The organism is Pseudarthrobacter sp. NPDC092202, assembly GCF_044755505.1.
Taxonomy (GTDB): Bacteria; Actinomycetota; Actinomycetes; order Actinomycetales; family Micrococcaceae; genus Arthrobacter.
Window position 1 is genome coordinate 1 of record NZ_JBIVRG010000010.1, and the last position, 169,180, is coordinate 169,180.

Consider the following 169,180-nt stretch of genomic DNA (forward strand, 5'->3'; position numbering starts at 1 on the left):
CCACGGGGTGGCGGACCTGGCCAAAACAACCAATCAATAAAACAATTGGTATCAACAAACTTGGCACACTATTGAGTTCTCAAACAACAGACACATTCGAATATTCCCGAAACAATTCAATTCAATGAATTCGTATTCCGTATTTCTTCGCTGCGATGTTTCAATCTTATTTCATTCATTTTCACTTTGCAAATCCGGGTTGTTTTCCCGGAATTCACTCAGTGGAATGAATCCGCCCATCAGAAATTGAAGCAATTCTCCGCTTTGCGTTTCCGCACATGGTGAATTTGCTTCACTTTTTGGTGGGGGTTGGTCGCTATTTTTCCGCTTCAGCGGCGGCGACTCAGAAAACATTACACGCTCCCCCGCGGCCGTGCAAATCGGCTGCGGAGGAGCGTGCAGGTGGCTATGTAGAGCGGCGGAAGACCTAGGGAACCAAGACCTCCACGGTGGCCAGGTTCTTCTTTCCCCGGCGCAGAAGCAGGTACTGCCCATGCAGCAGTTCGGACTCTGGAATCACCGCTTCGGGGTCGGACACCTTCTCGTTGTTGACGTAGGCACCGCCTTCACCAACGGTGCGCCGGGCAGCCGACCTGCTGTCGGACAAACCGGAAGCAACCAGCAGGTCCACAATTCCCATCTCATCCACCTGCACGGTGGCGGAGGGCAGCTCCGAGGTTGCCGCCTGGAGCGTGGGCTTGTCCAGGGCGGTGAGGTCACCGTTCCCGAAAAGCGCGGCGGATGCCGCGATGACCTTTTCCGTGGCTTCCACACCGTGAACAAGGGACGTCACCTCGTAGGCAAGCTTCCGCTGGCCTTCACGGGTGAACGGCCGGTCCGCCACAGCAGCGGAAAGCTCCTCGATCTCAGCCCTGCTAAGGAAGGTGAAGACCTTCAGCCGGTTCACAACGTCAGCGTCCGCGGTGTTGACCCAGAACTGGTAGAAGGCATACGGGCTGCACATGCCGGCGTCCAGCCAGATGGCGTTGCCCTCGCTCTTGCCGAATTTCGTGCCGTCAGCGTTGGTGATCAGTGGTGTTCCGAGGGCGTGCACGCTCTTGCCCTCCACCTTGCGGATCAGCTCCGTGCCGCTGGTGAGGTTGCCCCACTGGTCCGAGCCGCCGGTCTGCAGTACGCAGCCGTAGTCCCGGTACAGCTGGAGGTAGTCCATGCCCTGGAGGATCTGGTAGCTGAATTCGGTGTAGCTGATGCCCTCATCCGAGCTCAGCCTTGAGGCCACTGCATCCTTGCGGAGCATGGTTCCCACACGGTAGTGCTTGCCCACTTCACGCAGGAAGTCGATGGCGCTCAGGGGCGCCGTCCAGTCCAGGTTGTTGACCATCCGGGCCGCGTTGTCCCCCTCGAAGCTGAGGAACCGGCGGACCTGGGCTTGAAGGTAGCCCACCCACTCGGCCACGGTGTCCTTGGTGTTCAGGGTCCGCTCGGCTGTGGGACGGGGGTCCCCGATCATGCCGGTTGAGCCGCCCACAAGCCCGAGGGGCTTATGGCCGGCCAGTTGCAGCCGGCGCATGAGGAGCAGCTGGACCAGGTTTCCCAGGTGGAGGCTCGGCGCGGTGGGATCGAACCCGCAATAGTACGTAACCGGCCCGCCTGCGAGGAGTTTTTCAAGCTCTGCCTCGTCGGTGGACACGTGGACCAGGCCACGCCATTTCAGCTCCTGCCATACGTTGGCAAAAGTGGGGTCGTTCTGCTGCGATTCGAGGCTGTTGAGTTCTGGCACGCCTTCTAAGTTAGCAGTAGGCGGCGTGCCGGATCAGCGTTTGATGCCTGCCGGAACAGGTTCTGAAGCAATAAGCCGCAGCCGCTGGGTGGCCCGGGTCATCGCCACATACAGGTCCCCCACCTTGCCGTGCTCATGGTTGAGCATCATGGACGGCTCCAGCACCACAACGCCGTCGAACTCCAGCCCCTTGGCTTCGCGGGGGCTGATCACCACGATGTCCTGCTCGTAACTGCCGGCCCCGGTGCCCACACGGCGTCCATAGGCAGCCCGCAGCGCTGCCGTGGCCTCCGGCAGGAACTGCCCGTCGGCAATCACGGCGAGCAGGCCGCCGTCGAGCGCGTCCAGTTCCTCAGGCAGGACCTCAACAAGGCGGCTGACCACCTGGCCGGGATCCACCTCGTCGATGACGGGTGACCAGCGTCCTTCGCGGACGGCCTTCGGCGCCGAGACCACCAGTCCCGCTGCGTTGGCCATCCGGACGGCGGCCTCGGCGATCTGGGAAGGCGTGCGGTAGTTCACCGTCAGCTCTTCCAGCTGCCAGCGGTCCCCGAACATGGGAGCAAGCGCCCCCTGCCAGGAATTGGCGCCGGCAACAGAGCTGGTCTGCGCAATGTCCCCCACGATGGTGAAGGACTTCAACGGGCAACGGCGGACCAGGAGGCGCCACTGCATGGGTGAGAGCTCCTGCGCCTCATCCACCACGATGTGGCCGAAAGCCCACGTGCGGTCGCTGGTGGCGCGCTCGGCGGCGGTCTGCCGTGTTTCCTGTTCCTGGTTCTGCTCGGCCAGTTCCTCTGCCGACATCAGCGGATCGACGCCTGCGGCCTGCATGTTCACCAACGTCTGCTTGGCGTTGGCAAGGTCGCGGGCCCGGTCGTGCTCCTGCTGCGCCAGCCCGCGTCCCGCCGCCGGGTCCAGTTCGCCGAGCAGCTCGGCGGCCTCGTCCAGCAGCGGCACATCCGATTCGGTCCAGGGGGCGTCGGCGGGACGCTGCAGCAGCGCCCGCTCAGCCGGGGACATGTTGGGGGTACAGAATTCCAGTATGGCCGGCTTGCTGAAGAGCTCGGAAATCAGCTTCTCCGGCGTCATGGGCATCCAGCAGAGGTTGAGCGCAATGCGCACATCCCGCGCGGAACGGACATCCTCGGCGAGGTAGGAGCGGTCTGCGTTGTTGCCGATGTTCCCGGCTTCCACCAGCTCGGTCATTTGTTCAGTGAGTTCGCGCAGCAGGATCTTGACGAACGTCACGCGGGCCTCGTTGTGCGGCTTGCCGGTGGAGCGGGCACGCTCGCGGGCGCGGCGGACCTGGCGCGGAGTCAGCACCAGCTTGCGGCCGTCCACCTCCAGGATCCGGTCTTCCGCGGGAATCCGCTGGCGGTTGGCCACGGCGTTGGCCACCACGGTGGCCATGTCCAGGCGGCCCTTGATGGCGGCAACGTCGGCGTCCGGTTCCGGCACCGCGTGGATGCCTGGCATGAGGCGGCCCACGCTGGCCATCACGACGCCGGTCTCGCCCAGGGAGGGCAGCACCCTTTCGATGTACTTCATGAACGACGACGACGGGCCCACCAGCAGCACGCCGGCGGTCTTGAGCCGGTCGCGGTGGGTATAGAGCAGGTAGGCGGCACGGTGGAGGGCCACGGCGGTCTTGCCGGTGCCGGGTCCGCCCTGCACCACCAGGGCACCGGAGATGGAGGAGCGGATGATGCGGTCCTGCTCGGACTGGATGGTGCTGACGATGTCCGACATCCGGCCGGTGCGTTTGGAGTTCAGGGCAGCGAGGAGGGCGCCTTCGCCCTGCAGGGATTCGTTGTCCGCCAGCATCCCGGCGTCAAGGACGTCATCCTCGATGGCCTTGACCTCCCGGCCCTGCAGGATAAGGTGCCGGCGCCGGCGCACACCCTGCCGGTCAAAGGCCGTGGCCTGGTAGAAGTGGCCGGCTTCGGGCGCGCGCCAGTCCACCATGAGCCGCTGCAGGTCCTCGGTGGTGAGGCCAATGCGGCCAATGTACTGCGCTTCGCCGGAGTCCAGGTCCAGCCGGCCGAAGACCAGCCGGTCATCCACCGCGTCCAGCTGGGCGAGCCGGTCCTCGTAGAGGGCAGCGAACGCGTCGCGCTCGGAGACGTTCTGCATGGTGCCCACAGCCCCGGCCCGGCGGACCTGCGCCAGCTGGCGGCGCTTTTCCTCGCGCAGCTCTTCGAGCCGGGCGTACAGGCCGGCTACATAGTCGCGTTCGTGGGCCAAATCGGCGTCGAGCATTTAACGTTCCCCTATCGCAAAAGACAGACCTACCATTCTACAACCATTTCCGTTAACGCTTGTGAAACGTTGCAGGATCCGGTTTGGCCCCCCTTGGCTTGGCTGCCTTGTACTGGGAGACGGTAGGGTCGCCGGTGATCCAGAAGCGCCATGAGTACTGGTCTGTTCCTCCTGTGCCGGAGACCCCCACCCTTGGCCCGGAGCTCACCTTTCCCACGGGCCTGGGCGGAAGCGCCAGCCCGAACGGCGGCGCGAGTGCATCACGGCCGCTGTCCGCCGTCGTCAGGCCCAAGGCCTTGGCCAGCCGGGCAGGCCCCCTCGCAAGGTCGGCGGCACTTTTGGACGTGGTCCGGCGGTGCCGGGCAAGTTCAATCCCGTCCACGATCTCCCCTGCCCGCAGCAGCAGGGCCGACGCCGTTCCTTCCGGACCGCACACGATGTTCGTGCAGTGGTGCATCCCGTAGGTGAAATAGACGTACAGGTGGCCCGCAGGGCCGAACATAGGGGCGTTGCGCGGCGTGGGCCCGCGGTAGGTGTGCGACCCGGGATCCGGGTGCAGGGAATCCTCGGGCCCCAGGTAGGCCTCCACTTCGGTGAGCCGGACGGACACCGCACCGTCCCTGGAGTCATGGGTCAGGACGGCGCCCAGCAGCAGCGGCGCCAACTGGCGGGCGTCTCCGGAAAGGAACTCCCGCAGCGGCTGGCCGGCCCCCAGCGGATTTCTGTTCATGGCCAGACTCTATCCAACGCCGGCGCCGCCCCTCACCTATTTGACACCCCACGGCCGTGTCCGATTTCCGCTAGCCGATACACCGGAGGGCTGGCACGATGGAGGAATGGACTTCTGGCAGCGCTACCGGGCGATCGACGCCCGGGACACCCGGTTCGACGGGCAGTTCTACACTGCCGTCCGGACCACGGGCATCTACTGCCGCCCGTCCTGCCCAGCCAGGACTCCGAAGGCTTCCAACGTCACGTTTTATGAAACTTCCGCAGCAGCGCACGACGCCGGCTACCGGGCCTGCAAGCGGTGCCTTCCGGAGGCGGTTCCCGGCACCCCCGCCTGGAACCTTCGCCAGGACATTGCCGGGCGCGCCATGCGGTTGATCAGTGACGGCGTGGTTACCAGGGACGGCGTTGACGGTCTGGCGGCCCGCCTGGGCTATTCGTCCCGCCAGCTCAACCGCATCCTCAGCCAGGAGCTTGGGGCGGGACCGCTCTCGCTGGCCCGGGCAGGCCGCGCACAGACTGCCCGGACCCTGCTGGTCTCCACCTCCATGAAGCTCGCAGACGTTGCCTTTGCGGCCGGCTTCAGCAGCGTCCGCCAGTTCAACGAGACCATGGCGGAAGTTTTTGGGATGACCCCCACCGCGCTCCGCACCGCGAGGCATCCGAAAGCCACCGCCAGTTCCACCGCCCTCACCCTCAACCTCCCCTACCGTGAACCTTTCGACCCCGGCGTCTTCACCTTCCTGGCCGTCCGGGCCATCCCCGGGATTGAAGCAGGAACGGCCGCCTCCTATGCCCGCACGCTGCGGCTGCCCCAGGGTGATGCCAGGTTCCAGGTGGATTACGACGCCGGCGCTCCAGGCCGGCCGTTGACCCTCACCATCGGCGCGGTGGACCTTAGGGACCTGCCGGCCTTGTTAAGCCGGGTGCGGCGGCTCTTTGACCTGGACGCTGATCCGGTGGCCATCGACACTGCACTGGCAGGGGATGCCAGGCTCGCGCCCGTTGTGGCGGCCGCTCCGGGAATCAGGATGCCTGGTGCAGTGGATCCCGCGGAAATGCTGATCCGGGCTATGGCCGGACAGCAGGTCACCGTGGCAGCGGCGCGGACCGCCCTCAGCCAACTGGCCGTCGTCGGACGTCCAAGCCGAAGCCCCGGCGAGGGCCTGGACCGGATGTTTCCCACCCCCGCCGAGATCGCCGGCGGAGGGTCCGCCGTCCTGCGGGGACCGCAACGGCGGATCGCGGCCCTCCTCGCGGCGGCTTCCGCGATGGCGGACGGCGGGCTCGACTTTGGCTATGGTGACAGCCCGGAAAGCCTGGCCGGCAAGCTTCTCCCCCTGCCCGGCGTGGGACCATGGACCACGGGGTACCTGGCCATGCGCGTCCTTGGCGCCCCGGACGTTTTCCTCGCCAACGACGCAGCCGTGCGGAACGGGATCCGTGCCCTCGCGGCGGAGGCCACAACGTCCACCCCGGACTTCCGGGAAGTGAGCCCGTGGCGCTCGTACGCCACCATGCACCTGTGGCGGGCGGCAGCCCATGCCCCGCCCGGCAAGCGCAAGGACACAACCTCGGTACGTCCACAACAAAACGCCAGACCAGCAGAGAAAGCGACCCGATGAAGGCCCAACTGCTTCAGATGACCACCCCGGACGGCCCGTTCACCGTCATTGCCCAGGACGGCGTCGTGCTCTCCAGCGGCTGGACGGGCAACCCCGGCGAGCTGACCGGCCAGATCCATCCGTCCTTGCGGCCCGTCACGCTGGAAACGGTCAGCGGACTGGGAGAAATCTCATCGGCCGTGGAAGCCTTCTACGCCGGTGACCCCGCACCGGCGATGGGCGTTCCCGTGCGGCAGGTGTCAGGACCTTTCCGGGCCCATGCCTGGGATGTCCTGCGGCTGGTGCGGCCGGGTCAGCCCGTCACCTATATCCAGTACGCGGAGCTCGCCGGCAACCCCAAAGCGGTGCGGGCAGCCGCCAGCGCCTGCGCCTTCAATGCCGCCGCACTGTTTGTGCCCTGCCACCGGGTGATCCGGACTGACGGCTCCTTGGGCGGTTTCCGCTGGGGGCTTCCCATCAAGCAGAGCCTGCTGGCGCGCGAAGCCGCTTAGGCCTTCGAACCGCTCCTGCCGGCTGCGGGGGTTCCGGAAGGCCACGGCAGCAGCTCGGGCAGGTTCACGCCGTCAGCTGCGGCCGAGGCCCTCAGGCTGCCCAGCGTCGGCTCGCGGCCGGCGAGCCAGGCTGCGATATCGGTGATCATGCCGCTGATGACAGTGGACCGGTTGCCACTGCCAATGCTGACCGGCTGGAGTCCCAGAGGCTGCAGCACCAGCTTGTCGTCCGGCTGGACCCTGGCCGCCAGAAAATCGAAGAGGTGCTCGCAGAACGGCCGGCTCCAGGTTTCCGGACCCCTCCCCGTCAGCAGGTCCGACGCGTGGATGACCAGTTCCCGCCACAGCGCCAGTCCGCCGTCCAGGACCACGCCCCCGCGGAAGGTGATGGGGGCGTACCAGCCGGTCCGGTTCGCCGCTGAGTCCTTGACGCCGGGCAGCGCGTCGAAGGCTCGAAGCGTCCGGTCCAGTGCGGCGGTGAGGTCGGCGAGGTGGGTGGCGGCGTCGTGGCCCGCCGCCATGTCAATGGCCTTGTTCCGGCCTTCCATGCCGCCGTCGTAAAGCTCCACGGCGTCTCCGCGCGCAGCGTACTCAAGCTGCCGGGCCATGGCGTTGGAGATCCCGGTGAGATGGGCAAGGACGTGCCCCCGAGTCCAGCCGGGCAGGGCGGAGGGCGCCTTGGCATCTTCATCGCTGAACCGCGCAGCGTCGGCGGCAACGTTCTCCGCGGCTTTGTGGAGCGCAGGGAGCAGTTCGTCTGGTGCGGGAGCTGTCATGGCGACAGCCTAACCCAGGGGTGAGCCGTCGGGACCGACGCGGTGCCGGACATGGTTGCCGTCGTGGCTGGCCTGCCAGAACTCGATCTCGGCGGGCCGGAGGGCGTAGAGCTGCCAGTGCGGGTTGATGCTGCCGTCCGCCCGGGGCCGCTCGGCCCAGTCACGCGCGGAGGCCTCGGCGGAGAGTTCGACGACGGCCCCGGCAATGCGGACCTGCCTGCCTTGGGAGGGCCAGTAGAAAGTCATGGCAGCATGCGGGTTGGCGCCCAGTTCCCTGCCCTTGCGTGAGGTGCGGGACGTCGCGAAGTGCCAGCCGTCGTCGTCAATGTTCTTCAGGATCAGCATCCTGGACGACGGTTTGCCATCGCCGCCCGCCGTGGCCAGGCTGCACGCATGCGGCTGCCGCTCCCCCGCCGCCAGCGCCTCGCCCAGCCATTGCTTGAACAGCTGAGCAGGATCCTTGGGGGCGCTCTCCGGGTCGAAGCCCGGCAGCGATTCGGGAAAGTCGGGAAGCGTGCGGAGGAACTTTCGGAACGTTTCGCTCATGTGCCCAGCTTAAACGCCGCGAGATGGCATTTCACGGCAGTGTTGATGAACAGCATTGCCGCGAAGTGCCATCTCGCGCGGAGGATGGGTTACCCCGCGTACTCCCGAACGCCGGCAAGCTCGGCTTCCAGCGCAACCAGCTGGCGTTCAACGGCGGCGGGCGCGGTTCCGCCCTGGGAGTTGCGGCTGTTGAGTGAGCCCTCCGTGGACAGGACGGTGCGGACCTCCGGCGTGAGGTGCTCCGAGATGGCCGCGTACTCTTCATCCGTCAGGTCCCACAGCTCCACGCCGCGGGATTCTGCCTGCTTCACGGCAGCACCGGAGAGCTCGTGGGCTTCCCGGAACGGAACACCCTGGCGGACAAGCCATTCGGCGATGTCCGTGGCCAGCGCGAAGCCCTGCGGTGCCAGCGATTCCATCCGTTCGGTGTTGAACTTCAGGGTGGCGATCATGCCCGAGACTGCCGGGAGCAGGAGCTCCAGGGTGTCGGCGGCGTCGAACACCGGTTCCTTGTCCTCCTGCAGGTCGCGGTTGTACGCCAGCGGCAGGCCCTTAAGCGTGGCCAGCAGCCCGGTCAGGTTGCCGATCAGGCGGCCTGCCTTGCCGCGGGCCAGTTCAGCCACATCCGGGTTCTTCTTCTGCGGCATGATGGACGAGCCCGTTGAGTAGGAATCGTGCAGCGTGACGAAGGAGAACTCCTTGGTGGCCCAGAAGATGACTTCCTCCGAGATCCGGGACAGGTCCACCCCGATCATGGAGCACACCCAGGCGAACTCGGCGAAGACGTCGCGCGAGGCGGTGCCGTCGATCGAGTTGTGGGAGGCGGAGAAGAAGCCCAGGTCCGCGGCCACCGCTTCCGGGTCCAACCCCAAGGACGAGCCGGCGAGGGCTCCGGACCCGTAGGGCGAGACGCCGGCCCGCTTGTCCCAGTCCTGGAGTCGCTGCACGTCGCGCAGCAGCGCCCAGGCATGGGCCAGCAGGTGGTGGCTGAGCAGGACGGGCTGGGCGTGCTGCAGGTGGGTGCGGCCGGGCATGGCAACACCGTGGTGCGCCCTGGCCTGCTCCACCAGGGCATCCACCGTAGCCAGGACACCGCGGGCGATGATCCGGGCATGGTCCCGCAGGAACATGCGGCCGAGGGTGGCCACCTGGTCGTTCCGGGACCGGCCTGCGCGGAGCTTGCCGCCCAGCTGGGTTCCCGCGCGCTCGATCAGGCCGCGCTCCAGCGAACCGTGGACGTCCTCATCGGACTCCGCCGGCAGGTAGGCGCCGGAGGCCACGTCCTCGTCCAGCTGCGTCAGCGCTGCCAGCATGCCGTCCAGCTCAGCGTCGTCCAGCAGCCCGGCCTTGTGCAGCACTCGGGCGTGCGCCTTGGAGCCGGCGATGTCGTAGCGGGCCAGCCGCCAGTCGAAGTGCGTGGACTTGCTCAGCGCCGCGAGGGCATCTGCGGGACCGCCGGCGAACCGGCCGCCCCACAGCGCACCCGCATTTGTTGCTTCGGTCTTTGGCTCAGCCACCGGGGCTACTTTCCTGCGACGCGGATATCGCGGCCGGAGGCAACCTTGGCGGACATGCCCCACAGCTCGATGAAGCCGCGCGCCATGGACTGGTCGAAGGTGTCGCCGGTGTCGTAGGTGGCCAGGTTGAAGTCGTAGAGCGAGGTGTCCGAACGGCGGCCGTTGACGATGGCCTGGCCGCCGTGCAGGGTCATCCGGATGTCTCCGGAGACGTACTTCTGGGTGTCCTCGATGAAGGCGTCCAGGGAGCGCTTCAGCGGCGAGAACCACTGGCCGTCGTACACCAGCTCGGACCAGCGCTGGCCAACGGTGGCCTTGAAGCGGGCCTGCTCGCGCTCCACGGTGATGTCCTCGAGGTGCTTGTGGGCCGTGATGAGGGCCATGGCGCCGGGAGCCTCGTAGATTTCGCGGGACTTGATGCCCACCAGGCGGTCCTCGACGACGTCGATGCGGCCCACACCCTGGGCACCGGCACGGCGGTTGAGTTCCTTGATGGCCTGCAGCGGGGTGACCTTGACGCCGTCGATCGCTACCGGGATGCCGGCTTCGAAGGAGATGACCACCTCGTCCGGTGCCGGCGGGAACTCCGGGGTGGCGGTGTAGTCGTAGATGTCCTTGGTGGGGGCGTTCCAGATGTCCTCGAGGTAGCCGGTTTCCACGGCACGGCCCCAGACGTTCTGGTCGATGGAGTACGGGTTCTTCTTGGTGGTCTCGATCGGCAGGCCCTTTTCCTCGGCGAAGGCAATGGCCTTGTCGCGGGTCAGCGCCAGGTCGCGGACCGGGGCGATGCACTTCAAATCGGGGCCGAGGGTCTGGATGCCCACTTCAAAGCGGACCTGATCGTTGCCCTTGCCGGTGCAGCCGTGGGCCACTGTGGTGGCGCCGAATTCGCGGGCAGCCTTGACCAGGTGCTTGACGATGACCGGGCGGGAGATGGCGGACACCAGCGGGTAGTGGCCCTGGTAGAGGCCGTTGGCCTTCAGCGTGGGCATGCAGTATTCGTTGGCGAACTCGTCGGAGGCGTCGGCCACGTAGGCTTCGACGGCGCCGCAGCCGAGGGCGCGCTGGCGGATGGTCTCCAGGGACTCGCCGCCCTGCCCGACGTCGACCGCCACGGCGATGACCTCGGCGCCGGTGGCTTCACCGATCCAGCCGATGGCTACTGAGGTGTCCAGGCCGCCCGAGTAGGCGAGCACAATGCGTTCAGTCACTTCGAATGCTCCTTGTAATTGGGGTTTGTTGATGTTGTCTTCAAGCTTATTGCCCGGCTTCTTCAGCCAGCTGCAGGAACCTGGCGGCGAGGTCCTGGCCGCCCTGCGGGTCCCGGGCCACCAGCAGCACGGTGTCGTCCCCGGCAATGGTGCCCAGGATGGACGGCATCACCGAATGGTCGATGGCCAGTGCCAGGAAGTTTGCCGCCCCGGGCGGGGTGCGGAGCACGGCGATGTTGGCCGAGGCCTCCGCGGTGACCAGCAATTCGCTGCACAGCCGGGCCAGCCGGGCGTCCAGGATCTCCTGGCTCACCCCGCTCCTGGCAGCCCGCTCACCGCCCTCGCCGGGCACGGCGTATACCAGCACGCCCTCCTTGCCGCGGACCCGGACAGCGCCGAGTTCCACGAGGTCCCGCGACAGCGTCGCCTGGGTGACCTGCACGCCGTCGTCCGCCAGCAAGGCGGCCAGCTCCGCCTGGGAACGCACGGACTCCCCCGTCAGGATGGCGGTGATGCGCGCCTGGCGGGCTGTCTTGGTCGCCGGGCTGGAGCCCGGCGACGCCGGTTGGGCGGACACTAGAACGTGCTCTCCCCGGTGCCTTCAACGGGTGCGAGCCCGTCAACGAAGGCCAGGCCGGAACGGTGCATCAGCCAGGCCATCAGGGCCTTCTGGGCGTGCAGCCGGTTTTCGGCCTCGTCCCAGACGATGGACTGCGGCCCGTCGATGACGCCGGCAGAGATTTCGTAGCCGCGGTAGGCGGGCAGGCAGTGAAGCACGACGGCGTCTTCCGCAGCCTGTGCCATGGCGGCCTCGTCCACGGCGTAGTCCCGGAACAGCTGCATCCGGGCTTCCTTTTCCGCTTCCTGCCCCATGGACACCCACGTGTCTGTGGCAACGACGTCGGCCCCTTTCAAAGCCTCCGCAGCGTCAGTGGTGATAAGCACGGACCCGCCGGTCTCTGCCGCGCGTTCCTCGGCTGCGGCCACGATGTCCGCGGCCGGGAGGTAGCCCTCCGGCCCGGCGATCCGCACGTGCATCCCGGCCGTGACACCGGCCAGCAGGTAGGAATTGGCCATGTTGTTGGCGGCGTCCCCCAGGTAGCTCATGGTGAGGCCCTTGAGTTCGCCCTTATGCTCCATGACGGCCAACAGGTCCGCCAGCAGCTGGCAGGGGTGGTAGTCGTCGCACAGGGCGTTGATCACGGGAACCCTGGAGTTCTCCGCCATCGCCACGAGGCCGGCGTGCGCGCCGGTCCGCCAGACGATGGTGGAGACCATCCGCTCCAGGACCCTGGCGGTGTCCTCCACGGATTCCTTGTGTCCGATCTGCGCCTCGCCGGGGTTGATGATCAGGGCGTTGCCGCCCAGGTCCGCGATCCCCGTGGCGAACGAGACCCGGGTCCGGGTGGAGGTTTTGTCGAAGATGACGGCCACTGTCTTGCGGCCGCTGCCCTCGGCGGCATACGGCTGGACGCTGTAGGGGGCCGCCTTCATCCGGGCTGCGAGGTCAAGTACCTCGGCCTGTTCGGCGGGGCTGAGGTCCGTGTCCTTGAGGAAGTGCCGGGTGGTGCTGGCTGCTGGGGTCACTGGGCGTCCTTAGCTGCTTGGAGGATTGCCGGGAAGGCGTCGAGGAAGGAGTCTGCCTGGGCCGTGGTCAGGACCAGCGGCGGCGCAAGGCGGATGGTGCGGGGCCCGGGGCTGTTGACGATGAACCCCGCGTCAAGGCCGGCCTGCACAACGCCCGGGGCAACCTCCGCGTCAAGGTCGAAGCCGATGAGGAGGCCTTCCCCGCGGACCTCGGTGACCCCTGGAATTCCGGCCAGGCCGGCCCGCAGGTACTGGCCTACTGCCGCTGCATTGGCCAGCACGTGCTGGCTTTCGATGGCGTGCAGGGTGGCGAGGGCGGCCGCCGTTGCCACCGGGTTTCCGCCGAACGTGGTGCCGTGCTGGCCCGCAGCCAACAACGACGACGTCTCCGGGCCATAGGTGATCAGGGCACCGATCGGGAAGCCGCCGCCCAGGCCCTTGGCCAGGGTGACAGCGTCGGGCATGATTCCGGCGTCCTCGCTGGCCAGCCACTTTCCGGTACGGCCGATGCCGGTCTGCACCTCGTCGAGGATCAGCAGCGCTCCCACCCGGGCGGTGAGCTCGCGGGCCGCCCGAAGGTATCCGGGCGGCAGGGGCCGCACCCCCGCCTCGCCCTGGATGGGCTCCAGGAAGACGGCCGCCACGGTCTCGTCCACGGCGTCCTTCAGCGCCTCCACGTCACCGAAGGGGATGTGGACGACGCCGCCGGGCAGCGGCTCGAACGGCGCGCGGTAGGCCTCTTTGGCGGTCAGGGCGAGGGCGCCCATGGTCCGGCCGTGGAAGGCCCCTTCGAGGGCGATGATCCTGGTCCGCCTGGCGCCGCTGCCGCCGGTATTGCGGCGGGCCAGCTTGAAGGCGGCCTCGTTGGCTTCGGTGCCGGAGTTGGTGAAGAACACCTTGGAACCAGCGGGGGCGTCGGTGATGGCCAGCAGCTTTTCGGCCAGCGCTATCTGGGTGGGGCTGGTGAAGAAGTTGGAGACGTGGCCAAGGGTGGCCAGCTGGCTGGAAATCACGGACGTGACGAACGGGTTGGCATGGCCCAGCGCGTTGACGGCGATGCCTCCAAGCAGGTCGAGGTACTCCTTGCCGTCGGCGTCCCAGACCAGGCAGCCGGCACCGCGGACCAGGACCCGCTGCGGGGTGCCGAACACGCCCATGAGGGAGCTGGAGTACCGGGCGAGCCACTCGGATCCGCTTCCGGTTCCGGTCATCACGGAAGCCTTGGCGTCCGTTTCGCCCGCCGGGCCCAGGTCGACAGCGTCGTTCATGAATTCGTCTCCTCGTCGGGAACCACCTGGGTGCCGATGCCCGCGGTGGTAAAGGTTTCGAGCAGCATGGAGTGCGCCAGCCGCCCGTCCACAATGTGCGCGCGCTCCACGCCGCCGTCGATGGCCTTGAGGCAGGCCTCCATCTTGGGGATCATGCCGGATTCCAGCGAGGGCAGGAGCCCGCGCAGGTCCGAGGCCTTCAGGGAGGAGATCAGCGAGGACTTGTCCGGCCAGTTTGCATAGAGGCCTTCGACGTCGGTGAGGATCACCAGTTTGGAGGCCCCGAGCGCTTCGGCCAGGGCTGCGGCGGCGGTGTCCGCGTTGACGTTGAGCACCTGCCCCGTGGTCTGGACGCTGCCGTCGGCTGCGAAGCCGTTGGCGTCGATCTCCGGGGCCACCGTGGAGATCACGGGGATGCGGCCGGCGGCGAGGATGTCCAGGATGCCTTCCGGGTTCACGCCCACCACTTCGCCCACCAGGCCCAGGTCCACCTCTTCGCCGTCGATGACCGTGCCGGTGCGCACGGCGCGCAGCAGCCCGCCGTCCTCACCGGACATGCCCACGGCATAGGGGCCATGGGAGTTGATCAGCCCAACGAGTTCGCGGCCCACCTGGCCGGTGAGGACCATGCGCACCACGTCCATGGCTTCGGGAGTGGTGACCCGCAGGCCGCCCTTGAACTCGGACTCGATGCCCAGCCGGGCCAGCATGGAGTTGATCTGGGGGCCGCCTCCATGCACCACCACGGGGTGGATGCCCACGTGGTGCAGGAAAACGACGTCTTCGGCGAAGGCACGGCGCAGCTCGTCGTTGACCATGGCGTTGCCGCCGTACTTGATCACCATGGTGGTGCCGGCAAAGCGCTGGATCCAGGGCAGCGCCTCGATCAGCGTGCCTGCCTTGCTTTGGGCGTCAAGCATGGACGTGGTTTCGCGGGTGCGGGTGTTCATCAGGGATTTTCTCCAGGTTTGCCGGGCGCCGGTGGGCCCGGCTCAAATGGTCTGTCAGCTCGAGTAGGCGCTGTTCTCGTGCACGTAGTCGTGGGTCAGGTCGTTCGTCCAGATGGTGGCCTCGGCGTTGCCGGCCTGGAGGTCGATTTCCACCAGGACCTCGCGCGGTTCCAGGTCCACCAGGCCGCGGTCGTCGCCGATGCTGCCGTTGCGGCAGATCTGGACGCCGTTCATGGCCACGTTGAGCTGGTCGGGTTCGAAGACGGCGTCGGTGGTGCCCACCGCGGACAGCACCCGGCCCCAGTTGGGGTCCTTGCCGAAGATGGCGGCCTTGAAGAGGTTGGAGCGGGCCACGGAGCGGCTGACGGTTTCGGCGTCCGCTTCGCTGGCGGCGTTGAAGGTGCGGATGGCGATGTCGTGGCTGGCACCTTCGGCATCGGCGATCAGCTTCCGGGCCAGTTCGGCGCAGACCTGGGTCAGGCCGGCAGCGAAGGCCTCGGCCGACGGCACGGCGCCTGAGGCGCCGGAGGACAGCAGGACCACGGTGTCGTTGGTGGACATGCAGCCGTCCGAGTCTGCCCGGTCGAACGTGACCCGGGTGGCGTCCCGGAGGACGACATCCAGCAGTTCCGAATCGACTGCCGCATCCGTGGTGAGGACCACCAGCATGGTGGCCAGGCCGGGAGCCAGCATGCCCGCACCCTTGGCAATCCCGCCAATGGCGAATTCCTCGCCATCGGCATCGGTGCCGATGAACAGCGCCGCTTTGGGAACGGAGTCGGTGGTCATGATGGCGGTCGCTGCCTCGGGGCCGCCGTCGGCGCTCAGCGCGGCAGCCGCAGCCTCCACGCCGGGAAGGATCTTGTCCATGGGCAGCTGCTCGCCGATCAGGCCGGTGGAACATACAAAAACATCCGTGGCGGAGATGTCCAGGACCTTGGCCACCTTTTCGGCGGTGCTGTGCGTGTTCTGGAAACCGGCCGGCCCGGTGCAGGCGTTGGCTCCGCCGGAGTTGAGAACCACCGCGTCCACGCGGCCGTCCGAGACGACTTGGCGTGACCAGTGCACAGGCGCGGCGGCTACCCGGTTGCTGGTGAAGACGGCGGCGGCGGCCTTGGACGGGCCGTCATTGACTACCAGGGCAAGGTCCGGTTTGCCGGAGGCTTTGAGTCCGGCTGTGACGCCGGCGGCCCGGAATCCACGGGGGGCGGTAACGGTCACGGGGCAACTCCCTGCAGGTCGAGGCCGGCGGTTTCCGCCAGGCCGAGGGCAACGTTCATGGACTGGACGGCGCCGCCGGCGGTCCCTTTGGTGAGGTTGTCGATGGCGCAGGTGACGATCACCCGGCCGGTGTGGGAGTCGAACGCCAGCTGCATGGCGGCGTGGTTCGACCCCTGCACGGACTTGGTGGCGGGCCACTGGCCTTCCGGGAGGACGTGCACGAACGGTTCGTCGTCGTACGCGTCGGTCCAGGCCTGGCGCAGCTGCTCCTCCGTGGTGCCGGCTTTGACCTTCGCCGTTGCGGTGGTGAGGATGCCCCGGCTCATGGGTGCCAGGGTGGGCGTGAAGGACACGGTGACCTGTTCGCCCGCGGCATTGGACAACCCCTGTTCGATCTCGGGGGTATGCCGGTGGCCGCCGCCAACACCGTAGGGGCTCATGGAGCCCATGACTTCTGAACCGATGAGGTTCACTTTGGCGGCCTTGCCCGCGCCGGAGGTGCCGGAGGCAGAGACAATGACGACGTCGTCGGGCTGGAGGAGCCCGGCGGCGAACCCGGGCGCCAAAGCCAGCAGGGCCGACGTCGGGTAGCAGCCGGGCACGGCAATGCGGTTGGCGCCCTTGAGGGCTTCGCGCTGGCCCGGGAGCTCCGGCAGGCCGTAGGGCCAGGTGCCGGCGTGGGCGGAACCATAAAACTTTTCCCAGGCCGCCGGGTCCTCCAGCCGGTGGTCTGCGCCGGCATCGATGACGACGGTCCCTGCCGGAAGCTGGGCTGCAATCTCCGCGGAGGCGCCGTGCGGCAGGGCCAGGAAGACGACGTCGTGGCCGGACAGGTTGTCCACCGTGGTGTCCTCAAGGATGCGGCTTGCCAGCCCGTGCAGGTGGGGCTGCAGTTCGCCGAGCCGGGAACCGGCATTGCTGTGGGCCGTGATGGCTCCAATGGTGACGCCAGGATGCCCGGCCAGGAGGCGCAGGACTTCTCCCCCGGCGTATCCGCTGGCACCGGACACTGCTACAGAAATAGTCATGACCACCACCATACAGCAAAAGTATTCACTCATGCCGATATTTATGCATACAGCGGAAGGTGCCCGCTATGGGGCTTCCGTGGACTGTCCCTAGGATGGTGGCAGCAGCCGGAGCCGGAAACGCCGGGACCGGGAAAGGTGAGCAATGACCCACGCAATCGTCGCACGTCAGGCAGGCGGACCGGAAGTCCTTACCTACGAGGACATCGAACGCCCTGTCCCGGGGCCTGGCCAGCTCCTGGTGAAGGTGGGGGCAGCGGGCGTTAACTTCATCGACACCTACAAGCGCAGCGGCACCTACAAGGTCCCCTTCCCGTTCACCCCCGGATCAGAAGCCGCAGGCACCGTTGAAGCAGTGGGCGACGCCGTCACGGGGTTTGTCCCGGGTGACCGGGTGGCCACGGCGGAGGGCATTAACTGCTACGCAGACTATGCGCTGGTTGACGAGGCCGCAGCCCTCCCGGTCCCGCAGGGCCTGGACGACCTGACGGCAGCCGCGCTGCCCCTGCAGGGCATCACCGCCCACTACCTGATGAACTCCACCTTCAAGGTGGAGCCCGGGCACACCGTCCTGCTGCACGCGGGCGCGGGAGGCGTGGGGCTGCTGCTGATCCAGCTGCTCAAGGCCCGCGGTGCGGAAGTCATCACCACAGTCTCCACGGACGCGAAGGAACAGCTGGCGCGCGAGGCCGGCGCCGACCATGTGCTGCGGTACGAAGGCTTCGCTGGGCGGGTCAGGGACATCACCAGCGGCACCGGCGCCGACGTGGTGTACGACGGCGTTGGGAAGGACACGTTCGACGGCTCGCTGGCCGCCCTGCGCGTCAGGGGAATGCTGGTCCTTTTCGGCGCTGCCTCGGGCCCGGTTCCGCCCGTGGATCCCCAGCGCCTGAATGCCGGCGGCTCGCTGTTCCTGACCAGGCCCACCATGGGGCACTACCTGAGGGACGCTGCGGAACGCCGCTGGCGCTCCGGCGAAGTATTCGCAGCGGCGGCGAACGGGAGCCTGAAGGTCCGCATCGGCGCCCGATACCCCCTGGTGCAGGCTGCCCAGGCACACCGCGACCTGGAAGGGCGGCGGACCACCGGAAAGGTCATCCTGGTTCCGTAGGGCAGCACCCGCATGGAAAGGTCCTCGCAGCCGTGTGGCTGCGGGGACCTTTCCTGTTGGTGCAGGTTTGCGGCTAGCGCTGGACGGCGCCGAAGCGCTCGGCCGCCAGGGCCACCGCGCCTTCACGTGCGGCTGATGCCTCGTCCGCCGTGAGGGTCCGGTCGTTGGCGCGGAACCGGAGACCGAACGCGAGGGACTTCTTGCCGTCCTCGATGCCCTTGCCTGCGTAGACGTCGAAGAGCGCCACGTCCTCCAGCAGTTCACCGGCACCTTCGCGCAGGGCCGCCAGGACGTCGTCGGCGGGGACTTCAGCAGGAACCACCAGCGCCACGTCCTGGGTGGCCACCGGGTACGTGGAGATGTGGCGCGCCACGATCACGTCCGGGGCGGCGTCGAACAGCGCGTCAGCATTGAGCTCCAGTGCCACCGAGCGGGCGGGCATGTCCGATGCCGCCAGCAGCTTGGGGTGCAGCTCACCGGCGTAGCCCACCACCTCACCATTGCGCAGTGACAACTGTGCTGCACGGCCGGGATGGAAAGCCTGGTGGCTGCCCTGGCTCACCAGGACCTCCACGCCCAGGACGTCGCCGGCAACCCGGGCAAGGTCCAGCGCGTCAGCCCAGTCCCAAGGCCGCGGCGCATGGCCGGCCACTGCCGGGGAGTCATGTCCCGTGAGCACTGCGGCGAGGTGGAACGGCTGCGCCGGGACGCCGTCGTACAGTCCGTCCAGTACCTCATCGGAGGGCTTGACGCCGAGCGGCGGGATGGAGGCAGTGCCCACCGTGCCGCCGGGCAGGAACACCAGGCCTGATTCGAAGAGTGCCAGGTCGCGGAAACCGCGCGAATGGTTCCGCTTGGCTACCTCGATGAGTCCGGGCAGGATGGACGTGCGCAGAAAGCCCTGTTCTTCGCTGATCGGGTTCGCGAGCTTGACCGCGGCCCTGTCCGCTCCTTGTTCGGCTACACCGAAGGTGTCGTTGGCCGCCTTGGACACGAAGGGGTAGGACAGGACTTCGGTGAGGCCTGCATCCGCCAGTGCCTGGATCAGGCGGCGGCGCTGCTGCTGCACCCGCGTCAGGCCGCGCCCGGGAGGCGCCACCGGAAGCGTCGCGGGAATCTTGTCGTAGCCCACCAGCCGGGCAATCTCCTCGGAGAGGTCCTCCTTGGTTTCCAAGTCGTTCCGCCAGCTGGGCGCCGTAACGGTCCAGCCGCCGTCGTTCTTCTCCACCGCCGCGCCAAGGTCCTCCAGGGACGTAACGATCTGCTCTTCGGTGAAGTCGATGCCGATGCGGGCGGCAGCGAAGGCCTCAGGCAGTTCGATGCTGACGGAGTCCGGGGCGGTCCCCACATCGGTTCCGGCCTGGTCCGCCGTTCCACCGGCCAGCTCGACGAGCAGGTCAACCACCCGCTGGGCGGCGATGCCGGCCACGTGCCAGTCCACGCCGCGCTCGAAGCGCTTGGACGCTTCAGACGGCAGCTTGTGGCGGCGCCGGGAACGGGCAATGGACACCTCGTCGAAGTGCGCAGCTTCAACCAGAACGGTCGACGTCGAATCCCCCACCTCTGTTGCGGCGCCGCCCATCACTCCGGCGATGCCGATCGGCCCGGAGGCGTCCGTGATCAGCAGGTCCTCGGCGTCGAGCGCGCGTTCCTTGCCATCGAGGGTGGTGATCTTCTCACCGGCCAGGGCCCGGCGCACCACGATGTCCCCGGACAGCGTGTCCTGGTCGTAGCAGTGCGTGGGCTGGCCGAGTTCCAGCATCACGTAGTTGGAAATATCCACCGGCAGGGAGATGGAACGGATGCCGGCAAGGCGCAGCCGGGAAACCATCCACGGCGGCGTGGGCTTTGTGGCGTCCACGCCGCGGACGGTGCGGGCGACGAACCTGTCGCATCCGGGCTTGCCGTAGATGGGGGCATCGTCATTGATCTTGACGCCGTAACCGCCGGAAAGCTCCGCAGGAGCGGTAACGCGGGACGCGGGATCCGTGAAGGTGGTTCCGGTGGCGTGGGCGTACTCCCGGGCAACCCCGCGGATCGAGAACGCATAGCCACGGTCCGGCGTCACGTTGATTTCGGCAGCCTGGTCATAGAGGCCAAGGAGCTCCATGGCGTCAGTGCCGATTTCGGGATCCAGCCCGATGCGGGACAGCACCAGGATGCCGTCGTGGTCCTCGCCGATGCCCAGTTCGCGGACGGAGGCGATCATGCCCGCGGACAGGTGCCCGTAGGTTTTCCGCGCCGAGATGTGGAAGTCGCCCGGGAGCACGGCGCCCGGGAGGGTGACCACCACCTTGTCGCCCTCAACGAAGTTGTGGGCGCCGCAGATGATGCCCTGCACGCCGGAGGGGTCGATGCCGTCACCGGTGAGGGTCTGCTCCTGGCCTTCAGGAACCACCCGGACCTGGCACCAGTTGATGGTCTTGCCGTTGGTTTGGGGTTCCTTGACCAGGCTCAGGACCTGGCCAACCACGATGGGTCCCTGCAGGGTGTCCGTGGGACGGTGGACGTCCTCTTCTTCAAAACCGACCTTGACCAGCTCGGTCATGACGTCTTCCGCCGTTGCTCCGGCCGGTACTTCTGCGAATTCACGCAGCCAGGAAAGTGGGATACGCACTGTTAGATCTCCATCCCGAAGTGCTCGCTGAAACGTACATCGCCTTCGATCATGTCGCGCATGTCCCCCACTTCGTTGCGGAACATCAGGGTGCGCTCAATGCCCATGCCGAAGGCAAAACCTGAATACACGTCCGGATCGATGCCGGCGGCGCGGAGCACGTTGGGGTTGACCATGCCGCAGCCGCCCCACTCGATCCAGCGCGGGCCGCCCTTGGCCCCGGGGTGCCAGATGTCCAGCTCCGCTGACGGTTCGGTAAACGGGAAATAGTTGGGCCGCAGCCGGATCTGGGCTTCGTCGCCGAACATCTGCCGTGCGAAGTGCTCCAGCGTGCCGCGGAGGTCAGCCATGCTCAGGTGCTTGTCGATCGCGAGGCCCTCGAACTGGTGGAACACCGGAGTATGGGTCGCATCGAGTTCGTCGGTGCGGAACACCTTGCCCGGGCACAGCACATAAATGGGCAGCTCGCGCTCGAGCATGGAGCGGACCTGCACCGGCGAAGTGTGCGTGCGCATCAGCAGGTGGGCTTCGGGCGGCTCCACGAAGAAGGTGTCCTGCATTTCGCGGGCGGGGTGGTCCGGCTTGAAGTTAAGGGCGTCGAAGTTGAACCATTCCGACTCGACTTCCGGGCCCTCGGCGATTTCCCAGCCCATACCCACGAAGATGTCCGCCACCCGGTCCTGGAGCGTGGAGAGCGGGTGCCGGGCACCGGCACGGCGGCGGCGGGGCGCGGCGGTGACGTCCACGGTCTCTTCCAGGAGGATCCGGGCGTCGTTTTCCGCTTCCAGCTCCGCCGTACGGTCGGCGAGCGCCTTGTTGACCCGTCCGCGCGAAGCGCCCATCAGCTTTCCGGCGAGGGCCTTCTGGTCCTTGGGCAGCTTGCCAATCTCACGGTTGGCAAGGCTGAGCGGGGACTTCTCGCCGGTATGGGCGAGCCGCACCGCCTTCAGCTCGTCAAGGGTGCCAGCGCCGGCAATGGCGGCGATGGCCTGGTCTACAGCGGCAGTGATGGCGGCTTCATCCGTGGGGTTCGGGATGGCGGCGCCCGGCAAAGTTTCAGTCATCTACTGTTCTTAGCTACGAGTCGTGGCTGCCGGTGAACGGGGCAGCCCTGCACGGTTTCCCGGGGGCGCGTCCGTCACTGGCAGGTCATGGATGAATGTCCCCAATGCCAACTGTGCATTCCGGTTCATTCAATGACCAGGTCAGGGCACACCGGCTGAGCCGGCGGCCACTGCCCTCCAGTCTAATTGAAGGCTCCGGCTACCATAGCCTCATGACAGTGCCGCGGCGCCCGGGAACCCAAAAGCGCCTCACCGCTGCGCAGAGACTGCGGCAGGCGGCGAACCTGGCGAACGGCAGCACCTTCCTTGGCCTCGCCGTGGCCCTCGCCGCGCGCACCCGGATCAGCAGGGGCCCACGCGGCCTGATCCTGGCGTCGGGGTACAGGCCGCGGCTGCCGTTCGCCGGGGCCTTCACATTGGGCAACGTGGTGCTGTGCCGGTGCAGCTCCGCTGAGCTGTTGTCCAGGCCGGCCCTGCTGGGCCACGAGGAAAAGCATTGCACGCAATACGCCTGGTGCCTGGGCGCACCGTTCCTTCCCCTGTATCTCCTGGCCGCAGGGTGGTCGCTGGTGCGCACCGGCAACCCGGGGACGCGCAATCCCTTTGAGCGCCACGCCGGACTGGAAGCCGGCGGATATCCAGCACACAAAACCCGCCGCCGGCCCTCGCGCCGCCCCCGGCCTGAGGTGGAGGTCTGACGCATGCCCGCTGCTCATGACACCGATGAAACGGCTGGACGCGCCACCCGCACCGGCGCCTCCCCCGGCACTGTCCGCGTGTCGGGAACGGGCTCGGCGGAAGCTGCCCCCGATCTCACAGTGGTTTCCATCGGCGTGGAGTGCCGGGCCGATTCGGTGGGGCAAGCCTACTCCCGGGCCGGAGCCGGCCTGGCCGCCGTTACTGCCTCCTTCCGCAGCCACGGGGTCCCCGGCTCCGACATCCGCACATCGGGCCTCAACGTCCGTGCGGACCTCGCCTGGCGCGAAGGCGAAGGGCAGCGCGTCACCGGGTACGTGGCATCCAGCACCTTCACCGTGAAGCTGAGGGTCCCGGGTTCCGCCTCGGCCGCCATCGCAGATGCCGTTGAGGCGGGCGGGAACGACGTCCGGCTGAGCGGTGTCGAACTCACGTTCAGCGATGACGCGGCTGTGCGGGCACGCGCCCGGGAGGCCGCCTGGCTTGACGCGCTCAGCACCGCCAGGCAGTACGCGCAGCTTGCCTCGGCCCGGCTGGGACGCGTGCTTTCGGTAGCGGAGGAAGGCGCAGTCCAGGGTCCAGTGCCGCTGCCGCGGATGCAGCGGGCTGCTGCCGTGGAATCCCTCAGCGTGGAGGCCGGCAATTCCGTGGTGGATGCGGCAGTGACCGTGGAGTGGGAACTCCTGGCGGACACGTAGGCACACGCCAACAAGGAGGGCAGGCCGCCGCAACGCGTCTATGCTTGACATTGTTTCGAACATAGATTCGAATGGACGGCATGAGATGGGATGCCCAAGCACTGATGGCCCGGCCCGCGGAATCGGCTGCGAATGCCCCGTCCCCCGCATTGCTTCCCCTGGCTGGCCTGGTCCGCTCCATCACAACCCCCGAGTTCGCAGGGATCACCTTCCACGAGGTCACCGCCAAATCGGTGCTCAACAAGGTGCCTGCCGGCTCGCGGATGCCCTTTGAATGGACCATCAACCCTTACCGGGGATGCAGCCACGCCTGCGTGTACTGCTTCGCCCGCAAGAGCCACACCTACCTTGATTTCGACGCCGGGCTGGACTTTGACAGCCAGGTGGTAGTGAAAGTCAACGCGGCCGAGGTCCTCAGGAAGGAACTGGGCAAACCATCGTGGACGCGCCCGCAGGTTGCCCTGGGTACCAACACGGACCCCTATCAGCGGGCCGAGGGCCGCTACCAGCTCATGCCGGGCATCATCACCGCCCTTGCCGAGTCCGGCACTCCCCTGTCCATCCTCACTAAGGGCACCCTGCTTGCCCGGGACATTCCCCTGCTCAAGAGCGCGGCCGCCCAAGTGCCCGTGGGCCTTGGCATCTCGCTGGCCATGACAGACGAAGCCCTGTCCGAGGCCATCGAGCCCGGAACTCCCGGTCCCCGGGCACGCCTCAAGCTCGTTTCCCGCCTCCGTGAAGCCGGCCTGCCCTGCGGCGTCATGGCCATGCCCATTCTGCCGTGGCTCTCGGACAGCGACGAAGCCCTGGACGCGTTGTTTGCGTCCCTGGCTGCCGCGGGGGCCACCGGCGTCACCGCCGGAGCCCTGTACCTCAAGCCGGGGACCAGGGAATGGTTCATGAAGTGGATTGCCGCCAACCATCCCGGGCTCGCGGGCCGGTACCGCCGGCTCTACGGAACGGGTTCGTATGCGTCCAAGGAGTACCGCTCGTGGCTTGCGGGCAAAGTCCGGTATTTCAAAGCCCGCCACGGGTTTACCAACACCTCCGGCTTCAGCCATAGGGACCTCGAGGACGATCCCAGGGGCGAGGAAGCCGAGTACCCCGAAGGCATCATCCCCCAGGCGGCAGCGGCCGGAGGGAAATCTGCCGGGGGCAGATCAACAGCCGGGGGCAGATCAACATCCGGGGGCAACGGTGCTTCCGGGGGGCAGGCAACGCTCTTCTAGGGCAGTGTGCTTTCTGCCTTGACGGCGACCGCGTCAAGCAGGGCCCGGACTATGGGGAAGTCCGCGGGAATCCACGGCAGGTCCAGGACCGCACCTTGGTTGTCCAGTTGTACCCACCGAAGTTCGTCGTGGTCCTCCAGGGGCTTCGGCTCCCCGTGGGCGATCTCCGCGAACCACACCCGCATGCTCGCGCGGGGGTTCAAGGGCCAGCCGCCCGGAACCTGGGACGCGAGCTCGGCGCCTAGCCGGACGCCGATGCCCAGTTCCTCGAGCAGTTCGCGGGCCAGCGCGGCCTTCGGTTCCTCGCCGGGTTCCACTTTGCCGCCCGGGAACTCCCAGAGTCCTGCCAACTGCTCCGGCGCGCTGCGCCGAGCCACCAGCAGCATGGAGGGTTCCGCCAGGCTGTCCACGACGGCTCCGCCTACCACTTGTATGAGTCCATTCACCGGCCCATTCTATGGGGGACAATAAAAGGACCAGCTGCATAGGTCCTCCCGCAACGGGAATACCACTTCCCCTTTCCGGGTTGTCTGCAGGGTCCGGACTCCTCCTGCCCCACTGCCGTGGCATTGGTCCATCACTACTTTCCTCCGTCGAAAAGCAGGCTTATGAGCAGCGTCCTCCAAACGTCCACGGCAGCCCCCGCCCGATCCACCAACGTGGCCATGGCCATCGTCGCCCTTGCCATGGGCGGCGTTGGCATCGGAGTCACCGAATTCACCATGATGGGCCTGCTGAGGGAAGTGGAGCAGGGCCTCGGGGTTTCCACACCGGAAGCGGGCCACCTCATCTCCGCCTACGCCCTCGGAGTCGTCGTGGGCGCCCCGCTGCTGGCCGCAGTAGGTGCCAAGCTTCCCCGTAAGCACCTGGCCCTTGGACTGATGATGTTCTTCACGGTGGCCAACCTGGCGTCATTCCTGGCCCCGGACTACGGAACAATGCTGGCTTCGCGCTTCGCCGCCGGCCTGCCGCATGGTGCATTTTTTGGGGTGGCGGCAGTCATCGCCGCCTCCCTGGTGCCACCCACACGGCGGGGCTGGGCCATTTCCATGGTGATGGCCGGCCTGAGTATCTCCAACGTGGTGGGAGTTCCGTTTACCACCTGGTTGGGCCAGGCGTACGGATGGCGCCTCCTGTTTATCCTGGTGGGACTGATCGGCCTGCTGACCCTTGCCCTGGTGTGGAAGTTTGTCCCCTTCCATGAGGCCCATCCGGATGCGAGCATTCGGCGTGAACTGGGTGCGCTCAAACGCCTGCAGGTGTGGCTGGCCATTCTGATCGGCATTGTTGGCTTTGGCGGCTTCTTTGCAACGTACACCTACATCGCCCACACCATGACCATGGTGGCGGGCATTCCGTCCTCGTTAATTCCCATGGTGGTGGCCCTGTACGGGCTGGGGATGGTGGCCGGCAACATTGTGGGCGGCCGGATTGCGGACAGGTCCGTGATGGGCACGCTCTACAACGTGCTGCCCGGCATAGCCGTTGCCTTGGTGGTGTACGCCGTGGCCGTGCAGTGGCCCTGGTCCGCCTTTGTCATGGTATTCGTGGTGGGCGCTTCCGGGTCCATGCTGATCCCCGCGCTGCAGACCCGGCTCCTGGACGCGTCGCCCGATGCCCCCTCCCTCGCATCATCGCTGAACCATGCAGCGCTGAACGTCGCAAACGCGCTCGGGGCATTCCTCGGCGGACTGGTGATCGCGCTGGGCTGGGGCTACACAGCCCCTGCCCTGGTAGGTGCCGTCCTCGCCCTGTTGGGGCTCGGCGTCGCCATAGCCAGCGGACTGCTGGAGCGGAAAAAGCCGCTGACCGCCTGATCCTGGAGCCTCAACCGGGCGCTGCGCCGCACTGGGCTGCCAAGCCAACAGCACCGCGTCTACTTGCTGTAGGCCTGCTGACTTTACGTGGCCCGTATGTTAGCTTGAGCCCCATCGGGACCATGAGATCCCGGTCACAATAAGGAGGAGACATGGGTTTTCTTGCTTGGATTATTTTGGGCCTCATCGTAGGGGCCATTGTTAAGGCTGTCATGCCCGGACGGGTTGGCGGCGGCTGGGTAACCAGCCTGGTTCTGGGCGTCGTTGGCGCCATTGTGGGCGGCTGGATTGGTAGCCTCCTGTTCAACAGGGGCGATCTTGCCTTCTTCGATCTCGGCACCTGGATTCTCGCCATCGTCGGCGGCCTGGTTGTGGCCGGCATCTACGGAGCAATCACCGGCCGTGGCAAGGCTACCCGCGCACCCTGATCCGCGTTCACGCAGAACATCAACAAACAAGGGCTCCGGTGAACCGGAGCCCTTACATGTTTAAGCGTGCACAATTCTTCGCACGGCGGTGGGCCTGGAAAGCTGAAGCGGCCGGATGCTAAGCAGTCACCGCCACCGGAAGGTGCTGGGAACGCGCGCTGGCGTAGAGGCAGACCGTGGCCGCTGTGCCCAGGTTGAGGCTTTCCGCGGAACCGTACACGGGCACGGCCACCCGGTGGTCCGCAAGCGCGAGCTCTTCCTCCGACAGCCCCTGGGCCTCGTTGCCGAACAGCCAGGCCGTGGGCTGCTCCAGGGCATACTCCGATTCCGGGCCTTCGCCGGTCAGCCGGCGCCGGGCGTTCTCGTCCTGCAGGGTGTCCAGGTTCAAGGTCCCGTAGCCGTCCGCTGCCAATACCCCGATCCCCCTGGCACGGCAGGCGGCCGCAAGTTCGCCAACGTCCGCGCCCAGCACCACGGGAAGGTGGAACAGGGAGCCTGCTGTGGAGCGCACGGCCTTGGGGTTGTAAATGTCAACGCTGGAGGCGGTCAGGATCACGGCATCGGCTCCGGCCGAGTCCGCCGCGCGCAGGACCGTCCCGGCATTACCGGGGTCGCGGACCTGGCAGAGCACGGCAATCAGGCGGGGCCCGGCGTCGAGCACTTCCTGCAGCGGAACGTCAACGAAGCGGCAAACTGCGATGATCCCCTGGGGGTTGACGGTGTCCGCCATAGCAGCCAGGACTTCGTCCGTGGCCAGGCGGGCGTTGACCCCCTGGGACAGCTCCTCGAATTCCGGATACCGGTCCAGGCAGCTTTCGCTGGCGAAAACTTCGGTGACCACCCCGGGCCGGCCGTCGGCCACCCGCTGCTGATGGAGCCGGAGCGCTTCCCGCACTGCCTGTGGCCCTTCGGCAAGGAACTGTCCGCGCTTTAAACGCGCCGGGCGCCCGGCAAGCTTTGCCACGTCCCTCACCCGATCAGCTCGGGGATTGGACAGTGGGAAATCTTGCGGGCGCCCGGTTTCGTTCATATAAGAACTTTAGTGGCTGCTGCCACCGGTTCTTGAACTGTCCCTGGCGGGAACAGTCAGCTGCTAGGCAACAACCTTCTTGGCGGAGGTGTCGGCAGGCAGGGAGTCCTTGGCAACCTTGACCAGCGCTGCGAAAGCGTTGGCGTCGGAAACGGCCAGTTCGGCGAGCATGCGGCGGTCAACCTCAACCTCAGCGGCCTTCAGGCCCTGGATCAGACGGTTGTAGGTGAGGCCGTTGGCGCGGGATGCAGCGTTGATGCGCTGGATCCACAGGCGGCGGAAGTCGCCCTTCTTCTTCTTGCGGTCGCCGTAGCTGTACACAAACGAGTGCAGCAGCTGCTCTTTGGCCTTGCGGTACAAGCGTGAACGCTGTCCACGGTAGCCCTTTGCGCGTTCAAGAATAACCCGGCGCTTCTTGTGGGCGTTGACCGCCCTCTTCACACGTGCCACGTGCGTACTCCTTCGAAAATTCTGCTCCCAAGCATCTACTGCCGGTAGTCCCGGCGGCCTGAGAAGGCTTTTTGGTAGGTGACTTACACCAGGTGGTGGTCAGTCAAAGAACTTGGAAACTAGATGCCGAGCATCTTCCGGATGACCTTGGCGTCGCCCTTGAAGACGATCTTGTCGCCGGCGAGGCGGCGGGTCAGCCTGGAGGACTTGTGCTCGAGGTAGTGGCGGCGGTTGGCCTGCTGGCGGCGCAGCTTGCCGCTGCCGGTCAGCTTGAAGCGCTTCTTGGCACCACTGTGGGTCTTCATCTTCGGCATGGGAACCGATCTCCTTACGTTCCGCAGGCTGGGCCTGCAGCTCTATCGCGCAGCTGCCCCTCAGGGCGGCGTGCTGGTTGCTGACTGCCGGAGGGCGACCTCCGGCAGCTGTGGACTAAGTGGTCTTCTTGCCGGCCGGCTTTGGCGCTGCCTTGGGGGCGGGCCGTGCGGCAGGCTTCGGCGCAGCGGGCCTGGCCACCGGCTTCGGCGGAGCAGGCACTGCCGCGGGCTTCGGCGCCGCTGCAGGTGCGGCTGCAGCAGGCTTCTCTGCAGCAGCCTTCGGTGCCGGCGCGGCCTTGGGCTCTGCCGCCTTGGGAGCAGCCGCCTTGGGTGCAGCGGCAGCCTTCGGTGCTTCGGCCTTGGGGGCCTCCTGCTTCGGAGCAGCTGCCTTGCGGGCTTCCTGCTTCGGTGCCTCGGCGGCCTTGGGGGCCTCCTGCTTCGGCGCTTCGGCTGCGGCGGGCTCGACGACGGAGGCCGGCTCCTGGACAGGAGCCTCCGCTGCTGCCTCGGGTTCGGTCGAGACGGTGAATCCCTCGGGAAGCAGATCCGCCAGTGACTGGGTCATGGGTGCCTGGTCGTCGCCGGAGGTGTCAACGCGGCCGGAAGCCTTGGCTTCGTTCTGCGCCTTCGCTTCGGCACGCTGCGTAGCGCGGCGGGCTTCGGCCTTGGCCTCTGCCTTGTTCTTCAGCGGACCAACCACCATGACCATGTTGCGGCCGTCGATGCGGGGGCTGGACTCAACAACGCCAACTTCGGCGACGTCGTCGGCGAAGCGCTGGAGCAGGCGGATGCCCATCTCCGGACGCTGCTGCTCGCGGCCACGGAACTGGATCATGGCCTTGACCTTGTCCCCGGCACCGAGGAAGCGCAGTGCATGCCCGCGCTTGGTCTCGTAGTCGTGGGTGTCGATCTTCAGGCGGAAGCGGATTTCCTTCAGAACGGTGTTCGTCTGGTTCTTCCGCGCTTCACGTGCCTTAACCGCGGCCTCGTACTTGTACTTGCCGAAGTCCATCAGCTTGCACACCGGAGGCTTCGCCTGAGGTGCAACTTCAACGAGATCAAGGTCGGACTCGGCAGCCAGACGCAGGGCATCCTCAATACGGACGATTCCTACCTGTTCACCTGCAGGGCCGACCAGCCGCACCTCGGGGACGCGGATACGCTCATTGATTCTTGGCTCGCTAATGTTAAAGCTCCTGTTGTTGTTGTGGAATCCCGGCAAATAGAGAAGGCCCCCAATTGCCGGAGCAATCGAAGGCCTCTGATAGGTCGGATGCGGATCCCGCGAAGGGACTGCACACACAGATCCGGCTGATACCGGGGCCGTGCCCAACCAGGTACCCGGCAACCTTGAGTTCCAAACAATCCGGAACAGCGGCTGGCGCGGGTGGGAGAGAACTCCGCTTGCAAACTGCATGCCATCTTACAGAAAAAATTCCCGTCAACGCTGTGCAGCGCCGGTGGGAACCTTGATCGTTGGAACAATCTCTGAAATAACGACATCCAGTCGGTCTGTGTCAAGCTTACCAGTATGAGCACCCCAGACAGTAATTCATACGTTTTCGAGCCTGCGGCGGATGAGGCAGGTGCCGCCGGCGACGTCTCGCAGCAGATCCGCGACATTTCCGAAGTGCCGGCGATCGAGGTCATCACCACAGCGGCCGTCCACCTGATGAGTGCAGCCGCAGTGAAGCTGGGGCTGGCGGCCGAGGACAATGCCGAGGAACTGAAGGACCTGGACGAGGCCCGGAAACTGATCACCGCCCTGGCCGGCCTGGTGACCGCCGCCGCCCCGGAGATCGGCTCACAGCACGCCGGACCCTTGCGTGACGGACTGCGGTCCCTGCAGCTGGCGTTCCGCGAAGAGTCCCTGATCCCCGACGCCCCGGGCAAGGGCCCGGGCGAGAAGTACACCGGGGCAGTTAACTGACCGGACCGCCACACCCTTTTCTAAACCCCCGACGACGGCGGGACGGCCTTCAAAGGTCGTCCCGCCGTCGTCCATTTAACGGAGTTTTTGTCCAGATATGCCGACTTTAACGCCTTGGAAGCCTGCATAGGTGGACAAAAACTCGGCCTGCCGGACTCGGAATTACTGGGCCCTGATCTTCCCCCGGCGGCGCTGCTGGAGGACAAGGCCTGCGAAGCAGAGCACGACGCCGGCTGTGCCCACCGCAACGAAGCCGCCGGATGGCCCTGTGCCGTCGATGAAGACGCCCGCGAGGGGCGCACCCAGGGCCACGCCTCCCGTGAGGGCCGAGCCGTACCAGCCCATGGCCTCGCCGCGGCGTTCCTCAGCCACCAGGTCCGCAACTTTTTCCGATGCGGAGGACAGCACGGGCGCGCACAGCAGTCCCGGCAGGATTGAGACGAGCGCGAGCGACCAGGTATCGTGCGCAAACCCCATGGGGATGGTCAGGGCCGCCATTCCGAGCAGCAGGAGGATCGGCGAAACGGGGCGGTGCATGGCCCCGTAGATCAGGCCTCCCACCACGGACGCGGCACACCAAAAGAGGAAGACGATGCCGATTTCGGCCTGGCGTCCTCCCGTTTCCAGGGCGGCGACGATGCCGACGTCGGTCCCGCTCAGCACCATGCCCGCCCCTGCTGCCACAGCGAAGACGGCCGCCACGGTGGCGGTGAACCAGGCGAAGTTCTGGACCACTTTGCCGCGCAGGCCCGGTCCGGGACGCGCGGTGCCCGCAGGGACCAGTTCTGCCGCAGCCTCCTGCAAGTGCGCGGGGGCGGCGGACACCACGGCGGCCTCGGCGGCGTGGCGCTCGTCGGCACTGCGTTCCCCGTCCTGCGCAGGGCTTCGGGTAGGCGGGTTGAACCACATCAGGAACAGTCCGGCCAGGGACGTGGAGACCCCCACTATGGTGAGGCCCAGCACCGTGAAGCCGCTGGTGGCGACGATTGCGCCTGCTGCGGGACCGATCATGAACACCACCTCAGTGGTGATTGCGTCGAGGGCGAAGGCTGTACGGCGCTGGTCGCCGTCGGCCAGCACGCCCAGGGACTGGCGCACCACGCTGAAAATGGGCAGTGTGAGCAGCCCGCCCACAAACACCAGCGGAAGGAGCCACTGGTAGGACACATGCGGAACAACGGACCAGATAACTGCTTCCGAGATCACCGAGGGGATGAGTGCTGTCCGGAGGCCCACGGTGTCAACCCGCCTGCCACGCCATGGCGCACCCACCGCAATGCCGATGGTCATGACGGCCGCGGCGGCGCCGGCGGCTGCGTACCCCTGGTTAAGGGTGAGCACGATGTGCAGCGTCAGCAGCACCCCGGCGGCGGAGTGGGGAATGCGGGCCACCATGCCCACCAGCAGCAGCCGGCGGATTGGCCGGACGGCGAGCAACTCCCGGTAGAGAGCGAAATTCACGGAGCGATCCTTAGGTCTGCCGCAGCGGCCGGGGATCACCCCGCTGGCTGCCGGCTAGTGGTCTGCGCGCCTCAACTTGACGTCGACCGAGTCGACGCGCTCCCCAAACAATACATTCCGGGACCACTGGGCCTGGAGTCCGGCCACGAGCTCCTGCACCCCCGCGGCATCCAGCCCGTCCTCGAGGTAGAGCACCACCTGCAGTTCAGGGCCGGCACCGCCGCCGGCAGCCACCGTTCCATCGGCGGCACGGGTGGCCACTCCCCTGCCGGGCACCAGTTCGAGGTTCCGGACGGCGGGAAAGCCGGCGGCGGCCCTGCCCATTTCCCCGGCGAGTTCCTGGTCCTTGTAGGAAGGCGTCCACTGCTGCTGCTGGGCCAGCGCCCACACGGCCGGCCGCCGGACCACGAAGGTGAAGTCAGAGCCTGGGTCAAGAACCAGCAGCTCTGCACCTTCGGAGACGGCTGAGAGCGCGGCGCGGGCGGCGTACACGGCAACGGGCCTGGCGTCCGGATGCCAGGCGGACAGGGCCGCTGCGGAGGTAAAGACGGGCATCGCCGTCCTGCCATCCGGGGCCTTGAGCGTTACCAGCGCCATGTCGGCCTGTTTATCTGCCTGCAGGCCGTCCTGGCCTTCCGCTTCTTCCGCTAGCTGGGCAACAATCGGGATAAACACGCGTGCGGTGGCGAGCGAGGCGACGACGCCCGCCTCGTCCCCGCTTCCCTCCCGGAGTGCCGCGATGGCGGCGGCGTAGGCGCTGCTGGCCGTCCCGTCGTCGTTCTCGAAATTGTGGATTCTGGCGTCGTCGCCGGCCAGGCTCCGCCCCGCCCAGGGCTGCCCTGCGGAGTCCGTGGCGCCGCCGGCGCCTGCCAGTGCCGCAGCGATATGCCCCGGCAGCTGCCGGGGTGGCGTAGTGCCTGATTCGTTGGCCATGACGGCGTGCGCCCTTAGCGGCGGCCGGCCACGTCGAGGGCTTCGGGCAGCGTGAAGGCGCCGGCATAGAGGGCCTTGCCCACGATCGCCCCTTCAACGCCCAGCGGCACCAGGGAACGCAGGACCTTGAGGTCGTCGAGGCTGGAGATGCCTCCGGAGGCAACAACGGGCTTGCCCGTTTTCTCCACCATCTGGCGGAGGAGTTCAACGTTGGGCCCCTGCAGGGTGCCATCCTTTGTCACGTCCGTGACCACGTACCGGCTGCAGCCTGCTTCCTCGAGGCGGCCCAGGACTTCCCAGAGGTCTCCGCCTTCCTTTGTCCAGCCGCGGCCGGCCAGGGTGGTTCCGCGGACGTCGAGTCCGACGGCGATCTTGTCACCAAACCGCTCGATGGCCCGGCGGGTCCATTCGGGGTTTTCCAGCGCAGCGGTTCCCAGGTTTACGCGGGCAACGCCGAGATCCAGGGCCGCTTCAAGGGTTTCGTCGTCGCGGAGTCCGCCGGACAGTTCCACCTTGATCTCCAGCCGGCCCACCACCTCGCGCAGCAGTTCCGCATTTGAGCCGCGGCCGAAGGCTGCATCCAGGTCCACCAGGTGGACCCACTCAGCTCCCTGCTGCTGCCAGTTCAGTGCCGCTTCAAGCGGCGTTCCGTAACTGGTCTCACTGCCTGCTTCGCCCTGCACCAGCCGGACGGCCTGGCCGTTGACGACGTCGACGGCGGGCAGCAGTTCTAGAACGGGCAGGTCGGTTGCAGTGCTCATGTTGAATCCTCAGGATGGGGGCAGGATGGCCTGCCGCGGTCAGTTGCCCGGCAGCGTCAGCAGGTAGGCGGCGAGCAGCGACATGCCCGCAAGAACGTAAAACGATATCTGGGTCCACAGCGGCTTGCGCTGCTGCCTGAAGGACAGGGCGCCGCCGACGAGTACGCCGGCGAGCCCCATCAGGAGAACGGACCACATCTAGGCGGAGCCTTCTTCCGGCGAGGACCCATCACCGGGGGCCTGGCTGCCGGCGGAGGGCCTGCGCAGGGCATCCACCCAGTTATGCAGCAGGCGCGCGCCCGCGTCACCGGATTTCTCGGGGTGGAACTGGGTGGCGCAGAGCGGGCCATTTTCGACTGCAGCGATAAACGGCGCGCCGTGTTCGGACCATGTGACCAGGGGCGCGGCCATCCGCGGCTGAATGACGTCGAAGTTCCATTCCTGGACCCCGTAGGAGTGCACGAAGTAGAAGCGTTCGTTTTCGACGCCGGCAAACAGCTTCGATCCCTCGGGCACCTTGACGGTGTTCCAGCCCATGTGCGGAACCACGTCCGCCGGCAGGAGTTCCACCTTGCCGGGCCATTCACCCATGCCTTCAGCCTCGGTGCCATGCTCCACTCCGGCTTCAAAAAGGACCTGGAGGCCTACGCAGATGCCCAGGACCGGCCGGCCGCCGGCCACCCGCCGGCCGATGAGGCGGATGCCGTCCACGGCTTTGAGCTCACGCATCACTGTTTCGAAGGCCCCGACTCCGGGAACCACCAGGCCGTCGGCGTTCAGGACGTCCTCGGGCTTGGAGCTCAGGATGACTTCCGCCCCGGCCCGTTCCAGCGCCCGCACGGCGGACCGGACATTTCCGGAGCCGTAATCCAGGACGGTGACGGTGGGCTTGCCCTCGGGCGAGGGCAGCTTGTGGGAAGCGGAGGGATCGACGATGGCACCGTCCCGAAGGACCTGGCCGCTCACAGCGCACCCTTGGTGGAGGGAATCCCCTCAACACGGGGATCAGGTTCCACGGCAGCACGGAGCGCCCGCGCGAACGCCTTGAACTGGGCCTCTACGATGTGGTGCGGATCGCGGCCCGCGATGACGTTCATGTGCAGGCAGATACCCGCGTGCAGCGTGATGGCCTCGAAGACGTGCCGGGTCAGGGATCCCGTGAAGTGGCCGCCGATGAGGTGGTATTCCTGGCCGGCGGGCTCGCCCCCGTGCACCAGGTAGGGACGTCCGGAAACGTCAACGACGGCGTGCGCAAGGGCTTCGTCCAGGGGAACGGTGGCCTCGCCAAACCGGCGGATGCCGGCCTTGTTTCCCAGCGCGGTGCGCAGCACCTCCCCGAAGGTGATGGCTACGTCCTCCACGGTGTGGTGGACATCGATGTGGATGTCACCTGTGGCTTTGACGGTCATGTCGATCAGCGAGTGCTTGCAGAGCGCCGTGAGCATGTGGTCGTAGAAAGGTACCGACGTGTCGATGTCCGAGGTGCCGGTGCCGTCCAGGTTGATTTCCACGAGCACGGACGACTCACTGGTGGCACGTTCCATGCGCGCAGTGCGGGCCGCAGCCACGTTCGATCCGGTGGTACTCATGCTTTGGGTCCTTTTGGGCAGATGGGGTGGTTCAGGGCGTCCAGCGCCGCTGCTTCCAGTCTAGGCGGGAAGCGTGGCCTGGCTTGCAAGGATGCTTTCCAGGGATGTGAGGAAGGCTGTGGTTTCGGTCTCAGTTCCGGCCGTGACCCGGAGGTGGCCGGGAATCCCCACGTCCCGGATCAGCACTCCGGCGTCCAGCAGCTCCTGCCAGACCTGGTGCGGGTTCTCCAGTCCGCCGAAAAAGACGTAATTGGAGTCCGACGCTGCGGGCTTCAGGCCCATCCGCGTCAGCTCCGACACGATGCGGTCCCGCTGCTTCTTGATGTCTTCCACATCCGCCATCAGTGCCTCGCGGTGCTGGAGGGCAGCCAGGGCAGTGGCCTGCGTGATGGCTGAGAGGTGGTACGGCAGCCGGACCAGGCGGAGGGCATCGGCAACTTCGGGTGCGGCAGCCATGTAGCCCAGCCGGGCTCCGGCCAGCGCGAATGCCTTGCTCATGGTCCTGGACACGATCAGCCGCTCCCGGCCGGGCAGCAACGTCAGTGCGCTGGGCGTCCCGTCGTGTGCGAACTCGTGGTATGCCTCATCCACAATGACGATGGTCTGGCTTGCTTCGCCTGCCTCGTACACGGCCTCCACGACATCCAGCCCCAGCCCGGTCCCCGTGGGGTTGTTGGGCGAACAGAGGAAGACGATGTTGGGCTGCAGTTCCTTGACCTGCCGCGCTGCCGATTCAGCGCTGAGGCCGTAGCCTTCGGCGCGCTCTCCGACGATGTATTCAGTGTCCGTTCCGCTGGCCAGCAGCGGATACATCGAGTACGTGGGCGGAAAGCCGAGCGCTGAGCGTCCGGGACCGCCGAATGCCTGGAGGATCTGCTGGAGTACCTCGTTTGAGCCGTTCGCAGCCCAGAGGTTGGTCTCATCGAGGCCGTGGCCCAGGTATTCCGCCAGCGCTTTGCGCAGTTCCGTGAACTCCCGGTCCGGGTAGCGGTTCAGGCCCGCGGCGGCTTCGGTGACTGCCGCACTGATGGCCGCCCTTACGTCCGCCGGAACACCATGGGTGTTTTCGTTGACGTTCAGGAGGATGGGGACGTCCAGCTGGGGCGCACCGTAAGGGGTAAGCCCGCGGAGGTTGCTGCGGAGGGGAAGCCGGTTCAGGCGTTCTAGCTGGTCATTCACCTGAACAGTTTAGTGCCCGTGCCGGAGGGCGGAAAATGTGACGGGTTCCTGTTCGCCCTCGGCATGCGCCCCCGGCCCATTCCATGGAGCAGCCCCCGCTGGTCCGGACCCTTGCTGCCGGCTATGGCAGCTCAGCCGGCGGGAACGAACAACTGCTGGCCGGGGAAGACTGCGCCTGCGGAGAGGTTGTTGAGCTGCACGATGTCGGCCACAACATCGCGTGCGTCGCGATCAGGCGCCACGGCGGCTGCGATCCCCCACAGCGACTGGCCGGGCTGGACCGTCACGGTGACCGCGGAGGTCGTCTGGAGCTCCGCGTCTGAGTCGGAGGCTTTTGCCGGGGAGTTGAAGAAGCCTGCCAGCGAGAGCAGCAGGGCGGCCAGAAGAACCAGGGGAATACCGATCAGCACGATGCGGCCGCGCCGGGTCAGCCGCAGGGGCGGAAGGGGGGCCGGCCGTTCCGGCTGCCGCTCTTCAGGCCGGGACAGAAGGTGCTGCACAGAGAGCAGCTGTGGACGTGAACCCCGCGAAACAGATGTAGCTGACATGAACTGAGCCCTCCTGGACCATACTGTGCTGCCCGGATGTTCTGCTCCGACGCCCCCTAGGGCTTTCCGGTGCCACTTTCGAATGGCCGGCGTTCGCAGTAGAACATATGTTCGAACTTTGCTTCTTCTGTTTTAGCACCTATCAACGAACATTGTCGAGACTCGCTAGAACAAATGTTTGAAAAAGCAGTGTGGCTGGCCTAGTTTTGAACGAAAGAACAACCACCCGGACAGTCGATCAGCAGGGTCTGACATTATGGGGCGGGATCGTCCAGGGCCTTGCCGTGGAGAGGCCCGGCGGACACCGAAAGGCATTGGCGAATATGGCAGCAGCAGCCGCCGGGGGCAGGGCAACCGCGCAACCGAAGAGGACCGCCAAGGGCCTGACGCCACGGCAGAAGAAGATCCTGGAAACGATCCAGCGTTCCGTCAATGTGAACGGCTACCCCCCGTCCATGCGGGAAATCGGAGATACCGTGGGCCTGGCCAGCCTTTCCAGCGTCACCCACCAGCTGTCCCAGCTGGAAAAACTGGGCTATCTGCGCCGTGACCCGAAGCGTCCGCGCGCCATGGAGGTCCTGATGCCCCTGACTTTGGACGGTGGTGCGGCCAAACCCGCCAGCCAGCCATCAGCAGTGCCCCCCAGCGGCGGCGCCACTGTCACGGAGCTGCCCACTGCCCTTGACACTGCGATGGTTCCCCTTGTTGGCCGCATCGCAGCCGGTGGTCCCATCCTGGCGGACCAGCAGGTGGAGGACGTTATGCCGCTCCCCCGGCAGCTGGTGGGCCAGGGCGAACTGTTTATGCTCCGGGTGGCCGGGGATTCCATGGTGGACGCGGCCATCTGTGATGGCGACTGGGTTGTGGTGCGCCGCCAGGCGGATGCAGCCAACGGCGATATCGTCGCTGCCCTCCTCGACGATGAGGCCACTGTCAAGACATTCCGGCAGCGTGACGGTCACACGTGGCTGCTCCCCCAGAACACCCAGTACGAGCCCATCCTCGGAGACCACGCCACCATCATGGGCAAGGTCGTGTCAGTGCTCCGGTCCCTGTAGCCAGGTTCCCCGCTGGGTAGCAGGCCCGGGCAGTGTTTAGGCCTGCGCAGGGTCAAACACTCCGCCCAGCCAAACACTGCCCCGGCCTGGGCATCAGGCGTTCTCGCCCGCCAGCCTCTCCAGGGCCGCGATTGCCGTCTTCCGGTCCGTTGTGGACCAGAACGGCGGCAGCGCTCCCCGGAGGAACCCTGCGTAGCGCTCGGTGGCAAGCCGTGAGTCAAGCACAGCCACCACTCCCTTGTCCCCCGTGGAGCGGATCAACCGGCCTGCGCCCTGGGCGAGCCGGATGGCGGCATGGGTGGCCGAAACCGACATGAAGCCGTTGCCGCCAGCCTGTGCCACGGCCCGGGAGCGCGCCGTCATGAGGGGATCGTCCGGCCGCGGAAAGGGAATCCGGTCTATCACCACAAGGCGGCAGGACCCGCCAGGGACATCCACGCCCTGCCACAGGGACATGGTTCCGAACAGGCAGGTATCGGGCTCGTCGGCGAACTGCTTGACCAAGGCGGTCATGGTGGAATCGCCCTGGCAGAGGACCGTCATGTCCAGCTTGGGGCGGAGGGCTTCGGCGGCTTCCTCTGCGGCGCGCCGGGAGGAAAACAGGCACAGTGCGCCGCCGCCGGAAGCGCGGATGAGCGCCTCGAGTTCGTCCAGTGCTTCCGGGGATGCGCCCCTTCCGGGCTTCGGCAGGTGCCCGGCAACGTAGAGGATGCCCTGCTTGGGGTAGTCGAAGGGCGACCCCACGTCCACGCCTTTCCAGCGGGGGGCACCCTCGCCCACGAGTCCCAGCCCGCCGGCGGCAGGCTCAAACGCTGAACCAATGGCCAGCGTGGCAGAAGTAAGTACAACGGTGTGCCCGGAGAACAGGCCTTCCCGCAGCCGCCCGGCCACGGACAGCGGCGCAATGTTGATCAAAGCCGGCGCCGTCTCATCCGGCTGGGAAAATCCCTGCGCGGGATCAAAGGCGCTGGCGCGGGAAAACCACACCACTTCGCGGTTCTCCCGGGCAGCGAGGAGCCGTTCGCAAAGTTCCAGGATGAGCATCAGGCGGGACCGCGCAAGCTGCCTCCCGCCGTCGGGCGTGGCATTGCCGTCCCCCTTCGAATCCGAGAGGGCGGCCCGGCAGGCATCACGCAGCTGGTCCACGCAGTCCAGCTGTTCGTCATTCAGCCCGTTGGGCAGCAGTCCGTTGGGCACGCCGGCAAGGGCAAGTTCCAGGTTGGCGGCCGCGGCGTTGAGCGCGTCAACGGTGATGGCGGTGTGCTTGCGGGCGCCGGCGGCAGCCGCATGGACCATGGCCACGGACAACTGGCCGGAGACCGCCCCGGTGACCCGGTCCTGGAGTTCGTGCGCCTCGTCCACCACCACGACGTCGTACTCGGGCAGGACCGCAAGCCCCTCAAAGGCGCTGACGGCGAGCATCGCATGGTTCGTGACCACGACGTCCGCCTCCGCAGCGTCCTGCCGGGCAAGTTCACTGAAGCACTCTGCTGCCATGGGGCACTTTTGGGCGCCGAGGCACTCCATGGAGGTCACGGACACCTGGCGCCAGGCGCGGTCCGTAACGCCCGGCAGCAGCTCGTCGCGGTCGCCAGTGGCGGTCTTCTCCGCCCACTCCCGCAGGCGTACCACTTCCTTGCCGAGCTGGGACGAAGGGCCGCCAACGGAGGCCGCGAAGTGCGGCACACTGGTGTCCTCGCCCAGGCTGAACAGCTGGCCTTCCGCGGGTTCCTCGCTGGGGAAGCCGCCTTCCAGCTTGTGCCGGCAGACATAGTTGGACCGCCCCTTGACCAGCGCCACCTTGACCGGCCTGTCCAGGGCGGGAGTGATGGCCTTGAGCAGCCGGGGCAGGTCCCGGCCAACGATCTGCGTCTGGAGCGCAAGCGTGGCCGTGGACACCAGGGCGGGCTTGTTGCTTTTCAGGGCGTGGGCGATGAGGGGTATCAGGTAGGCCAGCGACTTGCCGGTGCCCGTGCCTGCCTGGACCAGGAGGTGGTCCCCCGTTCCCAGCGCACGGGCCACCTGCCTGGCCATCTCATGCTGGCCCTCACGGCTTTGTCCGCCCATGCCTGCAACGGCCCGGTCGAGCAGTTCGATCACGAACTGCTCGCCGGCCGTCTCCGTGGCTTCCGGGGCCACGACGTCAGTCATTGCTGACGAAGGGTTCCAGTTCGGCCGCAAAGCCTTCCCGGACCATCACCACGGCCCGGGTGCCTTCCTCCACGTGGTCCACGCTGATGATCTCGGCGTCAGACTCGTGGAGTTTACTGAGCAGGTCTCCGCGATCGTACGGGATGAGCAGCTCCAGCTTGACGCCTGGCCTGGGAATGGCGTCACTGATCGCCTTGAGCAGCTCCGCAATGCCTTCACCCGTGCGGGCGGACACCACGACGTGCCGCGGCTCGCGCTGCCTAAGCCGCTCCACCACGAAGGGATCGGCGGCGTCGGCTTTGTTGAGCACGATGATCTCCGGCACCTTGCGGGCGTCCACTTCGCTGAAGACCTTGCGGACTGCAGCTATCTGTCCTTCCGGGTCCGGGTGCGAGACGTCCACCACGTGGAGGATGAGGTCCGCGTCCGCAACTTCCTCCAGCGTGGAGCGGAACGCCTCCACCAGCTGCGTAGGCAGCGACCGGACGAAACCCACAGTGTCCGCGAGCGTATAGCCCAGCCCGTCCGCAGTTTCGGCCTTGCGGACAGTGGGGTCCAAGGTGGCAAACAGGGCGTTCTCCACCAGGACTCCGGCGTCGGTCAGGCGGTTGAGCAGCGAGGACTTGCCCGCGTTGGTGTAGCCGGCGATCGCAACGGACGGCACGGAATTACGACGGCGGTTGGCCCGCTTGGTCTCGCGTGCCGGCTTCATTGCGGCGATCTCCCGCCGCAGCTTGGCCATCCGGGTACGGATGCGACGGCGGTCCAGCTCGATCTTCGTTTCACCGGGACCGCGCGAGCCCATGCCAGCCGCGGCGCCGCCCACCTGCCCGCCGGCCTGGCGGGACATTGACTCGCCCCAGCCGCGCAGGCGCGGCAGGAGGTACTCGAGCTGCGCCAGCTCCACTTGTGCCTTGCCTTCGCGGCTCTTGGCGTGCTGGGCGAAGATATCCAAAATCAGGGCTGTCCGGTCGATGACCTTGACCTTGACGATGTCCTCCAGGCCACGGCGCTGCGAGGGTGCAAGCTCGGCATCCACAACAACGGTGTCCGCGCCGGTGGACATTACGATGTCCCGGAGCTCAAGCGCCTTGCCCGAGCCCAGGAATGTCCCGGGGTCCGGCTTGTCACGGCGCTGGACCAGTCCGTCAAGGACCTCGGAGCCGGCAGTTTCGGCAAGGGCGGCGAGTTCCCGCAGCGAGTTCTCGGCGTCGGCCAGGGTGCCTTCGGACCAGAGCCCCGCCAGGACCACGCGCTCAAGGCGCAGCTGGCGGTACTCGACCTCAGTGACGTCTTCCAGTTCGGTGGACAGTCCTGCGGTACGGCGCAGGGCGCGGCGTTCCTCGAGGTCCTGCTGGTCGCCGTCGTACGTTGAATGTTCTTCGTCCAGGCGGGAAATTGCCTGGGCTTTGCCGAACACTGCCCTTCCGTCGCTGCCCTTCGCCTCGCCGCTGTGCGGGCTGGGGGTCCTGGCCGGTACGTCCTTGGAGAGAATCCGGTCAATGACAGCCTGGATTTCCTCGGGACTCATGTCCTGGGCGGCTGGATCTGATCCGGTGTTGGGCTGGCTGGTCATGGTCTCCTTTGAAGATTCGGCAGTTCCAGAATAGTGCCGATTGCTGGTGGTTGGGGAAGTATTCGCGGTGGGCTGACGGCCTGCGGTCATCCAAGGCTCCTGGCTTGCTGGGCCGGCGCTGCGGACAGCAGCAACGGCAGGGGTGCCACGTGGTGGTTCGTAGCGGAGAAGGAAACAGCCGGAAACGGCGATAAGTCCAGCAGGAAGCTGGCTTTCGAGTGTGGTCCGGCGACCGGAACAGGCGGATTCCGCGTGGTCCGGTGCACACAGCGGAAGATTCGGAGAAACCGCATCGCTGGGTGGGACATGCTGTCGCTTGAGGACAGGCTTCGGGACGGGCATGGCCCGTGCCGGCTACTCGAAGATCAGGAACATGCCCTCCAGCCTAGCAGAGGGCCATACGCGCGGTTTCCCTTTACGCTGCAAGGGGAACTACTCTGGCCAGTTATGGAGTCCGCACATTATTTCAGCGCAACGCCCGCCGGCCCTTTCACCCGCAAGCCCCTGGCTGTTGAACTCGCCGGGCAGACGCGCAGGCTGCAGACTTCCTCCGGCATCTTCAGCCCCGACGGGATTGACAAAGGCACGGCGATCCTGCTCAGCGAGGTACCCGCTCCCGCGCCCCAGGGAAACCTCCTGGACATCGGCTGCGGCTGGGGGCCCATTGCCCTGACCATGGCCCTCAAAGCGCCCTCCGCCAGGGTCTACGCCGTGGACGTCAACGAACGCTGCATCACGCTGACAAACGAGAACGCCGCAGCACTCGGGCTTGCCAACGTCACAGCCAGCACCCCCGACGCCGTGGATCCCGAGCTGCGCTTTGACACGATCTGGTCCAATCCCCCCATCCGGATCGGCAAGGACGAACTGCACTCTCTGCTGAAGTTGTGGATTCCGCGCCTGGCTCCGGGCGGGACGGCCTGGCTGGTGGTGCAGAAGAACCTCGGGGCCGACTCGCTTCAGCGGTGGCTTTCGGCTGAGCTGGACGAATCCTTCACGGTCAGCCGGGAGTCGACGTCAAAGTCGTTCCGGATCCTGAAGGTCAGGAAAGCGTCCCGTTTGCCACAATAACTGCAGGGCCGCTGAGCTCCACGTGTTCGTGGCCTCCCGGACCGGCGAAGAACTTGACTCCCACTACGCCTCCGGGAACGTGGACGCGCCAGGCGTCCGGGGCTTCCGCGCCGGCCCAGTGGCGAATGGCCACAGCGGCGGCGCAGGCACCTGTTCCGCAGGACTGCGTCTCCCCTACGCCGCGTTCGTGCACGCGCATGGTGACAGAGCCGACGCCGTCGTGGACCAGCGGCTCGGACGGAACCACGAACTCCACGTTGGTCCCGTTTGCCGGAACGGGGTCGACCACGGGCGCGGTGAACAGCTGTGTTCCCGCGAGTTCGGAAAGCTCAGCGAGGGCAACGACCGTATGCGGGTTGCCCATGCTGACCGAAAGGGCGGGGCGTGGAACCTCCAGGCCCTCGGCGGTCACCAGTGAGTCCATGGCCTTCGCCGTGGCCTCGCCCGGGAAAATGAATTCCCACGGCCCCATGTCCACGGCATAGCCTTCCCCCATCCGTACCACGGTTTTGACGCCGGCCCGCGTGCCAATGGTGAGGGCACCGCCGTCGGGCAGCTCGATCAGGCCCTCGGTCCGGAGGAAATGGACAAAGACGCGGACGCCGTTGCCGCACATTTCGGACAGCGAGCCGTCCCCGTTGCGGTAGTCCATAAACCACTCAGCCTCGGGTGCGGCAGCCAGCAACTCGCGGCCTTCCGGGAGGAACCGCGACGGAACTGCCCGGATGAGGCCGTCCCCGCCGATCCCGCGGTGCCGGTCACACAGGGCTGCAACGGCTTCGGCCGTGATGGTATGGACGCCCTCGGGATCAGCCACCAGGACGAAGTCATTGCCGGTGCCGTGCCCCTTGGAGAAGCGGAGCCCGCTCAGGGTGCTTAAGGCCGGCGCGGTGGTTTCTGCGAGGGTTGTGTCCATGGTTCCAAGGGTACCGGCCGTGCGCTGCAGCCCTAAAAACGGCAGAGCCCCGATGCTGTGCCCGGCAAGGCCGGATCCTGCCAGTCCAGCCAGTGGATACGCGGATCGGCCCGGAACCAGGTGAGCTGGCGCCGGGCGAACTGGCGGGTGGCCACGATGGTGTCCTCAGCGGCCTCGGGAACAGTCCACTCGCCGTCGATAACACGCAGGAACTGCGAGTACCCCAGGGCGCGGGGGGCAGTCTTTCCCTGCCGCAGCCCGCGGGCGTCCAGCTCTTGGACCTCGGCGAGCAGGCCGGCCTCCACCATGCCGTGCACACGGCGGGCAAGCCGGTCCCGAAGCGCCTCACGGTCCACCGCCAGGCCAACCTGGACGGCAGGCTGGAAGTACTCACGCTGCGGCATGAAGGAACTGAACGGCCGTCCGGTGAGCTGATGGACCTCCAGGGCGCGGATGATCCTCCGGTCATCCGAAAGCCGGCCGGCGGAGACCGGATCCACCTTCCGCAGCCGGTCCAGCAGCACTGTTTTCCCCTGGCCGGCGAGTTCGGATTCCAGCCTTTGGCGTACCAGCGGATCAGTGCCCGGAAACTCTAGGACGTCCAGCGCGGCCCGCAAGTAGAGGCCGGAGCCTCCGGCCAGGATGGCGCGCTTGCCGCGGGCGTGGATGTCCGTAATGAGCTCCCGCGCCTGCTGCTGGAACTGCGACACGCTGGATTCCTGGGTTACCTCCAGGATGTCCAGCAGGTGGTGCGGGACTCCCCTGCGTTCAGCGTGGGTGATTTTTGCCGTGCCAATGTCCATGCCCCGGTAGAACTGCATGGCGTCGGCATTGATGACTTCACCGTCGAGTTCAAGGGCAAGGTTGACAGCGAGGTCAGACTTCCCGGACCCGGTGGGACCAACGACGGCGATGACTGGCGGTGAGCCCACCGGTCAGCGGGTGCGGACGGGCAACGAGGGCATGCCCAGCGAGACGCCCTTGGCGCCGGCGCCGGAGCCCGGTGCGGGTGCTCCGCAGGAATCTGCCTGCGACCTGTCCCAGGCGTCACCGGCGCGGGAACGGCGAAGGCTGTAATCTCCGGGGGCGGGATCGGCGACAAGGTGGAAAGCTGCGGCCTCGGTGATGGTGACAGTGACCAGGTCTCCAGGCCGTGGAGCAGGCGCACCCTTAGGGACCGAGAAGTGCACCAGCCGCTGGTCCTGGGAACGGCCGGAGAGCCTGTGCGTCTCCCCTGCCTTCCGTCCGGACTGCGCCGTGACCATGACCTCAACCCTGCGTCCGAGCTGGCGCCGGTTCTCCTCCGCCGCAATCCGGTCCTGAAGGGCGGTCAGTCGCTCGAACCGTTCCTGCACCACGGCCTTGGGCAGCTGGTCGGGCAATTCAGCGGCGGGTGTGCCCGGGCGCTTGGAGTACTGGAACGTGAAGGCGGTGGCGAAGTGTGACTTCTCCACGACATCCAGTGTTGCCTGGAAGTCCTCTTCGGTTTCGCCGGGGAACCCCACAATGATGTCGGTGGAGATTGCAGCGTGCGGGATTTTGTCGCGCACTTTGTCCAGGATGCCCAGAAATTTGCTGGACCGGTAGGAACGCCGCATGTCCCGAAGTACTTTGTCCGACCCCGACTGCAGCGGCATGTGCAGCTGCGGCATCACGTTGGGGGTCTCGGCCATGGCATCAATGACGTCGTCGGTGAACGCGGCGGGGTGCGGGCTGGTGAACCGTACCCGTTCCAGGCCTTCAATGTCTCCGCAGGCCCGGAGGAGCTTGGAGAAGGCCTGCCGGTCGCCGAACTCCACACCGTAGGAGTTGACGTTCTGGCCCAGGAGGGTGACTTCGATGGCACCGTCGTCCACCAACGCCTGGATCTCGGCAAGGATGTCTCCGGGCCGGCGGTCTTTCTCCTTGCCGCGGAGGGCGGGCACGATGCAGAAGGTGCAGGTGTTGTTGCAGCCGACGGAGATGGATACCCAGCCTGAGTAGACGGAGTCCCTCTTGGTGGGAAGCGTGGACGGGAAGACGTCCAACGACTCCAGGATTTCCAGCTGCGCCTCGTTGTTGTGCCGCGCACGTTCCAGCAGTGCGGGCAGGGCGCCAACATTATGGGTGCCGAAGACAGCGTCCACCCACGGCGCCTTCTTCAGGATGGTCTCCCTGTCCTTCTGCGCCAGGCAGCCGCCCACCGCGATCTGCATGCCCGGGTTTGCGGCCTTCACCGGAGCCAGGATGCCCAGGTTGCCGTAGAGCTTGTTGTCAGCGTTCTCCCGGACCGCACACGTGTTGAACACCACGACGTCAGCCTGTTCGTCCTCCGCAGGCACATACCCTGCGTCCTCCAGCATGCCGGCCATCCGCTCTGAGTCATGGACGTTCATCTGGCAGCCGAACGTACGCACCTGGTACGTGCGGGGCCTGGGGCCACCGGCTTGCGGGGCACCTTCAGCTTCTGCGGAGGGGCTGGTACCGGAAAGGGGGGAAGGGATGGTCAAACTCACCTGTTAAGGGTACCGGTTTTACAGGTTGGCACGGTCGGGTCCGGCGCAGGACTCCAGGACCTCGTTGACAATCCGGAACGCCTGCGAGGGCTGATAGCCCTTCCGGGCGAGCATTGATGCAAGCCGCCGGGTTGCCTTGTCCCGCTCCGCCCGGTCCTCGAAATCCGTTCCCGGGCGGAGCTTCCGCTCCACAAGCTGCCGTGCGGCGGCTTCCTCATCCGCATCCGTCAACTGTTCCAACGCTGCGGCCGCGGTGTCCTGGTCTATGCCCTTTTCCGCGAGTTCGCGGCGGAGGGCTCCCTTGGCCAGCTTCCGCGACTGGGAGCGGCTCCTCACCCACATGTCGGCAAAGTCGGCGTCGTTGATCAGGCGTGCTTCCTCGAACCTGTCCAGCACCGCCTCGGCGACGTCGTCCGGGATGTTCCGCTCGGCGAGTTTCCTGGCAAGCTGCAGCCTGCTCTTCGCCGAAGCGGTCAGCTGCCGGTAGATGATGTTTTGTGCGACGGACACCGGATCCGCCTCCGCATCCCCGGCAACGGAGGAACCTGGATCCGGACCGTCCTGGAACGGGCCGCCATGTGAAACGCCGCGCCGCCCGCCGGCTTTCGCACGGCGGGGACGCGGAGTGTCAAAATCCGTCAACTGCTAGAACCCGTCAACGGCTTTCAGCTTCGGGGAGTCCTTGGACTCCGGCTCTGCAGGCTTGACGCCCACGCCGAGCTTTTCCTTGATCAGCCGCTCAAGTTCGGCAGCAAGCTCTGGGTTGTCCCGGAGGAACCTGCGGGAGTTTTCCATGCCCTGGCCGAGCTGGTCGCCGTCGTAGGTGAACCAGGAGCCGGACTTCTTGATGATGCCGTGTTCCACGCCCATGTCGATGATGCCGCCCTCACGGGAAATGCCCTGGCCGTAGATGATGTCGAATTCGGCCACTTTGAAGGGCGGAGCCATCTTGTTCTTGACGATCTTCGCCTTGGTCCGGTTGCCGACGGAATCGGCGCCTTCCTTCAGGGTCTGGATACGGCGGACGTCGATACGGATGGAGGCGTAGAACTTCAGGGCCTTACCACCGGTGGTGGTTTCCGGGGAGCCGAAGAAAACGCCGATCTTCTCGCGGAGCTGGTTGATGAAGATCGCGGTGGTCTTGGTCTGGCTCAGGCGCCCGGTGATCTTACGCAGGGCCTGGCTCATGAGGCGGGCCTGGAGGCCGACGTGGCTGTCACCCATGTCGCCTTCGATTTCGGCCCGCGGCACCAGGGCTGCGACGGAGTCGATCACGATGACGTCCAGCGAGCCCGAGCCCACCAGCATGTCCATGATTTCCAGGGCCTGCTCACCGGTGTCCGGCTGGGAGACGAGGAGGGCGTCCGTGTCCACGCCGAGCTTGGCGGCGTATTCAGGGTCAAGGGCGTGCTCGGCGTCAATGAAGGCGGCGATCCCGCCCTGGCGCTGGGCATTGGCCACGGCGTGGAGGGCTACGGTGGTCTTACCGGACGATTCCGGCCCGTAGATCTCAACAACACGGCCACGGGGAAGACCGCCAATTCCCAAGGCAACGTCCAATGCAATGGAGCCGGTGGGGATGACCTCAATCGGGGCCCGGACTTCATCGCCGAGCCGCATGACCGAGCCTTTACCGAACTGCTTGTCGATCTGGGCCAGCGCTGCTTCGAGCGCTTTTGCACGATCCGGGGCTGCCGCCATGGTTCACACCTCTAATGCTTTCTCGCTTTGGAGTGGCCTCAGCGGCCGTTTATTGGTCATCTCTGACGCTACTGGGACCCACTGACATTCCGGCCGGGTGAGGGCGGCTATGTGGATAACCCGCTATGAAAAGCATAGCTTTACCCGAACAGGTATTCGAACAACCGCCCGGCGTGTCAGGAGAAACCCGCTAGTCCGTGCGGGGCTTGATGTCCCGGCCCAACCGGCGCTCGGCGGGAACATCCTGCACATCGCAGACAGCCAGCCACACCCGGCGGGGCTCCATGCCCGCCGCAAGCGCCTGGTCCGCGGTGCGCCCGCCCACCCCTGCCAGGACAAGGGTGCTGCTGAGGACCCGCGAGTACCCGGCGCCAAATTCGTCATCCATGAGTCGCCAATAATCGCTGATTCGCACCAGAAAAGTCTCTCATGATCCCGCGCACTAGAATTGTTGCCATGAGCAACTCCCCTGATGTCCCGTCCCTGCAGGGCCGCCAAGACGAGGCGACCGTGGACGCCGCGGTGCAGAACGTGGAACACCAGATCAGTCTTTTCTGGCGGCGCGCACGGTCGATCTCCAACCAGCTTTCCCGCCAGGTCCACCCGGATATGGAACCTGCGGCGTACGGCCTCCTGACCGTCATCCGCCGGGAGGGGCCGATCCGCCTTACCGACCTGGCGATGAACATCGGCGTCGGAAAGCCTTCCGTCAGCCGGCAGATTGCTTTCCTGGAGAGCCTGGGGCTCGTGTCCAAGGAGGCTGATCCCCTGGACGGACGGGCGCAGGCCATCCGGCTGACACCCAAAGGTGAGGAAAAAATGCATCACGTCCAGGACGCCCGGCGGCAGGTATTCCGCGAACGCCTGGGTGAATGGCCGGTTGCGGAATTGGAGGAGCTGGCCCGCTGCATGGCCAAGCTGAACTCCACCTACGAGCGTGACGGCTTCCCGAAGGACGGCACGGCGCCAACCGGTGAAGACAAGTAACACAAAATGCACTGAAGCCCCCGGCCGCGGCCGGGGGCTTCAATGTATTACGTTCCGGGAGCCGTCTTCGGGCCGGACCCTACCGGGCGCCGGAAAGAAGGCCCGTGGACAGTTCGTCGTTAAGTTCAGTGTTGAGGTCGCGCTCAAGGTCGCGGCCATAACGCTGGGAGAATTCCTGGGGAACGGTGTCCGGAACGGCAACGCCTTCTGCAACAGCCACCCTGTCGCTCACTTCGCGGAGCATGCTGGACAACGGAACGTCCAGGGCCGAGCAGATCGAAGACAGCAGCTCGGACGATGCTTCCTTCTGGCCGCGCTCCACTTCACTGAGGTAACCCAGGGAGACACGGGCGCTGTGCGAAACTTCACGGAGCGTACGCCCCTGACGCTGGCGGACATCGCGCAGGACATCACCAATTTCGTGACGAAGTACAACCATCTTGCGCTCCTTCTGTTCGCTCTTGCCCTGATCGGCGAGGCCCACATCCTTCCAGCGGACAACGCCGTTTACGGATACGGGCTGCTTTACCATCTGTATCGCCTTGCTCCCTCATTGGTCAGGTCCGCCGCAAGGCGAACCGTCGTGGTCATTTCATCCTAGGCGCCTCCGCTCTTCGGAAGCGACACAAAGTAATAACTAATCGGTACCGGCTTTTGTTCCCGGCAACTTTACGCCCAGTAACTTAGGGGCGGCGGGCCTGGCCGGACAGGGCTTCGAGGAGCCTTTCCAAGGCTGCACCGCAGGCCTGTCCGCGGATCTCGGCACGGCTTCCCGAGAAGGCATATTCGAAGGCCGAGGTCCCGGCTGCGGTGGCTATGCCGATGTAGACGGTGCCGACGGGCTTCCCGTCGTGCGCTTCGGGCCCGGCAACGCCTGTGGTGGAGACGCCGATGTCAGCGCCAAGGACGGACCGGGCTCCTGCAGCCATGGCCGCCGCGACGTCCGGGTCCACGGATCCGACGCGTGCCAGCAGCACCGACGGGACATCCAGGACCCTTTCCTTGACGGAGTTCTGATAGGCAACCACCCCGCCCTGCAGGATGCCGGAAGCGCCGGGCGTATCGGCAAGGACGGCCGACACCATTCCGGCGGTCAATGACTCAGCTGTGGCAACGGTCCGGCCCGCGTCGAGCGCCTTGCGGACCGCGTCAGCGGACAAATGGTGGAGGTTGGTCATGCGGGCTCCTGGCCTTTATCTGTGCGTGCCTGCAGCTTTCCCTTGGCCCGGATCCGCAGCGCTTCCACTACATACTCCACGCCCGTCCACACCGTGATCACCACGGCGGCCATCATCACCGCGAACGCCACCCACACCAGCCACGGGGCAAAAGAGCCAAGCGGCAGGAGATAGAGGAAGATCGCCGCGGTCTGGACAACAGTCTTCAGCTTGCCGCCGCGGGAGGCCGGGATTACGCCGTAGCGGATCACAAAGAAGCGCAGGGCGGTGACGCCCCATTCCCGGACCAGGATCAGGACGGTAACCCACCATGGCAGTTCGCTGAGCACCGACAGCATCACCAGCGCCGAACCGATAAGGAGTTTGTCGGCAATCGGATCAGCGATCTTGCCGAAGTCAGTCACGAGGTTCCGGCTCCTGGCGATGTCGCCGTCGAGCTTGTCCGTGTAGATGGCGACGGCGAACGCAAGGACCGCGGCCCAGCGCCACACGCCTGCCTCACTGCGCAGCCCCGGGGCGTCCGCAATGAGGAACCAGACAAAAAACGGCACCAGTGCGATGCGGATCATGGTCAGGATGTTGGGAAGGTTCCAGACCCCGGCACGGCCCGGGCCGGCGGCGGTTGCATCGGTGCTAGTCACGTTCCTAGGCTACAGTCCCCGGGCTAGCGACCGGTCAGGGACCAGGCGTCCTCGGAGCCGTCCTCGTCGTCATAGCCGCCTGGCGGGGAATCCGAGCCGTCGTAATATTCGACGTTCTGCTTCCGCTGGTCCAGGTCTGCGGCCACCAGGTCTTCGGCGTAGCCGCCCTGGGCGATGTTGGCGTTGGCGTTATCGCTCAGCGCGGCAGTCTGCGAGTCGGGCGCTGCCGGGGCCTCCTGGCCCTTCATGGCGGCAAGGACCGGTGCGAGGTCGTCCGGCTTCACCAGGACGTCCCGGGCCTTGGAGCCCTCGGAGGGACCAACCACGCCCCGTGATTCCAGCAGGTCCATCAGCCGCCCTGCCTTGGCGAAGCCGACGCGCAGCTTCCGCTGCAGCATCGACGTTGAGCCGAACTGCGTGGTGACCACCAGTTCGGTGGCCTGCAGCAGGACTTCGAGGTCGTCCCCGATGTCGTCGTCGATCTGCTTCTTCGGCGCTTCCGCGGCGACGTCGTCGCGATAGGTAGCCTGGAGCTGTCCCTTGACGTGCTCGACCACCTTGTGGATTTCGGATTCAGTGACCCACGCGCCCTGGACGCGCATGGCCTTCGAGGCACCCATGGGCAGGAACAGGGCGTCACCCTGGCCGATGAGCTTTTCGGCGCCGGGCTGGTCCAGGACCACGCGCGAATCTGTTACCGAGGACGTGGCGAAGGCCATGCGTGAGGGCACGTTCGCCTTGATGAGGCCGGTCACAACATCTACGGAGGGCCGCTGCGTTGCCAGGACCAGGTGGATGCCGGCTGCGCGGGCGAGCTGGGTGATGCGGACAATCGAGTCTTCAACATCGCGCGGAGCCACCATCATCAGGTCGGCGAGCTCGTCCACGATCACCAGCAGGTACGGGTAGGGGCGGATGACGCGCTTGGAGTCCACCGGCGGCTGGACCTTGCCGGCACGGACAGCCTTGTTGAAGTCGTCGATGTGCTTGAAGCCGTAGTTGGCGAGGTCGTCATAGCGGGCGTCCATCTCACGGACAACCCACTGGAGTGCCTCGGCAGCTTTCTTCGGATTGGTGATGATGGGCGTGATGAGGTGCGGGACGCCCTCGTACGCGGTGAGTTCCACGCGCTTGGGGTCCACCATGACCATGCGCACCTCATCAGGCGTGGCGCGCATCAGGATGGAGGTGATCATCGAGTTCACGAAAGATGATTTACCGGCACCGGTTGCGCCGGCCACCAGCAGGTGCGGCATCTTGGCGAGGTTGGCCACCACGTAGCCGCCCTCCACGTCCTTGCCCACACCCATCACCATGGGGTGGTCCGTCCGGCGGGCATTTTGGCTGCGGAGGACATCGCCCAGGGAGACGGTCTCACGGTCGGTGTTGGGGATTTCGATGCCGATGGCGGACTTGCCCGGGATGGGGCTGAGGATACGCACATCACTGGACGCCACGGCGTAGGAGATGTTCTTGGATAGTGCGGTGACCCGTTCCACCTTGGTTCCCGGGGCCAGCTCGATCTCGTACCGGGTCACGGTGGGGCCGCGGCTGAAGCCGGTGACCGTGGCGTCGACGTTGAACTGCTGCAGGGTGTCCGTCAGGGCTGCGACGACGGCGTCGTTCGCTTCCGTGCGCTCCTTCGGGATGGATCCGGGGGTCAGGTAGTCCGAGGCCGGGAGCGTGTAGGTGACGTCACCGGCCAGTGACAGCTGCTCAGTGCGCTGCGGGATGGGAACAGGCGGCGGCGCTGGCGCCACGGGGTTGGAAGGCACGGTGGGCGCGGCGGCGGGCTTTGCGGCAGGCGGGGCCATGCCGGGGGTGATCATGGGGATGGCTTCGGTGGCGTTTTCCGCTGGGGAGGCGGGGGCGCCTGCGCCCAGTCCCTGGGCTGCCTTGATCTTTTCGACGGCGATTTCCGCCTGGGTGGGGCGGCGGACACCAGGAGCCGGGCGCGGCCCCTGGCCTCCCTTTGCGTCGTCGTCGATCACAGCGTGCTCGAAGGCTTCGTCGCCCACGTAGCCTTCCAGGCCGGCGTCGCCGTCTTCCTCATCCTTGCCAAAGAAGCGGCGCTTCTTCTTCCTGTCGTTCTTGGGGGGCACGGCCGCAGGGGTCCGTTCCAGGTAGCTGCGGTCATGCTTGTCCCGGTCCTGCTCATCCAGCAGGTCGATGCCCATGAGGTGTTCGTAGGCGGCATGCAGCCTGCGCGGGATCGCAGTGAACGGGGTGGCGGTGATGATCAGCAGTGAGACGAACGCCAGCAGCGAGTAGAGCACCAAAGGAACAGCGGAATGGATGGCGGCCAGGGGCGAGGCGGCAAGGAATCCGAGCATTCCGCCCGCCTGGCGGAGCCCGTCAAAACCCTGGGCAACTGTGGGCTCCCCGCCCAGCATGTGCGCCAGCCCGCAGCCGGCAAACGTCATGATCAGGAAGCCGATGCCAACCCTGTTGTTGCCCCGGCCGTCGGATGGCTGGCGGAAGAGCCGGAACGCGCAGACAAACAGCATGAGCGGAAGCAGCAGGGAGATCCAGCCGAATGTCCCGTTGACCACGGCATACACGGCGTCCGGGAACCAGCCGGTGAGGCCCCACCAGGCGAAGGTGGCGATGAAGATTCCGAGTGCCAGGTTGAACAGGGCCGCTCCGTCCCGGCGGTCCTCTGGCGGCAGGTCGCTGACGTCATGGCCGATGCGCCGCACGCCTCCGCCCACCAGGTGGCCGATGCCCAGCCAGGCCCCGCCCACCACGCGCAGCAGCCACGGCTGGTGGTGCTCGACGGCGGGTAGCTGGCGGGTGCGGGCCGTGCTGGAGGAGCCGCCGGCGCGCCCGGATTTCGCGGCCGCAGAGCCGGCGCCGCGGCCGGAGGAGCTGCCGGTTTTGCTGCCGGCGCGGCCCCTGCTGGATCCATTGGGCGCGGAAGTAGTACGAGTGGCCATAGTAGCCACGGTACCCGAGTTGGGCCGGATTTCCGGGGATTTGGATGCCGTCGGTCCCCGGTTTGCGGCCCTTAAACGCCGCAGGCCCGCGGTCCCGTGGGGCACGGGAGCGCGGGCCGGTACTGGCGGCTGCTGTTAGGCCTCAAGCACCACGGGAATGATCATGGGCTTGCGGCGCAGCTTGCGGTTGACCCAGGTGCCCACCACGCGGCGGACCACCTGCTGGAGCTGGTGGCTGGTGTGGTCCGCGTGGTTGAGGACGGCTTCCTCCAGCGCGGCGTTGATCTTGGGGATGATGTCGTCGAAGACGGAATCGTCTTCTGCCACGCCGCGGGCGTGGATCTCCGGCCCGGACACCACCTTGCCGGTGGCCCGGTGGATCACCGTGATGATGGAGATGAACCCTTCGTCGCCGAGGATCCTGCGGTCCTTGAGGTCGGCGTCGGTGATCTCGCCCACGCTGGAACCGTCCACGTAGATGAAGCCGACTTCAACCTGTCCCACCACGTCAGCGCGGTGGTCCTTGAGGTCGATGACCGTGCCGTTGTCGGCGAGGATGACGCTTGCTTCGGGAACGCCGGACTCGATGGCGATCTTGCCGTTGGCAATGAGGTGGCGGGTTTCGCCGTGCACCGGCATGGCGTTCAGCGGCTCGAGGATGTTGTAGCAGTACAGGAGCTCCCCCGCCGCGGCGTGGCCGGAGACGTGCACCTTGGCGTTGCCCTTGTGGATCACGTCGGCGCCCAGCTTCAGCAGCCCGTTGATGATCCGGAAGACGGCGTTCTCGTTGCCGGGGATGAGGCTCGAGGCGAGGATGACGGTGTCGCCGTCGCCCACCACCACCCGGTGGTCGCCGTTGGCCATCCGGGACAGGGCGGCCATGGGCTCGCCCTGGGAACCGGTGGACATCAGCACCACGCGGTTGTCCGGCAGGTTGTCGATGTTCTTGATGTCCACGATGAGCCCCGCCGGGACATCCAGGTAGCCAAGTTTTTCGGCAATGGCCATATTGCGGACCATGGAGCGGCCCACGAAAGCGACCTTGCGGTTGTGCTTGGCGGCTGCGTCCAGGACCTGCTGGACCCGGTGCACGTGCGAGGAGAAGGACGCGACAATGATGCGCTTGGTGGCCTGGCCGAAGAGCCGTTCCAGCGTGGGGCCGATTTCCTTCTCGGCGGTGGTGAATCCCGGGACGTCCGCATTGGTGGAGTCGGACATGAAGAGGTCCACGCCTTCCTCGCCGAGCTTGGCGAAGTGGCGGAGGTCCGTGATGCGTCCGTCCAGCGGAAGCTGGTCCATTTTGAAGTCGCCTGTGTGCAGCACGGTGCCGCCGGCGGTCCGGATGAACACCGCCAGGGCGTCGGGAATGGAGTGGTTGACGGCCACGAACTCACATTCGAACGGTCCGAACTTCTCCACCTGCCCTTCCTCAACCGTGAGCGTGTAGGGCCGGATGCGGTGCTCCTGCAGCTTCGCCTCAATCAGGGCAAGGGTGAGCTGGGAGCCAACAAGCGGGATGTCGTTGCGGCGCCGGAGCAGGTACGGAACGGCTCCGATGTGGTCTTCGTGTCCGTGGGTGAGGACCACTGCCACGATGTCGTCCAGCCGGTCCTCGATGTACGAGAAATCGGGCAGGATCAAGTCAACGCCGGGCTGGGTTTCCTCGGGGAAGAGGACGCCGCAGTCCACGATCAGCAGCTTGCCGTCGATCTCGAACACGGCCATGTTCCGGCCGATCTCCCCCAGTCCGCCCAGCGGAACAATCCGGAGCGTTCCCTGCGGCAGGCGGGGAGGGGTGACAAGGCCGGTGAGGGCAGTTTGGGTCATATTGCACTACTTTCCAGGCGGAAGGGTGCTGGTCTTACTCCTCAGGAAAAGACCAGCCCCGCTTCCGCCAAATCCCCGCGGATGGTTTCGATCTCGGCTTCGTCCGGCTCCACGAGGGGCAAACGGACAATCGAGTTGGGCAGGACTCCCTGCCATTTAAGAATCTGCTTGGCCGCAACGGCCCCTTGCACCCGCGTCATGGTGGCGCGTACTACGGGCAGGAGTTCAAAGTTGATCTTCCGGGCGGTGCTGAGGTCATTCGCGTTGACGGCGTCGATGAGCTCACGGAAGCGGCGCGTGGCCACGTGCGTCGTTACGCCCACGAGTCCGACGGCGCCCAGGGCCATCCACGGAAGGGTCAGTCCGTCGTCACCGGAATAGAACAGGAGGTCCGTCTCGGCCATGACGCGGGAGGCAGCGACGAAGTCGGCCTTGGCATCCTTCACAGCCACGATGTTCGGGTGCTGCGCAAGCCGGATCATGGTGTCGGGCTCGATGGGGATGGAGGAGCGGCCGGGAATGTCGTACAGCATGACGGGTACGTCCACGGCGTTGGCGACGGTTTCGAAGTGCGCGCGCACACCGGCCTGGCTTGGCTTGTTGTAGTACGGCGTCACCAGGAGGAGGCCGTCGACGCCGAGGGCTGCTGCCTGCTGGGACAGGTGGACCGAGTGGGCGGTGTCATTGGTGCCCGTACCGGCGATGATCGCAGCCCGGCCGCCGACGGCGTCCTTGACGGCGCGGAACATGCCGAGGTTTTCCTCGTCGGTGAGGGTAGAGGTTTCGCCTGTGGTTCCGGTGACAACCAGGCCGTCACAGCCGTCGTCCACCAGCTTGCTGGCAAGGGCTGCGGCCTGCTCATAATCCACTGCGCCGTCCTTGGTGAACGGTGTGACCATGGCGGTCAGAAGAGTACCAAGGGCAGGGAGATGCGCGGATGTGTCAGCCATGGAAAAAACGTTACCCTGTCCGCGGCTGGTTAGGACAATGCCAGGGGCGTGATGCACGTCAAATAACCGACTGGCTTCGCCTCCGACACGCCGGCGGCGCCCCATATGCCACCGCTTTCCGGCCACTGGCCCGCGCTCCTGACAGGGCCACCATCCTGACAGTGCCGCCTTTCCTGACGGGGCCACCATCCTGACATGACCGCCGCCACCCGTCGCAAAGTCCACCAACCGCAAGGCCCGCGGCCCCCGAACCTGGCAGGCGGAGCTGCCGGCGGCAAGGAAGCGATGCGCCGCCGGAGCACGACCGGAGCAGCCGGCGGCTGCCAGGAAGCGGAGACACCGGCTTTCAGGAAGCATTGCATCCGACCCTGACGGCCGGAGCTGCCGCAGGTCAGGGTGCGGAGTGCCGGGCAGGGCGGGCTGCCTCCGCCGGCGGGTGGTAAGCCGGCGGGTGGCAATACCGTCCGACGGCGGCCTGGCGCAGGTCCTCGGCCCAGGACGACATCCGCTGGGCGGCCCTGACGTAGTGGAAGAGCTCTACGGGCGTCAGGGCATCGATGTCCGTCTCGGCGAGTCGCCGTGCCAGCTCTGCGCCTTCGGGCTGGGCAGCGAGGCTGATGCCCTCCCGCTGCCACTGGACATCCTCGGACGGGCGGCCGGCCACCAGCTGACGGAAGAGGTAGTCAACGACCCCCGGACTCATGGCCCTTGCAAGCCCGGCGGTGCCGGGCTGATCGGCGGGGCTTCCGGATGATGGAGTGTGCATGGCGGCCATCTTATTCGAACATACATTCGAATACAAGGAGGTTGTGCCGCAGCTCCGGCACAGGCAGGTGTGAGACGATCTGGTCATGACGTCCCGTAATGCCGCCAGAACGTCCCGGAAATCCGGCGGGCTGCCCGCCACGGGGCGCCTCCACGGCATCGACGCGGCCCGTGGTCTCGCCCTGCTGGGAATGATGGCCACCCACCTGCTCCCCACCTTCGAATCCAACGCCGAGCTGACCCCCACCTGGATCGGCCTCACGTTTTCGGGGAGGGCGGCGGCGCTGTTCGCCGTCCTGGCAGGAGTGGGCCTGGCCTTGTCCACGGGAAAGCACAGGCCACTGCAGGGCCTGGACCTCTCCGCCGCCCGCCGCGGCATCGCGCTGCGTGCCCTGGTGATTGCCGCCGTCGGACTTACGTTAGGCGGGCTGGAAGTCAACCTTGCCATCATCCTGGTCCACTACGCGGTGCTGTTCCTGTGCGTCCTGCCTTTCCTGGGCATGGGGCTGAAGCGGCTCTGCGCCTGGGCGGGCGGCTGGATCCTCGGCTCCCCCGTCCTGGCGTACCTGCTGCGCCCGTGGCTCCTGGCTGCCGAGCCTCCACTCAAACTCGGCCACAACCCGTCCTGGGAGGACTTTGCCACCCCGTCACGGCTGCTGGCTGACCTGTTCTTCACCGGCTATTACCCCGTGTTCCAGTGGCTTTCCTACCTGCTGGTAGGGCTCATTGTCGGCAGGCTGGTGCTGGCCAGGGCGATGCTTCCGGCGGTCCTGCTGGTGGCCGGTTCGGTGGTTGCCGTCCTTGCCAAGACCCTGGGCGTCACGGCGATGGAAAGCTGGGGCGGCCGCGCTGCCCTGGAGGACGTCCTCAATTCCCCCGGCTACCCGCTGGACAGCGTGCTGCAGGTCAACCTGACGGGCATTCCACAGGAGGGTTCGTGGTGGTGGCTGGCATCAGCAGCGCCGCACTCGGCAACGACACTTGACCTGTTGCACACGTCCGCCGTGGCGGTAGCCGTGATCGGCGCATGCCTCCTGCTGGGCCGGCTGGCCGAGTGGGTGGACCTGGACCTGCTGCTGCCGTTGCGGGGTGCGGGTGCGATGACCCTGACCCTGTACACGGTCCACGTCTGGGTGGTCTCCGGGTTCTACCTCAAACCCCTGCCCGCCGGTTGGACCGAGGACGGGATGTACTTCGTGCAGGCTGCCGCTGCCGTCATCGTGGGCATGGTGTTCGTGCTGCTGAAGTGGCGCGGCCCGCTCGAATGGCTGGGGCACGCGGCAAACCAGGTGGGCCGGGGAAACGTCAAGACTCTCCGTTAAGGCCTGACGCTACTGAACCTAGGCGGGGGCGTTGCCCTGGAACAGCCTGACGGCGTCGCGCATGGAGGCCCGGGCACGCTTGCGATCCCCAGCGGCATCATAGGCGCAGCTCAGCCGGAACCAGGAACGCCAGTCGTCCGGGGCGGCCTCTGCCTCGGCCTTGTACTTCTCGAACTCGGCATCCGCTGCCGAACGGACAATCCGGCCGGCAGGGGTGCGGGGCAGTTCATCCACCGGCAGGCCGCCCTCGGCCTCCAGGACCTTTGCCATCTGCTCGGTCCTGGCGCCGAACATCAGTTCCCTGATCAGCGCCCAGGCGCCGATGACCGGCAGTACCAGATAGGCAGCTCCGATCGCCTGGGCCGCCAGGTTGCTGTCCGTCAGGAGAAGGATGGAACGCTGGAAGGACACCACCAGGTAGAAAACCAGCAGCAGGGTAACCGCACCCACCCAGATCTTGGTGCGGTTTTTCCGGAACCCGGCCAGCAGTGCGCCCACGGCCTAAAGCCCCAGGTCCAGGTAGCCGTCCAGGCCCACCGTCAGTCCGGGGTGGGCAGCCACGTTGCGCAGGCCAAGGAGCACGCCCGGCATGAACGAAGCACGGTCAAACGAGTCGTGGCGCAGCGTCAACTGCTCGCCGGAACCGCCAAGCAGGACTTCCTGGTGTGCCACCAGGCCGCGGAGCCGCACACTGTGCACGCGCACGCCATCGACCTCGCAGCCGCGCGCGCCTGGCAACTCAGATGTTGTGGCGTCCGGGCTCGGCGGAATCTCTGCGGCGTTGCGTTCGGCCGCGATCAGCTGCGCCGTGCGGACAGCGGTACCTGAGGGGGCATCCACCTTGTCCGGGTGGTGGAGCTCGATGATCTCCACGGATTCAAAGTACTTGGACGCCTTGGCTGCGAAGGCCGAAGCGAGCACGGACCCCAGGGCAAAGTTCGGAGCAATCAGGACCCCCGTTTCCGGGTGGCCGGCCAGCAGGCTTTCCAGGGCGGCCAGGCGGTCAGCGTCCCAGCCGGTTGTGCCAACGACGGCGTGGATGCCGTTTTCGACGGCGAAGCGGACGTTCGCCTCAGTGCTTTCCGGCACGGTGAGGTCCACCACATAGCGGGCACCGGCAGCAGTCACCTGGTCCAGCGAGTCACCCCTGCCCAGGGCGGCTACGAGCTTCATATCTGCGGCTGCTTCAATGGCTTTGACGGCTTCGGCGCCCATGCGCCCGTTCGCGCCCAGCACTGCAACTGGCATGGGAGCAGGGAGTTGTTCGGTCATGGCCTTAACCCTACCGGCGGGGCCTTGACGCGGAGGAACCAGGGACTGTGCATTACCTCGCAGGAACAGGGCGGGTGGCACCCTTTCGATGATCCACCAGCCGGAGCAGCAGCATCAGCTGCCGGCACCCACCCATTCCACGGTGCCGTCAACGAAGAACTGTTCCTTCCAGATGGGCACCTGCTCCTTGATCCTGTCCACCAGCTCCGAACAGACGGCAAAGGCCTGCCCGCGGTGTGCCGCGGACACGGCGCACACCAGCGCGGGATCGCCGATGTCCAGCATGCCGATCCGGTGCGCCGCCCAGATCCGCACCGGCTGTGCGGACGGGCCGGTGGCACCGCCATCCCGCTGGGCCTCCTGCTGCTCGGCCGCAAGGCGGGCCACGACGTCGGCCATCACCTGGTGAGCCGTGGGGTGCGCACTGTAGCTCAGCCGCTGAACTGCCTTGCCGCCGTCGTGGTTCCGCACCACGCCGCTAAAACTGACTACCGCGCCTGCGGTGTCACTTTCCACCGCAGCAATGGCCTGGTCCACGGAGATGGGTTCCGCGCTCAGGACCGCGTTGACTACTTCGAAAGCTGCTTCAGTGCCCATGTCCGCCTTCCAGCTGGTCGCAAAGATGCCCGATCACCGCGTCAAGGACTGTCAGCCCGTCCATGACGCCCTTCGGTGAGCCGGGCAGGTTGATGATGAACGTGCTTCCGGCAGCACCGGCATAGCCGCGGCTGAGGGCCGCCAGCGGGGTTTTCGCGGCTCCGGCACGGCGGACCGCTTCCATGATGCCGGGAATCTCGCGGTCCAGCAGCGGCAGGGTGACGTCGGGGGTCCGGTCGTCCGGGCTGAGGCCCGTCCCGCCGCTGGTGATGACGACGGCGGGGCGCTGGGTCAGGAGGGCACGGATGGCTGCCCCTACCGGCTCGCCGTCGGGGACCACCATGGCTGGGAACACCTCAAAGCCGTGTTCGGTGAGCCAGTCGGTGATCACGGGACCGGTTTCGTCGCCGTAAATCCCCGCCGCTGCACGGGTGGAGGCAATAACGACGCCGGCCTTGCGGCCCTGCACGTCGCCGTGGCGGTGCGGTTCGGGGGCATTCAGGGTGCCGGAGCTGCTCACAGTGTCCAGTCCCCGCTCTTGCCGCCGCTTTTGGTCAGCACCTTGATGTCGGTGAGGACTGCATGCTTGTCCACTGCCTTGACCATGTCGTACACACTTAGCGCGGCAACGGAGGCAGCAGTAAGTGCTTCCATCTCCACGCCGGTAACGCCGCGGGTCTTGACGGTGGCGAGGATGGAAACGGAGTCCGCTGCGAGCTCGAAGTCCACGGTGACCTTGGACAGCGGAAGCGGGTGGCACAGCGGAATCAGTTCGGGGGTCTTTTTGGCGGCCATGATCCCGGCTACCCGCGCCACAGCCAGGGCGTCACCCTTGGGCAGGCCGCCCGAGCCCAGCAGGCCCATGACTTCAGCGGTGGTGCGGACGGTGGCGGTGGCGGTGGCCTCACGGGTGGTTTCGGCTTTGGCGGAAACATCCACCATCTGGGCGCTGCCGTCCTGGCGCAGGTGCGTCAGCGCGGCGGGGGTCTGTTCTGCATTCACAGCATCCATACTTCCACCTCCGCCCCTGCCGCGAGTGCGGCCACTCCTTCCGGAACATGGACCAGCACATTGGAGCCGGCGAGCGCATGCATCAGGTGCGAGCTTTCCCCGCCCTGCAGCTCCACGGTCCCGTCCGGCTGCAACGTGCCGCGGCGGACCTGGTGCTTGTGTTCGGGGGAAGTCAGCGGCCGGCTGAGGCGGGCGCGGACCGGCAGGCGCGGCGCGGGGGTACCCACCAGGCCGGCAAGGACGGGGCGGAGGAACATTTCGAAGGACACCAGGCAGCTGACCGGGTTGCCGGGGAACCCCAGGAAAGGCCGGCCTTCGAAGGTGCCGATCCCCTGCGGACCGCCCGGCTGCATGGTCACGTGCAGGAACTCGACCGGCTGGTCCTCCATGGCCTGCCGGACCACTTCGTAGGCGCCCTTGCTGACCCCGCCGGTGGTCACGATCAGGTCCGCTCCCGCGCCCTCTTCCCTCAGCAGCGTCCTGAGCCGCTCCGGATTGTCCGTGGCGATGCCGGTACGGCGGACCTGTAGTCCCGCCTGTTCCATTGCGGCTTCCAGCAGCGTCCCGTTGGAGTCGTAAATCTTCCCGGCCGGGAGTTCCGCGCCGGGCTCCACCACTTCGTCACCGGTGGTGACCAGCAGGACCGTCACGGCCTGGTAGACGGTCACCTCCGGGATGCCCAGCGCGGCCAGGAGTCCCAGTTGGGCCGGGCCAAGGAAGGTACCCGCCGCCAGGGCCGTCCCGCCGGCCTGCACATCGCTGCCTGCAGCCCGGACAAACGTGCCTGCAGACGCCGGCGGCAGCCACACCGTGGCGTGTTCCGTTGCCTGTGCAGCGGCCGGCAGGAAGCGGTCCGGAACGGCCCGCTCAATAGGGACGACGGCGTCGGCCCCCGAGGGGAGCATCGCTCCCGTCATGATCGGGGCAGCCATGCCGGGTTGCAGTGCTGCAGGGCTTGCGCCCGCTGGAACGGGAGGCATAATGCCCAGCTCTGCACCGCCGTCGGGCACGTCCATTGAACGGATGGCATAGCCGTCCATTTGGGAATTGGCGAAGGGGGGCAGGCTGATGGGCGCACGAACGTCCGCCACCAAACCGCGGCCCAGCGCACGGACCAGGGGCAACGTTTCCGTTCTGTGCACGTCCCGCAAAGGCTCCAACAGGGCAGTGACGGCTGCTGCGTGGTCCGCCACGGACCTCGCTGCGTGCTGTGCGATTGCCTGCTGTGTGTTGGCGTGCTGCCGCGGGTGCTCCGTCCCGTGCGTTGCCGGCGCTGCAGGCGTTCCATGCGGTTGCGGGCTGGCCATGGTTCCGCCTTCAGTTGGAGCGTTCAGGGTGTCACGTCCACTCTAATCGTGTGGAGGCCGGTGGCTCCGTCCGGGACAACCGGCCGGCTCCGCTCGTCCTGGACCTGTCCCGCAAGGTCGGTGGCACGGACCTGGACTTCATACCGGCCCTCCGTCAGCTCCACGCCCAGTTTCCACTGGTACCAGGTGTCCACCGAGATGCCTTGCGCCAGGTCCGCCTGCTGCCACGGTCCACGATTCAGCCGCAGTTCCACTTTTCCGATCCCTGTGTGCTGTGCCCACGCCACACCGCCAAACAGTACTGTTCCGGCTTGCACTGAACGGCCGTTCCGCGGCACGTCGATCCTCGAGGAAATCTTGATGGGTCCGCGCTCTGACCACCCCCGGGGCGTCCAGTAGGCGGCGTCATCCGCGAACCGGGTGACTTTCAGCTCCGTGACCCACTTGGTGGCGGACACGTATCCGTACAGGCCGGGCACAACCAGCCTGACGGGGAATCCGTGCTCCAGGGGCAGCGGTTCGCCGTTCATGGCGACGGCGAGCAGGGCGTCCCTGCCGTCGCTGAGTACCTCAAGCGGCGTGCCGGCAGTCCAGCCGTCGGCACTCTTTGACAACACCATGTCCGCACCGGCCCGGGGCCCGGCCAGTGCCAGCAGTTCGCGCACCGGCCAGCCCAGCCAGCGGGCATTGCCGATCAGGTCTCCCCCCACGTTGTTGGACACGCAGGCGATGGTGATGTGGCGTTCAATCAAGGGTTTGGCCAGGAGCTCGGCAAAGGTCAGTTCCACCTCCCGGTCCACCAGTCCGGTGACTTTGAGAACCCACGTGGCAGGGTCCACGGCGGGGACTGTCAGGGCGGTGTCGATCCGGTAGAAGTCTTTGTTCGGCGTGACCAGCGGCTGCAGGCCGTCGACCTTGGCCTCCGCAGCCGCCGGTATGGCCGGCGCCGGGGATGCGGGAACCGGCAGCGCCACGCGGCTCCTGGCCTCGCTGGCAATGGCTGCAGCACCCCGCCAGGCTCCCGCCAGCAGGCCTCCTGCCGCAGTGAACGCCGCTCCCCCGGCCAGCACCTGAAGGAAGCGGCGGCGTGCCGACGGCGCGCCGGCTGCCGGCTCCGGTGTCCTCTGGGTGTCCCAATCCTGGAGCCTGTGGACGAGGAACCTCAGCAGAAGTACGGCGACGACGGCGGTGAGCACCGCCAGCACTGCCGGGTTGGCACTGGCTTGGGTCCGGGTTAAAACGGCGGCCAGGCCCACCATGCCAACGAGGCCGATCAGTGTAGTGCCGGTGAAGCGCTTGCGGTATTCCAGGACTCCTGCCAGGGCGGCCGCCAAGGCCATCACCAGGGCGATGCCAACCAGGAGTGCTGCCTTGTCCGCCGTGCCGAACACGGCCACCGCCCAGTCCTTGACGCCGGGAGGCACGGCATCAATGACGGCACCGCCGACAGCTGTGACGGGTGACAGCGAGGGACTGAAGAATCCGGCCAGCAGCTCCCCCAGCACGGTAGCGCTTCCCACTGCAACCACGCCGGCGGCTGCTGCCGCACGCCCTGGCTGCCGCAGACCGCCGTCGTGCGTTGCCTGCCCTGGCTCGGAGCTGCTCACTCCTCCAGCATAGATTCGCGGACGCCGCATGGCTCCCGGGTTTGTATTTCCGGCGTTCGCCGGACCGGGTGTGATGTGCGCCCCAAGGTGGCGTAGCCTGAATTCATGACTGTCAAGCTAGGCATGCCGCAGCCGCGGGAGGAAGCAGACGCGCCCCCGCCGTCAGTTCCGGCCGCACGCCCGGGGGATGCGCCGGCAGGGCTGGCAGACCGGTATGGCCGCCGGGCGACGGACATGAGGCTGTCCCTGACTGACAAATGCAACCTGCGCTGCACCTACTGCATGCCGGCGGAAGGCCTGGAGTGGCTTTCGAAGCAGGCGGTGATGACCGCTGCTGAGATCGTCCGCATCGTAGGCATTGGGGTGGGGCAGCTGGGAGTCCGCGAGCTGCGGCTGACCGGCGGCGAACCGCTGGTCCGGCACGATCTCGTGGACATCATTGCCGCCCTGCGAAGCAACCACCCGGACCTGCCGATCTCCATGACCACCAACGGCGTAGGCCTGGCCAAGAAGGCTGCCGCCCTGAAGGCTGCCGGACTGACCCGGATCAACGTGTCCCTTGACTCGCTGCATGAGGAAACCTTCACCCAGCTGACCCGCCGGCCGTTCCTGGACCAGGTCCTGGCGGGCGTGGACGCCGCGTGGGCTGCGGGCCTTGGGCCGGTCAAGCTCAACGCGGTGCTGATGCGTGGAATCAACGACGCCGAGGCACCGTCCCTCCTGGATTGGGCCTTGGGCCGCGGCTACGAGCTTCGCTTCATCGAGCAGATGCCGCTGGACGCGGACCACGGCTGGACGCGGCGGAACATGATCACGGCTGCCGAAATCCGGCAGCTGCTCTCCGCTGACTTTGTCCTCAGCCCCGATTCCCGCGCCCGTGACGGTGCGCCTGCAGAACGTTTTGAAGTACGACGGCGGACGGCAGGGTCCGATCATGGGGCCGGTCCGGTGCTGGGAACCGTTGGGATCATCGCGTCCGTGACGGAGCCCTTCTGTTCCGACTGCCGCCGCACCCGCATCACCGCAGAGGGCAAAATCATGAGCTGCCTGTTTTCCCGCGAGGAGTTCGATCTGCTGGGCCTCCTGCGCAGCGGGGCGAGCGATGAAGCCCTTGCCCAGCGGTGGCAGGACGCAATGTGGCTTAAGCCGAAAGCCCATGGAATGGACCATGTGGGACTTGATGCTCCGGACTTCGTCCAGCCGGACCGCAGCATGAGCGCCATCGGGGGCTGAATTCTTTGAACGTACGTTACTTCGCTGCCGCACGCGCTGCTGCCGGCACGGAGGAAGAGACTTTTGACCTGGCGCCGGGCGCCACCGTTGCGGACCTCCTCGACGCGGTACGGTCCATGGAGCGCCCTGAGCCTCCTGCCGGCACTCCCCCGCTGCCCCGCCTCCTGTCCCGGAGCAGTTTCCTGCTCAATGAAGTGGCGGTGCGTGACCACTCAGCCGTGTTAAATGCGGACGACGTGGTGGACGTTCTGCCTCCTTTCGCCGGGGGCTAGGGAGCGTTTTTCCTGCGTTCCGGAAATACGTCCCGGCCGCCGGTCATCACATCTGTTGTGCGCCCGGATCCCGCCGGTACCGGGAGGTCATGAAGGGCTTGTATGAGGCCATGGCCCCGTCCGCGGCAGCCCGGCCGCGGAGATGAGTGTCCGTTGGGTCTTCCTTGCGTTGCTCGGCTACATCAGTGAGGACTCCGTCGCTGACGCTGAGGGTGTGACGGGTGGAACCCGCTCCGGTGTGGCGCTCCACCTGAAGGACCCCGTCGCGCCAGGTGCACCGCGCCGGTGCCGCCGGGGGCGGGCTCATGCTGTTTACGTAGTACCAGAGGACATCCTGGCGGTCCGGGTCAACAGTGAAGATGCCGTGGCCTTCGAGGTGGGCGCCGTCGGACTCAGTGTGGCGGTAGCTCTGCACCACAGCCAAACCGCCGGCAACCAAAGTGAACGTCATTTCCGCGTCCACTGTCCGCTCCGGGCCCCAGGGGCCGCGTTCGAGCCGCGTGGTTCCCCGCCAGCGGCCCAGCAGGTTCGCCAGGGCCGGGTGGCCAGGATCGTTTCGAGGCCGGTCCATGGTCGTCCTCCCCTCACCCGGGCAGTGACCTGCCCTCAGGGGTTCATCCTAAGCCTGCGGCCCTGAAGTCAGAAGCCGAAGGTTTCAGTCTCCTCGAACGGTCCCACCACGGTCACGGTCCGCGGTGCTGCAGCCAGTTCGGCGGCAAGTTCCTGGACCTGTTCGGCGGTGACAGCCTTGATCAGGCGGAGCGTTTCATCGATGTCCTGGTATTCGCCGGAGACGAGCTCGGCGCGGCCCAGCCGGGACATCCGGGAACCGGTGTCCTCCAGCGCCAGCACGATCCCGCCACCCAGCTGGCCAACCGCCTTGCGGAGCTCGTCCTCGGAAATCCCGTGCTCCGCGAGCTTGTCCAGCTCCACAGCCAACAGCTCCAGCACTTGGCGGACCTTGGACGGTGTGCACCCGGCGTACATGCCGAAATAGCCTGCATCTGCATAGGAAGACGCAAAGGAGTAGGTGGAGTAGACGAGGCCGCGCTTCTCCCTGATCTCCTGGAACAGGCGCGAGGACATGCCGCCGCCCAGCACGGCATTCAGGACGCTCATGACGTAGCGCCTCTCGTCCGTGGCAACGATGGTGGGGCAGCCCATGATGATGTTGGCTTGCTCTACGGCCCGCTTCACCACGTGCAGCCCAGCCGTCCCCGTAATGAGCGCGCGGTCGGTGGACCTGCGTTCCACCGGCGCGGCGTCGGACTTGAGCGCCCAGCCTGCCGACTGGAGGGCATCCACCACGAGGTTGCAGACGACGTCGTGGTCCAGTCCCCCAGCTGCCGTGATGACCAGTTCATCGGGCCGGTAGTACCGCTGGTAGTGTTCCCACACCGAGTCGCGGGCTACAGCCTTGATGGCGTCGGGGGTGCCGCCGATAGGGCGGCCCAGGGGGTGGCTGCCAAGAACGGCAGCCACAAAGTGCTCGTGGGCGACGTCGGTGGGGTCATCGCTGTCCATGGCGATTTCCTCCAGGATGACATCGCGCTCCTGCTCCATCTCGGCAGGATCTAGGACGGCTCCGGTGATCATGTCCGCGATGACGTCAATGGCCATGGGCAGGTCGGTATCCAGGACCCGTGCGAAGTAGCACGTGCTCTCCTTGGCTGTGGCAGCGTTTGACTCGCCGCCCACCTCGTCGAAGGCAGAGGCAATCTCCAGCGCGGTGCGCCGCCTGGTGCCCTTGAACAGGAGGTGCTCCAGGAAGTGGGTGGAGCCGTGCTGTCCCGGTGCCTCATCCCGCGAACCGACCCCCACCCAGAAACCAATAGTGGCCGACCGCTGCCCGGGCATCGCCTCGGTGAGTACCCGCACTCCCCCGGGCAGCACCGAACGCCGGACTTCGGAGCCGCCGTCGGAACCGTGGACCAGGGTGTCGCCGGGGTGGTTCTGCTCAAGCGGCAGGGGTACAACAGTCATTGAGGCCTTTCAAAAGGGGCAGCCGGGATCTGGCTGCCATCGTAACAGCGGCGGGGCCGGTGGATCATCCACCGGCCCCGCCGATTCATACTTCAACCTGCAGGCTGTGCCCGCACGGCGGATTGCTAGACGTCAGCGCCTTCAGCAGGCTCCGTGGCGTGGGCACGCTCGGTCTCATCCGAGGCACCTTCTTCCTCGGCAACTACGGGGGCGAGCGAGAGCTTTCCGCGGTCGTCGATCTTGGTGATTTCCACCTGGATCTTTTGGCCGACCGAAACAACATCCTCGACGTTGTCCACGCGCTTGCCGTTGGCCAGCTTGCGCAGCTCGGAGATGTGCAGGAGGCCGTCCTTGCCCGGGGTCAGCGATACGAAGGCACCGAAGGTGGTGGTCTTGACGACCGTGCCCAGGTAGCGTTCGCCGATTTCCGGGACCTGCGGGTTGGCGATGGCGTTGATGGCGGAGCGTGCTGCCTCGGCAGACGGACCGTTGGTGGCGCCAATGTAGACCGTGCCGTCGTCCTCGATGGAGATGTCGGCGCCGGTGTCTTCCTGGATCTGGTTGATCATCTTGCCCTTGGGGCCGATGACCTCGCCGATCTTGTCCACGGGGATCTTCACGGCGATGACGCGCGGTGCGAACTCGGAGAGCTCGTCCGGGGTGTCGATGGCCGAGTCGATGACCTCGAGGATGTGCAGGCGGGCTTCGCGGGCCTGCTTCAGGGCTGCTGCCAGCACTGAGGCGGGGATGCCGTCGAGCTTGGTGTCCAGCTGGATGGCCGTGACGAACTCTGAGGTACCGGCGACCTTGAAGTCCATGTCACCGAAGGCGTCTTCGGCGCCGAGGATGTCGGTCAGTGCCGCGTAGCGGGTCTGGCCGTCAACCTGGTCGGAGACCAGGCCCATGGCGATACCGGCGACGGCGGCCTTCAGGGGCACACCGGCGTTCAGCATCGAGAGGGTGGAGGCGCAGACGGAACCCATGGACGTCGAACCGTTGGAACCGAGGGCCTCGGATACCTGGCGGATGGCGTAGGGGAATTCCTCGCGGGACGGCAGGACCGGCACGAGTGCGCGCTCTGCCAGGGCACCGTGGCCGATTTCGCGGCGCTTGGGCGAGCCCACGCGGCCGGTTTCACCGGTGGAGTACGGCGGGAAGTTGTAGTTGTGCATGTAGCGCTTGGTCTTGACCGGTGACAGCGAGTCGATCTGCTGTTCCATCTTCAGCATGTTCAGCGTGGTGACACCCATGATCTGGGTCTCGCCGCGCTCGAAGATGGCCGAGCCGTGGACGCGGGGCAGGACCTCAACCTCGGCGGTGAGCTGGCGGATGTCCGTCAGGCCGCGGCCGTCGATGCGGATCTGGTCCTTGAGGATGCGCTGGCGCACAACGTGCTTGGTGACCGAGCGGAATGCTGCGGACAGCTCCTTCTCGCGGCCTTCGAACTGGCTGGCCAGGGAAGCGGTGACCTCGTCCTTAAGCGCGTCGGAAGCGTTGTCGCGCTCCTGCTTGTCGGCGATCTGGAAGACAGCGGCCAGCTTTTCGGCGGCAGCGGACTCAACAGCGGCGTAAACGTCGTCCTCGTAGTCCAGGAAGACCGGGAACTCGACGGTGGGCTTGGCGGCGCGGGCTGCCAGGTCCGCCTGGGCGTCGCAGAGTGCCTTGATGAACGGCTTGGCAGCCTCGAGGCCCTCGGAGACAACCTCTTCGGTGGGGGCGGTGGCGCCCTGTTCCTTGATGAGGTTCCAGGAGTTGTCCGTGGCTTCGGCTTCCACCATCATGATGGCGACGTCGTCACCGGCAACGCGCCCGGCAACCACCATGTTGAACACGGAGTTTTCCAACTGGGAATGCTTCGGGAAGGCAACCCACTGTGAACCGTTTTCGTCGGCGACCAGGGCAACGCGGACGCCGCCGATGGGGCCGGAGAAAGGCAGGCCGGAAAGCTGCGTGGACATGGAGGAAGCGTTGATGGCCACCACGTCGTAGAGCTCGTCCGGGTTGATGGCCAGGACGGTGACCACGATCTGGACCTCGTTGCGCAGGCCCTTGATGAAAGCGGGGCGCAGCGGACGGTCCATCAGGCGGCAGGCCAGGATGGCTTCGGTGGACGGGCGTCCTTCGCGGCGGAAGAACGAGCCCGGGATGCGGCCGGCAGCGTACATGCGCTCTTCGACGTCGACCGTCAGCGGGAAGAAGTCAAAGCCTTCACGCGGGTGCTTGCCGGCAGTGGTGGCGGACAGCAGTGCGGTGTCGTCGTCGATGTACACCATTGCTGCGCCGGCTGCCTGCTTGGCAAGGCGGCCGGTTTCAAAGCGGATAACCCGCTTGCCGAATCGGCCGTTGTCAATGACTGCTTCTGAGAACTGGATTTCGGGACCCTCCAAGAGAGTCACCTCCGTTTCTGTTTTACGGAAGTCCAGCCGCATCAACCCAGCCAGCATCTGTCTACTGGCCCTGCACCCGGTCATCGATCGAGACCCACGGGCCGGGGCTGCCTTCAAGGGAGCCGTTCCCGGGGATCACTACCGAGGACCGCGAATGCGTGATGCGGTTGATCCTCCTGTTTAGTTATTCAGGTGAAGAAGGCGGCCCGTTCCACGGGGGAAAGGGCCGCCCCAAAGTGTGACTAGCGGCGCAGGCCGAGGCGCTCGATGAGCGAACGGTAGCGGGCGATGTCAGTCTTCTTGAGGTAGCTCAGCATGCGCTTGCGACGACCAACCATGGCCAGCAGACCGCGCTGGGTGTGGTAGTCGTGCTTGTGCTCCTTCATGTGCTCAGTCAGATCCTTGATCCGCTGGGTCAGGACAGCAACCTGGACCTCGGGTGAACCGGTGTCACCTTCGCCGGTTGCGTATTCCTTGATGATGGACTGCTTTACAGCGGCGTCAAGTGCCACAATATCTCCTTGGGATGTGCCGTGAGGGCCCAGGTCAGTACTTCACTGCCGGGTCTGCTGCCGCGGCTGGCAACCGGAAACCGGTCAGCGCCGTACGCAACAGGAACCAGCCGCCACGGACTGCAGCCGGATCCATCGTTTAGTTTACCGGCCGCTGCCTAATCTTGTCGAAAGGGGGCCTTCGTCATGCCTGGAGGCGGCTCCGTATTTCTTCCATGCCCTGCAGGACCTCCCGGAAAGTGGTGCTGAGCGGGGAGAGGCCCACACGGATGCCGTGGGGCGCACGGAAGTCGGGAATAACGTCCCCGTCCCAAAGCGCCTCCACCGTTGTCTTCGTAAAGTCCGGGTGGTCCACCGTGATGTGGCTGCCCCGCCGGGCAGGGTCCCGGGGTGTTGCCAGCTCCGCCCCGAGGGGAGCCAGCAGGGCATCGAAAACCTCGACGGCGAAGGCCGTCAGCCGCTCCGATTTGTCCCGGATGGCCGCCATGGACGCTTCCTCGATCACGTCCAGGGTGCCCTGCATGGCAATCATCCCGAAGATGGCCGGCGTCCCGCTGAGGAATCCGCGGATTCCGGCGGCCGGCTCGTATCCGGCCGCCATGTCAAAGGCGTCCTTGCGCCCCATCCACCCCCAGATGGGCTGGTTGAGCGATGCCAGGTGCCGCTGGTTCACGTAGGCAAAAGCCGGCGACCCCGGTCCCCCGTTGAGGTACTTGTAGGTGCAGCCGGCGGCGAAGTCCACACCCGCCGCATCCAGCCCGATCTCCACCGACCCGGCGGAATGGCACAGGTCCCACACCACCAGCGCCCCGGCGTCGTGCACTGCCGCCGTGATGGCCGGAAGGTCGGCCAGGTGGCCGGAACGGTAGGCGATCTGGCTGAGGAGGACGACGGCGGTACGCGGCCCGGTTGCCTCGCGCACCTGCTCAACGGTCACCCCGGCAGCCGGATCCGCCTGGATCCAGCGGAGGGTCAGCCCCTCTTCGAGCGCTATGCCTTCGACCAGGTAGCGGTCCGTGGGAAAGTTTTCGATGTCCAGGACCAGCTCGTTGCGGTCAGGGCTGGCCACTGCGGCCAGGGCGGCACGGATCAGCTTGTACAGCACCACGGTGGTGGAGTCCGCAATGATGGTCTGGCCGGGGGCAGCGCCCAGCACCGCCCGGCCCAGCTGGTCACCCATGGCCTGGGGCATCGCGAGCCAGTGTTCATCCCAGCCGCGGATGAGGCGCCCTCCCCAGTCGTCGCGGATGAAGGCGGCAACATCGTCGGCGGTCCGCTTGAGGGGCCGGCCCAGGGAGTTGCCGTCCAGGTAGGACAACGGGGTGTCCGCGCCAATGAAGTGGTGGCGGTAGTGGGCCAGCGGATCCTGGATGTCCAGCTCTTCTGCGCGCTGCTGCAAGGTCATGGCTGCCTTCCCGTGGACTGCTGGTGGTTGGTGCGCGGCCGAAGTCCCCCCGTGGTGCATGGTCACTGGCCGATTTCCGTCCGGACCGCGAACAGTTCCGGGAAAAACGTCAGCTCAAGGGCCTTCTGCAGGAAGGCGGCACCGCTCGAGCCGCCGGTGCCCGACTTCATGCCGATGGTCCGCTGGACGGTCCGGAGGTGCCGGAACCGCCACAGCTGGAAGTTGTCCTCAAGGTCCACCAGTTCTTCGCAGGCCTCGTAGGCGCCCCAGTTTGCGGCGGAGTTCTCGTAGATGTGCTTGAACAACGGCACGAGTTCCGGGGTGTACTCATGGGCCTTGGTGACGTCCCGCTGGAGGACCGCCGCCGGCACATCGAAGCCCTGCCGTGCGAGGTAGGCCAGGAATTCGTCGTAGATGCTGGGGGCTGCCAGCAGTTCCTCGAGCATGGCGTGCGCTTCGGGGTCAGACTCGAACACCGGGAGCATTTTGCGGTTCTTGTTGCCCAGCACGAATTCAACCGCCCGGTACTGGCTCGACTGGAAGCCGGAGGAGTTGCCCAGGAAGCCGCGGAATTGGGAGTACTCGGTGGGGGTCAGCGTGGCCAGGACCGACCACTGCTCGGTCAGGGTTTTCTGGATGTGCTTGACCCGGGCGATGCCCTTGAGCGCCGATCCGAGGTCGTCGGCCCGCAGCCAGGCCGCCGCGCTGCGCAGTTCATGGAGGACCAGCTTGAGCCACAGTTCGGTGGTCTGGTGCTGGATGATGAAGAGCATTTCGTCGTGGTGCTCCGGCTCGCTGACCAGCTGCTGGGCACTGAGGAGCGTTGGCAGCTGCAGGTAGGAGGCGTAGCTCATCCGGGAGCTGAAGTCGCGGACGATGCCCTTGTCCAGCTTCCGGGTGTTCTTTTCGACGGACACGGTGCTGCCTTTCCCTGGTGGCGCCCCTCCGGCCGGTTCAGCGCCTGGCCAGTAGCTCGTGTGCCTGGACGACGTCCAGGCGCATCTGTTCCACGAGTGCTTCCGGTCCACGGTAGGCCACCATGCCCCGGAGGCGGGCAACGAATTCCACAACTACTGTCTGGCCGTACAGATCGAAGTCTTCCACGTCCTCTTTGGGCCGGTCGATCACATGGGCTTCCACCTGGCGGCTGACGCCGTCGAAGGTAGGGTTTGAGCCCACCGAGATAGCCGCAGGCCACCGTGTCCCGGCCTGGTCAACCAGCCAGCCGGCGTAGATACCGTCGGCAGGAATGAGTCCGCTGGCGCTGCTGGCCAGGTTGGCGGTGGGAAAACCGAGCGCCCGGCCGCGTGCGGCGCCGTGGACAACCTCGCCGCGCATCCGGTGCGGGCGTCCCAGGACAGCGGACGCCGTCGCAACGTCCCCCTCCTGCAAGGCTTCCCGCACCCAGGTGGAGGAACAACGCCGGTCCTCGCCGTCGTCGTCATGCAGGGGGTAGCCCTCGGAACCGAACTCCCTGATCACCTGCACCTCGAAACCGAACTTCCGGCCGAGCTCCCGCATGGTGTCCAGGTCCCCGGAGTTGCCGCGGCCGAAGCGTACATCGTGGCCGATGACCACATGGCCGGCATGCAGGCAGTCCACCAGGTACTGCTCCACGAATTCTTCTGGAGTGAGGCTGGCGAGGTCCAGCGAGTACTTCATGACCAGGATGGCATCCAGGCCCAGCTCCCCCAGTGCCTCCAGCTTGTCCTGCAGCCCCATGATCAGCTCAGGCGCCGACTCCGGACGGTGGACCAGGGCAGGGTGCGGATCGAAGGTGACCACAACTGCTTTGGACCTCGTGATCCGGGCCGTGCGGATCAGTTCGGACAGCACCTGCTGGTGTCCGCGATGCACGCCGTCGAAGTTTCCGATGGTGACAACAGATGGGCCGAAGTCCGCCGGGACCTCGGACGGATCGTTCCAGATGTAGACCATCACCCTCGCCTTAACCGCTTGCAAGTATCAATGTTCGGGCCTGGTACCGGCCGCGGAACTCTCTAAGATTACCTGCATTCAGGGGCCTGCCCGGACGCGGGAAAGCCGCGCGCCGGGCTGCTACTGTTCCGCCCCGGCTGCCGGCCCCTCCTCCGGAGCGGGTCCGGCGAACAGGCGGATCAGCCCGTCCACTTCCTGCGCAGCAGTGGCGGGATGACGGAAGTGCTGGTGGGGGCGGATGGTGTAGTGGGTCCGGCGCCCCACCCTTGCCCGTTGGAGGTAGCCCGCATCTTCCAGGTCCTTGAGGATCTGCAGGGCGGCCCGGGTGGTGATGCCTACGCGCCCGGCAATGTCAGTTATCCGGATGTCCGGGTCCCCCGCCACGGAGAGCAGGACATGGCCGTGGTTGGTGAGGAACGTCCAGGCGGGCCGGGCGGGCCCGCCTGGACGTGGAGCTTCCTGGCCGCTGTCGCTGGAATCTTCAGCTGTCATGGATGCTCCATCACTTTCGGTGTTACGGATGGTTGGACCTGCTTGGTTCCCGGCGGCGCCACACTGGTTTCAGGGCTGCCATCTCCTCGGGTGATGCTGTCCCGAACGGTGCACGCTCCGGCGCGGGAAGCGGCCGGCGGCCCTGGCCGCGCGTTGCCCACAGGCTGGCTGCCACCGATACGAGGAGGATCGCGGCAATGACCGCCAGGGAGATCGGCGTGGGGATGTAGTAGATGTCGATCTTCAGGAACATCTTAATGCCCACCCAGATCAGGACGAGCGCCAGTCCGGTCTTCAGGTAGATGAACCGGTGGATGAGGTCCGCCAGGAGGAAGTACATGGCCCGGAGGCCCAGGATGGCGAACGCGTTTGCGGTGAAGACCAGGAACACGTCGTCGGTAACGGCGAAGATTGCGGGGATGGAGTCGACGGCGAAGATGATGTCCGTGACCTCAACAAGGACCAGGACTGCCAGCAGCGGCGTGGCCAGGAGGACGCCGCCGCGCCGGACCAGGAAACGCTGCCCGTGGAAGTCATTGGTCATGGGTACGTGGCGGCGGAACAACTGCAAGACACGGGACTTCTCCGGGTCGAGGTTGTCATTCCGGTGCCGGATCATTCGGTAGCCGGTGATGAGAAGGAACGCCGCGAAAATGTAGAGCACCCACCCAGCGCTGGCGATGATGGCTGAGCCTGCGGCGATGAAGATGCCACGGAACACCAGGGCGCCCAGGACGCCGAAGAACAGGACGCGGTGCTGGTACTCCCTGGGCACCGCGAAGTAGGTGAAGATGATGGCCCAGATAAAGACGTTGTCCACCGCGAGGGACTTCTCGATCAGGTAGCCGGCAAAATACTGCTGGCCGAACTCGGCACCGTAAACCTGCCATACCAGCACGCCGAAGCCGACACCGAAGGCGACCCAGACCGCAGACCACAAGGCCGCCTCCCGCACCCCGATTACATGGGCTTTGCGGTGTGCGAAGAGGTCCAGGGCAAGCATCAGGACGATGAAGAGAAGTACGGCCAGCCAGGCCCATAAGGGAACGTTCATCAGGGGGAACCCGCTTCCAGTCAGATGTACCAACTGGAGGTCTTTCCCGGCTCCCTGCGGGAGCCTGCCCCGCCGGGCCGCTCAGGGGCGGCCGGACTGACGACGAGGCATTCGGGGGATACTCCCCTCCACACAAAACAGTGAAACATATTTCATGTGTTCCGGCAAGGGGCCCGTCGGTCCGGGAGGAAAGTTCCTCAGGCGGCGGTGCGTGCACCGGGGCGCCGGCGGTACAGCCACACCAGTCCCAGGATGGGCAGCAGCAGCGGAATGAAGGCATAGCCACGGCCGAACAGGGACCAGACGGTTTCATGCGGGAACTGGACGGGGTCGAAAAGGCTCAGGGCTCCCACCACCAGAACACCGAGCAGTTCAACCAGCACAGCGGCAACCGAAACCTTGAACCAGGTACTCCCGGCCTTGGCCAGCGAGATGGTTGCCACCACATACACGAGGGCTGCGAATGCGGAGAGCAGGTAAGCGAGCGGCGCCTCGGAGAACTTGGTGAGGATCTGGTAGCCCGCGCGCGCGGAGGCCGAGATCGCGAAGACGGCGTAGACGGCGATCAGCAGCCGGCCGGGGCCGGTGTTGCGGCTGTTGGACGGGCTGCTGCCCGCCTGGCTGTGCCCGGCGGCAGTGGTCTGCTGGTCTTTCACGTTGCGTGCTTCTTCCACTTCAGTACCAGATCTGGTTCATGCGGGCGGCCATGACCAGCGCGGTAACGCCGACGGCGGCCAGGACAAAGTTGCTCCACCTGGTCCGTTCCAGGATGGACCAGTACACGGCAGCCGGGGGCAGGAGCATGGCAGTCACCAGGTAGCCCCAGAACTCCCATGCCTCCCCGGCGATGGGTTCGCCGGCGACGACCCGGACGACCGATCCCACCAGGTAGACGAGGAGGGCGGCCTCCACCGCAGCCACGGACAGAATCGTGACGTCATTCGGGGCCTTCTTGAGGATGCCCGCTGCCAGGCACACCGCCGTGGAAAGGAGCCCCACCACCAGGATGATGTAGAAATACGCGTCCACCGTCAGCCTTCCGCCGTGTTGCCGGCTGAGGGTGCACCGTTGCCGGGCGCGAACACCAGCACGGGTTTGGCGAAGCTGCCCGCATCGGCCAGGAGTGCCACCAGGCTTCCGTCCGGCGCGAAGGCGGCTGCGGGGTGGTCGGCGGTGGCGGCATCGGGACTTCCAGGGGCGGCGCCGGCAGCGATGCGCCGGCCAAAGGAGATCTCGGTGGCTTCCTCGGCGCTGAGCTCGCGGTTGGGCATCAGCGCCCGCGCCGCCTGGGACATTTCCAGGACATTGAGCTCCTCGGCCAGCTGGTCCAGGGTGCGGGCCTGGTCCAGCGAGTAGGGCCCCACATGGGTCCTGCGGAGCGCGGTGAGGTGTCCGCCCACTCCCAGTGCATTGCCCAAGTCCCGGGCGAGGGCCCGGATGTAAGTCCCGGAGGAGCACTCCACGGTGACGTCCAGGTCCACCACGTCTGCCTCCGGGTCCCGCCGGATGGCGTGCACCTCGAACCGGTGGATGGTGACAGGGCGGGCGGCGAGCTTCACGTCCTCGCCTGACCGCACCCGCGCATAGGCGCGTTCCCCGTTGACCTTGATGGCGCTGACGCTGCTGGGCACCTGCTGGATGTCGCCGGTAAGGGCCGCCACGCCGTCGTACATTGCCTGCTCGCTGACCCCTGAGGTGCCGGCCGTGGCAGTGACTTCCCCTTCGGCGTCGTCCGTTACCGTGGACTGGCCCAGGCGGATGGTGGCGGTGTAGGTCTTGGACGTTCCCACGATGTAGGTCAGCAGCCGGGTTGCCTTGTTGATCCCCACCACCAGGACGCCGGTGGCCATGGGGTCAAGCGTTCCGGCGTGCCCTACTTTCCGGGTACCTGCGAGGCGCCGCATCCGGCCAACCACATCATGGCTGGTCCATCCCTGCGGCTTGTCCACTATCACCAGTCCAGAAAGCACGCCTCCCAGTATATCGGCGCCGGTCCCGGCCCCTGCCCACCCCGGGCCCATGCACTCGGGAGGTGGTTCCAGCGCCAGCTAGGATGGCAGGCATGCCTGAGCTTGCCGCCCATGTCCGCGACGTGCCCGTCAACCAGATCCGCGAAATCACCGAGGCCGCGTGGCGAACTCCTGGCGCCCTGGTGCTCAGCATCGGCGAGCCGGGTTTTCCGCTCCCCCGGCATGTGCTGGACGCCGGCATTGCCTGCCTGGACCGGGATGAGACCAACTACACGCCCAACGCCGGCCTTCCAGGGTTGCGCGAGGCGTTCGCGGCCCGATTCCGGGAGCAGCAGGGCATTGATGTTACCGCCGACCGGGTGTACGTGGTGGACGGGGCGCAGCAGGGCCTGCACTTTGCCATGAGCCTGCTGCTCTCCCCCGGCGACGAAATCCTGGTCCCGAACCCGGGCTATCCCACCTTTGCGATGACCGCCCGGCTGCTGAACGCCGTCCCTGTTGGCTACCCGCTCTACCCGGACCACGGATTCCAGCCGCGACCCGCGGACATCGAGGCGCTCGTCACTGACCGCACGCGGGTGCTGGTCCTGAACTCCCCTTCCAACCCGCTCGGCGCCGTGCTGGGCGAGGACTTGACCCGGGAACTAATGGAACTGGCCCGCCGTCATGATCTCTGGGTCATCTCCGATGAATGCTATGAAGCGTTTACCTACGATGTGCCGCACGTCAGCCCCGCAAAGTTCGACGGCGATACGCCGGGTGATGCGCGCGTTTTCACCTCGCTGACCTTGTCCAAGACCTACGGACTCACCGGGCTGCGCATCGGCGCACTGGTCTGCCCGCCAGGGATCAAGCAGAAGATGGACAACGTGATGGAGGCGATTGTCTCCTGCGTCGCCTCACCTTCCCAGTACGCTGCACTTGCTGCCCTGACCGGGCCGCAGGATTATGTGGAGCACGCGCACGGGCACTACCGGGCGAACCGCGATGCCGCGTCCGCCGTTCTTGACGCGAAGGGAATTCCTTACCTCAAAGCGCAAGGGGCCTTCTACCTGTGGGCGGATGTCTCCCATGCAACCGGCGGGGACGTCCGCAGCTGGGTGCGCCGGTTCCTCGCAGACTCGGGTGTTGCCCTGGCGCCGGGGACTGCCTTTGGTTCCATCGGTGAAGGGTGGGTCCGGGTGGCGTTGTGCGGGCGGCAGGAAGACCTGGTGGAGGGCCTGGGCAGGCTGCCGGAGAGGGTTGAATAAGCAGCTTTGGCGGGCCGCCGGGCCGGCCAGCCTGTGAGTGCCGGCAGGGCGGGCTAGTTTCCCCTTCCCGCCAGCGCACCGTCCAGCCATGAACGCAGTACCTCCGCGGGGGCTGCTCCTGCCTGGCGGGCTGCGACTTTTCCATCGACCATCACCATCAGGGTGGGAATCGCCTGTACGTCGAATCTCCGCGACAGGCCCGGAGACTTGTCCACGTCCACTTTGACGAGCTTGATCCGTCCGGGCCGTTCCCTGGCAATCTTGTCCAGCACCGGGCTGACCATGCGGCAGGGGCCGCACCAGGCAGCCCAGAAGTCGACCAGCACGGGAACGGGTGACTGCTCGGCGACGGCCGCGAAGTCACCGTCCGCTGCTGCCACAATCCATGGCAGGTCCGCTTTGCAGTTGCCGCAGCGCGGCCTGCCTGCCGCCTGGGCGGGGACCCTGTTGGTCTTTCCGCAGGCTGGACAGGTTGTGAGTGCCGGTTCCATTCCTAGTATTCCTTCCTGGCTGCAAAGTCTCCCCATGCCTGGAACGGCGCGTGCGACGACGGGATGTCGCTCCGTGTGACGGGCAACAGTTCCGGCCGGGTTCCGTCGAAGTATTCGTAGAAGACTGCGTCGTCGAACCCTGCTGCCGCGGCACCGTGGCGGTCGGCGGCAAAGTAGACGCGGTCGATCCTTGCCCACAGGGCGGACGCCAGGCACAGCGGGCAGGGCTCGCAGCTCGCGTAGAGAACCGCCCCCTGCAGGTCATAGTTGGCTGTTGCCGCGGCCGCGGCGCGGATGGCCACCACTTCGGCGTGCGCGGTGGGATCGTTGTCCAGGGTTACGCGGTTGACGCCTTCATGCACCCGCCCGTCGGCGGTCACCACCAGCGCACCGAATGGTCCCCCTCCTTCACTGACGTTCCGGGTAGCCAGCTCCACGGCCTGCTCGAGGTACTTCGCGGTGTGGTCGGTGTCATTCGGCTCGCTCATAGCTAGATCCTAGCCATGGGGCTGCCGTTAGGGGATGACATTAGGGGACGGATAGGGGGAAATCCTGGCGACATTCCAGGCATGCAGGAATACTCTGGCGCCGGGGGTGTCCGCATTTACAGCCTCCATGGGAGGCTCCATATCCGGCCCGTCGAGGGCGCCAACCCGGAGTACCCAATGAAAATTAAGTTTGCTCTCGCTGCAGGCCTCGCCGCTGCCGCGCTGGTTGTTCCTGCCGGTCCTGCAGGGGCAGGTTCCGATCCCGACCATGCGATGCCACGCACTTTGGCTGAGGGCTTGGCAGGGCCCCTCAGCCTGACCGTAACTTACGATGAGAAAACCGTCCTGGTGACCCAGAATTTCGCCGGCATCCTCAGCCGCGTCAACGGTGACGGGTCCACCACGCCCCTCTATCAAGGCGCAGAGGGCTGGGGCGTGGGAGGCGTTGAGACCCGGCACGGCACGAGGTACTTCCTGGAGAACGCGGGCGCCGGGGAGGGCGACCCGGCCGCCCTTAAAGGCTGGTTGAAGTCCCTGGAACCAGACGGCGACGTCCATGATCTTGCCGACCTCGCCAGCTACGAACGGGAAAAGAACCCGGACGGCGCCCAGCATTACGGCTTCGGATCCGAGGTCCCGGACGCATGCCTGGCCGAGTGGCCAGCGTTTCCGCTGGCCCGCTACCAGGGCGGCCTGGACTCGAATCCCTACGCGGTGGCCATAAGGGGCGATAAGGCGTACGTGGCGGATGCGGGAGCAAACGCAATCCTGGAAGTGGACATCGAAACAGGGGATGTTGACACGCTGGCAGTCCTGCCGCCCCGACCTGCGGTGATCCCTGCCGGGACCAGGATCCCCGTGGATATGGCGGGCAACACCGTGGAGGTTCCCGCGTGTGTTGTTGGGCACGAATACGCGTTTGAACCCGTACCGACGGATCTGGAGTTCGGACCGGATGGCCGGCTGTACGTCACCTCCCTTCCGGGCGGGCCGGAGGATCCTTCCCTGGGAGCCCGGGGAGCCATCTTCCGCGTGAACCCTTCGACCGGCAGCACGAAGGTGTGGGCGGAGGACCTGCTGAGCCCGACGGGCCTGGCAATCGCTGACGACGGCGACGTGTACGTGGCGTCCATGTTTGGCAACGAGATCATCGAGATCGATGATTCGGGCAGCCCCAGAAAGCAGTTCCTCGCGGTGGACGGGCCTGCGGCAGTGGAAGTCCGCGGACAGACGCTCTACGCCACGGTTGGGTTCAGTTTTGCCGATCCCACCCAAGGCAAGGTGATCAAAGCCGGCATCGGGTAGCGCCGGCTGTATTCGGGCAGCAAAATGCCCGGACCGCACGGGCGGTCCGGGCATTCGGCGTTACTGAAGGCTACTTGTTGCCGTCTTCGTCAAGGTCTTCATCGTCGCTGAGGTCAAGGTCCTCTTCGTCGAAGTCGTCCTCGTCGATATCCACCTCTGCCGCTACGTCGCTCTTGTACGGATCGGCATCGCCTGCGTGCTTGGCCTGGGCAGCCAGTGCGGCAACCTCAGCGTCACGCTTCTTCGCCTCGCGCAACAGCTCCTCGAGGTTGGAGGCAACCACGGGAATCTGGTCCGCAACGAATTCAAGGCTGGGAGTCAGCCGAACGGTAATGTTCCGGCCAACCTCCTGCCGAAGCACACCCTTGGCCTTCTCCAGTCCCTTGGCAGCATCAGCCTGCACGGCCTGGTCGCCAAAAACGGTGTAGTACACAGTGGCATGCTGCAAATCATTGGTCACCCGGGCATCGGTAACAGTAATGCCCTCCAGCCGGGGATCCTTAACCTTCCGGCCCAGGGCCTCAGCAACAACAACCTTAATCCGCTGCGCCAACTTGGCAGCACGTGCCGGATCAGCCATGAACAACTCCTATAAGAAGAAAAATTGGGACGTACAACGGCGCCCCAATGGACTGCGCGCACGTCTGGTTTTTGGCCACACACCCAACGTGAGTCACGAACGGACCCGTCGGAATTTTCCGGCGGCCTGGGAGTGGCATCGGGCCTACCGGAGCTGGGCGGCAAAGGATCGCAAGATCCGTTGCCGCCCAGCGTAGGGGCGGGGCCGCCGGAAAATTCCGACGCCACCCACCTAAACGAACACGTTAGACGCGCGGCTTCTCACGCATCTCGAAGGTCTCGATGATGTCGCCTTCGTTGATGTCGTTGTACGAGCCAAGGCCGATACCACACTCGAAGTCCGTGCGGACCTCGGTGGCGTCGTCCTTGAAGCGCTTGAGCGTCTCAACGGTGAGGTTGTCACCGATGATCTTGCCGTCGCGGCTGATGCGTGCCTTGGTGTTGCGGCGGATGATGCCCGAGCGGACGATCGAGCCTGCGATGTTTCCGAACTTGGAGGAGCGGAAGACTTCGCGGACCTCGGCGGTGCCAAGCTGGAATTCTTCGTATTCTGGCTTGAGCATGCCCTTGAGCGCCATCTCAATGTCATCAATTGCGGAGTAGATGACCGAGTAGAAGCGCATGTCCACGCCTTCGCGGTCTGCCAGTTCGGCAACGCGCTCGGCAGGCTTGACGTTGAAGCCGATGATAACGGCGCTGTCCACTGTTGCCAGGTTGACGTCGTTCTGCGTGATGGCACCAACACCGCGGTGGATGACGCGCAGCTGCACGCCTTCGCCGACGTCGATCTTGAGCAGGGCGTCCTCGAGGGCTTCCACGGCACCGGACACGTCACCCTTGAGGATGAGGTTGAGGGTGTCGATCTTGCCGTCGGCCACTGCCTGGTCGAAGTCCTCCAGGCTGATGCGCTTGCGGCGCTTGGCCAGGGCGGCGTTGCGGTCGGCTGCTTCACGCTTCTCGGCGATCTGGCGGGCGGTGCGCTCGTCAGCGGTCACGAAGAAGGTGTCGCCTGCACGCGGCACGTTGGACAGACCCAGCACCTGCACGGGGCGGGACGGGCCGGCCTCGGTCAGCGCGCTGCCGTCGTCGTCGAACATTGCACGGACGCGGCCGTGGGCCGTGCCTGCAACGATCGTGTCACCGACGCGCAAGGTACCGGACTGCACCAGGACGGTGGCAACCGCACCGCGGCCCTTGTCCAGGTTGGCTTCGATCGCGATACCGCGGGCGTCCTTGTTCGGGTTGGCGCGCATGTCCAGGGCAGCGTCTGCGGTCAGCAGGACAGCCTCGAGCAGCTCGTCGATGTTGAGGTTCTGGCGGGCAGAGACCTCTACGAACATGGTGTCGCCACCGTATTCTTCCGGAACCAGGCCGTACTCGGTCAGCTGGCCGCGGACCTTGTCCGGGTTGGCGCCTTCCTTATCGATCTTGTTCACGGCCACGACGATCGGCACGTTGGCCGCCTGTGCGTGGTTGAGGGCTTCAACGGTCTGCGGCATAACGCCGTCGTCCGCTGCGACCACCAGGATGGCGATGTCGGTGACCTTCGCACCACGGGCACGCATGGCGGTGAACGCCTCGTGGCCCGGGGTATCGATGAAGGTGATCTTGCGGTCGTCGCCTTCGTGGTTGTGCGTGACCTGGTAGGCACCGATGTGCTGCGTGATGCCGCCGTGCTCGCCGGCCATGACGTCGGACTTGCGGATGGCGTCGAGCAGGCGGGTCTTACCGTGGTCCACGTGGCCCATGACGGTGACAACCGGAGGACGTGCCTCGAGTTCTTCATCGCCTTCGGCTTCGAGCTCGGCATCGAAGTCGATGTCGAAGCCGGAGAGCAGCTCGCGCTCCTCGTCTTCCGGGGACACAACCTGGAGCTTGTACCCAAGCTCCTCGCCCAACAGGGCAAAGGTCTCTTCATCCAGCGACTGCGTGGCCGTGGCCATTTCACCGAGGTGGAAGAGGACGGTCACCAGTGCGGCGGGGTTTGCCTCGATCTTGTCGGCGAAGTCCGTGATGGACGAGCCGCGGCGCAGCCGGATGACGGTGTTGCCGTCGCCGCGGGGTACGCTCACGCCACCCAGCGACGGGGCACTCATCTGCTCAAGTTCCTGGCGCTTTGCACGCTTCGACTTGCGCTGCTTGCCACGACCGGCGCCGCCCTTGCCGAAGGCACCCTGGGTACCGCCGCGGCCGCGGCCGCCCTTGCCGAAGCCGCCGCCGGCGGGAGCACCGCCGCCGCCACCGGGACCACCGGTTCCGGGAGCGCCACCCGGGCGTCCGGGACCACGGCCGCCGGCACCGGGACGCCCTGCACCAGCGGGTGCGGGACGCTCAGTGCGGTTGGGCATCATGCCCGGGGTAGGACGGTTTCCACCAGCGCCACCGGGACGCGGTGCACCCGGACGGGGACCGCCGGCACCGGCTGCGGGACGGGGGCCGCCGGCACCTGCTGCCGGACGCGGACCGCCGGGACGGGGGCCGCCGGCACCTGCTGCGGGGCGCGGACCACCGGGACGGTCGCCGTCGGTGCGGCTTCCACCCGGGCGGGGCATGCCCTGCGAGGTGGCAAACGGGTTGTTGCCGGGACGGGGAGCACGCTCGCCGTCCCCGCCGCGGCCGCGGGGCATGCCCTGGGACGTGGCGAAGGGGTTGTTGCCCGGGCGGGGACCGCCGGGACGGGGAGCGGAGCCACCCTGCCCTGAGCCGCCGGAACGGGTAGGTGCAGCGGGTGTTTCAGCCTTGGGTGCCAGGCGTGCGCCGGGCTTCGCTCCGGTGGACGGAGCGGCCGGGGCCGGTGCAGCCGGAGCGGCGGGCGCGCTGGCAGCGGGCGCTGCCGGAGCAGCTGCCTGTGCCGGTGCTGCCGGGGCGGCAGGCGCGGGGGCCTCAGCCTTGGGGGCCGGGGCTTTCGGTGCTGCCGGACCGGGTGCGGGTGTTGAGGGACGCGCCTCTGCTGCCGGGGCGGGCGCCTTGGGCGCTGCTGCCGGTGCTGCAGCCTTGGGGGCGGCGTCGGGGAAGGCGTTGCGCAGCTTGCGCACAACGGGGGCCTCAATGGTTGAAGAGGCAGAGCGAACGAATTCGCCCAGTTCCTGCAGTTTTGTCACTGCATCTTTGGAAGTAATACCGAGCTCTTTGGCGAGCTCATGTACGCGGACCTTGGCCACATTTCTCCTGTCTCGGTCCGCACCGAGCCAGGCACGAACCGTCTACTTCTTACTGCGGGCCCAAGCCGCAAATGCTGCAGAAGGGCCCATTGCAGAGCGCAACAAAGTTGTCATCGTTGCGCACTCATCGCTGGGAACTCATCGGGTTTCCATCAGTTTTCTGACCCGCTTTCAGGTTGGACGGTTGGTGTTGCAGTTGCCGGAACGCGTGCAACGCTCGCGCCTGATGTGATCCGGCGTTCCACGGCGGCGGTACCGGCCGCTCCCCGCAGGGCGCGTCCGAATGCTCGCCGCTTTAACGCCAGAGCCAGGCACGATTCGCTGGGGTGCAGCCATGCACCCCGGCCAGCCATCCGGCGTCGTTCATCCACCAGGACAGCGTTTGATCCGCTGCCTTCGGCGACGAGCCGGAGTAACTCATTCCGCTTACCCTTCTTCCGGCATCCGATGCAGGTACGCTCAGGCTGATTCCCGCTTGCTACTGGCACGGTCATCTTCCTGACGTTCAAATCTGCTGGCCGCGGACGGCCCTCCTCCGCGTGAACGGAATGGGGCACGCCCAGGGCGCACGGCTGCCGGCCGTTAGGCGCGGTCTTTACTATTCTAGCCCCTCCCAGCCTTCCTGCCCGAAACTGCGCGGGCGATTCGAGGCCGGGAGGGCGTCAGAAACTGTTCAGTTGTCGCGGGCAGCCGCGGCGTCGGACACGATGTCGATCCGCCAGCCGGTGAGCTTGGCCGCCAGCCGGGCGTTCTGGCCCTCTTTGCCGATGGCCAGGGACAGCTGGTAGTCCGGGACTACAACGCGCGCTGACCGGGTGGCTTCATCGGTGATTGTGACCGAATTCACGCGCGACGGCGAGAGGGCGCTGGCGATGAAGGTGGCCGGATTCTCGCTGAAGTCGACGATGTCGATCTTTTCGTCATTGAGTTCGGTCATCACGGCGCGGACGCGGGACCCCATTTCGCCAATGCAGGCGCCCTTGGCGTTGATGCCGGGAACGTTTGCCTTGACTGCAATCTTGGTGCGGTGGCCGGCTTCGCGGGCCAGGGCAACGATCTCGACGGAGCGGTCGGCAATCTCGGGCACTTCCAGTTCGAAAAGCTTCCGAACGAGGCCCGGATGGGACCGGGACAGCGTGACGGACGGGCCTTTCGAACCGCGGTGGACGTCGATTACCAAAGCGCGCAGCCGGTTGCCGTGGATGTACTTTTCCCCGGGAACCTGCTCGGGCGGCGGCAGCAGCGCCTCCACGGAACCCAGGTTGACCTGGATCATGTGCGGATTGTTGCCCTGCTGGATGGTGCCGGACACCAGCTCGCCTTCACGGCCCTTGAACTCACCCAGGACGTTGTCGTCTTCAACGTCGCGCAGGCGCTGCAGGATGATCTGGCGTGCGGTGCTGGCGGCGATCCGGCCGAAGCCTTCAGGGGTGTGCTCGAACTCGCCGACGGGAGCGCCGTCGTCGTCAATCTCCACAGCCCAGATGGTCACGTGGCCGCTCTTGCGGTCCAGCTCGGCACGGGCCTTTTCGAAGGCGCCGGGAGACTTGTGATACGCCACCAGGAGCGCCTGCTCAATGGTGGGGATCAGGAGGTCCAGCGGGATTTCACGCTCACGCTCCAGAAGTCTCAGTGCGCTCATGTCAATATCCATCAGGCCTCCTCAGAAGGTCCATTGTGTTCAGGTTCCAGACCATCCCCGTTCAGGTGGCTGAATTCGATCTCGACTTTTCCGTTGCGGATCCTGTCGAAAGGAAGTTTTATGGGGTCGCCCTGCTTGGGCTTCATGCCCTTTTTTACGGCGATCTCGGGGACGATGGTTACGCCGCCACCGTCCACCGATGTGATCCGGCCCATGACGTTCTCGCCCTGGATAACGTTGATCCTGGCCATGCGGCCCTTGGCGCGGTGCCAGTGCCGCGGCTCCGTCAGGGGGCGCCCGACGCCGGGAGAGGACACCTCGAGGTCGTAGGGCCGCCCGTCGTCCGCGGGATCATTGTCCAGGACGTCGGAGAGGATCTTGGAGATGTCGGCGATGACGTCGAGGCTGACGCCGCCGGTTTCCTCCTGGGGAAGGTCCACCACGACGTGGACCACGCGGTGGGAACCGGCCACGATGGCCACGTCCTCCAGGTATAGGCGGTTCGCCTGCACCGCAGGTTCAAGGAGTGCGCGGAGCCGGTCAGCTTCCGGGTTGTGTGCGGGGGCGGCTTCAGCCTTACCCGTTCCGGTTTGGTCTGATGAAGCCGTGGCTTCTGCGTTGCTCACGATGCCGCGCCGCCTCCCTTATAGATGATGTTGTGTGTACTAGCGTAGCTATTTTACCGGTCCGGTGGGGCGGAGATTCCCCCGACGGCGTGACACCATGGTCTGTTGTGAAAGAAGACGATCCGGAAAACCGCCCAAAGCTGCGCTATTTCCGGTACGCCGTTGTTTCCTTCACAGCCCTGATTGTGCTCAGCCTCGGATTCTCGCTTGTTCCCGCTGATCCGCCGGAACCCGAGGATCCCCCGTTCTCCGAGCAGGCCAGGGTGGCTGCGCTGCAGGATGCCTTGGCCCTGCGCGCCGCGGCCGGGCGTCTATCCGCTGCCGGCGACGCGACTCCAGCCGCCGCGGGCATGTCTGTGACCTTGCTGACCCTGCAGGCCCGCGCCCTCCTCTCACCGGCGGATTCCTATCCGCCGGATGATGCATCAGCCTCTGCCACTCCCCTGCCGTCCGGGCCGCCGGCGGGGCCCTCGCCGACGCAGGAGCCCACCCCCGCAGGGCTGGCTTCGGCGTTGTCGGCCAGTGGTGTGCAACGCCTCACAGATGCGGCAGAGGCCGACGGCGGGATGGCGCGCCTGCTGGCCGGCGCCGGCACAGCCCAGCTGCTGGCGGCGGAGAACCTCGCCGCCGCAGCGGGAATCGCCCCGGAAACCCTTCCCCACGCCGGCGCAGCAGCGCCGCCCGCCGCCAGCCCGTCGGCGCCTGCACCCGATGCGACGGCATCGGCCTGCCCCTCCCCTTTTCCGGCGCCCGGTACTACAGGCCCCGGCGCCACAGCGGAACCCGGTGCTGCGGCAGGACAGGCCCCCGCAGGGCAAAACACCGCAGGACAGGTCGCTGCAGGACAAGACCTCTCAGGGCAAAACACCGCAGGACACGGCGCTGCAGGACAGGGACAAGCTGCCGCGGACACCCCAGCCGGGCTGGGCCTCGCACTGTCCGCGGCTGTGGCCGCCGGACAGCAGGGCACCTACGCCTACGAAGCGGCACTCCCCCGGCTGGGACCCGGCGATTCCCCGGCGGCGGAGGCCTTCCTCGGGCAACACCGGGAACTCGCGGCCGAGGCCGCGGCGTACGCCCGTGCCGTGTGCAGTGCCCCGCAGCCGCAGCAGCCCGGCTTCGTGCTGGGGCCGGACTTCCTCGCGGCGCCTGGCAACGGACTGGCCAGCCTGGAACTGGCATCCCTGCCTGCCTATGGTGACATCATTGCGCGGGCCGACGGCGGGCTGCGCGCCTGGGCGATCGCTGCCCTGCAGTCCGCCGCACGCCGCGCTGCACACTGGGACGGCGCTCTGGGGCCGATTCCCGGTGTCCTGCTTGACCAGGACCAGCTCCCGGAGCTTCCGGCCAGTCCCGTGTCCGCGCCCGCCGAAACCCCGGCCCGTGCGACGGTGACTCCCGCCCGACCGTGACTCCCGCCCGACCCTGGCTCCCGCCCGACCGTGACTCCCGCCCGACGGTGACTCCCGCGGCAGCGGCCACGGCCTGCCGGACCATGGCTCCTGCCCGGCCGTGACTCCCGCCTGCCGGTACCGCCTTCCGAGACTGGCTCAGCCGTCCTTATCGCCGGGCAGGCTGGCCTGGAGGGGCCCATGATGGTTTGCTGAAGGCATGGATGCACACGACCAGTCCCAGCCAGCAGGAACGGACGCTCCGAACCCGGGGTTGCGCCGCCATCTGGAGACCGAACCGCACGGCACGGACATTGCCCAGCGGCTGAACTGGCTCCGGGCCGGCGTCCTGGGCGCTAACGACGGCATCGTCTCCGTCGCGGCGATCGTGGTGGGCGTGGCTGGGGCTACCTCGGAAACGGGTCCCATCCTCGCCGCCGGCGCTGCCGGGCTGGTGGGCGGAGCGGTATCGATGGCACTCGGCGAGTACGTCTCCGTGAGCAGCCAAAGCGACAGCCAGCGGGCCCTGATCGAGAAGGAACGGCGGGAGCTGGCCGAGGAGCCGGAAGAGGAACTCGCCGAACTCGCCGCCATCTACGAAGCCAAGGGCCTGAGCCCGGAAACGGCCGGGAAGGTTGCTGAGGAGCTCACCGCCCACGATCCGCTGGCGGCGCACCTCTCCGCGGAACTCAACATCGATGAGACGGATATCGTGAGCCCCTGGCACGCGGCCTTCGCCTCCGCCGTGGCTTTTGTCATCGGCGCCATACTCCCGATGCTGGCGATCCTTCTCCCTCCGCCCGGAATCCGGGTTCCCCTGACCTTCGCCGCAGTCCTGGTGGCGCTGGCACTGACGGGAACGCTGGGCGCCTGGATCGGCGGTGGGTCGAAAACCCGGGCAGCGGTCCGGGTGGTGGTGGGCGGTGCCCTGGCGCTCGCTGCCACCTTCAGCATCGGCACCCTTCTCGGCGCGACAGGCGTGGTGTAGGCCTGCCTGCGGCACCTGGCTGGCCGGAAGCCAAACGCCAGGGCCCCGATGCACCTAGGCTGGAACCGATGAGCCAGCCAACGGCAGTACCAATCCCGCCGGACCTTTCCGGGCGCTACTCACGCACCACAGCAGGACGGGAGTGGCTCGCCTCCCTGCCCGGCATCATCTCCGGCCTGCTGGAGCGATGGCAGCTCGCACCGGAACTCGCCCCTGGCTCCCTCCCGTGGAACGGCCACGGAGCGGTAGTGGTGCCCGTGACCCGGAAGGACGGCCGGCCCGCGGCGCTCAAAATCGCGTTCCCGCACGACGAAGCACGTGGTGAGCGCCATGCGTTGGCCTTGTGGGGCGGGCACGGCGCCGTTGAACTGCTGGCAGCCGACGCCGGCACGTGCTCCATGCTCCTCGAAAGGCTCGACGCCGGGCACTCCCTGGCTACCGTCCCCCTGGCTGATGCCGCGGCAGTCTGGGGCGGGCTTGTCCGGCAGTTGAGCCTTGTTCCCGACGGCCGGCCGCAGTGGGGGGAATTCGAGCACATCGCTGCCCGCGCCGAGCAGTGGAGCGACGACCTTCCCGCGGACTGGGAACAGCTTGGCCGCCCCTTTCCACGGTGGCTGCTGGAAGCGGCGCTTGAGGTGTGCCAGACCCGCGGCGCGGTGGGGCGCCGCGCGGGCCGGGACGTCCTGGTCCACACCGACCTGCACTACCTCAACATCCTGGCCAGGCCGGATGCTGCGGCAAAAGCGGGGAAACCGGCGGCGGACGCGTTCGCCGCCATCGATCCGCAGCCCATGATCGGTGAGGCCGAGTTCGCGGTGGCGCCGCTGTTGTGGAACAGGCTGCAGGACCTCCCGCTGAACCATCCTGGAGCCGGCCTGCGGCAGCGCTGCACGGACTTCAGCTCCGCTGCCGGGCTTGACCCCGACGCCGCACGGGAGTGGGGCTTGGCCCGGGAAGTGGCAAACGCGCTGTGGTACGCCGGAATGCCGGGCCACCGCGGCGACCTGGCCCGGTCACTCTGGGTTGCCAGCACCCTTGCCGGCCGCACCCTCGAGGGACTGCCGCCGGCCCATGCGTTGCCGGAGCCCGGCCAGCCGTCCGTGGCCTGACGCCCGGATGGGCACGCTCTCCGCTGCACGCTGGGTGGCAGGGAACACGCAGCGGTCAGCCGGGGCGCGCGGCGGAGAGAGCGGCTTTGACGGCATCCACCGCGGTGCGGACTTCATCCTCCCTGGTGTGCCAGTTGCTGACCGAGACGCGCAGGATGTCCCGGTCCCGCCAGCGGGAGCCGGACATCCACACCCTGCCGTCCGCGATGATCCGCGCGGTCACGGCGCGGGTGGTCGCGTCGTCGCCGAATGCCAGGCACACCTGGGTGTAGCCGACGTCGTTCAGCACCTCCACGCCGTCCACCCCACCGAGGCCTGCTGCAATGTCCGCGGCAGCCGCAGCCATTCCCCGCACCTGCGCTGCCACGCCGTCGCTGCCGAGGCTCTTCAGCGCTGCCCATACCGGCACGCCGCGGGCGCGCCGCGACAGTTCGGGGACTTTCTCGAACGGGTCGCCGGGACCTTCGGCGTCGTGCACCAGGTAACTGGTGTGCAGGCCCATGGCGGAACGGAGGGCGGAAGCGTCCCCGACGATGGCTATGCCGCAGTCGTAGGGGACGTTGAGCGTCTTGTGGGCATCGGTGCCCCACGAATCGGCCTCCTCGTACCCCCGGGTGAGGCCGCGCAGTTCGGGCACGGCGGCTGCCCAGAGGCCGAAAGCGCCGTCGACGTGCACCCACGCGCCATGCTTGCGGGCAACGCCGATGGCTTCGGGGAAGGGATCAAAAGCACCGGAATGGAGGTTCCCTGCCTGCAGGCAGACCAGCGCCGGGCCCGAACCTTGGGCGAGTGCCGCGTCCAGGGCTTCGGGGATCAACCGTCCCTGGCTGTCGGCGTCCACCACCGTGGGCTTGCCCAGGCCCAAGTAGCGCAGGCCAAGATCCACGGTGTCGTGCCTTTCCCTTCCCACAAAGCAGCGGATCCGGGGAGCGCCAAACAGCCCATCACGGTCCAGGTCCCAACCTGCGTCGCTGAGAAGCCGCCACCGGGCAGCAGCCATCCCGGTGAAGTTGGCCATGGTGGCACCGGTCACGAAGCCGACGTCCGAACCCGGCGGCAGCCCCAGCAACTCGAGGAGCCAGGTGCCCGCGGCCTCCTCGAGGGCCGCCATGGCGGGTGCCCCATACCGAAGGCAGGCGTTCTGGTCCCAGGCGCTTACCAGCCAGTCCGAGGCCAGGGCGGCGGGCAGGCTTCCGCCGATCACCCAGCCGAAGAACCGGCCGGAGGGCATGGCCGTGAGCCCTGGTTCCGCCGTTGCGGCCAGGAGGTCAACTACCTCCTCGGCCGGCATTCCACCCCGGGGCAGCGGCCCGCCAAAAGCCTCTGCAAGATCGTGGGCTGCCGCCACCGGTCCCACCCGCCGGTCCGGAAGGCTGCCAAGCCAGGCTGTGGAGTGCCGGACCGCTGATGCCAGGGCCGGGGCGTACTCGTCGTCGCCGTGTGACATACCTGCATGCTACGCCTCAGCGCCAGCGCCCACGAGGCCCTGGTGGCGGGCAGGGTCAGGCGAAGTTTTCCTGCCAGACGTCGTAGCCGAGCTTGATGATGAGTGCCGAGACCACCAGCAGGAAGACCACCCGGACGAACCGGCTGCCCTGCTTCACGGCCGCCCTGGCTCCCAGGTAGCCGCCGGCCATGTTCGCCGCGCCCAGCAGCAGGCCCACGCCCCAGAGGATGGACCCGTGGGGCAGGAAGAACAGCAGCGCCCCGGCGTTGGTGGCCATGTTGACGATCTTGGCTTTGGCGCTGGCCTCGAGGAAGGCGTAACCCATGGCGGAGACCAGCGCAATGACCAGGAAGGAGCCCGTTCCCGGCCCGATAAGGCCGTCGTAAAACCCGATGACGGCTCCTATCAGGCAGGCCACCACATAGTGCCTGTGGCCGGCGTGGCGCAGTGCGGTGATGCCGCCGACGTCCGGCTTCAGGGCTGTGAAAAGCGCGACGGCGACCAGTGCCGTGACAATGACGGGTTTGAAGACGCTGGCGGGCAGGTTTGCCGCCAGGACGGCTCCGCCAAAGCTGCCTGCCAGGGCGATCACGGCCATGGGCAGCGCCGTCCTGAGATCGGGCCCCACCCGCCGGTAGTATGTGGCGGCGCTGGTGGCGGTGCCGAAAATGGATCCCATCTTGTTCGTGGCCAGCGCCTGGACGGGCGTGATCCCCGGGACCAGCAGCAGGGCCGGGAGCTGGATCAGCCCGCCCCCGCCCACCACTGCGTCAACCCATCCGGCGGCAAAACCGGCCAGGACGATCAAGAGGAGCGTTGTCAGCCCGAGGGATTCGAGTCCGAACTCCACCGTTGCGTCAGTTGGTGCGGACAGCGTTGACTACGTAGTCAACAGCCTTGTCCACCGCCACGTTCTCGGCCTCGCCGCTGCGGCGGTCCTTGATCTCCACAACGCCATCCACCAAGCCGCGGCCAACGGCAAGGATGGTGGGAACGCCCACCAGTTCCGCGTCCCCGAACTTGACCCCGGGCGATACCTTGGGGCGGTCATCGAGGAGGACGTCGAGCCCTGCTGCCTCGAGTTCGGCCGCCAGGCGCTCGGCGGTTGCGAAGATCTCCTCGCCCTTGCCAACCGCCACGACATGGACGTCTGCAGGGGCGACAGCCCGCGGCCAGACAAGCCCCCGGGCGTCGTGGTTCGACTCAGCCAGTGCTGCCACGGCGCGGGTGACGCCCACGCCGTAGGAGCCCATGGTGACGGTGACCTGTTTGCCGTTCTGGTCCAGGACCTTCAGTTCCAAGGCCTCTGCGTACTTGCGGCCAAGCTGGAAGATGTGCCCCATCTCGATGCCGCGGGCGGTCTCCAGCGGGCCGGAACCGTCCGGGGCGGGGTCGCCTTCGCGGACTTCAGTGCATTCGATGACACCGTCCCAGGCGAAGTCGCGTCCGGCCACCAGGCCGTATACGTGCTTGCCCGCCTGGTTGGCGCCGGTGATCCAGGAGGTGCCGCGGACCACGCGGGGGTCCACCAGGTACAGGAGCTTCGTTGCGCTTTCGGCGCCCAGCAGGGGCTCGTCCAGGGACAGGCCGGGGCCCAGGTAGCCCTTGACGATGAGCGGCTGCTTCTTGAGGTCGTCGTCATTGGCCGCTTCCAGGCCGATCTCGCCGCCCATGGGCAGGAACGAGCCGATGTTCGCCTCAACGCGCTTCAGGTCCACGCCGCGGTCGCCAGGAACGCCGATGACCACCAGCTGGCGCTCTCCAGTGGGCAGGGTGACGGCGAGCACCACATTCTTCAGGGTGTCGGCGGCAGTCCATGCACCGCCGTCGGACTCGCTGCGGGGCGCGATCTGGTTCGAGGCAGCCACGAGCGTGTCGATGGTGGGGGTGTCCGGGGTGTCGCGGACCTCGGCGGCGGGAGCCGCGCTGAAATCGATGTCCGCCGGGACAACCGTGGTGACGGCCTCAACATTCGCTGCGTAGCCGCCGGCGGAGCGCACGAACGTGTCCTCGCCGATGTCCGTGGGGTGCAGGAATTCCTCGCTTTTGGAGCCGCCCATGGCACCGGCGGTCGCGGTGACGGGAATGACTTCCAGGCCCAGGCGCTCGAAGATGCGCAGGTAGGCGCCGCGGTGGGCGGCGTAGCTGGCGTCGAGGCCGGCGTCGTCAACGTCGAAGGAGTAGGAGTCCTTCATGATGAATTCGCGTCCGCGCAGGAGGCCGGCGCGGGGCCGCGCCTCATCGCGGTACTTGTTCTGGATCTGGTAGAGGCTTAGCGGCAGGTCCTTGTAGGACGAATACAGGTCCTTGACCAGCAGGGTGAACATTTCCTCGTGGGTGGGGGCCAGCAGGTAGTCGGCGCCCTTGCGGTCCTGGAGCCGGAACAGGCCCTCGCCGTACTCGGTCCAGCGGTTGGTGGCCTCGTACGGTTCGCGGGGCAAGAGGGCCGGGAAGTGGACTTCCTGTGCCCCGATGCCGCCCATTTCCTCGCGGATGATGGCTTCCACTTTGCGCAGGACGCTCAATCCCAGCGGCAGCCAGGTGTAGATGCCCGGAGCGGCGCGGCGGATGTAGCCTGCGCGGACCAGCAGCCGGTGGCTGGCGACCTCGGCGTCGACGGGATCTTCACGCAGGGTGCGCAGGAACAGCTGGGACAGTCTTGTAACCACGGGTGGGTATCCGTTTCTGGGGAGGTGCTGGGGCAACAGCAAGCCGGGCGTTTCGTCTGGGTACTAATCTACCGGCTTGCGGGAGCCCCGAACGCAGTTGAGCCACGCCCGGACATGCAAAGCCCCTGGCCCCCCAAGAGGCTGGTCATCGCATCCGGGCGTGGCTCGACGCCGTTATCGCCCAAGTACTGGTGAGGACTGGTGAGACCGCCCACGCCACTCCAGCGCAGCTAGATCGAACCTATGTGATCCAGCGCACGATGACAAGTGCTTCTTGCATTCCTGACAGCCAGGATCCCGGTTGGGGCTTTCCGTCGCCTGGAAACTGTCCTAGAAGAGCACCGTCGCGAACGTCCCGACCTGGCTGAAGCCCACCCGCTCGTAGGTGGCGCGCGCACGGGTATTGAAACCGTTGACGTAGAGGCTGGTGACGGGCGCGAAATTCCGCGCCTGCTCCACCACGGACGCCATGTACCCGGCGCTGAGGCCCTGGCCGCGGTACAGCGGGTTCATCCAGACACCCTGGATCTGCGTGACGTCGGAGGTGACCGCACCGAGTTCGGCCTTGAACACCACCTCGCGAGCTTCGTTCAGGTGCACCAGGGAGTGGCCCTGCCGGATGAGCCCCTCCACGCGGCGGCTGTAGAACTCCCTGCCGCCCAGGAAGGGCGAGTACCCCACTTCTTCCTCGAACATGGCGGCGCAGGCCGGCAGGATGCGGTCGAAGTCCGCGAGATTACCGAGGGCCAGCCCCGGATTCGGCTCCACTGAGGGCGGTTCACTGATGGTCATCAAAGGCTGGTCGGGACGCACTTCATGGGCCCGGTGCCCCAGTTCAACCAGTTCGGCATGCAGGGCCAGCACGGCAGCGGCCGGCCCGAAGGCGGACGCATAGCGGCGTCCGGATCTGTGGGCCGCCGCGGCCACCAGTCCAGCCAGGGTGGGATCCAGCTGGACGGGCACCAGGTTGGCCCCCGCCCAGCAGGCACCTGCCAGGACGCCGTCGTCGAACACGCCCAGGACGCCGGCACCGCCGCTGGTGGGGGCGGCGGTGCCGGTGGCGCGCAAATGCGCGAGGATAAAGACGTTGGCGACCGGGTCACGCTTCGCCAGGAGCACAAGGGCGGCGGTGTCGTCCCCGTCAAGGGTGCGGACGGAGATCCCCGGCGGGTCGGGGATCTCCTTACGAGACGCTAACCACGGGGCTACCCTTGACAGCATCTTCGCCATCGGCCTCCCCCATCTCTTCCGCGATACGCATGGCCTCTTCGATCAGTGTCTCAACAATCTGGCTCTCGGGGACAGTCTTGATGACCTCTCCCTTCACAAAGATCTGGCCCTTGCCGTTACCGGAGGCAACGCCGAGATCGGCTTCGCGGGCTTCACCGGGCCCGTTCACCACGCAGCCCATGACCGCGACGCGCAGCGGAATCTCCATTCCTTCCAGCCCGGCAGTGACCTGCTCGGCAAGGGTGTACACATCCACCTGGGCGCGGCCGCAGGAGGGGCAGGAGACGATTTCGAGCTTGCGGGGACGCAGGTTGAGGGACTGCAGGATCTGGTTTCCGACCTTGATTTCCTCCACCGGCGGGGCCGACAGGGAAACCCGGATGGTGTCGCCGATGCCCTTGGACAGGAGCGCGCCAAAGGCCGTGGCCGACTTGATGGTTCCCTGGAACGCGGGGCCGGCCTCGGTAACGCCGAGGTGCAGGGGCCAGTCGCCTTTTTCCGCCAGCATCTCGTAGGCCGCCACCATAATGACTGGGTCATTGTGCTTGACCGAGATCTTGAAGTCGTGGAAGCCGTGCTCCTCGAAGAGGGACGCTTCCCAGACGGCGGATTCCACCAGGGCTTCAGGGGTTGCCTTGCCGTACTTCTTGAGGATGCCCGGCTCCAGGGATCCGGCGTTGACACCGATGCGGATGGACGTGCCGTGATCGCGCGCCGCAGCGGCGATCTCCTTGACCTGGTCGTCGAACTTGCGGATATTGCCGGGATTCACGCGGACCGCTGCGCAGCCGGCCTCAATCGCCGCGAAGACGTATTTGGGCTGGAAGTGGATGTCCGCAATGACCGGGATCTGCGACTTCCGCGCGATGATCGGCAGCGCCTCGGCGTCATCGGCGGACGGGCAGGCCACGCGCACAATGTCGCAGCCGGACGCCGTCAGTTCGGCGATCTGCTGCAGCGTGGCGTTGATGTCCGTGGTGGGCGTGGTGGTCATGGACTGCACGCTGATGGGCGAGTCCGATCCAACACCCACGGAACCGACTTTGATCTGCCGGGTCTTGCGGCGGGGGGCAAGGACGGGTGGCGGTGCTGAGGGCATTCCCAGGCTGACCGAGGTCACGAGGACTCCTAGAGATTGAAAGCGGGAGGAGGCTTAGGCGGCGAGGCCGGCAAGCACGCCGATGATGGGTGACCACTCCGTGATGCGGGTCCCGGCGATGACTCCGGCAGCGGCGAAGGGATCCTGCTTGAGGATCGAGTTGAGGGCGGCCTCGTCTGCTGCCTTGAAAATCAGCAGCGCGCCGGCCCCGTCACCGTAGGGTCCGCTGGCAAGGACGGCACCGTCCTCCGCGAGGCCCGAGAGCCATTCGCGGTGCGCTGCCCGGGCGGCGTTGCGGTCTTCTGTGGAATCGGCGGCATAAACGTACTCAACGGCAAAAACTGTCATACCGCTACCCTATCTCCCTGCCTGCCTTCGCACCCATCCGGAGCGCGGACGCGCCTGGCCGGAGGGGCGCCGGAAAGGGACGCGCTAGGCCAGGAAGAGGACTTTGATGGCTGCGGCTGTTCCGGCAGCCCACAGCATGGACGTCAGCGTTCCGATAATAAACCGTTCGGCCGCCACCGGGGTTTCCTTAAGCTCTGCGAACCTGCCCAGGCCCTTGATGGCCACAATGTAGGCAATGGCAACCGGCTGGCCGGTCAGGATGGCAAGGCACACTCCCAGCCGCTCGAGGATCCCGATGATGGCACCACCCCGAAGGATGCGCTGCGTAGGGGCGGCCGGTCCGGAGCCGGGAGGGCCCGACGGCGGCGCGTCGGCTGCTGCGGTCAGCTCGCCGTCGACGCCCTGGGATCCGCCGGCGGAGTGCAGGTCAACAGTCACATCCGCGGACGGATCCTCGGCGGCCTGCTTGGCTTCCTCGGCAGCCTTGGCCGCGTCGGCCCGGTCATCGATTGTCCTGGCCAGCCGGAATACCAGGGCCGTCACAGGCCAGCCGACGAATCCCGCGACGAGCAGCGCAACCGCGATCCAGAGTGCGTTCACCGGTTTCCTTCTGTTGGAGTGCGGGCCGCCAGGGAATGGGCATAGTCCAGCAGCATGGCCGCTGCCGGCCTCGCCGCCCATTCTTCCTGCCATCCGGACCTGAGGACGGCACGGCTCACGGACTGTTCGGTTATTCCCAGCCCACGGGCCACCTGCTTCTGGCTGCCATGCCTGGCTTCGCCCTGGATGGCCCGCAGCCGGTCCACCACCCGCCACTGGGCCTCGGTGCGCTGCTGTACCAGGCGTCCGATCAGGCGAAGCACCGCCTGGGCATTTGCGCTGGCCACCGCATCCTCCTGGGCATGGGGTTGAAGATCCTTACCGCGGACCATGCTGCCGGACACCACTGACAACGGCACCTGGCCGGCGGTGCCCTTGGCAAGTTCCACGGCTTTGCGGGCCGCCACGAACCCGCTTCCGGTGCCCTCCCGGGGGCTGGCACCGGGCGCCAGGCTGACCACCCCGATTCCTATCCCTACGTACCAGTGGCCGTCGCGGAGCGCGTGCAGGGCAATATCCACCACGTCGGCAGCGTGCTCCACTACTCCCTGGAGCTCGTCGCCTACCGAGCGCTCAAAAGGCACGGGCGTGAGGTTGCGGAGCGCCGCGATCAGTTCCGGAACGCGGTCCACGTCCGCCGTGCTGCCCTGCTGGTCAATCGTGAGGACGTACATGCCCTAACCGTACGCAGCTGATGTTCATTAATCAAACATATTCGGCTGATTAACTAATATCAGCCGAAATAAGCTGATTAGCCCGGATCACCCTGCTGTGGCATAAGCCCCTTGGATCATTGTGCTGGCCAGTCTCAGCCGAAGAGGTTCACCGGCTTCACGATGTCGGCGTAGATAAGGAGCGCACTCATCCCCATCAGCAACGCGGCCACCACATAGGTCACCGGCAGCAGCTTGGCGATGTCGAAGGCACCCGGGTCCGGTTTGCCGAACAGGCGTGCCACCTGCCGCCGCGCCCCCTCGTACAGGGCTCCGGCAACGTGCCCGCCGTCCAGGGGCAGCAGCGGTACCAGGTTGAAGACCGCGAGCGCGAAGTTCAGGCCCGCAAGCAGCCCGATCAGTGCGGCCACCCGGGACTGCAACGGGATTTCTTCCATGGCGGCTACTTCCCCGGCAACCCGTCCCACGCCCACCACACTGATGGGCCCGTTGGGATCGCGGGGTTCCTCGCTGAAGGCAGCTTTCGCCACGCCCACTACGCGGGCGGGCAGGTTGAACACCACCCCTGCCACCTGGCGGATGTTCTCCCCCGCCATGGGCAGGACGGACGACGCCGGCTGGGCCACGAGTTCTGTCTGGGAGCCAATGCCCAGGAAGCCGACGTCCTGGTAGCGGAGGGTGCCGGCGTCGTCCGTTTCCTGCCGGCCGTCCGCCCCGATGACGGGCCGGGCCGACAGCACCGGGGTCACCGTGGTGGACACCAGGGCGCCGTCCCGCTCAACCGTAATGCCCACTTCGCGCCCGGCGGAGGCCCGGATCCATTCCGTCAACTGGTCCCAGCCCGTCACGGCCTTGCCGTCGAAGGAGGTGATCCTGTCATTCGGCTTGAGGCCGGCCGCGGCAGCGGGCGTGGGCTGGCAGTCTGCCGAATCCGGATCGACGGTCTCCCCTGCCGCCACCTGGCACTTGGAAACCTCGGAGATGGTGGTGGTGGCCGTGGCCATGCCAAAGCCCATGAGCAGCACCGCGGTGAGGAGCACGCCAAGGACCATGTTCATGGCCGGGCCGCCCAGCATCACAATGACCTTCTTCCAGACCGGAAGCCGGTAGAACACCCTCTTTTCGTCACCCGGCCCCACTTCCTCGTGGGCCATGGACCGCGCTTCGGTGGCCAGGGTCTGGAACATGCCGGTGCTGGAGGGACGGACGGAGCCGTCGTCCTTGTTGGGCGGGTACATGCCGATCATGGACACGAAGCCGCCCAGCGGAATGGCCTTCACCCCGTATTCGGTTTCGCCCTTCCGCCTGGACCACAAGGTGGGGCCGAAGCCGATCATGTATTTGGTGACGCGCACCTTGAACAGCTTGGCGGGCACCAGGTGCCCCACTTCGTGCAGCGCGATGGACACGGCAATGCCGATCGCCACAAAGACGACGCCGAGGACAAAAAGGAGGACGGGGGTCATTGACGTGCTGCTGCTTCCTAGAGACTTCTGACTGCTAAACGTTCATTGGCGCGGGCACGTGCCCAGCTTTCAGCATCCAGCACTGACTCCACTGTCAGCCCGGAGGACCCTGGGTGTTCGCTGAGGACGGCATCGATTGTGTCCACGATGTCCGTGAACCTGATGCGCCCGGTGTGGAAGGCTGTCACGGCTTCCTCATTCGCGGCGTTGAACACGGCAGGAAACGTGCTGCCCTGCCTCGCTGCATCCTTGGCGAGTCCGACGGCGGGAAAGGCTTCCGTGTCCAGCGGCTCGAACGTCCAGGTGGCCGCGCGCGTCCAGTCGCAGGCGGCCGCCGCTCCCGGCACCCGGTCCGGCCAGCCCAGTCCCAGTGCGATGGGAAGGCGCATGTCCGGCGGGGAGGCCTGGGCGATGATCGACCCGTCAATGAACTGCACCATGGAGTGCACCACGGACTGGGGATGGACCACGACGTCGATCCGGTCCAGCGGCACATCGAAGAGCAGGTGTGCCTCAATGACTTCCAGGCCCTTGTTCACCAGTGTGGCCGAGTTGGTGGTGACCATGAGGCCCATGTCCCAGGTGGGATGGGCCAAGGCTTCCTGGGGGGTCACCCCGTGCAGTTCGTCCCTGCTCCTGCCGCGGAAGGGACCGCCGGATGCTGTGAGGATCAGTTTTTCCACTTCCGCGGCCGAGCCCGAGCGCAGGCACTGCGCGATCGCTGAGTGCTCGGAGTCAACGGGGACGATCTGGCCCTCCCGGGCTGCCGCCTTCACCAGCGATCCGCCCACGATGAGGGATTCCTTGTTGGCCAGGGCAAGCGTGGCGCCGGAATGCAAGGCCGCCAGCGTGGGTGCAAGGCCGATCGATCCGGTGATTCCATTGAGCACCACGTCCGCTTCAACCCCGGCGATCCGGGTGGAGGCGTCCGGTCCGGCGATGATTTCCGGCCGGTAGCCGGGCTTTCCCGCCGCCGCGGCAGCGTCGGCAATGAGCGACGCCAGCTTTCCGGGGTCACCGCCGGCAATGCCGATGACGGACGCGCCGGTGTGCACCGCCTGGCTGGCGAGGAGCTCCAGGTTGCCTCCCCCGGCGCTGAGGGCCACTACCTCGAAAAGGTGCGGGGCGCCGTCGACGACGTCAATCGCCTGGGTGCCGATGGAACCGGTGGATCCGAGGAGGACGATTCTGCGTGGCTGCATTGCTTAAGTATCGCGCACCGTGGTGCCCGGCCGTTCAGGACCTTCCGAGCTGTGATTCCGGCCGCAGGACAGCGGGGACGACGCCGGACAGTGCAGTTTCTGCCAGCGCCTCCCCCAGCGCCGGCGCCTGTTTGAAGAGGTTGTGCCCGGCCACCGCGCTGACGTTGCCGGCAGACCAGATGCCAACGCCGTCATCGCCCCACGGCAGTCGCGTCACCCAGCAGTGGACGTAGCCCTCCGGTTCGGGATCCAGGCCGGGCAGCGCACTCCGCACGTAGGCCGCCGCACGGGCCGAGAGCGATTCCAGGGCAGCGGGATCGGCGAGGCTGCCGTCCTGGCGCACTTCGGTTGTTTCACTCAGGCCCACCGCGTAACGCCGGTTGTCGGCCGAGGGCGCCGCATAAACGCCGGTTTCCCCGAAGACTCCGCTGCCGTCCTGGAATGTTGGCAGCGGGGCGGGCGCGTCATCCCGCACACGGAACGTCACCCGGGCATGCGCGGTGTGTTCAACGGGTATGTCCAGCCCCGCGCCCCGGGCCAGGGCTGCCGTGCCGCGGCCGGCGCACAGCACCGCATGGTCGAACCGGTCTACCCGTGTCCCGGTGCGGACCTCCACACTGCGGCCGGCAGGCCGGACAGTCAGTACGTGGTCCGCCACGAGGGCGTCCTCCAGCGTCCCGGCCAGGGCCCGGAACGCGGCGCGGGTGCGGATTGCCCCGCCCTGGGCATCGAACATCGCCTTGCCCCGGAAGTCCGCGAGGATCGGCAGCGCCGCCGCAAGTTCTGCCGGCGCCAGCAGCCTCACCGGAATCTCCGGCAGGCCGCTGAGCACGCGGAGCTTGTCCTCCACGCTGTCCCCGATGGCCACCGCACCGGCACCGGAGACCAGTTCCACGCCGAAGTCGGCCTCCCAGTCCCGCCAGAGGGTGCGGCTGTGACCCACGAACGCGGCCAGCCGGACGTCGTCGTGCGCGTGCCTGAAGATCCTCGATTCCCCGGCCGACTGCCCCGAACCCGGGGTCCCGGACTCGTAGACGGTGACGTCCACACCCGCCTTTCGGAGGGCATGGGCTGTGGACAGCCCGACGATCCCTGCACCGATCACTGCAACACGTGTCATGGGTCCAGCAAAACATGTTTGTGCAGCCCGGCGCAGGTGGAGCTTGTCGAGGGCGGGTGCGCCGCCGGATTCATCCCAGCAGGCGTGGGCGCCGGACGGGGTATCCTGCGCAGCGCTCAGGCGGCAGCTAGTTCAGCCAGGCCCTTGGCCAGGGTGGCCACGGCACCAAGGTAGGCAATCACCGTGACGATGCGCCGGGCGGCGGCGGCAGGCACCCTGCCGGACAGCAGGTCGCCGGCGACGATGCCGGTGATCATGGCCGCCAGGATCGCCAGCCAGTGCCATCCTTCGAGTCCCGGGACGTGCCCGCCGGACAGCACGTACTTGCTGAGCAGCGATGTGAAACCGGTGGTGATGAAGTAGGGCTGCAAGGTGGCGCTGAAGCTTTTCTGCTCCCAGCGGGTGGCAATGGCATAGGCCGTGATGGCCGGGCCGCCAACGCCCGCGGCCGCATTCATGAGGCCGCTGGAAAATCCCAGGGATGCCATGGGGACCGGTCCGCTGGCCTGCCAGGAACTCCTGGTCAGCCGCTGGGAAGCGAGCAGGGCGACGATGAGCAGGACGCCGATGCAGATCTCCAGCGGGGCTTCGGGCACGTTGCTTGCCAACCAGGCACCGGGCAGCACCCCTGCCAGTGCTGCGAGCGCCAGCCCGAAGTACTTCTTCCAGGCCACATGCCTCCACACCCGGGAGAGGATCAGGAGCGAGGATGTGGCGCCGCACAGGTTGATGATCATCACGCCGTCGAAGGGGCCCAGGAGCACCACGAGCACCGGGGAAACGAGCAGGCCAAAGCCCAGGCCCGCGATCCGCTGGGCCAGCGCGCCTGCAATAACGGCGATCAGCACCAGCACGAACATCCCTCGATCCTAGTGGCAACGTATTGGCGTGACCGCCCAGGCGTCCCCTGTGGCATTCCCGCTGTAGCATCCCTGCGGGAGCCGGGCGTAACGTGGGGTGCGTGGACTGGCTCTCCTGGTTTGACGCGCCGGAATACGAATTCGCCCGGCAGGTGCTGCAGCGGGGCGTGGCGGCGCTGTATTTCGTTGCGTTCCTGTCCTCGCTGAACCAGTTCCCGGCGCTCCTGGGTGAGCGGGGCCTCCTCCCGGTACCTGAGTACCTTTCCGGTTTCAGCCGCTTGCGCCGGCCCACCTTGTTCCGGTGGCGGTATTCGGACAGGCTGCTGCGCTGGGTATGCGCCACCGGGCTGCTGGTTTCGGCGCTCCTGGTGGCGGGCATCCCGCAGCAGGGACCGCCCTGGGTTCCGCTCATCGCATTCTTAGCCTTGTGGCTGCTGTACATGTCCATCGTCAACGTGGGGCAGACCTTCTACGGTTTCGGCTGGGAGATGCTGCTCCTTGAGGCCGGCTTTACCGTGGCCTTCCTGGGCTCGGACCAGACCGACCCGCCGCGCACCATCCTGATCCTGATCGTGTGGCTGGTGTTCCGGCTGGAGTTCGGTGCCGGGATGATCAAGATCCGCGGCGGCCGGGAGTGGCGCGACCTGACGGCCCTGTACTACCACCACGAGACCCAGCCCATGCCGGGGCCGCTGAGCCGGCAGGCGCATCTCCTGCCGAAGCCCCTGCACAAGGTTGAGGTCATCGGCAACCACTTCGCCCAGCTGGTGGTGCCGTTCTTCCTGTTCGCGCCCCAGCCCGTTGCCAGCGTGGCCGCGGGGATCGTCGTTTTCACCCAGTTGTGGCTGGTGGCCAGCGGCAACTTCGCCTGGCTGAACTGGATCGCCATTGTGCTGGCTTTCGCTGCCGTGAGCGATCCCGTTGCGCACGCCGTGCTGCCGGCCATCCCGCTGGACTGGCACGGCCAGGCCGGCGCAGGCAGGGAGACTCCCCTGTGGTGGCTGGCCGTCACCCTGGCGGCAACGCTGCTGTTGGTCGTCCTCAGCTACTGGCCGCTGCGCAATCTTTTCTCCCGCAGCCAGCTGATGAATGCCAGCTTCAACCGGTGGCAGCTGGTCAATACCTACGGGGCGTTCGGCACCGTGACCAAGCAGCGGATCGAGATTGTGGTGGAGGGAACCCTCGATGAGGATCCGGACAGCGCCTCCGGCTGGCGGGAGTACGGCTTCAGGGGCAAGCCCGGCGATGTCCGCAGGCTCCCCCGCCAGTGGGCGCCCTACCACCTGCGGCTTGACTGGCTGATGTGGTTCCTGCCGCTAAGGACCGTCCACGAGGAGTGGTTCTATGCCTTCCTGGGAAAGCTGCTGGAGGCGGACCGGCAAACCCTGCGGCTCCTCCGCCATGACCCGTTCGACGGCGCACCGCCGCGCTGGGTGCGCGTGCGCAGCTACCACTACCGCTTTGCCAGCCGGAAAGAGTTCAGGGAGACCGGGAACCGCTGGGTGCGGACGCTGCTCTACGAGCCGATTCCGCCGCTGTCACTGCGGCGCTCACCCGGGCGGATGGGGTGAAGGCGGCCGCGCTGGGAAGGCCGGCTAACCGATGGCCTGGGCGCGGCGGATGATTTCCTGGGCGTGCTTGAGGATGGGACCGTCGATCATCTTTCCCTGGTGCTGGAACACGCCCGAGCCAGCCGATGCTGCAGCCTCGAGGAGGGCTTCAGCAGCCGCGACGTCGGCGTCGGAGGGTGCGTAGGCGGCCCGGACCACAGCGGCCTGGGTCGGATGGATGCACGCTTTGGAGCTGAAGCCGGAAGCCACGGCGTCGGCAGCTTCCTCCTCCAGCCCGGCAAGATCCGGGATGTCCGTGTACACCGCATCCACTGCCTCCTTGCCGTGGGCGCGGGCAGCCAGCAGCACGGCGGAACGGGCGTGCAGCGCCACGGCCCGGTACCCGCCGTCGGCCTTCCTGCTGGACGTACCGCCCAGCGACGCCAACAGGTCCTCTGCCCCCCACATCAGACCCACCACGTTGGGGGCGGCTGCAATGGCGGGGGCGTTGAGGACTCCCAGCGCCGTTTCACACAGCGCGATCACCTTGTAGCCCTCCAGGGCTTCGAGCTGCTGGACGGTTTCCGCCTTGGCCAGCATGACCGTCCGGTAGGGAGTGTGGGCAAGGCAGTGAAGGTCCTTCTCGAACTCCTCGGTGCCGGCGGGATTTACCCGCACGATGGTGCAGCTGGGTTCAAGCTCCGGTTCCACCCCGGTGGTTCCCAGCTGGGCGAGGATGGCGCCGCGGGCGCGCTGCTTGTCCGCCGGCGCCACGGCGTCCTCAAGGTCCAGGATCACGGCGTCCGCCCTGGCAGCGGCCTTCTGGTAGCGCTCGGGCCGGTCTGCGGGGCAGAACAGCAGGGCGGGACCCATCACGAATGTCATACCGGCATTGTCTCCTGCCCGTTCCCCTGTCCGCTGCCGGGCTGGCCCGCATGGGCTTCCCGCGTCCACATCAGGCAGCTCCGCGTGGCAAGGGCCACCACTGCGCCGTCCTGGTTGCGGCCCGTGTGCTCCATGGTGACGATCCCCTGTCCGGGCCGAGAGCCCGAGAGCCGCTTTCCGCTGATCACAGTCTCGGTGTAGAGCGTGTCGCCGTGGTACAGCGGGTGCGGGAAGGAAACATCAGTGAGGCCAAGCTGCGCAATGATGGTGCCCTGCGTCAGCTGGGAAACGGACTGTCCCACCATGGTGGCCAGCGTGAACATGGAGTTCATGAGCCGCTGCCCGAAGGGCTGCCCGGCACTCCAGGCGGCATCCAGGTGCAGCGCCTGGGTGTTCATGGTGAGCGTGGTGAACAGGACGTTGTCTGCCTCTGTCACCGTCCGCCCGGGCCGGTGGGCATAGGTGACGCCTTCCTCGAGCTCCTCGAAATAGAGCCCGCGCTGTTCGATCACCCGCGGCCCCCCGCCGGTTGAGCCTGCCGCAGTGCCGCCGCCGGCGCCGCCGTCCATGCCGCCGCTCATACGGTCAGTTCCTGGTCCTCTTCGAAAAGCTCCGCCCCGGTGGCCGCGGCGACGTCCTCCGCTGAGACGTTGGGCGCCAGTTCGCGCAGCACCAGCCGGGACCCGTACTCATCCGTTACGACGTCGATGACGGCCAGGTCCGTGATGATCCGGTCCACGCAGGCTTTGCCGGTCAGTGGCAGTGAGCACTGCTGGACGATCTTGGGGTTTCCGTTGCGGTCCACGTGCTCCATCATCACGATCACCTTTTTGGCGCCGAACACCAGGTCCATTGCGCCGCCCATGCCCTTGACCATCTTGCCCGGGATCATCCAGTTGGCCAGGTCACCGTTCACCGCCACCTCCATGGCGCCCAGGACGGCCACGTCCACATGGCCGCCGCGGATCATGCCGAAGGACGATGCCGAATCGAAGAACGCCGCCCCCTTGTTGACGGTGACAGTCTCCTTGCCCGCATTGATCAGGTCCGGATCCACGGCGTCCTCCGCCGGATAGGGGCCGACGCCGAGGATTCCGTTCTCCGAGTGGAGCACCACTTCCACACCCTCGGGGATGTAGTTGGGGATGAGCGTGGGCATCCCGATGCCCAGGTTGACGTACTGGCCGTTGCTTAGTTCTTTGGCCACCCGGGCGGCCAGCTCGTTCCGGGTCCACCCTTTGGTCCCGGAACCGTCCGCCTGCACCTCGTGCTGCTGGGCGGCGGCCCGGCGGTACCCGGGCCGCACGCCTTCGGGCCGGGGAGCGTCGGGGCTGTTGGGGTCCATGGCTATGCTCCTGCCTGCCGGGTGCTGCCGGCGTCGTCTGCGGATACTGCCTGTCCGGGCCGCGGCAGCGCAACGGTCCGTTTTTCAATGCGTTTCTCCGCGTTGGCGGCGAGGACCACGCGCTGGACGAAGATGCCCGGGGTGTGGATGTGTTCCGGGTCCAGCTCGCCCGGCTCCACGAGTTCCTCCACCTCGGCAATGGTGATCCTGCCGGCCATGGCGCACAGCGGGTTGAAGTTCATGGCGGTGGCGTGGAAGACCAGGTTTCCGTGCCGGTCCCCTTTCCAGGCATGGACCAGCCCGAAGTCCGGCGTCAAGGCTTCCTCCAGCACATAGTCAACCCCGGCGAAGGAGCGAACCTCCTTTGGCGCCGATGCGACTGCAATCCCGCCCTCGGCGTCGTACTTCTGCGGCAGTCCGCCCTCGGACACCTGGGTGCCCACCCCCGCCTTGGTGTAGAAGGCGGGGATCCCGGCGCCGCCGGCGCGCAGCTTCTCTGCCAGGGTGCCCTGCGGGGTGAGCGCCACCTCAAGCTCGCCGGCCAGGTACTGCCGGGCGAATTCCTTGTTCTCGCCCACGTAGGAGCTGATGGTGCGGCGGATCCGCCCGTCCCGGAGCAGGATGCCCAGCCCCCAGTCGTCCACGCCGCAGTTGTTGCTGACGGTTTCCAGGTCTGTTGTCCCTGCCCGGTGCAGTGCGTCAATGAGGGTGACCGGGATTCCACAGAGCCCGAAGCCGCCCACGGCAAGGGACGCTCCGTCCGGGATGTCCGCGACGGCTTCGTCAGCGCTGGCAACAACCTTGTTAATCATCAGTGATCCTCTCGGGCCGGCTACGGTGCCAGTTACTACAGTGCCAGTACTACAGACCCAGTTCGCGGGCGATGAGCATCAGCTGCACCTCCGTGGTGCCCTCCCCCACTTCAAGGATCTTGGAGTCGCGGTAATGGCGTGCCACGGTGAACTCGTTGATGAAGCCATAGCCGCCGAACACCTGGGTGGCATCCCGCGCGTTGTCCATGGCCGCCTCGCCTGCGACCATCTTAGCGATGGCCGCCTGCGTCTTGAACGGCTTTCCGGCAAGCATGCAGAACGCCGCATCGTAGTAGGCCAGGCGGGCCGTGTGGGCCCGGGCCTCCATCCGTGCGATCTTGAAGGAGATGGCCTGGTACTTGCCGATCTGGTGGCCGAAGGCGCTGCGCTCCTTGGCGTACTTGACCGAGAGGTCCACGCAGCCCTGGGCGGCGCCGGCCGCCAGCGCCGCTATGGCAATCCGCCCTTCATCAAGGATGGACAGGAAGTTCGCGTAGCCGCGGCCTTCCACTCCCAGCAGGTTTTCTTCCGGAACGCGGACGTCCTTCAGCGTGAGCGGGTGGGTGTCCGAGGCGTTCCAGCCCACCTTGTTATAGGGCTTCTCCGCCTTGAAGCCGGGGGTGTCCGTGGGCACCAGGATGGTGGAGATTTCCTTCTGCACCGTCCCGTCCGCGCGTTCCTTCTGCCCGGTGACGGCGGTGACCGTCACCAGCCGCGTGATGTCCGTCCCGGAATTGGTGATGAACTCCTTGTTGCCGTTGATCACCCACTCTGTCTTGTCTCCGACAGTCTCGCGGCGGGCATGGGTTTTGGTGCCGCCTGCGTCCGATCCGGCTTCCGGTTCAGTCAGCCCGAATCCGGCGAGCGCCTGGCCGGAGGCGAGCATGGGCAGCCACTCCTGCTTCTGGGCGTCCGTGCCGAAACGGTAGATGGGCATGGCCCCCAGGGAGACGCCGGCCTCCAGGGTGATGGCCACGGACTGGTCCACCCGGCCCAGCTGCTCCAGGGCAAGGGCAAGGGCGAAGTAGTCCCCGCCCATGCCGCCGAATTCCTCGGGGAAGGGCAGGCCGAACAGTCCCATCTCCGCCATCTGCTTGACCACCTCGTACGGGAAGCTGTGCTCCTCGTCGTGCTTGGCGGACACCGGCGCCACCACAGTGTCCGCGAAGTCCCGGACCGTGTCGCTGAGGTCCTGGTATTCCTCGCTGAGTTCAAACCCTGCCATGCCTAGGCTCCTTCGCCATTGAGTGTGTCTGTATCTGCGTCTGCGCTTGTACTTTCGCCTGCAGCGCCTGGTTGGGGGTGGATGGTGGCCAGCACCTGGTCCGCCTTCACCAGGTCGCCGGGGCGGGCGCTGAGGTGTACCGTCCCGTCCAGCGGGGCCACCAGCTGGTGCTCCATCTTCATGGCCTCGACCGAGACGAGAAGCTGGCCGGCCGCCACGGTGTCGCCGTCACTGACCGGAACCGAAACCACTGTTCCCGGCATGGGCGAACGCACGGCGGGATCAGCGGCGCCCTCCTCCCGGTGGAGGGCCGCAAGCACCCGCTCAAGCCGCGCTTCCCGGCCCAGGACTTCCAGCCGGCAGGACCAGCCCGCAGTGCCCAGGAACAGTTCTGTGGGCATGCCGGCTGGCGGGGAATCACGTGTCGGGGCCACCGGGCCACGGAAGACCGGCGCGATGGAATAGGTGCCGGCGTGGCCATCGAGGGTCAGCGTTGCCTGCCTCCGGGAGTCGAAGTCCAGCTGCGCCGGACGTTCAGGCCCGTCCCCCACGGCCACGAGGAACACCCTTGCGGAACCGGCGCCACCGGGGACGGCACCGCCGGGGACAGCGCCGCCTCGGACAGTGCCGTTCCCCTCCGCGCCCATCCCCGCGGCGCCGCTGATCCGCACGGCCGCCACGCCGCCGTCGGGCGTTCCCAGGCTGACCAGGCGCGGCGCCGGCGCCCCAAGCCGCCAGCCGTTGCGCGCATGCCAGGGCCCCGGCGCTGAGGGAGTGTTGTTCTGTTCCTCTAGGGCGAGGGTTAGGAGCGCGGCCGCGGCCAGTTCGGCGTCGGCAACCTTTCGGAAGGCCAGGTCCGGCAGCTTTCGTTCGATCAGCCCGGTCTCCAGCCGCCCGGCGCGGACATCGGCATCGTTGATCAGAAGCCGCAGGTATTCCACGTTGGTGTCCAGGCCCAGCGCCGTGTAGCCGGCGAGCGCCGCGTCAAGGGTATCCAGGGCGGTTGCGCGGTCCTCCCCCCACGCGATGACCTTGGAGATCATGGGATCGTAGCTGGAGGACACCTCCAGGCCTTCTACCAGGGAGGAGTCCACCCTGACCGTGCCGCTGGTCCCCCTGGGCAGTTCGTCCAGCAACATCACAGTCCCGGCGGAGGGCAGGAAGTTTTTCTCCGGGACCTCCGCGTAGACGCGCGCTTCCGCGGCGTGGCCGTGAAGCTCGACGTCGGCCTGCCGGACGGTGAGTTCCCCGCCGGCGGCGATCCGCACCTGCCACTCGACGAGGTCGATGCCCGTGACCATCTCGGTGACCGGGTGCTCCACCTGGAGCCTGGTGTTCATCTCCATGAAGTAGAACTGGTCCGGCGCGTCGTCGGAGACGAGGAATTCGACTGTTCCGGCGCCGCTGTAGTTCACACTGCGGGCCGCGTTGCAGGCCGCTTCCCCGATCCGGGCGCGGATGGCGGCGCCGTCCGGCAGGGCTTCGAGCAACGGGGACGGTGCCTCCTCGATGACTTTCTGGTGCCGCCGCTGCAGCGAGCATTCACGCTCGCCCAGGTGGATGACGTTGCCGTGGTTGTCCGCCAGGACCTGCACTTCGATGTGCCGCGGGGTGGTGACCAGGCGTTCCAGGAACAGGGTGTCGTCGCCGAAGGCACTGGCTGCCACGCGCCTGGCCGTGGCCAGGGCCGCCGGGAGGTCCTCCGGGCGCTGCACCACGTGCATGCCCTTGCCGCCCCCGCCGGCGGAAGGCTTGATGAGCAGCGGAAAGCCCACGCCGGCGGCTGCGTCAACCAGCTGCCCGTCCGTCATCCCTGGTTTCGCCACGCCGGGCACCACGGGGACGCCATAGCCGGCCACATGGTTCTTGGACCGGATCTTGTCCCCCATGATGTTCAGGGCTTCCACGCCCGGGCCGATAAACGCGATCCCGGCCCGTTCCAGGGCACGGGCAAACTCCGCGTTCTCGCTGAGGAAGCCGTAGCCGGGGTGCACCGCTTCCGCCCCGGTCCTGCGGCAGGCCTCGATGATCGCCTCGATGTTCAGGTAGCTCTCCGTGGCCGCTGCCGGGCCGATCCGGACGGCAGTGTCCGCTTCGCGCACGTGCCGGGCGCCGGCGTCGGCATCGCTGTAGACGGCCACCGGCCGGATGCCTAAGGCTTTAAGCGTTCGGATCACGCGGCAGGCAATCTCGCCGCGGTTGGCCACCAGGACGGTGCCGAACATGGGCCGGGTGGCGGTGGGGGCGCCGGCCAGGGAAGGGGTGGTCATGTGCTCGCTCACATCCTGAAGAGGCCGAAGGAGGTTTCCGGCAGCGGCGTGCGGGCCACCACGTCCAGTGCCAGGCCCAGGACGGTGCGGGTGTCGGCCGGATCGATCACTCCGTCATCCCAGAGGCGGGCGGTGGAGTAGTACGGGCTGCCCTGGTCCTCGTACTGCCGGCGGATGGGGGCCTTGAAGGCTTCCTCGTCCTCGGCGGACCATTCCTGGCCGGCTGCCTCGTACTGGTCCCGCTTCACCGTGGCCAGGACACTGGAGGCCTGGTTGCCGCCCATGACCGAGATCCGGGCGGCCGGCCACATCCAGAGGAACCGCGGGGAATAGGCGCGCCCGCACATGGAGTAGTTGCCGGCGCCGAAGGAACCGCCAATGACCACGGTCAGTTTGGGCACCCGGGCCGTGGCCACGGCGGTGACCATCTTGGCGCCGTTCTTGGCGATCCCGCCCTGTTCCGAGTCCTTGCCCACCATGAAGCCGGAGATGTTCTGCAGGAAAACCAGCGGGATGCCGCGCTGGTCGCAGAGTTCGATGAAGTGGGCGCCTTTGAGGGAGGACTCGCTGAAGAGCACGCCGTTGTTGGCTACGATCCCCACGGGATGCCCGTACAGGCGGGCGAACCCTGTGACAAGCGTGGCGCCGTACTCCTTCTTGAACTCGTGGAACCGGCTGCCGTCCACCAGCCGGGCGATGACCTCGTGGACGTCGTAGGCGGCGTTGACGTCCGTGGGAACGGCACCATAGAGCTCTTCCGGTTCCGCGGAAGGTTCGACGGCGGCATCCACCTCCCACGCGGGCGGCGCCGGAGGCGGGAGCGTGGACACGATGTCCCGGATGATCTGCAGCGCGTGTTCGTCGTTTTCGGCGAGGTGGTCGGTGACGCCGGAGATCCTCGAATGCACGTCCCCGCCGCCGAGCTCCTCCGGCGTGACGATTTCGCCGATCGCCGCCTTCACCAGCGGTGGCCCGCCCAGGAAAATGGTGCCCTGGTTCCGGACGATGACTGTTTCGTCGCTCATGGCCGGCACATAGGCGCCGCCGGCGGTGCAGGACCCCATCACCGAGGCGATCTGCGGGATCTTGGCCGCTGAGAGCCGGGCCTGGTTGTAGAAGATGCGGCCGAAGTGGTCCCGGTCCGGGAACACCTCGTCCTGCTTGGGCAGGAAGGCCCCGCCGGAATCCACCAGGTAGATGCACGGAAGCTTGTTCTCGAGGGCTATCTCCTGGGCCCGCAGGTGTTTCTTAACCGTCAGCGGATAGTACGTCCCGCCTTTGACGGTGGCATCGTTGGAAATCACCAGCACGTGGCGGCCGTGGACGAGGCCAATGCCCGCAATGACCCCCGCCCCGGGAGCCTCGTTGTTGTACATCCCGTTGGCAGCCAGCGGAGCGATTTCCAGGAACGGGCTGCCGTCATCCAGGAGCTGGTCGATGCGCTCGCGGGGCAGGAGCTTGCCCCTGGCCACGTGCCGCTGCCTGGATTTTTCCGGTCCGCCCAGGGCAGCGTCCGCCAGCCTTTTCCGCAGGTCCTCCGTCAGCGACAGCTGCGCATCGCGGTTCGCCAGGAATGTGCTGCTGGCGGGGTCGATCCTGCTGGCAAGGGTCTCCATCGACGCGTCCTGCTCCTGTTCCGGCCGAGGCCAAGAAGCCCACTCGGTTAGTGATCAATAACTGAAATTCAGGTTAGTCTCGATTAACTGTGATGTCCAACACAGCAGCTGCCTTGCTAGACTTCCGTGGTCCGAGGAGGAATTGTGCCAAGCACTGACGCCGCTGCCAGCAGCACGACCCAGCCTGCGGGCGCGGCCCACGCCGGCAGCCCCACGCAGCGGAGCCGGGCAAAGGAGAACCGCCGCCAGGCGCTGTTGTCCGCCGCGGCGTCGCTGTTTGCGCTGCACGGCTTCAGCCGCGTCTCCCTGGAGGACCTTGGGGCAGCCGCCGGCGTGAGTGGGCCGGCCGTTTACCGCCACTTTCCCGGCAAGCAGGCGGTCCTCGCGGACCTGCTGGTCACCGTCAGCCAGGAACTGCTGGACGGCGGGCGCCGGGTGGCATCCTGCAGTGCCGATCCCCTGGCGGCCCTGCGTGGCCTGGTGGAGTTCCAGGTGGACTTCGCGCTGGGCAAGCCTGACGTCATCCGGGTCCAAGACAGGGATTTCGGCTGCCTTTCCGAGGAGGACCAGGCGGCAGTCAGGACCCTCCAGCGCAGCTATGTGGAGGTGTGGGTGGAGGTCCTCGCGCGGCTCCACCCCGATACGGACGCTTCGGAGCTCCGGATGCGGGCCCACGCCACGTTCGGACTCATCAACTCCACCCCCCATTCCGTCCGCAGCCACGGCAGGAAAATGGCGTCCGGAACGGCCCGGCCCCTGCTCGAGAACATGGCCTTGGCTGCGCTGCTGGCAGACTCCCGAACCACCCCCTAGACCCCGGAGTTTTTGTCCAGATATGCAGGCTTAAACCGTCCCCAACCCTGCGTATCTGGACAAAAACTCCTGGGGTCTAGACCATGGTCAGCACCATGGCGGGATCGGCGAGGAGGGCTCCGACGTCGGCAAGGAAGCGGGAGCCCTGTTCGCCGTCCACCAGCCGGTGGTCGAAGGAGAGGCTGAGGGTCATCACCTGGCGCAGTGCGATGTCCCCGCGATACTCCCAAGGCGTCCTCCGCACGGCCCCCAGGGCAAGGATCGCCGCTTCCCCCGGGTTCAGGATGGGGGTGCCGGCATCAATGCCGAAAACGCCGATATTGGTGATCGAGATTGTCCCGCCGGACAGATCGGCCGGCGCGGTTTTGCCGGCACGGGCTGTGTCCGCGAGCGCCGAGAGCGCTTCCGCCAGGCGGACCAGGGACAGCGAATCCGCGTCCTTGATGTTGGGTACCGTCAGCCCCCGGGGCGTGGCGGCTGCAATGCCCAGGTTCACGTAGTTGAACGTGACGATCTCCTGGTTCTCTTCGTCCCAGCGCGAGTTGAGCGCAGGATTGCGCCGGAGGGCGATCAGCACCGCTTTCGCGGCCAGGGTCAGCGGAGTGAGCTTGACGCCCGCAAACTCCCTGCTGTCCCGAAGCCTCGCCAGCAGCTCCATGGAAGGAGTGACGTCGACGGTCAGGAATTCAGTGGCATGCGGCGCGGTGAAAGCACTCTGCACCATGGCGGCGGCCGTGAACTTGCGGACCCCCTTGATGGGGGTGCGGGTTTCCCGTCCGCCCCCGCCGGTCGGCACTCCCGCATGGTCCGCGGCCGGCATGCCGGGCTTCCCTGGCTCCGAGGACCGGCTGTCCATGAAGTGCTGGACATCCTCCCGGGTAATCAGCCCCTGGGGACCGGTACCAGTGACCCTGGCCAGGTCCACGCCGAGGTCTTTGGCCAGCTTCCGGACAGGCGGGGTGGAGCGCGGGCGCTCACCTGCGGGCTGGTCCGGTGAGGCCTCGGCGTGCTCAACGGCCGCGGGTTGAGTTTCCGCAGGCAAGGCTGCCGTGGACACGGTGTCGCCGGGCATGGGGCCGGCAGGCATGGTGTCGGCGGGCATGGTGCCGGCGGGTCCGGCCACCGGGAAGGTCCGCGGACGCCGTGCGGGCCGGCCGGTGCTTTCGACGACGGCACCGTATCCCACGAGGTTGGGTTCCCTTTTGGGCGTCCCGGCGGCGCTCCCTCCCGCGTCCTGCCCCACCGCCTGACCCGCTGCCTCGTCCTTGACCGAAGCGGCAGGACCGCCCGCCCCGGAAGGTGCCGGGCCGGCGTCGTCCGCCACCTCGAAGGAGACGATCGGCTTGCCCACCTCCACGACGGTGCCTGGCTGTTCATGGAGCTCCTTGACGACCCCTGCAAACGGGGACGGAAGCTCCACCACTGCCTTGGCTGTTTCAACCTCGGCGATTACCTGGTTGAGGGTGACGGTATCGCCCACGCCCACCTTCCAGCTGAGGATCTCCGATTCGGTGAGGCCCTCCCCCAGGTCCGGCAGCCGGAATTCCTTGATCATGGTCCCGCTCATCCTTCCAGCCCGCTAAGGGAGTTCGGCCGGCCCAGGGCACGGTCCACGCCGTCCAAGATCCGGTCCAGGCCCGGCAGGTGGTGCATCTCAAGCTTCGAGTAGGGGTAGGGAATGTCGAACCCGGTGACGCGGACGGGTGCCGCCTCCAGGTGGTAGAAGCACCGCTCGGTAATGCTGGCGGCCACTTCCGCCCCGAGCCCGCCCGATTGTGCGGCCTCGTGGGTGATGACCAGGCGCCCGGTTCTGCGGACTGAAGCCACAACGGTTTCGTAGTCCACGGGTGCCAGCGAGCGCAGGTCGACGACCTCGACGGAAATTCCCTCATCCGCCGCGGCCGACGCGGCGTCCAGGGCCGTTTTGACCAGCGGGCCGTAAGCCACCAGTGTGACGTCACCGCCTTGGGTGAGGACGCGCGCCTGCCCCATGGGCACCGGGGCGGTGTGGTCAAGGGACTCATCCACCTCGCCTTTATCGTGGTAGCGCCGTTTCGGCTCGAAGTAGAGCACGGGGTCGTCGCAGGAGATGGCCTGCTGGATCACGGTGTAGGCGTCCTGCGGGCTGGACACCGTGACGACGCGCAGGCCGGACGTGTGCGTGAAGTAGGCCTCCGGCGACTCGGAGTGGTGCTCAGGTGAGCCGATTCCGCCCCCGAACGGGACCCTGATGGTGATGGGCATCTTGACTGCGCCGCGGGTGCGGTAGTGGAGTTTGGCCACCTGGCTGACGATCTGGTCGAACGCCGGATAAATGAATCCGTCGAACTGGATCTCTACCACCGGACGGTAGCCGCGGTAGGCGAGGCCCACGGCGGTGCCCACGATGGCCGATTCGGCCAGGGGCGTATCCACCACCCGGTGTGTGCCGAAGTCCTTTTGCAGCCCGTCGGTTACCCGGAACACGCCGCCGAGGGTGCCGATGTCCTCCCCCATCAGCACGACTTTGGGATCGTTCTCGAGGGATTTGCGCAGGCCCGCGTTGATCGCGCGGGCAAAGGTCATCTGGGTCATCAGCGTGCACCTTCTTCTGAAGCGGCTCCTGCGGGATCACCGAAGGTGGCCAGGTAACGGGCATAGTGGTCCTGCTGCCGGTCCAGCCAGGAGTTGGGAGTGCTGTAAACGTTCTTGAAGACGTCCAGGGGCTCCGGGTCCGGCATGGTGGTGCAGCCCGTCCGCATCTCGCGTGCCACGGCGTCGGCCTTGTCCTTAACCTGTTGCTGGAGTTCCTCCGTCAGCAGGCCCTTCCGCTCAAGGAGAGCGGCGATCCGGCTGATCGGATCCCGGGCCGCCCAGTCCTCGAGTTCGTTGGCGTCGCGGTAGCGCGTCGGGTCATCCGCCGTGGTGTGCGGGCCCATGCGGTAGCTGACCGCCTCGATGAACGTGGGGCCGCCGCCGCGGCGTGCGCGGTCCAGGGCCACGCGGGTGGCTGCCATCACGGCCAGGACGTCGTTGCCGTCCACGCGCAGGCTGGGGATGCCGAACCCGGCGGCCCTGTCGGACAGCTGGATGTGCGACTGGAGCCGGACGGGTTCGGAGATGGCCCAGTGGTTGTTGGTGCAGAAGAACACCACGGGCACCTGGAAGCTTGCCGCGAAGACCATGGCCTCGTTGACATCGCCCTCGCTGGTTGCGCCGTCACCGAAATAGGTCACGGCCACGGAATCAGCGCCGTCATTCTGGATGCCCATCGCGTAGCCCGTGGCGTGGAGGGTCTGGGCGCCGATGATGATCTGCGGGGTGGCCATGTTGATGGCGTAGGGATCCCAGCCCGAGGACGCATTGCCGCGCCAGACCCGGACGATGTCCGTCAGGTCCACTCCGCGGCAGTACGCCACCCCGTTCTCGCGGTAGCTGGAGAAGACAAAGTCGTCCGTCCGGAGTGCCCGCCCCGAACCGATCTGCGCGGCTTCCTGCCCCAGCAGCGGCGGCCACAAGGCAAGTTCGCCCTGCCGCTGCAGGGCCGTTGCCTCGACGTCGATGCGCCGGATCACGGTCATGTCCTCGAAGAGGGAACACAACTGCTCGTCGGTGACGTCCCTGACCCAGTAATCGAACTCCGGATGGCTGATCCGCTCTCCGGCTGGGGTGACCAGTTGGACCAGGTCCCGCCCCTGTGCATGGGTATGCCGGGCGCTGTTGGAGGCGGCTGGTCCGCCCTGGCCCGTTTCGTCTGTAGACACGATAGCCCGCAACCTTCTCACGTCGTTGACCTCCGGTTTTGGGACTTGTGGCCCCTTCAGCCGCCGGCCGCCCGGGCGCCGTTGCCCCGGATATTTGTGACCCTACTCACAATGCTCAGGAGGTACAACCACCGGCGCGATCACTGAGCAAAATGCTCTGCGGGAGGGCCCGGGACCGTGCTAGCGTTGCGCATTATGCAAGCCCTGGATGGCACCGACGCCCGCCTGCTCTCTGCCCTGGCGCAGGATCCCCGAAAAACGGTGGTGGCACTGGCCCAAAAGCTCGGCCTCTCCCGCAACACCGTGCAGGCGCGGATGGCGCAGCTGGAGAAGAAACACGTTTTCCTGTCCTTCGAACGCCGCATCAATCCAGCGGCCCTGGGTTACCCGCTGATGGCCTTCATCTCCGTCCATGTCCAGCAGCAGCGGCTCGCCCTGCTGGCAAAGGAACTCGCTGACATTCCCGAAATTCTTGAGGGCTACGGCCTGACAGGTTCAGCGGACCTGCTGCTGCGCGTGGTGGCGCTTGACGCCGAGGACCTGTTCCGGATCAACGGGAAGATCCTGGCCTGCGAAGGCGTGGACCGGACCGACACGGCGCTGGCCATGGGCGAACTTATTCCCTTCCGCGTCCAGCCTTTGCTTCAACGCGGTCCCGGGCGGGCTTAGCAGCGGGCGCCCCTATGGCGGAAAGCACGACGGCGGCGGGCGGGGCTGGAGTTCGGACCAGGCGGGCCGCGCTATAGGCTGAATGCCAGTTAATCGGCGGGACAGGCCCAGCGCTGCCCCGCATCCAGGCGGTGCGCTGCACCATTTTTCCGGAAAGGCTCCACCTTGAGCACTCCCCAGGAACCGTTTCAGCCGGGCCACGCAGGCCCGGCGTCCCCGCAGCTGCAGCCTCCCTACTACGGGCAGGAACAGGCATCACCATTCGGGCTTCCGGGGCAGCCTCCGCCCAGGAGCCGGCGGAAACTGTGGATCATCCTGGCGGGCGCAGCCGGCGTCCTCCTCCTGGTGGTCCTTGGCCTGGTTATTTTAGTGAACGTGGTGGGCAGCGCCACCAACCAGGCCCGGGGGCTGGCTGACGGCTTCACCAAGCTGGTCCTCGCCGGAGACAGCTCACGGGCCTACGACGAATACCTTGACCCTGCCCTCCAGGAGCAGCTGTCCAAGGAAGCGTTCATCGAGGGCATTGGCAGTCTTGGAATGGATGAAACCTGCACACCGGACTACAGGGACCTCAACGTGGTTACCGAGAACGGCGTGAAGTCGGCACATGTTGCAGGACTCATCACCTGCGACGGCAAAGAGGTGGACCTCGCCTACCGATTCGAGGGCACCGAAGAACTCAAGATGACCGAAATCAAGCTGCGGCCGGCAGGGTGACGGAAACCACAGGCACAACAACAGAGCCTCCGCACCGGGGAACTGTTCCCCGGTGCGGAGGCTCTGTTGTTAACGCCGCCAGCTGTTATTGCCGTCAGCTCAGTGGTCGACCGCCTTTTCGGCGCCCACGCCGGTGAGGGAGCGGACTTCCATCTCGGCCTGCTTGGCGGTGTCTTCGCGGTTCTTGTCCAGGACGGTACCCAGCCAGCCTAGGAAGAACGCCAGCGGGATGGACACGATGCCCGGGTTGCTCAGCGGGAAGAGAGCGAAGTTGGCATCCTTGATCATCGAGGTTGCGCCGCCGGAAACCACTGGCGAGAAGATGATCAGGATGATCGCGGAGCCCAGGCCGCCGTACATGCTCCAGACTGCGCCCTGGGTGGTGAACTTCCGCCAGAACAGGGAGTAGACGATCGTGGGCAGGTTGGCGGAGGCGGCGACGGCGAATGCGAGCGCCACGAGGAACGCCACGTTCTGTCCGTTGGCAAGAATGCCGCCCAGGATGGCCAGGACGCCGATGACCACAACGGTGCGCCGGGCCACCTTCACCTCAGTGTCGGCGTCGGCCTTGCCCTTGGAAATGACGCTGGCGTAGATGTCATGGGCAAAAGAGGCGGCAGCCGTGATGGTCAGGCCGGCCACAACGGCGAGGATGGTGGCGAAGGCCACAGCCGAGATGAAGCCCAGCAGCAGCGGACCGCCCAGGTAGAAGGCCAGCAGCGGGGCAGCCGAGTTCACGCCGCCCGGTGCGCCCTTGATGGTCTCGGCACCAACCAGGGCAGCTGCGCCGTAACCAAGCACCAGGGTGAAGAGATAGAACAGGCCGATCAGCCAGATTGACCACACCACGGACTTGCGGGCTTCCTTGGCCGTGGGGACCGTGTAGAAGCGCATGAGTACGTGCGGCAGCGCTGCGGTGCCCAGGACCAGGGCGAGGCCGAGTGACATGAAGTCGATCTTCGAGGTTTCCGTCTTGCCGTACTGCAGGCCGGGATTCAGGACGGCCGGGTTGTTGGCCGTCTCCACTGCGGCGCCCAGGAGGCTGGAGAGGTTGAAGCCGTAGATGGCCAGGACCCACAGGGTCATGACGGCTGCGCCTGCGATGAGCAGGATGGCCTTGATGATCTGCACCCAGGTGGTGCCCTTCATGCCGCCGATCAGGACGTACATGATCATCAGGGCGCCGACGACGATGATCACCAGGGCCTGCCCGGTCCAGTCACTGATGCCCAGCAGCAAAGAGATGAGGCTGCCGGCGCCGGCCATCTGGGCCAGCAGGTAGAAGAAGCAGACGGCGAGGGTGGAGATGGCGGCGGCGATGCGGACGGGCCGCTGCTTCAGCCGGAAGGACAGCACATCGGCCATGGTGAACTTGCCGGTGTTGCGCAGGAGCTCAGCGACGAGCAGCAGTGCCACGAGCCAGGCCACCAGGAAGCCGATGGAGTACATGAAGCCGTCGTAGCCGTTGATGGCGATCGCGCCGGTGATGCCCAGGAAGGAGGCGGCGGAGAGGTAGTCGCCGGCGATGGCGGTTCCGTTCTGCGAGCCGGTGAAGGAGCGGCCGGCGGCATAGTAGTCCGCGGCGGTCTTGTTGTTCCGGCTGGCGCGGAGCACGATCACCATGGTCACGGCCACGAAGATGCCGAAGATGCCCATGTTGAGCAGCGTGGTTTCCTTGAGGGCGGCCACGTCCACCGCTGTTGCGATATTGATCATTTGGTGGCTCCGCCTACTCGGTTTCCGTGCTTATCGAATTCGTGACCCTCGATCTCGTCCCGGATTTCCTTGGCGATGGGGTCGAGCCGCTTGTTGGAGTAGTGGACGTACCAGCCGGTGATGGCGAACGTGGAGACGAACTGGAGCAGGCCGAGGATCAGGCCCACGTTGATGTTGCCCCAGACCTTGGTGGACATGAAGTCCACGGCATAGTCGGCGAGCAGGACATATGCGAAGTACCACAGCAGGAATGCGACTGCCATGGGGAAGACAAAGCTGCGGTGACGCTTGCGCAGTTCCTTGAACTGCTCCGTCGACTGGACCTGCTCGAAGTCCACGGACGCCGCTGCGTCCGGAGTGTGGGCATCGTTACCCATCGTTCCTCCTCGTTGAGACTTGCCTGAACACACCCAACGGCAGGCCCGGAAGACGGGATACCGCAAATGTGACTGCAATCACTCTGCGGGTTGCATCGCCCCAGTTCCAGAGCCCGCACGCCTGCGGGCGCTCAACGGTCGGGATGCTGCGACAAACGGCACCCGCGGCTACGCTGGGCACCATGCCGGACTCCCCCCTCCTGACCGCCGCGGCCGTGGCCGTCATCGCCATGGCCATCGCCGTCGTCGTCGGTGTGGGGCTCAAGGTGCTCAGGTCATTCCGCGACCTGGGCACTGATGCTGAACGCGCCACCTACCACACCCTGCATGCCGCTTCCCAGGCGGGCCAGCACCTGCGCCGGGGGCTCAATCCCGCCGGCGCGGCCAAGGCCAGCCGCCAGCTGCGCACCCTGCTTGGCTGTGACGCCCTGGCCATCATGGACACGTCCGGCGTCCTGGCGTGGGACGGCGCCGGCGAGGACCTGAAGCCGCGGATGATGGACCTTGCTGCCGGCGTCCTCGCGAACGGCCGGACGGCTGTCCTTCCCGCCGGGGATGCAGGCGCCGCCACAGAGGCTACCGGCGGCGCGCTCGCTGCCGTGATCGCACCGGTGCGTGCCGGCACCCGGGTGGTGGGCGCCGTCGCCGCGTTCGCTCCCTCCGCCGGCGCGGGACTGGTGAGGGCCACCAGCGAAGTGGCGGACTGGGTGGCCGTGCAGGTGGAGCTGGCAGAGCTCGACGCCTCCCGCACCCAGCTGATGGAGGCGGAGGTGCGGGCCCTGCGCGCCCAGATCAGCCCGCATTTCATCTACAACTCGCTCAATGCCATCGCCTCCTTCATCAACACAGACCCCGCCCGCGCCCGCGAGCTGGTGGTCGAGTTTGCCGACTTCACCCGCTATTCGTTCCGCCGGCACGGGGACTTCACCACGCTCGCGGAGGAACTCCGCTGCATCGACCGGTACCTGCTGCTGGAACGCGCCCGGTTCGGTGAGCGCGTCCAGGTCAGCCTGAGGGTGGCGCCGGAGGTGCTGAGCACCGTCATCCCTTTCCTCAGCCTGCAGCCGCTGGTGGAGAACGCGGTCCGACACGGACTCGAAGCCAAGGAAGGGCCGGGACACATCAGCATCACCGCCAACGACGCCGGCGCTTTCGCGGAGGTGACCATCGAGGACGACGGCGTGGGCATGGATCCGGCGCAGCTGCAGTCCATGCTGGCCGGCCACACCGACGGCGAGCATGTGGGCCTGCGCAACGTTGATGCCCGCCTCCGCCAGGTCTACGGCAATGACCATGGGCTGGTCATTGAGACCGCGCCCGGCGAAGGGACCCTGATCACCATGCGGGTCCCCAAGTCCCAGCCGGGCCACGATGCGTGACCCGGACGGGGTCTTACAGGCTGGCGCCGGCACGGTACCCCTGCTCCGGAAAGCTACCCTAGGAGCATGATTAACGTCCTCGTCGTTGATGATGAGCTGCCTGCCGTTGAGGAACTGGCCTTCCTGCTGGGCAAGGACGACCGTGTGGGCAAAATCCTTCGCGCCACCTCCGGAGGTGATGCGCTCAAAGCGCTCGCCTCCGCCCCCGTTGACGCCGTCTTCCTAGACATCCACATGCCGGCGGTGTCCGGGCTGGACATTGCCCGTGCCATCGCAGGGAGCAGCCGGCCGCCCGCCGTCGTGTTCGTGACGGCGGACGAGGACCACGCCCTGGACGCCTTCGAACTCGCGGCGGTGGACTACCTGCTGAAGCCGGTGCGGGCGGAACGCCTGGCACGCTGCGTGGGGCGCATCAGTGAACTGCGCGACGGCGGCGCCGCCCCGGAGATGATCACGGTGGACCAGGGTGGGACCACCAAAATGATCAGGCGCGACGACGTCACCTACGTCCAGGCGCAGGGAGACTACGCCCGGCTCCACACCGCCGAAGCCAGCTACCTCATCCGGGTTCCGCTTGCGGACCTCGAACAGCAGTGGGCGGATGCGGGGTTTATCCGGACGCACCGGTCCTACCTGGTGGCACTCAAGCACGTGACCTCGATGAAGCTCGCCGCGGACGGCCCCAGCGTCACCGTGGCGGGGGCGGGACTGCCCATCAGCAGGCGGCACCTGCCCACGGTGCGGGAGAAGCTTGAGGCCACCCGGATCAGGCCGAATACATGACCAGGGTGCGGGTGACGGCTCCGCGGACTGCGGCGCGTCCGGCCAAGGAGACGAGGGAGGCCGCGCAGGACTCCGATGTGGGCCAGGTGTTCGTCAGGTCCCTGATCAGGTCCCAGTTGCGGCTGGCCTTGGTGGTGGCCGCGGGTTTCCTGCTGATCCTTGGCGCCTTTCCCCTGCTGCTCGCGGCGGTTCCCGGTTTGGCGGAAACCAGGGTGGCGGGCATCCCGTTCGACTGGCTGCTGCTGGGAGCCGGCATATATCCGCTCATCGGGCTCAGTGCATGGCTGTACATCCGGACGGCGGCGCGCAACGAGGCGCGCTACCGGGACCTGGCCGAGGACCGGTGAGGGTACCGTGAACCCCGGAGTGGCCATAGCTGCCTTGGTAGGGGTGTCCGTAGCCACCGCAGTCATCGGCTTCTACGGCCTGCGGATTTCAAGGACTACGGGCGACTTCTATGTGGCTTCCCGGACGGTCCGGCCGTGGTGGAACGCCTCGGCCATCGGCGGCGAGTACCTTTCGGCCGCGAGCTTCCTGGGCGTAGCGGGCCTGATCCTGCTGTCCGGGACGGATGCGCTGTGGTTTCCGGTGGGGTACACGGCCGGATACCTGATGCTGCTGCTGTTCGTCGCGGCGCCGCTGCGGCGGTCCGGGGCCTACACCATTCCCGATTTCACCGAGGCAAGGCTTGACTCCCTGCCGGTACGCAAAGTGACCAGCCTGGTGGTGGTGCTGGTGGGCTGGCTGTACATCGTGCCCCAGCTGCACGGTGCTGCCCTCACCATCCGCATCACCACGGGCCTGCCGTCCTGGGTGGGCTCGGTGGCGGTGGTGATCGTGGTGTGCCTTACCGTGGTGGCGGGCGGCATGCGCTCCATCACGTTCGTCCAGGCGTTCCAGTACTGGCTGAAACTCACGGCGCTGGCCGTGCCCATCCTGTTCATCATCTTCGTCCTTGCCGGGAACGGCACCGCCGCGCTTGCACCGCCGTCGGCCAATCCCACGGGGGCGCCGCCTGCCGGCCTCTACCAGAACGCCTCACTCCTGGTGGCCCTGCTGTTCGGAACCCTGGGCCTGCCGCACGTCCTGGTGCGCTTCTACACCAACCCGGACGGGCAGTCCGCCCGCCGCACCACGCTGATCGTCCTGGGGCTGCTGTCCGTGTTCTACCTGTTCCCTACCGCTTACGGGCTGGTGGGACGGATGTTCGCTCCCGGCCTTGCCACCGCCGGCCAGGCGGACGCCATGGTGCTGCTGCTCCCCGGGGAACTGGTGGGCGGAACGGCAGGCGACCTGTTGTCCGCACTGGTGGTGGCCGGAGCCTTCGCCGCGTTCCTGTCCACGACGTCGGGCCTGGTGGTCTCCCTGGCCGGCGTGATCAGCCAGGACGTCCTGGGGGCAGGTGTGGGCAGCTTCCGGCTGGCGGCAGTGATTTCCGCTGTTGTGCCGCTGGGCTTCGCCTTCATGACCGACTCGTTCGCCCTCGCAGGGAGCGTCGGGCTGGTCTTTGCGTTCACAGCGTCCACCGTCTGCCCGGTGCTGCTGCTGGGCATCTGGTGGCGCGGGCTTACCGACGCCGGCGCAATCGCCGGCATGCTCACCGGCGCAGTTCTGTGCGGCGGGGCAATGATCACCGGAGCCCTGGCCGGGGCGGCCAGCACACCCGGCTGGCTCGCCCAGCCGGCGGCCTGGACGGTTCCCGCGGCTTTTGCGGTGATGGTCACCGTGTCCCGCGCAACGTCTCAGCGGATCCCGAAAACCATGTCGAAGGTGATGACCCGGCTGCATACCCCCGAGCGGCCGCTCGCCACCGAACGGTGAGCCCGGAGCCGGGGCCGGCAGGATCAGTCGATGGCAGCCATCAGCTCGACCACCCTGTCCAGGAACGCGTCCACCTGGGCTTCCTCGTACCCGTCCCGGCCCACGGCAGGGCGGAAGACCGCCCGGCGGACGCTGTCCACGCTGAGCGGCTTGTCCTGCTCAAGGTAGGCGATCAGTTCGCGGCACAGCCTGTCGACGTCGGCCGTGTTGTAGCTGCGGACCTTTTTCTTGGCGGGGCGGCGGAAGCGGTCGCCGTCCGGCCGGTGCAGGCGGCCGCGCAGGATGCCCGAGAGGTGTCCGATCTCGCGGAGCCAGGCTTCTTCGCCGCGGGCAGCGATCAGCTCATCCCGTTCCCGGCGCGCGAAGGCATCCTCGAGCCGATCCAGTGCGGCGTCCACGATGGCGGCGGAGTACCCGCCTTTCACAGGGTCGAAGGAAACAGCCCTCACGTCCGCGCTGTTGAGGGGCTGCGGCGCTGATTCCGGCTCCTCCAGTGATACCCGCGCCTGCTGCAGGAACTGGTCCACCTGCTTGGCGTTGTAGCCGTACTCACCGCGCTGCACGCGCTCAAAGGACGCAGGGATCTGCCGATGAATGTCCAATGCCACTTTGCTTCCTTCAATGCTCTTCAGCCGGAGTGCTTCTGCACCAGCTTATTTGTGCCGGGGGTCCTCGGTGGATCCGGCAGGATTTGTCTCAGGCGCCGGACACCAGTCCGTACAGGATGAACGCGGCCGGGGACGCGAACACGATCGAGTCGAGCCGGTCCATAACTCCCCCGTGCCCGGGCAGGATGCTGCTCATGTCCTTGATGCCCAGTTCGCGCTTGACCATGGACTCTGCCAGGTCACCGGCGGTGGACGCCGCAACCAGGCCAACCGCCAGCACCGCACCCACCCACCAGGGCTTGTCCAGCACGAAAAGGCAGGCAAGGATGCCAATCAGCATGGCGCCACCGATGGATCCGGCGAAACCCTCCCAGGACTTTTTGGGACTGATCTTGGGGGCCATGGGGTGCTTGCCGAGAGACGCCCCCACCAGGTATCCGAAGGTGTCGTTGGAAACCACCAGCAGGAGCATCACGGCCACCTGCCACGCACCGTCGGGAACCGTTCCGCCCGGCCAGAGGCCCAGCGGCGTTGCACCGCCGGCCGCGTGCAGCGGCAGGACCGCGAAGCTGATGAAGAACGGCACCCAGCCGAGCGCAAAGACGCCGGCAAAGATGCTGTTGGCTGAACCGGCCGCACTTTCGATGGACCGCCACAGGAGCACGGCCACGGAGCTCAGCAGCATCGCGAACAGGAGGCTCTCGATGCCTCCGAGGTAGGCGGCGAACGGCATGGCCACGGTACCGGTCATGACCGGAATGATGGGCATCCTGGTGCCGTTGGCCTCCAGGGCGCGGTAGATTTCCCAGACGCCGAAAATGGCGAACGTGGTGGTTACGGCAACGAAGGCAAGCGGGAGCAGCAGCAGTCCGCCCAGTACGGCGAACAGCATGGCCAGGCCCACCACGACGGCGGCAGGAAGGTTCCTCCCTGCCTTCGGCGTCGGGTTGCTCCTGGGCTGCTTCCCCCGCGTGCGCGCCCTGGGTGCCGGGGCCTGATCTGCCTGGCCCATCAGACTTCGAGCAGCTCTGCTTCCTTGCGCTTGAGCAGCTCATCGATGCCGTCCACATGCGCCTTCGTGAGGCTGTCCAGTTCCTTTTCGGCCCGGGTGCCTTCGTCTTCACCGGCTTCGCCGTCCTTGACCAGGCGGTCCAGGGTCTCCTTGGCCTTGCGGCGGATGTTGCGGATGGAGACCTTGGCGTCCTCGCCCTTGGTCTTGACGATCTTGACGTACTCCTTGCGGCGTTCCTTCGTCAGTTCGGGGATGGTGATCCGGATGACGTTGCCGTCGTTGGACGGGTTGGCACCGACCTCGGAATCACTGAGCGCACGCTCAATGTCGCGCAGCGCCGTCTTGTCGAAGGGCGTGATGAGGATGGTGCGGGCGTCCGGGATGGCGAACGAGGCGAGCTGCTGCAGCGGGGTGGGGGAACCGTAGTACTCCACCAGGACCTTGTTGTACAGGCCCGGGTTGGCACGCCCGGTGCGGACGGAAGCGAAGTCTTCCTTGGCTACCTCTACGGCCTTGTCCATCTTTTCTTCGGCTTCGAGCAAGGTTTCTTCGATCACGGTCTCTCCTCAGATTCTGGTGCAGTCCGGGGCGCCGGGTCCATGCACAATCGTGGTTCTTTGATGCTGGCCCGTCCCTGCCCGCGGGGGCAGGGACGGAACAGTCCTGAAATCATCCTAGCCGGAGCTAGGCGGTGACCAGCGTGCCCAGCTTTTCGCCGAGGATGGCCCTGGTGACGTTGCCTTCGCCTTCCATGCCGAAGACCACCATGGAAAGGTCGTTGTCCTTGCACATGGTCATGGCGGTCTGGTCCATGACACGGATGTCGCGGCGGAGGGCGTCGTCGTAGCTGAGGGTTTCCAGCCGCTCGGCGGTGGGGTCCTTCTTGGGGTCGGCAGTGTAAACGGCGTCCACGCCGCTCTTGGCCATGAGGACCACGTCGGCGTGGACCTCGAGGGCACGCTGGGCGGCGACGGTGTCGGTGGAGAAGTAGGGCAGGCCTGCACCGGCACCGAAGATGACCACGCGGCCTTTTTCCATGTGGCGGATGGCGCGGCGGGGAATGTAGGCCTCGGCGACCTGCCCCATGGTGATGGCGCTCTGGACCCGGGTTTCGACGCCGGCCTGTTCAAGGAAGTCCTGGAGGGCAAGGCAGTTCATCACGGTGCCGAGCATGCCCATGTAGTCTGCGCGGGAACGGTCCATGCCGCTCTGGGAAAGCTCCGCGCCGCGGAAGAAGTTGCCGCCGCCGACGACGATGGCCACCTCCACCTGGGGGACGGCTGCGGCGATCTGCTTGGCGACGTCGCGGACGGTCTCAGGGTCAACGCCCAGCTTTCCGCCGCCGAAGACTTCACCCGAGAGCTTCAAGAGGACCCGGCGTCGGCTTTTCTCTGGCTGGATTACAGTGTTGACGGCTTCCATGATGCCTTCCCGTTGGTGGACTCTAAAAAGGTTATCCTGCTGCGCGGCCAAAGGTCCTATACGGGCCTCTCCCACAGGGGCCTCCCCCGCGCATGCAAAAGGGGCGGCCACCGAAGTGGCCACCCCCTTGCAGTTTCGACTAGGAGCCGACGCGGAAACGCGTGAACGCGGTTCCCTTGACACCGGCCTCCGTGAGGACCTGTGCCACGGACTTCTTGGCGTCCTTCGCGAATGCCTGGTCAACCAGGACCTCACCCTTGTAGAAGCCGGTAACGCGGCCTTCCACGATCTTGGTGAGCGCAGCCTCGGGCTTGCCCTCGGCCTTGGCGGTCTCTTCGGCGATGCGGCGCTCGGACTCGACCAGGTCGGACGGGACGTCCTCGCGGGTCAGGTAGTTCGGAGCCATGGCAGCGATGTGGACTGCGACGTCGTGGGCTGCGGTGGCAGCGGCTTCGCCTTCACCGTCAACAGCGAACAGCACGCCAACCTGGGCCGGGAGGTCCTTGGAGGTCTTGTGCAGGTAAGCGTCAACCGTTGCGCCCTCGATGCGGGAGATACGGCGGACAACAACCTTTTCGCCCAGGATGGCGCCCTCTTCGACGACGACCTCGGAGAGGGGCTTGCCGTCAACATCGGTGGCGAGCAGGGTCTCGAGGTCGGCAGCGCCGGACTCGATGGCAACGGCCAGGACCTTGTCAGCCAGCTGGATGAACTTGTCAGCCTTGGCCACGAAGTCGGTCTCGCAGTTGACTTCGATCATGACGCCGACGCCGTTGCTGACCTTTGCGGCCACCAGGCCTTCGGCGGTGGAGCGGCCCTCGCGCTTGGTGGCGCCCTTGAGGCCCTTGATGCGGATGATCTCGATGGCCTTCTCGGCGTCACCGTTGGCCTCGTCAAGAGCCTTCTTGACGTCCATCATGCCGGCGCCGGTGCGCTCGCGCAGGGCCTTGATGTCCGCGGCAGTGTAGTTCGCCATGTGAACCCCTCTGTCTAGAAATGTGTTGTGGTGTACGGACTGACAGGACGGCAGCCCACGGGTGGGCCGCCATCCTGTCAGCAGCTCCGGCGCTGCAGGCAGCGCCGGAAAATCCGGATGTACTTGTGTTACTTGGCGTCTTCGGCGGGAGCCTCGGCAGCGGCCGGAGCTTCCTCGGCAGCCGGAGCAGCAGCCTCTTCAGCGGCCGGAGCGGCAGCCTCTTCAGCCTTGCTGCCTTCGAGGAGCTCGCGCTCCCACTCAGCCAGCGGCTCTTCCGGGGCTTCCGTGGTGCCGGTGGCGCGCTGGTTACGGGCGATCAGGCCCTCGGCAACGGCGTCTGCAACAACGCGGGTGAGGAGGTTCACGGAGCGGATGGCGTCGTCGTTGCCCGGGATCGGGAAGTCGACTTCGTCAGGATCGCAGTTGGTGTCCAGGATGGCCACAACCGGGATGTTCAGCTTCTTGGCCTCGTCAACGGCGAGGTGCTCCTTCTTGGTGTCCACGATCCAGAGCACGGAAGGTGCCTTGGTCAGGTTGCGGATACCGCCGAGGTTGGACTCCAGCTTGGTGAGTTCGCGCTTGAGGAGCAGCAGCTCCTTCTTGGTGTACGCGGAACCGGCGACGTCGTCGAAGTCGATCTCTTCGAGTTCCTTCATGCGCTGGATGCGCTTGGCGACCGTCTGGAAGTTGGTCAGCATACCGCCGAGCCAACGCTGGTTCACGTACGGCTGGCCAACGCGGGTTGCCTGCTCGGCAATTGCTTCCTGGGCCTGCTTCTTGGTGCCGACGAAGAGTACGGTGCCGCCGTGTGCAACGGTGGCCTTCACGAACTCGTAGGCGCGGTCGATGTAGGACAGCGACTGCTGAAGGTCGATGATGTAGATGCCGTTGCGCTCGGTGAAGATGAAGCGCTTCATCTTCGGGTTCCAACGGCGGGTCTGGTGTCCAAAGTGGACGCCGCTGTCAAGCAGCTGGCGCATGGTTACGACGGGCATGCCGACGCTCCTTCCGGCAGGTCATTCATGAGAGAGCCCGGAGGCTTCTTACCCTGCCAATAGTTGACGGTTGATTAGCGTGGCCCAGGCTGGGCCGTGCTCCTGGCATCCACCATGCTTCCCATCAGGACGATGGTCCTGACCGCAGGAGGCCTGATCCCCCGTCGGCGAGGCCGGAGCGTCGCTTCTGGAGGGCTGGATGCGCGTAGTCAGCCGTTGCTCCCCCACACTCCTGAATGAGATGTGCCGACGCATTCCGGACACGGGCATATGCCGTTGGAAAAACCACTGGGATATCCGCCGGACCGAAAGCATTGAGGGCGCAGCAAACTGCTCCACCAAGTGTACTACAGGCACCTTCAGCCGGAGGACACCGACGGGGACGGAAACGACGCCGGCAGGGGGCTTGTCCACATAGCCCCGGCGGGCTCTCCCGGTGCCTTCACAGCAGGAGCATTCTGGTGGCATGAAACCACCACTGCGGCTCGCAGCCCTTCTCCTGCTGCCGGCCTCCCTGTCCCCGGCAGGCGAGCCCCTGGCGTACGGACCCGCATACTCCCCGCAAGAGACGGGTCGTCACCACGCGGCGCCTGCCGCACCCTCGGAGACCGCTGTACTCTCGGAGACCGCCGCACCCTCGTGGCAATGGCCGCTCGCTCCCCGCCCGCAGGTGCTCCGGGACTTCGATCCCCCACCCAAGCCGTGGCTCAGCGGCCACCGGGGCGTTGACCTGGGTGCAGCGGCCGACGGCGCACCGGTCACCGCCCCGGCGGCAGGCACGGTCAGCTTCGTGGGCGTGGTGGTGGACCGGCCGGTGATCACCGTCGACCATGGGGATGGGCTGCGGAGCAGCTTTGAACCGGTTGACAGCTCCCTGGCCGCGGGCGCCCCCGTGGCAGCCGGGCAGGTCATCGGCACGGTGCGCCCGGGGCACTGCGCCGCCGCGCCCTGCGTCCATTGGGGTGTCCGGCGCGGGGAAGACTACGTGGATCCACTGCAGTTCGTGATGGACCTGAGGCCATCGATCCTGCTGCCGCTGGACAGGTAACGGCAGCAGGCCTGGGAGCATGCCGTCCGGGCGGGCCTTAGACGATGGCGGAGATCCCGGTGATCGCCCGGCCGGTCACCAGCGTATTGATCTCATGCGTTCCTTCGTAGGAATAGATGGCCTCCGCATCGGCAAAGATTTTGGCCATCTCAAAGTCCGTCACAATGCCGTTGCCGCCCAGGAGGCTCCTGCCGATGGCCACGCTTTCACGCATCCGGGCAGTGGTGAACGCCTTGGCCAGTGCGGACTGCTCATCCTTGGCCTCGCCGGCGTCCTCCAGCTGGGAGAGCCGGACCATCATGCCCATGGAGCTGACGGCATTGCCCAGGATCTGGACCAGCTGGCTTTGCACCAGCTGGAAGGAAGCCAGGGGCCGCCCAAACTGGTGGCGCTCCACGGCATAGCGCCGGGCCACGTCGAAAGCAGCCAGTTGCTGGCCGACGGCCTGCCATGCGACACCGAGCCGGGTGACCTTCAGGACCTTGTTGACGTCGCGGAAGCTGTTGGCGTTGGCAAGCTTGAAGAAGTCGGGCACCACCACGTTGTCCAGCTTGATGTCGGCGTTCTGGACGGTGCGGAGCGCAATCTTGTTCTCGATTTTGCTGGCGCTGAAACCATCGAGTGCCGTATCAACCAGGAAGCCCTTGACCTTGTCATCGGCCAGGTCGCGGGCGTAGACCACCACCCAGTCGGAGAAGGTTGCATTTCCGATCCAGCGCTTTTCCCCGTTCAGGATCCAGGAGCCTCCCTCCCTGCGCGCGGTAGTGCGGGTTCCGCCTGCAACGTCCGAGCCGCCAAGCGGCTCCGTGAGGCCAAAAGCCCCGATTTTCTTCATGCTGTAGATCTCCGGGAGCCAGGCATCCTTTTGCTCCTGCGAAGCCAGAGCTTCAATGGAACCGGTGAACAGTCCGTCATGGACTCCCATGAAGGTGGCAATGGAAGCATCGGCCCGGGTCACCTCAGCGTGGAGCAGGCCGGCAAACAGGTTCGAGTGGCCCTGCCGGCGCACCGGGCTGACGAGGTCGATATCAGCGAGCTTCGGGATGAGCTCCATGGGGAACTCTCCCCGGTTCCAGAAGTCCACCGCGATGGGCCGCACCTCGCGGGCCAGGAATTCCCTGATCTCCGCCAGCCGGTCCCGCTCTTTGTCGCTGAGCAGTTGCTCGAAGGCGTAGAAGTCGCTATCGGCATAGGGAAGGTCGTTGAGGTCGGCAGCGGTGGTGGACATGGTTACCTCACAAGTGATCAGCGGCAGGGTCTCCGGATTGGTCCTTTGGACCCACTAAGTTACTGGTGAGTAACTTACCGCATGTATATCGCTGCCGCAACGGCTCAGTGAACCCGCGCCCCGGCTCGCAGCGGACGGTCCTCCGGATGAATCGTGCCAGGAAGTTCTGTAACGTCGGAGCGCAACGGAGCAAACACTTCACTTGGGGGGAAATGTCTTGATTGATCCGCGCCGCGAGGCAGTCCTGATCCGCCGCAGGGACCAACAGGGCATTGTGGACAAGACGTCTGAAGTGCTGGATTACGAAGTCGACGGGGACGTCATCCACATCACCTTCCGGACGGCGAAGGGCCCCCGTGGCTACAGGTATGCGGAACGGAACGTGACGATCCTCCGTGACCCCGTCAGCACAAACATTGACCGCGGGACCTCCGTGCGTTTCAACGGCCAGACCCTCCATGGGGTCACTGACCTGTTGTGCTTTCGCGGACCGGCCGGGACATGGTGGAGGGCTTTCTTCCCAGACAGGGCCGGCGAGAGTTACCGGACTTGTCGTCATGAAGAAGTCAGCATCGCCCAAAACCCTGACACCGGGAGTGATGCACACAAGATCCTGAGCTACTGGCAGGACGTCGTGTCCCACTTGGCGCAGGACGATCCACTGCGCGGACCCTACGCGAACTTTCGCACAGTCCCGCAGGAAAGCGTCCTCAATCTCTACCTTCACGGGCACGCTCCCGATCCTGAGGCTGAGGGTGAGGGCTATATCTTTCCGTTCTCTTCCAACATCAGCCAGCGGGAAGCCCTCAGAAAGGGTCTCACCCACCGTATCTCAGTGATCGACGGACCGCCGGGCACGGGAAAAACACAGACAATCCTCAACCTGGTGGCAAACATCATTCGCTACCCGGGGAAGAGCGTGGGCATCGTGTCCTCTAACAATGCCGCCGTGGAAAATGTTCGCGACAAATTGGCCAAGGAGGGATTCGGTCACGTTGTTGCAGACTTGAGGCGGACCGATCTAAGACGCGATTTCTTCGAGCAACAGCACGCCCAGAATATGGCTATGCAACGCAGCGCGGGAGCGTCTCCTGTTGCAATGCCAGACGCTGGCGGGATATCGGAACTCGACTCGCGCCTGCAGCGGTTACAAGTAGTGGCCAGGGAACTGGCAGTAAAGCGCCAGGAACTTGATGCCTACAAGCTTGAACAGCGCCACTTCGGCCACCACGTCGCCAAGCACGATCCGGCTCCCCTGCCGGCCCTGGCCCTGCTGCAGGGGCCGTCCAGTCGCATCCTTGAGTTCCTGGCTGAGACAGCTTCAATTCCAGCGAACGAGGCCCCGCTACGACGGCTGTTTCGCAAAATAAGGAGCCGTTTCCGGTACGGATCGACCCGGACCATAGATCACGGTGACACCGACGTAGTCATGCGTCTTCAGGCAGCCTACTACGACATCAAGATTGCGGAATTGGATAAGCAGATTGAGCAGGCCGCCATACATCTGGCCGAAAACGACTTTGCCGCGCTCGAGGATGAATTGCGGCATGTATCGCAGGAGTCGCTCAAGGCAAGTCTGTATCGCCGCTATGCCGGCGTCCGGCCACAGGACTACACAGACAACTCCTACCTCCGGCAGTTCACATCGTTTACCAACAGCTATCCAGTGGTGTTGAGTACTTGCCACTCCTTGCGGAGAAGCGTCCCTGACGGATACTTGTTCGATTACTTGATTATCGATGAGGCTTCCCAAGTCGACCTGCTCGCTGCAGGCCTGGCGCTCTCCTGCGCGCGCAATGTGATAGTCGTCGGAGACCTGCAGCAGCTTCAACACATTGCAGACTTGGGAGCTGCCAAACGTGCCAGCCCAGCACCGGCGCCGAGCTACGACTACGGGCGGCACAACATCCTGTCTTCTAGCATCGAGCGCTTCGGGGCCGACGTTCCCCGGACGATGCTTCGCGAACACTACCGCTGCGATCCTGCGATCATCGACTTCTGCAACAGGAAGTTTTACGGCGGGCAGCTTGTGCCCTACACCAAGAGTGACCCGGAAGGGACGGCACTTGCAGTGGTGCGCACGGCCCCCGGTAATCACATGCGGCAGCACCTGGGCGGAGGGCGGACCAACCAGCGCGAAGCCGATGTCATTGCGAAGGAAGTTCTGGAACGGTTCTGCTCAGGCACCCGGCACGAGGATATCGGAGTGGTCACCCCGTACCGCAGGCAAGTGGACAAAGTGGCGGATGCCCTGCTCAACAGCATCCAGGCTGACACAGTCCATAAGTTCCAGGGCCGTGAAAAAGAAATCATCATAATGAGCACGGTCCTGGACGAGACCAGGGACGGGAATTCCGGGGTCGACTTCGTGGATAGCCCACAACTGGTCAACGTAGCGGTTTCCCGGGCCATCAAGCGTTTTGTCCTGGTGACAAATCACGACATGCTCCCTGCCAGCCGCCATCTTCGTGACCTGGTCCATTTCATCCACTACCAGGATCCAGACGACGGTGTCTTCGAGAGTGGGGTCCTTTCTGTTTTCGACCTCCTGTACAAAGAATATTCAGCAGCGCTTCAGCCTTTAGCCGCCCGTCTGCAGACAACTTCCACTTTCGCTTCCGAGAACATCATGTGGACAGTGCTGCTCGACATAATTGCCGAGGAGCCATTCAAGGACTTGGCCGTAGCCCCGCAGGTCCTCTTGGGTAACCTGCTGCCTGACCTGTCCAGGCTCACCACCAAGCAGGCCACCTTTGTCCGGAACCGGGCCAGCGTTGACTTCATGGTTTACAACCGCATCACCAACAGGCCGGTCCTCGCGATCGAGGTTGACGGGTTTGCCTTCCATGAAGACGACCAGACACAGAAGGCCCGGGACCACCTGAAGGACGAGATCTGCCGTACGCACGGGATCCAGCTGTTGCGGCTACCGACCACCGGAAGCGGGGAACCGCATCTGATTCGCCAGCGGCTCTCGGCTGCGACAGCCCTGCCCAACGGCCGGTATCAGAAAGTAGGGCTACTCGGACTTGAACCGAGGACCTTAGGATTATGAGTCCCGCGCTCTAACCAGCTGAGCTATAGCCCCCCATGCCCGGGCCGCCCGCGATCGGTACGCGGTGCCAGGGCAAAATTACTCTAGCAAATCCGGGAAAGCGTTCAGACCACTTTGTCTTCGAAGCGTGCTCCACGGTACAGGTCCTCGAAAGTCTGCAACGTGCCCTCGATGCTGTGGGGTTCCACCATCTGCCGGCTGGCCTGGCCCATGGCGGCGCGCTGGTCCGCTGGCAGCTCCAGGACCATGGTGATCTTCTTGGCAAGGTCGTCACTGTCATTCGGCGTGAACAGGTAGCCGTTTTCGCCGTCGCGCACCAGGTGCGGCAGGGCCATGGCATCGGCCAGCACCACAGGGGTGGAGGCAGACATCGCCTCGAGCGTAACCAGGGACTGCAGCTCTGCCGTTCCTGGCATGCAGAACAGGTCGGCCTGGATGTAGGCCCGGCGCAGCTCCTCGTCGCTGGCGAGGCCCAGGAACTTCACCCGGTCGGTCATCCGCAGCCGGCGGACCACATCTTCCAGGGAGGACCGGACTTCGCCGCCGCCGACAATCTCGAGGTGGACGTTAAGTTCCGGCGGAGTCTTGCTGACGGCTTCGATGAGCACGTCCACGTGCTTTTCCTCGGCCAGCCGGCCGGCGAACATCACGGTGGGGTGCTCATGGGGTTCGATCTGCTCGCCGGGCTGGAGTTCGTAGGCGGCGGAGTCAATACCGTTGGACAACGGCAGGACCTTGCGCAGGAAGGCGTGCTGGTGCATGGCCTTGGCGGCAAGCGGGGTGGGCGTGGTGACCACGTCCGCCTTGCCCATCACTTTGCCCATGTCCTTCCAGGAAATCTTCCCGATAATGTCCTTGAACCACTGCGGAAACGGCAGGAACGGGTTAAGGTTCTCCGGCATGAAATGGTTGGTGGCAACAATCCGGACGCCGCGCTTCACGGCCTCGTACAGGACGTGCTCGCCGATCATGTAGTGGCTCTGGATGTGCACCACATCGGGCTTTACCCGGTCAAAAAGGAGGCTGATTTCCTTCTTGATCTCCCAGGGCAGGCAAATACGGAAGTACTCGTGCGTGGGGACGCCGTGGGAACGGAGCCTGTGGACCGTCCCCTCAGGCCGGAACTCCGTAAAGCTCTTTCCGTTGTCCGCGCGGCAGGCCAGCACATGGACGTCGTGCCCGCGGCCGGTCATTCCCTTGGCCAGTCGGTAGCCGAACTGCGCCGCTCCGTTGACGTGCGGCGGATAGGTGTCTGCAGCGATCAGGATGGTCAGGGGACGCTGGTCTGCGGGCGTGGTCACGTGGAGAGCTCCTGATGGTCACGGTGCGGACAGCATGTACTGGCAGCACAGTTGGCCGGCGGCGCGGTGGCGCCTGGCCTCGTGGTGAATCTTGCTTGCGGAATGAGGGATGGGATCAGGTGGACAGTGGCTAGCGGCTCGCCCTGCCCACGGCCTTCCGCGCGTCCTTCTTGCGCTTCGTGACCTCAGGATGGTGCCTGGAAAGGGCGATCACCCCAACGATAGCAAGGGAGGCGGCGGTTCCCATGGCAATGGCCATCACGGCGTGGACATCCGGCCGCAGTTCGCCGAGGATCACAATGCCGATCGCAATGCCCACCAGCGGATCGATCACGGTGAGCCCTGCGATCACCAGGTCCGGCGGACCCGACGAGTAGGCGCTCTGGACGAACCACGACCCCAGCCCGCCCGCCGCGATCAGGGCCACCACGGAGTACCACTGCACGTTCAGCAGGAACAGCCCGTTGGGATCGAGCAGGTGTTTGCCGATGATCCGGGTCAGGACGGCCACGAACCCGAAGAGGACCCCGGCACCCAGGATATAGACGAAAGCGTTGATCCGGTGCCTGAACATAACGGCCAGGGTGCCGAAGAGTCCGACGGCGAGCGCCAGCAGCAGCACGATGGTGACCTCGTCGGCGAGGGTTACATCGTGGTTTTCCTGTGTGACGTTGACAGCCAGGAGGACGAAGAGCGCGGAGCCGGTCACGCACGCCGCGATAGCCACCACGGTTGCCCGGTTGATGGTGAGGTCCTGGTCCTTGGCATTGATGATCGTGGTGATCACCAGGGCGATGGCGCCGATGGGCTGCACAACCGTCAGCGGGGCCGAAACGAGCGCCACGGCGTTCATGGCCATGCCGGCACACAGCAGCAGCAGGCCGAACACCCAGCGCGGATTCCGGAGCAGGCGCAGGAAGCCATTGGAGCTCAGGGCAAGGCCGCCGGTGTCGGCTTTGACGGCACTCCCCTGGCGCTGCGCACCAAGGGCGAGGCAGAAGGCGCCAAGCAGCGCAAGACCGACTGCCATCCACACCATCAGGCGGCCCCGTCGTCGTGATGTGCCTGCATTCTGCCCTTCCGCAGGATGGCCCAGAAGTAGTTGTAGGCAGCAATCCAGTGGCCAACCAGGCCCAGGCCCAGGACTATCCACGCGGCGACGAACAATGCAGTGGAGAACCCTGTGTCCAGCCGTGAGAGGACCAGCAGAGGGGTTCCCAGCAGCAGCAGGCCGGTGCGCACCTTGCCGACCACACTGACGGGAAGGTCCGGGTGGCCCCGGAAGAAGAACAGCGTCATGGTCAGCAGGACAGCGTCCGGGACCACCAGGGCGGCCAGGTAAAGCCAATGGACGACGCCGGCAATCACCAGCGTGACAGCCACCGCTATGAGCGCCAGGCGGTCGGCGATGGGGTCCAGGACCCTGCCGAGTTTGGAGGTTTGGTCGAAGCGGCGGGCGATGTACCCGTCAACCCAGTCGGTGCTGGCCATGACGGCCAGGACCACAACGGCGGCACCGTATTCCTTTTGGCCCAGGACAAGCCAAATGAAGAGCGGCACCCCCATGAAACGCACCACGGTGAGCAGGTTGGGAATGGTGAACACGAGGTCGTGGTCAACCTGGGGGCGTCCGGGACGGGAGCCGGCACCAATGAACTTCACCCCGTCCCCCTTTCCTTCCTGCTGCCCCCTGCGAGCGCTATTGCCGTTTTTCCCTGAACTTCCGCGGGCTGCCGGAACGCCCGCCCGCTACCGGTGCTAGTACGTCCGGAGGAGCTTGCGCACCAGGACCAGGAAGACGGTTCCCGCGGCGATGAAGGCTGCCAGCGGCTTCCAGCGTTGTTCCAGGTCTGCGGATCCGGACAATGCTGCGAACTTCTGCCCGGCGATGTCCCGGCCGTGGCCGGCCAGGGCCTGGCCCTCCCGCAGTTTGTCCTGGGCCGTTGCCAGCAGGTACCTTCCCTGGGTCTTGACGTCCAGCTCGGTGCCGAGTTCGTCGCGCACTTCGGTGAGGTGGTGGCGGCGCTGGCTGAGCCGGCGTACCAGCTCGGGCTCGGAGGCGTGCGGGAATTCCTTGTCGTGCTCAGCGGCCTTGGCTGCCTTCTCGGCCTTGGCCTTGGCAGCCGCTTCATCCTTTGCGGCCTTCGCGGCCTTGGCCTCGGGACTGTTGGGATCAAGGACAGCGGGGTTGAACGAAGAGCCTTCTTTGGCCACACCGATATCGTGTTTGATGCCGCGGATGGTCTCCTCCGGCATGAGCGGCATGGCCTTCTTGAACTTGCGGGCGCCGATCAGGCCGCCGATCAGCGCTATCAGGAGGAAGGCCGCGGACACCAGGAGGGCTGCCAGCCAGGCGGGCATGATGGTTGCCAGTCCCATGATGGCTGCGACGATGAGGCCCACCACCAGGAAGAGAAGGAAAACGAGGGCGACGGCGAAAAAGGCAGCGGCAACCCCGACCTGGATTCCCTTGCGCTTGAGCTCGATCTTCGCGAAGGCGATTTCGTCGTTGAGCTGGCGCGGCGCCAACCGGAAAAGGAGTTTAAGCGTCCTGGGCAGCGCAGTGATGCGCAATCCCTGGCTGGTACGCCCGCTGTGACGTCCGCTCATCGGTTCCGCCTTACTGGTTATGGGTCGAATCGGCTTCCGTATGCTGCAGGAAAGTGCAGCTGCACAGTCCCCGCACCAAAACTATCATTCAGGTTAAGGGCGAACTTCGGGGCTTGCCGTGCGGCGTGCCCTACAACGCTGCAAAATTAGGCAGCGCCGGGCCTAGGATTGATCTCCGTGACCATTCCCAGCAATCCGGGCGACCTGTTGAGCCGCCGCCGGAAACTCCTTTACATCCTGCTGCTCGGCGCCCTTACGGCGTTGGGTCCGTTCACGATCGATCTTTACCTTCCCGCGTTCCCGGCCCTGGAGGAGAGCCTCGGCGTGACCGAGGCCCAGGTCCAGCTGACCCTGGCCGGCACCACCGTGGGCTTTGCCATCGGCCAGCTGGTGGTGGGCCCCTTCAGCGACAGGTTCGGGCGCCGGACCCCGCTCATCCTGGCAACGGCACTGCACATCGCGGCGTCCGTGGGTGCCGCCCTGTCCACGGATATCACCATGCTGGGCATTTCCCGCGTCCTGATGGGCGTGGGGGCTGCCGGCGGCGGCGTTGTGGCCATGGCAATGGTCCGGGACCTTTTCTCGGGTTATGCCATGGTGAAGATGTTTTCCCGCATGGCACTGGTGAACGGCCTGGCACCCATTTTGGCGCCGGTGATCGGTTCACAGCTGCTCCTGGTGATGGAGTGGCCCGGGATCTTCGTGTTCCTTGCCGCCTACGGGACCCTGGTGATCGTCTCTGCCCTGTTCCTGGTCCGCGAGACCCTGCCTCCTGAAAAGCGCCGCCAGAGCGGCCTGACCGCGCGCCAGCGCTACCGGATCCTTTTCAGCGACAGGGTCTTTGTGGGGCTGCTGTTTGTGGCGGGGCTGAACTTTGGCGGCTTGTTCACCTATTTGTCCGCTTCCCCGTTCCTGTTCCAGGACGTTTTCGGCTTTTCGCCCCAGGAGTACGGCCTGCTGTTCGGCATCAACTCGCTGGGCATCGTGGCCGGCATCCAAACCAGCTCCCGCCTCATCCGCCGGGTGCCGCCGCAGTGGATCATCGCTGCTGCCACTGCCTGGATGTTCGTGATGGCCACGCTGATCGTGGTGTTCGACCAGCTGGGGTTCGGCCTCTGGGGCGTGCTGGTTCCCTTGTGGTTCTACATCCTGGGGACTGGCTTCATGTTCCCCTGCGTTCAGGTGCTCGCCCTGGCCGGCCATGCGGGCCAGGCCGGCACCGCAGCTTCCCTGCTCGGATTCTCGACGTTCATGATGGCAGGGCTCATTTCCCCGGTTGTCGGCTGGCTGGGCATCACCAGCGCCGCACCCATGGGCGCGGTGCAGGGAGCGTGCATCCTGCTTGCCATGGCAGCCCTGTGGCTGGTGGTCCGGCCACGTACCGTTCCCTCGATCCACTGACGCCATGAAGGACACCTCAAAGCGCAGGCCGCACCGGAATCGCCGGGGACTCTTCCTCGGCGCGGTGCTGGGCGCCGTCGCGGGCTACTTTGCGGGCAGGGCCATGGGCAACCCCGCCATGGGCATTGTCCTGGGCATGATTGCAGGTTCGGCGCTGCTGTACCGGGTCAACCCGGGGCCCTGGAACCGACCCTGACGCCGCCGCAACCGGGAGCAGGCAAAGCGCGCGGCGGACGTGGATGGCCTGCCGCCTGCAGGGTACCCGCGATAAAATGGTGTTTGTGCCCACCTGGCAGGAACAACCGCCGCTTCCGGCCACATGGCAACGGTGCGATAACCGGATACTGCCACTGTGGTGGGAGCGGCTGTGTGCCCAGACAGGCGAACAGTCTGCAGCGCTCTATGCCGCCGGGCTGTTCACTGAGGACCGCCGCCGGCCCATCGCGCAGTGGTTCAACCCCGCCTTCAACGCCGCCCTGCTGGTAGCCCCCGAGACCTCCCCCGAATGGCCCGTGCAGCGCTTCGGGATCTTCTACGCGCCACCAGACTCAGGAGTGGTCCGCATCCATTCGGCCCCCCACGAGTGGAATCCCCGCCAGCCCCGGAAGTCACCCACCGAGAAAGAGGCGTTCCTGGCCGCCATCGTGGAGGCGGAGCGCTTCCTCCAGGTGGAAATGGACTTCGTCTAGAAAACAAAAATCCCCGTCCCCCACAAGGGAGGAACGGGGATTTTTTCGGTTTGCTCCTCCTGCTGGACTTGAACCAGCAACCCTTCGATTAACAGTCGAATGCTCTGCCAATTGAGCTAAGGAGGAATGAAGCAGGTATGACATTAGCAAAGGATTCCGGACAAAGTGAAATCGGCATCCCTGCGGCCCTGGAGGGCAGCTTCCGGCATAAAAAAATCCCCGTTCCGGAGGCCGGAACGGGGATTGCGCGCTCCTCCTGCTGGACTTGAACCAGCAACCCTTCGATTAACAGTCGAATGCTCTGCCAATTGAGCTAAGGAGGAATGAAGCGGGTATTAGCCTAGCAAAGACCCCGGCTGGAAGCGAAATCGGGGGTCAGGCATCAGACCTGAGCGCCCGGCGTTCCATCTCCAGCATCATGAGTTCGCGGTTGAGGCGCTGGTAGGTTTCCGGGTCAGCCGCAGGGTCCAGCCGCTGGAGCTGGCCCATCTTGTCCGCCTTGACCCGCGTGATCTGAAGCTCGAACAGCCGGGAGAGGATGTCCCGGCAATACTTCTGCACCGCTTCCTCGGTGCTGGCGGGCAGCGGAACAACAGCCAGCTCGGACACCAGGGGGCGCAACGGTTCCGGAACCTCGTGCATCACGTGCTCGACCCACCGGACGGGGTCGGCGGCGAGGGCCGGGTCCGTGGCCCGCATGGCGTCGTGGACGGCTTGGAAAGCGGGGGTGGCAAAGCGGGCAGCCGAAAAGCGTTCCCAGACGCCGCCAACCAGGAGCGAGGGCTCCTGCAACGCAACCTCCAGCGCCTGCCGTTCCATGGAGGCCACGGGGTCCCGGGGGTCGGGCCGGTGGTAGGACGGCACGGCTCCCGACGGCGGCCCTGCAGCAACGCCGGGACCTCCCGGTGCGGCTGCGGGGGCGGAGGGAGTCGCGGAGGTCCGGGTCGCGGGAGCGGGGGCCCCGCCCTGGTCGCCGCGCTTGGCGGCATTTTTGACTTCTGCCGTGACCAGGCGCAGCACCTCGTTGGGGTCCGGCATCCCCAGCCAGCCCGTGAGCGCCTGGCAGTAGCCCGTCCGGGTAGAGGCGTCCCGGATGGCGGCAACCACCGGCACGGAGGCTTTCAGGCCCTGGACGCGCCCCTCCACTGTGTCCAGGTTGAACTGCTTCAGGGTGGTCCGGATGGCGAACTCGAAAAGCGGCCGGCGGGACTGCACCAGGGCGTGCACGGCTTCATCGCCCCTGCTTTGGCGCAGGTCGCAGGGATCCGCGCCGGAGGGCTCCACCGCCACGTAGGTCTGGGCGGTGAAGCGCTGGTCCTCCTCGAAGGCGCGCAGAGCGGCTTTCTGCCCGGCGGCGTCGCCGTCAAAGGTGAAGATGACCTCTCCCCCGGTGCCGTCGTCGGAGAGCAGGCGGCGGGCAATCTTGATGTGCTCGGTGCCGAACGCGGTGCCGCAGGTGGCCACCGCCGTCGTGATTCCTGCAAGGTGGCAGGCCATCACGTCCGTATAGCCCTCCACCACCACCAGTTGCCGCTCCTTGGCGATGTTCCGTTTGGCGAGGTCGATCCCGTAGAGTACCTGGGACTTTTTGTAGAGCGTGGTCTCAGGGGTGTTGAGGTACTTCGGGCCTTGGTCGTCCTCGTAAAGCTTCCGGGCGCCGAAGCCGATGGTGTCCCCGGCGATGTCCCGGATGGGCCAGATGAGGCGGCCGCGGAAGCGGTCATAGATCCCCCTGTTGCCTTCGGAGAACATGCCCGTCAGCTTCAGCTCAGCGTCAGTGAAGCCCCGGCCGCGGAGGTGCTTGAGGAGCGCGTCCCAGCCCTGCGGTGCGTACCCGACGCCGAATTGCTCTGCGGCTGCCCGGTCGAAGCCGCGCCCATGCAGGAAGGTGCGCGCTTCCGCGGCCCCGGGCGTCAGCAGCTGCCCCTGGAAAAACTCGTCGGCGATCTTGTGGGCATCCAGCAGCCGCTGCCGGCGCCCCACTTCCTCCCGGTTGGGCCCGGTTCCGCCGTCCTCATACCGCAGCTCGTAGCCGATCCGGGCGGCCAGCTTCTCCACGGCTTCCTGGAACGAACTGTGGTCCTGCTTCTGCACGAACGCAATGACGTCGCCGTCCTCACCGCAGCCAAAGCAGTGGTACCGGCCAACCTGCGGCCGGACAGTGAAGGAAGGGGAACGTTCGTCGTGGAAGGGGCACAGGCCTTTGAAGGTCCCCAGCCCGGCGCCCTTGAGCGTGACGTACCCGTCAACCACTTCCTTGATGTCCGTGCGCTGGCGTACTTCGTCAATATCTTCGCGTTTGATCAGCCCTGGCACAGAGCCATCCTAGCCTTGGGGTACGACGGCGACGGGTGCCACGTGGGATACCTCACCACAGCGCCAATCACCACAGCGACGGCAGGCTCCCCACCAGCCGCTCGTACATGGCCAGTGCCGAGCCGTCGGTCAGCGACGCCACCTGGTCGATCACCACGCGAAGGCGCGCACCGTCGTCGGGCGCGTCCCTCCAGTCCGCCGCGAACATCGGTTCCAGGTGGCGGTCGCCGGTGGCGCTCAGGGCCGTGACCAGGGCGTGGAGCACCTCCCGCTGGCGCTCGTAGATGGGCTGGCGGTGCTCGGTGGTCATCACGAACGTGGTGGCCAGGCCCTTCATGACGGCGATCTCCATGACGGTCTCGTCCGGAACCATGAGTTCGGCGTTGAAGCGCGTCAGGTTCTCCGGACCGTACACGGCGCGGGTGGTTTCCAGCGCGCTCTGGCAGAACCTGCCGATCAGCTGGCTGGTCATGTTCTTCAGGGCCGCCATGGACTTGCGGCTGCCGTCGGCCTCGCGCACCCAGACGTCCGTGGCTTCAAGCCGGGCCAGGGCGGCGTCGATGGCGGCGGGATCGTTGTGCGGCAGGTACCACTGCTTGGCGTACCCCACCACCCGGGCACGGTGGTCCGGGTTGTCCATCCAGCGCAGCTGGAAGTGCCCCGCCACGATTGCGTCCTCGACGTCGTGCACCGAGTAGGAGATGTCGTCAGCAAGGTCCATCACCTGGGCCTCCAGGCAGGAGCGGCGCTCCGGAGCCCCCTCCCGGATCCAGTTGAAGATCGGCAGGTCGTCCTCATAGGCGCCGAACTTGCTGGTGCGCTGGCCGTGGATCACCGGGGCTTCCAGCGCGGACCACGGGTATTTGGCTGCCGCATCCAGGCTGGCCCTGGTGAGGTTCAGGCCTGCGGGCTGGCCGTCGGGCGTCAGCACCTTGGGCTCCAGCCGGGTCAGCAGCCGCAGGGTCTGGGCGTTGCCCTCGAAGCCGCCGATGGCGTGGGCCACCTCGTTCAGAGCCGATTCCCCGTTGTGCCCGAACGGCGGGTGGCCGAGGTCGTGGCTGAGGCAGGCGGTGTCCACGACGTCCGGATCGCAGCCAAGGGAGCGCCCCAGCTCGCGGCCCACCTGGGCGACCTCGAGGCTGTGGGTCAGGCGGGTGCGGACAAAATCATCCGTGTCCGGTGCCACCACCTGGGTTTTGGCGCCCAGCCGGCGGAGCGCCGAGGAATGGAGCACCCGGGCGCGATCCCGTTCAAAGTCGGAGCGGTAGACGTTCTTGGGCGGCTCCTCCACCCACCGGGCGGAGTCGTGGGTGTCGTAGCCCGGCAAGACGGGGGCGGCAGTGCGCGTCTCAGCCACCGGAAACATCCAGTTCCGCCGCGGAGATGTCCCGCGACTGGTCGGCGTTGAGGGCCCGGGACTCGAGCCAGTCCTTGGGCAGCGCGGGGCGCTTGGGTGAGCCGGCGCGGCCGCGGGGGCCTTCGGCATCGACACCCGGGTAGGGAGAGGCGGTGTCCAGCTCGTCCAGGGCGGCGCGCAGCTCCTCGAGGCTGTTCACCAGCGCCATCCGGGTACGGAGTTCGCCGCCCACCACGTAGCCCTTGAAATACCAGGCGATGTGCTTGCGGATCTCCCGCAGCGCCTTGCCCTCGTCACCGAACGTCTCCACCATCAGTTCGGCGTGCCGGTAGACGCCCTGGGCTACCTGGCCCAGATTCGGCTTATGCCGGATGTCGCTGCCTTCGAAGGCCGCCTGCAGGTCACCGAACAGCCAGGGCCGGCCCTGGCAGCCGCGGCCCACCACCACGCCGTCAACACCGGTTTCGCGGACCATCCGGACGGCGTCTTCCGCGGACCAGATGTCACCGTTGCCCAGTACCGGGATGTCCGGCAGGGCCTCACGCAGCCGTGCGATGGCGGACCAGTCGGCCTGTCCGGAGTAGAACTGCGCGGCCGTGCGGCCGTGAAGGGCGACGGCGGCGACCCCGGAATCGCGGGCGATGCGGCCGGCGTCGAGGTACGTGAGATGGTCGTCGTCGATGCCCTTGCGCATCTTGATGGTCAGCGGGACATTGCCCTTCGACGCTTCCTTGACGGCGGTCTGCACGATGGAGGTGAAAAGGTCGATCTTCCAGGGCAGGGCCGAGCCGCCGCCCCGGCGGGTGACCTTGGGCACCGGGCAGCCGAAGTTCAGGTCGATGTGGTCTGCGCGGTCCTCTTCCACCAGCATCCGCACGGCGCTGCCCACCGTGACCGGGTCCACGCCGTACAGCTGGACAGACCGGACCTTTTCGTCGTCGTCATGCGAAATGATGCGGAGCGATTCCGGCGTCCGTTCCACCAGGGCGCGGGACGTCACCATCTCCGCCACGTACATTCCGCCGCCGTATTCACGGCAGAGACGGCGGAAGGCGGAGTTGGTGATGCCGGCCATGGGCGCCAGGATCACTGGCGTGTCCACGGTGATGGGACCCAGCTTCAGGGGCGGGAGTTCCAGCTTGGGGGCGGGAGGAGTTGCTGCAACAGTCACCTGTCCATTGTTGCAAAGCCGGGCAAATCGGGCGGCCGGCCGGGTTGGTCAACTGAAGTGGCCAGAAGGTGGAGCCAACCGGAGTGGCTCAACCGCGGTCCGCCCGGCGTCCCCGCCTGGTGGCTGGTGCGTCGTCCTGGTCTCCGGCGGGAAGGCGTGACTGGCGGTCAAGGGCCGCGGCGGCCAGCGACCCGGTGTCAGTCACCCCCGGTTCATCCAGGCTGATTGCTTCGGGCGCCCGTGCCGCCGGCGCCTCCGGGATTCCTGCCCGGACGCCGGTGGCCTTGACCACCAGCACGGCGATCAGCGTGGTGACCGGAATGGCCAGGACCAGGCCGATAGAGCCCACAAGGGTGCGGATGACTTCCTCGGAGAGCTCCGCGCTGGTAAGGGTGTCGGCGAGCGGGCGATCGTAGAGCATCACGATGATGAGGATGGGAAGGGCCGCGCCGGCGTAGGCGAAGGCGATGGTGTAGACAGTGGACGCGATGTGGTCGCGCCCGATCCGCATGGCCGAGGTGAAGAGTTTCCGGGCACTGCTGCCCGGCGCCAGTTCGTAGAGCTCCCACACAGCGGAGGACTGGGTGATGGTCACGTCATTGAGGACGCCCAGGCCGGAGATGATGAGCCCGCACAGTATGACGCCCGAAATCGAGATGTTGGCGGAAGTGTTCACCAGGGTGGTTGCCTCGTGGTTCCCCACCCCGGCAAGGTTGGCGGCACCGGTTGCCCACGCGGCCAGGAGCGCCGTGATCCCCAGCCCGAACATGGTGCCCAGCAGTGCGGTGGAGGTCCGGGCGGAAAAGCCGTGGGCGAAGTACAGGACCCCAATCATGATCACCGTGGACCCCACCAGGGCCAGCAGGAGCGGCGGTTTTCCTTCCACCAGCCCGGGAAGCATGAAGCTTGCCAGCACGAAGTAGGCGCCCACAAGCCCGATCAGGGCGCGCAGTCCCCTCCAGCGGGCCACGGCTATCACTACCGCTGCGTACAGCAATGCCAGCAGGACGATCGGCAGGGTCCGCACGAAGTCAACGAAGATGAAGGCTGGCGAACCCTGGGCGGCGGACGCGCCTTGGGCGTTGGACAGGTTCAGGTACCGGATCTGGTCGCCGGTCTTCACCCCGTGGGATTTGGCCACGTCCGGGTTGATCACCACCTTGACCGGGCTTCCGCCCTTGTCCGGCTCCGTGAAGGCAAAGGTGCAGTCGGACCCCTGTTGGCTTTGCTGGCCCTGCTGGTTTTGGGCCTGGCCGTCCGGGCCCTGCTGGGCAATTCCCTGCATGCAGTTTTCCGTCACCACGCTTTGGATGGTGCCGGTGTCGAAGGTGACCCCGGGCGCGGCCGAGTAGGGGTTGGCCAGGGAGATGCCCTCCTTGCTGCCCGAGGGCCAGAGCATGGCCATCCCCGCGAGGGTGAGGAGCGTCAGCGGAATCAGCACTGCCGCGAGGATGCGGTTTGCCTTCCGCCGTGCAGCCATCGCCTGAGGCGTCGGCTCCGAATGACCTGTGGAAGCGTGGGAGTGACCGGACCCCATCAGCTGTAGAACCTCATACGTTGAACTCTACGTCCGGCACCGTAGGGTTTATAAATGGATTATCGGGGACTGGGAGGTACCAGGTATGGCCAACAGCAATTCGGAAAAGGGGGCCCCGCGCCCGTTCGAAGCATCCGGCACTGCCCGCGAGGCAGTGCTCAGCGTTCGGGAGTCGTCAGGTCCCACCCGGGGAGTTGCCCTGGTCCTGCACGGGGGCAAGTCCCAAAGCCGTGAGCCCGTGGAGGCCAGGCACCTGAGCCCGGCCAGGATGGTGCCCTTCGCCTGGGACCTGCACCGCGCCGGCCGGAAGCACGGGCTGGCCGTGTGGTCGCTCCGCAACAGCGTCCGCGGCTGGAACGGCCCGGACATGTCGCCGCTGCAGGACGCCCGCTGGGCACTCGCAAGGATCCGGGAGCAGCACCCTGACGTGCCGGTGTTCCTGGTGGGCCATTCCATGGGCGGGCTCACCGCCGTGTGCGCCGCGGACCACCCAGGGGTGGAGGCCGTCGTCGCCCTTGCCCCCTGGCTCAACCCGTCAACTCCCACGTCCGGCGTCGCCAACCGCAAGGTGCTGATCGTCCACGGAACCACGGACAGGTGGACCAGCGCTTCGGCGTCCCTGCTCTTCGCGCGGCGCGCCTCCGCCGAGGCCGCCAGCATGCAGTACGTTGCCCTTAAGGGTGCAGGCCACTTCATGCTCCGCAAAATCGGGGTGTGGCAGACGCTGACCACCGGCTTTGTGATTAAGGCATTCTCCGAAAGCATCGGCAAGGAGCTCCCCCTTCCCGCGGACTTCACCAGGCTGCTGCCGGAATCGTCCGTCCAGGTAACCCTGTAGGGACTTTCCATGGCATGGCGTCCCGCACCCAATGACCCCTTCTACCGTGTGATCGTCCGCTGTGCACTCCTGCTTCGCCGGGTCTTCCGGATCCGGATCATCAGCAGCGGGACGGAACACCTGCCGCCTCCGGGGCCGAGGACCGGCACCTCCAGGGCTGTGGTTCCGGGCAACGGCGCCGTTTTTGCCATCACGCACTTTGGCTACGTCGATTTTGCCGTCGCCGAGCTCCTGCTGTGGGAGCACTCGCGCGCGGAGCTGCGGTTCCTGGTCCATCAGGGCGCCGCCGATCACTGGCTTGCCGGACCGGCCATCAGTGCTGCCGGCCACGTGGTGGTGGGGTTCAGCGGCCGTTCAGACGCCTACGATGCCGCGGTGGCCAAGCTGCGCGCCGGGGAGTATGTGGGCGTGTTCCCCGAGGCGGGCGTGAGCCGCAGCTTCACCGTCCGCGAGTGCAGGACCGGCGCGGTCCGGATGGCGGCCGAAGCCGGGGTTCCGGTCATCCCCGTCTCCGTCTGGGGCGCCCACCGGATCCTTACCCGAGGCCACGGTTTTTCGCCCGGAAGGACATGGCGGGCACCGGTCCGGCTCCATGTGGGTGAGCCGCTAGCCTTCGCGCCGGGCGACGATGTTGAGGCCGGTACTAAGGAACTCCGTGCCCGCCTCCAGGACGGGGTCGGGAAGTGCATTGTGGACTTTCCGCTGCAGCCGGAGCCCGGCGCATGGTGGATGCCCGCCCACCTGGGCGGCAGCGCACCGACCGAACCCGAGCGGCAGCTACTCGACGCGCAGGACGCAGCCAGGGGCCGCCGTCGTGATCCCCGCCCAAACTAGGCAGCAGCAGGTGTCGAAACGGGGCTCCATAACGACACCTGCTGCGGCCTGGTTGGGTAACGGCGCCTAGTCCGAGACCACCAGGGTCTCCGCGCCTGCCAGCCGGGCCTTGCCGTTGTCGAGCAGGGGCTCGACGGCGGCACGGAGGGCGGCCATTGAGTCGTCCAGTTCCAGCATGACCGGGTGCTGGTACGCGATCAGCGCGAGCATGTCGCGGACGGCTTCAGCGGCGTCGTCCGGGGCCAGCGCGGGCTCGTGGCCGACGAAGACATCCGTGGGTGTTTCCGCCCCGGTATCCTCCTGGCCCGGTGCCGCATCCGGGTCTGCCGGCGCGGCATAGCTCACGGCGAAAGCCCGGATCCGGCCCTTCTTGCTGGGAGCAACTCCCGCCCCGAAAGCCGATTCGGGCCGGGCACGCAGCACGATTGCGCCGTGCGCACCGGTGAGGTCGTCCAGGAAAAGCTTCTGCACCTGTCCCACCGACAGCACGCCCGGTGAATCCCAGCCGTGGATGGAGGTGTAGTACCTGCCCACCACATCGGTCAGCTCCACGGAGCCCGTGGCCAGGTCCATCACGACGTCGGAGCCGGCGTTCTCGTCATTGGCCGGCCCGCCGCCGTTGCTGTCGGCAGGAAACACCGGCAACCGCAGGGCTCCCGGTTCAATGACCACCAGCCGGGACCGCTGGATGGGCGCCAGTTCGAAGGCTTCAGCGAAGGCGGCCCCCGGGGTGCCCGGCTCCACCTTGGCGCGGAGCTTGGTAACGCCCGACGGCGAGTGCTCAGCTTCGCGGCGCAACATCGCCAGCAGGGTGGCACCGATGCCGGAGCGCCGGTGGTCCCGCGCCACCTCTATGTAGGCCCAGAGCCGCTCGGGATGCAGGGAGGCTTCGTAAACGACGCCGGCGGCAACCGGAATCCCAACGCCGTCGATCACGTCCTCGGCCACAATGCAGCGCCGCCACGGCGTGCCGTTGGTCCCGGCAGAGGAAACCGCCAGGGCGCCGCGGAACTGGCGCGCCTGGTGGGTCTCCGGGCCGCCCCAGATTTCCAGCAGCGCCAGGTCATCGCCTTCACGCCATTCGCGGTATTCGATGGCCATGCTCAGGCGCCGATCAGGCGTGCGGCCAGGTAGCCCTCCACCTTGTCCAGGGAAACGCGTTCCTGGCTCATGGTGTCCCGCTCGCGGATGGTCACGGCCTGGTCCTCGAGGGTGTCGAAGTCCACCGTGATGCAGAACGGGGTGCCGATCTCGTCCTGGCGGCGGTAGCGGCGGCCGATTGCGCCGGCGTCATCGAAGTCGATGTTCCAGTTCTTGCGCAGCTGGGCGCCGAGGTCCTTCGCCTTCGGGGACAGGTCCTCGTTGCGGCTCAGCGGCAGGACTGCAGCCTTGACCGGCGCCAGCCGCGGATCCAGCTTCAGGACGGTACGGACGTCCACGCCGCCCTTGGCGTTGGGGGCCTCGTCCTCGGTGTAGGCGTCCACCAGGAACGCCATGAAGGAGCGGGTCAGGCCCGCGGCAGGCTCGATCACGTACGGGGTGTAGCGCTCGTTGGTGGCCTGGTTGAAGTAGCTCAGGTCCGTTCCGGAGGCCTTGGCGTGGGTGGAGAGGTCAAAGTCGGTGCGGTTGGCGATGCCTTCCAGCTCACCCCACTCGGAACCCTGGAAGCCGAAGCGGTACTCGATGTCCGTGGTGCCCTTGGAGTAGTGGCTGAGCTTTTCCTGCGGGTGCTCGAAGAAGCGCAGGTTCTCTTCCCGGATGCCCAGGCCCGTGTACCACGCCATGCGCTCCTTCATCCAGTACTGGTGCCACTCTTCATCCGTGCCGGGCTCGACGAAGAACTCCATTTCCATCTGCTCAAACTCCCGGGTGCGGAAGATGAAGTTGCCCGGGGTGATCTCGTTGCGGAAGGACTTGCCGATCTGGCCGATGCCGAACGGCGGCTTCTTCCGCGACGTGGTGAGCACGTTGTTGAAGTTCACGAAGATGCCCTGCGCCGTTTCGGGGCGCAGGTAGTGCAGGCCCTCTTCGCTGGCAACGGGACCCAGGTAGGTCTTGAGCAGGCCGGAGAATTCCTGCGGTTCGGTCCATTCGCCGCGGGTGCCGCAGTTGGCACAGGCGATGTCCTTGAGGCCGTTCTCGGCGGGGCGGCCCTTCTTTTCCTCGTACTCTTCCTCGAGGTGGTCCGCGCGGTAGCGCTTGTGGCAGGAAAGGCATTCAACCAGCGGATCCGAGAAGACCTCCACGTGGCCGGAGGCCTCCCACACCTGGCGGGGCAGGATCACGGAGGAGTCCAGGCCCACCACGTCCTCGCGGCCGCGGACCATGGACTGCCACCACTGCCGCTTGATGTTTTCCTTCAGCTCGGCGCCGAGGGGCCCGTAGTCCCAGGCAGAGCGCGAACCTCCGTAGATCTCACCGGCCTGGAACACGAATCCCCTGCGCTTGGAGAGGGAGATGACCTGGTCGAGTACGGATTTTGCTGCCATGGGGGTAACTCCAATTTCTACAGGGCCGCTGGGTGCGGTCCGCGGTTTCTGGCCCCGGCGAAGCCAGCGGCGGAATACCTCTGGCTGCAGGGCGGGGCGGGTGAAGGAAAAATGCGAAAAAGCTGCGTGCCCTAGCCTACCGGCCGCTGCCTGCCCGGGTGTTATCTGCGCAGGCGCTACCTGCGCAGGGCGCCCCGCGGCCAGGGCAGGGTGGCCAGGATGATGGCGGCGAGGGTCAGGACGGTGCCAAGGACCGTGGCCGGCGCCACGATTGATCCCGGCGTTGGCAGCACCACATCGAGGGCAAGCGAGCCGAGCAACTGCCCGGCGATCATGCCCAGCCCGGTGACCAGCACGCCCAGGCTCCGGACCAGCAGCGCACCAAGGCCGATGAAAACGCATCCCATGGGACCGCCAAGGTAGTACCACCACTCAGCGGGCAGCGGGTTCCCCGGTCCGGCCACCGTAACCTTCACCGCGTAAGCCGTCCACAGCACAACGGAACCCGCAATGAAGTTGACCAGGGTGGCCGCGATGGGTGTGCCGTAATGGACGGTGGCCGTCCCATTCATGGCCTGCTGGAAGCTCATCAGGAACCCTGCCGCCACCGGCAGGAGGAGCGGGACCAGGAGCGCTGCGGGGCCGCCTGGTCCTGCCCCGCCGTCGGCCGCCATACCCTGGGCGCCACCTGCTGCGGCGAACCGTGGTGACACAGCCCAGGCGACGGCGGCGATGGTCAGGAGGCAGCCGATGACGCGGATGGCCGTGACTTGCTTCCGGCCCGCCGGTCCAATGCCCAGCTTGTCCACCAGCAGGCCGCTGACCGTCTGGCCGGTGACCGTTGCCACGGTAAAAAGCGCCACGCCGAGGATGCCCACCGTGAAGGACTGCGCGAAGACGAAGAGCGCACCGATGCCGCCGGCAAGGACGTAGATGCGCGGAAACGCCCTGCTGCGGACCGCGGGCAGGATCCTGGCCAGGCCGGCCCTGCCGCTCGGCAGGAGCAGCGAGACCAGGACCATCACCACCAGGCCTGTGCTGAAGCTCACCACCGCAGCGGCGATGCCGTCGTCGAGGCGGGTGCCGAGGGCGCCGTTAATCCGGCCCTGGACGGGAATGGCGAGGCCCGCGCCCACCGCGAGCGGAAGGCCTGCGAGCAGCGGCAGGCGGGGGCTGGAAGTCATTGAATCAACCCTACGTCAGGCATCATTGCTTCTATGAGCAATGTTGAAGAGATCACCATCCGCGACAGCATGATCCGCCTGGGCCAGCTCCTGAAGCTCGCCAACCTGGTGGAGGACGGCGTGGAGGCCGCGGAGCTCATCAAGAACGGGCTGGTCAAGGTCAACGGGGAGATCGACGACCGCCGCGGCCGGCAGCTGCACAATGGCGACACCGTGACGGTGAACGGCCAGACCGTGCGCGTGGTGGCGCCCGCAGCCTGACGGCGCGGGGCGGCACTGGGCCGCCGCCCGCCGTCGTTCTTCCTACTTCTTCAGGACCTCGTGGGTGAGGAACTCCCCCACGTGCCCGATCTCCTGCTGGTTGATACCGTGCCACATGCCGGTGTAGAGGACCTTGGTGAGCTTGACGTGCTTGCGCACCCAGCCCATGGTGAATTCGATCTTGTCCGGTGTGATCACTGGGTCCTGCTGGTCCCGGCCCCAGAACATGGGCACGGTGCCGTCCAGCTCGGAGTCCTTGAAGCTGGGATCGTCGCCGGCGTCCACCACGAAGCCTGAAAGTCCGACGACGGCGGCGAAGTCCGTGGGCCGCTGGCGCAGGAGCGTGGTGGCCATAGCCATGCCCATGGAGAAGCCGAGCAGTGACACGGACGGGTGCCCTACCTTGATGGCGTCGATCCATTCGAGCACGTAGGCCGATGCTTCCTTGACGCGGTCCAGCGAGTAGTCGATGGAGGCCGTGAGCGGGAACCAGGTGAACCCCGGACCCATAGCGATGGGGGCGCGGACGGACGCTACGGCAAAGCCGCCGGGCAGCAGGTCGGCCAGGCTCAGCAGGTCCTGTTCGTTCGCGCCGTAGCCGTGCAGGAGCACCAGCAGGGGCTTGCCATCGCGCTGGTCCTCCGGATGGGACCACAGGACAACAGGGGCAGGAAATACTTCGGCGTCAGTCATGGTTTCCATTCATACCAGTTACCCACAGGTAACTACCTACGTTGGCGTAGCCAGGGAAGCGAAAGGCAGGATAGGACCGTGAGTGACACAAGCGCCATCGAGACCCCATCCATGACCGCCGGCTCCCACCCGTGGACCCGGTATGTGGCCATGGGTGACTCTTTCACGGAGGGCATCGGGGATCCCGAGCCTTCAAGCCCGGGCGGGTACCGCGGCTGGGCGGACCGCGTTGCCGAGGAACTGGGCCGGATCCAGCCGGACTTCGCCTATGCCAACCTTGCCGTCCGCGGCCGGCTGCTGCAGCAGATCGTGGACCAGCAGCTCGCCGCGTGCCTTGCGCTGAAGCCTGACCTGGTTACCCTCTCCGCGGGCGGCAACGACCTCCTCCGCCGGGGCGGGGACCCGGATGTCCTCGCCGCGAAGCTCGATTCCGTGGTTCAGATCCTCACCATGGGCGGCGCCACGGTGGTGCTGTTCAATGGCCCGGACACCGGCACGTCCGTGCTCGGCAGGATCCGCAGCAAGGTGGCCATCTACAACGAGAACCTGCGAACTGTCGCTGCCCGGCACGACGCCGTCATTGCTGACATGTGGTCCCTCCGCCAGCTCGGCGACCCCCAGATGTGGGACGAGGACCGGCTTCATTTCTCGCCCCTGGGCCACCACACGATTGCCGCCATGGTGCTTGATTCACTGAACGTGGAGCACACCCTGCAGCCACTGCAGCCCAAGCCGTTCCCGCCACGGAGCTGGCGGGAGGCGCGGTCCGGGGACCTGGTGTGGGCCCGCCAGTACTTTGTGCCCTGGGTGCTGCGCCGGCTGCGCAACCAGTCGTCAGGAGACGGCATCACGGCGAAGCGGCCGACGCCGGGTCCCGTCTTTGGTCCGGGCGTTCCGCTGGGCTCCGGCGAGGGTCCGCTGGGGCAGGCCGCCGGAAGCCGGAACTGAGTCCGCTGCTAACGCGCCGGGGTTAAGCTGGAGGGACACACACGAGAGGCTTAGCACCGTGAGCAACCTGTTTTTCTGGATCATCATCCTGTCATTCGTGATTCCGATGGCCATGCGGATGTACCGGAAGTCTGTGGCCCGCCGGAACCAGGAGCAAACCTTCTCGGGACGGTACCCGGAGCAGTTCCCCGGCGCAGGGCAATTCCCCGGGGCTGGTCAGTTCCCCGGCGCTGGTCAGTTCCCCGGGCCCGGGGACTTTGGCTCCAACGGTCCGCAGAGCAAGCAGCCGCGGGACGGCTTCACCCAGCAGGACTACCTCGCGGGCGGTTTCCGCCAGATAGAGCGGCCTGCACCGCTCCCGCCCAGCCAGCCCCTGCCGCCGATCCAGCCCGTCCCGCCGGTCCCGCCCACGGACCAGCAGTTTCCGCCGTACGGGCAGCAGCCCTACGGCCAGAACCAGCACGAAGAAGCCCCGCAACAGCCTTCAGCCCCGGCCACTCCCCCGCCGCCGCCGTCGGCCCCGCAGGGGTTCCGGGCGCGCAAGCTCGCGGAACTGGACCAGCAGTACAGCAACGGTGAGCTGTCCGTCGAGGAGTACATGACCCGCCGCAGCGAGATCATGAACGGCTGACCCCGGCCGGACAGGAGCAACGTGGGCGGGACTCCCGGGTCCAGGTCAGTTGACTTATTCCACCTGCCGGCTCAGTCCACCTGCGGGAAGCCCAGGTCGATGACTGACGTTGCCGGGTCCGGCCAGCGGGTTGTCACTACCTTGCCGCGGGTGTAGAACCGGATGCTGTCCGGTCCGTACATGTGGGTGTCACCGAACAGGGAGTTCTTCCAGCCGCCGAAAGAGAAGGTGCCTACCGGCACCGGAATGGGCACATTCACGCCCACCATCCCGGCCTCGACGTCGAACTCGAACTGCCGCGCTGCGCCGCCGTCGCGGGTGAAAATGGCAACCCCGTTGCCGAACTCGTTGTCATTCACCAGACGGACGGCGTCACTGTAGCTGTCCACCCGGACCACAGACAGGACCGGGCCGAAGATCTCGTCGTCGTAGACCTTCATGCCGGGCTTGACGTGGTCCACCAGGCTGACGCCGATGAAGAACCCGTTCGAATCGAACTGCTGCGTCCGGCCGTCCACAACCACGGTTGCACCCTCGTTTTCGGCGCCGGCAACGTAGGAGGCAACCTTCTCGCGGTGTTCGGCCGTGATCAGCGGACCCATCTGGGAAGCCGGGTCCGTGCCGGATCCGATTTTCAGGGTGGCCATCCGGCTCTTGATTGCCGCCACAAGGTCATCGGCGATGCTGCCTACGGCCACGAGCACACTCACCGCCATGCAGCGCTCACCCGCAGAGCCGTAGGCGGCGGAGATGGCGGCGTCTGCGGCCATGTCCAGGTCCGCATCAGGCAGGACCACCATGTGGTTCTTGGCTCCGCCAAGGGCCTGGACGCGTTTGCCGTGGTCCGCCGCCCTCTTGTAGATCGACCGGGCGATGGGCGTTGATCCGACGAAGCTGACCGCTTTGACATCCCGGTGTTCCAGGAGGGTGTCAACAGCTTCCTTATCGCCCTGGACCACGTTCAGCACACCGGCCGGAAGTCCTGCCTCGGCGAAGACCTCTGCGATGAACACGGCGGAGGACGGGTCCTTCTCGCTGGGTTTCAAAAGCACCGTGTTGCCGCACGCCAGGGCGCTGCCGATCATCCACAGCGGCACCATGGCGGGGAAGTTGAACGGCGTAATGCAGGCCACCACGCCCACGGGCTGCCGGACGGAATGGACATCCACACCGCTGGACACCTGCTCGGAGCGTTCGCCCTTGAGCATGTGGGAGAGGCCGGTGGCGAACTCGATGTTCTCCAGTCCGCGGGAGATTTCCCCCTCGGCGTCGGAGAGGACTTTGCCGTGCTCGCTGGTCAGGATCGCGGCGAGCTCGGACTTGCGGTCGTTGAGTATTTCGCGGACGCGGAAAAAGATGTTGGTCCGCTTGGCGAGGCTCGCAGCCCGCCAGGCCGGCAGCGCGGCTTTGGCAGCGCCTATGGCTTCCTCAACCCTGGCCGCTGAGGCAAGCGCCACCTGCTTTTCCTGCTCGCCGGTGGCAGGGTTGAAGACGGGGCCGAACCGCTCGGCATCGGTGACGCGGGTGCCGTTGATGTAATGCGGAATAGTGTGCACGGAGGTCTCTTTCTAAGGGAGTTCAGATGGCTGTGGTGCCCGCGGGTGGGGCCTCAAAAAAGGCGGCTACTTCGCCGGACCAAGCGAACCATCGGCAAGCCTGATGATCATGGAGCAGTCTTTTCCGGACTCGCCTGCGTCAATGAGGCGCTGGTACAGCTGCTGCACGTGCCTGCCGATTTCCAGCGGTGTGCCGGTGTCCTCGGCGGCGCTTATGGCCAGGCCGATGTCCTTGTTCGCCAGTTCCGCGGTGAACGTTGGTGCGAAATCATTGTTGGACGCGGCGGTGGGAACGACGCCCGGAACGGGATACCAGGTCCGCAGCGCCCAGCTGTCGCCGGAGGAGACCGAGGCGATGTCCCAGAACACCTTCTTGTCCAGGCCCAGCCTGTCGGCCAGCACGGCACCCTCCGCCGTGGACGCCAGGTTGATAAGGAGCATCAGGTTGTTGCAGATCTTGGCCGCCTGCCCCGTGGTGGGTCCGCCGGTGGGGATGACATTGGCGGCCATCGGCTCGATGAAGCTGCTGGCCTCCTCCACGGCGCCAGGTTCGCCGCCTACCATGAACGTCAGGGTTCCGGCCTTTGCGCCGCTCATCCCGCCCGAAACCGGGGCGTCGACGAAGCGGAAGCCGGCGGCAGCGGCGGCGTCGTGCAGTTCCTTCGCCGCGGCGATATCGATGGTGGAGGAATCGATGAGGAGGGTACGCGCGTCGGCGTGCGCCAGCACCCCGTCCCCGCCGAGGTAGACCGCCTTTGCGTGCTCGCCTTTCGGAAGCATGGTGAAGACGGCGTCGGCGCCCGCCACGGCTTCTGCGATGCTGCCGGCCGGCTTAACCCCTCCGGTTACCGCGGCGGCGAGGGCGGCCGGGTTGAGGTCGAACCCCCGTACGTCGTGCCCGGCCTTTGCGAGGTTCGCCGACATGGAACCGCCCATGTTTCCCAAACCGATCCAACCAATGACTGCCATGGCATAAGCTCCTTCGCTTTTTCTCCGGCCGACGGCCGCAAGGTCTGTGTCCACCCTCACATCCCGCTAAAGTGCAATCAAGGTAAAAATTCACAGAGGCCATGTGCATGGATGCACACGGCTGAGAGGTAGGGATGGCACAGCTTCCGAGTCCGGACGACTTACTCATTCTGTTGACGGTGGCCCGGCTTGGGCGTTTTAACGCCGTTGCCGAAACGCTGGGCACAACACACACCACCATCTCGCGCCGGATCCTGGCACTGGACAGGCAACTGGGCGGCCGCACCTTGGAGCGCAGCCCGCACGGGTGGGAACTGACGGAGCTCGGGGCTTCAGCCGTGGCCGCGGCGGAAAGGATCGAGGAAACGCTCGGCTCCCTGGCTGCTGCCACAAGCCGGGACCGGGACGCCCTGTCCGGCATGGTGCGCATCAGCACCTCGGACGGTTTCGGCGCCGAATTCGTAACGCCCGCGCTGGTCCGCCTCCAGCAGCGGCACCCGATGCTGAACGTGGAGATGTTGAGCGCCACGCGGCGGGTCAGCCAGAACCGCTCCGGTGTGGACCTGGAGGTGGTGGTGGGCAGCACCGACGTGAGCAACGCGCAGGCCATCTTCCTGACCAACTACTTCCTCCGGCTCTACGCCAGCCCCGCCTACGCCGCGGAGCGCGGCCTGCCGGAGACGCCCGACGGCGTGGGGCAGCACGGATTCGTCTCCTACGTTGAGTCGGCGCTCCAGGTTGCCGAGCTGGGGCACCGCTCCTCCCAGCTGCCCATGCCGAAATCAAGTTTCCAGGCAACGAGCATCTTTGCCCAGGTGGAGGCGGTGCGCCGGGGCGCCGGAATCGGCCTGCTGCCGAACTTCATGGTGGCTCGCAACCCGGAGTTCGTTCCGGTGCTCGCTGGCGCCTTCCAGCGCCAGGTCCCCATTTGGGCAGTGGCACGGCCGGAATCGCTGCGGTCCGCCCGGGTCCAGGCCGTGATTGGTGCGCTTCAGCAGGAGGTGGCGGAACGCCAGGATCTATTGGCCGCGTGACCTGCTGGCGGCTTGACGTGCCAGTAACCTGTCCTTCAGCGACCTGGGAGTCAGCCACCAAGGAGCCAGCAGCCGGCCACGCTTCACGCCTGGAAAAGCCGCCTCACCACCTGCCCGGCGGCGAGCGCATCGAGTCCTTCGTTGATCTCGGCGAGGGGCCTGGTGTCGGTGTGCAGCAGCTCCACGGGCAACCGGCCGTCGCGCCAGTATCCCAGGTAGAGGGGAATGTCCCGGTCCGGTACGGCGTCGCCCATGTACGAGCCCAGCAGCCGCTTGCCCGCCCCGGCGAACTGCAGGGCAGGCACTGTCAGCTCTGCAGTGGGGTGCGGCAGGCCGACGGAGACCACGGCGCCGCCCCTCGTCACGTGCCCAAGGCAGGACGCGATCACCCGGGCCGAGCCCACGGCCTCAACTGCGATGTCCACACCGTCACCGGCGGCTTCGGCGATCAGGCGGGCGGCGTCCTCCGGAGTCCCCACCGCTGTTGCACCGCACTCCATGGCCAGCCCATGCTTGGCGGTGTTGGGATCAATCGCAATAACGGCGGAAGCACCGGCGAGCGCCGCGGCCATAACGGCCGAAAGCCCCACCGCGCCGAGCCCGAAAACTGCCACGGACTGGCTTTCCTGGATGGCGGCCGTGTTGAGGACTGCGCCCATTCCGGTGAGCACGGCGCAGCCGAACATCGCCGCGACTGTGTCGGGGACGTCGTCGTCAATCACCACCACTGACTCGCGGGCAACCACCGCATAATCCGCGAAGGCCGAAACTCCAAGGTGGTGGTTGATCCGCTCCCCCGCGGGCGTGCGCAGCAGGGCTTCGCCGTGCAAAAGGTCACCCGAGCCGTTGACCTCTGCGGCCCGGTGGCAGAGCGCGGGCCGCCCCGCCCGGCAGGCACGGCAGGAGCCGCAACTGGGAACGAAGACGAGGACCACGTGGTCCCCCACGGACACGTCCGTGACGCCCTCGCCCACCGCGGCCACGCGCCCTACTGCTTCATGCCCCAGTGCCATGGGAAGCGGCCTGACGCGGGAACCGTCCACCACTGACAGGTCCGAATGGCACAGGCTGGAGTAGGTAATTGTGACGCCAAGCTCGCCGGCGCGGGGTTCGGGACGGCTGAGCTCCTGGACCACCAGGGGCTGCGCTTCGGCATAGCTGGTGCCTGAAGGAACTGTGGAATAGAGGACTGCTGCTCGCATGGTGTTCCTGACCTTAGGTGTGTGGACACGCGGCTGCCCGGACCTGCGGGGCATGCAGGTCCGGGCAGCCGCCCTGTCCGTGGTGCTGTGCCGTGAGGAATGCCTGTCGGCTTTATTTCTTGGCGGCGGCCAGAAGATCGGCCGTGCCCTTCGCGTCGGCGGCATCGACATCATGAAGTGAGATGCCGCGGGTTTCCTTGAGGAAGAAGACGGAGACCGCGGTGACCACGCAGGCGCCCAGGAGGTAGAACGCCACCGGAAGGGACGAACCGAAGCTGCCCAGCAGCGAGCTGGCGATGATCGGCGCCAGGGAACCGGCCACGATGGAGGTCACCTGGTAACCGAGGGAAACGCCGGAATACCGCATGCGGGTGGGGAACATTTCCGCCATGATGGACGGCTGGCCGGCGTACATCAGGGCGTGGAACAGCAGGCCGATGGTGATGGCAGCCAGGATGACGAGATCGTTGGCGGTGTCCATCATGGGGAAAGCGAAGAAGCCCCAGGTTCCGGCGAGGATTGCACCGGCCATGTAGACCGGGCGGCGTCCCAGGGAATCCGACATCTTGCCCACCAGCGGGACTGCGCAGAAGTGGATGAAGTGTGCCACCAGCAGGAGGAGCAGGATGCGGGATGTGTCCGTCTGCACAACCACTTTCAGGTAGGTGATGGAGAACGTGACAACAAGGTAGTAGAGGATGTTCTCCGCGAAGCGCAGGCCCATGGCGGTGAATACGCCGCGCGGGTACCGGCGGAAGACCTCGGCCACACCGTAGCCCTTGTTCTCGACGGTGACTTCCTTGCGGGCCTCCAGGAAGATCGGCGCGTCCTGGACTTTGGTGCGGATGTAGTAGCCGATGATGACGATCACTGCGGAGAGCCAGAAGGCTACGCGCCAGCCCCAGCCGAGGAAGGCTTCGGGGGAAAGGGTGGAGGAGAGGGTGAACAGCACGGCCGTGGCGAGCAGGTTGCCCATGGGGACGGCGGACTGCGGCCAGCTGGACCAGAAACCGCGGGACTTGTTCGGGCTGTGCTCGGCGACGAGCAGCACAGCGCCGCCCCACTCGCCGCCTACTGCGAAGCCCTGGACGAAGCGCAGGAACACCAGCAGGGCAGGGGCCCAGTAGCCGATCTGCGCAAATGTGGGCAGGCAGCCCATGAGGAAGGTGGCAACACCCACCAGGATGATGCTCAGCTGCAGCAACTGCTTGCGGCCGAACTTGTCGCCAAAGTGGCCGAAGACGATGCCACCGATGGGGCGGGCAACGAAGCCGACGGCGTAGGTGACGAAGGCTGCAATGATGCCGTCCAGCTCTGTTCCGGAGTTGGGGAAGAACAGCTTGCCGAACACCAGGGTGGCGGCGGAGGCGTAAAGGAAGAACTCGTACCACTCAACCACGGTGCCGGCCATGGAGGCCGTGACGACTTTCTTCAGGCCGGAGGCCTTGACATCGGTTTCCTCGGGCCGCCGCGCGGCGGACTTTTCCGTACTCATTGATGAACTCCTTCGGCGTCTTCTTCGACACCACTGGGACAGGCTGTGGCGGATACGTGTGATTTTGGCCACGAACCGCCGGGTCCCAACGAGTATGGTCCGCCTGAACGCCAAGCTCAACGGCGAATCATGCAGAGGCTATCTGCATAAATGCACATCCACTTGCCCGCGAACCTCGGTTTTAGTCCGAGAGATGTGCCCTGAGCTGGTGGCCCAGCTGGCCTATTTCCGTCAGGAAGCCGTCATGGCCTATCGGCGCTGTGATGAGGTGCACGTCCACTTCTCCGGGGAGGGCTGCGGCAAGTTCGCGGGACTGGGCCGGGAAGTAGAGGCGGTCCGAGTCCACGGCTGCCACGAAGAAACGCGCACCTGACCGCGCCAGGGTCTCGGGAAGCGGCCCCCTACCCCGGCAGATGTCGTGGCTCATCAGGGCCTCGGTGATGGCGATGTAGCTGTTGGCATCAAACCGCCGGACCAGCTTGTTCCCCTGGTGGTCCAGGTAGCTTTCCACCTGGTAGCGGCCTCGGTTGGCCAGGACCCCGCCCTGCAGGGGTGACTCCGGAGCCTGGGGTGCGCGGCCAAACCTGCCTTCCAGTTCCGCCGCGGAGCGGTAGGTGATGTGCGCAATCCGCCGGGCCAGGGCCAGGCCATCCTCGGGAAAGGGGCCGCGGTAGTAATCGCCCCCGTTGAAATTCGCATCCTGGCGGATCGCCAGGGTCTGTGCCTGGGCAAAGGCAATCTGCTCGGCTGTGCTGGCAGCGCCGATGGAGATCACTCCGCAGCGCTGCACCCGTTCGGGGAAGGTGATGGCCCACTCCAGGGCGCGGGCTCCGCCCATGGAACCGCCCAGCACCGCAAACCAGCTCTTGATTCCCAGCTTGTCGGCCAGCCGGGCCTCCGCCACAGTGCTGTCCCGCAGCGTGACCAGGGGAAACCGGGATCCCCAGGGAGTCCCGTCCGGTGCCGGCGAGGACGGCCCCGTGGACCCGTAGCAACCGCCCACAATGTTGATGGACACTACAAAAAAGCGGTCCGTGTCCACCGGTGCACCCGGCCCGGCCAGCTGCTCCCACCAGCCCGGTTCATCGGTATCGCCACGGGTCACGTGGGTACTGCCGGTCAGTGCGTGCTCGATCAGGACGGCATTGCTGGCGTCCGCGTTGAGGGTGCCCCAGGTTTCGTAGGCCAGCGTGACGTCCGGCAGGTAGCCGCCGGCTTCAAGTTCCAGTCCCCCAATGGAGGCATAGCGGACTATTCCGTGTCCGGAAACGGTGGTACGGGCGACGGTAACCGTCATGGCAAGACCTCTTCTTACGCGCTTGCCTGCCGTCGAATGACCGGCAGGCCAGGTCTTCACCCGGGGCACCCCACCGCGGAAGGAGGGTTGCCGGCCAGCAAGCCGGGGCTGTCACTGGCACTCATGACCTGGTTCGAGTGTACGAAACAGCACCCGCCTGCCGCCAAGAGTGTGACTGGTTGTGACGGTCCCGGGCCCGGCAGGCACGCCCGCCCGGCCCGGGACCCCGCCGTCGGCCCTTGCTCCTGCTCAGGCGCCCGTGGCCGCCTTGGCGGCACGGAAGCCCGCTTCCAGGTCGGCCAGGATGTCATCGATGTGTTCGATTCCCACAGACAACCGGACCAGGCCGGGCGTTACCCCGGCCACCGCCTGCTGCTCCGGGGAGAGCTGGCTGTGGGTGGTCGACGCGGGATGGATGACAAGGGAGCGGACGTCACCGATGTTGGCCACATGGGAGTGCAGTTCGAGCGCGTCCACGAAGCGCTTGCCGGCCTCCGCCCCGCCGGCGAGGTTGAAGGACACGATCGCGCCCGTGCCCTTGGGGCCATATTTGCGGCCCCTCTCGTACCAGGGGCTGGAGGGCAGCCCCGCGTAGGCGACCGATTCGACGTCGTCACGCGCTTCCAGCCACTGCGCCACGTCCAGGGCGTTGGCAACGTGACGCTCCACGCGCAGGCTCAACGTTTCCAGCCCCTGGGCAATGAGGAAGGCGTTGAACGGGGAGACGGCGGAACCAAGGTCCCGGAGCAGCTGGACGCGCGCTTTGAGGATGTAGGACAGGTTGGCGCCCAGGGCACCGTCCTTGCCGAGGTCGCGGGCGTACACCAGCCCGTTGTAGGTGGGGTCCGGGGTGTTGAAGCCCGGGAACTTCGCCGGGTCCTTGCCGAAGTCGAACTTCCCGGAGTCCACGATCACGCCGGCAATGGCGGAACCGTGGCCGCCCAGGTACTTGGTTGCCGAATGGATCACGATGTCCGCTCCCCATTCCAGCGGCCGGATCAGGTACGGGGTGGACAGGGTGTTGTCCACAATGAGGGGCACCCCGGCATCGTGGGCCACCTGGGAGATACCTTCTATGTCCAGGACGTCCTGGCGGGGGTTGGAGACCACTTCCCCGAAAAAGAGCTTGGTGTTGGGCTGCACGGCGTCGCGCCACTGCTCCAGGTTGTCCGGGTCCGCCACGAAGGTGACCGAAATGCCGAACTTCTTCAGGGTATGGGCAAAGAGATTGTAGGTTCCGCCGTAAAGGCTGGGGCTTGCGACGATATGGTCGCCGGCTTCCGCGATGTTCAGGACAGCGAAGGTTTCTGCGGCCTGGCCTGAGCTGAGCAGCAGTGCCCCGAGCCCGCCTTCAAGGCTGGCGATCCGCTGTTCCACGGCTTCCTGGGTGGGGTTGCCGATGCGGGTGTAGATAGGTGCCAGTTCAGCAAGGGCGAAACGGTTGGCGGCGCTCTCGGCGCTGGGGAACACGAAGGACGTGGTCTGGTAGATAGGGAGTGCACGGGCGCCCGTGGCACTGTCCGGCTCCTGGCCTGCGTGGATCTGGCGGGTTTCGAATGACCATCCGTTGGACATCTAAGGCTCCTTTGACTGGGCCCGGCATGCTCAAAGCACCGCGGGCCGCGCTTGCTGTCCGGCCTTTGCCGGACAGCCAGGTCCTCACCCGGGGCACCCCACCGCGGAAGGAGGGTTGCCGGCCAGCAAGCCGGGGCTTGGTGCTGGCGCTCATGACCTGAGCCCAGTGTAGGAACAGCATGTGCCCGCCGCCATGAGTGTGACCGGTTGTGACTTCCCCGCCCTCCTGCGGGACGCACCCCGCCGGACGCAGCGCTGGGAGGCACCGTATGTTGATCTCCCAAGGTTCCGCAGAAGATGCGCAGGATTGCGCGAAGTTTGGCCGTTTGCCACCGGTCCCCCGTTAGATTTGAGCCGGGAACCCGTCTCATCGCCTTTCAGCTTCCATACCAAAGGAACACTTCAGTTGCCCCAGTTCTCTCGCCTGGCACGTCGCACCGTCCTGCTCTCCGCCGTCGCCCTCTGCTCAGGCGCGGTGGCAGCCGGTCCCTGGCCGGCATCCGCAGCACACGCCGCTCCTTCTGCCGCTGCTGACGATGGCGGCCGCTACCTTGTGCAATTCGCTCCGGGCAAGGACGTCGCGGCCGAGGCGGCAGCCCTCCGCGCCCAGGGAATCGGCGTCAACAGAACATTTACGAAGGCGGTGAAGGGCGCGGCCATCGAGGCCAGCCCGGGGCAGGCTGCCGCCCTGCTGCGCTCAGGCCGGGCCGCAACAGTGGAGCCGGACCACGCTGTCACGGTCTCCGAGGTGCAGCGTAACGCGCCGTGGGGCCTCGACCGGATCGATCAACAGGCGCTGCCCCTCTCCGGCTCCTACACACCTGCCGCCTCCGGCCAGGGCGTCAGCGCCTACGTAGTGGATACCGGGATCCTCGCATCCCATGCCGATTTCGGCGGCCGGGTCAGCGCCGGATGGACAGCAAAGGCTGACGGCCTGGGATCAAGCGACTGCAACGGCCATGGCACGCACGTGGCAGGAGTCATCGGCGGCGCCGTCCATGGTGTGGCCAAATCCGCCACCCTCGTTCCGGTGCGGGCACTCGCATGCGATGGCTCCGGCCTCTATTCGGACATCATCGCGGGGCTGGACTGGATTGCAGATCATCACCGCCCTGGCACCCCCGCCGTAGTTAACCTGAGCATCGGCGGACCCACCAGCAGCGTGCTCGACGCAGCAGTCCAGGCCGTCATCACCAACGGCCTCCCGGCCATTGTCTCAGCGGGGAACAACGCCGTTGACGCCTGCACGGCTTCTCCAGCCCGCACGGCGTCGGCGATCACGGTCGCGGCAAGCGATTCTTCGGACCGCCAGGCCTCCTTCTCCAATTTTGGCAAATGCGTTGACCTCTACGCGCCGGGCGTCGGCGTCAGCTCCGCCTGGCATACTTCCGCAACGGCCACGGCGTCACTCAGCGGAACGTCCATGGCTACGCCGCATGTGGCTGGTGCTGCCGCTGTCCTCCTCTCAGGCAACCCCCTTTTGACCCCCAGCCAGGTGACCGACCGGCTGCTCTCGTCCGCGACGGGAGGAAAGGTTGCAGGATCCGGAAGTGGAACGCCCAACCGTCTGCTGTACACCGGATCGGCTTCCGTCAACAACTTTTCGGTGGCGGGGGCGATCGGGGCCAAGTACGACTCAATGGGCGGACCAACGTCCCAGCTGGGCGCGGCCATCAGCCAGGAACAAACAGTCCAGGGCGGAGCGCAGCAACAGTTCCAATACGGGTTGATTTTCTGGTCGCCCCAAGGTGGGGCACACCCGCTGTGGGGTGCCATTGAGAAGAAGTGGTTCAACGGGCATGACTCGGGCTACCCCATCCGGGACGAGGAGTCTCTGGGCGGCGGAGCCATAGCCCAGCACTTCACGAATGGAACCATGTACTACACACCGCAAATTGGCCTTCACTACATCGGCGCCGGAATCCGGGAGGCGTGGTGGAATAAGGGCGGCCAGACCGGCGTAGCCGGCTACCCTGTGTCCGATGAGAGCCGCTGGCTTGAGGGAGGTGCGGTCCAGGCTTTCCAGGGTGGAACCTTTTACTTCACACCTCAGTATGGAACCAGGCTGCTGCAGGGGGCCATCCGCTGGGAGTATGAGCGGAGGGGAGGCTACGCCTTTATCGGGCGCCCGGTCACGGACGAGTACTCCTTGAATACGTCCACTCGTGCCCAGCGCTTCGAAAACGGCATCATCTACTGGTCCAACGGAAGCATATGGACCGAACGGCTCTAAAGGTGTTGATGGCGTGCCGTTGCGATGCCGGCGAAGCGACGACAATCGCTCAAAACTACCGGCGTGATCCCCCGGGCAGCCCCACAGATGCCAGCTGCAGGAGTTGCAGCGGCACCGTCCGCCTCATCGCCAGCACGTCTGGTAACAGTGTCCAGGGCTGGCAACAATCGGACCCTCGGCTTGTTGTGGGCGTGAATTTCAGCACGACTGAGAGCCCGGAGCCCAGTAAGGCTACCCTTAGCTGAGAGCCCGATCACAAAGTGCCAAGATGTTGCCATGCGCATGGATCACGTCTCTTACGCCTGTGAACACGATGGCCTGGCTGCCACCACTGACCGGATTTCCTCTGCCCTCGGCGTCGAGGCAGTAAAGGGTGGAGTCCACCCGCGGTTCGGAACCCGGAATATGATCATCCCGCTCGCGGGGCACAAGTACCTTGAGGTCGTTGAGGTCCTGGACCACCCGGCTTCGGACAAGGCGCCCTTCGGCCAGGCAGTGCGTGCACGATCTGCAGCCGGCGGCGGCTGGATGGGCTGGTGCGTCGAGGTAGATGACCTGGCTCCCTTCGAGGAACGCCTTGGCCGCTCCTCGGTCAACGGCAACCGTAAGTTCCCTGACGGCCGCGAACTGGTTTGGAAGCAGATCGGCATCCTCGGCCTGATCGCGGACCCCCAGGTCCCGTACATGCTCAAGTGGGAGGGCGATCCTTCCCTGCACCCCTCCAACGCTTATGAGAGCAACGTCAAGATGAGTTGCCTCACCATAGCCGGCTCTGCCGCCCGGGTAACCGAGTGGCTGGGTGAACCCGTGGAGAAGCCGCTGGAAGACGTAGCCGTGGAGTGGGTGGCACCGCACGGAACCCCCGGGATCCTTTCGGTGACTTTCGAGACCGCCAACGGGGCAGTCACTATCTGATTCTCCCCTCCCGGCATGGGTTCGCCCCCGCCGGGTATCAACCCGGGCAGATACTTGAGACTGCCCGCCTAAGCTTCGGCCGCCATCAGCAGGTGACAACGGCGTCACCCGCCGATGGCGGCCGAATTCGTCTCCGAGCAGTTCTGGTTTGCCTGGTTTCCCGCGCGCCCGGCCTCTTCCGGCGTAAATGTCAGACCCTCCCCCCATGATTAGTGCATGGGCAGCGAAGCGGTGGAGAAGGCGTTTGCGGACATCAGGGCCGCCCTTGCTGTGCTCAATGCGGAGGTGGACGCGTGTGGTTCAGAGCCGTTCTCGGCTGCTGATCCGTTGGCCGGGCTGGCCGATGGGACCCTGGATATTCTCGCCGGTGCCAAGGAAGCAGAAGCCGGGCTCGCAGGCCTGAAAGCCCGGGCTGCCATGAAGTACGCGGACACCGCCCACGCCCTTGCCCCTCCCGGGGCGCCGGTGCAGGCGCAGGACATGGCCATCACCGCGGAAATCGGGGCAGTACTGGCCATCGGGCCGCGGGCCGCAAGCTCGTTCCTGGCCGCGTCCCACGCCCTGGACACGACCCTGCCCCTGACCCTCTCAGCCCTGCAGGCCGGAGCAATCTCCTGGCAGCACGCCCAGGCCCTGGCGGACGAGGCAGCCACCCTCGACCCCGCCGGCGCCGCGGCCCTCGAGGCCCACTTCCTCGACCCCAACACGCCCAGGCCCACCACTGCGGCAGCGGTCGGGGAAATCCCCGCGCACCGGCTCAGGCACAAAGCCCGCACCTGGCGCGAACGCCACCACGCCGAATCGATCGAGAAACGCCACGCCAAGGCTGTGGTGGACCGGCGGGTCGAGTACCGGCCGGACCAGGACGGCATGGCCTGGCTTTCGGCCTATCTCCCCGCGCATCAGGCCGCGGCGGGCTGGAACCGGCTCAACGCCCTCGCCCGGGCCGCACAGGGACCCGATGAGCCCCGGACCCTCACCCAGATCCGGGCCGACGACTTCGCCGAAGCGATCCTCACCAGCGGCAGCAATGGCGGTAGCAGTCGCGGGTGTGACGACATTTCCAGCGTCCTTGCAGGCAACAGCACAGGTACCAGCGACGGGGCGGGTGCCGGGATGGATCCCGCCGGGCTGTCGTCGGCGGTCCGGGCACAGGTCCTCGTCACCGTGCCGGTATTCTCCCTGACGGGAGAGACCGATGAGCCGGCCATGCTCGACGGCTTCGGGCCGATCCCGCCGTCCATGGCGAGGGACCTGGTTGCGAACGGTGCCGATTCGTTCCACCGGGTCCTCGTTGATCCGCGGGACGGGGCGCCGTTGGAGATCGGGCGGACCAGCTACCGGGTCACCAAAGCGATGCGGAACTGGCTGCGGATGCGGGACGGCAAATGCCCCTTCCCCGGCTGCAACAAC

The 169,180-nt window shown here is 66.4% G+C and carries 161 protein-coding genes, 3 tRNA genes and 2 riboswitches; of the genes, 42 read left to right on the plus strand and 122 right to left on the minus strand.

Annotation, left to right across the window (positions count from 1 at the left end; genetic code table 11):
* Window positions 1-171: 171 nt before the first annotated feature.
* From ACIQF4_RS14700 to ACIQF4_RS14715, 4 genes are all read right to left on the minus strand, one after another.
* Complete coding sequence (locus ACIQF4_RS14700; RefSeq protein WP_400516554.1) at window positions 172-354, minus strand: hypothetical protein; 183 nt, start codon at window positions 352-354, stop codon at window positions 172-174.
* Between the two features lie 73 nt (window positions 355-427).
* The gene (gene tyrS / locus ACIQF4_RS14705) at window positions 428-1,741 is read right to left on the minus strand and encodes a tyrosine--tRNA ligase (RefSeq protein WP_400516553.1); all 1,314 of its coding nucleotides are present in this window, start codon (window positions 1,739-1,741) and stop codon (window positions 428-430) included.
* Window positions 1,742-1,774: 33 nt separating this feature from the next.
* Entirely contained in the window at window positions 1,775-4,003 is a 2,229-nt protein-coding gene (locus ACIQF4_RS14710) for a HelD family protein (protein ID WP_400516552.1), read from the minus strand.
* A gap of 52 nt (window positions 4,004-4,055) precedes the next feature.
* Window positions 4,056-4,733 carry a DNA-3-methyladenine glycosylase gene (locus ACIQF4_RS14715; RefSeq protein WP_350004546.1) on the minus strand — a complete coding sequence of 226 codons (678 nt, stop codon included), beginning with the start codon at window positions 4,731-4,733 and terminating at the stop codon, window positions 4,056-4,058.
* A 106-nt stretch (window positions 4,734-4,839) separates the two neighbouring features.
* On the opposite strand from ACIQF4_RS14715, the gene ACIQF4_RS14720 reads away from it, so the two are divergent.
* Both ACIQF4_RS14720 and ACIQF4_RS14725 read left to right on the plus strand, forming a co-directional pair.
* Complete coding sequence (locus ACIQF4_RS14720) at window positions 4,840-6,357, plus strand: AlkA N-terminal domain-containing protein (RefSeq protein ID WP_400579994.1); 1,518 nt, start codon at window positions 4,840-4,842, stop codon at window positions 6,355-6,357.
* Window positions 6,354-6,848 carry a methylated-DNA--[protein]-cysteine S-methyltransferase gene (locus tag ACIQF4_RS14725; protein ID WP_400516549.1) on the plus strand — a complete coding sequence of 165 codons (495 nt, stop codon included), beginning with the start codon at window positions 6,354-6,356 and terminating at the stop codon, window positions 6,846-6,848. Before ACIQF4_RS14720 ends, ACIQF4_RS14725 begins: the two co-directional genes overlap by 4 nt.
* Here ACIQF4_RS14725 and ACIQF4_RS14730 read toward each other — a convergent pair.
* The 10 genes from ACIQF4_RS14730 to argC form a co-directional block, all read right to left on the minus strand.
* Window positions 6,845-7,624, minus strand: a complete 780-nt coding sequence (locus ACIQF4_RS14730) for a maleylpyruvate isomerase family mycothiol-dependent enzyme (RefSeq protein ID WP_400516547.1) — start codon at window positions 7,622-7,624, stop codon at window positions 6,845-6,847. The two genes, ACIQF4_RS14725 and ACIQF4_RS14730, sit on opposite strands and share 4 nt — an antisense overlap.
* 9 nt (window positions 7,625-7,633) lie before the next feature.
* Window positions 7,634-8,170, minus strand: coding sequence for a pyridoxal 5'-phosphate synthase (locus ACIQF4_RS14735; protein WP_400516545.1), 537 nt, complete (start codon window positions 8,168-8,170; stop codon window positions 7,634-7,636).
* 89 nt (window positions 8,171-8,259) lie between these two features.
* Window positions 8,260-9,687: an argininosuccinate lyase gene (gene argH / locus ACIQF4_RS14740; RefSeq protein WP_400516544.1), complete on the minus strand. Its 1,428-nt coding sequence runs from the start codon at window positions 9,685-9,687 to the stop codon at window positions 8,260-8,262.
* Between the two features lie 5 nt (window positions 9,688-9,692).
* Entirely contained in the window at window positions 9,693-10,898 is a 1,206-nt protein-coding gene (locus tag ACIQF4_RS14745) for an argininosuccinate synthase (protein ID WP_188732038.1), read from the minus strand.
* Between the two features lie 46 nt (window positions 10,899-10,944).
* Window positions 10,945-11,475: an arginine repressor gene (locus ACIQF4_RS14750; RefSeq protein WP_174180327.1), complete on the minus strand. Its 531-nt coding sequence runs from the start codon at window positions 11,473-11,475 to the stop codon at window positions 10,945-10,947.
* Window positions 11,475-12,485 carry an ornithine carbamoyltransferase gene (gene argF, locus ACIQF4_RS14755; RefSeq protein WP_400516542.1) on the minus strand — a complete coding sequence of 337 codons (1,011 nt, stop codon included), beginning with the start codon at window positions 12,483-12,485 and terminating at the stop codon, window positions 11,475-11,477. The genes ACIQF4_RS14750 and argF overlap by 1 nt, the downstream gene beginning before the upstream one ends.
* Window positions 12,482-13,696 carry an acetylornithine transaminase gene (locus ACIQF4_RS14760; RefSeq protein WP_400516562.1) on the minus strand — a complete coding sequence of 405 codons (1,215 nt, stop codon included), beginning with the start codon at window positions 13,694-13,696 and terminating at the stop codon, window positions 12,482-12,484. The genes argF and ACIQF4_RS14760 overlap by 4 nt, the downstream gene beginning before the upstream one ends.
* A gap of 53 nt (window positions 13,697-13,749) precedes the next feature.
* The gene (argB, locus tag ACIQF4_RS14765; protein WP_350004559.1) at window positions 13,750-14,703 is read right to left on the minus strand and encodes an acetylglutamate kinase; all 954 of its coding nucleotides are present in this window, start codon (window positions 14,701-14,703) and stop codon (window positions 13,750-13,752) included.
* A 54-nt stretch (window positions 14,704-14,757) separates the two neighbouring features.
* Window positions 14,758-15,924, minus strand: a complete 1,167-nt coding sequence (gene argJ / locus ACIQF4_RS14770; RefSeq protein ID WP_350004561.1) for a bifunctional glutamate N-acetyltransferase/amino-acid acetyltransferase ArgJ — start codon at window positions 15,922-15,924, stop codon at window positions 14,758-14,760.
* Window positions 15,921-16,952 carry an N-acetyl-gamma-glutamyl-phosphate reductase gene (argC, locus tag ACIQF4_RS14775; RefSeq protein WP_400516540.1) on the minus strand — a complete coding sequence of 344 codons (1,032 nt, stop codon included), beginning with the start codon at window positions 16,950-16,952 and terminating at the stop codon, window positions 15,921-15,923. Before argC ends, argJ begins: the two co-directional genes overlap by 4 nt.
* Before the next feature lie 145 nt (window positions 16,953-17,097).
* Here argC and ACIQF4_RS14780 point away from each other — a divergent pair, with 145 nt between their 5' ends.
* Window positions 17,098-18,063 (plus strand): quinone oxidoreductase family protein, encoded by a 966-nt coding sequence (locus ACIQF4_RS14780; RefSeq protein ID WP_400516539.1) that lies wholly within the window; start codon window positions 17,098-17,100, stop codon window positions 18,061-18,063.
* Window positions 18,064-18,136: 73 nt separating this feature from the next.
* Here ACIQF4_RS14780 and pheT read toward each other — a convergent pair whose 3' ends face one another.
* Entirely contained in the window at window positions 18,137-20,680 is a 2,544-nt protein-coding gene (gene pheT, locus ACIQF4_RS14785) for a phenylalanine--tRNA ligase subunit beta (protein WP_400516537.1), read from the minus strand.
* A gap of 2 nt (window positions 20,681-20,682) precedes the next feature.
* Window positions 20,683-21,744 carry a phenylalanine--tRNA ligase subunit alpha gene (pheS, locus tag ACIQF4_RS14790; RefSeq protein ID WP_174180341.1) on the minus strand — a complete coding sequence of 354 codons (1,062 nt, stop codon included), beginning with the start codon at window positions 21,742-21,744 and terminating at the stop codon, window positions 20,683-20,685.
* 212 nt (window positions 21,745-21,956) lie between these two features.
* Between pheS and ACIQF4_RS14795 the strand changes: the two genes are divergently transcribed.
* The 3 genes from ACIQF4_RS14795 to ACIQF4_RS14805 all read left to right on the plus strand — a co-directional run bounded on the left by ACIQF4_RS14795 (window position 21,957) and on the right by ACIQF4_RS14805 (window position 24,367).
* Window positions 21,957-22,442 (plus strand): hypothetical protein, encoded by a 486-nt coding sequence (locus ACIQF4_RS14795; RefSeq protein ID WP_400516536.1) that lies wholly within the window; start codon window positions 21,957-21,959, stop codon window positions 22,440-22,442.
* Window positions 22,443-22,445: 3 nt separating this feature from the next.
* Window positions 22,446-23,138, plus strand: a complete 693-nt coding sequence (locus ACIQF4_RS14800; RefSeq protein ID WP_400516535.1) for an SIMPL domain-containing protein — start codon at window positions 22,446-22,448, stop codon at window positions 23,136-23,138.
* Window positions 23,139-23,218: 80 nt separating this feature from the next.
* Window positions 23,219-24,367, plus strand: coding sequence for an Rv2578c family radical SAM protein (locus ACIQF4_RS14805; RefSeq protein WP_400516561.1), 1,149 nt, complete (start codon window positions 23,219-23,221; stop codon window positions 24,365-24,367).
* On the opposite strand, the gene ACIQF4_RS14810 is transcribed toward ACIQF4_RS14805, so the two are convergent.
* Window positions 24,364-24,813: a (deoxy)nucleoside triphosphate pyrophosphohydrolase gene (locus tag ACIQF4_RS14810; protein WP_400516534.1), complete on the minus strand. Its 450-nt coding sequence runs from the start codon at window positions 24,811-24,813 to the stop codon at window positions 24,364-24,366. The genes ACIQF4_RS14805 and ACIQF4_RS14810 overlap by 4 nt on opposite strands.
* A gap of 162 nt (window positions 24,814-24,975) precedes the next feature.
* On the opposite strand from ACIQF4_RS14810, the gene ACIQF4_RS14815 reads away from it, so the two are divergent.
* Together ACIQF4_RS14815 and ACIQF4_RS14820 are read left to right on the plus strand one after the other, a co-directional pair.
* On the plus strand, window positions 24,976-26,184 hold the full coding sequence (locus ACIQF4_RS14815; RefSeq protein WP_400516533.1) for an MFS transporter: 1,209 nt from the start codon (window positions 24,976-24,978) through the stop codon (window positions 26,182-26,184).
* 152 nt (window positions 26,185-26,336) lie between these two features.
* Window positions 26,337-26,612, plus strand: coding sequence for a GlsB/YeaQ/YmgE family stress response membrane protein (locus ACIQF4_RS14820; RefSeq protein WP_009358633.1), 276 nt, complete (start codon window positions 26,337-26,339; stop codon window positions 26,610-26,612).
* A gap of 118 nt (window positions 26,613-26,730) precedes the next feature.
* On the opposite strand, the gene ACIQF4_RS14825 is transcribed toward ACIQF4_RS14820, so the two are convergent.
* From ACIQF4_RS14825 to infC, 4 genes are all read right to left on the minus strand, one after another.
* Window positions 26,731-27,642, minus strand: a complete 912-nt coding sequence (locus tag ACIQF4_RS14825; protein ID WP_400516531.1) for a TrmH family RNA methyltransferase — start codon at window positions 27,640-27,642, stop codon at window positions 26,731-26,733.
* A gap of 63 nt (window positions 27,643-27,705) precedes the next feature.
* Complete coding sequence (gene rplT / locus ACIQF4_RS14830; protein WP_066274920.1) at window positions 27,706-28,092, minus strand: 50S ribosomal protein L20; 387 nt, start codon at window positions 28,090-28,092, stop codon at window positions 27,706-27,708.
* 119 nt (window positions 28,093-28,211) lie between these two features.
* On the minus strand, window positions 28,212-28,406 hold the full coding sequence (rpmI, locus tag ACIQF4_RS14835) for a 50S ribosomal protein L35 (protein WP_009358635.1): 195 nt from the start codon (window positions 28,404-28,406) through the stop codon (window positions 28,212-28,214).
* Window positions 28,407-28,521: 115 nt separating this feature from the next.
* Window positions 28,522-29,550 (minus strand): translation initiation factor IF-3, encoded by a 1,029-nt coding sequence (infC, locus tag ACIQF4_RS14840; RefSeq protein ID WP_400516530.1) that lies wholly within the window; start codon window positions 29,548-29,550, stop codon window positions 28,522-28,524.
* A gap of 387 nt (window positions 29,551-29,937) precedes the next feature.
* Here infC and ACIQF4_RS14845 point away from each other — a divergent pair, with 387 nt between their 5' ends.
* Entirely contained in the window at window positions 29,938-30,336 is a 399-nt protein-coding gene (locus ACIQF4_RS14845) for a DUF1844 domain-containing protein (RefSeq protein WP_174180349.1), read from the plus strand.
* 162 nt (window positions 30,337-30,498) lie between these two features.
* Here ACIQF4_RS14845 and ACIQF4_RS14850 read toward each other — a convergent pair whose 3' ends face one another.
* From ACIQF4_RS14850 to ACIQF4_RS14885, 8 genes are all read right to left on the minus strand, one after another.
* Window positions 30,499-31,797: an MFS transporter gene (locus ACIQF4_RS14850; protein WP_400516529.1), complete on the minus strand. Its 1,299-nt coding sequence runs from the start codon at window positions 31,795-31,797 to the stop codon at window positions 30,499-30,501.
* A gap of 54 nt (window positions 31,798-31,851) precedes the next feature.
* A complete protein-coding gene (locus tag ACIQF4_RS14855) occupies window positions 31,852-32,730 on the minus strand; it encodes an SseB family protein (protein WP_400516528.1) in 879 nt (292 codons plus the stop codon).
* A 14-nt stretch (window positions 32,731-32,744) separates the two neighbouring features.
* Complete coding sequence (priA, locus tag ACIQF4_RS14860) at window positions 32,745-33,491, minus strand: bifunctional 1-(5-phosphoribosyl)-5-((5-phosphoribosylamino)methylideneamino)imidazole-4-carboxamide isomerase/phosphoribosylanthranilate isomerase PriA (RefSeq protein ID WP_400516527.1); 747 nt, start codon at window positions 33,489-33,491, stop codon at window positions 32,745-32,747.
* Between the two features lie 39 nt (window positions 33,492-33,530).
* Window positions 33,531-33,689, minus strand: coding sequence for a hypothetical protein (locus ACIQF4_RS14865; RefSeq protein WP_377195512.1), 159 nt, complete (start codon window positions 33,687-33,689; stop codon window positions 33,531-33,533).
* Window positions 33,690-34,457 carry an imidazole glycerol phosphate synthase subunit HisH gene (hisH, locus tag ACIQF4_RS14870; RefSeq protein WP_350004594.1) on the minus strand — a complete coding sequence of 256 codons (768 nt, stop codon included), beginning with the start codon at window positions 34,455-34,457 and terminating at the stop codon, window positions 33,690-33,692.
* The gene (gene hisB, locus ACIQF4_RS14875; RefSeq protein ID WP_066274905.1) at window positions 34,454-35,080 is read right to left on the minus strand and encodes an imidazoleglycerol-phosphate dehydratase HisB; all 627 of its coding nucleotides are present in this window, start codon (window positions 35,078-35,080) and stop codon (window positions 34,454-34,456) included. Before hisB ends, hisH begins: the two co-directional genes overlap by 4 nt.
* Window positions 35,081-35,140: 60 nt before the next feature.
* Complete coding sequence (locus ACIQF4_RS14880; RefSeq protein ID WP_400516525.1) at window positions 35,141-36,259, minus strand: histidinol-phosphate transaminase; 1,119 nt, start codon at window positions 36,257-36,259, stop codon at window positions 35,141-35,143.
* Between the two features lie 131 nt (window positions 36,260-36,390).
* Window positions 36,391-36,807 (minus strand): LysM peptidoglycan-binding domain-containing protein, encoded by a 417-nt coding sequence (locus tag ACIQF4_RS14885; RefSeq protein ID WP_350004598.1) that lies wholly within the window; start codon window positions 36,805-36,807, stop codon window positions 36,391-36,393.
* A 323-nt stretch (window positions 36,808-37,130) separates the two neighbouring features.
* Between ACIQF4_RS14885 and lexA the strand changes: the two genes are divergently transcribed.
* Window positions 37,131-37,865 carry a transcriptional repressor LexA gene (lexA, locus tag ACIQF4_RS14890; RefSeq protein WP_400516523.1) on the plus strand — a complete coding sequence of 245 codons (735 nt, stop codon included), beginning with the start codon at window positions 37,131-37,133 and terminating at the stop codon, window positions 37,863-37,865.
* 93 nt (window positions 37,866-37,958) lie between these two features.
* On the opposite strand, the gene ACIQF4_RS14895 is transcribed toward lexA, so the two are convergent.
* Both ACIQF4_RS14895 and hflX read right to left on the minus strand, forming a co-directional pair.
* Window positions 37,959-40,016 carry an ATP-dependent DNA helicase gene (locus ACIQF4_RS14895; RefSeq protein ID WP_400516521.1) on the minus strand — a complete coding sequence of 686 codons (2,058 nt, stop codon included), beginning with the start codon at window positions 40,014-40,016 and terminating at the stop codon, window positions 37,959-37,961.
* The gene (gene hflX / locus ACIQF4_RS14900) at window positions 40,009-41,592 is read right to left on the minus strand and encodes a GTPase HflX (protein ID WP_350004603.1); all 1,584 of its coding nucleotides are present in this window, start codon (window positions 41,590-41,592) and stop codon (window positions 40,009-40,011) included. The genes ACIQF4_RS14895 and hflX overlap by 8 nt, the downstream gene beginning before the upstream one ends.
* Window positions 41,593-42,039: 447 nt before the next feature.
* Between hflX and ACIQF4_RS14905 the strand changes: the two genes are divergently transcribed.
* Window positions 42,040-42,663 carry a class I SAM-dependent methyltransferase gene (locus ACIQF4_RS14905; protein ID WP_400516519.1) on the plus strand — a complete coding sequence of 208 codons (624 nt, stop codon included), beginning with the start codon at window positions 42,040-42,042 and terminating at the stop codon, window positions 42,661-42,663.
* Here the strand turns inward: ACIQF4_RS14905 and dapF are convergent.
* The 6 genes from dapF to ACIQF4_RS14935 form a co-directional block, all read right to left on the minus strand.
* Window positions 42,635-43,579: a diaminopimelate epimerase gene (dapF, locus tag ACIQF4_RS14910; protein WP_400516518.1), complete on the minus strand. Its 945-nt coding sequence runs from the start codon at window positions 43,577-43,579 to the stop codon at window positions 42,635-42,637. The two genes, ACIQF4_RS14905 and dapF, sit on opposite strands and share 29 nt — an antisense overlap.
* Window positions 43,580-43,611: 32 nt before the next feature.
* Window positions 43,612-44,511 (minus strand): tRNA (adenosine(37)-N6)-dimethylallyltransferase MiaA, encoded by a 900-nt coding sequence (gene miaA, locus ACIQF4_RS14915; protein ID WP_400516517.1) that lies wholly within the window; start codon window positions 44,509-44,511, stop codon window positions 43,612-43,614.
* 3 nt (window positions 44,512-44,514) lie between these two features.
* A complete protein-coding gene (gene miaB / locus ACIQF4_RS14920; RefSeq protein WP_400516516.1) occupies window positions 44,515-46,074 on the minus strand; it encodes a tRNA (N6-isopentenyl adenosine(37)-C2)-methylthiotransferase MiaB in 1,560 nt (519 codons plus the stop codon).
* Between the two features lie 18 nt (window positions 46,075-46,092).
* Entirely contained in the window at window positions 46,093-46,584 is a 492-nt protein-coding gene (locus ACIQF4_RS14925; RefSeq protein WP_400516515.1) for a regulatory protein RecX, read from the minus strand.
* A 135-nt stretch (window positions 46,585-46,719) separates the two neighbouring features.
* Window positions 46,720-47,775, minus strand: a complete 1,056-nt coding sequence (gene recA / locus ACIQF4_RS14930) for a recombinase RecA (RefSeq protein WP_079595873.1) — start codon at window positions 47,773-47,775, stop codon at window positions 46,720-46,722.
* A 190-nt stretch (window positions 47,776-47,965) separates the two neighbouring features.
* Window positions 47,966-48,190, minus strand: coding sequence for a DUF3046 domain-containing protein (locus tag ACIQF4_RS14935; RefSeq protein ID WP_400516514.1), 225 nt, complete (start codon window positions 48,188-48,190; stop codon window positions 47,966-47,968).
* Window positions 48,191-48,231: 41 nt separating this feature from the next.
* Here ACIQF4_RS14935 and ACIQF4_RS14940 point away from each other — a divergent pair, with 41 nt between their 5' ends.
* The gene (locus ACIQF4_RS14940) at window positions 48,232-48,762 is read left to right on the plus strand and encodes a MarR family winged helix-turn-helix transcriptional regulator (protein WP_400516513.1); all 531 of its coding nucleotides are present in this window, start codon (window positions 48,232-48,234) and stop codon (window positions 48,760-48,762) included.
* 79 nt (window positions 48,763-48,841) lie between these two features.
* On the opposite strand, the gene ACIQF4_RS14945 is transcribed toward ACIQF4_RS14940, so the two are convergent.
* The 7 genes from ACIQF4_RS14945 to ACIQF4_RS14975 form a co-directional block, all read right to left on the minus strand.
* A complete protein-coding gene (locus tag ACIQF4_RS14945) occupies window positions 48,842-49,294 on the minus strand; it encodes a helix-turn-helix domain-containing protein (RefSeq protein ID WP_041652016.1) in 453 nt (150 codons plus the stop codon).
* Between the two features lie 151 nt (window positions 49,295-49,445).
* Entirely contained in the window at window positions 49,446-49,940 is a 495-nt protein-coding gene (locus tag ACIQF4_RS14950) for a CinA family protein (RefSeq protein ID WP_350004616.1), read from the minus strand.
* Entirely contained in the window at window positions 49,937-50,581 is a 645-nt protein-coding gene (gene pgsA, locus ACIQF4_RS14955) for a CDP-diacylglycerol--glycerol-3-phosphate 3-phosphatidyltransferase (protein WP_350004618.1), read from the minus strand. The genes ACIQF4_RS14950 and pgsA overlap by 4 nt, the downstream gene beginning before the upstream one ends.
* 23 nt (window positions 50,582-50,604) lie before the next feature.
* The gene (locus ACIQF4_RS14960; protein WP_400516511.1) at window positions 50,605-53,517 is read right to left on the minus strand and encodes a DNA translocase FtsK; all 2,913 of its coding nucleotides are present in this window, start codon (window positions 53,515-53,517) and stop codon (window positions 50,605-50,607) included.
* Window positions 53,518-53,652: 135 nt separating this feature from the next.
* Entirely contained in the window at window positions 53,653-55,344 is a 1,692-nt protein-coding gene (locus ACIQF4_RS14965) for a ribonuclease J (protein WP_400516509.1), read from the minus strand.
* A gap of 41 nt (window positions 55,345-55,385) precedes the next feature.
* A complete protein-coding gene (gene dapA / locus ACIQF4_RS14970) occupies window positions 55,386-56,294 on the minus strand; it encodes a 4-hydroxy-tetrahydrodipicolinate synthase (RefSeq protein ID WP_400516508.1) in 909 nt (302 codons plus the stop codon).
* Between the two features lie 391 nt (window positions 56,295-56,685).
* Window positions 56,686-57,060, minus strand: coding sequence for a hypothetical protein (locus ACIQF4_RS14975; RefSeq protein WP_400516507.1), 375 nt, complete (start codon window positions 57,058-57,060; stop codon window positions 56,686-56,688).
* A gap of 85 nt (window positions 57,061-57,145) precedes the next feature.
* Here ACIQF4_RS14975 and ACIQF4_RS14980 point away from each other — a divergent pair, with 85 nt between their 5' ends.
* Complete coding sequence (locus ACIQF4_RS14980; RefSeq protein ID WP_400516506.1) at window positions 57,146-58,381, plus strand: heparan-alpha-glucosaminide N-acetyltransferase domain-containing protein; 1,236 nt, start codon at window positions 57,146-57,148, stop codon at window positions 58,379-58,381.
* A gap of 18 nt (window positions 58,382-58,399) precedes the next feature.
* Here the strand turns inward: ACIQF4_RS14980 and ACIQF4_RS14985 are convergent, their stop codons facing one another.
* The 7 genes from ACIQF4_RS14985 to ACIQF4_RS15015 form a co-directional block, all read right to left on the minus strand.
* Window positions 58,400-58,879, minus strand: coding sequence for a hypothetical protein (locus ACIQF4_RS14985; protein ID WP_231456904.1), 480 nt, complete (start codon window positions 58,877-58,879; stop codon window positions 58,400-58,402).
* Window positions 58,880-58,882: 3 nt separating this feature from the next.
* Window positions 58,883-59,653: a 4-hydroxy-tetrahydrodipicolinate reductase gene (gene dapB / locus ACIQF4_RS14990; protein ID WP_400516505.1), complete on the minus strand. Its 771-nt coding sequence runs from the start codon at window positions 59,651-59,653 to the stop codon at window positions 58,883-58,885.
* 114 nt (window positions 59,654-59,767) lie between these two features.
* Complete coding sequence (locus ACIQF4_RS14995) at window positions 59,768-60,250, minus strand: molybdenum cofactor biosynthesis protein MoaE (RefSeq protein WP_400516504.1); 483 nt, start codon at window positions 60,248-60,250, stop codon at window positions 59,768-59,770.
* A complete protein-coding gene (locus ACIQF4_RS15000) occupies window positions 60,240-60,770 on the minus strand; it encodes a MogA/MoaB family molybdenum cofactor biosynthesis protein (RefSeq protein ID WP_400516503.1) in 531 nt (176 codons plus the stop codon). Before ACIQF4_RS15000 ends, ACIQF4_RS14995 begins: the two co-directional genes overlap by 11 nt.
* A complete protein-coding gene (moaC, locus tag ACIQF4_RS15005) occupies window positions 60,767-61,261 on the minus strand; it encodes a cyclic pyranopterin monophosphate synthase MoaC (RefSeq protein ID WP_400516502.1) in 495 nt (164 codons plus the stop codon). The genes ACIQF4_RS15000 and moaC overlap by 4 nt, the downstream gene beginning before the upstream one ends.
* Window positions 61,249-62,568, minus strand: a complete 1,320-nt coding sequence (gene glp, locus ACIQF4_RS15010) for a gephyrin-like molybdotransferase Glp (RefSeq protein WP_400516501.1) — start codon at window positions 62,566-62,568, stop codon at window positions 61,249-61,251. Before glp ends, moaC begins: the two co-directional genes overlap by 13 nt.
* A gap of 23 nt (window positions 62,569-62,591) precedes the next feature.
* Window positions 62,592-64,175, minus strand: coding sequence for a molybdopterin-dependent oxidoreductase (locus tag ACIQF4_RS15015; protein ID WP_400516500.1), 1,584 nt, complete (start codon window positions 64,173-64,175; stop codon window positions 62,592-62,594).
* A gap of 105 nt (window positions 64,176-64,280) precedes the next feature.
* Here ACIQF4_RS15015 and moaA point away from each other — a divergent pair, with 105 nt between their 5' ends.
* A complete protein-coding gene (moaA, locus tag ACIQF4_RS15020) occupies window positions 64,281-65,408 on the plus strand; it encodes a GTP 3',8-cyclase MoaA (RefSeq protein WP_400516499.1) in 1,128 nt (375 codons plus the stop codon).
* A gap of 5 nt (window positions 65,409-65,413) precedes the next feature.
* Window positions 65,414-65,680: a MoaD/ThiS family protein gene (locus tag ACIQF4_RS15025; protein ID WP_400516498.1), complete on the plus strand. Its 267-nt coding sequence runs from the start codon at window positions 65,414-65,416 to the stop codon at window positions 65,678-65,680.
* A gap of 46 nt (window positions 65,681-65,726) precedes the next feature.
* Here the strand turns inward: ACIQF4_RS15025 and ACIQF4_RS15030 are convergent, their stop codons facing one another.
* The 12 genes from ACIQF4_RS15030 to truB form a co-directional block, all read right to left on the minus strand.
* Window positions 65,727-66,251 carry a DUF1579 family protein gene (locus ACIQF4_RS15030; protein WP_400516497.1) on the minus strand — a complete coding sequence of 175 codons (525 nt, stop codon included), beginning with the start codon at window positions 66,249-66,251 and terminating at the stop codon, window positions 65,727-65,729.
* Between the two features lie 68 nt (window positions 66,252-66,319).
* A complete protein-coding gene (locus ACIQF4_RS15035) occupies window positions 66,320-67,663 on the minus strand; it encodes a M16 family metallopeptidase (RefSeq protein WP_400516496.1) in 1,344 nt (447 codons plus the stop codon).
* A gap of 125 nt (window positions 67,664-67,788) precedes the next feature.
* Complete coding sequence (locus tag ACIQF4_RS15040; protein ID WP_400516560.1) at window positions 67,789-70,050, minus strand: polyribonucleotide nucleotidyltransferase; 2,262 nt, start codon at window positions 70,048-70,050, stop codon at window positions 67,789-67,791.
* Between the two features lie 242 nt (window positions 70,051-70,292).
* A complete protein-coding gene (gene rpsO / locus ACIQF4_RS15045; protein ID WP_013600532.1) occupies window positions 70,293-70,562 on the minus strand; it encodes a 30S ribosomal protein S15 in 270 nt (89 codons plus the stop codon).
* 184 nt (window positions 70,563-70,746) lie between these two features.
* The gene (locus tag ACIQF4_RS15050; protein WP_400516495.1) at window positions 70,747-71,967 is read right to left on the minus strand and encodes a kynureninase; all 1,221 of its coding nucleotides are present in this window, start codon (window positions 71,965-71,967) and stop codon (window positions 70,747-70,749) included.
* 62 nt (window positions 71,968-72,029) lie between these two features.
* Window positions 72,030-72,884, minus strand: coding sequence for a tryptophan 2,3-dioxygenase (gene kynA, locus ACIQF4_RS15055; RefSeq protein ID WP_400516494.1), 855 nt, complete (start codon window positions 72,882-72,884; stop codon window positions 72,030-72,032).
* 37 nt (window positions 72,885-72,921) lie between these two features.
* Window positions 72,922-73,905, minus strand: a complete 984-nt coding sequence (locus ACIQF4_RS15060; protein ID WP_350004648.1) for a bifunctional riboflavin kinase/FAD synthetase — start codon at window positions 73,903-73,905, stop codon at window positions 72,922-72,924.
* Window positions 73,906-74,025: 120 nt separating this feature from the next.
* On the minus strand, window positions 74,026-74,397 hold the full coding sequence (locus ACIQF4_RS15065; protein ID WP_400516493.1) for a helix-turn-helix transcriptional regulator: 372 nt from the start codon (window positions 74,395-74,397) through the stop codon (window positions 74,026-74,028).
* 22 nt (window positions 74,398-74,419) lie between these two features.
* On the minus strand, window positions 74,420-75,451 hold the full coding sequence (locus ACIQF4_RS15070) for a TerC family protein (protein ID WP_400516491.1): 1,032 nt from the start codon (window positions 75,449-75,451) through the stop codon (window positions 74,420-74,422).
* Window positions 75,452-75,648: 197 nt separating this feature from the next.
* On the minus strand, window positions 75,649-76,107 hold the full coding sequence (locus ACIQF4_RS15075) for a hypothetical protein (protein ID WP_400516490.1): 459 nt from the start codon (window positions 76,105-76,107) through the stop codon (window positions 75,649-75,651).
* Between the two features lie 19 nt (window positions 76,108-76,126).
* Window positions 76,127-76,480 (minus strand): hypothetical protein, encoded by a 354-nt coding sequence (locus ACIQF4_RS15080; protein ID WP_231457777.1) that lies wholly within the window; start codon window positions 76,478-76,480, stop codon window positions 76,127-76,129.
* Window positions 76,481-76,482: 2 nt separating this feature from the next.
* Window positions 76,483-77,421, minus strand: a complete 939-nt coding sequence (gene truB / locus ACIQF4_RS15085) for a tRNA pseudouridine(55) synthase TruB (RefSeq protein WP_400516489.1) — start codon at window positions 77,419-77,421, stop codon at window positions 76,483-76,485.
* A gap of 92 nt (window positions 77,422-77,513) precedes the next feature.
* Between truB and ACIQF4_RS15090 the strand changes: the two genes are divergently transcribed.
* Window positions 77,514-78,671 carry a pyridoxal phosphate-dependent aminotransferase gene (locus ACIQF4_RS15090; RefSeq protein ID WP_400516488.1) on the plus strand — a complete coding sequence of 386 codons (1,158 nt, stop codon included), beginning with the start codon at window positions 77,514-77,516 and terminating at the stop codon, window positions 78,669-78,671.
* 53 nt (window positions 78,672-78,724) lie between these two features.
* Here ACIQF4_RS15090 and trxA read toward each other — a convergent pair whose 3' ends face one another.
* The gene (trxA, locus tag ACIQF4_RS15095) at window positions 78,725-79,162 is read right to left on the minus strand and encodes a thioredoxin (RefSeq protein WP_400516487.1); all 438 of its coding nucleotides are present in this window, start codon (window positions 79,160-79,162) and stop codon (window positions 78,725-78,727) included.
* A 2-nt stretch (window positions 79,163-79,164) separates the two neighbouring features.
* The gene (locus ACIQF4_RS15100; protein ID WP_400516486.1) at window positions 79,165-79,650 is read right to left on the minus strand and encodes a nucleoside deaminase; all 486 of its coding nucleotides are present in this window, start codon (window positions 79,648-79,650) and stop codon (window positions 79,165-79,167) included.
* A gap of 177 nt (window positions 79,651-79,827) precedes the next feature.
* On the opposite strand from ACIQF4_RS15100, the gene ACIQF4_RS15105 reads away from it, so the two are divergent.
* On the plus strand, window positions 79,828-80,955 hold the full coding sequence (locus tag ACIQF4_RS15105; RefSeq protein ID WP_400516485.1) for a ScyD/ScyE family protein: 1,128 nt from the start codon (window positions 79,828-79,830) through the stop codon (window positions 80,953-80,955).
* A 70-nt stretch (window positions 80,956-81,025) separates the two neighbouring features.
* Here ACIQF4_RS15105 and rbfA read toward each other — a convergent pair whose 3' ends face one another.
* The 5 genes from rbfA to rimP all read right to left on the minus strand — a co-directional run bounded on the left by rbfA (window position 81,026) and on the right by rimP (window position 86,963).
* Window positions 81,026-81,535 (minus strand): 30S ribosome-binding factor RbfA, encoded by a 510-nt coding sequence (gene rbfA / locus ACIQF4_RS15110; protein ID WP_231457771.1) that lies wholly within the window; start codon window positions 81,533-81,535, stop codon window positions 81,026-81,028.
* A gap of 244 nt (window positions 81,536-81,779) precedes the next feature.
* Window positions 81,780-84,695 (minus strand): translation initiation factor IF-2, encoded by a 2,916-nt coding sequence (gene infB / locus ACIQF4_RS15115; RefSeq protein ID WP_400516484.1) that lies wholly within the window; start codon window positions 84,693-84,695, stop codon window positions 81,780-81,782.
* A 152-nt stretch (window positions 84,696-84,847) separates the two neighbouring features.
* Window positions 84,848-85,189, minus strand: a complete 342-nt coding sequence (locus ACIQF4_RS15120) for a YlxR family protein (RefSeq protein WP_400516483.1) — start codon at window positions 85,187-85,189, stop codon at window positions 84,848-84,850.
* Window positions 85,190-85,368: 179 nt separating this feature from the next.
* A complete protein-coding gene (nusA, locus tag ACIQF4_RS15125) occupies window positions 85,369-86,349 on the minus strand; it encodes a transcription termination factor NusA (RefSeq protein WP_350004674.1) in 981 nt (326 codons plus the stop codon).
* Window positions 86,349-86,963: a ribosome maturation factor RimP gene (rimP, locus tag ACIQF4_RS15130; protein ID WP_400516481.1), complete on the minus strand. Its 615-nt coding sequence runs from the start codon at window positions 86,961-86,963 to the stop codon at window positions 86,349-86,351. The genes nusA and rimP overlap by 1 nt, the downstream gene beginning before the upstream one ends.
* A 107-nt stretch (window positions 86,964-87,070) precedes the next feature.
* Between rimP and ACIQF4_RS15135 the strand changes: the two genes are divergently transcribed.
* The 3 genes from ACIQF4_RS15135 to ACIQF4_RS15145 all read left to right on the plus strand — a co-directional run bounded on the left by ACIQF4_RS15135 (window position 87,071) and on the right by ACIQF4_RS15145 (window position 90,451).
* On the plus strand, window positions 87,071-88,375 hold the full coding sequence (locus tag ACIQF4_RS15135; protein WP_400516480.1) for a DUF4439 domain-containing protein: 1,305 nt from the start codon (window positions 87,071-87,073) through the stop codon (window positions 88,373-88,375).
* A gap of 199 nt (window positions 88,376-88,574) precedes the next feature.
* Window positions 88,575-89,342 (plus strand): VIT1/CCC1 transporter family protein, encoded by a 768-nt coding sequence (locus ACIQF4_RS15140; RefSeq protein WP_400516479.1) that lies wholly within the window; start codon window positions 88,575-88,577, stop codon window positions 89,340-89,342.
* Between the two features lie 68 nt (window positions 89,343-89,410).
* Window positions 89,411-90,451: an aminoglycoside phosphotransferase family protein gene (locus ACIQF4_RS15145; protein WP_400516477.1), complete on the plus strand. Its 1,041-nt coding sequence runs from the start codon at window positions 89,411-89,413 to the stop codon at window positions 90,449-90,451.
* Window positions 90,452-90,506: 55 nt separating this feature from the next.
* Here ACIQF4_RS15145 and ACIQF4_RS15150 read toward each other — a convergent pair whose 3' ends face one another.
* From ACIQF4_RS15150 to ACIQF4_RS15205, 12 genes are all read right to left on the minus strand, one after another.
* Window positions 90,507-91,898, minus strand: coding sequence for a pyridoxal phosphate-dependent decarboxylase family protein (locus tag ACIQF4_RS15150; RefSeq protein WP_400516475.1), 1,392 nt, complete (start codon window positions 91,896-91,898; stop codon window positions 90,507-90,509).
* 55 nt (window positions 91,899-91,953) lie between these two features.
* Window positions 91,954-92,748, minus strand: coding sequence for a sulfite exporter TauE/SafE family protein (locus tag ACIQF4_RS15155; RefSeq protein WP_400516474.1), 795 nt, complete (start codon window positions 92,746-92,748; stop codon window positions 91,954-91,956).
* 7 nt (window positions 92,749-92,755) lie between these two features.
* Complete coding sequence (locus ACIQF4_RS15160) at window positions 92,756-94,567, minus strand: proline--tRNA ligase (protein WP_400516473.1); 1,812 nt, start codon at window positions 94,565-94,567, stop codon at window positions 92,756-92,758.
* 330 nt (window positions 94,568-94,897) lie between these two features.
* Window positions 94,898-95,788 carry a GNAT family N-acetyltransferase gene (locus ACIQF4_RS15165; RefSeq protein WP_400516559.1) on the minus strand — a complete coding sequence of 297 codons (891 nt, stop codon included), beginning with the start codon at window positions 95,786-95,788 and terminating at the stop codon, window positions 94,898-94,900.
* Window positions 95,751-96,917, minus strand: a complete 1,167-nt coding sequence (gene ispG / locus ACIQF4_RS15170; protein WP_066274770.1) for a flavodoxin-dependent (E)-4-hydroxy-3-methylbut-2-enyl-diphosphate synthase — start codon at window positions 96,915-96,917, stop codon at window positions 95,751-95,753. Before ispG ends, ACIQF4_RS15165 begins: the two co-directional genes overlap by 38 nt.
* Before the next feature lie 33 nt (window positions 96,918-96,950).
* Complete coding sequence (locus ACIQF4_RS15175; protein WP_400516472.1) at window positions 96,951-97,244, minus strand: YciI family protein; 294 nt, start codon at window positions 97,242-97,244, stop codon at window positions 96,951-96,953.
* Window positions 97,245-97,328: 84 nt separating this feature from the next.
* Entirely contained in the window at window positions 97,329-97,844 is a 516-nt protein-coding gene (locus ACIQF4_RS15180; protein ID WP_400516471.1) for a hypothetical protein, read from the minus strand.
* Window positions 97,841-98,518, minus strand: a complete 678-nt coding sequence (locus tag ACIQF4_RS15185; protein ID WP_400516470.1) for a MarR family transcriptional regulator — start codon at window positions 98,516-98,518, stop codon at window positions 97,841-97,843. Before ACIQF4_RS15185 ends, ACIQF4_RS15180 begins: the two co-directional genes overlap by 4 nt.
* Window positions 98,519-98,652: 134 nt before the next feature.
* Window positions 98,653-99,984: a M50 family metallopeptidase gene (locus ACIQF4_RS15190; protein WP_400516469.1), complete on the minus strand. Its 1,332-nt coding sequence runs from the start codon at window positions 99,982-99,984 to the stop codon at window positions 98,653-98,655.
* Between the two features lie 17 nt (window positions 99,985-100,001).
* On the minus strand, window positions 100,002-101,186 hold the full coding sequence (gene dxr / locus ACIQF4_RS15195) for a 1-deoxy-D-xylulose-5-phosphate reductoisomerase (protein ID WP_400516467.1): 1,185 nt from the start codon (window positions 101,184-101,186) through the stop codon (window positions 100,002-100,004).
* A gap of 34 nt (window positions 101,187-101,220) precedes the next feature.
* Window positions 101,221-102,306, minus strand: coding sequence for an NAD(P)/FAD-dependent oxidoreductase (locus ACIQF4_RS15200; protein ID WP_400516466.1), 1,086 nt, complete (start codon window positions 102,304-102,306; stop codon window positions 101,221-101,223).
* A 116-nt stretch (window positions 102,307-102,422) separates the two neighbouring features.
* A complete protein-coding gene (locus ACIQF4_RS15205) occupies window positions 102,423-103,166 on the minus strand; it encodes a TSUP family transporter (RefSeq protein WP_400516465.1) in 744 nt (247 codons plus the stop codon).
* Window positions 103,167-103,267: 101 nt separating this feature from the next.
* Between ACIQF4_RS15205 and ACIQF4_RS15210 the strand changes: the two genes are divergently transcribed.
* Window positions 103,268-104,737 carry a lipase maturation factor family protein gene (locus ACIQF4_RS15210; RefSeq protein ID WP_400516464.1) on the plus strand — a complete coding sequence of 490 codons (1,470 nt, stop codon included), beginning with the start codon at window positions 103,268-103,270 and terminating at the stop codon, window positions 104,735-104,737.
* Between the two features lie 24 nt (window positions 104,738-104,761).
* On the opposite strand, the gene ACIQF4_RS15215 is transcribed toward ACIQF4_RS15210, so the two are convergent.
* Genes ACIQF4_RS15215 through ACIQF4_RS15245 form a run of 7 tightly spaced genes read right to left on the minus strand, consistent with a single transcriptional unit; the run spans window position 104,762 to window position 112,869 of the window.
* Window positions 104,762-105,601, minus strand: a complete 840-nt coding sequence (locus tag ACIQF4_RS15215) for an HpcH/HpaI aldolase/citrate lyase family protein (protein WP_400516462.1) — start codon at window positions 105,599-105,601, stop codon at window positions 104,762-104,764.
* Complete coding sequence (locus tag ACIQF4_RS15220) at window positions 105,598-106,170, minus strand: MaoC family dehydratase (RefSeq protein ID WP_400516557.1); 573 nt, start codon at window positions 106,168-106,170, stop codon at window positions 105,598-105,600. Before ACIQF4_RS15220 ends, ACIQF4_RS15215 begins: the two co-directional genes overlap by 4 nt.
* Before the next feature lie 8 nt (window positions 106,171-106,178).
* Window positions 106,179-106,946, minus strand: coding sequence for a CoA transferase subunit B (locus ACIQF4_RS15225; protein ID WP_400516461.1), 768 nt, complete (start codon window positions 106,944-106,946; stop codon window positions 106,179-106,181).
* 2 nt (window positions 106,947-106,948) lie between these two features.
* Window positions 106,949-107,758 carry a CoA transferase subunit A gene (locus ACIQF4_RS15230; RefSeq protein WP_400516459.1) on the minus strand — a complete coding sequence of 270 codons (810 nt, stop codon included), beginning with the start codon at window positions 107,756-107,758 and terminating at the stop codon, window positions 106,949-106,951.
* Between the two features lie 49 nt (window positions 107,759-107,807).
* On the minus strand, window positions 107,808-108,983 hold the full coding sequence (locus tag ACIQF4_RS15235; protein ID WP_400516457.1) for an acyl-CoA dehydrogenase family protein: 1,176 nt from the start codon (window positions 108,981-108,983) through the stop codon (window positions 107,808-107,810).
* Window positions 108,984-108,985: 2 nt separating this feature from the next.
* Window positions 108,986-111,253: an acetyl/propionyl/methylcrotonyl-CoA carboxylase subunit alpha gene (locus ACIQF4_RS15240; protein ID WP_400516455.1), complete on the minus strand. Its 2,268-nt coding sequence runs from the start codon at window positions 111,251-111,253 to the stop codon at window positions 108,986-108,988.
* A gap of 8 nt (window positions 111,254-111,261) precedes the next feature.
* Window positions 111,262-112,869, minus strand: coding sequence for a carboxyl transferase domain-containing protein (locus tag ACIQF4_RS15245; RefSeq protein WP_400516453.1), 1,608 nt, complete (start codon window positions 112,867-112,869; stop codon window positions 111,262-111,264).
* Between the two features lie 144 nt (window positions 112,870-113,013).
* Here ACIQF4_RS15245 and ACIQF4_RS15250 point away from each other — a divergent pair, with 144 nt between their 5' ends.
* Window positions 113,014-113,682: a TetR/AcrR family transcriptional regulator gene (locus tag ACIQF4_RS15250; protein WP_400516452.1), complete on the plus strand. Its 669-nt coding sequence runs from the start codon at window positions 113,014-113,016 to the stop codon at window positions 113,680-113,682.
* A gap of 76 nt (window positions 113,683-113,758) precedes the next feature.
* On the opposite strand, the gene ACIQF4_RS15255 is transcribed toward ACIQF4_RS15250, so the two are convergent.
* Genes ACIQF4_RS15255 through pdhA form a run of 3 tightly spaced genes read right to left on the minus strand, consistent with a single transcriptional unit; the run spans window position 113,759 to window position 117,425 of the window.
* Window positions 113,759-115,237: a 2-oxo acid dehydrogenase subunit E2 gene (locus ACIQF4_RS15255; RefSeq protein WP_400516451.1), complete on the minus strand. Its 1,479-nt coding sequence runs from the start codon at window positions 115,235-115,237 to the stop codon at window positions 113,759-113,761.
* Window positions 115,238-115,245: 8 nt separating this feature from the next.
* On the minus strand, window positions 115,246-116,256 hold the full coding sequence (locus ACIQF4_RS15260) for an alpha-ketoacid dehydrogenase subunit beta (RefSeq protein WP_400516450.1): 1,011 nt from the start codon (window positions 116,254-116,256) through the stop codon (window positions 115,246-115,248).
* Window positions 116,256-117,425 carry a pyruvate dehydrogenase (acetyl-transferring) E1 component subunit alpha gene (gene pdhA / locus ACIQF4_RS15265; RefSeq protein WP_400516449.1) on the minus strand — a complete coding sequence of 390 codons (1,170 nt, stop codon included), beginning with the start codon at window positions 117,423-117,425 and terminating at the stop codon, window positions 116,256-116,258. The genes ACIQF4_RS15260 and pdhA overlap by 1 nt, the downstream gene beginning before the upstream one ends.
* 195 nt (window positions 117,426-117,620) lie before the next feature.
* Here pdhA and ACIQF4_RS15270 point away from each other — a divergent pair, with 195 nt between their 5' ends.
* Both ACIQF4_RS15270 and ACIQF4_RS15275 read left to right on the plus strand, forming a co-directional pair.
* Window positions 117,621-118,094, plus strand: coding sequence for an Lrp/AsnC family transcriptional regulator (locus tag ACIQF4_RS15270; RefSeq protein ID WP_350003678.1), 474 nt, complete (start codon window positions 117,621-117,623; stop codon window positions 118,092-118,094).
* Window positions 118,095-118,259: 165 nt separating this feature from the next.
* Window positions 118,260-118,811 (plus strand): hypothetical protein, encoded by a 552-nt coding sequence (locus tag ACIQF4_RS15275; RefSeq protein ID WP_400516447.1) that lies wholly within the window; start codon window positions 118,260-118,262, stop codon window positions 118,809-118,811.
* A 99-nt stretch (window positions 118,812-118,910) separates the two neighbouring features.
* On the opposite strand, the gene ACIQF4_RS15280 is transcribed toward ACIQF4_RS15275, so the two are convergent.
* A complete protein-coding gene (locus ACIQF4_RS15280) occupies window positions 118,911-120,527 on the minus strand; it encodes a cation acetate symporter (RefSeq protein WP_400516446.1) in 1,617 nt (538 codons plus the stop codon).
* The gene (locus tag ACIQF4_RS15285) at window positions 120,524-120,904 is read right to left on the minus strand and encodes a DUF485 domain-containing protein (RefSeq protein ID WP_400516445.1); all 381 of its coding nucleotides are present in this window, start codon (window positions 120,902-120,904) and stop codon (window positions 120,524-120,526) included. Before ACIQF4_RS15285 ends, ACIQF4_RS15280 begins: the two co-directional genes overlap by 4 nt.
* Before the next feature lie 182 nt (window positions 120,905-121,086).
* On the opposite strand from ACIQF4_RS15285, the gene ACIQF4_RS15290 reads away from it, so the two are divergent.
* The 4 genes from ACIQF4_RS15290 to ACIQF4_RS15305 all read left to right on the plus strand — a co-directional run bounded on the left by ACIQF4_RS15290 (window position 121,087) and on the right by ACIQF4_RS15305 (window position 124,887).
* Entirely contained in the window at window positions 121,087-122,283 is a 1,197-nt protein-coding gene (locus tag ACIQF4_RS15290) for a histidine kinase (protein WP_350003681.1), read from the plus strand.
* Window positions 122,284-122,349: 66 nt separating this feature from the next.
* Window positions 122,350-123,066, plus strand: a complete 717-nt coding sequence (locus ACIQF4_RS15295; RefSeq protein WP_350003682.1) for a LytTR family DNA-binding domain-containing protein — start codon at window positions 122,350-122,352, stop codon at window positions 123,064-123,066.
* Window positions 123,063-123,413, plus strand: coding sequence for a hypothetical protein (locus ACIQF4_RS15300; protein WP_400516443.1), 351 nt, complete (start codon window positions 123,063-123,065; stop codon window positions 123,411-123,413). The genes ACIQF4_RS15295 and ACIQF4_RS15300 overlap by 4 nt, the downstream gene beginning before the upstream one ends.
* A 7-nt stretch (window positions 123,414-123,420) precedes the next feature.
* The gene (locus ACIQF4_RS15305; RefSeq protein WP_350003684.1) at window positions 123,421-124,887 is read left to right on the plus strand and encodes a cation acetate symporter; all 1,467 of its coding nucleotides are present in this window, start codon (window positions 123,421-123,423) and stop codon (window positions 124,885-124,887) included.
* Between the two features lie 23 nt (window positions 124,888-124,910).
* Here ACIQF4_RS15305 and ACIQF4_RS15310 read toward each other — a convergent pair whose 3' ends face one another.
* The 6 genes from ACIQF4_RS15310 to rpsB form a co-directional block, all read right to left on the minus strand.
* Entirely contained in the window at window positions 124,911-125,495 is a 585-nt protein-coding gene (locus ACIQF4_RS15310; protein WP_350003685.1) for a DivIVA domain-containing protein, read from the minus strand.
* Window positions 125,496-125,583: 88 nt separating this feature from the next.
* Window positions 125,584-126,507, minus strand: a complete 924-nt coding sequence (locus ACIQF4_RS15315) for a phosphatidate cytidylyltransferase (protein ID WP_400516442.1) — start codon at window positions 126,505-126,507, stop codon at window positions 125,584-125,586.
* Window positions 126,507-127,064, minus strand: coding sequence for a ribosome recycling factor (gene frr, locus ACIQF4_RS15320; protein WP_066274709.1), 558 nt, complete (start codon window positions 127,062-127,064; stop codon window positions 126,507-126,509). Before frr ends, ACIQF4_RS15315 begins: the two co-directional genes overlap by 1 nt.
* A gap of 127 nt (window positions 127,065-127,191) precedes the next feature.
* Window positions 127,192-127,929, minus strand: coding sequence for a UMP kinase (gene pyrH / locus ACIQF4_RS15325; RefSeq protein WP_174178863.1), 738 nt, complete (start codon window positions 127,927-127,929; stop codon window positions 127,192-127,194).
* Window positions 127,930-128,068: 139 nt separating this feature from the next.
* Window positions 128,069-128,905 carry a translation elongation factor Ts gene (gene tsf, locus ACIQF4_RS15330; protein WP_350003687.1) on the minus strand — a complete coding sequence of 279 codons (837 nt, stop codon included), beginning with the start codon at window positions 128,903-128,905 and terminating at the stop codon, window positions 128,069-128,071.
* 128 nt (window positions 128,906-129,033) lie between these two features.
* Window positions 129,034-129,900 carry a 30S ribosomal protein S2 gene (rpsB, locus tag ACIQF4_RS15335; protein ID WP_350003688.1) on the minus strand — a complete coding sequence of 289 codons (867 nt, stop codon included), beginning with the start codon at window positions 129,898-129,900 and terminating at the stop codon, window positions 129,034-129,036.
* Between the two features lie 466 nt (window positions 129,901-130,366).
* Between rpsB and ACIQF4_RS15340 the strand changes: the two genes are divergently transcribed.
* Window positions 130,367-130,948 (plus strand): M23 family metallopeptidase, encoded by a 582-nt coding sequence (locus ACIQF4_RS15340; RefSeq protein ID WP_400516440.1) that lies wholly within the window; start codon window positions 130,367-130,369, stop codon window positions 130,946-130,948.
* Between the two features lie 37 nt (window positions 130,949-130,985).
* Here ACIQF4_RS15340 and ACIQF4_RS15345 read toward each other — a convergent pair whose 3' ends face one another.
* The gene (locus ACIQF4_RS15345; protein ID WP_400516439.1) at window positions 130,986-132,176 is read right to left on the minus strand and encodes an acyl-CoA dehydrogenase family protein; all 1,191 of its coding nucleotides are present in this window, start codon (window positions 132,174-132,176) and stop codon (window positions 130,986-130,988) included.
* A 634-nt stretch (window positions 132,177-132,810) separates the two neighbouring features.
* Here ACIQF4_RS15345 and ACIQF4_RS15350 point away from each other — a divergent pair.
* Complete coding sequence (locus tag ACIQF4_RS15350) at window positions 132,811-135,231, plus strand: AAA domain-containing protein (RefSeq protein ID WP_400579999.1); 2,421 nt, start codon at window positions 132,811-132,813, stop codon at window positions 135,229-135,231.
* On the opposite strand, the gene ACIQF4_RS15355 is transcribed toward ACIQF4_RS15350, so the two are convergent.
* From ACIQF4_RS15355 to ACIQF4_RS15375, 5 genes are all read right to left on the minus strand, one after another.
* Window positions 135,191-135,264, minus strand: a tRNA-Ile gene (locus tag ACIQF4_RS15355). The genes ACIQF4_RS15350 and ACIQF4_RS15355 overlap by 41 nt on opposite strands.
* A gap of 71 nt (window positions 135,265-135,335) precedes the next feature.
* Window positions 135,336-136,532, minus strand: a complete 1,197-nt coding sequence (locus ACIQF4_RS15360) for a glycosyltransferase (protein ID WP_400516438.1) — start codon at window positions 136,530-136,532, stop codon at window positions 135,336-135,338.
* Between the two features lie 130 nt (window positions 136,533-136,662).
* Window positions 136,663-137,571 carry a DMT family transporter gene (locus ACIQF4_RS15365; protein WP_231455329.1) on the minus strand — a complete coding sequence of 303 codons (909 nt, stop codon included), beginning with the start codon at window positions 137,569-137,571 and terminating at the stop codon, window positions 136,663-136,665.
* A complete protein-coding gene (locus tag ACIQF4_RS15370) occupies window positions 137,571-138,194 on the minus strand; it encodes a CDP-alcohol phosphatidyltransferase family protein (protein ID WP_350003692.1) in 624 nt (207 codons plus the stop codon). The genes ACIQF4_RS15365 and ACIQF4_RS15370 overlap by 1 nt, the downstream gene beginning before the upstream one ends.
* A 96-nt stretch (window positions 138,195-138,290) precedes the next feature.
* The gene (locus tag ACIQF4_RS15375) at window positions 138,291-139,142 is read right to left on the minus strand and encodes a phage holin family protein (RefSeq protein WP_350003693.1); all 852 of its coding nucleotides are present in this window, start codon (window positions 139,140-139,142) and stop codon (window positions 138,291-138,293) included.
* 177 nt (window positions 139,143-139,319) lie between these two features.
* Here ACIQF4_RS15375 and ACIQF4_RS15380 point away from each other — a divergent pair, with 177 nt between their 5' ends.
* The 3 genes from ACIQF4_RS15380 (at window position 139,320) to ACIQF4_RS15390 (ending at window position 141,232) form a co-directional block, all read left to right on the plus strand.
* Complete coding sequence (locus tag ACIQF4_RS15380; protein ID WP_400516436.1) at window positions 139,320-140,543, plus strand: multidrug effflux MFS transporter; 1,224 nt, start codon at window positions 139,320-139,322, stop codon at window positions 140,541-140,543.
* Window positions 140,544-140,547: 4 nt separating this feature from the next.
* On the plus strand, window positions 140,548-140,739 hold the full coding sequence (locus ACIQF4_RS15385) for a hypothetical protein (protein ID WP_231455325.1): 192 nt from the start codon (window positions 140,548-140,550) through the stop codon (window positions 140,737-140,739).
* Window positions 140,740-140,824: 85 nt separating this feature from the next.
* Window positions 140,825-141,232 carry a hypothetical protein gene (locus ACIQF4_RS15390; protein WP_400516434.1) on the plus strand — a complete coding sequence of 136 codons (408 nt, stop codon included), beginning with the start codon at window positions 140,825-140,827 and terminating at the stop codon, window positions 141,230-141,232.
* A 53-nt stretch (window positions 141,233-141,285) separates the two neighbouring features.
* Here the strand turns inward: ACIQF4_RS15390 and ACIQF4_RS15395 are convergent.
* The 6 genes from ACIQF4_RS15395 to ACIQF4_RS15420 all read right to left on the minus strand — a co-directional run bounded on the left by ACIQF4_RS15395 (window position 141,286) and on the right by ACIQF4_RS15420 (window position 147,556).
* Window positions 141,286-141,358 (minus strand) — tRNA-Asn (locus tag ACIQF4_RS15395).
* Window positions 141,359-141,482: 124 nt separating this feature from the next.
* Window positions 141,483-141,555 (minus strand) — tRNA-Asn (locus ACIQF4_RS15400).
* Window positions 141,556-141,607: 52 nt separating this feature from the next.
* A complete protein-coding gene (dnaG, locus tag ACIQF4_RS15405) occupies window positions 141,608-143,548 on the minus strand; it encodes a DNA primase (protein WP_400516433.1) in 1,941 nt (646 codons plus the stop codon).
* A 67-nt stretch (window positions 143,549-143,615) separates the two neighbouring features.
* Window positions 143,616-144,914 (minus strand): deoxyguanosinetriphosphate triphosphohydrolase, encoded by a 1,299-nt coding sequence (locus tag ACIQF4_RS15410; RefSeq protein ID WP_231455322.1) that lies wholly within the window; start codon window positions 144,912-144,914, stop codon window positions 143,616-143,618.
* The gene (gene dusB / locus ACIQF4_RS15415) at window positions 144,898-146,076 is read right to left on the minus strand and encodes a tRNA dihydrouridine synthase DusB (RefSeq protein ID WP_400516432.1); all 1,179 of its coding nucleotides are present in this window, start codon (window positions 146,074-146,076) and stop codon (window positions 144,898-144,900) included. The genes ACIQF4_RS15410 and dusB overlap by 17 nt, the downstream gene beginning before the upstream one ends.
* A gap of 88 nt (window positions 146,077-146,164) precedes the next feature.
* On the minus strand, window positions 146,165-147,556 hold the full coding sequence (locus tag ACIQF4_RS15420; protein WP_400516430.1) for a YibE/F family protein: 1,392 nt from the start codon (window positions 147,554-147,556) through the stop codon (window positions 146,165-146,167).
* Between the two features lie 142 nt (window positions 147,557-147,698).
* Between ACIQF4_RS15420 and ACIQF4_RS15425 the strand changes: the two genes are divergently transcribed.
* Both ACIQF4_RS15425 and ACIQF4_RS15430 read left to right on the plus strand, forming a co-directional pair.
* Window positions 147,699-148,451 (plus strand): alpha/beta hydrolase, encoded by a 753-nt coding sequence (locus ACIQF4_RS15425; RefSeq protein ID WP_400516429.1) that lies wholly within the window; start codon window positions 147,699-147,701, stop codon window positions 148,449-148,451.
* Window positions 148,452-148,460: 9 nt separating this feature from the next.
* Window positions 148,461-149,285: a lysophospholipid acyltransferase family protein gene (locus tag ACIQF4_RS15430; RefSeq protein ID WP_400516428.1), complete on the plus strand. Its 825-nt coding sequence runs from the start codon at window positions 148,461-148,463 to the stop codon at window positions 149,283-149,285.
* Window positions 149,286-149,351: 66 nt separating this feature from the next.
* Here the strand turns inward: ACIQF4_RS15430 and ACIQF4_RS15435 are convergent, their stop codons facing one another.
* The 3 genes from ACIQF4_RS15435 to ACIQF4_RS15445 form a co-directional block, all read right to left on the minus strand.
* On the minus strand, window positions 149,352-150,386 hold the full coding sequence (locus ACIQF4_RS15435) for a GNAT family N-acetyltransferase (protein ID WP_350003701.1): 1,035 nt from the start codon (window positions 150,384-150,386) through the stop codon (window positions 149,352-149,354).
* Between the two features lie 2 nt (window positions 150,387-150,388).
* Window positions 150,389-151,774, minus strand: a complete 1,386-nt coding sequence (locus ACIQF4_RS15440; protein WP_104185255.1) for a glycine--tRNA ligase — start codon at window positions 151,772-151,774, stop codon at window positions 150,389-150,391.
* A gap of 176 nt (window positions 151,775-151,950) precedes the next feature.
* Entirely contained in the window at window positions 151,951-152,958 is a 1,008-nt protein-coding gene (locus ACIQF4_RS15445) for a DMT family transporter (RefSeq protein WP_400516426.1), read from the minus strand.
* Between the two features lie 33 nt (window positions 152,959-152,991).
* On the opposite strand from ACIQF4_RS15445, the gene ACIQF4_RS15450 reads away from it, so the two are divergent.
* A complete protein-coding gene (locus tag ACIQF4_RS15450) occupies window positions 152,992-153,219 on the plus strand; it encodes an RNA-binding S4 domain-containing protein (protein ID WP_139028643.1) in 228 nt (75 codons plus the stop codon).
* A 42-nt stretch (window positions 153,220-153,261) separates the two neighbouring features.
* On the opposite strand, the gene ACIQF4_RS15455 is transcribed toward ACIQF4_RS15450, so the two are convergent.
* A complete protein-coding gene (locus tag ACIQF4_RS15455; RefSeq protein WP_400516425.1) occupies window positions 153,262-153,912 on the minus strand; it encodes an alpha/beta hydrolase in 651 nt (216 codons plus the stop codon).
* A 78-nt stretch (window positions 153,913-153,990) separates the two neighbouring features.
* Here ACIQF4_RS15455 and ACIQF4_RS15460 point away from each other — a divergent pair, with 78 nt between their 5' ends.
* Both ACIQF4_RS15460 and ACIQF4_RS15465 read left to right on the plus strand, forming a co-directional pair.
* Window positions 153,991-154,860 carry an SGNH/GDSL hydrolase family protein gene (locus tag ACIQF4_RS15460; RefSeq protein WP_400516424.1) on the plus strand — a complete coding sequence of 290 codons (870 nt, stop codon included), beginning with the start codon at window positions 153,991-153,993 and terminating at the stop codon, window positions 154,858-154,860.
* A gap of 58 nt (window positions 154,861-154,918) precedes the next feature.
* Window positions 154,919-155,491, plus strand: a complete 573-nt coding sequence (locus ACIQF4_RS15465) for a hypothetical protein (RefSeq protein WP_400516423.1) — start codon at window positions 154,919-154,921, stop codon at window positions 155,489-155,491.
* Window positions 155,492-155,562: 71 nt separating this feature from the next.
* On the opposite strand, the gene ACIQF4_RS15470 is transcribed toward ACIQF4_RS15465, so the two are convergent.
* Window positions 155,563-157,047, minus strand: a complete 1,485-nt coding sequence (locus tag ACIQF4_RS15470; RefSeq protein WP_400516422.1) for a CoA-acylating methylmalonate-semialdehyde dehydrogenase — start codon at window positions 157,045-157,047, stop codon at window positions 155,563-155,565.
* Between the two features lie 66 nt (window positions 157,048-157,113).
* On the minus strand, window positions 157,114-158,016 hold the full coding sequence (gene mmsB, locus ACIQF4_RS15475; protein ID WP_400516421.1) for a 3-hydroxyisobutyrate dehydrogenase: 903 nt from the start codon (window positions 158,014-158,016) through the stop codon (window positions 157,114-157,116).
* Window positions 158,017-158,150: 134 nt separating this feature from the next.
* On the opposite strand from mmsB, the gene ACIQF4_RS15480 reads away from it, so the two are divergent.
* The gene (locus tag ACIQF4_RS15480; RefSeq protein ID WP_400516420.1) at window positions 158,151-159,050 is read left to right on the plus strand and encodes a LysR family transcriptional regulator; all 900 of its coding nucleotides are present in this window, start codon (window positions 158,151-158,153) and stop codon (window positions 159,048-159,050) included.
* A gap of 83 nt (window positions 159,051-159,133) precedes the next feature.
* Here ACIQF4_RS15480 and ACIQF4_RS15485 read toward each other — a convergent pair whose 3' ends face one another.
* The 4 genes from ACIQF4_RS15485 to ACIQF4_RS15500 form a co-directional block, all read right to left on the minus strand.
* On the minus strand, window positions 159,134-160,252 hold the full coding sequence (locus tag ACIQF4_RS15485) for an alcohol dehydrogenase catalytic domain-containing protein (RefSeq protein WP_400516419.1): 1,119 nt from the start codon (window positions 160,250-160,252) through the stop codon (window positions 159,134-159,136).
* Between the two features lie 112 nt (window positions 160,253-160,364).
* The gene (locus ACIQF4_RS15490; RefSeq protein ID WP_400579997.1) at window positions 160,365-161,747 is read right to left on the minus strand and encodes an MFS transporter; all 1,383 of its coding nucleotides are present in this window, start codon (window positions 161,745-161,747) and stop codon (window positions 160,365-160,367) included.
* Between the two features lie 181 nt (window positions 161,748-161,928).
* Window positions 161,929-163,044, minus strand: a complete 1,116-nt coding sequence (locus ACIQF4_RS15495) for a homoserine O-acetyltransferase (protein ID WP_400517869.1) — start codon at window positions 163,042-163,044, stop codon at window positions 161,929-161,931.
* A 13-nt stretch (window positions 163,045-163,057) separates the two neighbouring features.
* A riboswitch (SAM riboswitch) is annotated at window positions 163,058-163,173 on the minus strand.
* Between the two features lie 120 nt (window positions 163,174-163,293).
* Entirely contained in the window at window positions 163,294-164,619 is a 1,326-nt protein-coding gene (locus tag ACIQF4_RS15500) for a bifunctional o-acetylhomoserine/o-acetylserine sulfhydrylase (protein WP_400517868.1), read from the minus strand.
* A gap of 42 nt (window positions 164,620-164,661) precedes the next feature.
* A riboswitch (SAM riboswitch) is annotated at window positions 164,662-164,777 on the minus strand.
* A 248-nt stretch (window positions 164,778-165,025) separates the two neighbouring features.
* Here ACIQF4_RS15500 and ACIQF4_RS15505 point away from each other — a divergent pair.
* The 3 genes from ACIQF4_RS15505 to ACIQF4_RS15515 form a co-directional block, all read left to right on the plus strand.
* Window positions 165,026-166,852, plus strand: a complete 1,827-nt coding sequence (locus tag ACIQF4_RS15505; protein ID WP_400517867.1) for a S8 family serine peptidase — start codon at window positions 165,026-165,028, stop codon at window positions 166,850-166,852.
* A gap of 276 nt (window positions 166,853-167,128) precedes the next feature.
* A complete protein-coding gene (locus ACIQF4_RS15510; protein ID WP_231454438.1) occupies window positions 167,129-167,767 on the plus strand; it encodes a VOC family protein in 639 nt (212 codons plus the stop codon).
* Window positions 167,768-167,983: 216 nt separating this feature from the next.
* On the plus strand, window positions 167,984-169,180 hold a 1,197-nt coding region (locus ACIQF4_RS15515; RefSeq protein ID WP_400517866.1), incomplete at its 3' end, for a DUF222 domain-containing protein.

Excerpts from the sequence above, each read along its gene's own strand:
- ACIQF4_RS14700 (WP_400516554.1), bottom strand. The coding sequence starts at position 354 with ATGTTTTCTGAGTCGCCGCCGCTGAAGCGGAAAAATAGCGACCAACCC.
- ACIQF4_RS14710 (WP_400516552.1), bottom strand. The coding sequence starts at position 4,003 with ATGCTCGACGCCGATTTGGCCCACGAACGCGACTATGTAGCCGGCCTG.
- ACIQF4_RS14715 (WP_350004546.1), bottom strand. The coding sequence starts at position 4,733 with ATGAACAGAAATCCGCTGGGGGCCGGCCAGCCGCTGCGGGAGTTCCTT.
- ACIQF4_RS14720 (WP_400579994.1), top strand. The coding sequence starts at position 4,840 with ATGGACTTCTGGCAGCGCTACCGGGCGATCGACGCCCGGGACACCCGG.
- ACIQF4_RS14725 (WP_400516549.1), top strand. The coding sequence starts at position 6,354 with ATGAAGGCCCAACTGCTTCAGATGACCACCCCGGACGGCCCGTTCACC.
- ACIQF4_RS14730 (WP_400516547.1), bottom strand. The coding sequence starts at position 7,624 with ATGACAGCTCCCGCACCAGACGAACTGCTCCCTGCGCTCCACAAAGCC.
- ACIQF4_RS14735 (WP_400516545.1), bottom strand. The coding sequence starts at position 8,170 with ATGAGCGAAACGTTCCGAAAGTTCCTCCGCACGCTTCCCGACTTTCCC.
- ACIQF4_RS14760 (WP_400516562.1), bottom strand. The coding sequence starts at position 13,696 with ATGACCGGAACCGGAAGCGGATCCGAGTGGCTCGCCCGGTACTCCAGC.
- argB (WP_350004559.1), bottom strand. The coding sequence starts at position 14,703 with ATGAACACCCGCACCCGCGAAACCACGTCCATGCTTGACGCCCAAAGC.
- argC (WP_400516540.1), bottom strand. The coding sequence starts at position 16,952 with ATGACTATTTCTGTAGCAGTGTCCGGTGCCAGCGGATACGCCGGGGGA.
- ACIQF4_RS14780 (WP_400516539.1), top strand. The coding sequence starts at position 17,098 with ATGACCCACGCAATCGTCGCACGTCAGGCAGGCGGACCGGAAGTCCTT.
- pheS (WP_174180341.1), bottom strand. The coding sequence starts at position 21,744 with ATGACTGAAACTTTGCCGGGCGCCGCCATCCCGAACCCCACGGATGAA.
- ACIQF4_RS14795 (WP_400516536.1), top strand. The coding sequence starts at position 21,957 with ATGACAGTGCCGCGGCGCCCGGGAACCCAAAAGCGCCTCACCGCTGCG.
- ACIQF4_RS14800 (WP_400516535.1), top strand. The coding sequence starts at position 22,446 with ATGCCCGCTGCTCATGACACCGATGAAACGGCTGGACGCGCCACCCGC.
- ACIQF4_RS14805 (WP_400516561.1), top strand. The coding sequence starts at position 23,219 with ATGAGATGGGATGCCCAAGCACTGATGGCCCGGCCCGCGGAATCGGCT.
- ACIQF4_RS14815 (WP_400516533.1), top strand. The coding sequence starts at position 24,976 with ATGAGCAGCGTCCTCCAAACGTCCACGGCAGCCCCCGCCCGATCCACC.
- ACIQF4_RS14820 (WP_009358633.1), top strand. The coding sequence starts at position 26,337 with ATGGGTTTTCTTGCTTGGATTATTTTGGGCCTCATCGTAGGGGCCATT.
- ACIQF4_RS14825 (WP_400516531.1), bottom strand. The coding sequence starts at position 27,642 with ATGAACGAAACCGGGCGCCCGCAAGATTTCCCACTGTCCAATCCCCGA.
- rpmI (WP_009358635.1), bottom strand. The coding sequence starts at position 28,406 with ATGCCGAAGATGAAGACCCACAGTGGTGCCAAGAAGCGCTTCAAGCTG.
- ACIQF4_RS14845 (WP_174180349.1), top strand. The coding sequence starts at position 29,938 with ATGAGCACCCCAGACAGTAATTCATACGTTTTCGAGCCTGCGGCGGAT.
- ACIQF4_RS14855 (WP_400516528.1), bottom strand. The coding sequence starts at position 32,730 with ATGGCCAACGAATCAGGCACTACGCCACCCCGGCAGCTGCCGGGGCAT.
- priA (WP_400516527.1), bottom strand. The coding sequence starts at position 33,491 with ATGAGCACTGCAACCGACCTGCCCGTTCTAGAACTGCTGCCCGCCGTC.
- ACIQF4_RS14865 (WP_377195512.1), bottom strand. The coding sequence starts at position 33,689 with ATGTGGTCCGTTCTCCTGATGGGGCTCGCCGGCGTACTCGTCGGCGGC.
- hisB (WP_066274905.1), bottom strand. The coding sequence starts at position 35,080 with ATGAGTACCACCGGATCGAACGTGGCTGCGGCCCGCACTGCGCGCATG.
- ACIQF4_RS14885 (WP_350004598.1), bottom strand. The coding sequence starts at position 36,807 with ATGTCAGCTACATCTGTTTCGCGGGGTTCACGTCCACAGCTGCTCTCT.
- lexA (WP_400516523.1), top strand. The coding sequence starts at position 37,131 with ATGGCAGCAGCAGCCGCCGGGGGCAGGGCAACCGCGCAACCGAAGAGG.
- ACIQF4_RS14895 (WP_400516521.1), bottom strand. The coding sequence starts at position 40,016 with ATGACTGACGTCGTGGCCCCGGAAGCCACGGAGACGGCCGGCGAGCAG.
- hflX (WP_350004603.1), bottom strand. The coding sequence starts at position 41,592 with ATGACCAGCCAGCCCAACACCGGATCAGATCCAGCCGCCCAGGACATG.
- ACIQF4_RS14905 (WP_400516519.1), top strand. The coding sequence starts at position 42,040 with ATGGAGTCCGCACATTATTTCAGCGCAACGCCCGCCGGCCCTTTCACC.
- dapF (WP_400516518.1), bottom strand. The coding sequence starts at position 43,579 with ATGGACACAACCCTCGCAGAAACCACCGCGCCGGCCTTAAGCACCCTG.
- recA (WP_079595873.1), bottom strand. The coding sequence starts at position 47,775 with ATGGCGGCAGCCCCGGATCGTGCAAAAGCGCTCGAAGCAGCGCTGGCC.
- ACIQF4_RS14940 (WP_400516513.1), top strand. The coding sequence starts at position 48,232 with ATGAGCAACTCCCCTGATGTCCCGTCCCTGCAGGGCCGCCAAGACGAG.
- ACIQF4_RS14945 (WP_041652016.1), bottom strand. The coding sequence starts at position 49,294 with ATGGTAAAGCAGCCCGTATCCGTAAACGGCGTTGTCCGCTGGAAGGAT.
- ACIQF4_RS14950 (WP_350004616.1), bottom strand. The coding sequence starts at position 49,940 with ATGACCAACCTCCACCATTTGTCCGCTGACGCGGTCCGCAAGGCGCTC.
- ACIQF4_RS14960 (WP_400516511.1), bottom strand. The coding sequence starts at position 53,517 with ATGGCCACTCGTACTACTTCCGCGCCCAATGGATCCAGCAGGGGCCGC.
- ACIQF4_RS14965 (WP_400516509.1), bottom strand. The coding sequence starts at position 55,344 with ATGACCCAAACTGCCCTCACCGGCCTTGTCACCCCTCCCCGCCTGCCG.
- dapA (WP_400516508.1), bottom strand. The coding sequence starts at position 56,294 with ATGGCTGACACATCCGCGCATCTCCCTGCCCTTGGTACTCTTCTGACC.
- ACIQF4_RS14975 (WP_400516507.1), bottom strand. The coding sequence starts at position 57,060 with ATGCACACTCCATCATCCGGAAGCCCCGCCGATCAGCCCGGCACCGCC.
- ACIQF4_RS14980 (WP_400516506.1), top strand. The coding sequence starts at position 57,146 with ATGACGTCCCGTAATGCCGCCAGAACGTCCCGGAAATCCGGCGGGCTG.
- dapB (WP_400516505.1), bottom strand. The coding sequence starts at position 59,653 with ATGACCGAACAACTCCCTGCTCCCATGCCAGTTGCAGTGCTGGGCGCG.
- ACIQF4_RS14995 (WP_400516504.1), bottom strand. The coding sequence starts at position 60,250 with ATGGGCACTGAAGCAGCTTTCGAAGTAGTCAACGCGGTCCTGAGCGCG.
- moaC (WP_400516502.1), bottom strand. The coding sequence starts at position 61,261 with ATGGATGCTGTGAATGCAGAACAGACCCCCGCCGCGCTGACGCACCTG.
- glp (WP_400516501.1), bottom strand. The coding sequence starts at position 62,568 with ATGGCCAGCCCGCAACCGCATGGAACGCCTGCAGCGCCGGCAACGCAC.
- moaA (WP_400516499.1), top strand. The coding sequence starts at position 64,281 with ATGACTGTCAAGCTAGGCATGCCGCAGCCGCGGGAGGAAGCAGACGCG.
- ACIQF4_RS15030 (WP_400516497.1), bottom strand. The coding sequence starts at position 66,251 with ATGGACCGGCCTCGAAACGATCCTGGCCACCCGGCCCTGGCGAACCTG.
- ACIQF4_RS15035 (WP_400516496.1), bottom strand. The coding sequence starts at position 67,663 with ATGACTGTTGTACCCCTGCCGCTTGAGCAGAACCACCCCGGCGACACC.
- ACIQF4_RS15050 (WP_400516495.1), bottom strand. The coding sequence starts at position 71,967 with ATGACCTTGCAGCAGCGCGCAGAAGAGCTGGACATCCAGGATCCGCTG.
- ACIQF4_RS15060 (WP_350004648.1), bottom strand. The coding sequence starts at position 73,905 with ATGGTCTACATCTGGAACGATCCGTCCGAGGTCCCGGCGGACTTCGGC.
- ACIQF4_RS15065 (WP_400516493.1), bottom strand. The coding sequence starts at position 74,397 with ATGACAGCTGAAGATTCCAGCGACAGCGGCCAGGAAGCTCCACGTCCA.
- ACIQF4_RS15070 (WP_400516491.1), bottom strand. The coding sequence starts at position 75,451 with ATGAACGTTCCCTTATGGGCCTGGCTGGCCGTACTTCTCTTCATCGTC.
- ACIQF4_RS15090 (WP_400516488.1), top strand. The coding sequence starts at position 77,514 with ATGCCTGAGCTTGCCGCCCATGTCCGCGACGTGCCCGTCAACCAGATC.
- trxA (WP_400516487.1), bottom strand. The coding sequence starts at position 79,162 with ATGGAACCGGCACTCACAACCTGTCCAGCCTGCGGAAAGACCAACAGG.
- ACIQF4_RS15100 (WP_400516486.1), bottom strand. The coding sequence starts at position 79,650 with ATGAGCGAGCCGAATGACACCGACCACACCGCGAAGTACCTCGAGCAG.
- ACIQF4_RS15105 (WP_400516485.1), top strand. The coding sequence starts at position 79,828 with ATGAAAATTAAGTTTGCTCTCGCTGCAGGCCTCGCCGCTGCCGCGCTG.
- rbfA (WP_231457771.1), bottom strand. The coding sequence starts at position 81,535 with ATGGCTGATCCGGCACGTGCTGCCAAGTTGGCGCAGCGGATTAAGGTT.
- ACIQF4_RS15120 (WP_400516483.1), bottom strand. The coding sequence starts at position 85,189 with ATGACCGTGCCAGTAGCAAGCGGGAATCAGCCTGAGCGTACCTGCATC.
- nusA (WP_350004674.1), bottom strand. The coding sequence starts at position 86,349 with ATGGATATTGACATGAGCGCACTGAGACTTCTGGAGCGTGAGCGTGAA.
- ACIQF4_RS15140 (WP_400516479.1), top strand. The coding sequence starts at position 88,575 with ATGGATGCACACGACCAGTCCCAGCCAGCAGGAACGGACGCTCCGAAC.
- ACIQF4_RS15145 (WP_400516477.1), top strand. The coding sequence starts at position 89,411 with ATGAGCCAGCCAACGGCAGTACCAATCCCGCCGGACCTTTCCGGGCGC.
- ACIQF4_RS15150 (WP_400516475.1), bottom strand. The coding sequence starts at position 91,898 with ATGTCACACGGCGACGACGAGTACGCCCCGGCCCTGGCATCAGCGGTC.
- ACIQF4_RS15165 (WP_400516559.1), bottom strand. The coding sequence starts at position 95,788 with ATGCTGTCAAGGGTAGCCCCGTGGTTAGCGTCTCGTAAGGAGATCCCC.
- ACIQF4_RS15175 (WP_400516472.1), bottom strand. The coding sequence starts at position 97,244 with ATGACAGTTTTTGCCGTTGAGTACGTTTATGCCGCCGATTCCACAGAA.
- ACIQF4_RS15185 (WP_400516470.1), bottom strand. The coding sequence starts at position 98,518 with ATGTACGTCCTCACGATTGACCAGCAGGGCAGCACGGCGGACGTGGAC.
- ACIQF4_RS15190 (WP_400516469.1), bottom strand. The coding sequence starts at position 99,984 with ATGACCCCCGTCCTCCTTTTTGTCCTCGGCGTCGTCTTTGTGGCGATC.
- dxr (WP_400516467.1), bottom strand. The coding sequence starts at position 101,186 with ATGCAGCCACGCAGAATCGTCCTCCTCGGATCCACCGGTTCCATCGGC.
- ACIQF4_RS15200 (WP_400516466.1), bottom strand. The coding sequence starts at position 102,306 with ATGACACGTGTTGCAGTGATCGGTGCAGGGATCGTCGGGCTGTCCACA.
- ACIQF4_RS15205 (WP_400516465.1), bottom strand. The coding sequence starts at position 103,166 with ATGTTCGTGCTGGTGCTGATCGCCGTTATTGCAGGCGCGCTGGCCCAG.
- ACIQF4_RS15215 (WP_400516462.1), bottom strand. The coding sequence starts at position 105,601 with ATGACATTCGTGATGGGTCCCGCCCTGCTGTTCTGCCCCGCAGACCGG.
- ACIQF4_RS15220 (WP_400516557.1), bottom strand. The coding sequence starts at position 106,170 with ATGGACGGCGGCGCCGGCGGCGGCACTGCGGCAGGCTCAACCGGCGGG.
- ACIQF4_RS15225 (WP_400516461.1), bottom strand. The coding sequence starts at position 106,946 with ATGGACCCCAACAGCCCCGACGCTCCCCGGCCCGAAGGCGTGCGGCCC.
- ACIQF4_RS15230 (WP_400516459.1), bottom strand. The coding sequence starts at position 107,758 with ATGATTAACAAGGTTGTTGCCAGCGCTGACGAAGCCGTCGCGGACATC.
- ACIQF4_RS15235 (WP_400516457.1), bottom strand. The coding sequence starts at position 108,983 with ATGGCAGGGTTTGAACTCAGCGAGGAATACCAGGACCTCAGCGACACG.
- ACIQF4_RS15240 (WP_400516455.1), bottom strand. The coding sequence starts at position 111,253 with ATGACCACCCCTTCCCTGGCCGGCGCCCCCACCGCCACCCGGCCCATG.
- ACIQF4_RS15245 (WP_400516453.1), bottom strand. The coding sequence starts at position 112,869 with ATGGAGACCCTTGCCAGCAGGATCGACCCCGCCAGCAGCACATTCCTG.
- ACIQF4_RS15255 (WP_400516451.1), bottom strand. The coding sequence starts at position 115,237 with ATGATCAAGGAATTCCGGCTGCCGGACCTGGGGGAGGGCCTCACCGAA.
- ACIQF4_RS15260 (WP_400516450.1), bottom strand. The coding sequence starts at position 116,256 with ATGACCCAGATGACCTTTGCCCGCGCGATCAACGCGGGCCTGCGCAAA.
- ACIQF4_RS15270 (WP_350003678.1), top strand. The coding sequence starts at position 117,621 with ATGCAAGCCCTGGATGGCACCGACGCCCGCCTGCTCTCTGCCCTGGCG.
- ACIQF4_RS15280 (WP_400516446.1), bottom strand. The coding sequence starts at position 120,527 with ATGATCAATATCGCAACAGCGGTGGACGTGGCCGCCCTCAAGGAAACC.
- ACIQF4_RS15285 (WP_400516445.1), bottom strand. The coding sequence starts at position 120,904 with ATGGGTAACGATGCCCACACTCCGGACGCAGCGGCGTCCGTGGACTTC.
- ACIQF4_RS15290 (WP_350003681.1), top strand. The coding sequence starts at position 121,087 with ATGCCGGACTCCCCCCTCCTGACCGCCGCGGCCGTGGCCGTCATCGCC.
- ACIQF4_RS15295 (WP_350003682.1), top strand. The coding sequence starts at position 122,350 with ATGATTAACGTCCTCGTCGTTGATGATGAGCTGCCTGCCGTTGAGGAA.
- ACIQF4_RS15300 (WP_400516443.1), top strand. The coding sequence starts at position 123,063 with ATGACCAGGGTGCGGGTGACGGCTCCGCGGACTGCGGCGCGTCCGGCC.
- ACIQF4_RS15315 (WP_400516442.1), bottom strand. The coding sequence starts at position 126,507 with ATGGGCCAGGCAGATCAGGCCCCGGCACCCAGGGCGCGCACGCGGGGG.
- pyrH (WP_174178863.1), bottom strand. The coding sequence starts at position 127,929 with ATGGAAGCCGTCAACACTGTAATCCAGCCAGAGAAAAGCCGACGCCGG.
- tsf (WP_350003687.1), bottom strand. The coding sequence starts at position 128,905 with ATGGCGAACTACACTGCCGCGGACATCAAGGCCCTGCGCGAGCGCACC.
- rpsB (WP_350003688.1), bottom strand. The coding sequence starts at position 129,900 with ATGCCCGTCGTAACCATGCGCCAGCTGCTTGACAGCGGCGTCCACTTT.
- ACIQF4_RS15340 (WP_400516440.1), top strand. The coding sequence starts at position 130,367 with ATGAAACCACCACTGCGGCTCGCAGCCCTTCTCCTGCTGCCGGCCTCC.
- ACIQF4_RS15345 (WP_400516439.1), bottom strand. The coding sequence starts at position 132,176 with ATGTCCACCACCGCTGCCGACCTCAACGACCTTCCCTATGCCGATAGC.
- ACIQF4_RS15365 (WP_231455329.1), bottom strand. The coding sequence starts at position 137,571 with ATGGTGTGGATGGCAGTCGGTCTTGCGCTGCTTGGCGCCTTCTGCCTC.
- ACIQF4_RS15375 (WP_350003693.1), bottom strand. The coding sequence starts at position 139,142 with ATGAGCGGACGTCACAGCGGGCGTACCAGCCAGGGATTGCGCATCACT.
- ACIQF4_RS15385 (WP_231455325.1), top strand. The coding sequence starts at position 140,548 with ATGAAGGACACCTCAAAGCGCAGGCCGCACCGGAATCGCCGGGGACTC.
- ACIQF4_RS15410 (WP_231455322.1), bottom strand. The coding sequence starts at position 144,914 with ATGTTTCCGGTGGCTGAGACGCGCACTGCCGCCCCCGTCTTGCCGGGC.
- ACIQF4_RS15420 (WP_400516430.1), bottom strand. The coding sequence starts at position 147,556 with ATGGCTGCACGGCGGAAGGCAAACCGCATCCTCGCGGCAGTGCTGATT.
- ACIQF4_RS15425 (WP_400516429.1), top strand. The coding sequence starts at position 147,699 with ATGGCCAACAGCAATTCGGAAAAGGGGGCCCCGCGCCCGTTCGAAGCA.
- ACIQF4_RS15430 (WP_400516428.1), top strand. The coding sequence starts at position 148,461 with ATGGCATGGCGTCCCGCACCCAATGACCCCTTCTACCGTGTGATCGTC.
- ACIQF4_RS15435 (WP_350003701.1), bottom strand. The coding sequence starts at position 150,386 with ATGGCCATCGAATACCGCGAATGGCGTGAAGGCGATGACCTGGCGCTG.
- ACIQF4_RS15440 (WP_104185255.1), bottom strand. The coding sequence starts at position 151,774 with ATGGCAGCAAAATCCGTACTCGACCAGGTCATCTCCCTCTCCAAGCGC.
- ACIQF4_RS15445 (WP_400516426.1), bottom strand. The coding sequence starts at position 152,958 with ATGACTTCCAGCCCCCGCCTGCCGCTGCTCGCAGGCCTTCCGCTCGCG.
- ACIQF4_RS15450 (WP_139028643.1), top strand. The coding sequence starts at position 152,992 with ATGAGCAATGTTGAAGAGATCACCATCCGCGACAGCATGATCCGCCTG.
- ACIQF4_RS15455 (WP_400516425.1), bottom strand. The coding sequence starts at position 153,912 with ATGACTGACGCCGAAGTATTTCCTGCCCCTGTTGTCCTGTGGTCCCAT.
- mmsB (WP_400516421.1), bottom strand. The coding sequence starts at position 158,016 with ATGGCAGTCATTGGTTGGATCGGTTTGGGAAACATGGGCGGTTCCATG.
- ACIQF4_RS15480 (WP_400516420.1), top strand. The coding sequence starts at position 158,151 with ATGGCACAGCTTCCGAGTCCGGACGACTTACTCATTCTGTTGACGGTG.
- ACIQF4_RS15485 (WP_400516419.1), bottom strand. The coding sequence starts at position 160,252 with ATGCGAGCAGCAGTCCTCTATTCCACAGTTCCTTCAGGCACCAGCTAT.
- ACIQF4_RS15490 (WP_400579997.1), bottom strand. The coding sequence starts at position 161,747 with ATGAGTACGGAAAAGTCCGCCGCGCGGCGGCCCGAGGAAACCGATGTC.
- ACIQF4_RS15495 (WP_400517869.1), bottom strand. The coding sequence starts at position 163,044 with ATGACGGTTACCGTCGCCCGTACCACCGTTTCCGGACACGGAATAGTC.
- ACIQF4_RS15500 (WP_400517868.1), bottom strand. The coding sequence starts at position 164,619 with ATGTCCAACGGATGGTCATTCGAAACCCGCCAGATCCACGCAGGCCAG.
- ACIQF4_RS15510 (WP_231454438.1), top strand. The coding sequence starts at position 167,129 with ATGCGCATGGATCACGTCTCTTACGCCTGTGAACACGATGGCCTGGCT.